The organism is Streptomyces sp. NPDC037271, from assembly GCF_055603605.1.
Genome location: NZ_JBVJVN010000015.1, coordinates 1 through 172,100, shown reverse-complemented (window position 1 = coordinate 172,100; position 172,100 = coordinate 1). Strand labels below are relative to the sequence as shown.

156 protein-coding genes, 1 tRNA gene and 5 pseudogenes are annotated in these 172,100 nt (G+C 71.4%); 72 read left to right on the top strand and 90 right to left on the bottom strand.

Going from position 1 to position 172,100, the window contains the following annotated elements; all coding sequences use genetic code 11:
- Positions 1-106 precede the first annotated feature (106 nt).
- From ACZ7G3_RS24555 to ACZ7G3_RS24545, 3 genes are all read right to left on the bottom strand, one after another.
- Positions 107-853, bottom strand: a complete 747-nt coding sequence (locus tag ACZ7G3_RS24555; RefSeq protein WP_470928257.1) for an SAM-dependent methyltransferase — start codon at positions 851-853, stop codon at positions 107-109.
- Positions 854-1,152: 299 nt separating this feature from the next.
- Positions 1,153-1,695: an MOSC domain-containing protein gene (locus tag ACZ7G3_RS24550; RefSeq protein WP_470928256.1), complete on the bottom strand. Its 543-nt coding sequence runs from the start codon at positions 1,693-1,695 to the stop codon at positions 1,153-1,155.
- 313 nt (positions 1,696-2,008) lie between these two features.
- The gene (locus ACZ7G3_RS24545; protein WP_470928255.1) at positions 2,009-3,013 is read right to left on the bottom strand and encodes a helix-turn-helix domain-containing protein; all 1,005 of its coding nucleotides are present in this window, start codon (positions 3,011-3,013) and stop codon (positions 2,009-2,011) included.
- A 175-nt stretch (positions 3,014-3,188) separates the two neighbouring features.
- Here ACZ7G3_RS24545 and lanKC point away from each other — a divergent pair, with 175 nt between their 5' ends.
- The 3 genes from lanKC (at position 3,189) to ACZ7G3_RS24530 (ending at position 9,964) form a co-directional block, all read left to right on the top strand.
- Positions 3,189-5,882, top strand: a complete 2,694-nt coding sequence (gene lanKC / locus ACZ7G3_RS24540; RefSeq protein WP_470928254.1) for a class III lanthionine synthetase LanKC — start codon at positions 3,189-3,191, stop codon at positions 5,880-5,882.
- 360 nt (positions 5,883-6,242) lie between these two features.
- Positions 6,243-7,964: an ABC transporter ATP-binding protein gene (locus ACZ7G3_RS24535; protein WP_470928253.1), complete on the top strand. Its 1,722-nt coding sequence runs from the start codon at positions 6,243-6,245 to the stop codon at positions 7,962-7,964.
- An 11-nt stretch (positions 7,965-7,975) separates the two neighbouring features.
- Positions 7,976-9,964 carry an FAD/NAD(P)-binding protein gene (locus ACZ7G3_RS24530; RefSeq protein WP_470928252.1) on the top strand — a complete coding sequence of 663 codons (1,989 nt, stop codon included), beginning with the start codon at positions 7,976-7,978 and terminating at the stop codon, positions 9,962-9,964.
- Between the two features lie 54 nt (positions 9,965-10,018).
- On the opposite strand, the gene ACZ7G3_RS24525 is transcribed toward ACZ7G3_RS24530, so the two are convergent.
- From ACZ7G3_RS24525 to ACZ7G3_RS24490, 8 genes are all read right to left on the bottom strand, one after another.
- Positions 10,019-11,464, bottom strand: a complete 1,446-nt coding sequence (locus tag ACZ7G3_RS24525) for an aldehyde dehydrogenase family protein (protein ID WP_470928251.1) — start codon at positions 11,462-11,464, stop codon at positions 10,019-10,021.
- Positions 11,465-11,955: 491 nt separating this feature from the next.
- Complete coding sequence (locus ACZ7G3_RS24520) at positions 11,956-12,747, bottom strand: VOC family protein (RefSeq protein WP_470928250.1); 792 nt, start codon at positions 12,745-12,747, stop codon at positions 11,956-11,958.
- Between the two features lie 369 nt (positions 12,748-13,116).
- On the bottom strand, positions 13,117-13,473 hold the full coding sequence (locus ACZ7G3_RS24515; RefSeq protein WP_470928249.1) for a hypothetical protein: 357 nt from the start codon (positions 13,471-13,473) through the stop codon (positions 13,117-13,119).
- 9 nt (positions 13,474-13,482) lie between these two features.
- Entirely contained in the window at positions 13,483-14,136 is a 654-nt protein-coding gene (locus tag ACZ7G3_RS24510) for a YceI family protein (protein WP_470928248.1), read from the bottom strand.
- A 236-nt stretch (positions 14,137-14,372) separates the two neighbouring features.
- Complete coding sequence (locus tag ACZ7G3_RS24505) at positions 14,373-15,287, bottom strand: YceI family protein (protein ID WP_426599119.1); 915 nt, start codon at positions 15,285-15,287, stop codon at positions 14,373-14,375.
- Positions 15,288-16,062: 775 nt separating this feature from the next.
- A complete protein-coding gene (locus ACZ7G3_RS24500; protein ID WP_470928247.1) occupies positions 16,063-16,929 on the bottom strand; it encodes a GNAT family N-acetyltransferase in 867 nt (288 codons plus the stop codon).
- Positions 16,930-17,269: 340 nt separating this feature from the next.
- Positions 17,270-18,127 carry an endonuclease/exonuclease/phosphatase family protein gene (locus ACZ7G3_RS24495; RefSeq protein WP_470928246.1) on the bottom strand — a complete coding sequence of 286 codons (858 nt, stop codon included), beginning with the start codon at positions 18,125-18,127 and terminating at the stop codon, positions 17,270-17,272.
- 110 nt (positions 18,128-18,237) lie between these two features.
- Positions 18,238-18,444: a VOC family protein gene (locus ACZ7G3_RS24490; RefSeq protein ID WP_470928266.1), complete on the bottom strand. Its 207-nt coding sequence runs from the start codon at positions 18,442-18,444 to the stop codon at positions 18,238-18,240.
- A gap of 31 nt (positions 18,445-18,475) precedes the next feature.
- Here ACZ7G3_RS24490 and ACZ7G3_RS24485 point away from each other — a divergent pair, with 31 nt between their 5' ends.
- The gene (locus ACZ7G3_RS24485; protein WP_470928245.1) at positions 18,476-19,294 is read left to right on the top strand and encodes a siderophore-interacting protein; all 819 of its coding nucleotides are present in this window, start codon (positions 18,476-18,478) and stop codon (positions 19,292-19,294) included.
- A 134-nt stretch (positions 19,295-19,428) separates the two neighbouring features.
- Here ACZ7G3_RS24485 and ACZ7G3_RS24480 read toward each other — a convergent pair whose 3' ends face one another.
- The 3 genes from ACZ7G3_RS24480 to ACZ7G3_RS24470 all read right to left on the bottom strand — a co-directional run bounded on the left by ACZ7G3_RS24480 (position 19,429) and on the right by ACZ7G3_RS24470 (position 22,091).
- Positions 19,429-19,821 carry a VOC family protein gene (locus ACZ7G3_RS24480; RefSeq protein WP_426599115.1) on the bottom strand — a complete coding sequence of 131 codons (393 nt, stop codon included), beginning with the start codon at positions 19,819-19,821 and terminating at the stop codon, positions 19,429-19,431.
- On the bottom strand, positions 19,818-20,120 hold the full coding sequence (locus ACZ7G3_RS24475) for an ArsR/SmtB family transcription factor (protein WP_426526741.1): 303 nt from the start codon (positions 20,118-20,120) through the stop codon (positions 19,818-19,820). The genes ACZ7G3_RS24480 and ACZ7G3_RS24475 overlap by 4 nt, the downstream gene beginning before the upstream one ends.
- Before the next feature lie 138 nt (positions 20,121-20,258).
- Positions 20,259-22,091, bottom strand: a complete 1,833-nt coding sequence (locus ACZ7G3_RS24470; protein WP_470928244.1) for an AMP-binding protein — start codon at positions 22,089-22,091, stop codon at positions 20,259-20,261.
- Positions 22,092-22,437: 346 nt separating this feature from the next.
- Between ACZ7G3_RS24470 and ACZ7G3_RS24465 the strand changes: the two genes are divergently transcribed.
- Both ACZ7G3_RS24465 and ACZ7G3_RS24460 read left to right on the top strand, forming a co-directional pair.
- Positions 22,438-23,280, top strand: a complete 843-nt coding sequence (locus ACZ7G3_RS24465; RefSeq protein WP_470928243.1) for an alpha/beta fold hydrolase — start codon at positions 22,438-22,440, stop codon at positions 23,278-23,280.
- Position 23,281: 1 nt separating this feature from the next.
- Positions 23,282-24,541 (top strand): hypothetical protein, encoded by a 1,260-nt coding sequence (locus ACZ7G3_RS24460; protein ID WP_470928242.1) that lies wholly within the window; start codon positions 23,282-23,284, stop codon positions 24,539-24,541.
- A 98-nt stretch (positions 24,542-24,639) separates the two neighbouring features.
- Here the strand turns inward: ACZ7G3_RS24460 and ACZ7G3_RS24455 are convergent, their stop codons facing one another.
- The 5 genes from ACZ7G3_RS24455 to ACZ7G3_RS24435 all read right to left on the bottom strand — a co-directional run bounded on the left by ACZ7G3_RS24455 (position 24,640) and on the right by ACZ7G3_RS24435 (position 28,856).
- On the bottom strand, positions 24,640-24,972 hold the full coding sequence (locus ACZ7G3_RS24455) for a putative quinol monooxygenase (RefSeq protein WP_426599111.1): 333 nt from the start codon (positions 24,970-24,972) through the stop codon (positions 24,640-24,642).
- Between the two features lie 477 nt (positions 24,973-25,449).
- Positions 25,450-26,463, bottom strand: coding sequence for a DUF2891 domain-containing protein (locus ACZ7G3_RS24450; RefSeq protein ID WP_470928241.1), 1,014 nt, complete (start codon positions 26,461-26,463; stop codon positions 25,450-25,452).
- Positions 26,463-27,113 carry a pyroglutamyl-peptidase I gene (gene pcp / locus ACZ7G3_RS24445; protein WP_470928240.1) on the bottom strand — a complete coding sequence of 217 codons (651 nt, stop codon included), beginning with the start codon at positions 27,111-27,113 and terminating at the stop codon, positions 26,463-26,465. The genes ACZ7G3_RS24450 and pcp overlap by 1 nt, the downstream gene beginning before the upstream one ends.
- A gap of 52 nt (positions 27,114-27,165) precedes the next feature.
- A complete protein-coding gene (locus ACZ7G3_RS24440) occupies positions 27,166-28,140 on the bottom strand; it encodes a DUF979 domain-containing protein (RefSeq protein WP_470928239.1) in 975 nt (324 codons plus the stop codon).
- Positions 28,137-28,856 carry a DUF969 domain-containing protein gene (locus ACZ7G3_RS24435; protein ID WP_426599107.1) on the bottom strand — a complete coding sequence of 240 codons (720 nt, stop codon included), beginning with the start codon at positions 28,854-28,856 and terminating at the stop codon, positions 28,137-28,139. Before ACZ7G3_RS24435 ends, ACZ7G3_RS24440 begins: the two co-directional genes overlap by 4 nt.
- Positions 28,857-29,073: 217 nt before the next feature.
- Between ACZ7G3_RS24435 and ACZ7G3_RS24430 the strand changes: the two genes are divergently transcribed.
- The 5 genes from ACZ7G3_RS24430 (at position 29,074) to ACZ7G3_RS24410 (ending at position 34,433) form a co-directional block, all read left to right on the top strand.
- On the top strand, positions 29,074-29,826 hold the full coding sequence (locus ACZ7G3_RS24430; protein ID WP_470928238.1) for a LamB/YcsF family protein: 753 nt from the start codon (positions 29,074-29,076) through the stop codon (positions 29,824-29,826).
- Positions 29,823-30,482, top strand: coding sequence for a 5-oxoprolinase subunit B family protein (locus ACZ7G3_RS24425; protein WP_470928237.1), 660 nt, complete (start codon positions 29,823-29,825; stop codon positions 30,480-30,482). Before ACZ7G3_RS24430 ends, ACZ7G3_RS24425 begins: the two co-directional genes overlap by 4 nt.
- Positions 30,479-31,336 (top strand): 5-oxoprolinase subunit C family protein, encoded by an 858-nt coding sequence (locus tag ACZ7G3_RS24420; protein ID WP_470928236.1) that lies wholly within the window; start codon positions 30,479-30,481, stop codon positions 31,334-31,336. Before ACZ7G3_RS24425 ends, ACZ7G3_RS24420 begins: the two co-directional genes overlap by 4 nt.
- 239 nt (positions 31,337-31,575) lie before the next feature.
- Entirely contained in the window at positions 31,576-32,793 is a 1,218-nt protein-coding gene (locus ACZ7G3_RS24415) for an AAA family ATPase (protein WP_470928235.1), read from the top strand.
- A gap of 17 nt (positions 32,794-32,810) precedes the next feature.
- A complete protein-coding gene (locus tag ACZ7G3_RS24410) occupies positions 32,811-34,433 on the top strand; it encodes a VWA domain-containing protein (protein WP_470928234.1) in 1,623 nt (540 codons plus the stop codon).
- A 93-nt stretch (positions 34,434-34,526) separates the two neighbouring features.
- Here the strand turns inward: ACZ7G3_RS24410 and ACZ7G3_RS24405 are convergent, their stop codons facing one another.
- Complete coding sequence (locus ACZ7G3_RS24405; protein WP_426599101.1) at positions 34,527-35,342, bottom strand: SAM-dependent methyltransferase; 816 nt, start codon at positions 35,340-35,342, stop codon at positions 34,527-34,529.
- 41 nt (positions 35,343-35,383) lie between these two features.
- Positions 35,384-36,259 (bottom strand): helix-turn-helix domain-containing protein, encoded by an 876-nt coding sequence (locus ACZ7G3_RS24400; protein WP_470928233.1) that lies wholly within the window; start codon positions 36,257-36,259, stop codon positions 35,384-35,386.
- Positions 36,260-36,608: 349 nt separating this feature from the next.
- On the opposite strand from ACZ7G3_RS24400, the gene ACZ7G3_RS24395 reads away from it, so the two are divergent.
- Positions 36,609-37,079 (top strand): hypothetical protein, encoded by a 471-nt coding sequence (locus tag ACZ7G3_RS24395; protein ID WP_426599099.1) that lies wholly within the window; start codon positions 36,609-36,611, stop codon positions 37,077-37,079.
- 132 nt (positions 37,080-37,211) lie between these two features.
- Here ACZ7G3_RS24395 and ACZ7G3_RS24390 read toward each other — a convergent pair whose 3' ends face one another.
- Together ACZ7G3_RS24390 and ACZ7G3_RS24385 are read right to left on the bottom strand one after the other, a co-directional pair.
- Entirely contained in the window at positions 37,212-37,721 is a 510-nt protein-coding gene (locus ACZ7G3_RS24390; protein ID WP_470928232.1) for a hypothetical protein, read from the bottom strand.
- A 20-nt stretch (positions 37,722-37,741) separates the two neighbouring features.
- On the bottom strand, positions 37,742-38,815 hold the full coding sequence (locus ACZ7G3_RS24385) for a DNA polymerase III subunit beta family protein (protein WP_470928265.1): 1,074 nt from the start codon (positions 38,813-38,815) through the stop codon (positions 37,742-37,744).
- A gap of 122 nt (positions 38,816-38,937) precedes the next feature.
- Here ACZ7G3_RS24385 and ACZ7G3_RS24380 point away from each other — a divergent pair, with 122 nt between their 5' ends.
- The 9 genes from ACZ7G3_RS24380 to ACZ7G3_RS24340 all read left to right on the top strand — a co-directional run bounded on the left by ACZ7G3_RS24380 (position 38,938) and on the right by ACZ7G3_RS24340 (position 51,853).
- Positions 38,938-39,444, top strand: coding sequence for a nucleotide triphosphate diphosphatase NUDT15 (locus ACZ7G3_RS24380; RefSeq protein ID WP_470928231.1), 507 nt, complete (start codon positions 38,938-38,940; stop codon positions 39,442-39,444).
- An 806-nt stretch (positions 39,445-40,250) separates the two neighbouring features.
- Positions 40,251-40,406, top strand: a complete 156-nt coding sequence (locus ACZ7G3_RS24375) for a thiomuracin/GE37468 family thiazolyl RiPP peptide (RefSeq protein ID WP_426599093.1) — start codon at positions 40,251-40,253, stop codon at positions 40,404-40,406.
- Positions 40,407-40,628: 222 nt separating this feature from the next.
- A complete protein-coding gene (locus tag ACZ7G3_RS24370) occupies positions 40,629-43,133 on the top strand; it encodes a lantibiotic dehydratase (RefSeq protein ID WP_470928230.1) in 2,505 nt (834 codons plus the stop codon).
- A complete protein-coding gene (locus ACZ7G3_RS24365; RefSeq protein ID WP_470928229.1) occupies positions 43,130-44,035 on the top strand; it encodes a thiopeptide-type bacteriocin biosynthesis protein in 906 nt (301 codons plus the stop codon). Before ACZ7G3_RS24370 ends, ACZ7G3_RS24365 begins: the two co-directional genes overlap by 4 nt.
- Entirely contained in the window at positions 44,032-45,150 is a 1,119-nt protein-coding gene (locus ACZ7G3_RS24360) for a thiopeptide maturation pyridine synthase (RefSeq protein ID WP_470928228.1), read from the top strand. The genes ACZ7G3_RS24365 and ACZ7G3_RS24360 overlap by 4 nt, the downstream gene beginning before the upstream one ends.
- Positions 45,147-46,526: a SagB family peptide dehydrogenase gene (locus tag ACZ7G3_RS24355; RefSeq protein WP_470928227.1), complete on the top strand. Its 1,380-nt coding sequence runs from the start codon at positions 45,147-45,149 to the stop codon at positions 46,524-46,526. The genes ACZ7G3_RS24360 and ACZ7G3_RS24355 overlap by 4 nt, the downstream gene beginning before the upstream one ends.
- Positions 46,523-48,427: a hypothetical protein gene (locus ACZ7G3_RS24350; protein WP_470928226.1), complete on the top strand. Its 1,905-nt coding sequence runs from the start codon at positions 46,523-46,525 to the stop codon at positions 48,425-48,427. Before ACZ7G3_RS24355 ends, ACZ7G3_RS24350 begins: the two co-directional genes overlap by 4 nt.
- Positions 48,420-50,378, top strand: coding sequence for a TOMM precursor leader peptide-binding protein (locus ACZ7G3_RS24345; RefSeq protein WP_470928225.1), 1,959 nt, complete (start codon positions 48,420-48,422; stop codon positions 50,376-50,378). Before ACZ7G3_RS24350 ends, ACZ7G3_RS24345 begins: the two co-directional genes overlap by 8 nt.
- A gap of 278 nt (positions 50,379-50,656) precedes the next feature.
- Positions 50,657-51,853 (top strand): glycoside hydrolase family 64 protein, encoded by a 1,197-nt coding sequence (locus ACZ7G3_RS24340; protein WP_470928224.1) that lies wholly within the window; start codon positions 50,657-50,659, stop codon positions 51,851-51,853.
- A 114-nt stretch (positions 51,854-51,967) separates the two neighbouring features.
- On the opposite strand, the gene ACZ7G3_RS24335 is transcribed toward ACZ7G3_RS24340, so the two are convergent.
- From ACZ7G3_RS24335 to ACZ7G3_RS24320, 4 genes are all read right to left on the bottom strand, one after another.
- Positions 51,968-53,407, bottom strand: coding sequence for a GH1 family beta-glucosidase (locus ACZ7G3_RS24335; RefSeq protein ID WP_470928223.1), 1,440 nt, complete (start codon positions 53,405-53,407; stop codon positions 51,968-51,970).
- A gap of 102 nt (positions 53,408-53,509) precedes the next feature.
- The gene (locus ACZ7G3_RS24330; protein WP_426520276.1) at positions 53,510-54,433 is read right to left on the bottom strand and encodes a carbohydrate ABC transporter permease; all 924 of its coding nucleotides are present in this window, start codon (positions 54,431-54,433) and stop codon (positions 53,510-53,512) included.
- Positions 54,434-54,445: 12 nt separating this feature from the next.
- On the bottom strand, positions 54,446-55,441 hold the full coding sequence (locus ACZ7G3_RS24325) for a carbohydrate ABC transporter permease (RefSeq protein ID WP_470928222.1): 996 nt from the start codon (positions 55,439-55,441) through the stop codon (positions 54,446-54,448).
- A gap of 90 nt (positions 55,442-55,531) precedes the next feature.
- On the bottom strand, positions 55,532-56,842 hold the full coding sequence (locus tag ACZ7G3_RS24320; protein WP_426599083.1) for an ABC transporter substrate-binding protein: 1,311 nt from the start codon (positions 56,840-56,842) through the stop codon (positions 55,532-55,534).
- A gap of 314 nt (positions 56,843-57,156) precedes the next feature.
- On the opposite strand from ACZ7G3_RS24320, the gene ACZ7G3_RS24315 reads away from it, so the two are divergent.
- Complete coding sequence (locus ACZ7G3_RS24315) at positions 57,157-58,170, top strand: LacI family DNA-binding transcriptional regulator (protein WP_426599082.1); 1,014 nt, start codon at positions 57,157-57,159, stop codon at positions 58,168-58,170.
- Positions 58,171-58,379: 209 nt separating this feature from the next.
- Here the strand turns inward: ACZ7G3_RS24315 and ACZ7G3_RS24310 are convergent.
- From ACZ7G3_RS24310 to ACZ7G3_RS24290, 5 genes and pseudogenes are all read right to left on the bottom strand, one after another.
- Positions 58,380-58,501, bottom strand: a pseudogene (locus ACZ7G3_RS24310) (IS5/IS1182 family transposase); the annotation flags it as partial.
- Positions 58,502-58,631: 130 nt separating this feature from the next.
- Positions 58,632-59,012 (bottom strand): VOC family protein, encoded by a 381-nt coding sequence (locus tag ACZ7G3_RS24305; protein WP_426599081.1) that lies wholly within the window; start codon positions 59,010-59,012, stop codon positions 58,632-58,634.
- 157 nt (positions 59,013-59,169) lie between these two features.
- Positions 59,170-60,639 carry an APC family permease gene (locus ACZ7G3_RS24300; RefSeq protein WP_470928221.1) on the bottom strand — a complete coding sequence of 490 codons (1,470 nt, stop codon included), beginning with the start codon at positions 60,637-60,639 and terminating at the stop codon, positions 59,170-59,172.
- 5 nt (positions 60,640-60,644) lie between these two features.
- Positions 60,645-62,204 carry a GMC family oxidoreductase gene (locus ACZ7G3_RS24295; RefSeq protein ID WP_470928220.1) on the bottom strand — a complete coding sequence of 520 codons (1,560 nt, stop codon included), beginning with the start codon at positions 62,202-62,204 and terminating at the stop codon, positions 60,645-60,647.
- A gap of 29 nt (positions 62,205-62,233) precedes the next feature.
- Positions 62,234-63,700 carry an aldehyde dehydrogenase family protein gene (locus ACZ7G3_RS24290; protein WP_470928219.1) on the bottom strand — a complete coding sequence of 489 codons (1,467 nt, stop codon included), beginning with the start codon at positions 63,698-63,700 and terminating at the stop codon, positions 62,234-62,236.
- Between the two features lie 228 nt (positions 63,701-63,928).
- Here ACZ7G3_RS24290 and ACZ7G3_RS24285 point away from each other — a divergent pair, with 228 nt between their 5' ends.
- Complete coding sequence (locus ACZ7G3_RS24285; RefSeq protein WP_470928218.1) at positions 63,929-64,123, top strand: hypothetical protein; 195 nt, start codon at positions 63,929-63,931, stop codon at positions 64,121-64,123.
- A 351-nt stretch (positions 64,124-64,474) separates the two neighbouring features.
- On the opposite strand, the gene ACZ7G3_RS24280 is transcribed toward ACZ7G3_RS24285, so the two are convergent.
- The 3 genes and pseudogenes from ACZ7G3_RS24280 to ACZ7G3_RS24270 form a co-directional block, all read right to left on the bottom strand.
- A complete protein-coding gene (locus tag ACZ7G3_RS24280) occupies positions 64,475-64,963 on the bottom strand; it encodes a DUF6083 domain-containing protein (RefSeq protein ID WP_426599076.1) in 489 nt (162 codons plus the stop codon).
- 123 nt (positions 64,964-65,086) lie between these two features.
- A complete protein-coding gene (locus ACZ7G3_RS24275) occupies positions 65,087-66,109 on the bottom strand; it encodes an amidinotransferase (protein WP_470928217.1) in 1,023 nt (340 codons plus the stop codon).
- 199 nt (positions 66,110-66,308) lie between these two features.
- A pseudogene (locus ACZ7G3_RS24270) lies at positions 66,309-66,524 on the bottom strand (phosphotransferase-like protein); the annotation flags it as partial.
- A gap of 93 nt (positions 66,525-66,617) precedes the next feature.
- Here ACZ7G3_RS24270 and ACZ7G3_RS24265 point away from each other — a divergent pair.
- A complete protein-coding gene (locus ACZ7G3_RS24265; RefSeq protein ID WP_470928216.1) occupies positions 66,618-67,178 on the top strand; it encodes a GNAT family N-acetyltransferase in 561 nt (186 codons plus the stop codon).
- A gap of 12 nt (positions 67,179-67,190) precedes the next feature.
- On the opposite strand, the gene ACZ7G3_RS24260 is transcribed toward ACZ7G3_RS24265, so the two are convergent.
- The 4 genes from ACZ7G3_RS24260 to ACZ7G3_RS24245 all read right to left on the bottom strand — a co-directional run bounded on the left by ACZ7G3_RS24260 (position 67,191) and on the right by ACZ7G3_RS24245 (position 72,131).
- On the bottom strand, positions 67,191-67,961 hold the full coding sequence (locus tag ACZ7G3_RS24260; protein WP_470928215.1) for a class I SAM-dependent methyltransferase: 771 nt from the start codon (positions 67,959-67,961) through the stop codon (positions 67,191-67,193).
- A 92-nt stretch (positions 67,962-68,053) separates the two neighbouring features.
- The gene (locus tag ACZ7G3_RS24255; protein WP_470928214.1) at positions 68,054-69,334 is read right to left on the bottom strand and encodes an aminotransferase class V-fold PLP-dependent enzyme; all 1,281 of its coding nucleotides are present in this window, start codon (positions 69,332-69,334) and stop codon (positions 68,054-68,056) included.
- Positions 69,331-70,668: a pyridoxal-phosphate dependent enzyme gene (locus ACZ7G3_RS24250; protein WP_426599071.1), complete on the bottom strand. Its 1,338-nt coding sequence runs from the start codon at positions 70,666-70,668 to the stop codon at positions 69,331-69,333. The genes ACZ7G3_RS24255 and ACZ7G3_RS24250 overlap by 4 nt, the downstream gene beginning before the upstream one ends.
- Complete coding sequence (locus ACZ7G3_RS24245; RefSeq protein WP_470928213.1) at positions 70,665-72,131, bottom strand: Y4yA family PLP-dependent enzyme; 1,467 nt, start codon at positions 72,129-72,131, stop codon at positions 70,665-70,667. Before ACZ7G3_RS24245 ends, ACZ7G3_RS24250 begins: the two co-directional genes overlap by 4 nt.
- 391 nt (positions 72,132-72,522) lie before the next feature.
- Between ACZ7G3_RS24245 and ACZ7G3_RS24240 the strand changes: the two genes are divergently transcribed.
- A complete protein-coding gene (locus tag ACZ7G3_RS24240; protein WP_470928264.1) occupies positions 72,523-72,867 on the top strand; it encodes a hypothetical protein in 345 nt (114 codons plus the stop codon).
- A gap of 43 nt (positions 72,868-72,910) precedes the next feature.
- Here ACZ7G3_RS24240 and ACZ7G3_RS24235 read toward each other — a convergent pair whose 3' ends face one another.
- Genes ACZ7G3_RS24235 through ACZ7G3_RS24210 form a run of 6 tightly spaced genes read right to left on the bottom strand, consistent with a single transcriptional unit; the run spans position 72,911 to position 79,182 of the window.
- Entirely contained in the window at positions 72,911-73,633 is a 723-nt protein-coding gene (locus ACZ7G3_RS24235) for a TSUP family transporter (protein WP_470928212.1), read from the bottom strand.
- Positions 73,624-74,676 carry an ABC transporter ATP-binding protein gene (locus ACZ7G3_RS24230; RefSeq protein ID WP_470928211.1) on the bottom strand — a complete coding sequence of 351 codons (1,053 nt, stop codon included), beginning with the start codon at positions 74,674-74,676 and terminating at the stop codon, positions 73,624-73,626. The genes ACZ7G3_RS24235 and ACZ7G3_RS24230 overlap by 10 nt, the downstream gene beginning before the upstream one ends.
- Positions 74,669-75,682 carry an ABC transporter ATP-binding protein gene (locus ACZ7G3_RS24225; protein WP_470928210.1) on the bottom strand — a complete coding sequence of 338 codons (1,014 nt, stop codon included), beginning with the start codon at positions 75,680-75,682 and terminating at the stop codon, positions 74,669-74,671. The genes ACZ7G3_RS24230 and ACZ7G3_RS24225 overlap by 8 nt, the downstream gene beginning before the upstream one ends.
- Positions 75,679-76,644, bottom strand: a complete 966-nt coding sequence (locus tag ACZ7G3_RS24220) for an ABC transporter permease (protein WP_426599066.1) — start codon at positions 76,642-76,644, stop codon at positions 75,679-75,681. The genes ACZ7G3_RS24225 and ACZ7G3_RS24220 overlap by 4 nt, the downstream gene beginning before the upstream one ends.
- Positions 76,645-76,658: 14 nt before the next feature.
- Complete coding sequence (locus tag ACZ7G3_RS24215) at positions 76,659-77,588, bottom strand: ABC transporter permease (protein WP_426599065.1); 930 nt, start codon at positions 77,586-77,588, stop codon at positions 76,659-76,661.
- A gap of 1 nt (position 77,589) precedes the next feature.
- Positions 77,590-79,182 carry an ABC transporter substrate-binding protein gene (locus ACZ7G3_RS24210; protein ID WP_470928209.1) on the bottom strand — a complete coding sequence of 531 codons (1,593 nt, stop codon included), beginning with the start codon at positions 79,180-79,182 and terminating at the stop codon, positions 77,590-77,592.
- 262 nt (positions 79,183-79,444) lie between these two features.
- Here ACZ7G3_RS24210 and ACZ7G3_RS24205 point away from each other — a divergent pair, with 262 nt between their 5' ends.
- From ACZ7G3_RS24205 to ACZ7G3_RS24195, 3 genes are all read left to right on the top strand, one after another.
- On the top strand, positions 79,445-80,425 hold the full coding sequence (locus ACZ7G3_RS24205; RefSeq protein ID WP_470928208.1) for a 2-hydroxyacid dehydrogenase: 981 nt from the start codon (positions 79,445-79,447) through the stop codon (positions 80,423-80,425).
- A 207-nt stretch (positions 80,426-80,632) separates the two neighbouring features.
- Complete coding sequence (locus ACZ7G3_RS24200) at positions 80,633-81,061, top strand: NAD(P)-dependent oxidoreductase (RefSeq protein ID WP_470928207.1); 429 nt, start codon at positions 80,633-80,635, stop codon at positions 81,059-81,061.
- 269 nt (positions 81,062-81,330) lie between these two features.
- A complete protein-coding gene (locus ACZ7G3_RS24195; protein ID WP_470928206.1) occupies positions 81,331-81,978 on the top strand; it encodes a dihydrofolate reductase family protein in 648 nt (215 codons plus the stop codon).
- A 293-nt stretch (positions 81,979-82,271) separates the two neighbouring features.
- Here the strand turns inward: ACZ7G3_RS24195 and ku are convergent, their stop codons facing one another.
- Positions 82,272-83,225, bottom strand: coding sequence for a non-homologous end joining protein Ku (gene ku, locus ACZ7G3_RS24190; RefSeq protein ID WP_470928205.1), 954 nt, complete (start codon positions 83,223-83,225; stop codon positions 82,272-82,274).
- A 209-nt stretch (positions 83,226-83,434) separates the two neighbouring features.
- Here ku and ACZ7G3_RS24185 point away from each other — a divergent pair, with 209 nt between their 5' ends.
- Positions 83,435-85,498 (top strand): SpoIIE family protein phosphatase, encoded by a 2,064-nt coding sequence (locus ACZ7G3_RS24185; RefSeq protein ID WP_470928204.1) that lies wholly within the window; start codon positions 83,435-83,437, stop codon positions 85,496-85,498.
- A gap of 93 nt (positions 85,499-85,591) precedes the next feature.
- Positions 85,592-86,263 carry a CBS domain-containing protein gene (locus ACZ7G3_RS24180; protein ID WP_426599058.1) on the top strand — a complete coding sequence of 224 codons (672 nt, stop codon included), beginning with the start codon at positions 85,592-85,594 and terminating at the stop codon, positions 86,261-86,263.
- Here ACZ7G3_RS24180 and ACZ7G3_RS24175 read toward each other — a convergent pair.
- The gene (locus tag ACZ7G3_RS24175) at positions 86,211-87,188 is read right to left on the bottom strand and encodes an RNA polymerase sigma-70 factor (RefSeq protein WP_470928203.1); all 978 of its coding nucleotides are present in this window, start codon (positions 87,186-87,188) and stop codon (positions 86,211-86,213) included. The two genes, ACZ7G3_RS24180 and ACZ7G3_RS24175, sit on opposite strands and share 53 nt — an antisense overlap.
- Positions 87,189-87,385: 197 nt before the next feature.
- On the opposite strand from ACZ7G3_RS24175, the gene ACZ7G3_RS24170 reads away from it, so the two are divergent.
- Positions 87,386-88,084, top strand: coding sequence for an NAD(P)-dependent oxidoreductase (locus tag ACZ7G3_RS24170; RefSeq protein WP_470928202.1), 699 nt, complete (start codon positions 87,386-87,388; stop codon positions 88,082-88,084).
- 262 nt (positions 88,085-88,346) lie between these two features.
- Here the strand turns inward: ACZ7G3_RS24170 and ACZ7G3_RS24165 are convergent, their stop codons facing one another.
- Positions 88,347-89,732 carry a S28 family serine protease gene (locus ACZ7G3_RS24165; protein ID WP_470928201.1) on the bottom strand — a complete coding sequence of 462 codons (1,386 nt, stop codon included), beginning with the start codon at positions 89,730-89,732 and terminating at the stop codon, positions 88,347-88,349.
- Between the two features lie 214 nt (positions 89,733-89,946).
- Entirely contained in the window at positions 89,947-92,166 is a 2,220-nt protein-coding gene (locus ACZ7G3_RS24160) for an MMPL family transporter (protein ID WP_426599054.1), read from the bottom strand.
- A gap of 478 nt (positions 92,167-92,644) precedes the next feature.
- Between ACZ7G3_RS24160 and ACZ7G3_RS24155 the strand changes: the two genes are divergently transcribed.
- Positions 92,645-93,184 carry a DinB family protein gene (locus ACZ7G3_RS24155; RefSeq protein WP_470928200.1) on the top strand — a complete coding sequence of 180 codons (540 nt, stop codon included), beginning with the start codon at positions 92,645-92,647 and terminating at the stop codon, positions 93,182-93,184.
- Positions 93,185-93,342: 158 nt separating this feature from the next.
- Here the strand turns inward: ACZ7G3_RS24155 and ACZ7G3_RS24150 are convergent.
- Together ACZ7G3_RS24150 and ACZ7G3_RS24145 are read right to left on the bottom strand one after the other, a co-directional pair.
- A tRNA-Leu gene (locus tag ACZ7G3_RS24150) sits at positions 93,343-93,417 on the bottom strand.
- A 43-nt stretch (positions 93,418-93,460) separates the two neighbouring features.
- The gene (locus ACZ7G3_RS24145) at positions 93,461-94,666 is read right to left on the bottom strand and encodes a Cmx/CmrA family chloramphenicol efflux MFS transporter (protein ID WP_470928263.1); all 1,206 of its coding nucleotides are present in this window, start codon (positions 94,664-94,666) and stop codon (positions 93,461-93,463) included.
- Between the two features lie 148 nt (positions 94,667-94,814).
- Here ACZ7G3_RS24145 and ligA point away from each other — a divergent pair, with 148 nt between their 5' ends.
- The 5 genes from ligA (at position 94,815) to ACZ7G3_RS24120 (ending at position 101,058) form a co-directional block, all read left to right on the top strand.
- Positions 94,815-96,911, top strand: coding sequence for an NAD-dependent DNA ligase LigA (gene ligA, locus ACZ7G3_RS24140; RefSeq protein WP_470928199.1), 2,097 nt, complete (start codon positions 94,815-94,817; stop codon positions 96,909-96,911).
- Positions 96,912-97,089: 178 nt separating this feature from the next.
- A complete protein-coding gene (locus ACZ7G3_RS24135) occupies positions 97,090-98,436 on the top strand; it encodes an enolase C-terminal domain-like protein (protein WP_470928198.1) in 1,347 nt (448 codons plus the stop codon).
- Positions 98,433-99,188, top strand: coding sequence for an SDR family NAD(P)-dependent oxidoreductase (locus tag ACZ7G3_RS24130; protein WP_470928197.1), 756 nt, complete (start codon positions 98,433-98,435; stop codon positions 99,186-99,188). Before ACZ7G3_RS24135 ends, ACZ7G3_RS24130 begins: the two co-directional genes overlap by 4 nt.
- A gap of 32 nt (positions 99,189-99,220) precedes the next feature.
- Complete coding sequence (locus ACZ7G3_RS24125) at positions 99,221-100,213, top strand: aldo/keto reductase (RefSeq protein WP_470928262.1); 993 nt, start codon at positions 99,221-99,223, stop codon at positions 100,211-100,213.
- Entirely contained in the window at positions 100,210-101,058 is an 849-nt protein-coding gene (locus tag ACZ7G3_RS24120) for an amidohydrolase family protein (protein ID WP_470928196.1), read from the top strand. Before ACZ7G3_RS24125 ends, ACZ7G3_RS24120 begins: the two co-directional genes overlap by 4 nt.
- Positions 101,059-101,093: 35 nt before the next feature.
- Here ACZ7G3_RS24120 and ACZ7G3_RS24115 read toward each other — a convergent pair whose 3' ends face one another.
- Entirely contained in the window at positions 101,094-101,810 is a 717-nt protein-coding gene (locus tag ACZ7G3_RS24115; RefSeq protein ID WP_426599048.1) for a GntR family transcriptional regulator, read from the bottom strand.
- 179 nt (positions 101,811-101,989) lie between these two features.
- Here ACZ7G3_RS24115 and ACZ7G3_RS24110 point away from each other — a divergent pair.
- The 3 genes and pseudogenes from ACZ7G3_RS24110 to ACZ7G3_RS24100 all read left to right on the top strand — a co-directional run.
- Positions 101,990-102,215 (top strand): annotated as a pseudogene (locus tag ACZ7G3_RS24110) (MFS transporter); the annotation flags it as partial.
- 86 nt (positions 102,216-102,301) lie between these two features.
- Positions 102,302-102,883 (top strand): sugar O-acetyltransferase, encoded by a 582-nt coding sequence (locus tag ACZ7G3_RS24105; protein WP_470928195.1) that lies wholly within the window; start codon positions 102,302-102,304, stop codon positions 102,881-102,883.
- Between the two features lie 10 nt (positions 102,884-102,893).
- Positions 102,894-103,451, top strand: a complete 558-nt coding sequence (locus ACZ7G3_RS24100) for a TetR/AcrR family transcriptional regulator (protein ID WP_470928194.1) — start codon at positions 102,894-102,896, stop codon at positions 103,449-103,451.
- Between the two features lie 51 nt (positions 103,452-103,502).
- Here the strand turns inward: ACZ7G3_RS24100 and ACZ7G3_RS24095 are convergent, their stop codons facing one another.
- The 4 genes from ACZ7G3_RS24095 to ACZ7G3_RS24080 form a co-directional block, all read right to left on the bottom strand.
- A complete protein-coding gene (locus ACZ7G3_RS24095; protein WP_470928193.1) occupies positions 103,503-104,801 on the bottom strand; it encodes a YeeE/YedE family protein in 1,299 nt (432 codons plus the stop codon).
- Positions 104,802-105,671: 870 nt separating this feature from the next.
- Positions 105,672-107,573, bottom strand: coding sequence for a molecular chaperone HtpG (htpG, locus tag ACZ7G3_RS24090; protein WP_426599044.1), 1,902 nt, complete (start codon positions 107,571-107,573; stop codon positions 105,672-105,674).
- 83 nt (positions 107,574-107,656) lie between these two features.
- The gene (locus tag ACZ7G3_RS24085) at positions 107,657-108,199 is read right to left on the bottom strand and encodes a DUF4303 domain-containing protein (RefSeq protein ID WP_470928192.1); all 543 of its coding nucleotides are present in this window, start codon (positions 108,197-108,199) and stop codon (positions 107,657-107,659) included.
- A 127-nt stretch (positions 108,200-108,326) separates the two neighbouring features.
- Positions 108,327-108,914, bottom strand: coding sequence for a GNAT family N-acetyltransferase (locus ACZ7G3_RS24080; protein ID WP_470928261.1), 588 nt, complete (start codon positions 108,912-108,914; stop codon positions 108,327-108,329).
- A gap of 337 nt (positions 108,915-109,251) precedes the next feature.
- Between ACZ7G3_RS24080 and ACZ7G3_RS24075 the strand changes: the two genes are divergently transcribed.
- The 6 genes from ACZ7G3_RS24075 to ACZ7G3_RS24050 all read left to right on the top strand — a co-directional run bounded on the left by ACZ7G3_RS24075 (position 109,252) and on the right by ACZ7G3_RS24050 (position 115,562).
- The gene (locus ACZ7G3_RS24075; protein WP_470928191.1) at positions 109,252-110,124 is read left to right on the top strand and encodes an SGNH/GDSL hydrolase family protein; all 873 of its coding nucleotides are present in this window, start codon (positions 109,252-109,254) and stop codon (positions 110,122-110,124) included.
- Between the two features lie 30 nt (positions 110,125-110,154).
- A complete protein-coding gene (locus tag ACZ7G3_RS24070; RefSeq protein ID WP_470928190.1) occupies positions 110,155-111,111 on the top strand; it encodes a GlxA family transcriptional regulator in 957 nt (318 codons plus the stop codon).
- Positions 111,112-111,502: 391 nt separating this feature from the next.
- Entirely contained in the window at positions 111,503-112,501 is a 999-nt protein-coding gene (gene gap / locus ACZ7G3_RS24065; RefSeq protein WP_426599039.1) for a type I glyceraldehyde-3-phosphate dehydrogenase, read from the top strand.
- Positions 112,502-112,550: 49 nt separating this feature from the next.
- Positions 112,551-113,048: a peptidylprolyl isomerase gene (locus ACZ7G3_RS24060; RefSeq protein WP_426520184.1), complete on the top strand. Its 498-nt coding sequence runs from the start codon at positions 112,551-112,553 to the stop codon at positions 113,046-113,048.
- A gap of 152 nt (positions 113,049-113,200) precedes the next feature.
- On the top strand, positions 113,201-114,679 hold the full coding sequence (locus ACZ7G3_RS24055) for a glutamate-cysteine ligase family protein (RefSeq protein ID WP_426599038.1): 1,479 nt from the start codon (positions 113,201-113,203) through the stop codon (positions 114,677-114,679).
- A 49-nt stretch (positions 114,680-114,728) separates the two neighbouring features.
- Positions 114,729-115,562, top strand: coding sequence for a class II glutamine amidotransferase (locus tag ACZ7G3_RS24050; RefSeq protein WP_470928189.1), 834 nt, complete (start codon positions 114,729-114,731; stop codon positions 115,560-115,562).
- On the opposite strand, the gene ACZ7G3_RS24045 is transcribed toward ACZ7G3_RS24050, so the two are convergent.
- Positions 115,543-116,187 (bottom strand): type III effector protein, encoded by a 645-nt coding sequence (locus ACZ7G3_RS24045; protein WP_426599036.1) that lies wholly within the window; start codon positions 116,185-116,187, stop codon positions 115,543-115,545. The genes ACZ7G3_RS24050 and ACZ7G3_RS24045 overlap by 20 nt on opposite strands.
- A gap of 128 nt (positions 116,188-116,315) precedes the next feature.
- On the opposite strand from ACZ7G3_RS24045, the gene ACZ7G3_RS24040 reads away from it, so the two are divergent.
- From ACZ7G3_RS24040 to ACZ7G3_RS24025, 4 genes are all read left to right on the top strand, one after another.
- On the top strand, positions 116,316-116,753 hold the full coding sequence (locus ACZ7G3_RS24040) for an Hsp20/alpha crystallin family protein (protein ID WP_426520176.1): 438 nt from the start codon (positions 116,316-116,318) through the stop codon (positions 116,751-116,753).
- 125 nt (positions 116,754-116,878) lie between these two features.
- Positions 116,879-117,307 carry a DUF2267 domain-containing protein gene (locus ACZ7G3_RS24035; RefSeq protein WP_426599035.1) on the top strand — a complete coding sequence of 143 codons (429 nt, stop codon included), beginning with the start codon at positions 116,879-116,881 and terminating at the stop codon, positions 117,305-117,307.
- Between the two features lie 70 nt (positions 117,308-117,377).
- Positions 117,378-117,824, top strand: a complete 447-nt coding sequence (locus tag ACZ7G3_RS24030; RefSeq protein WP_426599034.1) for a DUF2267 domain-containing protein — start codon at positions 117,378-117,380, stop codon at positions 117,822-117,824.
- An 893-nt stretch (positions 117,825-118,717) separates the two neighbouring features.
- Positions 118,718-119,656 (top strand): TauD/TfdA dioxygenase family protein, encoded by a 939-nt coding sequence (locus ACZ7G3_RS24025; protein ID WP_470928188.1) that lies wholly within the window; start codon positions 118,718-118,720, stop codon positions 119,654-119,656.
- 50 nt (positions 119,657-119,706) lie between these two features.
- On the opposite strand, the gene ACZ7G3_RS24020 is transcribed toward ACZ7G3_RS24025, so the two are convergent.
- From ACZ7G3_RS24020 to ACZ7G3_RS24005, 4 genes are all read right to left on the bottom strand, one after another.
- On the bottom strand, positions 119,707-121,530 hold the full coding sequence (locus ACZ7G3_RS24020; protein ID WP_470928187.1) for a glycoside hydrolase family 2 protein: 1,824 nt from the start codon (positions 121,528-121,530) through the stop codon (positions 119,707-119,709).
- Positions 121,531-121,600: 70 nt separating this feature from the next.
- On the bottom strand, positions 121,601-122,500 hold the full coding sequence (locus ACZ7G3_RS24015) for a carbohydrate ABC transporter permease (protein WP_470928186.1): 900 nt from the start codon (positions 122,498-122,500) through the stop codon (positions 121,601-121,603).
- 2 nt (positions 122,501-122,502) lie between these two features.
- The gene (locus ACZ7G3_RS24010) at positions 122,503-123,453 is read right to left on the bottom strand and encodes a carbohydrate ABC transporter permease (protein WP_426599030.1); all 951 of its coding nucleotides are present in this window, start codon (positions 123,451-123,453) and stop codon (positions 122,503-122,505) included.
- Between the two features lie 21 nt (positions 123,454-123,474).
- The gene (locus ACZ7G3_RS24005) at positions 123,475-124,848 is read right to left on the bottom strand and encodes an extracellular solute-binding protein (protein WP_470928185.1); all 1,374 of its coding nucleotides are present in this window, start codon (positions 124,846-124,848) and stop codon (positions 123,475-123,477) included.
- A gap of 204 nt (positions 124,849-125,052) precedes the next feature.
- Between ACZ7G3_RS24005 and ACZ7G3_RS24000 the strand changes: the two genes are divergently transcribed.
- Positions 125,053-126,108 (top strand): LacI family DNA-binding transcriptional regulator, encoded by a 1,056-nt coding sequence (locus ACZ7G3_RS24000; RefSeq protein WP_470928184.1) that lies wholly within the window; start codon positions 125,053-125,055, stop codon positions 126,106-126,108.
- Positions 126,109-126,137: 29 nt separating this feature from the next.
- Here ACZ7G3_RS24000 and ACZ7G3_RS23995 read toward each other — a convergent pair.
- Positions 126,138-126,514 (bottom strand): annotated as a pseudogene (locus ACZ7G3_RS23995) (hydrolase); the annotation flags it as partial.
- Between the two features lie 144 nt (positions 126,515-126,658).
- Between ACZ7G3_RS23995 and ACZ7G3_RS23990 the strand changes: the two are divergent.
- The 3 genes from ACZ7G3_RS23990 to ACZ7G3_RS23980 all read left to right on the top strand — a co-directional run bounded on the left by ACZ7G3_RS23990 (position 126,659) and on the right by ACZ7G3_RS23980 (position 129,789).
- Complete coding sequence (locus ACZ7G3_RS23990) at positions 126,659-128,146, top strand: NCS1 family nucleobase:cation symporter-1 (RefSeq protein ID WP_470928183.1); 1,488 nt, start codon at positions 126,659-126,661, stop codon at positions 128,144-128,146.
- A gap of 63 nt (positions 128,147-128,209) precedes the next feature.
- Positions 128,210-128,950, top strand: a complete 741-nt coding sequence (locus tag ACZ7G3_RS23985; RefSeq protein WP_470928182.1) for an aspartate/glutamate racemase family protein — start codon at positions 128,210-128,212, stop codon at positions 128,948-128,950.
- Between the two features lie 143 nt (positions 128,951-129,093).
- Positions 129,094-129,789 (top strand): GntR family transcriptional regulator, encoded by a 696-nt coding sequence (locus tag ACZ7G3_RS23980; RefSeq protein WP_470928181.1) that lies wholly within the window; start codon positions 129,094-129,096, stop codon positions 129,787-129,789.
- A gap of 113 nt (positions 129,790-129,902) precedes the next feature.
- Here the strand turns inward: ACZ7G3_RS23980 and sigJ are convergent, their stop codons facing one another.
- On the bottom strand, positions 129,903-130,823 hold the full coding sequence (gene sigJ / locus ACZ7G3_RS23975) for an RNA polymerase sigma factor SigJ (protein ID WP_470928180.1): 921 nt from the start codon (positions 130,821-130,823) through the stop codon (positions 129,903-129,905).
- 104 nt (positions 130,824-130,927) lie between these two features.
- Here sigJ and ACZ7G3_RS23970 point away from each other — a divergent pair, with 104 nt between their 5' ends.
- The gene (locus tag ACZ7G3_RS23970) at positions 130,928-131,290 is read left to right on the top strand and encodes a hypothetical protein (RefSeq protein ID WP_426520150.1); all 363 of its coding nucleotides are present in this window, start codon (positions 130,928-130,930) and stop codon (positions 131,288-131,290) included.
- A gap of 115 nt (positions 131,291-131,405) precedes the next feature.
- Here the strand turns inward: ACZ7G3_RS23970 and ACZ7G3_RS23965 are convergent, their stop codons facing one another.
- On the bottom strand, positions 131,406-132,335 hold the full coding sequence (locus ACZ7G3_RS23965; protein ID WP_470928179.1) for a GNAT family N-acetyltransferase: 930 nt from the start codon (positions 132,333-132,335) through the stop codon (positions 131,406-131,408).
- A gap of 173 nt (positions 132,336-132,508) precedes the next feature.
- On the opposite strand from ACZ7G3_RS23965, the gene ACZ7G3_RS23960 reads away from it, so the two are divergent.
- Positions 132,509-132,949, top strand: coding sequence for a hypothetical protein (locus ACZ7G3_RS23960; protein WP_470928178.1), 441 nt, complete (start codon positions 132,509-132,511; stop codon positions 132,947-132,949).
- A 153-nt stretch (positions 132,950-133,102) separates the two neighbouring features.
- Here the strand turns inward: ACZ7G3_RS23960 and ACZ7G3_RS23955 are convergent, their stop codons facing one another.
- Together ACZ7G3_RS23955 and ACZ7G3_RS23950 are read right to left on the bottom strand one after the other, a co-directional pair.
- The gene (locus tag ACZ7G3_RS23955; protein WP_470928260.1) at positions 133,103-133,984 is read right to left on the bottom strand and encodes an SDR family oxidoreductase; all 882 of its coding nucleotides are present in this window, start codon (positions 133,982-133,984) and stop codon (positions 133,103-133,105) included.
- A gap of 431 nt (positions 133,985-134,415) precedes the next feature.
- On the bottom strand, positions 134,416-134,823 hold the full coding sequence (locus tag ACZ7G3_RS23950) for a RidA family protein (protein WP_470928177.1): 408 nt from the start codon (positions 134,821-134,823) through the stop codon (positions 134,416-134,418).
- Positions 134,824-134,927: 104 nt separating this feature from the next.
- On the opposite strand from ACZ7G3_RS23950, the gene ACZ7G3_RS23945 reads away from it, so the two are divergent.
- From ACZ7G3_RS23945 to ACZ7G3_RS23935, 3 genes are all read left to right on the top strand, one after another.
- Entirely contained in the window at positions 134,928-135,308 is a 381-nt protein-coding gene (locus ACZ7G3_RS23945) for a winged helix-turn-helix transcriptional regulator (RefSeq protein WP_426599020.1), read from the top strand.
- 306 nt (positions 135,309-135,614) lie between these two features.
- On the top strand, positions 135,615-136,208 hold the full coding sequence (locus ACZ7G3_RS23940) for a tellurite resistance TerB family protein (protein ID WP_426599156.1): 594 nt from the start codon (positions 135,615-135,617) through the stop codon (positions 136,206-136,208).
- A 93-nt stretch (positions 136,209-136,301) separates the two neighbouring features.
- Positions 136,302-137,207 carry an aminoglycoside phosphotransferase family protein gene (locus ACZ7G3_RS23935; RefSeq protein ID WP_470928176.1) on the top strand — a complete coding sequence of 302 codons (906 nt, stop codon included), beginning with the start codon at positions 136,302-136,304 and terminating at the stop codon, positions 137,205-137,207.
- A gap of 262 nt (positions 137,208-137,469) precedes the next feature.
- Here ACZ7G3_RS23935 and paaE read toward each other — a convergent pair whose 3' ends face one another.
- The 5 genes from paaE to paaA are packed head-to-tail and all read right to left on the bottom strand — an operon-like array spanning position 137,470 to position 141,225.
- Positions 137,470-138,612 (bottom strand): 1,2-phenylacetyl-CoA epoxidase subunit PaaE, encoded by a 1,143-nt coding sequence (paaE, locus tag ACZ7G3_RS23930; RefSeq protein WP_470928175.1) that lies wholly within the window; start codon positions 138,610-138,612, stop codon positions 137,470-137,472.
- Positions 138,612-139,127 (bottom strand): 1,2-phenylacetyl-CoA epoxidase subunit PaaD, encoded by a 516-nt coding sequence (gene paaD / locus ACZ7G3_RS23925; RefSeq protein ID WP_470928174.1) that lies wholly within the window; start codon positions 139,125-139,127, stop codon positions 138,612-138,614. The genes paaE and paaD overlap by 1 nt, the downstream gene beginning before the upstream one ends.
- Positions 139,121-139,948 carry a 1,2-phenylacetyl-CoA epoxidase subunit PaaC gene (gene paaC / locus ACZ7G3_RS23920; protein ID WP_426599016.1) on the bottom strand — a complete coding sequence of 276 codons (828 nt, stop codon included), beginning with the start codon at positions 139,946-139,948 and terminating at the stop codon, positions 139,121-139,123. Before paaC ends, paaD begins: the two co-directional genes overlap by 7 nt.
- A gap of 9 nt (positions 139,949-139,957) precedes the next feature.
- Positions 139,958-140,251 carry a 1,2-phenylacetyl-CoA epoxidase subunit PaaB gene (gene paaB, locus ACZ7G3_RS23915; RefSeq protein ID WP_426520136.1) on the bottom strand — a complete coding sequence of 98 codons (294 nt, stop codon included), beginning with the start codon at positions 140,249-140,251 and terminating at the stop codon, positions 139,958-139,960.
- Positions 140,248-141,225, bottom strand: coding sequence for a 1,2-phenylacetyl-CoA epoxidase subunit PaaA (paaA, locus tag ACZ7G3_RS23910; RefSeq protein ID WP_470928173.1), 978 nt, complete (start codon positions 141,223-141,225; stop codon positions 140,248-140,250). Before paaA ends, paaB begins: the two co-directional genes overlap by 4 nt.
- A 227-nt stretch (positions 141,226-141,452) precedes the next feature.
- Between paaA and paaI the strand changes: the two genes are divergently transcribed.
- From paaI to ACZ7G3_RS23895, 3 genes are all read left to right on the top strand, one after another.
- Entirely contained in the window at positions 141,453-141,866 is a 414-nt protein-coding gene (paaI, locus tag ACZ7G3_RS23905; protein ID WP_426599155.1) for a hydroxyphenylacetyl-CoA thioesterase PaaI, read from the top strand.
- On the top strand, positions 141,863-143,209 hold the full coding sequence (gene paaK / locus ACZ7G3_RS23900) for a phenylacetate--CoA ligase PaaK (protein ID WP_470928172.1): 1,347 nt from the start codon (positions 141,863-141,865) through the stop codon (positions 143,207-143,209). Before paaI ends, paaK begins: the two co-directional genes overlap by 4 nt.
- Before the next feature lie 133 nt (positions 143,210-143,342).
- A complete protein-coding gene (locus ACZ7G3_RS23895) occupies positions 143,343-144,641 on the top strand; it encodes a flavin-containing monooxygenase (RefSeq protein WP_470928171.1) in 1,299 nt (432 codons plus the stop codon).
- Positions 144,642-144,737: 96 nt separating this feature from the next.
- Here ACZ7G3_RS23895 and ACZ7G3_RS23890 read toward each other — a convergent pair whose 3' ends face one another.
- The 6 genes from ACZ7G3_RS23890 to ACZ7G3_RS23865 all read right to left on the bottom strand — a co-directional run bounded on the left by ACZ7G3_RS23890 (position 144,738) and on the right by ACZ7G3_RS23865 (position 149,953).
- Positions 144,738-145,865 (bottom strand): tryptophan dimethylallyltransferase family protein, encoded by a 1,128-nt coding sequence (locus ACZ7G3_RS23890; RefSeq protein ID WP_470928170.1) that lies wholly within the window; start codon positions 145,863-145,865, stop codon positions 144,738-144,740.
- 207 nt (positions 145,866-146,072) lie between these two features.
- Positions 146,073-147,422, bottom strand: coding sequence for a cytochrome P450 (locus tag ACZ7G3_RS23885; protein ID WP_470928169.1), 1,350 nt, complete (start codon positions 147,420-147,422; stop codon positions 146,073-146,075).
- Positions 147,423-147,437: 15 nt separating this feature from the next.
- Positions 147,438-148,031: a GTP-binding protein gene (locus ACZ7G3_RS23880; RefSeq protein ID WP_426599010.1), complete on the bottom strand. Its 594-nt coding sequence runs from the start codon at positions 148,029-148,031 to the stop codon at positions 147,438-147,440.
- Positions 148,006-148,386 (bottom strand): DUF742 domain-containing protein, encoded by a 381-nt coding sequence (locus tag ACZ7G3_RS23875; RefSeq protein WP_470928168.1) that lies wholly within the window; start codon positions 148,384-148,386, stop codon positions 148,006-148,008. The genes ACZ7G3_RS23880 and ACZ7G3_RS23875 overlap by 26 nt, the downstream gene beginning before the upstream one ends.
- Positions 148,383-148,784 (bottom strand): roadblock/LC7 domain-containing protein, encoded by a 402-nt coding sequence (locus ACZ7G3_RS23870; protein ID WP_426520120.1) that lies wholly within the window; start codon positions 148,782-148,784, stop codon positions 148,383-148,385. The genes ACZ7G3_RS23875 and ACZ7G3_RS23870 overlap by 4 nt, the downstream gene beginning before the upstream one ends.
- On the bottom strand, positions 148,781-149,953 hold the full coding sequence (locus ACZ7G3_RS23865) for an ATP-binding protein (RefSeq protein ID WP_426599008.1): 1,173 nt from the start codon (positions 149,951-149,953) through the stop codon (positions 148,781-148,783). The genes ACZ7G3_RS23870 and ACZ7G3_RS23865 overlap by 4 nt, the downstream gene beginning before the upstream one ends.
- Before the next feature lie 332 nt (positions 149,954-150,285).
- On the opposite strand from ACZ7G3_RS23865, the gene ACZ7G3_RS23860 reads away from it, so the two are divergent.
- The 6 genes from ACZ7G3_RS23860 to ACZ7G3_RS23835 all read left to right on the top strand — a co-directional run bounded on the left by ACZ7G3_RS23860 (position 150,286) and on the right by ACZ7G3_RS23835 (position 156,360).
- Entirely contained in the window at positions 150,286-151,038 is a 753-nt protein-coding gene (locus ACZ7G3_RS23860; protein ID WP_470928259.1) for a sulfite exporter TauE/SafE family protein, read from the top strand.
- A gap of 137 nt (positions 151,039-151,175) precedes the next feature.
- Positions 151,176-152,585, top strand: a complete 1,410-nt coding sequence (locus ACZ7G3_RS23855; protein WP_470928167.1) for a cytochrome P450 — start codon at positions 151,176-151,178, stop codon at positions 152,583-152,585.
- Between the two features lie 208 nt (positions 152,586-152,793).
- Positions 152,794-153,522, top strand: a complete 729-nt coding sequence (locus tag ACZ7G3_RS23850; protein ID WP_470928166.1) for a S1 family peptidase — start codon at positions 152,794-152,796, stop codon at positions 153,520-153,522.
- 219 nt (positions 153,523-153,741) lie between these two features.
- Positions 153,742-154,578 (top strand): ABC transporter ATP-binding protein, encoded by an 837-nt coding sequence (locus tag ACZ7G3_RS23845; protein WP_470928165.1) that lies wholly within the window; start codon positions 153,742-153,744, stop codon positions 154,576-154,578.
- Positions 154,579-154,683: 105 nt separating this feature from the next.
- A complete protein-coding gene (locus ACZ7G3_RS23840) occupies positions 154,684-155,091 on the top strand; it encodes a hypothetical protein (RefSeq protein ID WP_470928164.1) in 408 nt (135 codons plus the stop codon).
- Between the two features lie 303 nt (positions 155,092-155,394).
- The gene (locus tag ACZ7G3_RS23835) at positions 155,395-156,360 is read left to right on the top strand and encodes a YihY/virulence factor BrkB family protein (RefSeq protein WP_426599003.1); all 966 of its coding nucleotides are present in this window, start codon (positions 155,395-155,397) and stop codon (positions 156,358-156,360) included.
- 45 nt (positions 156,361-156,405) lie between these two features.
- On the opposite strand, the gene ACZ7G3_RS23830 is transcribed toward ACZ7G3_RS23835, so the two are convergent.
- From ACZ7G3_RS23830 to ACZ7G3_RS23805, 6 genes are all read right to left on the bottom strand, one after another.
- Complete coding sequence (locus ACZ7G3_RS23830) at positions 156,406-157,275, bottom strand: oxygenase MpaB family protein (RefSeq protein ID WP_470928258.1); 870 nt, start codon at positions 157,273-157,275, stop codon at positions 156,406-156,408.
- Positions 157,276-157,362: 87 nt separating this feature from the next.
- The gene (locus ACZ7G3_RS23825) at positions 157,363-157,695 is read right to left on the bottom strand and encodes a transglycosylase family protein (protein ID WP_470928163.1); all 333 of its coding nucleotides are present in this window, start codon (positions 157,693-157,695) and stop codon (positions 157,363-157,365) included.
- Positions 157,696-158,008: 313 nt separating this feature from the next.
- A complete protein-coding gene (locus ACZ7G3_RS23820; RefSeq protein ID WP_470928162.1) occupies positions 158,009-159,478 on the bottom strand; it encodes a sialate:H+ symport family MFS transporter in 1,470 nt (489 codons plus the stop codon).
- A 423-nt stretch (positions 159,479-159,901) separates the two neighbouring features.
- A complete protein-coding gene (locus ACZ7G3_RS23815; RefSeq protein ID WP_470928161.1) occupies positions 159,902-160,243 on the bottom strand; it encodes a VOC family protein in 342 nt (113 codons plus the stop codon).
- Positions 160,244-160,298: 55 nt separating this feature from the next.
- Positions 160,299-160,835, bottom strand: coding sequence for a cysteine hydrolase family protein (locus tag ACZ7G3_RS23810; protein WP_426520100.1), 537 nt, complete (start codon positions 160,833-160,835; stop codon positions 160,299-160,301).
- A 77-nt stretch (positions 160,836-160,912) separates the two neighbouring features.
- Complete coding sequence (locus ACZ7G3_RS23805) at positions 160,913-161,710, bottom strand: restriction endonuclease (RefSeq protein WP_470928160.1); 798 nt, start codon at positions 161,708-161,710, stop codon at positions 160,913-160,915.
- 142 nt (positions 161,711-161,852) lie between these two features.
- Here ACZ7G3_RS23805 and ACZ7G3_RS23800 point away from each other — a divergent pair, with 142 nt between their 5' ends.
- Together ACZ7G3_RS23800 and ACZ7G3_RS23795 are read left to right on the top strand one after the other, a co-directional pair.
- Positions 161,853-162,923, top strand: a complete 1,071-nt coding sequence (locus ACZ7G3_RS23800) for a right-handed parallel beta-helix repeat-containing protein (RefSeq protein WP_470928159.1) — start codon at positions 161,853-161,855, stop codon at positions 162,921-162,923.
- A 59-nt stretch (positions 162,924-162,982) separates the two neighbouring features.
- Positions 162,983-164,011, top strand: coding sequence for a methyltransferase (locus tag ACZ7G3_RS23795; RefSeq protein WP_470928158.1), 1,029 nt, complete (start codon positions 162,983-162,985; stop codon positions 164,009-164,011).
- 85 nt (positions 164,012-164,096) lie between these two features.
- Here the strand turns inward: ACZ7G3_RS23795 and ACZ7G3_RS23790 are convergent, their stop codons facing one another.
- The 4 genes from ACZ7G3_RS23790 to ACZ7G3_RS23775 form a co-directional block, all read right to left on the bottom strand.
- Positions 164,097-165,254 (bottom strand): SchA/CurD-like domain-containing protein, encoded by a 1,158-nt coding sequence (locus tag ACZ7G3_RS23790; protein ID WP_470928157.1) that lies wholly within the window; start codon positions 165,252-165,254, stop codon positions 164,097-164,099.
- 208 nt (positions 165,255-165,462) lie between these two features.
- Positions 165,463-166,161 (bottom strand): class F sortase, encoded by a 699-nt coding sequence (locus tag ACZ7G3_RS23785; protein WP_470928156.1) that lies wholly within the window; start codon positions 166,159-166,161, stop codon positions 165,463-165,465.
- Positions 166,162-166,267: 106 nt separating this feature from the next.
- Positions 166,268-166,798, bottom strand: a complete 531-nt coding sequence (locus ACZ7G3_RS23780; RefSeq protein ID WP_470928155.1) for a hypothetical protein — start codon at positions 166,796-166,798, stop codon at positions 166,268-166,270.
- Positions 166,799-167,048: 250 nt separating this feature from the next.
- Positions 167,049-168,944: a SpoIIE family protein phosphatase gene (locus tag ACZ7G3_RS23775; protein WP_470928154.1), complete on the bottom strand. Its 1,896-nt coding sequence runs from the start codon at positions 168,942-168,944 to the stop codon at positions 167,049-167,051.
- A gap of 130 nt (positions 168,945-169,074) precedes the next feature.
- On the opposite strand from ACZ7G3_RS23775, the gene ACZ7G3_RS23770 reads away from it, so the two are divergent.
- Complete coding sequence (locus tag ACZ7G3_RS23770) at positions 169,075-169,770, top strand: hypothetical protein (RefSeq protein ID WP_470928153.1); 696 nt, start codon at positions 169,075-169,077, stop codon at positions 169,768-169,770.
- An 85-nt stretch (positions 169,771-169,855) separates the two neighbouring features.
- Positions 169,856-170,407 (top strand): GNAT family N-acetyltransferase, encoded by a 552-nt coding sequence (locus ACZ7G3_RS23765; protein WP_470928152.1) that lies wholly within the window; start codon positions 169,856-169,858, stop codon positions 170,405-170,407.
- Positions 170,408-170,487: 80 nt separating this feature from the next.
- Here the strand turns inward: ACZ7G3_RS23765 and ACZ7G3_RS23760 are convergent, their stop codons facing one another.
- The 3 genes and pseudogenes from ACZ7G3_RS23760 to ACZ7G3_RS23750 form a co-directional block, all read right to left on the bottom strand.
- Positions 170,488-170,988 (bottom strand): ATP-binding protein, encoded by a 501-nt coding sequence (locus tag ACZ7G3_RS23760; RefSeq protein ID WP_426600960.1) that lies wholly within the window; start codon positions 170,986-170,988, stop codon positions 170,488-170,490.
- Positions 170,989-171,099: 111 nt separating this feature from the next.
- The gene (locus ACZ7G3_RS23755) at positions 171,100-171,234 is read right to left on the bottom strand and encodes a hypothetical protein (protein ID WP_470928151.1); all 135 of its coding nucleotides are present in this window, start codon (positions 171,232-171,234) and stop codon (positions 171,100-171,102) included.
- Positions 171,235-171,398: 164 nt separating this feature from the next.
- Positions 171,399-171,998: pseudogene (locus ACZ7G3_RS23750) on the bottom strand (phosphohexomutase domain-containing protein); the annotation flags it as partial.
- Between the last annotated feature and the right edge of the window lie 102 nt (positions 171,999-172,100).

The following is a 172,100-nucleotide window of genomic DNA, read 5'->3' as shown; positions in this document are numbered from 1 at the left end:
CCCCCCCCCCCCCCCCCCCCCCCCCCCCCCCCCCCCCCCCCCCCCCCCCCCCCCCCCCCCCCCCCCCCCCCCCCCCCCCCCCCCCCCCCCCCCGCTGCCCTCAGTGTCAGCGGCTCATCAGCGCGAAGACGCCCCAGCCGAGGTACTCACGGCTGTACTGCACGTAGCGGGCGGGCCCGGTGGCGAGTTCGGTCCGCACCTCGGCGGCCAGCTCGTCATCGGGGTTCCGGTCGAGCCAGCGGCGGAGGTTGAGCCACTGCGCCGCCTGGTACCGGTCCCAGCTGTCCTGGTCGGCCAGCACGATCTCCACGACGTCGTACCCGAGGTCGCCGAAGTGCCCGAGCAGCTCCGGCAGCATCCGGAAGTCGGCTCTGCTGCCGGCGTGGCAGCCTTCGACGACGTCCTGAGTCGGCGGTGCCTGACGCCAGTACGGCTCGCCGATCAGCATGAGGCCGCCCGGGCGGAGGCTGCGGCCCAGCAGCTCGACGGTGCCGGCCACACCGTCGCCGATCCAGGTGGCGCCGATGCACGCGGCGAGATCGACCGGCTCGTCCGCGACGTAGCCGGAGGCATCGCCGTGGACGAAGTCGACCTGGTCGGCGACTCCGAGTTCGGCGGCGCGGACCCGGGCCTTCTCGGTGAACACCGTGCTGATGTCCACCCCCGTCCCCGTGACGCGGTGGTCGCGAGCCCAGGTACACAGCATTTCGCCCGTACCGCTGGCGAGGTCGAGCGCCCGCGTGCCCGGTGCCAGATGGAGCGCCTGGCCGAGCGTGGCGAGCTTGTCAGCGGTGAACGGGTTGTGGATGCGGTGACTGCTCTCGCGAATGGTCCAAATGCGTGGAAGATCCACAGGAGGGATTCCTTAGATTCGATGAGGTCCTGGCGTTCCTGGAGGGCGGCCGTCCGCAGTCGGCCACCACTGCTTGAACCGTCATCACATGCACCCCGCTCGGACGTCTCGATCTTGGACTCGTGCAACCTAGAGCTCTCCCGGGCGACGTGTCCACCGATTTCGTGCGGCGCTGCCGGCCACGCGCGCCCTCTGGACGCCGGTCGGTGGCCGGGCGACGTCCTCGTCCAGGACCCGGTGCTCGCGCTGTCGACGGGCAGGCGCGGCCGATGTCATGTCACGGTCTGCCCAGGAGGACGTCAGACCCGCTCCAGGGCCCGATGCGGCCCACTGGGAAGCTCCGCCCTGATCGCGTCGCCCGGGCGCACCGTGCCGCCTTCCTTCACGATGCTCATGATTCCGGCTTTGCGTACGATGTTCCCGGCCTCGTCACGGCCGACGACCTGCTTCAGGAGCCCATCCTGGAAGTTGTCGATCTGGAGGCAGGGATTCCGCAGGCCGGTCACCTCGAGGACTGCCTCGTCGCCGATGCGTAGCAGGGTGCCAACGGGCAGGCCGAGCAGATCGATGCCGCGGGTGGTGATGTTCTCGCCGAGCTCGCCGGGCGCCACCGGGAACCCTTCTTCCCCGACCTCGGCGAAGAGCTCCTCATGGATGAGGTGGACCTGCCGCAAGTTCGGCTGGGTGGGGTCCTGTGCGACGCGCGAGCGGTGCTTGACCGTCACACCGGCGTGTACGTCGCCCTCCACACCGAGCCCGGCGAGCAGTGTGATGCTGTCGCGGTTCGGCTTGGTGAACGAGTACTCGCCGTTGCTGCTGACCGCCGCCACTATCCCGCTCATGCCTCGGACCCCCTCCTCAGGAACAATGATCAGCCACGACCCTAACCTTCGGACCGCCGGGCGCGGCAGCCACCGTCAAACGCGGGTCAGGCCGTAGGTACTCGTTCCGGGCAGCTGAGCACCGCAGGACTCAATCCGGCGCGGAGGAACGGCCGTTCGGCGGCCCGACCGCTCCTCGAACCGTGCTGAGGGAGGGTCGGGCCCTGCACGCGAGATCGTCCCGGCCGAAATGAACAGAACCTGCAGCAGTTTGTGAACCCGTGCTTCCGTGCTTCCGTGCCAGTACGGACGAGGACGGCTGAGGGCCGGCCCCTCACGAGCCGCAGCGTTGCCTCGTACGCGCGAGCCGGAAGTCCGAGGGGGCGACCCCGTACGCCTTGCGGAAGGCGCGGCTGAAGTCAGCCGCGTGGCGGAAACCCCACCGGGCAGCGATAGCGCTGATGGGGTGCGTGGCCAGGTGAGGAGCGGTCAGGTCGTAGCATGCGCGTTCCAGTCGCTGCTGCCGTATCGAGGCGGCCACCGTGATGCCGCGCTGCTGGAAGAGGCGTTGGAGGTGACGGCGCGAGATGTGGTGTTCGGCGGCGATCTGCGCGGGAGTCAGCTCAGGATCCTCCAGATGCCGCTGGATGTAGTCCTGGACACGGATGAACAGGCTGCCGTGGGCCTCCTCCGACGTGGCGTCCTCGCGCGTGTGCGCACCGAGCACCCCGGCGAGGAGTTCCAGCAGAACGCCGGAGAGCCGGTGCGCCTGTGCGGCGGAGAAGCTGCCGGGGTGGCGTAGCAGATCGACGAGCAAGCGCGACAGTGTCAGGCCGAACACGTTGTGCTGCCGCAGGGGCGTGACCAACAGTGAGTCCATCAGGTCGGTCGGCAGCGGGACCAGTTCCTTGGGGATCTGGAGCCGCAGCGCCACCAGGGACGAGGTCACGCCATCGTGATGCTGGTGGGCGCGAGGGCCGCCGGCGTGGAACACATGGGGGCAGGAGGTGTCGGCCAGGAACATGTCGCCGGGTGTGAAGACCCTGGACCGGGCCGAGTTCCCCAGCTTCAGTTCGCCTTGCAGCGGGAGCACGAGGTGGTACTGGTCCGGGTCGACCGCTGCCCCGTGGAACGGCGTGCCCACCGCTGCCGCCGGCGGCTGGGCTAATCGGAGGAGTCTGAGGGCACCGAGGTCGAGCCTGTCGGCCAGCTCATGGAGGTGCTCGGGAGAGTCGATGGCCAGGTGGGACGGCCAGGGCATCAAGTCGATCTCGTCGCCCCACTGGTCGAACCGCTCGGCCGCGGGAAGCTCCTCGACTCTCAATCGCTCGGCTTGCATGCGGTTTACACCTTCCCCCGAATTGGTGGCGTAGACCAGGTGACTGTACCTGGCGCATACCGTCAAGGAGAAGTCCCGTTCTGCTAAGGACTACGTCTCGACGCCTTGGCAGACTCACTGACGTCACCGATGGAGGCAGTCCGGAATCTGCTGCTACGGAACGGGGGGTGATCCAATGGATCTCCGCTATCCGGCTTACTGCGTGGCCAACCCAAGATTTTACGAGACCCCGGAACGAGTGTCTCTGGATGAGGGTCGGGTGGACTATGGAAGCCACATTGAAACGCCGCCCGGATGGCGTCGCTCGGTCGAAGAGCAGTGGACCCGTATCCAGCCTCCGGCCGGAACGCCGAAACTTCCCGTGCAGGGCTGGAAGATACATGTTTCCAGCACTCCGGAGAATGCCGTCGAAACCTTGAAGAAGGTGGCCGACCACTGTTTCAGGCACACCCTTCACTTCAAGTTCCTTCCGCACTCCCTGGTCATGCAGGCGAGAAGCGCGAAGTACGCTCCCCGTGAAGCCAGCGGAAAGTTCATCACCGTCTACACCCGGAGCCCCGCGGAGCTGCGCAGAACGCTGGAGGACCTTGATCTGGAAATCGGCGGCTGGCCGGGACCGTACATCCTCAGCGACCTGCGCTGGAACGAGGGGCCGCTGTACGTCCGGTACGGGGCCTTCATGCTCCGGTTCGCCCACGTGGACGACGGCACCCAGGTCGCTGCGATCGAACGGCCCGACGGAGTGCTGGTGGCCGACCACCGCGAGCCGCGCTTCGTACTGCCCGAATGGGTCGAGGTTCCGGACTTCCTCGCGGAAACCGTCCATCCTCGAATGTCCGGCGAGCAGCCCTCGGAATTTCCGTACGACGTACTCGGAGTTCTTCATTTCTCCAACGGCGGCGGCGTCTACCGAGCCCGCCGACTCCGGGACGGAACGGAACTCGTCCTCAAGGAAGGCAGGCCCTATGCAGGGCTGGACCGCACCGGCGAGGACGCGACTGCGCGGCTGCGGACGGAGTACGCGGTCCTGTCCGATCTGCAGGGACTTCCCGGCATCCCGCAGGTCTTCGATTACCACACCCTCGGCGGGCACGATTTCATGGCCATGGAGCATGTCTACGGCCAGTCCTTGCAGAGCTGGGTCGCACAGAACTATCTCTTCCTTTCGGGAACCGGTGACGGAAATGAGACCCAGGAATACCGGGAATCGGTGGACGTCATCATGGATCAGCTGGAACAGGCGGTACGGAACGTCCACGAGAGGGGGTACGTGTTCAACGACTTGCACCCCGGTAACGTCATGATTGACGAGGATCTCAACATCTCGTTGATCGATTTCGAAGCCGTGCAACGGCAAAGCGATGCCGGTCCGCGGCCACTCGGCGTTCCCGGATTCGCCGCACCCGACTCCTTACGTGGATTTCAGGCCGATCGCTACTCGCTCAGCGCCATCCGCCTGTGCCTGTACTTTCCGCTGATCTCACTCCTCGCGCTCTGCCCGGCCAAGGCGGCCACGTTCATCGACACGGCCCGGGACCGTCTGGAGCTGGACGAGGACGTGGTGACGGAGCTGCGCCGTTCCCTGGCGGCTCCCGGCCCGGCCCAGTCAGGCCTGCGACCCGCCGACCCGGAGCTGGCCTTCACCACGGCGGCCGGCCCCTGGCACCTCCAGGAGAGAGCGCTCCAGGCGTCGATCCGCCGTACGGCCACACCGGACCGGCAGGACCGGCTCTTCCCGGGCGACATCAATCAGTTCTTCCACGGCGGCGGCGGAATCGCCTTCGGTGCCGCCGGGGTGATCGACGCCCTGCACACCGCGGGAGGCACCGAACTCGACCCCTACGTCGACTGGCTGGAGCACGACATCTTCACCAGCCGTGTCCCACGGCTGGGGCTGTACGACGGAGCGGCCGGAATCTGCCGGGTCCTGCACCGGATGGGCCGTACGGACACCGCGTTCGCGATCTACGACAAGGTGGCCGAGGAGAGCGCGGGGCTGTTCGGGACGAAGTTGTTCGACGGTCTGTCCGGAATCGGACTGACCAGCCTGGACTTCTATCGTCGCTCGGCGGAGCCCCGCTTCCTCGACCACGCCGTCCACGCCGCGGCCGTCGTCGAGGAGGCCGTCGACTCCGGCAGGTTCGCCGTGGGTGCGGGCTCCCTCTCCGCCGACTCGCTGCTCAGGGACCGGAACGGAAACGCCGTCGAGAACTTCTGGGGCGGACTGCTGTACGGCTGGTCGGGACTGGCTCTCTTCATGATCCGGGTGTACGAGGTCACCGGCGAACAACGCTGGCGACGAGCGGCCGTTACCGCCCTCCACCGGGACCTGGACGAATGCGACGCCATGCCGGACGGCACCCTCCAGGTCAAGAACGGAGCCCGGGTGCTGCCCTATCTCGCGACGGGCAGCGCGGGTGTGGCCATGGTGGGTGACCTGCTCCTGCATCACGTGAGCGATGAGCGCATCGAGGGTGCCCTGCCGGAGCTGAGCCTCGCCTGTGTCACCGAGTTCAGCATCGGCGCGGGACTGTTCAACGGGAGAGCCGGGCTGATCGGCGCGCTGCACCAGGTGAAGCACCGCCTCGACTGGCCCGATGCGGACAAGCGCGTCGACGAGGGCGTGGCGTCCCTCAACCTCCACGCGCTGTGCGACGAGTTCGGCCTCGTCTTCCCCGGTGAGCAGAATCTCCGCGCCTCCACAGACCTGGGTACGGGATCGGCCGGCGTGCTCCAGCTCATCAACGTACTCGCGGGGAGGACCAGCGAACTGCTGCCGTTCCTCGGCCCAGAGCCGTGGACGCCTCCCCACCGTGACCCCTCGGCCACCGCGGCCGGCGCCGGAATCACCACCTCCGGGCAGCGCTGACTGCACCTCGCGGCCCTTGCCGCACACGGCCGAGAGCACCGCAGTTCGATCAGGGAGGGAGGTGAACATCATGGCGAACTTCGTACTGGGGCTTCAGGGAATGGAGTCCGAGGCGAACAACCAGGACGTCCTCGCGAGCAGCTGGACGTCGGTCTGCTGCAAGTGCAGCTGGGTCAGCACGAGCTGCTGACCCGACTCGGCCGCGTCGGGGGCGGGCCCACTGGCTCCGAGCCCTCGGCGTGGCCGGCCGGGACTTCGGTGGAACGTACGAGAGAGCGGGTGGAGCGCCATGCCCTTCCTTCCGGAAGGACGACGATGAAGCAGGCCGGACGGGTGAGAACTCGTGATCTCGTGCGCTACATGCGTGGGCACGCGCTCGCCATGTCCCTCGCGGCGGTGCTCTCCCTCGTCGCCGCCGGCGGGACGCTCCTCCAGCCCGTGCTGGTGCGGTCGGTCATCGACGCCATCTCCGCGTCGCGGTCGACCATGGCTTCCACGGTCGCGCTGGTCTCGCTGCTGGTGGGAGCGGCCGTGATCAACGGGTTCCGGGACTACATGCTGCGGCGCGTCGGTGAGGGCGTCGTGCTGCGGATACGAGAGCGGCTCGCGGGGCATGTGCTGAGGCTCCCCGTCGCCGAGTACGACAGCCGCCGTACCGGGGATCTGCTCTCCCGCATCGGGGCGGACAGCTCGATGCTGCGGTCCGTCGTCACCTCGGGGTTGTTCGAGATCTTCACCGGGACGCTGATGATCATTGGCGCGGCGGTCGCCGCGTTCCTGGTCGACCCTCTGCTGTTCGCGGTCACCGCGGGGGGCCTCGTCGCCGGTTTCGCGGGAGCAGCGGTGATCGCGCACCGTACTCGCCCGGCTTCCGAGCAGGCCCAGGTGCTGCTCGGAGAAATGACGTCCGGACTGGAGCGCGCGATCGGCGGCGTACGGACGATCCGCGCCGCGCGGGCGGAGCAGCGGGAGACCGAGGCGATCGCGCACAGCGCCCGCCGTGCTTACGGGATGGGGCTGCGGCTCGCCCGACTGCAGGCGCTCACACTGCCCGTGGCGCACATCGCGACGCAGGGAGTGTTCCTGCTGGTCCTGGGTGTGGGAGGTGCCAGGGTTGCCTCCGGCGGGCTTTCGGTCGGTGACCTGGTGGCGTTCGTGCTGTTCCTGTTCTTCCTGATCATGCCGGTAGGTCAGCTCATCGGCGCCTACTCGCAGTTGCAGACCGGTCTCGGTGCGCTGCAACGCATCGAGGACGTGCTGCGCGTGCCGACCGAGACGGACGCGGACGTCGTAGGCGTTCAGCCGCCGCGAGAGGACGGAAGGGCTGCTGCGCTCTTCGGCGTCGGTTCCGTCCCCGCGCTCGCCTTCGACCGTGTGACGTTCGGTTACGGAAAGGGCGAGACGGTCGTGGAGGACATCAGCTTCACCGTCCCTACGGGCACCCGCACGGCCCTGGTCGGCCCGTCGGGCGCCGGCAAGTCGACCCTGCTGGCGCTGGCCGAGCGCTTCTACGACGTACGGTCCGGCGCGATACGGCTGCACGGGGCCGACATCCGCGAGGTGTCGCGCGACGAACTGCGCAGTCGGCTCGGCTACGTGGAGCAGGAGGCACCGATTCTCGCCGGAACCCTCCGGGAGAACCTGTGCCTGTCCGCGCCGGGCATGTCCGACGACGACCTGACAGCCGTCCTGCGCAGCGTCAACCTCGACGGGATCGTGAAGCGGTCTCCGCTCGGACTGGACGCGCAGGTGGGCGAAGGCGGCGTCCTGCTGTCCGGCGGTGAACGCCAGCGCCTGGCCATAGCGCGTACGCTCCTCGCCGCGCCTCCGATCCTGCTGCTGGACGAGCCGACCAGCAATCTCGACGCCAAGAACGAGCAGGCGTTCCGCGCGGCGATCGACGCCGTCCCCACCGGCCACACGCTGCTGATCGTCGCCCATCGACTCGCCACCGTGGTCGACGCCGACCAGATCGTCGTCGTCGACCGCGGAAGGGTGGTCGGCGCGGGTACCCACGGCGAGCTCATCGAGTCCAGCACGCTCTACCGCGACCTGGCCTCCCATCAACTGCTCGTGGCCTGAAGGGAGGACCGATGAGCGAGATCCGCCGCGCCACCGGAGCCGACGACAGCGGCCCGGACCCGTACCGGGCGAAGAATCCGAGCATCGCGGTCGTCGGATGCGGACCACGCGGGACATCCGTACTCGAACGCATCGCCGCCAACATGCATCTCCTCGCCCCTGACGAACGCCTGGACATCCACGTCATCGACCCGTATCCAGCCGGTGCCGGACGGGTATGGCGCCACGACCAGTCCCCGCTGCTCTGGTCGAACACCCGGGCCGACGAGTGCACGCTCTTCACCGACGACACGGTCACCTGCCAGGGCCCTGCCGTCGAAGGCCCCACGCTGGAACAGTGGGCGCGGGATCTCGCCGCGGGACGTCTTCCCCTTCCGCCGGGCTACCAGCCGGCCCCAGGGGTGCGGGAGGAGGCCGCGCGCGTCCACGCCGGCTGGTTCGCCACACGGCAGCTCACGGGTGACTACCTCGCCTGGTCCTTCTGGCGGACCGCCGCTGCCGTGGCGTCCCGAGCCCGCGTCCGGACGCATCAGGCGCTCGCTGTGTCCCTGGGCGATCTGCCTGACGGCCGTCAGCGCATTCGACTCGACGACGGCGAGACCGTCGACGTGGACCTGGTGATCCTGGCGCAGGGCCACTTCCAGGTGAAACCGCAGGGTCCGGAGCCCCGGCTCGCCCAGCACGCGGCGGCCCACCGCCTCACCTACCAGCCGACGGCCTACACCTCCGACATCTCACTGGACGCGTTCCCCGCGGGCGAGCCCGTACTGATGCGCGGATTCGGGCTCACCTTCATCGACATCATGGTGCTCCTCACCGAGGGACGCGGCGGCCGCTTCCGGCGGGAGCCGTCGGGCGAGTTGTGCTACCTGCCGTCGGGCCGTGAACCCACGCTGTACGTGGGCTCACGCCGAGGTGTGCCGTACCGCTCGAAGTTCGCCTACGTCCTGCCGGGGCCGCCGCCCCGTATACCCCGCTACTTCTCCCCCGCCGACTTCGCCGACCACTCCCTGGATTTCTCCTCCGACCTGTGGCCCGCCCTCGCACGGGAACTGACCGTGGCCGGATACCGGGAGCTGGCCCACTCCCATCCCCACCGCCTCGGAGTCGACGCCGGGGAGTTCCTCGACCGGTTGGACGCCGCGCAGTGGCAGAGCCCTGAGTTCAAGGACCTGATCGAGCAGGCGGTGCCCGACAGCCGTGACCACATCGATGTCGACGGGCTGGACAGACCGCTGGCGACCCGCCGCTTCTCCGAGCCTGCGGCCCTGCGCACGTGGATGCTGAACTACCTCGCCGACGACCTGGAGCGAGGGCGGAACCCGCGGTACAGCGCTCATCTGGCCGTCTACCACGCCATCTTCTCGATCTCGCAGGCGCTGTGGGCCGTGGTCCAGCGGGGAGAGGTCGAGCCCGGCAGTGGAAGCCACAGCATGACGGCATTCTTCGACTTCTGCCGGTTCCGTACCAGCGGCCCGCCGGGACCACGTCTCGAACAGCTGCTGGCCCTCGCCCGAGCGGGCGTGGTCGACTTCGTCGGCGCGAACATGAAGGTGACCTGCCGAGGCGGCGTGTTCGAGGCGCGCACCAGCAGTCTGGACAGGGTCGTACAGGCCCGGGCTCTGATCGAGGCGCGCTTGCCGGGACGCGCTCTCACGCGCGTGGCCGACCCCCTGCTCCTCCACCTCATCGGCGAGCGTGCGGTCAGGGAACAAGTGCAGACCGACCCCACCACCGGCCGGCGGCAGCCCACGGGCCTCATCGACACACTGCGTGCCCGCCCACTGGGGCTCGACGGCTCTCCGCACCCGAGACGCTTCGTCACCAGCCCGGGCGACTTCCCCCGGCCGCAGACCAACGACCCGTTCCTGCACCAGAGCGACGCGGTGGCCAGGGAGGCGCTCCAGGCACTTGCCGAGGCGCACAGCGGTTCCTTCGGTCAGGCTTCGGCGCCGTCTCCGATCCCACCTGCGCACGGTACTGCCCGACACCCGTCATGAGCGCGCCTGCGGCATCGGCTCGTGGGCGGCCGGGCCGGGACACGCCTGCCGGGGTCAGAGGCTGATCACCCCGGTGCGCGTGTCGGTCATGTCCATCAGGGTCCACTTGCCGCCGATGCGGCCCCAGCCGGTGCCACGGGAACCGGCGCCGCCGAACGGCATGTTGATGTCCCACCAGTTGTTGGACTCGTTGACGAGGACCTGGCCGACCTCCATCTCCTCCATGAAGCGGAACGCGGAGGTCATACTGCGGGTGAAGACGGCCCCCTGGAGACCGAGGGCGTCGTCGTTGGCGATGCGCAGCAGGTCGTCCTCGTCGCGGCCGGTGATGATCGGGACGACCGGGCCGAAGGACTCCTCCTTGGACAGCAGGCTGTCCTCGGGGACGCCGTCGACCACCGTGAACTCGTAGTAGAGGTCGGTGGGCATGCCCCCGCGGCGCCGGCCGCCGGTGAGGATCCGCGCGCCGCGGGCACGGGCGTCCTGGATGTGGCGGTCCATCTTGGCCGCGACGCCCTCGTTGTTGAGGGGGCCGAGGACGGTCTTGTCGTCGAGGGGGTCGCCGAGGTGGACGCGCTCGGCCTCGCGCAGGACGGCCTCGACGAACGCGTCGTGGACGTCGGTGTGCACGACGACGCGCTCGGTGGCGCAGCAGACCTGTCCGGCGCAGGGGTAGGCACCGTCGACCGCGGCCTTGGCGGCGGCCTCGACGTCGGCGTCGGCGAGGACGACCAGAGGGCCGTTGCCGGAGCACTCCATCAGCGACCGCTTCAGCCCGGCCGCGGACTGGATCTTCGCGCCGGTGGCGGAGGAGCCGATGAAACCGATGGCATGGATGCCGGGGTGGCGGACGAGGGCGTCACCGAAGGCGCCGTCGCCGGGCAGGACACTCACCAGGCCCTCGGGGACCCCGGCGGCGGTGAGGGCCTCCATGGCCTTGAGCACGGTCAGTGGTGTGTTCGTCGGGGGCTTGACCACCAGTGCGTTGCCCGTGGCCAGGCCCGGGGCGGCGAACTCGGTGAACATCAGCAGCGGGAAGTTCCAGGGCGTGATGACCGCCCAGGTGCCCACCGGACGGTGGAAGGTGAACATCCGCTTGGAGGCGTCGCGAGAGGGCAGCGTCTCGCCGTGCAGGCGGACCGCGTCCTCGGCGTGCAGGCGGAACAGCTCGGCGGCCTCCGTCACGTCGGCGACCGACTCCGCCAGCGGCTTGCCCTGCTCCAGCGTCTGCAGCCGGGCGAGGTCGTCACGGCGCCGGTCGATCTCGTCCGCGATCCGGCGGCACAGCGCCGCGCGCTCCCAGACGTTGACCTTGGCCCACTCGGCCTGGGCGGCGTGTGCGGCGGAGACGGCCGCGTCCAGGTCGGCCGCCACGGGCAGCGGGACCGTGCCGACGTGCTCGCCGGTGGCAGGGCTGATCACGTCGCAGGTGTCGCTGCCGGCCCCGTCACTGAAGACGCCGCCGATGAACAACTGCTGGGACAGGGGAGGGACGGCCATGGCCATAGAAGGGGTCCTCTCAGCGCGACGGACGTTGCGGCAGATCAAACGTCAGCGCCTTTTGGCAGTCAAGACACGCGATACGGCCACGTTCGTCATCGCCGATCGCCTGTGCGGCAGCCTTGACACCAGGTTCTTGCCGGTTCCACAGGCCGGCGTGCCGCTGGTGGTCGAGTCCCGATGCTGTGGCCAAGGCCGGGGCTCCACCTCATTCCACCGCCGCGGATCCCGCATGGCCCGGGATCGCGAAGCGTGCACTGTGACGGCTCAGCCCACCGCCGGACCGCCTCGGGTGGCAGCCCGGGAAGGCCGGGTCCGCGCGGCTTCACCAAGCGTTCGACGCGCCCGTGTCGAAGAACGCCGCACCGACCACGCCGGCCGGCCCCCGGTGATCCCCCAGCGTGCGGTCACGCCGCGGGTGATCGGCCGCTACGACAGCGGCGATCAGCGGATCACCCTGGAGTGGGTCACCGGCCCGGCGAGTGGTCCGGTCACGCCTGGGCCGGCGCGAGCACCACGAAGTCCGCGTTCGACGGATCGACGCACACGGCCAGCCGGCCGATGCCCTCCGCGTCCTCCGGACCCATCTGTACGCTGCCGCCGTGCTCGGTGACCGCGGCGACTGCGCCGTCGCAGTCGGTGACGGCGAAGACCGGGTGCCAGTACGATCGCCCGTTCGCCAGGGCGAGGTCCTGCTCGCGGACCTCCATGAGGCCGCCGTGCATGCGCTCCTCGGGGAGGCCGGCGGGAGTGATGAGAGAGTACGTGCCCCCGCCGCCCGGCAGTTCCATGTCGCCGAACCGCCAGCCGAGGACACCGCCGTAGAACTCCTTGGCCGCCGCCGCGTCGCTCGTGTACAGCTCGGTCCAGGACAGCGAGCCGGGTTCGTCCACCAGTTCGAGGCCTTTGTTCGTGCCCGGCTGCCATACGGCGAACTGGCCACCCGAAGGGTCGCTGTACTGGGCCATCCGCCCCCAGTCGTCGAGGTCCGTCGGCGCCACGCGCACCGTTCCGCCCGCGCTCCGCACGGCCTGGGTCGTGGCGTCCGCGTCGGAGACGCAGTAGTAGATCATCCAGGCGGAGCGCGCGCCCTCTTCGGTGAGCTTGCCGAGCCCGGCGACGGTCTTGCCGTCCCTGCGGAACATGCCGCCTTCCCCGTCCTGTCCCATGGACTCGTAGTCCCAGCCGAGCACGGCGCTGTAGAAGGCCGCGGCGCCGCCGACGTCGGGGGTGCCGAGGTCGAGCCAGCAGGGTGAGCCCGGGACGAACTCGTTGGTGATCACGGCGATTCCCTTTCGCAGGTCCTGTGTGAACTCAGCGTGACACCTCTCGCTGACACTTGCCCGTTGTCCTGGGCCGCCCTGTGGCCCTCACCCCCACCGCGCGGACTCCGCGTCTCGTCCGTTTCCTTCGCGCCGACGCGGCGCCACCTCGGGAGGGGAGGGGCGCGCCGCTTCCAGGATGTGCGGGCAGCTCCGGTCACGCCCAGGGGGTCCTGGCGGCGACGGTGGGGGCCGGGCCGCGCGGCCGGTAGACGGCGAAGCCCAGGCTGGTGGTGGCTTCGGTCCGACCGGGCGGAGTGACGCCCGGGGCGAAGCGGCGGTCGAGGTACGGGTGAGATTGCGGGGAGAGCAGGACCCGTCCACCGCCGTTCAGGGTGCGGGCGAGGTCGTCGTCGGTGGGGCGAAGCCGTCCGCGGTCGTGCCGACCGCCTCGTCGCCGCCGATGGGCGCATAGGAGCCATCGGTCAGCCCGCGCGTGTCGGTGAGGACGGTGGTCACGAGGGAACGGATGCCGGGGTCGGCGAGGTCGAGCGGCGGCGCGTACGGGGAACGGCCGTTCAGTCCTTCCGGCGCGGCTGCGGCCGACAGGCCCGGCACGGCTCTCGCAGGGCGGCGCAGTGCCGGGCAGGTGGATCTCGGGAACGACCAGGTGGGTCCTGCGGTCCACCGCTCCGCGGCCGCGTCCTCGGCGGAGGGGCCGGCGGCCGGCCGGCCCGAGCGGCACACCAAGGCCCTCTATGACATCGACCGGACCGCGGAGATGTCGAACTGGAGTCGGACCTTCTCACTCACCATGGTGCCGCCCGCCTTCAAGCGCTGGTTGTAGACCAGGCCCCAGTCCCTGCGGTCGATGGTGGTGGTGCCGTCGAAGCCGGCTCGTTCGAAGCCGAACGGGTCCAGGACCGAACCGAGGTAGTCGAGTTGCAGGTCGACGGGCCGGGTGACGTCGCGGATGGTCAGGTCCCCGGTCATGCGGAAGCTCTCTCCGCCCTCGTGGAGGGTGGAGGTACTGCGGAAGGTCATCTCCGGGTAGCGGCGCACGTCGAAGAAGTCGCGGCCGACGAGGTGCGCGTCCCGTTGTTCCACACCGGTGTCGACGCTGGCGACCCGGATGACGAGGTCGGCCCGCGACTGCGAGGGCCGGGCTCCGTCGAAGTACAACGTGCTGTCGTAGTCGGCGAAAGATCCCCGCACCGTGGTGACCATCGCGTGCCGGACGGAGAATCCGATGCGGCTGTGGGGTCGGTCGATGATCCATCGCCCGGTCAGTGCGCGAAGTGCCGGGTCGAGCGCGGCACCCACGGTCGCGGTCTCCGGGACGGAGGTGCCGGTGTCGACGGCCGGGGCCGGCTCGATGACGTCGGTCTGGCGACGGCTGAAGATACCCATGATCGTGAGCCCTTTCCCATCTGATTGCTCCGTGCTGTCACGGTGTCGCCGGGCAGGCCTCACAAGACGGGTGGCCTCGTCCGGGTGCTTCCATGCGGTCGACTGCAAAGCTGCACAAGATCAACACGATGTGGGGGGTGCGCTGCCGGATGACGCCCGATCCGCACCCTCGACGCCGGGAAGGCGCCTGGTGTGGGCCGCGGCCCACGCCAGGCGCGTCTCCCCTTTTCGAGTGGCTAGTCCGGCGGCGTAGGCGTGTCGTGGGTGCGGTACATCGCCTGTACGTCCAGTTCCAGTTGGACGGTCGGACCGACGACTGCGATACCTCGGGCCAGCATGGAGCGCCAGTTGAGGGTGAAGTCCTCCCGGTGGAGTTCCGCCTTCGCGAGGGCCGCGCAGCGCAGCTCCTGGTCGTAACCCCCGTTGACCGTCCCGAGATAGGTGGTGTCGAGGCCGACGGACCTGCTGGTGCCGTGCATGGTGAGTGTGCCGTGCAGGGTCCACTTGGAGCCGCCGCGGTGGGAGAACCGGGTACTGGTGAAGTCGATGTACGGGTAGCGTTCGACGTCCAGGAAGTCGGCGGAACGCAGGTGGTTGTCACGGGTGTTGTTGCCCGTGGTGATGCTGGCGGCGTCGATGCGCACCGACACGTGCGAGTCGGCCATGTTCGGTGCGACGCGGATACCGCCCTGGAAGCGGGTGAACCGGCCATGGACGTGGGCCATGCCCACATGCTTGGCGATGAACCGGATCGCGGTGTGCGGAGGGTCGAACAGCCATGTTCCGGCTGTCGGAAGTTCCAGCCGGCGTGCGGGCTGGAGCTCGACACGAACCGGGGGCAGAGCCACCCCGGCGGCGATGTCGAGATCCTCGCGGGCGGGTGACAGGCTCTCGGCCACGGTCATCACGCTGTAGGCGCCCGGTGGGAGCGTCGCTATGAAGTAGCCGTGAGGGTCCGTGGTGCCACGCGTCACCACCCGGTGGCTGTCCGGCGAGGTCACGGTGACCTCGGCTCCGCCTATGGGCTGCCCCATGGGATCGACGACCTCGAAGCCGAAGGCCCCGGCATCAGGCGGCAGGGGGACCGAGAGGCTCGGTCCGGCACCGGAGGTGCCACGGGAACGCCGACGGCGGAGCAGCCCGAGGGCCATGGAGTTCACCTTTCCTCACATTCGTCACCGTCGCACGACCCGCTCAGCCAACTGCGTTCGCGGTCGCCAAGTTTCATCGACGACAGGAGGGCGGGCGCGGAGACAGCACTTCGTTGACGATCATAAAGCCGGTCGCGTGCGGGTAACTCGCCACCGCCTACGAGCTGTACCGACCCTCCGTCGATGGATGTGGGGTCGCAAATCAGTACATCAACCGGCCATAACACCACACCTCGACTTCGCTTCTTTGCAGCAATGCCGTGGTGAAGGACACAGAAAGGGACCACTATGTTCACCAGCGATCTGCGGTTTCACCACCGGCCCGACACAGGTGAACGAGCAGCGCTTCCCTGGCAGAAGGTCAGAAGGTCAGAAGGTCCAGGAGTTCAGGGATCCCGGCGTCGCGGCAGGGGCGCCGGCAGCCAGGCCACGAATCGGTGGTCCACATATCCGGCGGAGACGGCACCGCAGTCGGTCACCGCTCCGGCCCGGCCTCGGACCAGGATGTTCGCGGGGGTGGCGGCCGCAGACGGCGAGCCGTTCCGCCCGGGCGCGGCGGGGCGCTGACGGCCTACGACGTCGTCGGCGGCGCGGCGGGCGTGTCCGGCCGGCCGTCCAGGTACGGCAGTTGAGCCGTCGCTTTCGCAGCGCGCCCGGCGACCCTCCGCCCGTCATCAGAGAGGGCAACGGTTCCGGCTTCGAGCGTTGACGGGGAACTCACGCATCGGCAGCCGAAGTCGCGCGACCACTGACGGGGCATCATTGGCGCGGGACACTAGGCTTGCCGGTGTCGGTCCCGTACCTCGTCACGTTGCTGGAAGCCGGCTGACTTGTAGGTGGCGACGGCGCCGACGTTGGAGCTCGGGGTGCAGACGATCGCGCTGGATGAGCCCCGTTCCCGAAGGGCGGCCGCCGCAGCGACGCTGATCGCCTCGCCGTAGCCTTGACGGCGGTGTTCCCGGTGTACCCCCATCGGCTCGAGCAGCCCGGGTCTGCCGGGACCGGCCGACCAGACCGTCACCGCCGCCACCGCGTTGCCTCGGTCGTCGTACGCGACGAGACACCGGGCGTCGGCGTACGGCAGGCCGGCCGCCATCGCGTGCCAGTGCTCGTGGGTGAATCCCGACCCGTCGAACGCCGACCGATGGACGGCGGTGAACACGTGCGCCTGCTCCGGTCCGATCACCTCGATCCGCACGGCCGGGTCGTTCACCGGCTTCGTGAGGTCTCGGCGCAGCGGCGTCCACGGCTCGTCGGTGTCCCAGCCCTCCTCGGACAGCAGATCCTGGACCAGGGCGCCCTTCGGTGCCTCGATGTTCGCCTTCCCCTCGGGCAGCACGCCGCGCTCCGGCTCGGTCACGTCTGCGACCAACTGCCGCGCCAGTTCCTCGTCCAGCTGAGCGTCTGGCGCGATCGTCAGCCGGAGCAGCCCCGGACCGTCCAGCAGCCCGACGGCGAGGATCTGTCCGCCTCGGCTCCAGGTCCTGACCGCCGCGGCGGTCGCTTCCGCTCCCCACCTCCAGAACCATCCCAGGTCCCCCGGATGCAGTTGCATCGGTGCCCCCTCGTGCTGCCATTCCCGCAGCACGCCCACAGCCTCGCCCAGCCCGTCGACTCCCGGCTCGCTCAACACAATGGCCATGCCCCCGATCAGACACCATCGGGTCGGCGGTCCGCACCCGGTTTCCGAACGGACGGCGTGGACTGCCGGCCGTGTGCGTGGCGCCCTCGCTCACAGGAACCTCGAAGTCACTGCCCGGACGGCCCGCCCGTACCTCACGGTCTGCTCCGGGCAGCGGACCGCCGCCTCGCGCAGGACCGCCACCTCGGCTTCATCGGACCGCAGGGACCACCGCTTCGAGCGGGCGGTGAAGACGACCGGGCCGGTGACCGCGGCCGGCGGGCCGGCATCAGCCTCATGCGGCCGGAGCGCCGACGGGCGGTCGCCGCGCCGTGAACCCGCGACCACCGCATGCTCGCCATCAGGCCAGGTCGGTGTGGACCAGGTGGTGGTCCGAGTACGGGCTGGGTTGCACGCGGTGTTCGAGCGGGGCGAAGCCTCGCAGGAATATGTAGTCGAACTTGCTGTGCCAGTCGGTGGTCGGCTCGCAGGTACCGGCGGGCGAAGGATGACACCGGGGGTCCGTGTCCGTGGCCAGTGCCCATATCCGGTCGAGCTCGGGGGCGTCCGGCACGGCGTTGAAGTCGCCGAGAACGACTGCGCGGTCGTACCGGGCGACATCTGCGGCGAGTACACCGGACTGGTCCGCTCGGACCGCTTCTTGACGTCGGTGGGCGAGGTGGGTGTTGAAGACCCGGACGGACTGCCCCTCCACCAAGGTGGTGACTGCCATGTACCCACGGTCTTCGGACCCGCCGTCGGGATATTCCACGTTGACGCGGTCCGTCATCGGTGCCGCCGAGAGGACGGCCTGGCCGAAGGCTCCCGGATTCCAGGGCACTCCCCCGCAGCGGCCGCGATGACGGAGCACCGTTCCGTACTCGACGTGGTAGACCAGCCCGTAGAGGCTCTCCAGGTAGTCCCGGATCCTCTCGACGTCGCGCACGCACGCTTCTTGCAGACCGATGACCTGGGGCGCGTACGTGGCGATCTCCGCCGCCCGGTCCACGTTGCTCACCTCGCAGGGGTTGCAGATGTTCCACGTCATGACCCGGTTCGGTACGACGTCCGTGGCGGCGTCTGCGGGCAGGGACCTGACGGAGAGAAATCCGCTGGGCGCACTGGCGCCGACGAGCACCATGCAGGCCAAAGTCATGGCGCCCGCGAGCAACCGCGTGCCCCGTCCGAGCACCGTAGCCTCCTCGATGTGGATACACATGGCATCTGACGTCTCCGTGCACAAGGTTATGGGACGCGGTTGTCGGCACCACACGCCTCTGCCCGTCTACCGGGTCGGCCCGTCCGGTCACCGCGCGCAGCTACGAGCGATCACCCGGCGGTGGTCGGCCGACGCCGAAGTTCTTCCTCCGAGACGTCCTCCAGACGGGCCAGAAACACCCACATGTGACCCGAAGGATCCCTGAGGACGGCCGTGCGGTCACCATGGAACATGTCTGTCGGCGGCTGGAGGATCTCGGCGCCGACGGTCTCTGCGCGCGCTGCCAGGCTGTCGAGGGCAGCGGCGCGACGGGTGATGCAACCTTCAACTTAGGTTAGCCTGTCCTGCATGGGGAAGGTCCATCGGCTCATGCCACAGCAGCCCAGGTTGTTCCGCGCCCGCGTCGTGGGCACCGAACGTGTCTCCCCGTCCATGCAGCGTGTAACCGTCACCGGCCCGGATCTTGCCGAGTTTCCATGGCTGGGGTACGACCACTGGTTCCGGTTGTTCCTCCAGCTCCCTCATCAACCCCGTCTCCGCCTCCCGGAGTTCACCGGCACCCAGTGGTGGCAGCCCTACCTCGCGATTCCCGAGCGCGAACGGCCGCACTGCGCCAACTACTCCGTGGCCGACTTCCGTCGGCAGGCGGCGGAGATGGACATCGACTTCGTCGTACACCGCGGCCCCGGGGGCGACATCGAGGGCAGAGCCGCGATCTGGGCCTGCCGTGCCGCCCCGGGAGACGCGCTCGCCCTGCTCGACCAGGGCATCCTGTTCGACTGCCCGAGCGACGCCTCCGAGGTCACCGTCGTGGCCGACGAGACCGGACTGCCCGCCGCGGCGGGCATTCTCCGCTCGCTGCCCGGCGGGACGGTCGGCCGGCTCATCCAGGAGATCCCCATCGCGGAGGACAGGCGCGCGCTGACCGGTCCGGCCGGAGTGACCGTCTCCTGGGTCGTGCGCCAGGACACCACCTCCGTTCCCGGCGTCGCCGCGCTCCGTGAGCTTCGACGGCTCCCCTCCCCCGACCCGACGGGATACGCCTTCGTGGTCGGGGAGTCGACCCTCGCCACCGAAGGCCGCAGGCATCTGCACCGTGCGGGTCTGCCGAAGGACCGCATCACCTTCTCGGGCTTCTGGAAGCACGAGAAGACGCGGGCCGCCTGACCGGAGCTGCGTGCGAGCAGGTCGGAAGGCCGAGGACCTCCGCCGATCAACCGGCCCGCTCGACACCGGAAACGCATGTCCTCGGCGGGCGCGGTGCAAGCCGGAGCCGGCCCGTCAAGGTCGAGACCAGCCGTCTACTCCGCCTGGGTCGCGATCTGGATGAGGTTGCCGCAGGTGTCGTCGAAGACCGCGGTGGTGACGGGGCCCATCTCCACGGGCTCCTGGGTGAAGCGAACCCCCAGCTCGAGCAGGCGCTCGTATTCCGCCTTCACGTCGTCGACGGCGAACTGGGCGAGCGGGATGCCGTCCCGGACGAGGGTGTCGCGGTAGGTCTTGACGGCCGGGTGACCGGCGGGCTCCAGGAGGAGCTCGGTACCGGCGGGCTCGTCGGGCGAGACGACGGTCAGCCACCGGTCCTTCTCGCCCACCGGCACGTCGTGCTTCTTCACGAAGCCGAGAATGTCGGTGTAGAAGCTCAGGGCTTTGGCCTGGTCGTCGACGAACACGCTGGTCATATTGATCTTCATGGGATGCTCTCTTCCGATCGGTGTGCGTCGGGAACGAGCCAGCGCTCGGTGATCCGCCGCAGCGGGACTGTGTTCAGGTCGTGGAACTTGTACCGACCCTCCCGCCTCGTCTCGACAAGCCCAGCACCCTCCAGCACGGCGAGGTGCTGGGAAACCGCCTGACGCGAGAGGCCGAGCTGATGCTTCATGCTCAGTCTCGAGCAGATCTCGAACAGTGTCTGTCCTGATTTCTCCGCGAGCTCGTCGAGGATGGTTCGACGGGTGGGGTCGGCCAGGGCTTTGAAAAGGTCGTCGGCCACAACCACAGGATAGGCAAGCAGTCACTTGCCTATCAAGTCGAGGACCCTCCACCCAGCTCGACCTGCGCCGCGGCCGCTCGACGACCCCTTCCTCGTGCCGTTCGCACAGCGCAGCGTCGGCGCCTGGAGCCGGATACGTCAGCCTTCGGTGTGCAATCGAGCCCTGATGTCGTCGCGCAGCCGCGCCTTGTCCGTCTTGCCGACCGCGGTCAACGGAAGTTCCGGCACCTCGATGAGCCGTTCGGGGAGCTTGAACCGAGCCAGTCCGCTGTCCTCCAGATACGTGCGCATCTCCCGCAGGGACGGCACTCCGTCGTCGCTGCCCACGACGTACAGGCAGACGGCTTCCCCCAGCACACGGTGCGGCATCGCGACAGCCGCGGCGGCCCGTACACCCGGGTGCGCCAGTACCAGCGCTTCCAGTTCGTCTGCCGGAATCTTCTCTCCGCCGCGATTGATCACGTCTTTCACACGCCCGGCGACGACGAAGTTCCCGGACTCGTGACGCCGAACGAGGTCGCCGGTGCGGTAGAAGCCGTCGGGGGTGAACGACGCGGCTGCCACGCTCCCGTGGTACTCCGTGATGACTCCCGGGCCCCTGACCAGGAGTTCACCGATTTCTCCATCGGTGACCCGTCGCCCCTCGCCGTCCACTACGAGGGTTTCGTCGCCCGGCGAGGAGGGGCGCCCCTGTGTCGTGAACGCCACCTCGGGCGGGTCTTCGAGCCGGGTGAAGTTCAGCTGGCCCTCGCTCATGCCGTACACCTGCTGGATCCGGCAGCCGAAGGCCTCGGCCAGTCGGGTGGCCGTGGATTCGTCCAGGCGCGCCCCGCCGATCTGCAGGACCTGCAGACTCGACAGGTCGTGGCTGCCGAGGGCGGCACTCGCGGTGAGCCACTGCCGGGCGAGCGCGGGAGTGAGCGCGCAGTGTGTGACGCGTTCTCGCTCGATCAGCGCCATGGCCACGGCGGCGTCCTCCGGTGCGGCGAGTACCACCTTTCCGCCGCCGGCGAGGGTGCCGAGGATCCCTGGGCCGGAGAAGGCGAACGCGTGTGTCACGGGCAGGACGGCGAGGAACACCGAATGCGGTGTGAGTCCGGAGACCGCCGCCGAGGTGCGGATCACGTGTCCGAGCGCCTCGTGGGTGCGGGCGATGGGTTTGGGCGCGCCCGTGGTCCCGCTCGAGAGCAGGAAGAGAGCGGTGTCCGAGGGATGCCGAACCACGTCCTCGGGAGCCGGAGGGCCGGCCTCGATGAGCTCGTCGATGCTCACACGGCCACCCGCCGACCCGGTGATTCCCGAGACGAGCAGGGTCCGTAGGGACGGATGCCGCTCGCGGAGCTTCTCGGCGAGCCGCAGGTGGTCGAAGCGCTGGTGCCGGGCCGGCACGGCCAGCACGGTCGGCGTCAACGCGGTGAGTACCGACTCGAGTTCGTGTTCGCGCAGGGCGGGGAGGACGAGAGCCGGGCGTGCGCCGAGCCTGATCAGCGCGAGTACGAGGATGACGATCTGCACCTGGTTCGGTAGTTGCACGATCACGGTCTCGCCGGGCCGGACGCCGGTGTGCGCCAACCTGGCAGCACAGCCGGACACCGCCGCTTCGAGCTCGGCCCTGGTGAAGGTGCGGTCTGCGCCGACCAGCGCCACACGGTGACCCGCGTGCACGCGGGTGCTCACCGCGAGGTCGTCGAGGAACTCCGGGCGCCACCAGCCGCGGTCCCGGTACTCCCGGTGAGCCCCTGCGCCAGGCAGGCGTTCGCCGACGATGTCGGCAAGTTGCCGCACGGTGTAGTCGTGCTCGGTCCAGAGATCGACGCGTGTGGCGAACCGATCGGCCAGCTCCACCTGGATCTGCGTGAGATCTACGGAGTCGAGCGCGAGATGTGTACGCAGCTGCGCGTCGTCACGCAGCAGTTCTTCCTCGATTCCGAGGTCACGGAGGATCTTTCGCACTTCTTCGATGCCCGCCACCCGGGCCTCCTTGCCTCGAGACACATCGCAACGACTGGTCATCACCCGCTGCCCACTGCCGTATTCACAGGCAGAGGCGGTCACGCTCGCACTGGTCGTGTGCCGGTGTTCAGGGCGGGCGCGTGTGTCCGCGGTCCGTTGTCGGCCATGGGACCTCCTTCGAGGCGGGCGCCATGGTGGGTATGCCCGGGGCGGGTTGCGACAAGACCGGCGCGCGGGAGCAGTGAGAAGCGCATGTGACCGCGGAGCGTGATGAGTTGGGCCCTGCGGGCTCCCGCACGCCCTGCACTGTCCGTGGTGGATGTGACACGCTGTGTTGTCACACAGGCTGTGCTATTGGAGCGTGATGAACCCACTGAACAGCGGGACGCTCGCGGTGCCGGGCGCGAAGATCTATTACGAAGTGCGGGGCGCGGGCCCCTTTCTGCTGCTCATCGGAGGAGGTAACTCCGATGCGGCCGTGTACAAGCGCCTGGCTTCCGTCCTGGCCGCGGACCATCGTGTCGTCACCTATGACCCGCGCGGGAATTCACGCAGCGCGCTCGACGGCGACCCGGTGGACCAGAGTGTCGAGGAGCACGCCGACGACGCGTACCGGCTGATCCGGCACCTCGCCGGTCCGGACGAGCGCGTGTGCGTCTTCGGAAGCTGCTCGGGCGGACTCATAGCCCTGGAACTCACGATCCGCCACCCGGACAGGATCCGGTTGACCGTCGCCCACGAACCGCCTGTTCTGAGCGTTCTTCCCGACGCCGGCCGGCACGTGGCGCTCCTCGACGACGTCTGCCGGACGTATCGCCGGGAGGGCATGGCACCGGCGCTGGTCAAACTGCAGGCCCTCCACGGTGGCCGGCCCGCGCCGGCCCTGCCGGAGGTGCACAACAACACCGACTTCTTCCTGACCCACTTCGTCCGGCCCTTCACGCGTTTCGTGCCCGATCCGGCGGCACTCGAAGGCGTGGCGCACAAGGTGGTGTGGGCCGGTGGGCATGCCTCACGGGGGGACCTCGTGCACCGCCCGGCCCTCGTCCTCGCCGAGCGGCTCGGCCGCGAACTGGAGCTGTTCCCCGGCGGGCACGTCGGCTACGCCAGATATCCGGCCGACTTCGCCGAGCGGCTCGTCGAGGTTCTCACCGCCGCTTCCGGCGGGGCGGACTGTCCGCAGGGGACCACCGGCGGAAGGCTGTGACGTGCGGATCGTGATGGGGGCGCAGAACTGCGGCTTCGGTCCGGCATCCGAGCTCGTCGCGGTTTCCCGGCAGCTTCCCGGGCACGAGCGGGTGTTCGTCGGCGACGGCGTCGCCGCCGTCTTCGCCCGGCGCAACCCCGATGCTTTCGACTACGTGTACGACACCAGCGGAATGCCGGAGCAGGCCGGGGCGGCGGTGATCGAGGATCTGCTGCGAGGCTGCGATCACGTGGTCTCCGTCATGGACGCCGAGTTGGTGTTCCGGTCGGTCGTGGCGCGGCGGCCGGTGACCATGGTGGACTCCCTGTTCAGTTTCTGGCGGCTCGCACACTCGCCGGCCGGAATCCACGCACTCTGCCGTTCCATGCCACGTTCCTGCTACAGGTCCGCCGACCGCCATCTGACACGTCTTTCGCCACACGAGCGGGTTGTCGCGGCTCACCTGCTCGCCACGCACAGCGTCGTACAGAACTTCCCCGGCGTTGCCGAGCGCGCAGCCGAGCTCGGCGCTCTGGTCACCGGTCCCGAGATACACCGGACCGGACCGATCATCGACGTCGAAGGGCTCCGGAACGTCGTACGCACCACCGAGCCGGCGTACGACCTGCTGATCAACGTCGGTGGGTTCAAGAACTTCTTCCTGGACTTCGACGTGAACAACGACTACTTGCTCCTGCTGCGCCGGTGGATTCCGGACCTGCTGCGTGACTGGCCGCGCTTCCGCCGTGTCCTTGTCTGCGGCGGCCCGTTCGGCAGGGGTCGGGAGCGGACCGTCACGGTGATGGGCAGACAGGCCGACTGCTGTTTCCTGCGCCAGCGGGAGCTGCTCCAGGTCACGGCGAGTACCGCGGACTGCCTGTTGGCTCCCGGGCTCACGGCGCTTCACGAATCGATCGCCCTGGGGCGGTTGCCCCTGGCGATCCACGAGCAGCACTACGCCCATGTCTTCACCATGCGAGCGCTGCACGGCACGCTGTTCGGCCGTAGCGGCGGCCGGTTCACGGACGTGGTGCCGTCTCACGCGTTGCCGGAGGACGACTTCGCCGGGACTGTGGCCCTCGTCGAGCTGGCAGGCCGTATCCGGGAAGACGACGGGCTCTACGCGAGGTATCGGCGAACTTTCAACGAACGTATCGAGCAGTACGTCTCACTCGCCGCACCTCAGCGCCGGCAGGGCGTCGAGGAGCTCGGCGGGCTGCTCGAAGGTGAGCCGGTCGGCTCGGTACTGACCCGCACCCTGAACACCTCGCACGCCGCGTAGCTCACGGCGCCCCTTGGTCCAGGTGTCCTTTCCGAGGCGGCTACCGGCTGTGGGCCTCCGTTCGCGGGAGGCCCACAGACCGGTGCGCCGGCGCCTGCTCAGCCCTCGTCCGGGACCGCCATCTCGCCGAGGAGGGACCAGTCCTCCTGCGGGACCGTCGCGTTGACGATCCGCGGCGTTTCCACCAGGTGGGGTGGCAGCGTCCTACGGGCCTCGGCGAAGTGGTCGGAACCGACGTGCGCGGCGCCGGCCTCGTCGTCACGGAACGCCTCGACCAGCACGTATTCGGTCGGGTCGTCGACGCTGCGGGACCAGTCGAACCACAGGCACCCGGGCTCGCCGCGGGTCGCCTCGGTGAAGGCACGGGTGATGTCGGGCCACGCGTCGGCGTGCTCGGGCCGGACGCGGAACCTTGCGGTGATGAAGATCATGGAGAGCCTTTCGGGCGTTCAGGGGATGGCCGGTCCGACACTCAGGGAACGGGATCGCGCCCTCGGACGCGTCCTGCCTCGAGGTCGTCCACGGCCTCCTGGTAGCGGTCCAGGGGTGGGGGTGGTGTGCAGCCGGACCTTGCCCTGACTGCCGGCACCACGAGTTCGCACAGCTCGCTGTGGGAGCCGATGAAGTTGATCGGGGGATGTTGTCGATGGCGGATACGTCGCTCTTCTCGCCGTAACCGACCACATGGTAATCGCCGACACGGCCCAGCTTGCGCACGCCTCCCGGGCGTCGCGGCCCTCACCCGCGAAGTCGGTCACTGCTTCGGCCCCGCGCCCGCCTGTCGGGGCGAGGGCTCCGCCGCGGCGACCGGCCTCACCCGGTGCGACGACCGGGTCGACGCGAACGCCCGGGTGGCGTCTTGGGCGGTCGTGCCCACCGTGTGCCCGCCATCGCCGGTGACCACCTGTTCAGTCGCAGGCAACAGGGTCGAGTGCCAGCGCGGCGAACGTGGCCAGCCAGTGGTCGGTGGTGAAGTCACCGCGTTCCACGGCCGGCAGGCCCGCCGCGAGGTGCGCGTCGGCCGCCTCGCCCAGGCGGGTGCGGGCCGGTCCGTCCGGCAGGGCGTCCGCGAGGGAGCGCAGCGCGGCCGCCCTGCTGAGGGTCAGGCCGAGCAGATGGCCGATCTGCGGGTCGGCGTGGTCGGAGACGACCGGTACGTCCAGCAGGGGGCAGGGGGCACCGGAGCGCAGCGCGGGCAGGAAGCGGTCGAGCCACGCCGCGAACGTCTCCTTCGGGAGCACCCGGCGCATGGCGTCGGCCTCGCTCAGTGCCGGGGACAGGAAGTCCTGCCCGGACGGTTCCCAGTGTGCGGGTGCGTCGTGGTCGTCGGCGAACCAGGTGAGAAGGCGCTCGCGCACGGCGCGGTCGGTCGCGGCCGACAGTTGTCCCGAGTCGAGGGCGAGGCTCAGCGCGAAGGCGCTGTTGGGGTGGTTGCCGTGGCGTACGGGATAGGTGGCCTTGGGCAGCCAGTCGGTCAGCAGCCCGTCGACGGCGGCGACGGCCGGCTCCAGCGCGGCGGCCCAGCGGGCGCCGGCCTCACCCGGCAGCGCCCGGCACTCGGCGGCGAGCGCGAGCAGCCACGCCCAGCCGTAGGGCCGCTCGAAGGAGGGCCGGTCGCGGAGGTAGGCGGCTTCGACGGCCAGGTTGCCGGGAGTGAGGTGCCGGTCGAGTACGGCGACGGCCTGCTCGGTGTCCGGCAGTGCGGGCGTCCCGCCGTGGCGGCGCAGCAGGCGGACGAGCAGCCAGTGCATGTGGACCGAGGAGTGCCAGTCGTAGGCGCCGTAGAAGGCCGGGTGCAGTGAGCGGGGGGCGAGGTGCTCGTCGGGAGAGGTGATCAGGTGGGCGGGGAAGTTGGGGTACTCGCGGGTGATGTTGGCGAGGGCGAGCCCGGCGAAGGGGGCCGCGTAGGCGCTGAGCGGCATCAGTGGGTGGCTCCTTCCGTGACCTTGAGGTCCCGCTCGGCCGGGGTGCGGGCGGCGGTGACCAGCAGGGCGCGCAGGCCGTGGGCGACGGTGGCGGGCGGCAGGGACGGCGCGGTGCCGTCGGTGACCTGTTCCGGCGCCCAGGGCACGTGCACGAAACCGCCTCTGACGTGCGGGAACTCGGTGGCGATGAGGTGGCCGAGGCCGTAGGCCACGTGGTTGCACACGAAGGTGCCGGCCGTGTTGGAGACGGCGGCCGGGACGCCGGCCTCGCGCATCGCGGCGACGCACGCCTTGATGGGGAGGGTGGAGAAGTAGGCGGCGGGGCCGCCCTGGACGACCGGTTCGTCGATGGGCTGCCGGCCGGCGTTGTCGGGGATGCGCGCGTCGTCGGCGTTGATGCCGAGGCGTTCGACGGTGACGCCGGGGCGTCCGCCCGCCTGGCCCAGGCAGAGCACCAGGTCGGGGGTGTGGGCGTGGACGGCGTCGCGCAGGACGTCGAGGGACTTCCCGAAGACGCAGGGCAGTTCGGCGGCGGTGACGTCGAGTCCGGCGGGCGGTTCGGCGGCCACCAGGGAGGCCGCCTGCCAGGAGGGGTTCACGCGCTCGCCGCCGAAGGGGGCGAAGCCGGTGATGAGGACGCGGGTCATGGGCATTCCTTGCGGGTGGGGCGGGCGCCGGCCGGAACCGGGAGCCGGGGGCTCAGAAGGCGAAGAGCGCCATGATGACGGTGCAGCAGCCGAGCAGCGCGATGCCCGTCGGCAGCTGTGCCTTGATCGGCCCGTACTGGTCCTTGAGCTCGAGCAGGGTGGCCGGGACGATGTTGAAGTTGGCGGCCATCGGGGTGCACAGCGTGCCGGCGAAACCGGCCAGCATGCCGATCGCGAGGACGGCGGGCTCGTTGCCGTGCATCTGCTGGATGAGGATGGGCCAGCCGATCGCCGCGGTCATCACGGGGAACGCGGCGAAGGCGTTGCCCATGATCACGGTGAACAGGAACATGCCGACGCAGTACGCGATCACCGCGAGGTACTTGGAGTCCTCCGGCAGGACGTCGTTGACGATCTTTCCGACCTGGTCGCCCACGCCCGCGGCGGCGAAGATCGAGCCGAGCACGGCCAGGAGCTGGGGCAGCAGCAGGGCGGAGCCCATCGCCTCCAGCATGGAGCGGCCGGAGTGGAGCGGGACGGTCACCTTCTTCTCGCCGGTGATCAGCATGCCGACGACGAGCGCGGCGACACAGCCGAGGCCGAGCCCGAGGAGTGTGGCCTTGCCCGATTCGAAAAGGCCGGACTCGTCCAGCACGGAGGCGCAGACGATGGCGACGAGCGGGATGGTCAGCGCGGGGACGAAGATCTTGCTGCCCAGCCGCGCGGCGGACGCCTCGCGCTGCTCGCCGGTGGTGGTGACCGGGACGCCCTTGCCGAGGAAGTTGAACCCGGCGAGCACGATCAGGGTCAGGACGGCGACGCCGAGCGGTTCGGCGGGCAGGGTCCAGCCGCCGTTGCCGGCCGTGGCGTTGGCGACGCCGGTGCCGTAGGGGAAGGTGAGCCCGAGCAGGCCCCAGAAGGCAGCGGACGTCCAGCGCTTGGGATTGCTGCGGTCGGTGGCCATCTGGACGGCCATGACGACGAAGACGAGGCCTATCAGCCAGTACAGCCATTCGACTTTGATCACTTGTCGGCCCCCTCGGGAAGCGGCAGGTCGTGCTCGGCGGCGGCCAGCGCCATCTCGCGCTCCAGCTGCTTGTCCATGAGCAGCAGCCGGGCACCGTGGATGACGAAGGCGCAGACCGCGAGCGGGATCGCCCACAGGGCCAGCTGGGTCGGTTCGATCTCCTGGTGGTACGTGGAGTTCACGAAGCCGGTGATCAGCAGGATGGAGCCGATGGCGATGAAGCAGTCCTCGCCGAAGAAGACGCCCACGGTGTCGGCCGACGCGGAGTAGGAGCGCACCTTCTCGCGCAGCCGGTCGGGGAGCTTGGCCCCCGTGGAGCGTTCGGCGGCGGCCTCGGCCATGGGCGCCACCAGGGGGCGCACGGTCTGCGCCGGGCCGCCGATGCTGTTCAGGCCGAAGGCCGCGGTGACCTGCCGGACCAGCAGGTAGACGGTGAGGAACCGGCCGGCGCTGAGCCTGCCCAGGCGGCCGATGAGGTTGCGGGCCTGTTCGCGCAGGCCGTAGCGCTCGAGCAGCCCGATCACGGGGAGCACGATGGCGTAGACGGTGACCGAGCGGCTGTCGGCGAAGGACCGGCCGAAGGCCGCGAGGACCTCCAGCGGGTCCATCTTGCCGAGCAGTCCGGTGACGATACCGGCGACGCCCACCACGAGGACGGGGTTGCGGCGCGTGACGAATCCGAGGATCACCACGACCACACCGAGGAGAACGATCATTCGGTGGCCTTCTTCAGGCATGAGGGGGCAGGGCACGGATCCGGGAGCTTCGGAGCCGCGGCTTCATCGGTCCTCGGACCATAGCTCCAGATACGTGGCAGATGCACGGACACTAGCGATCGTTGAACGATCTAACAAGAGGTGGATTTCGGGCCACCCGTCACGCACCCTCATCGACCCCTTGTCGGATCGTTCAACAATCGTTTACGTTCAGAGCGTGATCGACCTCAACGCAGACCTCGGTGAAGGCTTCGGCCGCTGGACCCTCACCGACGACGACGCCCTGCTCTCCGTCGTCACCAGCGCCAACGTCGCCTGCGGTTTCCACGCGGGCGACCCCTCGGTGATGCGCCGCGTCTGCGACCTCGCCGCCGAGCGCGGGGTGCGGATCGGCGCCCAGGTGTCCTACCGCGACCTGGCCGGGTTCGGACGGCGTGCCATGGACGTGCCCGCCGACGAACTGGCGGCCGAGGTGGCTTACCAGATCGGCGCGCTCAGGGTGTTCGCCCAGGCCGCCGGAGCCGACGTGGCCTACGTGAAGCCGCACGGCGCGCTCTACAACCGCACCGTCCACGACGCCGAGCAGGCCGGTGCCGTCGTGGCCGGGGTGCGGCTCGCGGGCGGGGCGCTGCCCGTGCTCGGCCTCCCCGGCTCACGGCTGCTCACCGCCGCCGGGGAGGCGGGACTCGCCGGCGTACCCGAGGCCTTCGCGGACCGCGCCTACACCGCGCGGGGCACACTCGTCCCCCGCCGGGAGCCGAACTCCGTGGTCACGGACGAGGACGCGGTGGTACGGCGCGCGCTGGCGTTCGCTGTGCGAGGGGCGGTCGAGGCCGTGGACGGAACGACCGTCGCGGTCGCCGCCCGGTCCCTGTGCGTGCACGGCGACACCCCGAACGCGGCCAGGATCGCGGTACGGGTGCGCGAGGCGCTGGAGACATCGGGGGTCGGGATCGGGGCGTTCGCATGACGGGGAGCCGCTCCCTCACGGCGCGTCCCGCCGGTCGCCGCGCACTGCTCGTCGAACTGCCCGACGCCGAACGCACCGCGGCCTTCCACGCCGAAGTGCTGCGCCGGCGCGCCGCCGGGATCCTGCCGCCCGTGGAGGAGATCGTGCCCGGGGCGCGGACCGTCCTGCTGGACGGCGTGCCGGACCCGGAGGCGCTGGCCCGCGGGATCGCCGGCTGGGAGGTGCCGCCGGCCGCCGACGACGACGGGGACGTCGTGGAGATCGCCGTGCGCTACGACGGGCCGGACCTGGCCGACGTCGCGGCGCTGTGGGGGGTCGCCCCCGAGGAGGTCGCCGCACGCCACGCTTCCCGCACCTACCGTGTCGCGTTCTGCGGTTTCGCGCCGGGCTTCGCCTACCTCACCGGGCTTCCCGCGGAGCTGCACGTGCCCCGCAGGGCCACCCCCAGGACCCGGGTTCCGGCCGGCGCGGTCGCACTCGCCGGCCCCTACAGCGCCGTCTACCCACGTTCCACGCCGGGAGGCTGGCAGTTGATCGGCACCACGCCGGACCCGGGACCGCTGTGGGACCCCGCCCGGGACCGGGCGGCGCTCCTCGCCCCGGGGACCCGTGTGCGCTTCACCACGGCGACCGCCGCCTCGGAGGCCACGGGATGACGGCCAAGCTGACCACGGTGCGCTCCGGCGCGCTCACCACGGTGCAGGACGCGGGCCGGCGCGGCCATGCCCACCTGGGAGTGCCCCGCTCGGGCGCCCTGGACGCCCCCGCGATGCGGCTCGCCAACCGGCTGCTGGGCAACGACCCGGGCGCCGCCGTACTGGAAACCACCCTGACCGGGTGCGCCCTCCAGCCCGACCGCGCCGTCACCGCCGTGGTCGGCGGTGCGCACTGCCCGGTCACCGTGGACGGGCGGCCCGCGGCCTGGGGGGCTCCGGTGCGGGTGCCGGCGGGCGCGGTCCTGAACGTGGGGACGGCGACCGCGGGCGTGCGCTCGTACGTGGCGGTGCGAGGGGGCATCGTCACCGACCCCGTCCTGGGCAGCCGCTCGACGGACCTGCTCTCGGGCCTGGGCCCGGCACCCCTGCGGGACGGGGACGTCGTGCCGGTGGGTGTTCCGGCACGGCCGATGGCACTGCCCGTCGCCGCCCCGTGGCCCGGGCCGCCCACCGAACTGGTCCTGCCGGTACGCCTGGGCCCGCGCGCCGACTGGTTCACCCCGGCCGCCCTGCGCACCCTCGCCTCGGCCACCTACCACGTCTCCCCGCACAGCAACCGGATCGGGCTGCGCACCGAGGGGCCACCGCTCGAGCGGGCGTCGACCGGCGAACTGCCCAGTGAGGGCATGGTGCTGGGCGCCGTGCAGGTTCCGCCGGACGGACGCCCTGTGATCTTCCTGCACGACCACCCGACGACAGGGGGCTACCCGGTCGTCGCGGTCGTCGCGGAACCCGCCCTCGCGGCGGCGGCCCAGGCCGCGGTCGGGACGCCGGTGCGCTTCACGCTCGGCTGAGGGCCGTTCACGAGGTTCACGAGGCCGAGGGCCGCACACGCGGCCGAAGCGACGTCGGTGACGTCCTGGCCGGTCCGGCCGACCGCCCGGCTCGACCGTGCCCAGGAGGCTGCCCCGCACCCATGACGCCGTCCCCGGTGCGCTGAGGCCCGGGTGGCTTCGACCGCCGGGACGGGCAATGCCGCGGGATAGGCTGCGTCTCACCAGCCCAGCCGGACGCCAGAGGCAAGGAGTTGGCCATGGGGCCGCAGGACGCACAGGGGGCACAGGTCTCGCAGGACACGGCTGAACGGCTGCGAGCGATCAGCGACGAGCTGTCGGACCGTTTCTACGAGCGGGCAGACGTGGTGCGGACGCTGGTGGTGACCCTGCTGGCCGGTCAGCACTCGCTGGTACTCGGCCCGCCCGGTACGGCGAAGTCCGAGATGGCCCGGGAACTCACGGGCAGGATCGAGGGGGCGTCCTACTGGGAGATCCTCCTGTCGAAGTTCACCGCGCCGACGAAGATGTTCGGTCCCATCGACGTGGCCGCGCTTGCCCGGGGCGAGTACCGGCAGGTCTACGACGGCCGTGCCACGACGGCGCACGTCGCGTTCATCGACGAGATCTTCAAGTGCTCGACGGCGGCCCTGAACGAGACGCTGGGCTACCTCAACGAACGGATCTACCACCCGGAGAGCGGTGGTGAACCGATCCGCTGCCCGCTGATAGGTGCCATCACGGCGAGCAACGAACTGCCGAGCGGAGAGGACTCCGCCGCGATCTACGACCGGCTGCTCGTGCGGATCGAGGTCAAGTACCTGGAGGACCCCTCGAACTTCGCCGCGCTCGTCCGCTCCGCCGTCAGCCGCCCGGCGACGCCGGCACGGACCACGGTCGAGCTGGCCGCGTTGCGGCACGCGGTGACCGAGGCGGTCCCGGCCGTGGCCGTGCCCGACGCGATCGTGGACGCGATCTGTACGCTGCGGGCGGCGCTGCGCCGCAAGGAGCTCGTCGCCTCCGACCGCCGCTGGCGACAGGCGGTCGGCCTGCTCCAGGCGTCCGCGTACCTCGACGGCCGCCCGACGGTCGCCGAGACCGACCTGTCGGTGCTGACCCACGTGCTGTGGGACTCCCCCGCCGAACGCCCGACCGTCGAACGCGAGGTGCTGCAGCTGGTCAACCCGGACGCCAAGGAGGCGCTCGACCTCGCCGACACCGTCGAGGAGCTGGAGGCCCAGCTCGACGCGATGGCCGGGCAGTCCCGCGAGGCGCTGAGCGAGTGGGTCATCAAGAAGGCCCACAACCAGCTGGCCATGGCGGGCAGGCGGCTGGAGAAGCTCCGCGAGGAGGCGGCGGGCGCCGGTCGCTCCACCGCCACCATCGACCGGGTCACCGGCCGTCAGCGCGCGGTGCGCGCCCGCGTCCTCACCGAGGCCCTCGGCGTGGACGCGAGCATGGTGCAGGCCCAGCCCTGAACACCAGGACGACCAGGATGACCAGGACGACGGGCGAGACGACACCGGGCGGACTCGCGGAGCCGGCGGGCCGGGCCGGTGAGTGGCCGGCCCTGTCCCCCGCTCCCGAACGGCACACGGCGGCCGTGGTCGCGGACGGGTTCGACCGGATGGCGTGGCGCGACACCTACGAGCAGGCGGCCGCACTCCGCGAGCTGGCCGAGGAACTGAACGAGCGCCACCACCACGCCTCCGACCTCCTGGCCGACGTGTTCCTGGCCGCCTACAAGGTCGGCCCGCGGTTGCGCGAGCCCATGGAGATGGACCCTTCGCGGCTGGTCAACCACCAGATCATCGCATCGCTGCTGGAGTCCTCGGAGTTCACCGGGCTGCACCGTGAGACGGCCGGCGACCTCTACGCGGCCGCCATGGCCGTACTGGCCCAGGCCCCCGCGCTGCGCCGGCTCCTGGACGGCTCCCGGGCCGCCCGGGAACAGGCCGAGCGGGCGCGGAAGAGCCGGCGGGAGGCCGAGGCCGCGGCGACCGCCGTGTCCGAAGTGCTCCAGCGGGCCGCCGACGAGACCACCGAGGACGGCACGGTGCCGGCTCCGGCGGCCGACGCCGTACACCAGGCGGTCAAGACCGCGGAGGCCGCCGCTCAGCAGGCCGCCCAGGACGCCACGCAGGCCCTCGCGACGGCGGCCCCCGGCACTCGTGCCACCGTGCGGAACGCGCTGGCGAAGGCTGCCGCGGCGGCCCGGCAGGAGGCCGCGCTGATGCGGGCATGGGGCGTCGGCCCCGGCGAACTGGAGCGGATGCCGTTCGATCAGCGGGCGCGGCTCGCCGAGCGGCTGCGCACCAGCCGGCTCGCACAGTGGGCCGAACTGATCGGCCGCTTCCGGCAGATGGCCGGCGGCGAGCGCGCCCGGAAGGTGGAGAACGCCACCGGCGAGCTGGTCGGCGTCACGCTCGGTGACGACCTCTCCCGCGTCGTCCCCTCCGAGCTGGCCGCCCTCGGCCTGCCCGAGCTGCGCGCGGTGTTCGCCGCGCGCTACGCCGCCGGGGAGCTGATGCTCTACGACAGCCAGGGTGAGCAGGACACCGGCCGGGGCGCCATCATCGCGTGCGTGGACACCTCGCACTCCATGTACGAGGCGGGGCCCGGCGGCATCACCCGGGAGGCGTGGGCCAAGGCGTGCGCCCTGGCGCTGCTGGACCAGGCCCGCCACGCGGGGCGCGACTTCGTCGGCATCCTGTTCTCCGCCGCCGGCAGGCTGCGGATCCACCGCTTCCCGGCCGACCGGCCCGCCGGCATCGCGCGGACCCTCGACTTCGCGGAGACCTTCCTGGGCGGCGGCACCAGCTACCAGAGCCCGCTGACAGCGGCGAGCGAAGTGCTCGAGGAGGAGTTCAACGACGCCGCCCGTTCCCGCGGCGACATCGTGATGCTCACCGACGACGACTGCGGCGTCACCGAGGAGTGGATGCGCGGCTGGAACGACGCCAAGCGCCTGTTGGGCTTCCGGGTCTTCGGCGTGGCCGTCGGAGCCCCGCGCGTCGCCGAGGAGGGCTCCGTCCTGGAGGCCCTGTGCGACAACCTGCGCTCCGTCGAGGACCTCACCGACGTCCACTCCGCCGCCGACCTGTTCCGCATGATCTGACGAGGGGGCGTACGCCCGTTCGGCCCGGGACACACGGTTGGCGGGCCGCGGCTCACCCGCCCCGGGCCGGGTGAGCCGCGGCCTTCCGCGTCGTTACGGCTTTCGGGCCACGGCGCCGTACATCGCGATGTCCTCGTCCCGGACGCCCTGTTCGCCCGTGCCGTCCGGACGCCACTTGTGGACCTGGACGATTCCCGGGTCGGCCAGGTCGAGGCCCTCGAAGAACTCGTGGGCCTCGTCGATGGTGCGCAGCCGCATCGGCATGTCGCGGGCCGCGTACTCGCGCGCGACGCGGCCCACCTCGTCCGGGGCGAACTCGGCGGTGCCGATGGTCATGGCCAGACAGCTCCCGGAGGGCAGGGGCTCCAGGAGGCGGCGGACGATGCCGACCGCGTCGTCCTCGTCCAGGACGAAGTGCACGATCGCGATGACGGTGAGCGCGACGGGCTCGGTCAGGTCCAGGGTCCTGCGGAACTCGGCGGATTCGAGGACCGCTTCCGGGTGCTGGAAGTCCGCCTCGATGTACGCCGTCCGGCCTTCGGGCGTGCTGGACAGCAGTCCCTGGGAGAGAGTGAGGACGATCGGGTCGTTGTCCACGTAGACCACCCGGGATTCGGGGGCCACCGACTGCGCGATCTCGTGCAGGTTGGGGGAGGTGGGGATGCCGGTACCGATGTCGAGGAACTGACGGATGCCCGCCTCCTCGGCCAGCCAGCGCACCGCGCGGTTCATCCAGTCCCGGTTGGCGCGCATGTGCACGGGCAGGGCGGGCCATTCCCGGGCCATCGCGTCTCCCGCCTCCTGGTCGGCGGGGTAGTAGTCCTTCCCTCCCAGGATGTAGTCGTAGATCCGGGCCGAGTGCGCGTGCTCGGTGTCGATCCGGTCGGCCGGCCATCCGCTGTCGGACAACGTTCGCCCCTCTCCATTCGGGTCGTGCGGTACGAGTGAGCTCAAAGGTCCTCGCGCAGGGCGCCGAGGATTTCCCCGGTGCTTCTGGCAGGCGCCGCCTGGGCGCCGAGCCGGTCCAGGGCCTCGCGATAGACCACGACGTCGTCGCCCTTGTCCAGGTAGACGGCGCCCACCAGGCCGCTGAGGTAGACGATGTCGGGCAGTTCGGGAGCGCGGAAGCGGAAGAGGTGGAACGCGCCCGCCCGCATGGCGGGGTGCGGGCCGGAGGCGAACGGCATGATCTGCAGTGTCACATGGGGCAGCCGGTCGACCTCGATCAGGTGGTCCACCTGCTGCCGCATCACCCCGGAACCGCCGACGGGCCAACGCAGCACCGTTTCGTCCATGACGACCCACAGGCGGGGTGGGGACGGACGGGTGAGGATCTTCTGGCGACGCATGCGAAGGGCGACCCTCCGCTCGGTGTCCACCGAGGAAGCGTGCGGGTTGCCGGCGCTCAGCAGGGCCCGCGCGTAGGCCGGGGTCTGGAGCAGGCCGTGCACGAACTCGGGCTCGTAGGCGCGGATGTGCAGGGCCGCCTGCTCCAGGCTCAGATACGCCGCGAACCAGTCCGGCATGACGTCCCGGTAGGTGTGCCACCAGCCGCGCTTGTTCGCCTCGCGTGCCGCCTTGAGGAAGGTGTCGATCTCCTGCTGGTCCCGGACGCCGTAGACCTGAAGCAGCTTCTCCACGTCCGGCAGGCGCAGGCGGGCCACTTTCGCCGCCTCCAGACGGCGGATCGTGGAGTGGCTCACCCCGATCGCCTCACCGGCCTGTTCGAACGTCAGGCAGGCGCGGGTCCGCAACTCCTCCAGCTGCCTGCCGAGGATCATGCGCAGCACGGAGGGGGCGCCGCCCCAGTCGGTCTCCGCGGTCACACCGTCTCCCCTTCATCACTCCGCGCCCAGGCTCAGGCGCGCAGTCTGTCACGAGCGTTCCGTCGCCGAAGAGGATGGGCGTAGAGAGATGCAAATTTCAACTTGCTGGTTGCGCACGGTTGTTGACGGATGACAGAGTGACTTCACCACTGACCGCAATGTCCGCACCCACCACCCCACTTGCTGTTCAGGCGCAGAATCGGGGTGCGGCCGCCCGCTTGACAACGTTCTCCTGACGATCTGCCGGGTCGAGCACGTCCGCAGAGCGCCTGCGTGTCGAAGCGGAGGACCGGAACCTCGCCGACGCACCCGGGCCTCCCACTCTCCGCCCGGCCAAAGGACACCCCCCATGGACCTCCAGCACACCCGCGATCCGCGTCCGTCCGCGGCCACCTCCCGCGACCGCCCGTGCCCCTCAGACACCCTCCGCGAACCCCGGCGGCACTGCCCCGGCCCGGCCTCGCTGTCCCTTCCCGCCGGACTGCGTGCCGACCTCGGTCACGACGCGGTGAGCACGTCCCGGGAACACGGCGAACGCATCCTGGCCGGCCTGCCCCGCGCGGGCTGCGTCTTCGCCGACCAGGGACGCTGGTGGTGGATCGTCCCCTCGGGGTCCGACATCGGTGTGACGTGGCCCCACGGCACCCAGTACGTCATCGGCGACCCCTCCTGGACCCGCCCCCGACCGGCCGCCCGGCCGACCGGTCCGCGCCTGGTCCACGGCCCCGACGGCAACTCGCCCTACACCGCGCCCCTCCCGCTGTACTTCCTCGCCTGCCGGCTCACGGGCGTGGCACCGCACTGGTCCGTGGACGCCTGACCTCCAGGCGCGGCTGCACGGGGTGCCAGCCCCACCAGCGGAACGTCCCCCTTGATCCGTACCGGTCCGGCGTCGCGCCGGTGGTTTCCCCCGCCGTACGCGGGTACCCCGGGAGCGGCGCGTTCCGGTGCGTCATGCAGTGGGGCCAGGTGCGGAGGGCCGCTTGGTGGTGTCCCGCCGGGAGATGGCCTCTGCCACCTCGTCGAGGGCGGTGCGCAGGAGGGCACCATATGCGTCCTGTGGCAGGTTGGGGGCGTGCTCTTTGGCCGCGTTGACGTGCTCGGTGGCCGCATCGAAGGACCCGAGTCGGCGGTAGTTGTCGGCCAGGTTGAGGTGGAGGGAGGGGTAGAACCCGGCGATGTGGAGGCCGGCGTGGTGCTCCTGGACGCGCTGCTCGGTCACGGCGTCGGCAGCGTCCAGGGCCCGGACGTCCCAGGCGAGGGCCTGGGCAGGATCTTCATAGAGGTCCGCCAGGTAGTGGGCGAGTGAGCAACGGTGCAGCGGGTCGCCTGTGACGCCGATCACCGGCCACAGGTTCAGGAGCTTTTGGCGGGCGGAGAGGGTGTTGCCCGTTCGGCCTTCGGTAACGGCTTGCCCGATGGCTTCCATGGTCGGGTCGGGGCCGGCGGGTGCGGCAGACATGACGTGTTCCTCGTTGTCGTTCAGGCTGAGTGGTCGAACTCGACGGGCATGGCCAGGGTGGTGAGATCGCCGCGGTCGGCGGAGCGGATCGTGACGGGCCCGTCGTGTCCCCTCAGGTCGAGCATCACGTCGGGACCGATGGCTGTGCTCACTGCGGGATAGAGCGTGGTCATCTCGAACCGGATCCGGAGGGCCTCGCCCGTCACGGTGGCGGGGAGCTGAGCACCGGGGTCCTCGTCGTTCGGGGGCCGGACGTTCACTCCGTGACTGGAGACGTTCAGCGCGACGCGTTCGCCGGGGTGTTCTTCCAGGGCACGCAGCAGAAGATCCTTCGAGACTGTCGCGCGGGTGCTGATCTCGTCCAGGGAGGCGAGCATCAGCCGGTGATCGGGGAAGTCCTCGGACAGCAACCGGCAGTGCCGGTCGTCCCGCTCGGGCATACGCAGCCAGAGCCCGTGCGGCACCGCTTCGATACGGACCAGCGCACTGCGCCGGACCGTGGCGACAGCGGCCCGCAGGTCATCGCCGTCGATCGTGCCGGCCCACGTCTGCTCCGCCGGCCGCGCCGGCACCAGGGTCCGGGTGGAGAGCCGGTACCGGTCGGTCGCCGTCAAGGCGATCGCCTCATGACTCGCCTCGATGTGCAAGCCGGAAAGCACCGCCAACCCCGGCTCGTGCGCAGTCGCGGTCAGAACCTGCTCCACCGCATCCGCAAGCACGGGCCCCTTCAGTATGGCGATCAGCACACCGGGCACGCTGCCGCCGAGTGCGGACTTGATGACAGCGGCCTTCTGACGTGCCGTCGCCGCGTCATCGACGATCTTGGCAACATGCTCGTCGAGCAGCCGCGCCGCCTCGTCGGCCCGGGCGTCGAGGACCGCCTCGACCGCAGCGAGGGGCATGGCGATCTCGCGGAGCTGACGCAGCACGGTCGCCCGTGCCACCTGGTCGGCGCCGTAGTAGCGGTAGCCCGAGACCGCGTCCACTTCGGCAGGGGGCAGCAGCCCGGAGTCGGCGTAGAACCGCAACGCGCTGGAGGTCAGACCACTGCGCCGGGCAAAGACCCCGATGGGCATCAGTTCAGAATTCGGCACCTCACCATCATTGAGCTTCAACCAACTCGAAGGTCAACATCGACGTCGGGCGTCACCGACGTCATGGCCGGCAACACCCAGGGGTGTGGCGTCCGGCGGCCTCGACGATGTGGAATGGGCGCGTGAACTCTCGTACCCCCGGCCCCGAGCGCCCCGAACGCGCCCGTCCCGCCTCCCACAGTCTCACCGGTGTCGGCCTCGCCGTCCTCGGTCCCGACGGGCGGGTCCTGCTCGGCCTCGGCCACGACGGCCGATGGGAACTCCCGGGTGGCAAGGTCGATGCCGGAGAGGATTTCGAGACGGCCGCCGCGCGCGAACTGACGGAGGAGACCGGGCTCACGGTGTCCGCGGCGGACGTACGGGTAGTGACGGTCCTCGTCGACGGCCTCAACGGGCTGACCCGGGTGACGGCCGCGGCCGTCACCCGGCGGGCGACGGGTACGGCCCGGGTCACCGAGCCGGACAAGATCGTGCGCTGGGAGTGGTTCGGCCGCCGGGCGGTGCCGTCCTCACTCTTCCCGCCGTCCGCCTCGGTCCTGGACTGCCTGTGGCCCGAGGCGGTGCCAAGGGGGGCCGCCGCGGTACGTCATTACAGGGTGCTCGACGACACGGCCGCCCCGCCCCGCTGAATCGCGTGCGCCTCGGTCCGTCCCCGCGCAGGACCGAGGGCACCGGACCGGCTCACGTCCCGCTCCCCCCGCGGGCCGCACGACGAAGTGGATGTGACTGACCGGGAACGTCACCGGCGTGGCGCCACCGGACCCACGAACACCTGCTCGCCGCCGTCACCTCGTGACGGCTCCGCTCACCTCCGCAGCCGGGGTCCGGCTCGCCGGGTTCCCGCGCCGTCGACTCGGCGACGTGCAGGGACACGGCGTCCCCGTCTCACGGTCTTCTCCGTCGAGGAGCGCCTCGGCCGCCGGCATGCGACGGCGCTGCCGGCCGGGGCCGCCGGTCCGCGAAGGGCCGTGCCAGGTCCGCCGTGCGGGTGCACCCGGGCCTCCGGCGGCGACCGCAACCTGGCAAGTCATAGGTACGTCGCGAGGCCGGAGTCTTGGAGACTGGCCGCGTCCGGTCGACAGCCGGCCACCTGGAGGCTTGTTTTCCCCCTTGCGAAAGGGATCCTCACCGACTGCCGACCGGAGCGCGGATACCGGGTTCCTTCTCGGAGCCCGGCTCGGTGCACCGCTGCACCGACTGCTCGGAGGGCGCTTCACCCTGCCCGAGAACACCTGGACGGGCATTCAAATGGAACAATAAACTCCGAATTCGGAATTCCGAATGAGGCTTTTCCGTGGGTGGCGACGTCACAATCGGCCAACCTCACCGTGCCGGTGGAACCGCCTCACCCACCGCTGTAGGCTCGCAAACGTGCCGGCATCCTTTTGCCAGCAGTCCAATTTCCGCAACCACAGGAGATTCAGTGGAAAACGGTATGGAAATCGAATTCGACCTCGACGACATCCCCGCGGATGTTTTCGATCTGGCCGACAGCGGGCTCACGGTGGAGTCCCTGACGGCCGGTCACGGCCTCGTCGAGAACGGCGCCTCCTTCCCGAGCTGCGGCAGCTCCTGCTCGTCCCTGCCGTAGCCTGACAACCGCGGCGCCGGAGAGGGAGTCCTACCCGGCGCCGCGGCCAGGCGCCACGCACATCCGCCAACTGATTCCAGTCAAGGGCTGCAGGTGACTTCCTCCTCCTCCGGAACGCATTTCTTCGCCCGTTTCTGCGGACTTCCCGCGACTCTGCCGGATGAATTGGCGGGCGGTCGGTCCTGGCAGCTGGCCCAGGATATCCTGTCGCTCGACGACGAATTGACGAAGGATGCCGAAGAGCTGAGCGATCTGCTCTACACGGCGATCGGCGGGCTCGGCGATCTCTCCTTGAAGCCGAAGCTGGTGGCATTACGCCGCGGCATCCACGGCAAAAGACTTCCGGCGCGTACGGAATGGAACGAGGAACTGGCCCGGGCGCTGCCCGCGGAGACCTCGCAGCGCGTCGGGCGCTGGCTGGAGACCATGCGCCGACAACGCGAAGCCCGTCACGAACTCGCCGCGACGATGGATCAGGACCGCGCGGACGAGACGGCCAGGCTGCTCAAGAGCGCTGCCGATCCGATGTTCCGGCACGCCCTGTCCCAGGCGAGCCCCGCCCTTCTGGACGAACTGGTGCGCAGCCGGCCCGGCCACCAGGCCCGGCTCAAGCCTCGTACGGTCGTCGGACTGACGAAGTTCGTCTCTCGCGCCGCGACGAAGACAAGCCCGTACAGCACCTTCACGGCGACGGCGGCGGGCACCTGGTCGGACGACGGCCCGGTGCTGTCCTCGTCGGGGGACAACACCATCGCCTGCGTCCTGGAACTGGACCGGATGGTCCTGGAACAGCTCACCGGCGCGCTGCTGACGCGCGAGGAGGTCGCCCACGGCCTCCAGGTACGCCCCAACCCCAGCCTGCGCGAGGTGGACGGCCGGTACACCTTCCTCGGACGTCGGCCGGCCGAACCGCTCGTCTCCGTGCCGGCGACACCCCAGATCGCCGCATGCCTGCGCATCGTGGGAGACCAGTGCTCGCTGGCCCACCTGCGCGACAGACTCGCCGACGCGGCGCCCGAGCGCATCGACGCGGTGGCGCGGTTCTGCGCCCGACTGGTGACCATCGGCGCGCTCGAGTACGTCGGCCCCGTCCCCGACCAGTCCGAGAACCCGCTGGACGACCTGATCGGACACCTCGTTGCGACGGCTCCCGGCCTCAGCGGCCTGACGGCCGAGCTCACCGCCCTGCGCGACGAACTCACCGGGGAACTGGGCCCGACGGAGGTCGACGGCTACCGCACGCGGCAGACCGCCATCGCGCGGCTGCTCACCTCGATCGGCCGACGGCTGGGGCTGGACTGGCCGCCGCCGGACGTGCTCGGCAAGATCGCCTTTCACGAGAACGCGGTCCTCCCCCACGGTTCACTCACCGCCTCGACGGCCGAGTGGCGCCCGGTCCTCGACGACCTGGACGTACTGCGCCGCTGGCTCGCCCTGCACGACCGCATGCTGCCCGTCCGGACGGCGCTCGGCGTGTACGTCGGGCACCGCTTCGGCGCGGGAGCCGCGCCGGCCTTTCTGGACGTGCACACCGCGATCCAGTTCGATCTCGCCCGCGAGGACACCGACTGCCCCGACTGGCTGCGCCCGCTGCGTCCCTTCCTGCAACTCGGCAGACCCGTCCCGGCCGAGGTGCTGGAGCACAGCCCGGTGCCCGAACTGGCACTGCTGCACCGGTTGCGCCGGAAGTCGCTGGAGACCGTACTGTCCGGCGAACGTGACGGCATGGTGCTCAGGACCGACCCTGCCGTGCTGGAGGACCTGACGGCGGGCTGGCCGAACTGGGTCCGCGCCCCCGGCTCGATCGCCTGCTACGTTCAGCCGGCGCACGACGGCGATCGGCTGACGGCCGTGGTCAACACCATCAGCGGCGGACACGGCAAGGGCGGCGGGCGCTGGTCCCGGCTGCTGCGCCAGGCGGGCGGGCCGCGGCTCCCCACCGGCCGGCCCGCACCGGGCGCGGAACACGGCCCGGTACTCGCCGAACTGTCGGGGACCTTCGGGGTGTCCGTGAATCTGCGTGCGCCCACGGCCCCGTACGAGATCGACTATCCCTGCACCACGACCACCCGGCCCGCGCACGAGCGCATCCCGCTGCGCGATCTCGTCGTCCGGCACGACCCCGGCAGCGGCACACTGGAGCTGGTGGCCCGGCCGACGGACCGCCGCGTTCAGCCCGCCCATCTGGGCATGATGGCCGACCCGCTGCTGCCTCCCGCCGCGCGCCTGCTGTTCGCCGCCTTCGGACAGTCGTACCTCCTGCACCCGAGCCTGTCCCTGCTCAAACCCGCACCCGGCGACCACGTCCAGGACGTGGAGTTCCTGCCCCGGGTGGAAGTGGGGCGGCTCGTCGTACAACGGGCGGAGTGGCGGGCCCCGATCGACCACGTCCCGGTGCGGCGCGCCGGAGAGACGGACGCGGAACACCTCCTGCGCCTGGCGGGCTGGATGCGCGCCCACGGCATCCCGCGGCGGTCCTTCGTACGGCTGCACACGGCCGGCAGGGACTGGGTGAGCAACGTGTTCGCCAAGTCCCGCAAGCCCATGTTCCTGGACCTGTCCAGCATGTCGATGCTCGCCGTCTTCCGGCACATGACCAGGTCGTTCACCGGGCATGTGGCCTTCGAGGAGGCACTGCCCGACCCCACCCGGGCCGGCCCGGTGGCGGGCTCGGACCCCCGGGTCGTCGAGCTCGTCCTCGAACTCACCGCGGACGGCTCACCGTGAGCGACGGCGGATGGATCAGCGCGCACCTGTTCCACCACGGAGACCAGGACCAGTTGCTGACCGCACTGGTGGACCCGCTCACCGGGGAACTGCGCGGGCGCGCCTGGGCGGAGCGGAGCTTCTTCCTGCGGTACTGGGACGGCGGCCCGCACGTCAGGCTCCGCGTCCTGCCCGGCGACGACGCGGTGCGGGAGGACGTGCGCAAGCTGATCGAACACCGGGCGGCAGCGTACTTCGGGCGCTGCCGGGCTCCCGACGTACTGACCCAGGAGGAGTACCTCGCCTCCGCCCGGGAGATCGGCGCATGGGAGGGCGTCGTCCCCAGCGCGCACATGTACGCCAACAACTCGGTGCACTTCCTGCCGTACCACCGCGAACACGGGCGCTACGGCAGCGGCTCCACGATCGAGACCGTGGAGGAGCACTTCGCCGAGTCCAGCGCGCTGGCCCTCGCCCAGCTGCGTTCCGGAGCCGGACGGCAGCGACGTGAGACAGCCGTGCTGTGCTGCCTCCTCCTCGCCTGGACACTCGGCAGCGAGGACGTACCGGGGCTCGCCCGGCGCCAACTCGCGAAGGCCGGCGCACGGGGCGGTGGGCAGGAGTCCCTGTACGAGAGACAGCGGGACCGCTTGCTCGCCCTGGCGGCCAGTATGCGCAGGTCCGCGGGGCAATGGCGTCACACGTCCGACGGCGACGGCACCCTGCGGCGGTGGACGGCGTCGCTGACGAAGGCGGTGGACGCGCTGAACGCGGACGCCACCGCCCCGTCCGCCGAGTCCGCGGCGGACCTGTGCGCGCACCTCTTCGCCAACCGGGTCGGCGTACGCGTCGACGCCGAGGGGGTGCTGCGCTACCTGGCCGCACGTGCGGTCACCGACCCGGACGGATCCCAGGGGGAATGATGTGGCGGACTTTCCGTGTCACCTATTACGACGAGGACCGCGGCCGACTGCTGCTGGAGGCCGTGAAGCCCCTCGTGGAGAGGATCTCGCCGCACGTGTCCTCGGTGCACTACCTGCCGCACTGGCTCCGCGGCCCGCATGTGCGCATCAACGTCGACGCCCGGCCGGAGGTGTTCGAAGACGTCGTCCGTCCCGCGGTCGACGAGTTGGTCAAGGCATACCTGACCGCGCACCCGTCAACAGCGGCGGTCGACGCCGCGGAGACGGCCCGCCGGCATGAGCGGCTCGCCGAACTCGAACACGAACCCGGACCGCTGACTCCGCTGCTGCCCGACAACTCCGTGTTGGAGATCCCCTACGACAGACGGCTGCATGTGCTCGGCAGCCACCGGGCCGCCGATCTGCTCGCCGACTTCTACGCGGCGACGACACCGCTCGCCTTCGAAACGGTCGCTCATCTGCGCGCCGGCGACCGGCTCGCCGGGCTCGCCTTCGACACCATGGTCGCCTCGGCCCACGGACTGTCCGGCACCGGACTGCGCCAGGGATTCGTCTCGTTCCGTTCCCATGCCGAGGCATTCCTGTCCTGGTGGCCGGAGGCCGAGGGACTCCGCGAGGCATGGGAACGGCACTACGCGGCCCACCGCGACCAGCTCGTGCGGCGGCTGGAAGTGCTGCTGGCCGCCGTCGACTCGCGGGCGGCGGAACCCCGCTTCGTGCGCGGCTGGCTGGATGCGGCAGGTGACGTGGTGCGACGCGGCGCGGAACTGATCGCGGCCGGTGACATGAGCATGGACCCGCCGTGGGCGCATCGCTCGGCCGAGAACGACGAACTGGCCAGGACCATGCTGCGGAAGAGCCCGTTCCACAACCGTCCGCGCCCGCCCGGCGCGGAAGTCGACAAGATCTGGTTCGACGGGTACCGGCTCACCCTCAACTACACCTATCTGCACCTCACCCGGCTCGGACTGGCTCCCGTCGAACGGTTCCTGCTGTGCCATCTGGCGGCGAACGCCGCCGAGGACCTGTTCCGGGTGTCCGCCACCGACGTACGGCTGCCCGCTCCCGGCCAGTCGCCCAGGGCCGTTCCCGCACGGCTCCGGGAGCCGTCGTGACGGCGCTGCGCAGGCTGTACCGGCTCACGGACGGCGTGCGGTCCGTCACCTCCGGATCAGGAGTCACCGCCCTCCTCCGCTGGCCCCACGCCGAGGAGTTCGGCAGGCTGACCGCTGCGGAGCACGCCGTGCTGCGCGCGCTCGTCGAGGACCGGTCGGTCGAGGAACTCGCCGCGCTCTGCCCGGCCGAGAACGCCACGGCCCTGGTGACGGCACTGGCCCGGGGCGGGTGGGCGGTGACCACCGTTGTCCGCGGCGGGCAGACGCTGTACAGCACCCACGCCCGGTGGCCGCCACGCCGTCCTGCTGCGCCGGAGGGCCCGCGCCGGCTCTCCCGGTTCGCATCGGCCAGGCGGGACGGGGACACGGTGCTGGTGACGTCGCCGACCGCCGCACGGAGCATGCGGATCGCCGACACCCGGCTCCTGGAAACCGTCATGACGGCGGGTGCGCGGGACCCCAGCGGCCTGCCCGCCGAGACGGCACGGTGGCTGTCGACCGACCTGGCGGACGCGGGGCTCCTGGCCACCGCCGAGGAGACCGACGAGCTGCGGGGCGCCCAGTGGAGCCCGCACGAGCTCGCCTTCCACCACGCCAGCAGGCTGCGCCGCGATCACCGGATGGGCGAGGATTTCGGCGGCACCTACTGGGCGAAGGGCCGCTTCGACCCGCCGCCCGCCCCGCACCCCGTCTGGGGAACGGCGGACGTCGCGCTCCCCCGCCCCGACCTCGAACGGCTGCACGCACAGGATCCGCCCCTGTCTGCGGTGATGGAGGGGCGCCGGTCGATCCGCTCGTACGACGAGGACCGGCCACTGACCGTCGAGGAACTGGGCGAGTTCCTGTTCCGGACCGCACGGGTACGCGCGACCGGTCAGGACACCGGCCTGGACGTGTCGGACCGGCCGTGGCCGGCGGGCGGCGCCGCACACGAACTGGAGGTGTATCCCTTGGTGCACACGGTGCGCGGCCTGCGCCCCGGCCTGTACCACTACGACCCGCACCAGCACGGGCTGAGCCGCGTCCCGGCCACCGCGACCGCTCTGCGCTGGCTGATGATGTCGTCGGCGTCCGGGATGAACGGGGGCGCCACACCCCAGGTGCTGTTCGTGATCGCGACCAGGTACGGCCGGCTGTCCTGGAAGTACCGGGCGATGGCCTACGCACTGACCCTCAAGCACGTGGGCGTGGTCCAGCAGACCATGTACCTCGCCGCGACAGCGATGGGGCTGGCGCCGTGCGCCCTGGGCGTCGGGGACGCGGACGCCTTCGCCGCCGCCACCGGACTCGACGCCCTGGAGGAGACCGGCGTCGGGGAGTTCGCTCTGGGACGGCCCGCCCCGTCGCGGGACGGGGCGGACGGGGGCCGAGCATGAGGCCCCGGCTCCGTGACGACGCCTTCTACGCACCGGTGGCACACGGGGTGGTCTGGCTGAGCAGCGCCGGTGAGATCACCCTCAACGGGACGTCGATCGCGGCCGTCACACAGCGGCTGGCCCCACACCTGGACGGCCGCAGGACCGTGGACGAACTCACCGCGGCCCTGTCGGACCGGCACCGGGACCTGGTCGTCGGGCTGATCGACGTACTGCTCGCGAAGGACCTGGTCCGGGACGCCGACGAGGAACGGGTCGCGCCTGCGGGCGGCGGCGCCGGGCGGGCGTTCGCCACGTACTTCCTCGGAGACGGGGACGCCGCCCACGAGCGCTTCGTGGGGGGCAGGGCGCTGGTCGCCGGTCCTGGACCGATGGTCTCCGCGTGCGTACGGGCGCTGTCCCGCGGCGGGGTACGGAAGGTGACGGCGCTGATCGACAGCCCCGTCCAGGCCGCCGACGACCCGTGCGACGGCGGTACGGAGGGCGGCGGTCCAAAGGACGACGTCCTGGAGGGCATCGACTTCGCACTCCACCTGTTCGACTGCGGAGGCATCGCTCCGGCCCGCCGGCTCGCCGAACGCTGCGCGCGGCGCGGCGTTCCCCTGGTGCAGGCGCTCCTGTCGGCGGCCGAGGTCGTCATCGGACCGAGCCCCGCACTGGACTGGGAGACGGTGTGGCGGCGGTTCACCCCTGACGACAGGCGGGCCTTCCGGACCGCCCGTACGCCTCCGGCATCGGGCGCGTGTCTGCCCGTACTGGCCAACCACCTCGTGTTCCGGCTCTACCGCGATGTCACCGGGGCATCAGCCGCCGCCGACTCCCGTCTCCAGGTGTTCGACACCGGCACGCTGGAGCAGTCCTCGCACCGAGTGCTGCCCCTCCCTCCGCCTGCGGGGCCGGTGCAGCGGTCGCGGGAACGGTTCGAGGCTTCCGTACGACGGCTGCGCGCCCGGAGAGGACTGACCGAGGAGGAGTTCTCGACCCGTGTGATGGCCGCCGTCGACGAGCGGTTCGGGCCGATCAGGGACCTGGACGAGGCCGACCTGCCCCAGGTGCCGCTGCGGCAGATGCGTGCCGTCGTCGCGGACCCGTTCTCCGGCAACCGGGTGGAGGTGACGGCGGTCGGACCTGACTTCGCCTGGGCCAGGCACCGGGCCGCCCTGAAGGCCGTCGGCGTGTACGGGGTGCTCGCCTCCGGACCGCCCGCGCCGCGTTCCGCTGGGCGCCGCCCGCGCTGGGGACTGCGCCTGCGCGACGACGCACCGCTGCTGGTCGACGCCGATGCCGCTCGCGGCGCCACGCACCCGGACGCGCCGGACCCGGGTGCCGGTGTCGGGACCGGGCTCGACTGGGCGCAGATGGTGACCTCCGCCCTCCTCGCCGGTTACCGGGCCAACCTGTTCACCGGCTCCGGCGGCCGGTCCGGCTTCTCGGGCTCCGGCGGCCAATCCGCCCTGATCGACCGGTCCGGTACGCCGATCGACGAGAAGGCGCTGGCCTCGGACCCCGTCCTTGGGAAGTACCACCGGCTGCTCGGCGCACTCGCCGACGACGTCCGTCTGTACGACCTGACGGGTCTCGCCGGGGTGCCGACCGTGGGGTGCGCGGTGGAAGGGGCCGTCCGCCACGTGGAGACCGCGCTGAGCTGGACCGCGGCCGCGCACCGTGGTCTCGAACACCTGCTGGCGGCAGCGCAGTCGAGAGCGCTCCCCGGCGCCCTGCTGGACGAGCCGGCCGTCTGCGACCGCGGGTGGACGCCGCCCGCGGACGTCACCCCGGCCGAGGTGATCGACGCGATCCGGCGCACCGGCCGGGAGCCGGTGCTCACGCTCCTCGACGACGATCCGGCGATGGCCCGGGTACTGCCCTGGGCCGGAAGGGTGGTGCTGCTCGATGTCTGACATGACACCGGCGGTGAGCCTGCTGGGGGACGGCCTCCTGCGGGAGGCCGTGGCGGACGCCCTGGCCGGGAGGGTCCGGCTGCGGGACCCGGCGGAGCCGCGACGAGACGGGCACGACGGACTCGTGGCCCTCGTGCCCGTCTCGGACAGCTGGACGGACACTCCCCTCGGCGCGGTGCCCGCCGTCCCGGTTCCCGTCCTTCCCGTGACCGCCGAACTGGGCCACGTGGCCGTGGGACCACTGACGGCTCCCGGCACATCCGGCTGCTGGACCTGTGCCGACCTGCGGCGCCGCCGCAACCAGCCCGGCCGCTACGCGGTGCTGGACCGCAACCGTGCCGCCCTGGCCCGCAGCCCGGCACCGTGGCTGACCCCCTTCTCCGCCGACGGCATCGCGGCGCTGGTCGCCGACGAGATCACGGCACTGGCCCGCGGCCGCACACCCCGGTCCGCGGCGGCCCTCCTCCGCGTCTGCCTGGCGGACCTGACCGTGCGCACCCACCGAGTGCTGCCCGAACCGCTCTGCCCGGTCTGCGGAGAGCTGCCGGAGGACACCGCCGAGCACGCCCTGCTCCCGCTGCGTCACAGGCGCAAGCCCCGGCCCGGAGCGTTCCGGATCCGCAACGCGACCGAGGAACGCCGGGCGCTGGTAAGCCTGTTCGTCGACAGTGAGACGGGCCTGATCAGAGACGTCGGCACAGGAGACGAAGGCGGTCTCCCCGTCGCCAGGGCACTGCTGCCGATGCGGGGACACACGGCGGAGGAATCCGGGTGGGGGCGCAGTGACAGCTATCGCGCCAGTGAGGCGACCGCCGTGCTGGAGGCCGTCGAGCGGTGGGGAGGACTGCAGGCGGGCGGTAAACGGACGACCGTCCGCGCCCCGTACCGCGACATCCGTGAGACGGCTGTCGATCCTCGCACCCTCGGGCTCTACACGCCGGAGCGTTACGGGGTACCCGGCTTCCCCTTCACCCCCTTCCACGAAGACCTGTCGATGCACTGGGTGTGGGCCTACTCCTTCGCCCGGCGCCGGCCCGTGCTGCTGCCCGAGACGTACGCGTACTACGGGGCCCACCTGCTGCGGCCGGACGAACCCCGGCTGGCCTACGAGATCTCCAACGGCTGCGCCCTGGGCGGCTGTCCGGAGGAAGCCGTCCTCTACGGTCTCCTCGAAGTCGCGGAACGCGACGCCTTCCTGACCGCCTGGTACGCGCGCCGCCCACTGCCCAGGATCGATCTGTCCTCGGCCCGCGACCCGCGGGTCCGCCTGCTCGCCGCGCACCTCGAGGAAGAGACGTCGAGGACCGTCACCGTGCTGGACACCACGGTCGAACAGGGGCTGCCCTGCGTGTGGGCCATCGCCGTCGACCGCACGGGCGACGCCGGCCGGGCCAGGGCCGTGTGCGCGGGCGGCTCCCATCTCGTCCCCGAGCGCGCCGTGCTCAACGCGCTGTGCGAGCTGGGCCCGATCCTGGCCAGCGTGGACCACTCGTACGCGGAGCACCGCGGGCGGGTGAGGGCGATGGCCGCCGACTCCTCTCTCGTGCGGAGCATGAGCGATCACTCGCTGCTGTACGCCGACCCCTCGGTCTTCTCCCGGCTGGAGTTCCTGTTCTCCTCTCCCGAGCGGCGGTCACTGGAGGAGATGACAGCCAGGAGCGTCCCCCTCAGCGACGACGACCTGACCCGGGACGTCGAGCACGCCGTCGACCGGTACCTGCGGACGGGACTGGACGTGCTGGTCGTCGACCAGACCACCTCGGAGCAGCGAGCCGGCGGGCTGACCTGCGTCAAGGTCGTGGTTCCGGGCACCGCGCCGATGACCTTCGGGCACGACATGCGCAGAGTGGACGGCCTGCCCCGGCTGCTCGACGTGCCGCGTCTCCTCGGCGACCCGGCCCCGCCCTCGACCGTGGCCGGACTCAACCCCTTTCCCCATCCCTTTCCCTGAGCCGGGGGTCCGGCGGGCCCGGGCTGTTCGGCGCGGCCTGTGAGGAAACCGCCGCCCGGCCCGGCCCGGCGGCGGCGCCGTGTCATCGACGGGCGGCGGCGCCGGTGTCATCGACACGCGGGGCCCGCATCGTCGCACGGTGTGCGGCGCGTCCTCGTCGCGGTCACCGACTCCGGCTTCCCCGCCCCTTATTGACATGGACGCGTCCTGACGCAACGCTGAGAGCGCTCTCGGAATCGGTACGGACCAATCCCCCCACACCCGCACGGAGGTGGAGAGTGCTCTCAAGCCTCAAACACCGTCTGCTCGCCGCGGCGACGGCCGCGGGCCTGGCCGGCGCCCTGCTCACGTTCGGTGCCTCACCACCCGCGGACGCCGCGGTACCCGCCACCGTCCCCCTGGAGATCACCAACAACTCCAGCCGCGGCGAGCCGGTGCACATCTACAACCTCGGCACTTCCCTGACGACGGGTCGGCAGGGCTGGGCCGACGCGAACGGCACCTTCCACGCCTGGCCCGCCGGCGGCAATCCCCCCACCCCCGCGCCGGACGCCTCCATCCCCGGTCCGGCCGCAGGACAGACCAAGACGATCCGGATCCCCAAGCTGTCGGGACGCATCTACTTCTCGTACGGCCAGAAGCTCGACTTCCGGCTGACCACGGGCGGCCTGGTGCAGCCGGCCGTGCAGAACCCGAGCGACCCCAACCGCGACATCCTGTTCAACTGGTCCGAGTACACGCTCAACGACTCCGGACTGTGGCTGAACAGCACACAGGTGGACATGTTCTCCGCGCCCTACACGGTCGGTGTGCAGGGGACCGACGGCGGCGTGAGAAGCGCCGGACGGCTCGAGGCGGGCGGCTACAACGCCGTGTTCGGCGCGCTGCGGGCGCAGCCCGGCTGGGGCGGGCTGATCCAGACCCGGTCCGACGGCACCGTCCTGCGGGCGCTGTCGCCGCTGTACGGGCTGGAGACCGGGGCACTGCCCGCCTCCGTCATGGACGACTACATCAACCGCGTCTGGCAGAAGTACACGACGTCCACACTCACCGTCACCCCGTTCGCGGACCGGCCGGGCACCAGGTACTCCGGGCGCGTCTCGGGCGGCGTCATGCACTTCACCAACGGCGCCGGGACGGTCGTCACGAGTTTCCAGAAGCCCGACGCCTCCAGCGTCTTCGGTTGCCACCGGCTCCTGGACGCCCCCAACGACCAGGTGCGCGGACCGATCTCGCGCACGCTGTGCGCCGGCTTCAACCGCTCGACGCTGCTGAGCAACCCCCACCAGCCCGACCCCTCGGCGGCGGACTTCTACAAGGAGCCCCTGACCAACCACTACGCCCGGATCATCCACGACCGGATGGCCGACGGCAAGGCGTACGCCTTCGCCTTCGACGACGTCGGCCACCACGAGTCGCTGGTGCACGACGGCAACCCGGTCCAGGCGCGGCTGACACTCGATCCGCTCGACTGATCCGGTACCGGCTGCAGCAGGCCGCCCCCGGCTTCCCGCATCAGCGGGGGCCGGGGGCGGGCCAGTGCCGGGGCACCGCGCGGGGCGTCCGCGCGGTCGCCGCGTCGGGCCGGGTCAGGCGCCGGGCAGGACTCCGGTGCGGGCGACCTCGGAGTACCAGCGGGCACTGGCCTTGGGGATGCGCGTGCCGGTCGGGTAGTCCACGTAGACGGCACCGAAGCGCTTGCCGTAGCCGTGTGCCCACTCGAAGTTGTCCAGCAGCGACCACAGGAAGTAGCCGCGCACGTCCGCGCCGTCCAGGATGGCCCGGTGGACGGCGGCCAGGTGGCCGCGCACGTAGGCGATGCGCGCGGGGTCGTTGACCTGGCCGGCCGGATCGGCGTAGTCGTCGAAGGCCGCACCGTTCTCGGTGATGACCAGCGGCAGCTTCGGGAAGTCGGACGCCAGCCTGCGCAGCAGGTCGTACAGGCCGGTGGGGTCGACGGCCCAGCCCATGGCCGTGGTCTCGCCGGGCGGCTGGTGGAAGGCGACCCGGTCGGCCCCCGGCCAGGGGGTGTGGGCACTCCTGCCGTGTCCGTCGGAGGTGTGGGTGCCGCTGCCGTCGGCCTCGGAGACGACGGTGGGTGTGTAGTAGTTGACGCCGAGGAAGTCCAGCGGCTGGTGGATCTGCCGCAGGTCGCCGTCCTGCACGAAGGACCAGTCGGTCAGGGCCGCGGTGTCCTTGAGCAGGTCCTCCGGGTAGGCGCCCTGCAGCATCGGGCCGGTGAAGACCCGGTTGGCGAGCGCGTCGATCCGGCGGACCGCGTCGGCGTCGGCGTCGCTGTCGGTGAGCGGACGGACGTGGTGGACGTTGAGGGTGACCGAGCACTGGGCGTCGGCGCGGAGGCGGTCGCGCAGCGCCTGGACGGCCAGGCCGTGCGCCAGGTTGAGATGGTGGGCGGCGCGCAGGGCGGCGACCGGGTCGGTGCGTCCAGGGGCGTGCACGCCGGATCCGTAGCCGAGGAAGGCGCTGCACCAGGGCTCGTTCAGGGTGGTCCAGGTCTTCACCCGGTCGCCGAGGGCGTCCGCGGCGAGGGCGGCGTACTCGGCGAACCTCTCCGCCGTGGCACGCTCCGGCCAGCCCCCCGCGTCCTCCAGTTCCTGCGGCAGGTCCCAGTGGTAGAGGGTGGCGACGGGCTGGATGCCCTTCTCCAGCAGGTCGTCGACGAGGCGACGGTAGAAGTCCAGGCCCTTCTGCACGGCGGGACCTCGGCCGGTGGGCTGGACGCGGGTCCAGGCGAGGGAGAAGCGGTAGGCGCCCAGGCCGAGTTCGGCCATGAGTGCGACGTCCTCGCGCCAACGGTGGTAGTGGTCGGTGGCGATGTCGCCGGTGTCGCCGTTGCGGACCCGGCCGGGGGTGCGGGCGTAGGTGTCCCAGATGGACGGCGTGCGGCCGTCCTCGGCGGCGGCCCCCTCGATCTGGTACGAGGCGGTCGCGGAACCCCAGAGGAAGCCCTTGGGGAAGGTACGGGCGGCGTCCGGGGCGGACGCGGTCTGCTGTGCTGCGGTGACCACGTAAGTCCTTTCTAGGTGGGCGTGTTCGCAAGCGCACGCATGCCTGCGGGGTGGGGTGGGGTACGGCCCGTCGGCGGGGGCCCGGGCCGGCACGCCGGCGGGTCAGCCCTTGACGGCGCCCGCCATGATGCCGCTGACGATCTGGCGGCCGAAGATGATGAACATCGCCAGCAGCGGCAGCGTGCCGAGCAGCGCGCCCGCCATGATCAGCGACTGGTCGCGGACATAGCCCGCGCTGAGCTGGGTGAGCGCGACGGGGACCGTCGGGTTGGTCATGTCGAGCACCACGAAGGGCCAGAAGAAGTCGTTCCACGCGTGCACGAAGGTGATCATGAACAGCACGGCCATCGCGGGCCGTGCTATAGGCAGCACGATGCTCCAGAAGATGCGCAACGAGTGCGCCCCGTCCACGCGTCCCGCCTCGACGAGCTCGTCAGGCAGAGCCTCCGTCAGGTACTGCCGCATGAAGAAGACGCCCACCGCGCTCACCAGCGTGGGGAAGATGACGGCGGGCAGCTGCTGCGACCAGCCCAGCTCGGACATCATCATGAACAGCGGTACGACGGCGAGCTGCGGCGGCACCATCATGGTGCCGATCACCAGCATGAGCAGGACGTTGCGCCCCTTGAACCGCAGCTTGGCGAAGGCGAACCCGGCCAGGGTCGCGAACATCACCGTGGACAGGGCGATCACCCCGGCCACGATGAGGCTGTTCATCATGGCCTTGCCCATCGCCGCCTCGTCCCAGGCCCGGGCGAGGTTGCTGAACAGGTTCGGGCCGGGCAGGAAAGGTGGCGGCGTCTGGCTGACCCGGGTGTTGTCGGTGGAGGCGGCCACCATCGTCCAGTACAACGGGAAGATCGACAGCAGCGCCATGATGGCGAGCAGGACGTAGGCGAGCGGGCCCGCGTGGTGCTGGCGGCCGGCGCGCTGGCGCAGCAGCCGGCGACCGCCGCGGCCGGCCGGCTTCTCGGCGGAGGTCCGGGCCGGAGCGTCCGTCCGGGCCGGGAGGCTTTGAGTGGTCATGGCGACTCCAGGTCAGGACGAACGGGAACGCAGGCGCTTGATCAGCCGCTGCACGGCGAAGGCGAGGACGAGGACCATGAACATCACCCAGGCGACGGTCGCCGAGCGTCCCATCTGGTAGTTCTTCCAGCCCTCCTCGTACAGCAGGAGCCCCAGCGTCTGGTACTGGTTGTCCGCGCCGCCCGTGATGCCGTTGGGTCCCTGGCCGAAGATCAGTGGCTCGCCGAACAGCTGGGTCGCGCCGATCGTGGAGAGCACGATGGTGAAGACGATGGTGGAGCGGATGCCGGGGATGGTGACGTGGATGAACTGCTGCCACCGGGAGGCGCCGTCGAGGGAGGCGGCCTCGTACCGGTCGGCGGGGATGGCCTGCATCGCGGCCAGGTAGAGCAGCGCGTTGTAGCCGGTCCAGCGCCAGATGACGATGGTGGAGATGGCGACCTGGGCGGGCCACTTGTCGGCCTCCCAGTTCACCGGGTCGATGCCGACCGAGCCGAGCGCCCAGTTGATCATGCCGAAGTCGCGTTCGAAGATCATGGTGAACACGAGCGCGGCGGCGGCGACCGAGGTGGCGTAGGGGACCAGCGAGGCGACGCGGAAGAACAGCGAGGCGCGCATCCGGTAGTTGAGCAGGTGCGCCATGCCGAGCGCCATCATCAGCTGCGGCACCGTGGAGATGACGCCGATGGTGATCGTGTTCTGCAGCGCGTTCCAGAACCGGGAGTCGCCCCAGAGCTCGACGTAGTTGTCGAAAGCCACCCACTCCATGACGTCGAGGGTGGCCAGTTCCACGTCGTGCAGGGAGATCCACGAGGTGTAGACGAGGGGGTAGAAGCTGAACGCGGCGAAGACGATGAAGAACGGCGCGACGAACGCGTACGGGGCGCCCTTGATGTCCAGTCGGTGCAGCAGTGCGCCGCGCCGCCGGGCGGTGCCCTCGCCGCCCGTCCTGGGGGACGGACCGGGAGGCTCGCCCCCGGCCAGGGCCTTGGTGGTGGAGGTGGCCACCGGACTTCCTTCCTGAAAGCGGATGTGTGAGCCGGGCCCCGGGCCCGCCGGCAGAACGCCGGCGGGCCCGTCGGCCGCAGGGGCGGTGGGTCAGCCGACCGCCTTCTCGATGCGCTCCGCGGTGGTCTCCCACGCCTCGTCACGCGCGGTGTCCTGCTGCTCGATCAGAGTCAGGCCCTGGGAGAAGAGGTCCTTGATCGCGCCGTCCTTGCGGCCGAGGATCTGCTTGTCCGGGATCTCCTGGGCGGCGGCACCGAAGATCTGGCCGATCGGCGCGTCGCTGAAGTACTCCGACTTGGCGTTCTTCACGTCGGGGTTGTCCAGCGCCTGGAGCGAGGACGGGATGTTGCCGATCTCCTTGAAGATGTGGGCCTGCTGCTCCGGCGCGGTCAGCCAGGCCACGAGCTTCTGGGCCTCTTCCTTCACCGGGCTCTGCTCGATCACACCGAGGAAGGAGCCGCCCCAGTTGGCGCCCTTGGGGGCCTTGGCGACGTCCCACTTGCCCTTGTTCGCCTCGCCGGCCTTCTCGCTGATGTGGCTGAGCATCCACGCCGGGCACACGGCGGTGGCGAACGTGCCGTTGGCCAGGCCCGGGTCCCAACCCGGCTGGAACTGGCGGAGCTCAGCCGTCAACTCGTCCTCCGCGGCGTCGGCGGCGAGGTTCCACGCCTCCTTGACGGCCGGGTTCTTGTCGTGGATCAGCTCGCCCTTGGCGTTGTAGTACTGCTCGGGGTAGCCGTAGACCATGGCGTTGAACAGGCCGCTGGCCGCGTCCATGTAGGCGACGTCGTCACCCTTGAAGCCCTTCTTGAAGGTGCGGCCCACCTCGACGTACTTCTTCCAGTCGCCCGCCCAGAGCTTGGCGACCTCCTCGCGGTCGGTGGGCAGGCCGGCCTTCTCGAAGTAGTCCTTGCGGTAACAGACGGCCATCGGGCCGATGTCGGTACCCAGACCCAGCACCTTGCCGTCCTCGGTGCTGATCTGGGACTCCTTCCACGGCAGGAAGTGGTCGGTGCCCGATATCTTGGAGAAGTCGGCGAACTTGTCCGCCTGGGTCTCGGTGATCTCCTTGGCCCGGCCGATCTCGATGCCCTGGATGTCCTTCAGGCCCTTGCCCCCGGCGAGCCTGGTCTGCAGCGCGGTGTAGTACGTCTGCTCGTCACCGGCGATCTCGGCCTTGATGTCGACATCGGGGTTCTCCTTCTCGTACTGCTCGAGAAGGCCCGTCTCCTTGATGCCCATCACGCCGTACAGGCCCATGGTGATGGTGGTCTTGCCGTCCTTCTTGCCACCGCCGGTGGCCGAGTCGTCGCTGCTGCTGCAGCCGACGACGAGTGCCAGCGCGCCGACGGCCGCGGCCGTCGCCACCGCCTTCCTGCGCAACGAACCGAGAGTGCCCATGGATCTCCTCCTAGCGACGGCGCTGACACATCGGAGTGACGAGTTCTGCGATGACTACAGCGATGACTACAACGGCTCTGAACAAGGTGGGCACGTACCCAACTTTGGTGGGCACGTGCCCACCGGCGCATCGAAGACTCCTCGGGAGCGGGCCCATCTGTCAATAACTTGAACGCGACTTGTCGCCGGGCCCGAGGCCCGGCGTTCGCTTCCCGGACCCCGGGGGTTGCTCCGCCGGCGGCGGGGTCTGCAAGAATTGCCGCAGGTCACCTCCGCGGTAGGCACCCCCGCCGCGGCTGCCGAGGGGGGAGTGCATGACCGGCAACCGCCGTCCCACGATCAAAACGGTCGCCGCCCGCGCCGGCGTCGGCCGCACCACGGTCTCCCGTGTCGTCAACGGCTCGGAGTTGGTCAGCGCCGACGCACGTGCCCGGGTCCTTGCGGCGATCAAGGAACTCAACTACGTTCCCAACTCCGTCGCCCGCGGTCTGGTGACCAACCGCACCAACGCCGTGGCCCTGGTGATCCCGGAATCGGAGAGCCGGCTCGGTTCGGAGCCGTTCTTCGCCGCACTGATCCGCGGCGTCAGCAGCGCACTCGCCGAGAGCCGGACCCAGCTGCAGCTGATGCTCGTCCGCGACCAGGCCGAGCGGGACCAGCTGACCGAGTCGGTGGCGACCCGCCGGGTGGACGGCGTCCTGCTGGTCTCCGTGCACGCCGAGGACCGGCTCCCGGGCATGCTGGAGGAGATGGGCCTGCCCACCGTGCTGGCCGGCCGTCGCGACGCGGGCGAGCGGCTGAGCTACGTCAACTCCGACAACGCGGGCGGGGCGACCGCGGCGGTACGGCATCTGCTGGACAGCGGCAGGAGAAGGATCGCCACGATCACCGGCCCACTGGACATGGACGTGGGCCGCAGCCGGCTCGCCGGCTGGCGCGCCGCGCACGAGGAGGCCGGAACGGCCGCGAGGGAACTCCTGGTCGAGGCGGGTGACTTCACCGAGGAGGGCGGCCGTCACGCCATGCGTTTGCTTCTTGAACGCGCCCCGGATCTGGACGCCGTCTTCGCCGCCTCCGACCTCATGGCGGTGGGCGCGCTCGCCGAACTGCGCCGGCGGAAACGGCGCGTGCCCACAGACGTCGCCGTCGTCGGATTCGAGGATTCGGTCCTCGCCCGCCACACCGACCCTCCCCTGACGACCGTGCGTCAGCCGGTGGAGGAACTGGGCCGGACCATGGCCCGGATCCTCACCGACATCACACAGCACGGCGCGCCCCGGCAGCAGATGACGCTGCCGACGGAGCTGGTGGTGCGCGAGTCGTCCTGACACGCGATCACCGCGGGGCCGGCGGGGGCGTCGGAGAAAGCTGGCCGCTGCGCCCGTCCTCGCAGACCTGTCAGCGGAGCAGGGCCTCGAAGCGCACGGGTCGCCCTGCTTCGCCGAAGCCGCCGAGGCACGGGCACGAGCGACCGGCCCGCACCTCTGACGCGTTGTCGCCCGTCGAGCCGCGGCGACGAGCCCGAACAGCAGAAATCCTTCGCGCCGGAGATCTCCCACGCCTTGCAGTCGTTGCGGTTGCCCGCGACTGGCCGGCCGACGGCGACGACGAGACGCGTGTCGGCGTCGATGACGAATGATGGTTGGTGGAGTACCGGTACTTCCAGCCCGCAAGCGGTTCGTCGAGGACGCCGTTGCGTTGGTGCAGTCAAGCGCCGGTCATGAAACTGAGTTCAAGGTGGGAGCCTTGGGATGCGTCCGAAGGGTGCCGCAGCGCCGGCGCGGAACCGTCAGAGCGGATTGAGGCGGGCCTTGAGCAGGCAGAACTCATTGCCCTCAGGATCGGCGAGAACATGCCACTGCTCCTCGCCGGTCTGGCCGATGTCGGCCGGGCGCGCCCCGAGTTTCAGGAGGCGTTCGAGCTCGGCGTCCTGGTCGCGGTCGGTGGCGTTGACGTCGATGTGCAGCCGGGGCTTCCCCTGCTCCGGCTCGTCCCTGCGGCTGAGGATGATCGTGGGCTGCGGGCCGCCGAACCCTTCGCGCGGCCCGATCTCGAGGGTGCCGTCCTCTTCACGATCGAGCACCACGAAGTCCAGGACCTCGCACCAGAACCGTGCCAGTACCTCGGGGTCGCGGCAGCCGAGCACGAGCTCACTGATACGACATGCCATGGACGAAACCTACTCTCAGCGTGGGGACTTGCCGGGGGGGGCCGCGCGGAGCCCGGGCTCCCGGCAGGGGACGCTCGAGACCGTACCGGCCGAGGCGAGCAGGCGCGAAGGTTTTTGGGTCCCGCAGCATCGCCGGCCGCGTCCCCGACCTCACGGGTCAGTGCACCTGGTCGGGGATCGCGTTGCCCGAAGGGGCGTCGCTGCGTCCGTAGTGGTGCGTGGTGAACATGTAGAGGAGGCCCACGGACACCACGACTCCCCCACCGAGCAGTACGATCCAGTTGTCGTACCAGGGGGCGTCGGGGGTCCGGGGCCAGGAGATGTTGACGATGGCGAAGATCCCGTAGGCGAGCGCCCCGGCGTTCACCGGCAGACCCCACCGGCCCAGCCGGTACTCGCCGCTCGGCTTCCAGCCCTTGAGCCGGGCTCGAAGAGCGGCCAGGACGACCATCTGGAACGCGGCGTAGATGCCCAGGATCGCGAAGGACACGATCTTGGTGAGGGCGTCCGTCGAGATCAGCGAGCCGAAGGCGATCAGCGCCGGGATGACCGCGGCGACCAGCAGCGCGTACTCGGGCACCGCGCGGGTCGGTGAGAACTTCCGCAGCAACCGGTGACCGATGATCATCTCGTCGCGGGCGTAGGAGTAGATGAGGCGGCCGGCAGCGGCCTGCAGACTGATCGTGCAGGAGAGGAAGGAGATGAGGACGACGGCCATCACCACCCGTGCGCCGGCCTCGCCGAGCGCGTCGAAGAGGACCCGGACGACCGGGTCGGTGTCCCCGCCGGAGATCACCGCGCGGTAGTCGACGACGGCCAGGAGCAGCGTCAGACAGGTGAAGGTCGCCGCCGCGCCACCGACGTAGATGGTGCGGCGCATCGCCTTGGGAATCACTCTGCCGGGGTGGGGCACCTCCTCGGCGACGTCCCCGCAGGCCTCGAAACCGTAGTACTGGTAGAAGCCGATGATGGCCGCCCCGAGGAAGACGGGCAGGTAGGAACCGTCGCCCGCGGCGCCGAAGTCGTCGAAGAGGACGCCCAGGCCGTGGAAGCGGTGCGTGGTCAGCAGGATGACGCCGACGACCAGGGCGCCGATCAGTTCCGCGCTGAAGCCGATCAGCGCCGCCCAGGAGAGGGCTTTCGTGCCGGCGTAGTTGATGAGCACGGCGACGACGATCAGCGCGATCGTACACAGCACGGTGGTGTGCACGGTGACGCGGAAACCGAGCAGGATGGCGATGTAGGGCCCGGCCCCGTAGGCGACGCTGGTGATCGTCACGAGCAGCGCCCACATGTAGACCCACCCGGTCATCCAGGCCCAGCGCCTGCCCCACAGCCGTCGCGCCCACGGATAGACCCCGCCCGCGATCGGATACTGCGCGACGACCTCGCCGAAGACCAGTGCGACGAGGAACTGCCCGCACCCCGCCATGACGAACGCCCAGATCATCGGGGGTCCGCCGTCGGCGAGTGCCGTGCCGAAGAGGGTGTAGGTACTCACCACCGGGGAGAGGTAGGTGAAGCCGAGGGCGAAGTTCGCCCACGGGCCCATCTCCTTGCGGAACTCCGAGTCCTGCTGCCCGTGGCCCGCGGCGGCGGGGCCGCCGGGCGTTCCGGGAACGGTCATCGGGGCTACCCTTCCGTGGCCGGCGGCCGCGGGGCCGGGCGGGCGGTGATGAGGTCCGCGGCGCGTTCGGCGGCGAGCAGCACGGTGACCATCGGGTTGACGGTCGGCATGGTGGGGAAGACGGACGCGTCCACGATCCGCAACCCGTCGTGTCCGCGCAGCCGCAGCTGTGGGTCGAGCACCGCCAGCGGATCGTCCTCGGCGCCCATCCGACAGGTCCCGGCCGGGTGGTAGACGGTGTGGGCGGCGCGGCGCCCGTACTCGGAGAGGTCGGCGTCCGAGCGTACGTCCGGGCCCGGCGCCACCTCCCGCAGCAGCCAGTCGTTGAGCGGCGCGGCGGACGCCACGTCGCGGGCGATCCGCAGGCCGTCGACGATCGTGCGCTCGTCGTGCCCGTCCGGGTCGGTGAAGTAGCGGAAGTCGAGGGCGGGTTTGACGTCCGGGTCCGCGCTGCGCAGCCACATGCGGCCGACGGAACGGGCGCGCGGCACGTTGGGGGTCATGCAGACGCCGTGCTCGGGGACGGGGTAGCCCAGCCGTTCGGTGTTCGTGGTGAACGGCACCTGGTAGAAGTGGAACATCAGGTCCGGGCGCGGGCCGCCCGCCGGGTCGCGGCGCAGGAAGAGGCCGGCGTCGGAATCCATGGCCGAGTTGGGCGGCAGCGGTTCACGGGTCTCCCACACCATCACCGACTCGGGGTGGTCCAGCAGGTTCTCGCCCACCCCGGGCAGGTCCGCGCGGACCTCGATGCCCAGGTCGCGCAGGTGGTCGGCCGGGCCGATGCCGGAGAGCATGAGCAGCCGGGGCGTGTCGATCGCTCCGGCGCACAGCAGCACCTCGGCGTCCGCCTCCAGCGTCGCGAGGGAGCCGTCGGGGTTGCGCACCTGGACGCGGGTGAAACGGCCCTCGCTGTCGGGCAGCAGCCGGTACGCCCAGGTCTCCAGGCGCAGCGTCAGGTTCGGTCGGTCCAGTACGGGGTGCAGGTAGGCGACGGAGGCGGAGGAGCGGGTGTTGGTCGCCGGGTCGTAGGCGAGGGAGAAGAAGCCGGCGCCGTCGGTGAAGGGGCGGGCGTTGAAGTCCTCGACGCGCTGGACGCCGAGCCGGGTGGTGGCGGCCGTGACGAAGTCCTCGGCGATCGCGTTGCGGTCGGCGGCACCGACGGGCACGATCGTGTTCTGCAGCCGTGTGCGGTACGGCAGGATCGTTTCCGGGCCCCAGCCGGCGCAGCCGCGCTCCACCCACTCGTCGAGGTCCTGCGGGAACGGCAGGAAGCTGATCAGCGTGTTGTGCGAGGAGCAGCCGCCGAGCACGCGGGCCCGGGAGTGCAGGATGTGCGAGTTGCCGCGCGGCTGTTCCTCGGTGGTGTAGCCGTAGTCGAACTCGGAGCCGAGCAGGTTGATCCAGTTGCGGAGCCGCAGGATGCGTTCGTCGCCGACATCGCTGGGGCCGCCCTCCACCACGCAGACACGGCAGGCGGGATCCTCGCTCAGCCGTGCGGCCAGTACGCAGCCGGCGGTGCCTCCGCCGATGATCAGGTAGTCGTAGGTCGTCGTCTCGTCGTCCATGGCGTCGCCTTCTCTCTCGCCCTGCCCGCTCAGCCCTTGAACCAGCCGGAGGGGGCCGGCCGCAGGTTCTGGTAGATGTGCTTGGCCTCCTGGTACTCGCGCAGACCGGTGGGTCCCAGTTCCCGGCCGAAGCCGGACCGGCCGAAGCCGCCCCACTCGGCCTGGGGTACGTAGGGGTGGAAGTCGTTGATCCAGACCGTGCCGTGCCGCAGTCGGCCGGCGACCCGCTGGGCGCGGCTCGCGTCGTTCGTCCAGACGCCGCCGGCCAGGCCGTACCGGGTGTCGTTGGCCAGTTCCACGGCCTCGTCCTCGGTCCGGAAGCGTTCCACCGTGACGACCGGGCCGAAGACCTCCTCCTGCACGATGCGCATGGAGCGGTCGCAGTCGGCGTAGACGGTGGGCAGCAGGAAGAAGCCGCGGGACAGCTCGGGGTCGTCCGGGCGGCGGCCGCCGCAGACGAGCCGGGCGCCCTCTTCACGGGCGACCTCCAGATAGCCTTCGACCTTCTCCCGGTGCTGTGCCGAGCTGAGCGGTCCGCTCTCGGTCGACGGTTCGAGGCCGCTGCCGAGACGGATGGCCCGCGCGCGGGTGGCCAGCCGCTCCACGAACCGGTCGTGCAGGCTGTCCTCCACGAGCAGCCGCGAGCCGGCCGAGCAGACCTGCCCCGAGTGCAGGAACGAGGCTTCCAGCGCGTGGTCGACGGCGGCGTCGAAGTCGCAGTCGGCGAAGACCACGTTGGGGTTCTTGCCGCCGAGCTCCAGGGCGAGGTTCTTCACGCCCGGCGCGCACGCCTCCATGATCCGGCGCCCGGTGGCCAGGCCGCCGGTGAAGGAGACCAGGTCCACCTCGGGGTGGGCGGACATCGCCGCGCCCACGGTGCCCCCAGAACCGAGTACGAGGTTCGCGACGCCGGGCGGCGCTCCCGCTTCCGCGATCAGCCGGATCATGTGGATCGTGGACAGCGGTGTCGTCTCGCTGGGCTTGAGGACGAAGGTGTTGCCCGCCGCCAGGGCGGGGGCGACTTTCCAGGAGGCCTGCAGCAGCGGGTAGTTCCACGGCGCGATGAGGGCGCAGACGCCGATGGGGTGGTAGGTGACCCGGCTGAGTACGTCGGGGCCGACGTCCACGACCCTGCCGCCGTCCTTGTCGGCGATCTCGGCGAAGTAGCGGAAGGCGTTCGAGACGTCCTCGATGTCGATGCGTGCCTCGGCGAGCGTCTTGCCGGTGTCGAGGGTTTCGACGCGGGCGATCTCCTCCTGGTCGCGCAGGAGGAACCGCGACACCCTGAGCAGCACGTCGGCCCGCTCCCGGGTGGGTGCCGCCGGCCAGTCACCCCGGTCGAAGGCCTGCCGAGCGGCTCGTACGGCCCGGTCGACGTCGGCCTCGTCGGCGTCGTCCACCTGCTGGATGACGGACGCGTCGAACGGGTTGATCACGTCCCGGCGCGCGCCGTTCACGGCGCCCGTCCACTCGCCGTCGATGAACAGTTCCGGCATCGCAGGCTCCCTCGCTCGTACCCGGCCGCTGCCGACGTAGCTCACCGGCACGGCACACCTGGCACCAACATCGTCCGAGGGGCCCGCACCGGTCATGCGGACGCACCGGCCGCGGGAGGGTTGGGCGGGGATGTGACCTGGTTGGGCTAGCTGGTGCGTGACGCACGGGCACTGCGGGGGGCGTGACGCACGGGCGCTGCCGGGGGTGGGGCTTCGCAGGTTCCCGAGGTGGACGATGAGGCCGCCCTCGGCCATCCCCAGGAACTGCTCAAGTCGAGCCGGGAGGTCGTGCGGGTGCGAGGGCCGGTGGTGCTCGGGCCGGAGCCGACGGTGGCACCGGTGCTCGCCTCGGCGCCCTCGCCGTCGGGGTCCGGGGCGGCGGACGCGTCACGGGCGCCGGTGTGCTGGGGCCCGGAGCCGTGAGTGGCGCCGTTCGGACCCGTGGTGGAGTCGTCGCCGTGGCAGGCGGTGGGCGAGGGGCCGGCCGCTGCGCAAGGGCGAGCAGGGAGGTTCTCGACGCGAACGATTGCTCGGCGGGCCAGTACCGCTCACGCTCGCGTGGGAGCCCTGCTGGTCACCAGGACGCGGCGTACCGGCCGGGGCGTACCGCTCGACCCGCCGCTCATGCACGGCCGTTGCGTACGAGACCGTCCGGCGGCGAGTGGCGGCCTCGCGATGTCCGCGCGAATGCCGCCCGCCGCACTGGCCGAACGCGGCTTCGGGTCCGCTGACGGGCGTGGAGGCGAAGACCGTCGTCCGCCTCTCGTGTCCGGGTCAGCCGGCGTCGGGCAGCGCCCCCGGGTAGCCGTCCTCGTCCGCCTGGCGCCGCGCCCGGCGCGCGTTCTCCTCGCGCACCGCGTCCAGCCACCGCCACGGTCGGGTCTCGTCCAGGGTGAGGCCGGGACAGGCGAGTTGGTGCGGGATGCGGCACGTGGTGCCGGGTGGCGGTTCGCTCAGACCGCCGTTCCAGGCCTGCCCACCGGGGTCGATGTGCCATCGGTGCCCGCCCGGGACGAGGTGAGCGGGAATGGTCAGGAGGGGTTCGAGCAGGACGTGCTGACCGGTGTAGGTGAGACGGCGTTCGCCGGCCAGGCCGCAGTTCGGACAGACCGGCCGGGCCGGTGGTTCGGGCCCGGTGGCGCCGTCGTGGGCGGCCTGCCCCAGGTCGACGCTCTCCCATGGCCGTGGGGCGTCGGCGGGCGGCTGCCGGTGGCTGTCGGGGCCGGGTACCGGGAAGAGACTCGGTTCGTGTGTGTCCCCCATGGATGCGAGCGTGTGGCGAAGGACGGGAGCGTGACAGGGCGCAGGACGGGCGCAACGGCAGCACGCGGGCGGGTCGTACGGGCGCGGGCCTTCCGGCACGGCCCGTACGGCCCGGCCGACCGCTCATGTGTCCAGCTCGCGGACGAGTGGATGGTGCGCGCAGCGGAAGCCGCCGGCGAACGCGGTCACCGCGTCGAAGGGGAGCGTGTGAACAGTAACGTCCCGCTCGGTCAGTGCTTCGGCGAGTCCGGTCAGACGTTCGTCGACGAGTACCTCGCCGGGACTCATGACGAGGCTGTTCCCCGCGAGGAGGTCCACGGCGGCCCGGAGGGTGACGTCGATCAGGTCCCAGTCGGCGACCGGCGCCGGCACGCCGTCGACGAACTGCTCACGGCAGACGACCGCCAGCCCCTCACGGACGGCGGTGAGGCCGTCGTCCAGATGGATCACCTGGTCGCTGATCGGCACCTCGTGGACGCGGTAGCCGTCCCCGAGCAGGCGCGCCAGCCACCGCGCGCCGTCCGCGTCGGACGCCGTTCCGCCCCGGCCTCGGCCGACGAGAACGTCCCGGCCGAGGACCATGACGTCGCCGCCCTCGAGGAAGGGTCCGGTCGCCGCTGCGACGTCGGGCACCGCTACTGGTGACGGTGGCGGCATCACCGCGTAGCGGGCGCCGCGGGACACCGCCTCAGCGAAGACGGGGCGCAGCCCGAAGCGCTCCTTGAAACGGGCCGGCAGCCGCAGGGCGGCCTCGATGACGTGGTCACCGACGACGATCATCGGGTCGCGGACGAACGTCTGCATGCTGAACCGGTCCCTGTCGCTCCCGTACACGCCCAGTTCGAGTTCGGTCAGCTCCCGCGGGCGGTGCACGACGACCCCGCGGCTGGCCAGGAAGCGGTCCAGTCCGTCGATCTGCTCGACGCTTCTCGCGTATCCCTCGGGGTCCGCGTCGGACCAGAGCCTTCCCGCCCAGCGCGGCAGTTCCCGCCGGGTCCGGCCAGGAAGGAATCGCAGGGAGTCCGGCAGACCCGCGGCGACTCCTTCCGGGATACGGAAGTCGATGACGCGACCCACCACCACCTCTTTGAGGACTCCCCACTCGTGGGTGACGTTGATGCGGTCGAACGGTTGGAATGCGGTCATGATCGTGTGACTCCTCGCCCTGTTTCCAGTGAGCGGGCCGGGTCTCGAAGGTCTTCGACCTGCGGGTATACCCAGCGTTTCACGTGAAACCGGCCAGTACGTCATCGAAGAGGGGCAAAGGCCACCGGGCAGTTCGGGTGATCCGCCCCGCCGGTACCTCATCCCTGAGGCGGACCCGCAGCCGGGGCCGGTCCGGCGATCAGCCGACGTGGGCGGCGATGGTGCGGGCACAGACCATCGATTCGGTGTGCGTCGCGTCCACCTCCAGGTCATGGAGCACTCCCTGGTGAACCATGTCCGCCTGCGACGCGGCCATCCCTGGACGCGATCCCTGGACGCGATCCCCTCGTGCGACCTCACGGCCCACCGCGACCGTGTGCTCACACCTGACACCGGCCCACAGCACCGGCGGACCGGCCCGGCGACTCCTCGTGCGAGGAGTCGCCGGGGGAAGAACCAGCGCATCATCGGGTCTTCGACGGGGGGCGGTTCCTGGCAAACTGACGGCGTGACAGCTCACAAGAGGGTGCCCGCACTCGCGTTCACGCAGATCGTCCGGGCCCAGGACGCCACCCCGGCCGTACGGCGGGATCTCACCGACTGCTGGACGGCGGTCGTCAATGCCGGAGGCGCGGTCATCCCCATGGACTGCCCGCTGCCTCCGGTGCCCTCGTCGGAGATCGAACCGGCGCTGGAGGCGATCGTCCAAGGGCTCGCTCCGCAACGCAGCCGGATCCTCCTGGCCACCGTCGACGGCGCGCTCGCGGGCTGGGTACTCCTGCGCCGTGAGGCGCATCCGCTTGTGGCGCACTGCGCAACGGTGAACCATCTTCAGACTCACGTACCGTTCCGCGGCGTCGGTGTCGGCTCCGCGCTGATGCGCCGTCTCCCCGAGATCGCCCGGGACGAGATGGGCGTGGAGAGACTACGGCTCACCGCGCGGGCCGGTCTGGGTCTTGAGGACTTCTACCGCAAAGTCGGCTGGACCGAGGTCGGCCGATGGCCGGGCGCGCTGCGCGTGGCGCCCGGCGACGACCGGGACGAGATCCTGATGAGTCTCGCCCTGTGAACCGGCTCGGGTTCAGTCGCCCTTGACCGCCACCAGCACGGCGCTGTCGCCGAACTGCCAGACCGGCGCGACATGCCGGAAGCCGGCCCGGCGCAACAACTCCGCGTGGCGGTCCACCGCGAGATCCTCGCCGCCCCCGATCCCCTCATGGGCCGCACGGCGCTGGGCACGCTCGGCGAACAGGTCGGCCAGTTCGGGATCCCGGGCCGCCGCGGTCCACCACTCCTGCCAGTCCTCGTGGGCGTGACCGCCCGTCCGCTCGGCGCGACGACGGCCCACGTACGCGGTGATGTCCGAACAGGGCGCCTCGTCGGGCGGGAAGTGGTCGCCGTTGACGAGTACGCCACCGGGGCGCAGCAGCACGGCGAGGCGCCGGTACGTGTCCAGCAGGACCGGCTCGGGAAGATAGTGCAGTGCGGTCGTCGAGACGGCTGCGTCCAGGGGGCGTTCGAGTCCGAGGTCGTCGGTCCAGCCGTGGGCGCCGATCACGGTGTCGACGTAGCGGGCGGCGTCCGCGTGATGGGTCCGTCCCAGTTCCAGCAGCAGGGGATCCATGTCGGCTGCGACGATCTCCGCGTCCGGCAGGCGGTCGACGAGCCTGGCGGCCAGGGAGCCCGGTCCGCAGCCGAGGTCGAGCAGGAGCGGCCGGGAACGACCGGCCGTGACGTGCTCGACGACATCCGTGATCACCGTGAACCGCTCCTCGCGGTCCACGGCGTAACGCTGCTGCTGCCGCTCCCAGCGCTCCACCCACGTCCTGGCCCCCGCCATGCTGATGCCCATCTGGTCGCGCCACCTCTTCCGTCTCTCACCCGTCGTGGACGCGACCGAATCTACAGGTGGAAACGGTTATCACTTGCCATACGTCACGCGCTTCACGCCAATGAGGCCAGTACGGTGAGCAGGCGGTCGATTTCCTCCACCGTGTTGTGGACGTGCAGGCTCACGCGCACCGACCCGTCCTTCTCGGCCGCACCGGCCTGGCAGAGGCTGTCGGCCCGCACCATGAAGCCGTGGCTGTAGAGGATGAACCCGAGGTCGTCGGAGGGGATGTCGTGATGCCGGAAGGTGACGATGCCGTGCCGGCGCTGCGCCGCGGGCAGTGCGGAGTCGGCGGCCAGACTGGTGGGACAGCCGAGGATCTCGTACGGGTCGAGGTGCCTCAGCCGGTCGGTCAGCCGGGTCGTGAGGCCGGCCGTCCAGCGGGCGATCCGGTCGGGACCCGCCGCGTCCAGCCAGTCGAGCGCGGCCCTCAGCGACACGATGCCCACCGTGTTGGGCGTCCCCTGCCAGCCGGCCGGCCGGAACTCGGGTCCCCGCGCGTTGCGCGCCCAGACCGCTCCCGAACCCGGCAGGGCCATCGCCTTGTGCCCCGAGAAGACCACGAAGTCGACGTCGAGGGCGGGATCGGCCAGGTCGACGGGCAGATGTCCGACGCTCTGGGCCGCGTCCAGGCAGATCGGCACGTCCGGGCCGACCGCAGCACGGATGCGGTGCACGTTCATGTCGCCGCCGTAGACGTGGTGGACGTGCGTGGCGGCCACGAAACGCGTCCGCGGGCCGACGAGGCCGACGAGGGCCCGGTGGTCGTAGTCGCCGGAGACCGCCTGGTACGGCAAGGCCCGTACGTGTACGTCGACGCCGCGGGCGGCCAGCAGCCGCTGCGTCTCGAGCCAGGGGTCCAGGTTGGCCCGGTGGTCGGCGAACGGCACGAGGATCTCGTCGCCGTCGGTGAGGTACGGCACCAGCCAGTCGCGGGCGACGGTGCGCAGGCCCTCGGTGGTGCCGCTGGTGAAGTGGACGGTGGAGCGGTCCGGTTCCGGATCGCGGAGGAACTCCTTGACCCGCTCCCGGGTCCCCTCCACCAGCTCCGTCGTCCGGTTGGCCCAGGGGTAGGTGCCGCGGCCCGCGTTGGCGTTCGACGTCGTGAGGTAGGTCTGGACGGCGTCCAGTACGGCTCGCGGCTTCTGGGACGTCGCCGCGCTGTCGAGGTAGGCCGACTCCGGATGTGCGGTGACGATGGGGAACTGTTCCCTCAGCTCCCGTTGCCAGGCCGCGTCCTGGCCCCTGTCGTCCCGGCCCCTGTCGTCCCGGCTCTTCTCGTCGTGACCCTTCTCGTCGTGTCCCGCCCCAGGGAGCGGCTGGGCGGCGCTCATTCGCGCACCAGCGGTGCGCCCGCGTCCCGCCAGGCGACGATTCCGCCGGTCAGGCTGCGCACGTCGGGGTGCCCCCTGCGCGCCAGCAGGGCGGCGTAGCGCAGTGACTTCTCGCCGACGGGGCAGGCCAGCAGCACCGGCGTCCGCTTGCTGAAGGGAAGCCCGCCGCGGACGAGTTCCTCGAACAGTTCGTCGACGATGTTGACCGAGCCCTCGATGTGCAGGGCGGCGTAGGCGTGCGGGCTGCGCAGATCGACGACGAGCGGTCGGGGGTCCCCCTCCGTGATCCAGCGACGGGCCTCGTCCACGGCCACAGACCGGGCGCCCGCCCGTATCTCCTCGTCGGTGAGCGCCGAGGGGGTGGGCCCGCGGTTCGCCCTGCCCAGCAGCTCGGGGCGGCGTGCGCGCACGTAACTCAGATAGCTCTCCGCACGGTCGCACACGATGAACACCGCGGTCTCACGCCGCCCCGAGCCCTCCAGGGCCGCGTCGGCGTCCCGCAGGTGCCGTACCGCGCCCTGGTAGGCGGCGCCCCCGGTCGGTCCGGTCAGCAGTCCGCAGCGGCGGATGAGGGTGAGCATGCCGTCGATGGCCTCGTCCGAAGTGACGGACTCGATGGTCTCGTACGTCACCGGATCGAACAGGCCGACCTGGTGTACCTCGTCGATCGTGCGGATGCCGGGGATGAAGTCCGACTTGTGGGCGACCAGGCCGACTACCCGCACATCCGGGTCGTGCTCGCGCAGCACCCTGGCCACACCGGTCGACGAACCGGCCGTACCCACGCACGCGACGAACCAGTCCGGGGCCCGCCCGTCCAGGTCCTTGACTATCTCGGGCCCGGTGCCCTCCGCGTGCGCCTCGACATTGCGCGGGTTGAAGTACTGGTCGGTGTGCAGGTAGGCGCTCCCCGGCTCCGTGAGCGCCTGGTGGAAGTGGGTCAGCGGATCGTCGGTGTCGGTCGGGTCGAGGCATTCGCTGCGGCCCGGCAGCTCTTCGATCTCGGCGCCGAGGAGCAGGAGCAGCTCCTTGATCTCCGGTACGCGCATCCGGTTGGTGACGCTCTTGAACCTCAGTCCGTGCATGCCGGCCAGCAGGGCGAGGGCCTTGGCCGTGTTGCCACTGGAGAGTTCGACGACCGTCCCCTCCCCGTCGGCCGCGCCCGCCAGGTGGGGGCGGGCCATGTGCCAGGCGGGCCGGTCCTTGACGGAGCCGAAGGGGTTGAGCATCTCCAGCTTGGCGTAGAGGTCGATGTTGCGCAGCCCGTGCACGGCGGGGTCGATGCGCACCAGCGGTGTGTTGCCGATGGCCTCCGTGATGCTGTCGTACCTCATGCGGGCGTTCCCCCCGGGTGTGTGATCGGCCAGTAGTCCTCGTCCAGGCACCAGCGCCAGGAGTCGCCCTCCTTCTCCACCGCCACCGTCCGCGCGAGGGGCTGGCGCTGCGCGTGGTGGGCGTGGAAGTCCATGGCGTACCCGGCGGTGTTGGCGAAGGCCAACAGGTCGCCGGCGCGCGGCAGCCTGGGGAGGAATACCAGGCGGCGGGTGATCAGATCGGCTTCCAGGCAGAGATTGCCGACGAGGTGGACGCCGACCGGCCCCTCGTCGTCCTTCCCGGGTTCGCCGTGCGGCAGCAGTACGGGGTCCACGAGGACTCCGTGCTCCTCCAGGCTCACGTCACCGGCGTTCATCCCAAGGCGCACCAGGTAGGAGGCCGGGCCCTCGTCGGTGCGGCGCACGTCCAGCACCCGGGCGAGCGACAGCCCGCACTGGTCGACCAGGGAGCGGCCGGGTTCGATGTGGAGGTCGTGGAGGTGCTCCAGGAGCAGGGTTCCCGGCCCCCGGCCCAGCACCGGCGCGGGGAGCGAGAGGAGCTCGTCGAGGTAGCCGGGGCCCGCGTTGGGACGGTGGCCGGGGTACAGGGCCAGGGCCCCGCGGACCGTACCGCCCTCGTTGCGCAGCCCGTATCCGTGACCGCGCCAGGTCAGGGGCGGGCGTCCGCCGAGGACCGCCTCGCTGAGCGCGGTCGTCCAGCGTTCCCACTCCTCGGCGTCGGCGACGTAGCCGACGCCGAACCCGCCGCCGATGTCGATGGCACGCGGTGCCAGGCCTCGTGCCCGGCAGGTGTCCATGAGCAGCACGCACTGCTCCAGGGCGCGGCCCTTCTCTTCGAGGCCGGTGGTGTCCAGGTGGTAGGCGAGGCCCGTCAGTGCGACGGCGTCCGCGTGCCGCTCCACGGCCGCGAGGAGCGCCTCCACGTCCCGCACCGGGGTGCCGAAACGGCTGCGGCGCGACAGCACGCGGGTGCCCGTCCCCCCGTGGCCGGCCGTCGACTCGAAGCCCGACAGGCGCACCAGGACGTCCACCCGGCCGAGCCCGTACTTCCGTACCAGGCCGGCGAGTTGTTCCAGCTCGCGCAGCGAGTCCAGGTTCACCGTCGCTCCCACGCGGGCCGCCAGCCACAGGAACTCGGGATCCTTGGGGCCGGTGGCCATGACGCGATCCCCGGTGAAGCCGCAGCTCAGGGCGTGCCGCAGTTCGGCCAGCGAGGCGACGTCGACACCGACGGCGGCCGGTTCCTCTGCCGCCAGCCTCCGCAGCAGGGCGCTGGAGCGGTTCGCCTTGTGCGCGAAGTACACCCGCCCGGCGAGATGGTGGCGCCGGTAGACGGCACGGAAGCGTTCCGCGTTCGCGGCGACGGTCTCGGGGAGCAGCACGTTGAGCGGAGACCCGAGCGCGTCCACGAGCGAGTGCAGAAATGGGGCGGCCCCCAGCAGTGAGGCGAGGGGTTGATCCACCCGCGGCCTCAGGTATAAGGGCACATCCACGAAAGACCCCTCCCCGTGTCGGCCGACCGTCGTTGCGACGACCGTTCGGGAGTAGTCGTTTCCAGGTACACGCGCCGCTAAGCCTCGAGGCGCGGCCGGGGACGGGACGGCCCGCTTCCGCCGTCACCGGCCGGCTCGGTGCCCGGAGCGCGGCGTACGCCCTTGTCGGCGAAGGCCTCCGGCCCCGTCGTCGGCATCGTCACCGACTGCCCCCGTCCCTCACCCGGCGCTGACCTGGGCCACCAGAAGTCACCGCGTTGACACACACCGCCATCGGGCGTTGACTACCAGTACGGCGCAGAGCCATGCCGCCCCGGGGAATCCGGTGATCCCAAGCAACCCAGGAAAGCGGCTTACGATGATGTACGACCAGGCACGCGCACAGCAGCCGTCGGACCGGCCCGCGCACCGCCCCGAGCACCACTTCGCGGCACCGGACCCGCTCCTGTCGCCGGACGAGCGGGACGCGGTCCTGCTGCGCCTGCGCCAGGCCATCAACGCCTTCGCCGAGACTCCGCGTCAAGCGCTCGAAGAGGCGGAGGGCGCCTTCGACGACGCGGTCGCCCATCTCGTGAACGCCCTCGCGGAACGACGCCGTGCCCTTCACGACAGCTGGCAGGACCGGGACGCCGCGGCGCAGGCCGAGGAACTCCGGCGCGCGTTGCGGCAGTACCGGGACGTCACGCAACGGCTGCTGCGCACGTAGCGGCCCGTCCGGGCGGGACCCGACGCCGCCCCCGTTCACCCGGTCAGACGAACTGCCGCACCACCAGCACCACGGCCCCCGCGACCGCGAGCGCCGTGGCCGCCGTGCGTGTCCGCCGTACGTTCAGCCGACGGGTCAGCGGCCCGGCGGCCAGTACACCGGCCGCAGCGGCGGGGACGAGCAGTACGGTGCCGCGCAGCGCGTGTGAGCCGACCGTGCCGGCCGCCGTCAGCGCGGCGAGGCTCATCAGCGAGCCGGCGAGGAAGAAGGCGCTCATCGTGGCGCGCAGCTCCGGGCCGCTCAGCCGCTGCCACACCATCGCCATGGGCGGGCCGCCGATGGACGTCGCCGTGCCCATCAGGCCCGAGGCCATTCCCGCCAGGACCACCGAGGAGCGCCGTCGCCGCGGTACAAAGCCCGCCGCGTTCACCGCGACGCCGGCGAGGATCACCGCGGCGACGAGGAGCGCCAGGTACCGGGCGGGCAGGGCCACCACGAGCAGTGCGCCCATCAGCACTCCCGGAAGCCGGCCGCCGAGTGCCCATCCGCAGCCGCGCAGGTCCGCCCGGCCGCGTTCGCGTACCAGGACCGTCGCCGTCACCCCGGAGGCGAGCAGCAGGACGGCCGTGGGGGCCAGGGACGGGTCCACGAGGGAGAAGACCGGTGCGGCGAGCATGCCCAGGCCGAAGCCGACGGAGACCTGGAGCAGCGCGCCGACCCCCACCGTGAGCGAGAGCAGGACGAACTCCGGACCGGTCAGGCCCACGCGGACTCCGCGTCCAGCGGGAAGTGGCACAGCGCCGTGTGGGGCCCGGACCCGTCCGTCGTCTCCCGCACGGCGACCGGCGGTGCCTCGGTCGCGCACCGGTCCTCGGCGTGCCGGCACCGGGTGCGGAAGCGGCACCCGGAGGGGATGTCGAAGGGCGAGGGGATCTCCCCCTGGAGCTGGATCTCCTGGTGACGGGCGCCGCGGCTGGTGTTCAGGACGGGTGCGGCCGACATGAGTGCCGCCGTGTAGGGGTGCTGAGGGCGTTCGAAGACGTTCTCCGTGCCGCCGTGTTCGATGACCTTGCCCAGGTACATCACCGTCACCCGGTCGGAGATGTAGCGCACCACGGACAGGTCGTGGGAGATGAACAGGTAGGTGACCCCGAGGCGCTCGCGCAGGTCGGAGAGGACGTTCAGGACCTGCGCCTGTACCGACAGGTCGAGGGCGGAGACGGGCTCGTCGCACACGATGAGGTCGGGGTCGAGGGCCAGTGCGCGGGCGATGCCGATGCGCTGGCGCTGCCCGCCGGAGAACTCGTTGGGATAGCGGTGGGCGTCGCTCTCCCGCAGCCCGACCAGGGACAGCAGTTCGCGGATCCGCTTCTCGCGGGCCTTCGTGCCCGGCACGACGTCCCGGTGGGTGCGCCAGGGTTCGCCGATCAGGTCGGCGGCCGACATGCGGGCGTTGAGCGAGGCGAAGGGGTCCTGGAAGACCATCTGCACTCGGCGGCGCCAGGCCAGCAGTTCCTGGCCGCGCAGGGCGAAGGGGTCGGTTCCGTCGAACCGTACGGTGCCCGCGTCCGGCCGCTCCAGCCCGAGCAGGACGCGGGCCAGGGTGGATTTGCCGCACCCCGACTCGCCGACGAGCCCGAGGGTCTGACCGCGGCCGATCCGTACGTCCACCCCGTCCAGGGCGGTCAGCCGGCGCCGGCCGCTGCCGAAGGTCTTGGTGACCCCTCGGACCTCCAGCAGCGGTGGGTGCTCCTGCGGACCGCCCGCTCGGGGCCCGGGGCCGGCGGCGGTGGCGCGGGCGTCAGACACGGTCGAGCTCCTCGGAGAAGTGGCAGGCGGCGAAACGCCCCTCGCCCGACGGGCGCAGGAACGGCCGTTCCCGGACACAGCGCTCCCGCACCAGCGGGCAACGTGCCTGGAAGACGCAGCCGGGCGGCACCGCGCCCAGCTCGGGCGGACTGCCGGGGACCGCGGGCAACGGGCGCCCGCGCACGCTGTCCTCCGGGACCGAGTCGAGCAGTCCACGGGTGTAGGGGTGGCGGGGAGCGGAGAAGACGTCGTGCACCGGTCCGTTCTCCACGACGGTGCCGGCGTACATCACGACGACGTCGTCGGCGCGCTGGGCGACCACGGCCAGGTCGTGGGTGATCAGGACGACGGCCATGTCCCGCTCGTCCTGGAGGTCCCGGAGCAGCCGCATGATCTGCGCCTGTACGGTCACGTCGAGGGCGGTGGTGGGTTCGTCGGCGATGAGCACGTCGGGGGCGAGCGCGACGGCCATGGCGATGAGCAGGCGCTGCCGCATGCCGCCGGAGAACTGGTGGGGGTAGGAGCGGGCCCGCTGCCTCGGCTCGGGGATGCCCACCCGCGTCATCAGCTCGATCGCCTTCTCCCGGGCCTGGCGCCGGGTGAGGCCGCGGTGGATGCGGAAGGGCTCGCCGAGCTGCCGGCCCACCGGCTGCACCGGGTTGAGTGCGGTCAGGGCGTCCTGGAAGACGATCGACAGGACGGGGCCGGCCAGCCTGCGGCGTGCCGCCGGGCTCATGCGGAGCGTGTCGTCGCCCCTGACCCGTACGGCCCCGCCGGTCACCGCCGCCGCGGGGTCCAGCAGCCCGACCACGGAGAGTGCGGTCATCGACTTGCCGCAGCCGGACTCGCCGAGGAGGGCCAGGGTGCGGCCGCGGCGGACGCTGAAGCCGACGCCGTCGACGGCGCGTACCGTCCCGGAAGGTGTACGCAGGTCCACGCACAGTCCCTCGACTTCGAGGGCCGGGGTGTCCCTGCCGGACGGGGCGGGGCCGGTGGCGGTCGTCATGGGATCATCTCCGGGGGTACGGCGGCCGAGGCGGCCCGGCGCTTCCTGGGCAGCGTCAGGCGCCAGCGCTGGGCGGGGTCGGTGGCGATGCGGGCCCAGGCGGCGAGCACGGTGGCGGACACCGTCGTGAGGACGATGGCGAGCCCCGGCAGCACGGTGATCCACCAGGCGGTCTGGAGGTACTGCCGTCCCTGGGCGACCATCAGGCCCCAGCTGACGTCGGGGGGCTGGATGCCGATGCCGAGGAAGCTCAGCGACGACTCGGTGAGCATCACGAAGCAGAAGTCGAGGGTGGCGACCGTCAGCAGCGTCGGCAGGGCGATCGGCAGGATGTGCCGGTAGATGATCATTCGGCTGGGGGTGCCGAAGGTGCGGGCCGCGTCGACGAACAGCCGGCTGCGCAGCTCCGCCGCCTCCGCCCGCGCGGTGCGCAGGTACACCGGGATACGGGTCACGGCCAGGATCAGCACGAGGTTCAGCGCGCTGGGCGAGAAGACGTACAGCACGACCACCGCGATCAGCAGCGAGGGAAAGCTGAGGATCACGTCGGCGACCCGCATGGCCACGCTCTCGCGGCGTCCTCCGTGGTACCCCGCCCACAGACCGAGGGCCGAGCCGATCGTGAGGGAGCACAGCACGGCCGGGACGGCGACGGAGAGGGTCGTGGCGGCCGCCTCGATCAGCCTGGCCACCATGCTGCGCCCCAGGACGTCGGTGCCGAGCAGCCCGTACACGCCGTCGCTCAGGGACGGTGCCCGCAGTGAGGCGTCCAGGTCCTGCCGCTGTGCCCGGTCGCCGATGAACAGCCGGCCGAGGAGGGCCACGAGGGCGACCACGGTGAGGACGACGGCACCGACGGCCGCGGCCCGGTCCCGGCGCAGCATCCGCCACCTGCTCGGCCGCGCGTCGCGGGCGGAGGCGGCCTCGGCCGCTTCCGCGGCGGAGGGCTCTTCTCGGGGCATCGTGCCTCCTTCGCTCACGCCGGCACCGCCTGACGTACGCGGGGGTCGGCCAGCGCGTGGCAGACGTCGACGAGGATGTTGAGCACGAAGATCGTCACCGCGGTCAGGAGAACGGCTGCCTGCAGCACCGCGAAGTCACGCTGCAGGATGGAGTCGATCATGAGCTTGCCGATGCCGGGCCAGCCGAAGATCGTCTCGACGATCACCGCGCCGTTGACCAGGCCGACCGTCAGGTCGCCCGCCACGGTCAGCACCGGCGTCACGGCGTTGCGCAGGGCGTGGCCGAAGACCACTCGCCGGGGTGTGGCGCCCTTGGCCCGGGCGATCTTGACGTAGGGCGCGGACAGCGCGGTGACCATGCTGCCGCGGACCACCTGGACCAGCACGCCGAAGGGGCGGATGAGCAGGGTCGCGACGGGCAGCACCCATATCTCGGGGCCGCCGAGCGTGCCCGAGGTTGGCAGCAGTCCGAGGCTCACGCCGAAGACCAGCACGCCCATGATGGCGAACCAGAAGTCGGGGATGCTCGCGGCCGTCATCGACAGCAGGCTGGCGATCCTGTCGACCAGCGAGTTGGGGCGGTATGCGGCGAGGCTGCCGACCAGCACGGCTCCGGTGATCGCCAGCAGCATGGTCACGCCGGCGAGCTGGAGCGTGACGGGAAAGGCGTCGGTCACCATCGAACCCGCCGACTGCCCGGTCCGCAGGGAGGTGCCGAAGTCCAGGTGCGCGACGTCCACGAGGTAGTTCCACAACTGCGCCGGGATCGAGAGGTCGAAGCCCTGCGCGGCGGAGAACTCCGCACGCTGCTCGGGGGTGGCGCTCAGGGGGAGGTAGAGGTCCACGGGATCGCCGGTCATCCGGGACAGGAAGAACACGCCCAGGACCACGCAGATCAGGGGGACGGCACTGGAGACCACGCGTTTGCGCAGGAAGGGGATCATGTCAGGGCTTCGCCCCCTCGGCCGGGCGGACCTCGGCCAGCCGCAGTTCGTCTCCGGTGGCGGAGTTCGGTTCGTACCGGATCGACCGTGACAGGCCCAGCAGCCCGTTCATGTGGGCGAGATGGGCGTACTGGACGACGGAGTCGTTCTGCTCGGCGAAGAGGTCGGCGAACGCCTTCTGACGCCGCTCGCCGGAGAGGGCGCCCGCCTCGGCGATGCGCCGGTCCAGGTGCTCCGTGCCGAACGTCGACTGTGGGCCGTCGCTCAGCAGGTACTGGCTGGCGGTGAAGGCCGCGTCACCGGCCTGGTTGCCGTGCATGATCAGCAGGGCGACGGGGCCGACGTCCTCGGGCAGCGGACGCAGCAGGTACTGGAGGTGGGTGGCGGTGTCGGCCATACGGACCCGGACGTTCAGGCCGATCTCCCGCAGCTGGTACTGCAGGGCCTCCGCCGTCTCCGACACCCCGGAGAACATGCCGTTGCGGGCGACGAGGGTGATCTGCCGGCCGGTGGGCACGCCGTCGGCCGACGCCTCCTCCACCAGGGCGCGGGCCTCGCCGACGTCCTGCCGGGTCGGTTCGATCCCGTCGCCGTGTCCCACCACTCCGGGCGGGACCAGTTGGGCCGCCGGTTCGGCGAGACCGCCGAGCAGGGCGTCGATGATGCCCTCGCGGTCCACGGCCAGGTCGATCGCCCGGCGCACCCGGAGGTCGTCGAGTGGGGGCTCTCGGCCGTCCAGCCGCAGCGCGGTCGTCTCGTTGTTGGGGTAGGCGGCCGTCGTGTCCTTCTCCTCTTCCATCGGGTCCAGCGCCACGGCGATCTCCGCCTCGCCCTTGTCGATCATGGCCGCGCGCACACTGGCGTCGCCGCGCCAGACGTAGCGGGCCCGTGCGAAGGCGGGGGCCTCTCCCCAGTAGTCGTCGAAGCGGTCGAGGGAGATGGCCGCTCCGGGCTGCCAGGAGCGGACGGCGTAGGGGCCGGTACCGATCGGGACACGGACTTTCGCCCCGGTGTCCGTGGTGCGGGGCACGATCTCCACGAAGCTCAGGCGCAGCGGCAGGATGGGGTCCGGTTTCTCGGTGGTGACGGTCAGTCGGCCGTCGTCGACCGCCTCTACCCGGAGGTCCTCGTCGCCGAAGACGTAGCCCTCGACGTTGCAGGCCAGGTCGGAGTTGACCGCCCGGTCGATGGAGAAGGCGGCGTCCTTCGCGGTGAAGGGCGCGCCGTTCTGGAAGGTCACCCCGGAGCGGATGCCGAAGGTCCAGGTGCGGGGCGTGGTCTGCTTCCAGCCGGTCGACAGCAGGGGGCGCAGCTCACCGGACGCGGGATCTCGTTCGACCAGGGGTTCGGTGATGTTGGACCGGACGACTACTCCGGTGCCGGTCAGTGACGCCTCACAGGGTTCCAGGGTCGGCGGTTCCTGGGTGAGCACCACCCGCAGGGTACGGCCGTCGGCGCGGCCGGTGTCGCCACCCGCGCTGTTGGCCACGGCGCACCCACTGGACAGGAGCACGGTGCCCGCCAGCAGGATCGCGCCGATCGTGCGGGGCCGCGCTGGTGCGGCGCGCCGGGGGGATGGGGCGGAGGGCTTCATCGTCGCGTGTCTCCGGGGAAGTGCTGATGTGACGCGTTCCGAACACGGGGTATGGGCCGGCCACCCCGAGCTGTCTACACTTGCGCACTCGGTCTGTATCTGTGAACGCCGAAGCTAAACCGGCGCAATGGCGGCGTCAAGACATACGGAGGACCGGACATCCCCCGCACCCGGCCCCGCCCCGCGCCCCGCACCCGATCCCGCGTGGACGCTTCGGGCGCCGCACCTGACGATCCCTCAACCGAACGACTGGAGCCCCGCCTTGCCGAACTCCCCTGCCGCCCCCGGCTCCCAGGGCACCGTCCTCCAGGTGTCCCCCCTGCTCCCCGCACTGGAGAACGCGCTGACCGAGCGGTACCGCACGGTCCGCCTGCCGGAACTGACCGACCCGGCCGCCTACTTGCGCGATCACGGACGTGAGGTGGTGGCGGCCGTGACGAGCGCGCGGACCGGCGTGAGCGACGCCCTGATGGACGCCCTGCCGCGGCTGGGGGCGATCGTGCACTTCGGCGTCGGCCACGAGACCACGGACGTCGTCCGCGCCCGCGCCCGGGGCATCGATGTCAGCAACACCCCGGACGTCCTCACCGACTGCGTGGCCGACCTCGCCGTCGGCGCCCTCATCGACGTCATGCGCCGGATGTCGGCCGCCGACCGGTACGTACGCGACGGACGTTGGGGCGCCGCGCCCTTCCCGCTCGCCGACCGGGTGAGCGGGAAGCGGGTCGGCATCCTGGGGCTGGGCCGGATCGGCCGGGCCGTCGCGCGCCGGCTCGAGGGCTTCGGCGCCGGCATCGCGTACTGCTCGCGCGTCCCGGTGCCCGATGCCGGCTACCGGCACCTGCCCACCGCGCAGGCCCTCGCCGAGGCCTGCGACGCGCTCGTGGTCACCGTCGCCGGAGGCCGGGGCACCCAGGGCCTGGTCTCGGAAGCGGTACTGGACGCGCTCGGCCCGCGCGGCTATCTGGTCAACGTCGCACGGGGCAGCGTCGTCGACGAGCCGGCGCTGGTCGCGGCGGTCGGGGCGGGACGGATCGCGGGGGCGGCACTCGACGTCTTCGCCGACGAACCCAACGTGCCGCGGGCGCTGCTGGATTCGGACCGGGTGGTGCTGCTCCCGCACATCGCCAGCGCCACACGGGAGACGCGTGCGGCCATGGCCGACCTCGCGCTGCGCAACGTGCGGCGGTTCATGACCGAGGGCGTCCTGCTCACCCCGGTGCCGGACCGGCCGGCCCGTTGACACCGCCGCAGGCCGTGCCTCCTACTGGATACCCATGAATGAGAACGCCGACTACATATGAGGACGGCCATGCATGGCGGGCCCCTCCGAACGCATCGTCGATGTCGCTCGCCGTGACTCCCGTGACCTTCCGGGACTCTCCCCTGCTCGACTCGGCCGGCATGCCCGTGCCGTGCTGGGCGCCGACCGCGCGCTGCGCGCCGGGCGGTGGCACAACGCGGCCGTCGCCCCCGCACCCCTTTCGGTACGACGCTGACCGGTCGCCGGGCGGGAATCATCGGGTTCGGCGAGACCGGCACCGAGGTCGCCCGGCTGTGCCAGGCGGCCGGCCTGCGGGTGCGCGCGGTTCGGTGCGACCCCACGGCCCCCGTCCCCACCGGTCTGCGGCCCGACGGGGTCGGCGGCAACGACCGGCTGCCCGGCCTGCTCGCCGAGTCCGACGTCGTGGTGGTCATGGTCCCCCTCGGCCCCGCCACCCTCGGCCTGGTCGGCCCGGCCGAACTGACGGAGCTCATCGCCGAGGGACGGGGCGTGCTCGGTCGAGCCGCCGGCCCGACCGCGTCGCCGGCGCGGCGGAAGCCCGGGTTTCCGGACGAGCGGTCCAGGGTGCCGGAGGAGCGGACGGCGACCCGGTAGAGGTTGTGGTCGCGGGAGGAGCCGTGGCACGGACAGGAGCCGCCGCGCTCCCCCGGGGCGTCCGCACCACGCTGGATCTGCCGGGGTGGGCCCGCGCGGGCGACCGGCGCCGGCGGCCCGGGACCGCTCGGGCCCGCATGAATTGCGCTGGTCCATGAGACCTGGGAGGAATGGGCATGGGGCGTCACGGCATCGGGGCGGCCGTCATCGCTGCGTGGCCGAGCCGCTCGGACGAAGCTCGGCCGGCGGAAGGTAAGGAGTCGCCAGTCATGTCACTCTGCCGCGTCCACAACTTCTCCGTCTCGCTCGACGGCTTCGGCACCGGTGAGGGCCAGAGCCACGAGGAGCCGTTCGGCCACGCCGGCGAAAGGCTGCACGAGTGGATGTTCGCCACCCGGTGGTGGCACGAGATGACGGGCCGGCCCGGCGGGACCAGCGGCATCGACGACGCCTTCGCACGGAAGTTCGCACCCGGGATCGGCGCCGAGATCATGGGCGCCCGTAAATTCGGCCACCCCGGATGGCACGAGGACCCGGAATGGAAGGGGTGGTGGGGGCCCAACCCGCCGTTCCACACCCCGGCCTTCATCCTCACCCATCATCCGCGCCCGTCGATCGAGATGGAGGGCGGCACGACGTTCCACTTCCTCGACGCCGCGCCCGACAAGGCCCTCGACGCGGCTCGCGAGGCCGCGGGCGGCCAGGACGTCCGCATCGGCGGAGGACCCACCGTGATCCGCGACTTCCTCACCGCCGGGCTCATCGACCACATGCACGTCGTGGTGGTCCCGATCCTGCTCGGCCGAGGCGTACGCCTCTGGGACGGACTGGAGGGCCTCGAGAAGAACTACCGGGTCGAGGCCACCTCCTCGCCCAGCGGAGTGACACATGTGACCTTCACCCGTGCGGGCCTGTGAGCCTCCTCGGTCGCGGACCCGGAACGCGGATGGGGCCCGAGGCCCTGTCCGTCCGTCGTTCCGGGCCGGCCACCGCCCGGTGACCGCCCACTCGTCGGCTCTCGCATGCGCCGGCCGGCCCCGAAGCCGTACGCCACATCGACGGGTACGCGATCCGCCGGGTCCTGGGACGACGGGTCCCGGGCCGGGGCACCCGGAGACGCTCCGGCTCCGGCGCCGTTCCCCTCCAAGGACGCGCGCTCGCCCCCGACCAGCCGGATCCGCCGGCAGCCCTCCGTCCCGGGACAGCACACCTAGGCGGTTCTCGGTTTGCGGGCGGGGGCCTTCTTCGCGGCCGTCCGCTTCGCGGGCGTCCCCCTCGCCGCGGACTTCTTGCCGGGTGCTTCCTCGACCGGCGTCTTCCCGGCCGCGGCCTTCCTCTTCGGCCCGGGCAACTCGTGCACCTCGGCGTGCCCGCCCTCGCCCCGGGACTCCTTCGCCTTGGAGACGGACTCCTGCAGGGCGGCCATCAGATCCAGCACCTGACCCGGCTGCTCCTCCCGCTCCGGCGCCGCCGGCGGTGCCTTGTGCTCACGCTTCGCCTCGATCAGCCCCGCGACGGCGTCCGTGTAGGTGTCCTGGAACTCATCCCCCTCCAGGTCGTCGCGGGTCATCGTGTCCATCAGCGCGAGCGCGCCTTCGATCTCCTCCTCGGACACCTCGACCGGGGGCGGTGTGAGGGAGGAGGGATCACGGACCTCGTCGGGCCAGCGCATCGCGTGCAGCACGATCGCCTCGTCCCGCACCCGCAGCAGGCCCAGCCGTTCACGGCCCGACCACGCGTACCTCGCCACCGCCACCTTCGACGACCGCGCCAGCGCCTGGCGCAGCAGCTTGTAGGGCTTCGCGGCCACCTGGCCGTCCGGCTGCAGGTAGTAACCGTCGCCGATCCGGATCGGATCCACGGACGACAGCGGAACGAACGCCACGATCTCGATGGCCTTCGCGGCCGGCAGCGGCAGTTCGCGCAGGTCCTCGTCGGTGACCGGAACGATCTGCGTGCTGGTCAGCTCGTAGCCCCTGCCGATCTCGTCCGAGCCGACCTCCCGGTCCTCCAGCTCACAGACCTTGCGGGTCCGGATTCTGCCCTGGTCCGCCAGGTGGTACCGGTGGAACCGGATGCTGTGGTCCTCGGTCGCGCCGACCACATGGATCGGCACCGTGACCAGGCCGAACGAGATGGCACCGCTCCAGATCGACCGGGGCATGGGCGCACCTCTCCACAGGAGCCCCGAGCAACACCAGCGTATGAGCGGCACGGCGGCCCCGCACGCGCGCCACCGGCCCCGGCCGCACGTCGGCGCACCCCGCATGCCATCACGACGAGACGGGCGTAGTGTCCTCATATGCGTGATGTTCGGTGTGGCTGGCGTCGAGCAGCCCTGCCGGAGCCGGCGCGGATTCGGGCGGACATCTGATGGACGCCGCAATGGCTGCCGTGGTGCGGGAGAGCGGGGCGTTCGGAGGGCTGTTGTACGTGCTGCCGCCGGGCGACAACGCCCTGTGGCAGGTCCTGGTCGCGGGGGTCCCCCAGGAGTTCGCCACTCCGTGGATGCGCGTCGCGCTGACCGATCCGATGCCGGTGGCGGACGCCGTCCGCGAGCGGCGCCTGGTATGGGTCGGCGGCCGGGAGGAGATGGCGCGCCGGTATCCGCGGCCGGCGCTGGTACTGCCGTACGACTTCGCGCTGGCGGCCACTCCGCTCGCGTCGGATGCCACCCTCCGGGGCGGGCTGGTGCTGCTGTGGCCCGGGACGCATTCGGCGCAGCTGAGCCCCGAGGAACGCGACGTCATCCAGAAGGGCTGCCGCCGCCTGGGCGGGCTCCTGCAGCAGGCGGTGGACCGCGGCGATCCGCTGCTGCCCGCGGACCGGCCCCGGACCCTGCCGCCGCCGGCCCGGCGCACTCCCTCCCCCAGCGAGGCGACCACCCTGTCGGCCTTCGTCGACCGCCTGCCGGGCGGGTACTGCTCGCTGGACATGAACGGACGCATCACCTTCCTCACCCCGGCCGCGGCCGACCTCCTCGGTGCCGGCCGGGACGACCTGGTGGGTGCCCTGCCGTGGGAGGCGCTGCCGTGGATGGACGTCCCCCACGTCGAGGACCGCTACCGGGCCGCGATGGTCAGCCGCCGGCCGCAGGCCTTCACCGTCCTACGCCCCCCGGAGACCTGGCTGGCCTTCGAGCTGTACCCGGACGCCACCGGCCTCAGCGTCCGCATCGCCCGTGGCAGCCCGGGCGAGGATGCCCCCCTGCCCGGTTCCGTACCGACCGCCGGCCCCAGCCGCGCCGCCGTTCTGTACCACCTGATGCATCTGGCCTCCACCCTCACCGAGGCCGTCGGTGTCCAGGACGTGGTCGAGCAGACCGCCGACCAGTTGCTGCCTGCACTGGGAGCGCAGGCCATGGTGCTGATGACCGCGCAGGACGGCCGCCTGAAGATCCTCGGCCACCGCGGCTACCGCACCGAGATCATGGACAGATTCGACGCCGTCCCCCTGAGCTCGGACATCCCCGGGGCCGACGTTCTCACCACCGGTGTCCCGGGCTTCTTCCCGTCCTTCGCCGACATGCAGCGCGCCTACCCGGCCACCGTGCACGAGGACGGGATGGCCGCATGGGCGGTTCTGCCGTTGATCTCGTCCGGCCGCCCCATCGGCTCCCTCCTCATCGCCTACCAACGGCCCCACGCCTTCCCGCCCGGCGAACGAGCCGCTCTCACCTCACTGGCCGGACTGGTCGGGCAGGCACTGGACCGTGCCCGTCTCTACGACGCCAAGGACCACCTCGCCCACCGCCTGCAGTCCGCCCTGCTGCCGCACACCCTCCCCCGTGTGCCCGGCCTCGAGGTCGCCGCCCGCTACCTTCCGGCCGCCCGCGGCCTGGGCATCGGCGGCGACTTCTACGACCTGATCCGCCTCGACGAGCACACGGCCAGCGCCACCATCGGCGACGTGCAGGGCCACAACGTGGACGCCGCGGCCCTCATGGGACAGGTGCGCACCGCCGTCCACGCCCACGCCACCGTGGGGGCGACCCCCGACGACGTCCTGGCCCGTACCAACCGGCTGCTCACCGACCTGGACCCCGGCCTGTTCACCAGCTGCGTCTACGTCCACCTGGACCTCGCCACGCACCGCGCCTGCCTGGCCACCGCCGGCCACCCGCCCCCTCTCGTGCGCCATGCCGACGGACGCACCGAACTCCTGCGGATACCACCCGGACTGCTGCTCGGCATCGAGCCCGACGCCCTCTACTCGGCGCTGGAATTCAGCCTGCCGCCCGGCAGCGTGCTCGCCCTCTACACCGACGGACTCGTCGAAGCCCCCGGAGTCGACCTCGACGACGCGATCGCGGCCCTCGCGGGGCTCCTCGAACACGCCGACCCCACCGACCTCGACGCCATGGCCGACGCCCTCGTACGGCACGCGCCCGCCCCCGAGGACGACATCGCCCTGCTGCTCATCAGTCCCCGTACGTGACGCAGGGGCACTCCCACGGGCGGCGGATCGTTTCACGGACAAGAAGGACGAACGCCGGTCGACACAGGCCGGCAGCGGAGGAGAAGACCCTTAATGAAGCACCAGAAGGTGTGCGATCTGATGAGCGACGCCGTGGTCCGCGTCCAGCGCGGCACACCGTTCAAGGAGATCGCACACCTGCTGCAGGAGTACGACATCACGGCGGTGCCCGTCGTGGACGAGGAGAACCGTCCCGTGGGGGTGGTGTCCGAGGCGGACCTCCTGCAGAAGATGTGGGGCACGGATTCCGACCGTTCCCCCGCGTACGAGGAGCGGTCCCGGCCGGACGGTGGCAAGGCGTCCGCCACGGACGCGGCGGGCCTCATGACCTCCCCCGCGGTCTGCGCCCGCGAGAGCTGGAGCGTCGTCGACGCCGCCCGTGTGATGGCCCGGCACGGCATCAAGCGGCTCCTGGTCGTCGACGAAGCGGGGCGGCTGATCGGGGTCGTCAGCAGAAGCGACCTGCTGCGGGTCTTCCTGCGCACGGACCGGGCGATCCGAACCGAGATCATCGAAGAGGCCCTGGTCAACGCCCTGGGTCTGGCTCCCTCGTCGGTGCAGGTGGATGTGACGCACGGACATGTCGTCCTCAGCGGCCGGCTCCCCGACCACGTGTCCGTCCCCGCGCTGGAAGAACACTGCCGCCGCGTCGACGGCGTCGTCGCCGTGGAGTTCAGACCGGCGGGAGAGGCCGACGCCGGGGGCTCGGTTTCCGTCGGTCCCTGACTTCCTCCCGAAGCCCGGAGAACTTGTCGGGGTTCGTGACGAGGTAGATGCCGGAGACCTGGCCGCCTTCCCAAGGCAGGTCCACGACCATGACGGCGTACGGGGAATCGCCGGTGAAGACCACCGCGGCGGGGTCGCCGTTCACGCTGCGGAACCGCACGTCCAGGCCTTCCGGCGGCCGGGAGGCGAAGCCGGCCAGCGTGCGTGCCACCTTGTCGCGTCCGTGAACGGGCCGCAGGGCCGCACGTGCCTTGCCGCCGCCGTCCGTCCACAGCGTGACGTCGGGGGCCAGGATCTCCATGAGCGTGGCCAGGTCACCCCCGAGTGCCGCGGCCACGAAGCGCTCGGTCACCTGCTGCTGGAGGTGCGGGCGCGTACGGAAGCGGGGACGTCGGGCCCGGACGTGCGCGCGGGCCCGGTGGGAGAGCTGACGCACGGCGGCCGGGGTGCGGTCGAGGATGTCGGCGATCTCCGGGTGCGCGTATCCGAACACCTCGTGGAGGACGAACACCGCCCGCTCCAGTGGACTGAGGGATTCCAGCACCACGAGGAGCGCCATCGACACCGACTCGGTACGCAACGCCTGATCGGCCGCGTCGGCGACGTCCTCGGTGACGAGCGGTTCGGGCAGCCACGGCCCCACGTAGGTCTCGCGGCGCCGCCGGATGCCGGCCCGCCGGGCGAGCGCGTGGTTGACCGCCACGCGCACGAGGTACGCCCGCGGATTGCCGATGGCCGCCTGCGGGGAGCGACGCCTCCTGTCCGCCCACGACAGCCAGGAATCCTGGAGTACGTCCTCGGTGTCCGCGACACTCCCGAGCATGTTGTAGACGACGGAGAACAGCAGCTCGCGATGGTCGACGAACACCTGCGTCGCCGCGTCCACCGTGCCGTCCGCCGCCACGTCCTCGGGCCCCTCCCGCATGGCACACCTCCTGGTTCGGCCACTCCTCCCTAAGATGCGAACGCCCCGCGGAGTGTGACATCCGGCCGGAGACAGTTCCCTGCCCCTCCCCGGATCGCCCGTGTCACATTCGGTCTCCCCGCCGCCTCTTGAACGGTGCAGGAACAGCGAAGCCGGTACGCCGGCACCACCGATCACCGATCTGGACGGAGAGCCGCATGAAACTCGTGATCTTCGGGGCGAACGGGCCCACGGGACGGCTGGCCACCGAGCAGGCCCTCGCTGAGGGCCACAGCGTCACCGCCGTGACGCGCCGGCCCGGCGCGTTCCCGCTGAGCGATCCACTGCTGCACGTGGTGCGCGCGGACGTACGCGACCCGGACGCCGTCGCACGCGCCGTAGCGGGACAGGAGGCGGTGGTCTCCACGCTCGGGGCGCCCTACGGCCGCGCCCCCGTGACGGTCTATTCGGACGGTGCCACCCACATCGTGAAGGCCATGACGCGGCACGGCGTACGGCGCCTGGTCTGTGTGACCTCCACCGTGCTCTTCGGCGTGCCCGCTCCGGGCGAGTCACTGCTCTTCCGCAAAGTGCTGGAACCCCTCATCACCGGCTTCCTGGGCCGCACGGTCTACGACGACATGCGGCGCATGGAGGCCCTGCTCGCCGGCACCGACCGCGACTGGACCGTGATCCGCCCCGCCGGGCTCTTCGACGCCTCGGTCGTGAGCGACTACCACGTGGCCGAGACGCGCCTGCCCGGCCGGTACACCGCACGCGCCGATCTCGCGAACGCGCTGCTGCGCCACGCGGTGGGTGACTTGTCCGGGCGCCATCTGCGCACGTTCGTCGACGTCCGCACCACGGAAGGCGTTCCGGGCCTCCTCGATGTCCTCAGGAAGGAGGCGTTCGGGTAGGACGCGCCCGTGCCCGTCTCCGGGGAGGGAGGCGGGCACGGGCGGGGCGCGGTCGGACTCCTGTGGAGTCCACCGTGTTGGGCGACCGCGCCGCGGGCCCCGGCACCGCGGCCGGCGTGGGAGCGGGGCTGCCCCCGCTGACCCCGAGCGCTTCCAACTCCCCTGCGGCACGCCACTGCGGTACCACGCTCGGCTGACCGACAGCAGCCTCGGCGAAGCGCCGGCCGACGCCGCCCGGGACCTCTGAGGATCTCGTCTCCTGTCAGCCCGCTGCGTGGGCCGGGTCACCGGCCCACCGGCGGAGGGCGGCCGTGGCGTCGGCTCGGGCGGTGGGCGGAAGGTCCGCGATGCCGACGTGGTGGTTGACACCGGGCGCCCAGTGGACGCGGGAGTCGCGGGTGCCGGGGCCGACGCGGAAGTGCTCGGCGACGGCCGGGTCCTGGTCTCCGTTGACGAAGAGGAGGCGGCTGCCGTGCCGGCGGACCCAGCGGTCGATGTCGGGCATCGCACGGCGGTCGAAGCGCATCGGGATGTCCCGGGGGACGAAGTTGCGGGGCTCGACGGCGTCCGGGTGACGCAGGAGGCCGACCAGATGGGCGGTCTGGACGTCGAAGTACCCGAGCTGGGTCCCGAGTTGGTAGAAGTACGGGACGTGCTCCTCCAGGACCGGGTCGGAGTAGGCGGAGAGCAGCGCGGTGGCGTCCAGCCAGCGGTAGATTTCCTCGGTCGTCGCGTCCGGCGCGGGGACGTCGGGGCAGTGGGAGGCGCCCCGGTTCTGCCAGAACATCAACGGGGCGCGCAGCACGGCCGTTTCGAAGGCCTTGTCGGCGCTGCCGACGATGCGGAAGGTGCTGCCGGTGGACGCCGCCCATGCTTCGTAGCGGTCGACCATCTCCTCGCGGCGCAGGAGGGCCTGCCGCTGCACCGTCTCGAGGGCGTCGCGGCAGGAGGCGGAGCCGACGGTGTCGAGGAACCGCAGGTAGGCGGAGTCCTCGCGGTCGTCGACGTTGTTCGGCGCGGAGTACGCGACGGTGCCGTCCACGTCATCGGGGTGGAAGCGGCGGTGGTAGACGGATGCCATGCCGCCTTTGCTGCCGCCCGTCGAGATCCAGGCACCGCGGTAGAGCCCGCGGAACAGCGACACCACACGGTGGTGGTCCTCGGCGGCCTGGCGGACGGTCTGGTGGGACCAGTCGACGGTCGCCGGGCGCGAGGTGCCGAAGAAGCGGTGCTCGACGCCTATCTGGTTGCCGTCGAGGAGCACGGTCGGCTCGGCCCGTCGCGGCGACAGCGGTACCTCGTACCCCGTGGTGAAGAGCACCGTGGGGCGGTCCGTCGACTTGTGGAGCAGGGTGAGGCGCTGCTCGAAGGTGCCGGCCGATGGATCGGTGTGGTCGACGGGCTGGCGCAGGCCGAGGACGAAGAACCGGTATCCCGGTTCGGCCCCCGGCCGTTCCTCGACGACCCTGAGCCCGGGCAGCGCCCGCAGCGCGTCGAGTACGTCACCCTGCCGCTGCCCGCCCCCCTCGTCGCCCGCCGTCACGGCTGCCGCCCGAGCGGTCGTCGTGCCCGGCGCCGCGGGCACGACCGCGAGGGACAGCACCCCCATGACCGCCGCCTTCAGCAGGCGTTTTCTCCAGACACTCATCCTGGTCTCCCTCCCCAGCCCGGCCGCAGCGGGCTGTGCCCCGGCACGGCCGGCGTCCGTCCGTCTCCTGCCGACCGCTCCAGTACAGCCGCCGAAGAGTCGCGGCAGATCCCCCGCAGGCGGGGAGCGTCTCCCCCGCACGGGGGAGACGCCCACGGCACGCGAAGGCCCCGGTGGCCTGGGATCCAGGTCACCGGGGCCGTACAGGTGGGTGTCAGACTCCGGCCGTCTCCGGCTCGCGGGGGGATCCGGCGGGCGCGGTGGTGTCGCCGAGCTCCTTGTGGAGCTTCTCGCCCTCGACGTCGACGTTCGGCAGCAGTCGGTCCAGCCACTTGGGCAGCCACCAGGCCTTGGTGCCGAGCAGGGCCAGCACGGCCGGCACGATGGCCATACGGACCACGAAGGCGTCGAAGAGGACCGCGATCGCGAGGCCGAAGCCCATCATCTTGATCATGCTGTCGTCCTCCAGGATGAAGCCGGAGAAGACGCTGATCATGATGACCGCGGCCGCCGCGACGACCCGGCCGCCGTGGGTGAATCCCGTGGTGACGGAGTCGGCGGCGGACGATCCGTGGACGTACGCCTCACGCATGCGCGTCACGAGGAAGACCTCGTAGTCCATGGCCAGGCCGAAGACCACGCCGATCATGAAGATGGGCATCATCGACATGATCGGGCCCGGCTGGGCCACCCCGAAGAGGTCGGCGAGCCAGCCCCACTGGAACACCGCGACCACCGCGCCGAGCGCCGCGGCCACCGAGAGCAGGAAGCCCAGGGCCGCCTTGAGCGGGACGAGGATCGAGCGGAAGACCAGCATCAGGAGCAGGAAGGCCAGGCCGACGACCAGGGCCAGATACGGGATGAGCGCGTCGTCCAGGGTCTGCGAGAAGTCGATGGTCATCGCGGTCGCGCCGGTGACCAGCATGGTCGCGCCCGTCTCGGCCCTGATGTCACCGGAGAGCGAGCGGATGTCCTCCACCAGCGACTCGGTGGCCGCCTCGCTCGGCCCCGTCTTGGGTACGACCGTGAGGACGGCGGTGTCGCCCGCCTCGTTGAAGTTCGCCGGGGTGACGGCGGCGGCCTCGCCGAGGCCCGTGATCTCCTTGCCGACGGTGTCGGCGGCGGCCTTCGCGTCGTCCGCGTCGCGGGTGTCGATGGTGACCATCAGCGGGCCGTTGAACCCGGCGCCGAAGGACTCGGACAGCATGTCGTAGGCCTTGCGCTGCGTGGTGTCGGGTGCGGAGCTGCCCTCGTCGGGCAGGCCCAGCTCCATGCTCGCGGCCGGCACCGCGACGGCACCGAGGCCGAGCACCGCGGTCAGCAGCACGGTCACCGGGCGCCGCAGCACGAACCGGGCCCAGCGGGTGCCGAGCTTCGGCCTGGCCGACGCGTTCTGCTGTCCGGCGGGCGCCTTGCGGTCCTTGCGGCTGAGCGCCTTCCTGCCGGCGAAGCCGAGCAGTGCCGGGGTGAGGGTGAGCGCGATGAGCACGGCGATGCCGACCGTGGCCGCCGCGGCGAGGCCCATCTTGGTGAGGATCGGGATGTTGACCACCGCGAGGCCCGCCAGGGCGACGATGACGGTGAGTCCCGCGAAGACGACCGCGGAGCCCGCGGTGCCGACCGCGCGTCCCGCGGCGTCCTCCGGGGTGCGGCCCTCGGCGATCTCCGCGCGGTAGCGGGAGACGATGAACAGGGCGTAGTCGATGGCGACCGCGAGGCCGATCATCATGGCGAGGGTGGAGGTCGTGGCGGAGAGTTCGAGCGTGCTGCCGAGCGCCCCGATGGCGGAGATGCCGATGCCGACACCGATGATCGCCGAGAGCAGGGGCATGCCGGCCGCGACGAGCGAGCCGAAGGTCAGCAGGAGCACGATCGCGGCGACGCCGATGCCGATCAGCTCGGCGGTGCCGCCTATCTCCTGCTCGGCCACGACCGCGTCACCGCCGGTCTCGACGGTGAATCCGTCGCTGCGCGCGTCGTCGGTGGCGGCGACGAGCGAGTCACGGGCCTGGTCGGTCAACTCCATGGCGTTGACCTTGTACGTCACGGAGGCGTACGCGGTCGTACCGTCCTCGCTGACGGCGTCCGCCTCGAACGGGTCGGCCACCGAGGCGACCTGCGGGCCGTCACCGAGGGCCGTCACCAGTTCCTCGACCTGGGCCTTGCCGGCCGGGTCGGAGATCTTCCCGCCGTCGGGGGCGCGGATCACGACGCGTGCGGTGGCACCCTCGGCACTGGCGGCCGGGAAGCGCTCGTCGAGCAGGTCGAATGCCTTCTGGGACTCGGTGCCGGGCATGGAGAAGGAGTCTTCGGGCGGGGCGGGTGCCGTGGACGCGGCGACACCGGCGCCCACGAGTATGGCCACCCAGAGCAGGGCGACGAGGCCGCGGCGCCGGAACGCGCGTCGGCCGAGTCGATAGAGGAACGTAGCCACCTGGGACCAATCCTTCGGGTTACTGGCAGGACGAAGACCCGGCACATGGGGGAAGGCGGAGACGCTGACCGGGGTGCGCTTCCATACTCACCCGGGGTCTGAGGCATGTGATCCGACCCTGGGTCTGGACTGGCGTACTCCAGTGGGTGTAGTGAGCCGCCGTGCTCCTCTCCCCCGGGTGTAGGGGACGGAGATGGATGTACGCCGCACTTCGTTGCCACAGGCAGCCGACGCAGGTCAGCAGGTCACCGGCGTCGCACCCGGCGGACCTCGGCGGGACCGTCCAGGGGCGCGGGAACGGGGCGGGTTCTCTCATGGATGCGGATACCGGTGCGGATGGCCGGCCTGTCGCCCGTCGACGTCTGCCGTGCGGTCCTGAATGTCACGGCGGGTGGGCGACACCGACAGGTACGGTGGTCCGGGGGCGCAACGCGTGGTCCGTGCCCCGAGGCCACGGGGAGGAAAGGGCACACCGAGGATGAGTACACCCCGGACCGATCTGCTGCTCCGTCAGCTCGACGTCGTCTGGGCCCTGTTCGAGTACCACGCCGACGGTCTGGACGATGCCCAGTGCCTGTGGGCGCCCGGCCCGTACCACTGGACCGTCCGGCCGGACGAGCAGGGACGGTGGGTCGCCGACTTCCAGGTGCCGGAGCCCGACCCGGTGCCGGCGCTCACCATCGGATGGGTCACCTGGCACATCGGCTACTGGTGGACTGCCACACTCCGCCACTGCTTCCAGGACCCGGCGCCGTCGGAGCACGAGGAGGTCTTCTGGCCGGGCACCGCCGAAGGCGCCGTGGAGTGGCTGCGCGGACTGCACCAGCAGTGGCGGGCGCGGCTGGACGGCCTCACCGACGCCGAACTCGATTCCACGGAGAGGACCGCCACCCTGCCCTGGGGCTCGGGCATGTCCCTGGCGGACGTCGCGGGCTGGGTCAACGTCGAACTGACCAAGAACGTCGCGGAGATCGGACTCCTGCGCATCCTGCACGGAGCCCGGAACGCCCGCCGCTGACGCCACTCGGAGTCCCACCGGGTGCGGAGTGGGACCGGCGCGGGTGGTGATCCGGGCGTCGCACGGCGAGCGGGGGCGTTAGGCGCGGCCACCGAGCGCGTGAGTCCGGTCCGGTCACCGAGCACGTGCGACCGCAGTGACCGTGCGGTCGAGAAGGGGGCGGGGCGGCCGGATTCGAACCGGCGTCCTCCGAGATGCTGTCGCGGCGCACTACCTCTGTGCTACGACCCCGCCCTGCCGGCGGTCATACGTGACGCTTCCGCGCTCCGGCAGGGATCACACCCGCTGGGTCTCCGCGCCCGCCGGCTCGGCGGCCATGGAGCCCATCACGATGCGCGACCGGCTGTGCAGCCGCAGCGAGACGGCGACGAAGGCGATCGCGACCAGAGTCATCGCTCCGCCCGCCCAGGCGGTGGCGGCGTAGCCGAGACCCGCGTCGATCACCGTGCCGCCGAGCCAGGGGCCGCCGGTGTTGCCCAGGTTGAACGCGGCGGTCGCCGTCGCGCCCGCGAGGGTGGGCGCGGCGCCGGCGACGTTGAACATGCGCGCGTTGAGCGCCGGCGCGGTGTAGAAGGCGGAGACGCCGAGCAGCAGCGAAAGGGCGATCACGGCCGCGGGGCTCGACGCGAACAGCGCCAGCGCGGCCAGCAGCACGGTCGAGGCGGTGATGCCGGAGAGCAGCACGCCGAACAGGTGCGCGTCGGCGACCCGGCCCCCGATCGTCGTGCCGATCAGCGCACCGATGCCGAACAGCGCCAGCACCGTCGGCACCCAGCCGTCCGCCAGCCCGGCCACATCGGTGAGCAGTGGCGCGAGGTAGGAGAAGGCGCAGAACACGCCGCCGGCCGCGAGCGCGGTCACGACGATGGACAGCCACACCTGACGGTCGCGGTAGATCGCCAGCTCGCCCTTCAGCCGGGGCCGCCGCTCGGGCACCGGGATACGCGGGATCAGGGTCACGACTCCCACGAGCGCGACGACGGACGCCGCGCCGACCGCCCAGAACGCGGACCGCCATCCCAGGTGCTCGCCGAGGAACGCGCCCACCGGGACGCCGAGGACGTTGGCGATCGACAGACCGCCGATCATCACGGCCATCGCACGGGCGCGTGAGGTCTTCGGCACCATCGCGATCGCGACGGCGGCGCCCACTGCCCAGAAACCGGCGCACGCCAGGGCACTCACGACCCGCGAGACGAACAGCAGCTCGTACGTCGTCGCCAGCGCCCCCGCGAACTGGCCGAGGCCGAAGACCGAGATCAGCGCGACCAGCGTGATCTTCCGCGGCAGCCGCAGGGTCGCGACCGCGAGCAGGGGCGCGCCGACCACCATGCCGATCGCGAACGCGGATATCAGCCAACCTGCTTGCGGGATCGACACGGCCATGTCGTCGGCGATGGGCGGCAGCAGTCCGGAGAGCATGAACTCACTCGTGCCGAGCGCGAAGACGGAGAGGCCGAGGATGTAGACGGCGAGCGGCATGCGGGATGCTGCGGGCCGTACGGAGGATGCGGGCATGACAGGTGTCAACGACGTACTGCTTCCGGCCATTCCCCCACCCGGCGTCGTCTCACGATGCGGCAGGCCGGTGCCCGGACCGATTGTCAGTGGTGGGCGGCAAGATGCACCCATGACGACTTCTGCAGCAGTGATCGTGGACGCCGCCGCCTACGCACAGGCGGTCGAGGACGCCGCGCGTGCGGCGGCCGCCTACTACGCGGGCGGCTCCTCGCCACTGGACGACGACGCCTACGACCGGCTGGCGAGAGGAATCGCGGCGTGGGAGGCCGAGCACCCCGACGCGGTGCTGCCCGACTCCCCCACCGGGAAGGTCGCCGGCGGCGCCGCCGAGGGTGACGTTCCGCATACGGTGCCGATGCTCAGCCTCGACAACGTGTTCTCGCCGGAGGAGTTCACCGCCTGGACGGCGTCCCTGGCCCGGCGTCTGGACCGGGAGGTCACCCGGTTCTGCGTGGGTCCCAAGCTGGACGGGCTCGCGGTAGCCGCCCGCTACAGCGATGGCCGCCTCACCCGGCTGATCACTCGCGGGGACGGCACGGCCGGGGAGGACGTGTCGCATGCCATCGGCACCGTCGAGGGGCTGCCCGAGACGCTGGCCGAGCCGGTCACCGTGGAGATGCGCGGCGAGATCCTCATGACGACGGCCCAGTTCGAGCACGCCAACGAGGTGCGGACAGGTCATGGCGGGCAGCCGTTCGCCAACCCGCGCAACGCGGCCGCGGGCACACTGCGGGCGAGGGAGCGCGCCTACACGGTCCCGATGACGTTCTTCGGGTACGGCATGCTGCCCCTGCCCGAGACCGATGCGGCGCTCGCCGGGCGACTGGAGCAACTCCCCCACAGCGAACTGATGTCGACGGCGGCCGGGCTCGGTGTGCACACCAGCGCCGCGACGGCGGTGCCGGACGTCGTCGTCGAGACGCCGGAACAGGTCGTGGCCCGGGTGCGGGAGATCGCCGCCCTGCGCGCCGAACTGCCGTTCGGCATCGACGGCATCGTCGTGAAGGCGGACCTCGCCGACGACCGGCGGGCCGCCGGATCGGGGTCCCGGGCACCTCGGTGGGCGATCGCCTACAAGCTGCCTGCCGTGGAGAAGATCACCCGGCTGCTGGAGGTGGAGTGGAACGTCGGCCGCACCGGCATCATCGCCCCGCGCGGTGTGCTGGAACCGGTGGTCATAGACGGCTCCACGATCACCTACGCCACCCTGCACAATCCGGCCGACATCACCCGTCGCGGTCTGCGGCTGGGCGACCCCGTCATGGTCCACCGCGCGGGCGACGTCATCCCCCGCGTCGAGGCCCCGGTCGCCCACCTGCGCACGGGAGAGGAGCAGCCGATCGTCTTCCCCGAGCTGTGTCCGCGCTGCGGGTCGGACATCGACACGAGCGAGGAACGCTGGCGCTGCGCGCAGGGCCGCAACTGCCATCTGGTCGCCTCTCTCGCCTACGCTGCGGGCCGTGACCAGTTGGACATCGAGGGCCTGGGCACCACGCGTGTCGTCCAGCTCGTCGAGGCCGGTCTCACCGCCGACCTCGCCGACCTGTTCACCCTCCGGCGCGAGGAGTTGCTCGGCCTGGAGCGGATGGGTGAGACCAGCACCGACAACCTGCTCGCCGCCATCGCCAGGGCCAAGGAGCAGCCCCTGTCACGGGTGCTGTGCGCGCTCGGCGTCCGGGGCACCGGCCGGTCCATGTCCCGGCGCATCGCCCGCTACTTCGCCACCATGGACCGCATACGCGCCGCCGACGCCGACGCGATGCAGCAGGTCGAGGGCATCGGGTCGGAGAAGGCTCCCTCGATCGTCGCGGAGATCGCCGAACTCGCCCCGCTCATCGACAAGCTCGCCGCCGCCGGCGTCAACATGACCGAGCCCGGTGCCACACCGCCCCCGGCCACCGGTGCCGAAGGCGAAGGCGAAGGCGAAGATACGCCCGTGGCGGCGGTGGAGGGCGGTCCGCTGGCGGGAATGAGAGTCGTGGTGACCGGCGCGATGACCGGAAGTCTGGAGAAGCTCTCGCGCAACGAGATGAACGAACTCATCGAACGGGCCGGCGGGCGCTCCTCCTCCAGCGTCTCGAAGAAGACGACGCTCGTCGTCGCCGGCGAGGGGGCCGGTTCCAAGCAGGCCAAGGCCGAACAGCTCGGCATCCGCCTGGCCACCCCGGACGAGTTCGCCGCACTGGTCGCCGGCCTTCTCGACTGAGCCGAGCACGGGTGACGGCATCCGGCGCGCGAAATCCTATGGGATCCACCGCCTTGTGACGCGGGTAGTCCGAGCAGCCCCCAAGCGGTCGGTCGAGACGCAGGTCTTGACGAGGCGATCGGACCTGCCACACCATCAGAGCGACAGGATCCTATTTGATTCCAGTGGGGAAGCGACCATGACCGCGGCGCGCATCACCGAAGTCGACGTGATCGACATCCGTTTCCCCACCTCACGCGAGCTCGACGGCTCCGACGCGATGAACCCCGACCCCGACTACTCGGCCGCGTACGTGATCCTGCGGACCGACGCGGGTGACGGGCTGGAGGGCCACGCGTTCGCCTTCACCATCGGACGCGGAAACGACGTGCAGGCCGTGGCGATCACGGCGCTGCGCGATCACGTCGTGGGCCTGTCCGTCGAGGCGGTGTGCGCCGATCCCGGGTCGGTCTGCCGGGCCCTGGTCGGCGACAGCCAGCTGCGCTGGCTGGGCCCGGAGAAGGGCGTGATGCACATGGCGATCGGCGCCGTCGTCAACGCGGTGTGGGACCTGGCGGCCAAGCGCGCGGGGAAGCCGGTGTGGAAGCTCCTTACCGACGCCGAACCGGAATGGCTCGCGGACCAGGTGGACTTCCGTTACATCGAGGACGCCCTCACCCGCGAGGAGGCCGTGGCGCTGCTCCGGAGGGGCAAGGACGGCGCCACCGGGCGCGAGGCCCGGCTCCTGGCGTCCGGCTACCCGGCGTACACCACCTCTCCCGGCTGGCTCGGCTACTCCGACGAGAAGCTGGTCCGGCTCGCCGAACAGGCGCTCGCGGACGGCTTCACCCAGATCAAGCTGAAGGTAGGGGCCGACCTCACCGACGACGTCCGCAGGATGCGGGCGGCGCGCGCGGCCGTCGGCCCCGACGTCAGGATCGCCGTCGACGCCAATCAGCGATGGAACGTCGCCGAGGCCGTGGAGTGGACCAACGCGCTGGCCGCATACGCCCCGTACTGGATCGAGGAGCCCACCAGCCCCGACGACGTCCTCGGGCACGCGGCCGTGCGCAAGGGAGTCGCCCCGGTCAAGGTCGCCACCGGTGAGCACGTCCAGAACCGCATCGTCTTCAAGCAGCTGCTGCAGGCCGAGGCGATCGACGTCCTGCAGATCGACGCGGCCCGGGTGGGCGGCGTCAACGAGAACCTGGCGATCCTGCTGCTCGCCGCCAAGTACGGCGTCCCGGTCTGCCCGCACGCCGGCGGCGTCGGCCTGTGCGAGCTGGTACGCCACCTGTCGATGTTCGACTTCGTGGCGCTGACCGGTACGACCGAGGACCGCGTGATCGAGTACGTGGACCACCTGCACGAGCACTTCGAGGACCCCGTCACCCTCGCGAACGGGCACTACGTGGCGCCCACCGCGCCCGGCTTCTCCTCGCAGATGCGCGCCGCGTCGATCGCCGCCTACCGCTACCCGCACGGCACCTTCTGGGTCGACGACGCCAACGACCTCGCCGAACCGCAGGAGAGGACGAACCGATGAGCGAACTGTCCGGACTCAAAGCCCTGGTGACCGGCGGCGCGTCCGGCATCGGCAGGGCCACCGCCGGTCTGCTGGCCGCCCGCGGCGCCGGCGTAGCCGTGCTGGACCTCGATCCGTCGAGCGTCGACAAGCCCCTGCGCGGGTACCTCTCGGACGTGTCCGACGACGCCTCCGTACGGTCCGCCGTCGACGCCGCCGCCGAGGACCTCGGGGGCATCGACATCCTGGTCAACAACGCCGGCATCGGAGCGGTGGGAACGGTCGAGGACCACGACGACGCCGAGTGGCACCGGGTCCTCGACGTGAACGTCCTCGGAATGGTCCGCACCACTCGCGCCGCCCTCCCCCACCTGCGTGCCTCCGCGCACGCCGCCGTCGTGAACACCTGCTCGATCGCGGCCACGGCCGGGCTCCCGCAGCGCGCCCTGTACAGCACGAGCAAGGGCGCGGTCCTGTCCCTGACCCTGGCCATGGCGGCGGACCACGTCCGGGAGGGCATACGCGTCAACTGTGTCAACCCGGGTACGGCGGACACCCCCTGGGTCGCACGCCTCCTCGACCGGGCGGCGGACCCGGTCGCCGAGCGGGCCGCGCTCGACGCCCGTCAGCCCATGGGCCGGCTGGTCACCGCCGAGGAGGTCGCCGCGGCCATCGTGTACCTGGCAAGCCCGGCCGCCGCTTCGGTGACGGGCACCGCGCTCGCGGTGGACGGCGGGATGCAGGGCCTGCGGCTGCGGCCGGAGGGACGGTGAAGCGGCCGGACGGCGGTGGTGCCGCCCCGTCGCTGCCGAGCCGCACCCTCGGTCGCGGCGATGTCCCCGTCACCGCCCTGGGGTTCGGCGCCGCGGCCGTCGCCGGTCTCTACGAGCACGTGGGCGCGGAGCAGGCGGCGGCTGCCGTGGACGCCGCCTGGGAGGCGGGCGTCCGCTACTTCGACACCGCCCCGCACTACGGCATCGGCCTGTCGGAACGCAGACTGGGCGAGGCCCTCAGGAACAGGCCCCGCGACGAGTTCACGCTGTCCACCAAGGTGGGACGAGTGCTCGTCCCGCACGACGGCGGCGGCGACGACCTGGCCCACGGCTTCGCCGTACCGGCCACCCACCGGCGGCAGTGGGACTTCAGTGCCAACGGTGTGCGCCGCTCGCTGGAGGACAGCCTCACCCGCCTCGGGCTCGACCGCGTCGACCTCGTCCTGCTGCACGATCCGGACGACCACGAGGAGCAGGCGTTCCGGGAGGCCTATCCGGCACTGGAGGAGCTGCGGTCGCAGGGGGTCGTACGGGCGATCGGCGCGGGAATGAACCAGACGCGCATGCTGACGCGCTTCCTGACGGAAACGGACGTCGACGCCGTGCTGTGCGCGGGGCGCTACACCCTTCTCGAACAGGGCGCGCTGGACACCCTGCTGCCCGCCGCGTCGGCGGCCGGCAAGAGTGTGATCATCGGCGGTGTCTTCAACTCCGGGCTGCTGGCCGATCCGTCGCCGGGTGCCACCTACGACTACGCGGCGGCTCCCTCCGGCGTCCTGCGCCGGGCCGTGCGGATGCGCGACGTCGCCGAGGCGTACGGAGTGCCCTTGCGTGCGGCCGCGCTGCGCTTTCCCTTCGGGCATCCGGCGGTCGCCTCCGTCCTCGTCGGGGCGCGGTCGGCCGCCCAGGTCCGGGACGCGGCCGAGCAGTTCCACCGTCCCGTCCCGGACACCGTCTGGGAGGGCCTGCGGATGCGGGGTCTGTTGCCCGGTGAGGTACCGGTGCCGGTCCGGGGAGGAGCATGAGCGTCGTCGACGCCCACCATCACGTCTGGGACCTCGCAGTTCGCGACCAAGGGTGGATCACCGGTCCGGAACTCGCCCCGCTGCGGCGCTCGTTCCTCCTCGCGGAGTTCGAGGCCGAGATCCGCGAGACGGACGTGGCGGCCTCGGTGCTCGTGCAGACGGTCACCGTGCCCGAGGAGACACCGGAGCTGCTGGCGCTGGCCGCGGGCAGCGACGTGGTCGGAGCGGTCGTCGGATGGACCGATCTGACGTCACCCGGGGTCGCCGACGAACTGGCGCGGCTGCGCTCACTGCCCGGCGGCGGGTTCCTGCGCGGCATCCGGCACCAGGTCCAGGCCGAGTCCGACCCGGACTGGCTGACACGGCCCGAGGTGCTGCGCGGGCTGCGCGCGGTCGCGGCGGCCGGACTCGTCCACGACCTCGTGGTCCTCCCGCACCAGCTGCCGTCGGCCACGAGGGCGGCAGCCGCCGTCCCCGGACTCACCTTCGTCCTCGACCATCTCGGCAAGCCGCCGATCGCGTCGGGCAGACGGGAGCCGTGGGCCCGGCAGGTACGTGCGCTGGCCGCCCTGCCGAACACGGTCTGCAAGCTGTCCGGCATGGTCACCGAGGCCGACCGGCGGTCGTGGACCGTCGGCGACCTCCGGCCGTACGCCGACACGGTGCTCGACGCCTTCGGCCCACGGCGGCTCATGTTCGGCTCCGACTGGCCGGTGAGCACCCTCGCCGCCCGCTACCGCGACGTCCTCGGCATCGCCGGGGAGCTGACCGCCTCGCTCACCGCGCCCGAGCGGGACGAGGTGTGGTCGGGCACCGCCCGGCGCGTCTACCGGATGGCGGGATGACCGGCACCGGCGTTCACAGCGGGTGAGGTGCGGCGTCAGCCGGGTCCGAGCCGGCTGAGCCGGCGTTCCAGGCTGCGGGTGAGGTGGTCCGCCATCGCCTCGGCGGCACGTTCGGCGCTGCGGCGCAGGATCGCACGCACCACCCGCTCGTGCTCCGCGAGGGTCGGGGCGCCGTCGCTCTGCAGGCTGCTGAGGCGGAAGATGTGCAGGTGGGAGTGGAGCCGCTCGACCGCGTCCGCGAGCAGGGGCCGGCCGGCGGCCTCGGCGATCGCGTCGTGGAAACGCTGGTCCAGGGCGGCGAAGTCCCGGTAGGCCGCGTACGGTCCGGCGGGGCCGGGGTGGGCCTGCATGTCCTCCAGGATCGTCTCGACGGCGTCGAGCTGGGACTCGTCGGCGTGCCGGGCGGCCAGGGCCGCGGCTCGCGGCTCCAGGAGCAGCCGCATCTCGAACAGCTCCTCCACTCCCTGACGGGTCAGCAGTTCGGTCGCCCGGTACCCGGACAGGGAGCGCTTGACGACGAGACCGTCGGCCTCCAGCCGGGCCAGGGCCTCGCGCACGGGGGTCGGTGAGACGTTGAGCGTGCGGGCCAGGGCCTCGATGCCGACGCGGGCCCCGGGGGCGATCTGGTGGTCCATGACCATGGCCTTGACGTCCTCGTAGACGCTGTCGGACAGCACCTGGCGGACCGGCGCCGCGGACGGTCCCCGCGGCCCGGCCGCGTCGTCGGAGACGGACGGGTCGTGTGCCGGCATCCGGTCTCCTCAGTGCGCTGTGCGTTACGGCGAGCGCCAGTTTAACGAGGTGGGACCGCCGCTTCGAGGTCGGTGACGGTGCCCGGCATGACGTCCGTACATGCCCGGTGATGTGGTCCCCGGCCGGTCCCACCGGGCCACCGCGAGCAGCCGGGAGACGTCCTCGTCGGGGCGGCGCCCTGGTTCCGGCGGCGATGCACGAGGCCGACGAGGTGCCCGGCCTGAAACCGGGGCCGGGGCTGACCACCGTCTTCTGGCTCATGCGGCTGGGGCTTCCTGCTCTCGCCGCCGGCCGTGGGACTGGTCGCCGACGCGGCGAGTCTGCGGGTGGGGCTGCTGGTGGTGCCGGTCGCGGGGCTGCTCGTGCTCCTGTGCGCCGGTGTACCGCGGCCCCGGCGGCACTGAGAGGCGTCCGCCGCGCGGGGGCGATTTCCGGTCGGCATACCGCCCACGAGTGTACGTTCGTACGCTCCGAGGGTACGATCGTGCGCATGCCGACGGACTACTTCGCGCAGGACCCCCGCACGAACCTCGAACGCATGGAGGCGGGCGACCTCTACATCGCCGATGATCCCGAGATCGCCCGCAGACAGCAGCAGGCCGTGCGGCTGGCGGCCCGCTACCAGGCCGCGTACGCGCAGGACGCGGCGGCCGCGCGGCCGATCCTCGCGGAGCTGCTCGGTTCCCTGGGCGCCGAGGCGCACGTGCGGCCACCGCTGTACGTCGACTACGGCAGCAACATCACGATCGGCGCGCGCACCTTCGTCAACTACAACCTGACCGCGCTGGACGTCGCGGCGATCACCATCGGCGAGGACTGCCAGATCGGGCCGGGCGTCCAGTTGCTCACCCCGACGCACCCCCTCGAGGCCGAGCCCCGGCGGGACAAGCTGGAGGCCGCCCGGCCCATCACCATCGGGGACAACGTCTGGCTGGGCGGTGGCGCCGTCGTCCTGCCCGGCGTGACCATCGGCGACAACGCCGTCATCGGCGCCGGCGCGGTCGTCACGAAGGACGTGCCCGCGAACGTGGTGGCCGTGGGCAACCCCGCCCGGCCGGTGCGGAAGGTGTGAGCCTGCTCCCATGGCAACCGGGCACACGGATCCGCAGCGGCGTGAACGCATCATCGCCGCCACGCTCGACCTGATCGCCGAGGAGGGCATCGCGCGCGTCTCCCACCGGAAGATCGCCACGCGCGCCGGGGTCCCCCTGGGCTCCATGACCTACCACTTCAGCGGCATCGACCAACTGCTGCGGGAGGCGTTCGGCCGCTTCACCGACCACATCGTCGCCGTGTTCGACGCCCACCTCGGTGCCGCGGCCGACCGCGACCAGGCCCGGGAAGCCGTGGCCGACCTCGTGCACCTCCTGTCCGAGGGAAGCCAGCGGGACCTGGTCCTCACCCAGGAGCTGTACACCCTCGCCGCACGCCGGCCGGCCTACCGGGAACTCACCCACGAGTGGATGCGCCGCAGCCGCGTCCATCTGGAGAAGCACTTCGACCCGGACACGGCCCGCCAGCTCGACGCCCTCATCGAGGGACTGACGCTGCACCGCGCGCTGGCCCGTGAGCCCCACGGGCGGGCGCTCACCGTGGAGGCCGTCGCCCGCGTCACCACCACGGACCGACGCGCCCCGTAGCCGCCCGTGCGGCACAGGCCTGACCCCTGCGCCGCACGGGCATCCCGTGTCTCAGCAGACGCCGTCGCCCGGCTTGGGGTTGCCCAGACCGAACAGGGGGCGCAGCTTGAGGCCCACCCACGTGCCGGCCAGTGCGAAGGCTCCCCACAGCCAGCCGCTGAGGCTGCCCGAGGCGATGCCCGCCAGATAGGCGCCGATGTTGCAGCCGCCGGCCAGGCGGGCGCCGATGCCCATCAGCACGCCGCCGAGCACCGCCGCGACCGCCGTGCGCCAGGGGATGCGCCGGTGCAGGGCCCAGGTACCGCCGACCGCCGCGGCGACCGCCGCGCCGATCATGATGCCGATGTCGGTGAGGCTGGTCTTGTCGGCGAGTACCGGGCCCGCCAGCATCTCGGCGTTGCCGGGCCGCTGCCACCACGTCCAGTCCTCCGGGTGGCCGCCGAGCGCGCCGACCAGCTCCGAGCCCCACAGGCTGAAGGCGCTCGTGACGCCCCAGGCTCCACCGGAGACCAGCAGGACGCCCGCGCCGAGCACGGCCAGCGCGAGGGCGCCCGCGGCCAGCGGCCAGGAGCCGCGGACGACGCGGAGGGCCGCGCCGCGCGCCGAGGGCACGGCCCCGAGCGGCGGCGGGTTGCGGCGGGCCTGGACACGCCGGGTGGCCAGGACCACCAGCAGCAGGGCGACGATCGTCACCGCCCAGGAGCCGAACCAGCCGATGTGATCGGACAGCACGACGGGTTCCCAGGCCGGGAGGTCCTTCCACAGGTCGAACTGCCAGGCCGCGAGGGTGGCGCCCGCGATGAAGCCGCCGAGCGTCAGCACCACCGACCCCTGCCCCGAGCCGACGGCGAAGAGGGTGCCCGAGGCGCAGGCACCACCGAGCTGCATGCCGATCGCGAAGAGCGCCGAGCCGGCGAGGAGACCGACTCCGATCGGCCCGGCGGACGGGGCCGGCTGGGAGCCGAAGAGTCCGGTGCCCGTGCCGATGAGCAGCGCGAACAGGGTGGCCGTGGTGCCGAGCAGCAGGGCGTGCGCCCGCAGCCCGGCGCCGTTGCCGACGGCGACCAGCTGCCGCCAGGCGGAGGTGAAGCCGAACCGGGAGTGGAAGAGGGCGACGCCCAGGCCGAGGCCGAGCAGGAGCAGTACGCCCGGCTTGGCGCCGTGCGCTGACCACACGTACGCGGTCAGTGCTACGGCGAGCAGGCCGGACACCGCGAGCGGCGTCCGGCGTACCGGGGGCAGCGGCGGCGCCTCGGGCCGGGCGGAGGAGGTGGGGGACGGGGTGAACAGGGCCGCGGGCGCGCGCGGCGGCGCGGCCGGGGTCGACCCGGCTGGGGGTGCGGTGGTCACGGAAGATCTCCGGTGTGGTGCACGGGGACGGCGGGCGTGGCGCTGGCGGACCGGCGACGCGGTTCACGCGGCCGGTGCGGGGCTCAGCGGCGACAGAGGCCGTCGTCGACGCACCACGCCGAGTTCGCGAAGAGCGCGAGGCACAGCAACGGAGCCGATGCATACATGCGTGCGAATATACGGAGTGAGACGTTCCGGGCGCCACGCCGTCTCGCCATGTGGATGGCGGAGTGGACAGGGCGACATGCCGGAGCACCCCGCAGCGCGGCCCTCCCTGCCGTGGGCCGGCGGCCGGCGGCGCGGCCCTTCCTGCCCCGTGGGTCGGCGGCCGGCCACCGCGCGGGCCTCGGCGCGGAGGCCGTACATCGTCCGGCGGGGGCAGGCGGTGTCCCGCCGGTCACGGCGTCCGCCGACCACGGGGTGCGCTGATCCTGAGCACGGTGTGCGCTGACCGCGCCCACGTCCTCCGTGCCGCCGTCGACCGGGTTCGGTGCACGTGGTGCCAGCCACCGGACCGAGGCCACCGCGACGCGATCCGCTTGATCACCTAGATCAAGGTGATCAAGCGGATCAAGCGGATCGGGGATGCTCGGCAGCCTCCGTGTGCCCGGCCGGTCAGGCAGCCGAGGAGAGCGATGCCGAGGTTGCCCGAGGCGGAGCCCGAGCGGCGGTGCGACACGGGGGCCGGCACGGCAGTAGCCCTTTGAGGCGTTCGCGTGCCGGATGCGCGCGCCGTGCGGTCTCCGCGACGGCGCGCGCTCGGTCGTCGACTCGGCCCGGCGGGCCCCTGCTTCCGTCCCGTTTCCCGGACGCGCCGGTCTCGTGGAGGTCCTGGACGCGTGCGGCCCGGCCGGACGTCGGCCGACGTGGTTACAGGGTCCGCTCCAGGCGATCCGCCATCAGCTTCACGAATCGGGCGGGCTCCTGCGGCCGGCCTCCCTCGGCGAGTACCGCCAGGGCGTGGACGAGTTCGGCGGTCTCGGTGAGCTCCGTCCGGTCCTCCTGCTGGGTGTAGGCCCGGTTCAGGGACTTCACCAACTGGTGCTCCGGGTTGAGTTCGAGGATCCGCTTGGCGCGGGGGACCTCCTGGCCCATCGCCCGGTACATGTTCTCCAGCGCGGGCGTGAGCTCGTGCGCGTCGGAGACCACACAGGCCGGCGAGACCGTGAGGCGGGAGGAGAGGCGGACCTCCTTGACGTCCTCACCCAGGTGCTCCGTCATCCACCCGAGCAGGCCGGCGTACTCCTCGCCCTGCTTGTCCTTCTCGGCGTCGGTCTTCTCGTCCTCGGTACCGGCGAGGTCGATCTCGCCCTTGGCCACCGAGCGCAGCGGCTTGCCGTCGTACTCCCCCACCGCGTCGGCCCACACCTCGTCCACGGCGTCGGTGAGCAGCAGGACCTCGACGCCCTTGGCCCGGAACGCCTCCATGTGCGGGGAGTTCTCGATGGCCTGCCGGGATTCGCCCGTCATGAAGTAGACGGCGTCCTGGCCGTCCTTCATCCGCTCCACGTAGGCCTTCAGCGTGGTCGGCTCGTCGGCGTCGTGCGTGCTCGCGAACGAGGAGGCGGCGAGGATCGCGTCCCGGTTGTCGGAGTCGGTCACCAGTCCTTCCTTCAGGACGGCGCCGAACTCCCGCCAGAAGGTGGCGTAGCGGTCCGGCGCGGACCCCATCAGGTCCTTGACCGTGGCCAGGACCTTCTTGGTCAGGCGGCGCTGGATCATGCGGATGTGGCGGTCCTGCTGGAGGATCTCGCGGGAGACGTTCAGCGAGAGGTCCTGCGCGTCGACGACGCCCTTGACGAAGCGGAGATAGGGCGGGAGCAGTTCCTCGCAGTCGTCCATGATGAAGACGCGCTTCACATACAGCTGTACGCCGCGCTGGTACCCCTGGGTGAACAGGTCGTGCGGGGCGTGCGAGGGCACGAAGAGCAGGGCCTGGTACTCGAAGGTGCCCTCCGCCTGCAGCCGGATCGTCTCCAGCGGTTCGCGCCAGTCGTGGGAGATGTGCTTGTACAGCTCGTGGTACTCGTCTTCGGACACCTCGTCGCGCGGGCGTGCCCACAGGGCCTTCATCGAGTTGAGCGTCTCGGCCTCGCGGGCCTCGGCGTCGTCGTCGCCCCGCTCCGGCAGGAGGCGGATCGGCCAGGTGATGAAGTCCGAGTAGCGCTTGACGATCTCCTTGATCTTCCAGGCGGAGGTGTAGTCGTGGAGCTGGTTCTCGGAGTCCGCCGGCTTGAGGTGGAGGGTGACGGAGGTTCCCTGCGGCGCCTCGTCGACCGTCTCCAGGGTGTACGTGCCCTCTCCGCGCGACGTCCAGCGGGTGCCCTGGGTCTCGCCGGCGCGGCGGGTCACCAGGGTGACCTCGTCCGCCACCATGAAGCCGGAGTAAAAGCCGACGCCGAACTGGCCGATGAGCCCGTCGGCCCCCGCGGCGTCCTTGGCCTCGCGCAGCTCCTGAAGGAACTTGGCCGTACCCGAGTTGGCGATGGTGCCGATGAGGTGCGTGACCTCGTCGTACGACATTCCGATGCCGTTGTCCCGCACGGTGAGGGTGCGGGCCTCCTTGTCGGCCTCGAGCTCGATGTGCAGGTCGGTCACGTCGACGTCGGGAGCGTCGTCCCGCAGGGCGGCGAGGCGCAGCTTGTCCAGCGCGTCGGAGGCGTTGGAGACGAGCTCGCGAAGGAAGACGTCCTTGTTCGAGTAGACGGAGTGAATCATCAGCTGCAGGAGCTGACGTGCCTCGACCTGGAACTCAAACGTTTCGGTCGGCATGGCTGGTGAGTACCTCACAGGTCCGCGGTTGTCTGAACTGGTGGTAGTCACTTTAGAACAGCCCGGGTTCCCGTACGCGCCGCTCAGGCGTCCTCCAGCACGGCGGCCTCCTCCAGCCAGTCCCCCAGTGCCTCGGGCGGGTTGAGCCGCAGCGCCCGCTCGTCGTTGCCCGTGTCGGGCGGCACGACCTCGACGTTGACGACGACCGAGTGGCGTTCACGGCCCGTGCCGAAGAGTCCCTCCGCGTCCAGTCGGGCCATGGCCGTCTCCATCGCCCGCAGCCTCAGGTCGAACTCGGCCTCCCCCTCGCCGTCGGGCAGGTCGAAGAGATCCCCCCGGGCCGCGAACAGGGGCCGTACCGGCTCCAGATGCCGTTCGCCGTAGCAGTGGAACGGGGAATCGGCGTAGGACCACTTGAGGTCGAGCGGCGGGCAGCCGTGCCGTGCCGCCTCCGCCGCCAGTGCCTGGAGCGACCAGGCGGACAGCGCCGGCCCGTAGGCCTCGCCGGGGGTCACCAGGGTGCAGTAGTAGAAGCAGTGGTCGGGGTGGTCCCGGAACAGGTCCTGGAAGGCGGCGCGGGCCGCGTGGTGCACGGCGTCGGCCAGGTCGGTCCCGGTCGGGATCACGGCGTCGGCTCCGAATACGGCGGGAGGGAACGGGAAGGCGGGGCGAGCGGAAAGACGGGACCGGCGCCGCATCCCCTGCGCGCCGCGGAACGGGCGTCCACGGCCGGGAGGGGCCGGTCCCGCTCGGTCAGCGGCCGGGCCTGCGGAGCATGCACCAGGTGAGCGGACCGTCGTCCGGCAGGCTCACCTCGGCCGTCACCTCGAAGCCGAGGCGTTCGTAGAACCGTACGTTGCCCGCGTCCGAGGTCTCCAGGAAGGCCGGGTACCCCGCACGCTCGGCCGCCTCGAGGCCGGGCCTGAGGACCGCGGTGCCCAGACCTGTGCCCTGGGCGCTCGGGTCCACCCCCACGGTGGCGAGGAACCACACCGGGTCGTTCGGGCGGTACGGATCCAGCGCGCGCTCGGCGGACTCCATGGCCGCCGCCCGGTCTCCCGCGAGCTCGGCGACCAGGGGCCCGACCTCGGCGAAGGCGGGCCCCGGATCCCGCTCCGGCGTCGTCCAGGCGGCGACGGCACGGCCGTCGTCGGTGACCCAGGCACGGCCGTACGCCATCGCGACCCGCGCCAGGAACAGTTCCTGGAAGCGGCGCACCCGCTCCTGGTGGTCGTCGGCCGCGACCACGTGCCTGGTGAAGGGGTAGTCCGCGAAGGCGCGGGCCAGTGTCCGTACGGCTGCGGGCAGGTCCTCCCGCGCCGCGGGGCGTACCTGGGGCATGGGGTCGGGCAAGGCGTTCCTCCAGGAGGGGTGCGGGGGCAGGAACACCCCCGTGCCGGTGGTGATCTTGCTTGGTCGGCACATCCTCACCACAGGTTCCGACGGCGGGCAACGCCTTTTCGGTGCCGGTCAAGGATGTGGACGTCCAGGAACCGGTCGACTCTCGATCGGACCGATCGAGAAGCAACACGACTCCCGGCACCCTCTGCAAGAAGTCCTGTCAACAACGTTGACTCGAAGTCAGGGCGCGTGCACATTACTTAAAAGTAGAACCGAGCAGTAACCAGCGGTCGCGTGCCCGCACGTCCCGCGCCCACACCTCGAGAAGAGAGAGCAGATGCCGAAGCATGCCCTGCGACATGTCATGACCGCGACAATTGCCGCGGTCGGCACGCTGGCCCTCGGTCTCACCGACGCCACCGCGCACGCCACGCCCTCCCTGGACTACGTCGCCCTCGGCGACAGCTACAGTGCCGGCTCGGGCGTCCTGCCCGTCGATCCCACCAATCTGCTCTGCCTGCGCTCCACGGCGAACTATCCCCACGTCATCGCGGCCACCACGGGCGCCCGCCTGAAGGACGTCACCTGCGGTGCCGCGCAGACCGCCCACTTCACGCAGGCCCAGTACCCGGGCGTCGCTCCCCAGGTGGACGCGCTCAGCGCCGACACGGACCTGGTCACGCTGACCATCGGCGGCAACGACAACGGCACGTTCATCAACGCCATCACGGCCTGCGGCACCGCGGGCGTCCTCAGCGGCGGGAAGGGCAGCCCCTGCAAGGACAGGCACGGCACGTCCTTCACCGACCAGATCGAGGCCAACACCTATCCGGCGCTCAAGAACGCACTGCGCAGCGTCCGCGCCAAGGCTCCCAACGCCCGTGTGGCAGCCCTGGGTTACCCGTGGATCACACCGGCCGCCGCCGACCCGTCCTGCTTCGCGAAACTGCCGATCGCCGCCGGTGACGTGCCCTACCTGCGGGGCATCCAGGCGCACCTCAACGCCGTCGTCGAGCGCGCTGCGGAGGAGACCGGGGCCACCTATGTGGACTTCTCACAGGCGTCCGAGGGCCACGACGCCTGCAAGGCCGTCGGCATCCGGTGGATCGAACCACTCCTGTTCGGTCACAGCCTCGTCCCCGTCCACCCCAACGCCCTCGGCGAGCGGCGCATGGCCGAGCACACCATGAGGGTCCTCGGCCTGAGCTGACCCGCGCCCGCGCCCCGTACGCTGTCCTCCGTGCCGTCCTCCCGCCTGCGTCGCGTCGCCGTCCTTGTGCTCGACGGTGCGAAACCGCTCGATGTCGGTATCCCGGCGCAGGTGTTCACGACGCGCGCGAGCATGCCGTACGAGGTGCGGGTGTGCGGCGCGGCGCCCGGCCTCGTGACCGGCGGTGACGGCCTCTCGTACCACGTCGCCCACGGCCTCGACGCGCTGGCGTGGGCCGACGTGGTCTTCCTCCCGGGTTACCGGTCCCCCGACCTCGACGACCCGCCGCGGACCGTCGTCGACGCGCTGACGGCAGCCCACGACCGGGGCGCGCGGCTCGCCGCCATCTCCACGGGCGCCTTCGCGCTCGCCGCCACCGGCCTGCTCGACGGCAGGCGCGCCACGACGCACTGGCACTACACGCGGGCGCTCGCGGCGAAGCACCCTCGGGTGCGGGTCGACGAGAACGTGCTGTTCGTGGACGAGGGCAGCGTGCTGACGTCCGCGGGCGCCGCTTCCGGCATCGACCTGTGCCTGCACGTGCTGCGCGGCGACCTCGGGGTGGCCGCGTCGAACCACGCGGCCCGGCGTCTGGTCGCGGCCCCCTACCGCAGCGGCGGCCAGGCACAGTACGTGCCGCGCAGCGTGCCGGAGCCGTTGGGCGAGCGGTTCGCCGCCACCCGCGAGTGGGCGCTGCGCCGCCTCGGGGAACCGCTCACCCTGGAGACGCTCGCCCGGCACGCGGCGGTGTCCGCGCGCACCTTCTCCCGGCGCTTCGTCGAGGACACCGGGTACACGCCGATGCAGTGGGTCATGCGCGCCCGCATCGACATGGCCCGTGAGCTGCTCGAACGCTCGGAACGGAGCGTCGAGCAGATCGCCGCCGACGTCGGTCTCGGGACCGGGGCCAATCTGCGGCTGCACTTCCAGCGCATCCTGGGCACCACACCGAGCGAGTACCGGCGCACCTTCGCCCAGGGCGGGTGACCCCACCGGCGCCGTCTCCGGCGCTCGGGCTCGGCGCATGGCGCTCGGGCTTCGCGCACGGCACTCGGCCTCGACGCACAGCGCCAGGGCTCCGCGCACAGCACTCGGCCTCGACGCACAGCGCCAGGGCTCCGCGCACAGCACTTGGACCCGACGCACACCCCTGAGCTCCGCTCACGGCACTTGGGCTCGACGCACAGCACTTGGGCTCCGCTCACGGCACTTGGACCCGACGCACAGCGCCAGGGACTTGCCCGGCGCGTGGCCTGCCGCGCGGCGCGTGCCGTTTGGCGCGATCCTTGCGAACCGTGGCACTCACGCCGCTCCCGCGGGCGGACGCCGCACGCGAGCCTGGTGGCGGACCGCAAGGCGAACCGGAAGGGCACTCCTCATGACTCGCATCGGCATCAACGGATTCGGCCGCATCGGGCGCAACGTGCTGCGCGCACTGCTCGAACGCGACACCAAGCTCGAGGTCGTGGCGGTGAACGACCTCACGGAGCCCGCCACCCTCGCACGGCTGCTGGCCTACGACTCGACGGCCGGCCGGCTCGGCCGCCCGGTGACCGTCGACGGGGACACCCTCGTCGTCGACGGCCGCCGCATCAGGGTGCTCGCCGAGCGTGAGCCGGCGCGGCTGCCCTGGGCCGAGCTCGGCGTCGACCTCGTGCTGGAGGCCACCGGCCGCTTCACCTCGGCCGACGCCGCCCGCGCCCACCTCGCCGCGGGTGCCAGGAAGGTCCTGGTCAGCGCGCCGTCGGACGGCGCCGACGTCACCCTCGCGTTCGGCGTCAACACCGACGCGTACGACCCGGCCGCGCACACGATCGTCTCAAACGCGTCCTGCACGACCAACGCGCTCGCGCCGCTGGCCGCGGTGCTCGACGAGCTCGCCGGCATCGAGCACGGCTTCATGACCACGGTGCACGCCTACACGCAGGAGCAGAACCTCCAGGACGGTCCGCACCGCGACCCCCGCCGTGCCCGCGCCGCCGGGGTCAACATCGTGCCGACCACGACGGGCGCCGCCAAGGCGATCGGCCTGGTGCTGCCGAACCTCGACGGCAAACTGTCGGGCGACTCCATCCGTGTGCCGGTACCGGTGGGTTCGATCGTCGAACTCAACACGACCGTCGCCCGTGACGTGTCGCGCGACGACGTGCTGGCCGCGTACCGCGCCGCCGCCGAGGGGCCGCTCGCCGGCGTACTCGAATACTCGGACGACCCGCTGGTCTCCTCGGACATCACGGGCAACCCGGCCTCGTCGATCTTCGACTCGGCCCTGACCCGCGTCGACGGCCGCCATGTCAAGGTGGTCGCCTGGTACGACAACGAGTGGGGCTTCTCGAACCGGGTCATCGACACGCTCGGACTGCTCGCCACACGCTGAAGGGACGGCCGGTGCGACATCACCGGGGCTCACACGTCACAATGGTGCGATGAGCAATTCCAAGGTTTACTTCGACATCGACATCGACGGCCAGGATGCGGGCCGCATCGTCTTCGAACTCTTCGAGGACGTCACGCCCAAGACCGCCAAGAACTTCATCGAGCTGGCCACCGGCGAGCACGGCTTCGGCTACGCGGGTTCCCCGTTCCACCGCGTGATCCCGCAGTTCATGCTGCAGGGCGGTGACTTCACCAACGGCAACGGCACCGGCGGCAAGAGCATCTACGGCGAGAAGTTCGCGGACGAGAACTTCCAGCTGAAGCACACCGGCCCGTACCTGCTCTCGATGGCGAACGCCGGTCCGAACACCAACGGCTCGCAATTCTTCATCACCACCGTCCCCACCCCCTGGCTGGACGGCAAGCACGTCGTCTTCGGCAAGGTCGTCGAGGGCACGGACGTGGTCGACAAGGTCGAGGGCTACGGCTCCTCCCCGTCGGGCCGCACCTCCGCGAAGATCACGGTGCGGGAGTCCGGCAAGCTCTGAGGGGCTGACCGGCCGCACGAGGACCTGAACCGACGGGGGCCCATCGCACACGGTGCGGTGGGCCCCCGTCCCGTCCCCGTCTGGTGAGGGGCGCCAGGTGATGCGACGCTGGGGTGGAGAGGCGTCCGAGAAGGGCAACCCCGGGAGGGCCGATGGGACGGGACGTCCCGGCGCTGGTCTTCACCCGCGAGGACCGCCGCCGGTACCGGAGCAAGATGCAGGAGTGCCTCGAGGCCTTCGCGCAGATGCTGCGCGAGTCCCGGTTCGAGACCGAGCGCCCCCAGGTGGGCCTGGAGATCGAGCTGAACCTGGTCGACGACGAGGCCGAGCCGGCGATGTGCAACAGCGACGCGCTCGAAGCGATCGCGGACCCCGCCTGGTCCACCGAGCTGGGCCGGTTCAACCTGGAGATCAACATCCCGCCGCGCCGGCTGACGGCGGGCGGCCCCGACGCCTGGGAGACCGAGATCCGCGCCGCCCTGAACCACGCGGAGGACCGGGCGAAGTCGATCGGCGCCCATCTGATCATGGTCGGTATCCTGCCCACGCTGCGCCAGTCGGACGTGGGCGAGGCCGCGCTGTCGGAGAACCCCCGCTACCGGCTGCTCAACGACCAGGTGTTCGCCGCCCGCGGCGAGGACCTGCACATCGAGGTGGACGGCGTGGACCGCCTGCGGACCTACGCCGACACGATCACGCCGGAGGCCGCCTGCACCAGCACGCAGTTCCACCTCCAGGTGTCCCCCGACGAGTTCGCCGACTACTGGAACGCGGCACAGGCCATCGCCGGCGTCCAGGTCGCCCTCGCGGCCAACTCGCCCTTCCTGCTCGGCAAGGAACTCTGGCACGAGAGCCGCATCCCGCTGTTCGAGCAGGCCACCGACACCCGGCCGCAGGAGATCAAGGCCCAGGGAGTGCGGCCCCGGGTGTGGTTCGGGGAGCGCTGGATCAACAGCGTCTTCGACCTCTTCGAGGAGAACCTGCGCTATTTCCCGGCCCTGCTGCCCCTGTGCGACGAGCAGAGCCCCGTGGAGACACTGGACCGCGGTGACATCCCCGAACTGGGCGAACTCACCCTGCACAACGGCACCATCTACCGGTGGAACCGGCCCGTCTACGCCGTCGCCCACGACACACCGCACGTCCGGGTGGAGAACCGCGTGCTGCCCGCCGGTCCGACCGTCGCCGACACGCTCGCCAACGGCGCCTTCTACTACGGGCTCACCCGCGCCCTGGTGGAGGAGGAACGGCCGGTGTGGTCGCGGATGTCCTTCTCGGTCGCCGAGGACAACCTGCACACCGCGGCCCGGCACGGCATCGAGGCACGGCTGTACTGGCCGGGAATGGGCGAGGTGACCGTACCCGAGCTCGTCCTGCGGCGGCTGCTGCCGCTGGCGCACCGGGGACTGGAGCTCTCCGGCATGGACTCGGCGTGGCGGGAGCCGCTGCTCGGCATCATCGAGCAGCGGTGCGTCACCGGGCGCAACGGCGCGGTCTGGCAGAAGGAGATGTTCCACCACATCGACGCCGATGCCCGTCCGGGCCGCCACGAGGCGCTGCGCCGGATGACCCGGCAGTACATGGACTACATGCATCTCAACGCCCCGGTCCACACCTGGCCGGTCGACTGAGGGCCGGCACCCCGCGCGGCACGCGCCAGGACCAGGGAGGCGGCAGACGATGTGCCGATGGCTTGCCTACTCGGGAACGCCCGTGCTGCTGGAGACCATCCTCTACCAGCCGCAGCACTCACTGATCGACCAGAGCCTGCACGCCCGGATGGGCGTCGAGACGACGAACGGGGACGGGTTCGGCGTCGGATGGTTCGGTCCGGAGATGACGACGCCCGCGATCGTCCGGGAGATCGGTCCGGCGTGGAGCAACCGCAACCTCCGGGAGATCGCGAGCCATGTCCGCTCTCCGCTGTTCTTCGCGCACATCCGGGCGTCGACGGGCAGCGCGGTGCAGCAGACCAACTGCCACCCGTTCCGCCACGGCCGCTGGATGTGGATGCACAACGGCGCGATCGCCGAGTTCCACCGCGTCCGGCGCGACCTCGCCCTGGCCGTCGATCCGCGGCTGTTCCTCGACATCGAGGGATCGACGGACTCGGAGATGATGTTCTTCCTGGCCCTCACGTTCGGCCTGGAGGACGATCCCCCGGCGGCCGTGGCGCGGATGGCGGGGCTGGTGGAGGAGATCGGCCACGAGCACGGCGTGCAGTACCCGCTGCAGATGACGGTCGCCGTGACCGACGGGCGGCGGCTGTGGGCCTTCCGCTACTCCAGTCAGGGCGCCTCACGGTCCCTCTTCTACAGCTCACGCGTGGAGAGCCTGCGGGCGCTCCATCCCGACCTGCCCTTCCTCCGGGAGGCATCCGACGACACCCGCCTCATCGTCTCGGAACCCCTGGGCGATCTGCCCGGTGTCTGGAACAAGGTGCCGGAGAGCAGCTACGGCGTCGTCCAGGCCGAGGGAGACGCCATGCTGCCCTTCACTCCGCTGGCGGCCTGAGGCGGCGGAGCCGGTCGGCGTGGTCGGCGAGGCTGTCGACGCGGGCGGCCAGCTCGGGATGGTGAGCGGCGAGATGAGGGCGGGCGCCGCTCAGCGGGCCGACGAGCCCGGCGGCGTCGTCCTGGCCCAGCGCCCGTACGAGCGGCGTGCGGGCCTCGGCCGGAAGGCCGGCCAGGGCGGTGATCTGGCCCGCGAGCTGGCGGAGGTCGGCGGCGTTGCCACGGGCCCAGGTGGTGACGGCGCGGTCGGCGGCGCGGCGGTCCCGGGTGGCCTGGACGCGTTGTTCGCCGGTGGTGCCGGGAGCTCCGGGGCGCAGGCGCAGGTAGCGCCGTTCGGCGGCCTGCCGGCTGGCCACGCCGAGGGGGTGGGCGAGGTCGGACCAGCTCGCGCCCACCTCGCGGGCGGTTTCGATCAGTCCCGTCTCCCATCCCGCGAGCTGGTCGCGCACTTCGCGCAGGAGCAGCAGCGCGGCCAGGGCCTGGTCGGAACTGACCGGTGAACCGGGCTGTGCCGCGGGCTGCGGTGCCTGGGCGGTGCGCACGGCCTCGTCGATGGCCGCCAGCGCCGCCTCGGCGGCGGGGAAGGACGCGGGCCGGGCCCCGGCTTCCCGCTCGTCTGCGGTCATGGGTCACCTCCGTTCGATCGTGTCACCCGACGGATGACGCCATCACTTGTCATCGTTTCGATGACATGCTACAAGAAAAGCAGGAAGCAGCGCATGAGCGGTTCTGCTCGAAGTGGAGGTGTTTCCCGATGCTGATGCGCACCGACCCGTTCCGTGAGTTCGACCGGGTCGCCCAGCAACTGTTCGGCAACGCGTCCGGCACCTGGTCGCGGCCCACGGCGATGCCCATGGACGCCTACCGCGAGGGCGACGCGTACGTGATCGCCCTCGACCTGCCCGGTGTCGACCCGGACGCGATCGACATCGACGTCGAACGGAACATGCTGACCGTCCGGGCCGAACGCCGTCCCGTCACCAAGGGCGAAGACGTTCAGATGGAACTGTCGGAACGTCCCCTGGGTGTCTTCTCCCGCCAGGTGATGCTGGCCGACACCCTCGACACCGAGCACATCAGTGCCGACTACGACGCGGGCGTTCTCACGCTGCGCGTCCCGATCGCCGAGCGGGCCAAGCCGCGCAAGATCTCGATCGGCACCGGCCCGGACCGCAGGGAGATCCCGGGCTGAGGCGGAGCCGCCCTCCCGGTGGCGGAGGGCGGGAACCGCCCACGGCGACTCCCGCCCTCCGCCCCTGCGCGGGCACGTCGGCACGTCGGCACGTCGGCACGGAACGCCAGGCAAGGAGGACCCCGATGGCCATGCGGTGGGAAGTGTTCCTCGACCATGTACAGGACCGCGGCGAGTACCCGACCCGCACCGAGGCGGAGCGTGCCGCGCGCACCGTGCTGGCGCTGCTCGGCGCACACCTGGTCGGTGAGGTACGGGCCGAGCTGGCCGCCCGGCTCCCGGAGACCTTCGCCCTGATCCTCCTCAACCCGCTCCAGGCCGCCGAACCCCTCTCCCCCGAGCGGTTCGTGCGGGCCACCGCGGCGTGGATCGAGGGGGCCACCGAACAGACCGCGGCCTGGGACGTCGGCGCCGTGCTCAGCGTGACCGCCGACGCGGCGGGCGAGGAGCTGACCCGCCGCATCCTGCTGCAGCTCCCGCCCGGATACGACCTGCTCATGGGCCGCCCGCAGGACACCACGGCCCCGAGAACGGCCCGCGCGTCCGGTGACTGACACGACCGTGTCCGCCGGCCGCCGGCCACCCCGTCGAACAATCCCATGAACGAGAAAGGCGTCTTCACCGATGCAGTCCAAGACGGCCCCGGCGACCCTCACCCTCACCACCGAGCCGGCCATGTCGTTCGGCCAGATGCTGGAGCAGGTCCGCTACAACGGCGCGTACCCCACCCGCGAGCGGGCCGAGGAAGTCGTCTCCGCCGTCCTCGCCGCCCTCGGCCGCCGCGTCACCGGCGAGGAGCGCGTCGAACTCGCGGCCCGGCTCCCCCGCGAAGCCGCCCGGATCTTCGCCTCCGAGATCCCCATGACGGACTCGCTGACCGGCTGGGCCTTCGTCCGGGACCTCGCCGCCCGCACCGGCGGCAGCCTCGCCACCACACGCTGGGACGTCGGCTCGGTCCTGGGCGTCGTCGCCCACCTCGCGGGGCCGGCCCTGCTGGACCGCATCCTCGACCGTCTCCCCTCCGGGTACGCGATCCTCTTCGGACGCGCGGAACTCACCCAGGCGGCCTGACGTCCGTGCCCCGGGGCCGGGCCGGGCCGCGCCCGGAACGGGACGGCGGAACCGGCCCGCGCCGCGCACCGCGTCGAGCGCGGCGGCACACGGCGCGGGCAGCGACCGTCCGGGGCGACCGCGGTGACCAGCGTGGGCGGGCCCCGGCCGGCGTGTCAGCCGCCCCGGCCGTCTTCCGGTACCGGACCGAGGAGCCGGGCTGCGCAAGGCGCGCGCTCCGCGTAGGCCTGGTCGGCGGTAATCCGGGCGGGCGCCTGCTGGACGGCCGTGCACGGCGCCGTCGCCTCGGGCTGGTTGGGCCGCACTCCCCCGGCTCGACATCCCGCGGCGACGTCGCCGCCACGGGCGCCATCGGGCGTTCCTGTTCGTGGGCGATCCACGTACAGCGGATCCCCGGTGGCCGCCCCTGCGCCGGGCTCCTGTCCCGGTCCCGCCTCCTGGGAAACACCACCGCTGACACGGCCGTTGCGCCTCCCTGGCGCGAGACCGTCCTGATCAGGACGGTGAGGCATGTCTCCGAACACCGCGCGCCCGTTGACAGGACCCCTGGAAGATCACACAATCGGGCCATGACCCGATACCGGTTCGAGACGACGGCGGAGCCTCTGCGCGTGCCCGATCGAACCGGATGTGAGCGCTCCGGCCGATAGCCGGCTGTCTCCGAGCCGAAGGCTCGACCCGCGCCGCGTACGGAACGAATCGGTCTTCTTACCGGAGAAGTTCCGGAGCACGTCCGTTTCCCAGGACATCCGGCACGGCCGCACCGCGTCATCCTCCACGGCTGCCGACAGGCGACATCTCACCATGTCGCTATGCCGCCGTATCGCCGATGCGCTGCCGAGCCGCCGCCGGGGCCTGGTCAGACCACCATTGCATGTGAAGGGGAGGACTCCATGACCGTCACGACCGCCGGTCCGGCCGCCGGCCTGCGCGAGGCCCGCATCCCGGGGGACGGGATGTACGAGGGACGGCGCGTGCTGCGCCGGCTGCCCGAGGGATGGGAGGAACGGCCCTACGAACTGTTCGAGGTCGTTCCGCAGGCTCGCACCATCGGCGCCGAGATCAGGGGCGTCGACCTCTCCCGCCCGCTCTCCCCCGCCCTGCGCGAGCAGCTGAACCGCGCCCTGCTGGAGTGGAAGGTGCTCTTCTTCCGCGCCCAGCACCTCACCTCCGACCAGCAGCGCGACTTCGCGGGCAACTGGGGCGAGCTGGAGACCAATCCCCTGCTCGCCGCCGGCTCCAGCGAGGACGTCGTGCGCTTCGACAAGGCCGACGGAGCCACCCCGACGTACGAGAACGTCTGGCACACCGACGTCACCTTCCGCGAGCGGCCCGCGCTCGGCGCGGTCCTCCAGCTGCGCGAGGTCCCGCCGTTCGGCGGGGACACGATGTGGGCGGACATGGCGGCCGCCTACGACAACCTCCCCCAGGAGGTGAAGGACCGCGTCGACGGCGCCCGGGCCGTGCACGACTTCATCCCCGGCTTCGCCAGGTTCTACGGACCCGAGCGGCTGATCCCGCACCAGGAGCTCTTCCCTCCCGTGGAACACCCCGTCGTGCGCACCCACCCCGAGACCGGGCGGCGCATGCTGTTCGTCAACGCCTCGTTCACCACCCACATCACCGGCATGGACCGTGACGAGAGCGACCGGCTGCTGCGCTTCCTGTTCCAGCAGGCGCATGTCCCCGAGTACCAGGTGCGTTTCCGCTGGCAGCCCGGCGACATCGCCTTCTGGGACAACCGCGCCACGCAGCACTACGCCGTGGGCGACTACGGTTGCGACCGCCGCGTCGCCGAGCGCGTCGCCATCGAGGGCGACCGTCCCTTCTGACCGGCGCGCACCCGGGCCGGAGACTGCCGTCCGCCTCCGGCCCGGGTCCGCTAGGCCGGGTCCTGTTCCTCGATCGCGGCCGGGCGCAGCTGCGCGGCACGGATGCGGGCGACGTCGAGTTTCACGCCGCGGTCGAACCGGTAGATGCCGTTCTGCTCCTGGAAGACGTCCGTCAGCTGGGTGTAGCAGTAGCCGAACATGTCACGGTCCTCCAGCAGGACCCCGGTCAGGCCGCTGAACCGCTCGTGGAACTCGTCCTCGTCGCGGACCCGTTCCCCGTAGCCCCAGGACACGGTGCGGTCCTCGCCGGACCGGTCGGCGGCCGCCTCGGGGTCCCACCAGATGCCGCCGAACTCGCTGACGAAGTACGGCTGTCCGCGGTACGGCTGGGAGTACGGGGTGCCGCTCTCGTGGGCGTTGACGAAGGGGGTGTCCTTGGCCAGGCCGGACATCAGCTGCCGGAAGACGGCCGGGTCCTGCTCGTAGCTGTGGGAGTCGTAGATGTCGGTCTCGGCGACCCGGTGCGCGTAGCCGGAGGCGTCGATGACCGGACGGGTGGTGTCCATGGCCTTGGTGGCCAGGAACATCGCGCGGGTCACGGCGTCGAGCTGGGTGACGCGGTCGTGCAGCTTCTGGTAGGTCTCGTTCAGCGGGCACCAGCCGATGACCGAGGGGTGCGAGTAGTCCCGTTGGAGGGCCTCCAGCCACTGGCCGACGTAGGAGGCGTCGGGCTGCTGGTTGTCGCCGGAGGAACCGCCCGTCTCGCAGCCCCAGTCGCCGAACTCGCCCCAGACCAGGTAGCCGAGGCGGTCGGCATGGTAGAGGAAGCGCTCCTCGAAGACCTTCTGGTGCAGCCGGGCCCCGTTGAAGCCGGCCGCCATGGCCAGTTCGATGTCCCTCACCAGTGCCTCGTCGGTCGGGGCGGTCATCAGCCCGTCCGGGTACCAGCCCTGGTCGAGGACGAGACGCTGGAAGAGCGGCCGCCCGTTGAGGAGGACCGCCTTGCCGCGCAGGCCCACGGCGCGCAGCCCGGCGTAGCTCTCCGCGCCGTCGACCACCTGCCCGTCGGCGTCGAGGAGTTCGAGGCGCAGGTCGTACAGGTGGGGGTCGTCGGGACTCCACTCCCGTCGCCGGTCCTCCGGTACCGGCAGGTGGAGGCGTGGGGCCAGGTCCAGGTCGGCGCGGGCCTCGGCGCGGCACACCTCGCCGTCGGCGTCGCCGAGGACGGCGCGTACCCGGTGGCCTGGACGGTTGGCGGACAGGGGCAGTTCGAGGTGGAAGGCGGAGCCGGCCAGGTCGGGGGTGATGCGGGGCCGGCGCAGGTGCGCCTGAGGGACCGGCTCCAGCCAGACGGTCTGCCAGATGCCGGTCACCCGGGTGTAGTTGCAGTCGTGGTTGGCGTACTTGACGGCCTGCTTCCCGCGCGCCTGCGGGCCCGACTTCGGGTCGCGGGCGCGGACGGTGACCACGACCTCCTCCCCCGACCCGGCGACGTCGCCGAGGTCGGCGGTGAAGGGGGTGAAGCCGCCGCGGTGCCGGGCGACCTCCCTGCCGTCGGCCCACACGGTGGTGTCGTAGTCGACGGCGCCGAAGTGCAGCAGCACGCGGCGCCCGGCCCACGCCGCCGGCAGGGTGAGGACGCGCCGGTACCAGACGGCCTCCAGGAAGTCGGTGTCCCCGACGCCGGACAACTCGGACTCGGGCGGGAAGGGTACGAGGATCTCGCCTCGCAGTTCCCGGTCGAGCAGACCGCGTTCCAGTCCGCTGTCCCCCCGGTCGGTCTCGAACTGCCAGGCGCCGTTCAGGTTGAGCCAGTCGCGGCGCACGAACTGCGGTCGCGGGTACTCCGGGCGCGGTGCGGAGTGAGTGGGCACACATGCTCCAGTCGATCGGTGGGCCGGCGCGGGAGCCGGACCCGTGTGTACGGCTGTGGGGGGGCGTGGTTCAGGAACCGCCGAGGCCGGTGGTGGCCACGGAGTTGACGATGCGGCGCTGGAAGAGGAGGAAGACCACGATCAGCGGCAGCGCCGCCAGCAGGGCGGACGCCATGGACTGCGCGTACACGATGCCGTAGGAGTCCCTCACGGTGGCCAGGCCCACCGGGAGGGTCATCAGGTCCGGGTCGTTGGTGACGATGAACGGCCACATGAAGTTGTTCCACGCACCGATGAAGACGAAGATCGCCACCGCGGCCACGATCGGCCGTGAGAGCGGCAGCACGACCGACCGGAAGACCCGGAACTCGGAGGCGCCGTCGATGCGGGCCGCCTCCTCCAGTTCCCTGGGGACGGCGTCGAAGAACCGTTTGAGGATGAACACCATCATGGGGGCGACGACCTGGGGCAGGATGACCGCCGCGTAGGTGTCGACCAGGTTGAACAGGAGCATCTGCTCGAACAGCGGCACGACGAGCAGCTGCGGCGGGACCATGATGGCGGCGACGGTGACGGCGAGCAGCGCCCGGCGCCCGCGGAACGTGCCGCGCGAGAAGCCGTATGCCGCGAGGGTGGAGACCACGACGGTGATCAGCGTGACCAGTCCGGCGATCAGGAAGCTGTTGAAGGCCCAGACGGCCACGTTCCCGCGTTCGAGGATCTGCTGGTACGCCTCCGTCGTGAAGGCGCCTTTGAACGGGGAGAGGCCGGGGGTGTTGACGTCCTGCTCGCTCTGCAGCGAGGTGGCGATCGCCCACAGGAACGGCAGCAGCCAGACGGCCGCCAGGACGGCCAGCGCCGTGCCGGCCAGGACGCGGGGCAGCCGGCCGTGGCCGAGGAGCAGGGGTGCGCCGGTCTCTTCGCGGGGCGGGCGGCGCCGCGGGCGGAGGGTCGTTGCGGTTGCGGACACGGTCAGTCCTCCTGCCGGAAGAGGCGCAGCTGCACGAGCGAGACGACGATGACGAGCGCGAAGAAGAGGTAGGAGATGGCGGAGGCGTAGCCGAGCCGGTAGCCGGTGAAGCCGACGTCGTAGACGTACTCCAGGACGGGGCGGGTCGAGCCGCCCGGACCGCCCTTGGTGAGGATGTAGATCTGGTCGAACACCTTGAGCGACGCGAGGATCTGGAGCATGGCCACCAGCGCGGTCGTCCTGCGCAGTTGCGGCAGGGTGATGGACCACAGGCGCCGCCACGCGCCGGCCCCGTCGAGCGCCGCCGCCTCGTCGAAGGTCGAGGGCAGGGACTGGAGTGCCGCGAGGTAGAGCAGGAAGTTGAAGCCGACCGTCCACCAGACGGTGAGGGCGGCGACGGACCACATGGCGACGGACTCGTCGGACAACCAGCCCACGGGTTCCATCCCGAGGGTGTCGAGGAGTTGGTTGCCGAAGCCCAGTTCCGGCTGGTACAGCCAGGTCCAGATGAGGGTCACCACGGTCACGGGCAGCAGGTAGGGGGCGAAGAACGCCAGCCGCCACGCCCACTGTCCGGCGAGCCCGCTGTGCACCAGCAGCGCCATCGCCAGCGGGACGAGCACCAGCGGCACGCTGGAGATGACGGTGAAGAAGAGCGTGTTGCCGAGGCTGCTCCAGACGTCGGGGTCGCCGAGGGCCTCGGTGTAGTTGTCGAAGCCGATGAAGCTCGTGTCGCGCAGGGCGAGCGAGGTGTCGGTGAAACTCATCCAGAGCCCCTGCACGATCGGCCACACCATGAAGAGGCCGAAGACGAGCAGGAACGGCAGGACGAAGACGATCCCGGAGCCCGGGGTAACGCGCAGGCGGCGCAGGACGGCGCGGCGGCGGCCGCCCGCGCGGCCCTCGGGCGGGTCGGTCCGCGCCTCGGCGCCGAGGGGTGCGGTGGTGGTCACGTCGGTCACTCCTTCTGCTGGTCAGGCCACCGGGTTGGGCTGCCGCAGCAGCGCGTCCGCCTCGCGGACCATCTGACGTACCGCCTTCTCGGCGGACGTGTTGCCCAGCAGCGCCGACTGGAGCGGCTGACACATGCGGTTCTGGAAGTTCGACCCGGCGCCGGCGAACCAGTTGGGCGGGTCGAGCACCGCCACCTCCGCGGCGTCCGCGTAGGAGGACTGCGGTTTCAGGGCCGCGTACTCGGGCTCCGCGAGCACGGGCCGATACGCGGGGATGTGGCCGGCGCCCGCCCAGGTGAGGCTCCGCTTGAGTATCTCCGCGACGTACCGGTGGGCCTCGCGGCGCCGTGCCGGGTCAGGGTCCTTCTGGTGCGGAAGGACGAAGCTGTGGCTGTCGGTGTAGACGGCCGGCTTGTCGAAGACCTGCGGGAAGGGCGCGGCGCCCAGCGGCATGCCGGACTTCGCGAGGGTGGGCAGCTCCCACTCCCCCAGCATCGCCATGCCGCCGCGGCCGCCGGTGAAGCCGGCCACCGACCCGTAGTAGTCCAGGTTGTTGGGGTTCGTGCGGCCGTCGAACAGCTGCCGCATGAACGTGACGACGCGTACGGCGGCGTCGACGTCGATCCCTGGCGGACCGCCGTCCGGCAGGGTGAACTCGGCGCCGGTCTGGGCGTAGAGGCCGGCGAACAGGCGCCAGTTCTGTGCCGTGTCGGTGACGTGGCCGAACAGGATGCCCGCCTGGCCGGTCGCCTCGGCGAGGGCCTTGCCCGCGTCCAGGAGGGCTTCCGGCGAACCCATGGGAGCCAGCTCGCCCGAGGAGTCCAGGAGGCCGGCGGTCTCCGCGGCCTCCTTGTCGTAGAAGACGATGAAGGGGTGGACGTCGAGCGGGATCGCGTAGACGGTCCCGTCGTGCTGGGTCCGTTCCCAGACCGCCGGCGTGAAGTCCTTCCGCGTGACGCCGAACTCGGCGAGCAGGTCCAGGTCGAAGGCGTCCACCAGGCCGCCGGGAGCGTAGCCCGCCAGCCGGGACAGATGCATGGCGGCCACGTCGGAGGCCCGGCCGCCGGCGGCCGACATGGCGAGCTTGGTGTAGTAGGACGGGCCCCAGTCCAGGATCGTGCGGTCGATGTCGAAGCCCTCGGACCCCTTGGACCCCTTGGACACCGCGTCGATCATGTCGTCCATCAGCATGCCGTCGCCGCCCTGGAACAGGTCCCAGACGCTCAGCGTGGACGTCCCGGAGGCGGCGGCCGGTACGGCGCAGCCCGACAGCGGGCCCGCGGCGAGCAGGGCTCCCGCTCCGGTCATGGTGTGACGCAGCAGCCGGCGGCGGCTGAGACGGCGTCCCGGGTCGGACGCCGCCGGCACCCCGTGGGCAGGCAAACGGGAACTCATCGCGGACCTTTCGACGGCCGGACGCTCATGCGGTGGCTTGTTTTTTACATCGATGTACATGGGCTGTAAAGAGGTGGGGACGGGGTTGGACCGTGGTGACGGCGCGACCGGGGTTGCACCGTGGTGTCAGGCCGGGCCTGCGATCGGATCCGTGCGGTGCCGGGACATAGACTCGGCAGCCGCGGGAGAGGCAGGGAGGTCTCGGTGGCACGGCCCAGGATCAAGGACGTCGCACGTCATGCGGGCGTTTCGGAGAAGACGGTGTCCAATGTCATCAACGACTACGCCCATGTGTCCGACCGGACCAGGAAGGTGGTCCGCGAAGCCATCGAGCAGCTCGGGTACCGGGTGAATCTGGCCGGCCGCCACCTCCGCAAGGGCCGCACCGGCATCATCGCCCTGGTCGTTCCCGAACTGGACATCCCGTACTTCGCCGAGCTGGCCCGGCACGTCATCCGCGAGGCCGAGCAGCGCTCCCTGACCGTCCTGATCCATCAGTCCGGGGCGGACCGCGCCCACGAACTGGCGGCGCTGGCCGGTTTCGGCTCCACCTTCGTGGACGGAATCATCCTGAGTCCGCTCGCCCTGACCGCCGCCGACCTGCGCGATCGCGTGGGCGCCCCGCCCACCGTGCTGCTCGGGGAGCTGCTGGAGGAGGGCGCCGACCATGTGGCCATCGACAACGAGCGTGCCGCACGCGAGGCGACCGCCCACCTGATCGGTCTCGGGCGCCGCACCATCCTCGCCGTCGGCGGGCGCGACGACTCGGGCCTGGGGACCGCCGAGGCCCGCACGCGCGGCTACCGTGCCGCCCTGTCGGAAGCGGGCATCGCCTACGATCCGGCCGCCCTGCTGCCGGTCGACTCCTTCAGGATGCCCGACGGCGCCCGGGCCGTGGCGCGGGCGCTGCGCGGCGGCGCCCGGCCCGACGCGCTGCTCTGCCTCAACGACCAGCTGGCGCTGGGCGCGTTGCGTGCCCTGCACGAGCACGGGGCCAGGGTGCCGGAGGACGTCGCCGTCGTCGGCTTCGACGACGTGGAGGGCGGACGGTTCTCCGTACCCACGCTAAGCACGGTGGCTCCCGACAAGGCGGCGGTGGCCAAGACCGCCGTACAACTGCTGCAGCGCCGCATCGAGGAAGCGACGGCACCGGACGGCGTGAGTGCCGGCAGCGAGTCCGGCGTACTGTCGCCCCAGGACCGCATCGTGGCCCACCGGCTCGTCCTGAGGGAGAGCACGGAAGGCCACCAGCGGCCCTGACGGGGTGGTCGGACCCGTGGCCAGTTCATGTGGGCCTCGGCGCGGCCGGCGCTCACGAAGGATGCCCCGGACGGGGAGTTGCGCTCTCCCGTCCCCCGGTCCCGCAGGGTGTGGCGGCCGTGCGCGAGCCGTGGGCTGACGTACCGCACCGCCTCGCCGACGCGGATCGAGTTGTGGAAGCCCACCCGCTGCTCGGGGCCCCGTCGACGCTGATCGCCGCGCAGCCGTTGCCCGTGTCCTTGGCGGAGAGCAGGGCGATGCGAGTACCGGTGATGGAGAAGGCGGCCGTGGCACCGGCCCGGTCGCTCCAGTGGCCGTCGCTCCAGAAGCACTGGGCGGCGCAGCCCGTTCCGCAGTTCCAGGCACCGCTGTAGGTGACGCCGCCGGGGCCGCTCGAACGGCCGTCGCCCAACCGCCCAAAAATGGTATTCCATTTGCCGCAGACCTCTTGACGGTGCTGTTCGGCGAAAACTACGTTCTGTTCATCGAAAAGCCGCTTCCGCTTTGCGGAACTCTACGACTCCCCACACCCTGATCCCAGGAGTCCCGTATGACTGCCCTGGAAGACCGCCGCTCGCCCGCGGAGACCGGCGACACCGCCACCAGCTCCAGCCTCTACACGTACGACCTGGCACCCACGAAGAGGGAAGGGCGCCGCTGGGGCGCCTACAACGTCTTCACGCTCTGGGCCAACGACGTGCACAGCCTGGGCAATTACGCTTTCGCCATCGGGCTGTTCGCCCTCGGACTGAACGTGTGGGGCATCCTCGCCGCCTTCGCGCTCGCGTCGGTCCTGCTCTTCCTGCTGCTGACGCTGTCCGGGTTCATGGGGCACAAGACGGGTGTGCCGTTCCCGGTGATGAGCCGCATCGCGTTCGGCGTCAAAGGGGCGAAGATCCCGGCCGCCGTCCGAGGCCTCGTCGCCATCGCCTGGTTTGGTATCCAGACTTATCTCGCCGCCGCGGTACTGAGCACTCTCCTGGTGGCGATGTTCCCCGGCCTGGCCCGCCTGGACACGAACTCCCTGCTCGGCCAGTCGACGCTCGGCTGGATCACCTTCCTGGTCCTGTGGGCCCTGCAAGTGCTCATCGTGAGCTACGGGATGCAGATGATCCGCCGGTACATGGCCGTCGCGGCGCCCACCACCCTGCTCACCATGTGCGCCCTCGCGGTGTGGATGTTCGTCCGGGCGGACGGCTCGGTCTCCCTGTCCAACGGCGAGCCGCTCACCGGCGGCGCGATGTGGCTCCAGGTGCTGCAGGCCGCCGCCCTGTGGGTCGTGATCTACGGGACGTTCGTCCTGAACTTCTGCGACTTCACCCGGTCCGCGAGGAGCCGCGGCTCCATCGTCCGCGGGAACGTGATCGGCATCCCGGTGAACATGCTCTTCTTCGCCGGCATCGTGGCGGTCCTCAGCGGCGCCCAGTTCCGTCTCGACGGGCAGGTCATCACCAGCCCGACGGACATCGTCAGGACCATCCCCCACATGTTCCTGCTGGCCGTCGCGTCGCTCGCCCTCATCGCCCTGACGGTGGCGGTGAACCTGCTGGCCAACTTCGTGGCGCCGATCTACGCCCTGGTCGACCTCTTCCCCCACCGGCTCGACTTCCGCCGCGCCGGTCTGGTGAGCGCGGTCCTGGGCCTGGTCATCACGCCGTGGAACCTCTACAACAGCCCGGTCGTCGTCAACTACTTCCTAGGCGGGCTGGGCGCCCTGCTCGGCCCCCTCTTCGGCGTGATCATGGCGGACTACTGGCTACTGCGGAAGTCCCGCGTGAACGTGCCGGCCCTCTACACCGATGACGCGGGCGCCGAGTACCACTACCGCCGCGGCTACAACCCGCGGGCCGTCGCCGCCTTCGTCCCCAGCGCCGCGATCGCCGTCGTCGTCGCCCTGGTGCCCTTCTTCCACGCCGCGGCCGGGTTCTCCTGGTTCGTCGGCGCGATCATCGGCGCCGTGCTGTACGCGGTCATCGCCGACCGCGCCTCGCCGATCCGCGACGTGGACGGCGAGACCATCGCCGTCGCCGCGGAATAGCTCCGCCACCGTCGCGGGCCGTCCCACCCGAGCAGCAGGCCCACCCGAGCAGAAGGCCCACCCATGCGCATCCTCGTGGTCAACGTCAACACCACGCAGTCCATCACCGACGCGATCGGCGAACAGGCGGCCGGCGCGGCTTCCCCGGGCACCGAGATCGTTCCGCTCACGCCCTCCTTCGGCGCGGAGTCCGTCGAGGGCAACTACGAGAGCTACCTCGCCGCGGTCGCCGTCATGGAGACCGTCCGCGCCCACCCGGAGCCCTTCGACGCGGTGATCCAGGCGGGATACGGCGAACACGGCCGGGAAGGGCTCCAGGAACTGCTCGACGTTCCCGTCGTCGACATCACCGAGGCCGCGGCGAGCACCGCGCAGTTCCTGGGCCGCCGCTACTCCGTCGTCACCACCCTCGACCGCACAGTCCCCCTGATCGAGGAGCGGCTGGAGGTGGCCGGACTGAGCGCCAGGTGCGCCTCCGTACGCGCCAGCGGGCTTGCCGTACTCGACCTGGAACAGGACGAACAGACCGCTGTGGACGCCATCACCGAACAGGCCGCGCGCGCCGTCGAGGACGACCGGGCCGAGGTGATCTGCCTGGGCTGCGGAGGCATGGCCGGTCTCGCCGAACGCGTGGTGGAGCGTACCGGGGTCCCCGTGGTCGACGGGGTCGCCGCCGCCGTGACGGTCGCCGAGTCGCTGGTCCGCCTCGGCCTGTCCACGTCCAAGGTGCGCACCTACGCGCGTCCGCGCCCCAAGCGGATCCTCAACTGGCCCCCGAGGGCGGCCGGGGGGCGCGTCCCGTGACACATCCGGTGCCGTCCCTCGTCCCCGGTCGGCGGCCCGCCACGGGGCACGCCGGCCGCGGGGTATTCTGACGGGTCGCCCGACCGACGCTCCGCACCGGCGCGGTCTGCGACTCGGAACGGGACCACAGACGAAGGACGGCGATGGCTGCGTCACAGGGCTTCATGCCCGAGTCCGAGCGGGTCACGCGGCAGTTGCGCGACGAGATCATCGACGGTGCGCGGCGGCCGGGCAGCCGCCTGGTCGAGCGGGAACTGGCCGAAGCACTCGGCGTGAGCCGGCTGCCCGTCCGGGAGGCCCTCAAGACCCTGGTGTCCGAGGGGCTGGTGACTCCGCGACCGCGGACGTGGGCGGTGGTGCGGGAGTTCACCACCAGCGACATCGCCGATCTCGACGAGGTCCGTTCGGGCCTGGAGACCCTCGGCTTCCGGCTCGCCGCCCAGCGGCACACACGCGCCGGGCTGGAGAGGCTCCGCGCGACGGTGGACGCCGAACTGGCGGCGGCCCGCGCGGGCGACGCGGTGCGGGCCCGCCGGGCGGCGGCCGACTTCCACCAGACGGTCATCTCCCTGGCGGCCAACGAGTTGCTCAACGAACTCGAGCACGTCCTGCGCAGCCGGCTGCGATGGCTCATGGGCCAGCACGACGACCTGCTGGGCGTGGCGCTGGAACACGAGGCCCTCTACCGGGCCATCGCGGAGCGCGACGTCGAGCGCGTACAGGCCCTCGTCCTGCACCACCTGGCGACGAGCCGCAGCGCGGCCCTGGGGCACCACGCTCAGGAGCAGCCGGAGAGCCGGAGCCAGGCGGTACCGGAGCAGGGGCACGGGGAGTCCTGACCGCGGCTCCCGGTGACTCGCCGGCGGCGCTGTCGCCCGTCCGCGAACGGAAGCGCCGGGTGAAGGCCCGTTCGGTCAGGGCCGTCCGCGCGGGCCGGACGGCGGTGGTGACATCACGACTCCCCGGACGGGCCCCGGCCGTCCCGCACCCACGGCCGCAGCTTCTCCGGATTGCGGACGACCCAGATCCGGGTGACGCGGCCGTCGGCGACCTCGAACGAGGCCACCGTCACGACGGCGCCGGCACGCCGGGCCACCAGGCCCGGCACACCGTTGACCGACCGCTGCAGGAGTTCGAGCCCGGGAGCCTTGTCGGCGATGGCGGCCATGTACTGGGCGATGCGCGCGCCGCCCTCGATCGGGCGTAGGGCGGTACCGGCCATGCCGCCGCCGTCGGCGGTCATCACAGCGGCCGGGTCGAGGAGGTCGACGAGGGCCGCGATGTCCTTGGTCTCCCACGCCGCTTTGACCTGCCGTACCGCGTCGGCCTGCCCGGCCGCGGTCGCCGGAGCGCGGGCGCCGCGCGCCCGCCGCCGGGCGGAGGCCGCTAGCTGCTTGCAGGCCGCGGGGGTCCGGCCGAGGACGTCGGCGATCTCGGCGAAGGGGTAGCGGAAGACGTCGTGCAGGACGAAGGCCACCCGCTCGGCGGGGGTCATCGACTCCAGGACGACGAGGAAGGCCATGGACACCGATTCGTCCAGGACCATCTGGTCGGCTGGGTCGGTGCCATGGCCGTGCCCCCACTCGGCGCGGTCGGGCAGCGGGTCGGGCAACCACGCGCCGACGTAGCGTTCCCGCCGGGCCCGCGCCGAGCCGAGCACGTCCAGGCAGACGCGGCCGGTCACCGTCGTCAGCCAGGCGCCTGGGGACACGATCTCGTCCCGCCGGCCTTGTGGCAGCGCGTACCACCGCGCGTAGGCCTCCTGCACGGCGTCCTCGGACTCGGCCAGTGAACCGAGCAACCGGTAGGCGACATTGATCAGTTGGCGTCGCTCACCGGCTGTCCCATCGGTGCGCGCGCCGGCCGTCCCCATACTCCCGACCGCCTCCTCGCCTTACCTTTCGCAGGCCCGCGTCGTCGGGCTGGTGAGACCTTACCGATCTACCGCCCCCGGGCGGAAAAGAAGGGGACCGTGACATGGCAGCCTCGGCAACGACACATCGCCGCTACTCGTTCCTGCGGATCGCGATCGCCCTGCAGACCCTGACCATCTTCCTTCAGGCGGTCTCCGCCGGACTGCTGATGTCCTCGTCCTACGGAGAGACGCTGCACAGTGCCGGAGCCCGCGTGATGTACGGGGCGTCGATGCTGTACGTGCTCGCGGCGGTGCTGGCGTGGAAGCCGGGCGGCGGCTCGCCCCGGCCCATCTGGAACGCGTGCGGCTTCCTCGTCCTCGCCTCGGTCCAGGTCGTGGTGGGCATCGCCCACATGTCGTCGGTCCATCTCCCCCTGGGTGTCCTGATGTTCGGACTGAGCGTGCTGGCCCTGGCACGGCGCTGAGGTCCGCCACCGGGGGCGGTGACAGAGCGTCCCGGGACGGTGGCAGGGCCCGCCGGGCAGGGCCTGGGCCGGGTGTTACTCGTCGGTGACGGCGGACGGACGCGTTCGGCGGCCGTCAGGCGATCACGGCCTCCCAGGTGTCGACGGCGTAGTGGACCGTCATGCCGTGGCGGCCGTACAGCCGCGGGGCGCCCGTCGCGTTCTCGGTGTCGACACCGAGGCCCACCGTGTCCCGGCCCCGAGCGGCGAAGTGGGCGAAGGCGTGCCGGAGCAGGAACGCGCCCAGGCCGCGGCCTCGGGCCTCGCGCAGGACACCGATGCTGCGGATCCAGCCCATGGCCTCGCGGTCGTCCCGGGCCAGCAGGAACCCGGCGTCGCCCAGGTCTTCGGTGCCGGCGATCCAGACCAGGGACCAGTCCAGCCCCTCGGCGTGAATGTCGTTCAGCCAGAGCCGGTAGTCGCGCGGCTGGAAGTCGAAGTGGTCCGCGAACGCCTGCTGGTACAGCTCGTACACCCGGAGCCGGTCGGCCTCCGTGGCGCAGGCCCGTATCCGCACTCCCGCCGGGACGTCGGGCGGGAGGTCGCTCGCCGGGTCCACCGCTCGGCGCAGTACCTGATGACGCCGTACGACGCTCCAGCCCCGCGCCTCGAGGAGTTCGGTGTCGGTCGTGGGCCGGGCGGCGAGGTGCAGGTGGACGACGGCCCGCGCGGCTCCGTTGGCCCGTGCCACGGCCAGGGCGCGGGCCTCCATGGCCGCCAGCATGCGCAGTCCGGTCCGCTGGTGGTCGGGGAGCACGTAGTGGTCGATGTCGATGCGCTCTCCTCCCGACTCGTCCCACAGCAGCCCGTACGCCACCAGCCGGCCGTCGTCGAAGGCCAGCCACGAGTCTCGCGCCAGGTCCGTCCGGGGGTTCTTCAGGTCGGCTTCGACGGTGTGCTGGTCGGTCTCGGGCCGGCCGATCTCGATCCGGTCGATCTCGTTGAGGAGGTCGGTGATGGCGGGGGCGTCGGCGAGGGTGGCCGACCGCAGGGCGGCAGGGGACATGGGGGCAGGGTCGTGTGCGCCGTGGGGTGACCGCAACGGGTTTTCCGCCGGCCGCGCTGTCCACGGTCCGTCCTCTTGCCGATGCCGGTGACGATCCGGGCACGTAGGGCGGCGAACCGCGGGCATACGGAGGTCCCGAGGCCCTCTCCGTCGCCGACCAACGGGAGTTCCCTGTGACGCCGAGCCTGCGGACCGCCCGCGCGTGCCGTGCCGCCGCCGCCCTCCTCCTTGCCGCCGCCGGATACGCGGCCACCCACCACCCCTGGCTCGCCCTCCCCGGCCTGTACGCCGCCGCCGTGTTCGCGTGGTGCGCGGCCCGCGCCCGGGCCGGGCACCGGCTGCTGGTCGCGCGGGCGCAGCGCGCCGAGCGGCTGGCACGCCCGCGCCGCCGGCGGCCGCTCAGTACCGATCTCCCCGTGTGCTGCGCGTTCTGGCAGCGCTCCGACGGCGCGGGGCACGGCCCGGAGTGCACCCGCCCCGCTGCCGCCCGCGTCCCCCTCCGCGCCGGGTGCTGCGAGCGGTGGTGGACGTCTCTGGGCGCACAGCACGACGCGGGGTGCCGCCATCGTGCCGGCGCTCGGGACGGGGGCCGGACCCGCACGGGGCCGCGGTAGGGACCGGCGGTCGTCCGCCCGCCGGACGTCTCGGCGTACTTCTTCCGCAAGGGACCGGACCGGCCGTGGCAGAGATGTCACGGCGCCGGTGGGGGCGGGCCGCCGGGCCCGTTGGGGGAAGAACCCCGCGGCCCACGCGTGCCTGCCACCGTGTCAGCGGGTGTCCGTCAGACCGCCGGTGACGGCGATGACCTCGCCGACGGTGAAACTGGAGTCCGCGTCGGAGGCCAGGTACACGTACGCGGGAGCCACCTCCTCCGGCTGGGCGACCCGCCCCATCGGGGAAGAGCTGCCCAGGTTGGTCAGATAGTCGTCGGGGAACCGCTGCCCCGCCAGGTTGAGCACCGTCCAGGTCGGCCCCGGGGAGACGATGTTGGCGCGGATGCCGCGCTCGGCGAGGTGGGGGGCGATGGACTTGGTGAAGACGACCAGAGCTGCCTTCGAGGCGGCGTAGTCCATCATCATCTCGCTGCCCTTGAGCGCCTCCTCGGACGCGGTGGCGATGACGGCGTCGCCGTGGGAGAGGTGCGGCAGGGCCGCCATCACCAGGTGGAAGTAGGCGTAGACGTTCGTCTTGAAGACCCGGTCGAAGTCCTCGGCGGTCAGGTCGGAGAGGCTGTTCTGGCTGTTGAGGAAGGCGGCGTTGCTGACCAGGACGTTCAGGCCGCCCAGCTCCGCGACGGTGCGTTCGACGGCGTCCGCGCAGAAGGCCGGCTCGCACAGGTCGCCCGGCAGCAGCAGGCAGGTGCGGCCCTCCTTCTCGACCGCTTCCCTGGTCTCGTCGGCGTCGCTCTGCTCCTCGGGCAGGTAAACGATGGCGACGTCGGCCCCTTCGCGGGCGTAGAGCACGGCGACCGAACGGCCGATCCCGGAGTCGCCCCCGGTGATCAGCGCGACCTTTCCGGCGAGCTTCCCGGAGCCCCGGTAGTTGGCGGCGAGGTAGCGCGGGCGCACTTCCATCCGCTCTTCCAGGCCGGGGCGCTGCTGGCGCTGGAACCGGTAGGGCGGAGAGAGCTCCGCCTCCTCCTGGGGCATCGCCGGACGGTCGAGCGGTCCGTCGCCCGTTCCCTTCCTCTCCACCATTACTGGCCTCCATACCATCGCCTGCGCGGTCGGCGCCACCGGCCGGCGGCGCCCAGCAGTCGCCTGTCCCGAGCGCGGACACGCAAACAAGCCACGTCCGGGGCCCGGGCGAGCAGAGCCGGGCGGGCGGGTCTCCCAGCGGCTCACGGGAACCGGTCGGCCCGGTCCGTCAGGAGACCGCGGTCAGGACCGCTGTCAGGACCGGGGGCGGTGCGACGGACGGTCGCGCCGTGCTCGAAGTCGCGGACGGCGGACCGGGGACGACCCGAGCAGACGGAGCACGCCTTCGGCCGCTCGCTTCTGTCGGGTCGGCCGCCCTCTCCCCTGCCGGCCCAGTGCCGAGCCGGCGGGAGGAGAGGGCGGTCGGGCCGCGGAACGGCTGTTCAGTCGATGACCGCGGTGACCTCGACCTCGATCAGATGCTCGGGCACGTCCAGCGCCGCGACGCCGAGCAGGGTGGCCGGCGGTGCCGCGGTGACCCCGAGCTTCGCCTTCCCCCGGGCGATGCCCTCCAGCAGTTGGGGCATCTTGTCGGGGGTCCAGTCGACGACGTGGACGTTCATCTTCGCCACGTCGTCGAAGGAGGCGCCGGCCTCGGCCAGGGCGATGCCGACGTTGACGTAGCACTGCTCGGCCTGTGCCGCGAGATCGCCTTCGCCGACCGTGGTCCCGTCGGCGTCCCAGGCGACCTGCCCCGCGACGAAGACCAGCTTCGATCCGGAGGCGATCGACACCTGCCGGTAGACGTCGATCTCCGGCAGTCCGGCGGGGTTCACCAGGGTGATGGCCATGACTTCTGTCTCCTTGCCCTTGCGGTCTCTTGTGGTTACTCGGGAACCGTAGGAGAGTGACCGCTGACATGGAAGAACGCACTTTTCAGTGACTGGGGAACCCGATGGTGACCAAGCAGTTCACCGGCTCGCCCGACGACGCGGACCTGACACGCGCGGACTCCCTGGCGCGGGAGATCTTCTCGGACATCGCCAACAAATGGGCACTTCTGATCATCGAGGCGCTGGGTGACCGCACCCTGCGCTTCAGCGAGTTGCGCAACGAGATCGAGGGCATCAGCCACAAGATGCTCACGCAGAATCTGCGCATGCTGGAGCGCAACGGGCTGGTGGAGCGGTGCGTGCATCCCACCGTGCCGCCGCGCGTCGAGTACACCCTCACGGAACCGGGTCAGGGACTGCGGGAGACGACACACCACATGTGCGACTGGACCCACCGGTACCTGGGCCACATCGAGGCCTCCCGTCGCAGCTTCGGCCCCTGACGGGCGGGGCACGGTTCAGCGTCCCCGGCGCGGGGGGAGCGGGAAGCGGAGTGGGGAAGCAGCGCGCAGGACCCGGCAGCGGCCGACGACGCGTTCAGCCGGGCCACAGGTCACGCTCGCTCGTCCAGCAGACCGGCCGTCAGCTCCTGGCCGCACCGCCCGCTACGCCGCCGTGAGACACTTTGCCTGGTCTTTGCCTTTCGGGAACCACGTGGCCCCCGGGTGCGTTCATCCTGATAGCCGCGAGAAATCGCGGCCGAGGACCAAGACGGATACGCAGCAGCAACAGAAGCCGAGGTGGCACGAGTGGCGATGTGGGACAAGATCAAGGACCAGGCCAAGACCTTCCAGCAGTCCCAGGGCACTCGGGGAGCGAGCGGACCCGGGCAGGGACCGCAGGGGCATCAGGGCTACCAGGGCCCTCAGGGTTCCGGCCGGCCGGGCTCGTCCTCCGGCGGCTCCAAGGCCCAGCTGATCGGGATGTTCAAGACCCAGCTCGCATCGGTCAAGACCGAGCTCAAGAGCGGCGCCTACCGGGACGCCAGCATGGCCATGTGCGCCCTGGTCGCCGCGGCCGACGGGCAGGTGGAGCCGGCGGAGCGGCAGCGCGTGGAGGAGCTGATCGTCTCCAACGAGGTCCTGCAGAACTTCCCGGCGGACCAGCTCCGCCAGCGGTTCAACCAGCATGTGGACCGGCTCGTCGGCAACTTCGAGCTGGGCAAGAGCGAGGCCCTGCAGGTGATCGCCAAGGCCGCCAAGAAGCCCGCGGAGGCCCGCGCGGTCATCCAGACCGGCATGGTCATCGCCGGGGCCGACGGCGTCTTCGAGCCCTCCGAGCAGTACGCGATCCGCGAGGCCTGCACCGCGCTCGGCGTGCCGCCCTCGGAGTTCGGCGTCTGATCCCGTCCGCTCGCGGACGGGAACTCACGGACGGGAACTCGCGGACGGGAAAGCGTTTGACGGCCGTCGGCGTCGAAGGCTCGGATGGGGTCCATGAGTTCAGGGCAGCAGACGCATCCGGGCCGGTACCCTCTCGACGTCCGTCTCGTACGGCGGCTGGTCGAGGGACGGTTCCCGCAGTGGACGGGGCTGCCCGTCGAGCGCTTCCCGTCCGGTGGCACGGTCAACGCGATGTACCGGCTGGGCGACGACATGGTCGTACGGCTGCCGTTGGTCGAGGGCGGTGCCGGGGACGTGCTGGCGGAGCGGAAGTGGTTGCCCCGCCTGGCGCCCCTTCTGCCCACCGCCGTCCCCGAGGTGCTCGGGGACGGCGAACCGGCCGAGGGGTATCCGTGGCCGTGGTCGGTGTACCGGTGGCTGCCGGGGGAGATCCCCGAGGCCGGGGCACTGGACGAACCCGCGCTGCTGGCCGGGGACCTGGCCGGGTTCGTGGCGGCGATGCGGCGCGTCACCCTGCCGGGCGCCCCGTGGGCCCATCGCGGCGGCCCGCTCGCCACGCTCGACGAGCCGACGCGGGCCGCGATCGGGGAACTGCGCGCTCGCCCCGAGGAAGGCTTCGACTACGACGCCCTGACCGCCGTGTGGGACGACGCGCTGCGGGCACCGGCGTGGGACGGACCACCGGTCTGGCTGCACGCCGACCTGATGCCGGGCAATCTGCTGGTGGACGGCGGCAGACTGTCCTCGGTGATCGACTTCGGGTGCATGGGAATGGGCGACCCGGCCTGCGATCTCTTCCCGGCGTGGAATCTGCTGCCGGCCGGTGCGAGGACGGTCTTCCGCGAGGCGCTCGGTGTGGACGAGGCGACGTGGAGACGCGGCCGGGGGCGGACCCTGTCGCAGGCACTGATCGCGTTGCCGTACTACCGGGAGACCAATGCCGCGATGGCCGGCAACGCCCGGCACGTGATCCGGGCGGTGCTGTCGGAGGACGGCTGACCAGAGCCTCTTACGGCGCGGTCCTCACACCCTCGACCGGGTTCCGGGCCCGCTCCCGCACGGCGGCCGTGACGGGCGGCCGAGTCCGCCCGGACGCGGCCCCTCCCGGAGGCGTACGGCGCGGGGCGGAGACCGGGCTCGTAGGAACGAACGCCGCCGTTCCCCGTGCCCTTACGTGTCCCCCGTGTCGACGGCACCGCAGGACGCGGCGATGGCCGTGCCGACCCCGCCTGAACCCGAGGCACAAGAGGGTGACGTCCGCTCAGCTGTCGTAGTCCACGGTCAGCTTCTCGGAGACCGGGTACGACTGGCAGGTCAGGACGTAGCCGGCGTCGACCTCGGCCTTTTCCAGCGCGTAGTTGCGGCGCATGTCGACGCTGCCGTCGGTGACCAGGGCCCGGCAGGTGCCGCATACGCCGCCCTTGCAGGCGAACGGCAGGTCGGGCCGGGTCTGCTGGGCGCCGTCGAGGACCGGCCGCTCCCGGGAGAGGGCGGAGGTCGTGGCGCGGCCGTCCAGGACGACGGTGACCTCGCTGACGGGCCCCCGCGGGCCGGCCTCCTCGTGACGGACCTCCCGCACGGGCTCGTCGTCGGCGTGGAACAGCTCCCGGTGGACCCGGTCCGCCGGGACGCCGAGGCCGGTCAGGACCCGCTGGGCGTCGGCGACCATGCCCTGCGGGCCGCACAGCCACCAGTGGTCCGCGCTCTCCACGTCCACCAGGGAGTCGACGAGCGCCGCCAGCCGTCCGGCGTCCAGGCGGCCGGAGAGCACCTCCGCCTCGCGGGGTTCCCGGGAGAGCACGTGAGCCAGGTGGAAGCGGCTCGGATGGAGGTCCTTCAGGTCGGCCAGTTCATCGGCGAACATCACCGTGTCGGTGCGGCGGTTGCCGTAGAAGAGGGTGACGGCCGAACGGTCGTCGGCGGCCAGCACCGACTCGGCGATGGACACCATGGGTGTGATGCCCGAGCCGGCCGCGATCAGCACATGGTGGCCCGGGGTGGTCAGGTCGGGCGTGAAGCGGCCGGTGGGAGCCATCACCTCGACGGTGTCGCCCGGACGCACCTCGCTCACCAGCCACGCCGAGAACAGGCCGCCCGGCACCACCCGCACCCCGATGCGCGGCGTCGAGCCGGCCGGCGCGCAGATCGAGTACGAACGGCGCTCGTCCCGGCCGTCCACCTCACGCCGCAGGGTGAGCGACTGGCCGGGCGCGAAGGCGAACTCCTCGGCCAGTTCGTCCGGGATCTCGAAGCTCACGGCCGCCGCGTCCGCGCACAGCCGCTGGACGGCGGCGACGCGCAGGCGGTGGAAGGCGGGACGGCGGCGGGCGCGCGCCGGCGACGCCGAACCGGACGCGGTCGCCGAGCCGGACGCGGTCGCCGAGGCGGGGGCGGTCGGGGCCATCAGATCTCCTTGACGTACTCGAACGGCTCGCGGCAGGACCGGCAGCGCCACAGCGCCTTGCAGGACGTGGCGGCGAAGCGGGAGGTCTCCTCGGTGTCCGCCGAGCCGCACCGGGGACAGGACACCGCGGGCCGGGTGGGCGACAGGACGAGGGCGACCGGGCCGCGGGGGGCGGCGCCGGGCGGGGCGATGCCGTGCTCGGCGAGCTTGCGGCGGCCGGCCCCGGTGATCCAGTCGCTGGTCCAGGGCGGATCCAGGACCGTACGGATCTCCACGCGCGCGAACCCCGCTTCCCGCAGCCGGGCGGCGACGTCCGCCCGCATCTCGGCCATGGCCGGGCACCCGGAGTACGTGGGAGTGAGGCTCGCGACCACGGTGCCGTCCCCGGTCACCTCGACGCCGCGCAGCACACCGAGGTCGGCGAGGGTCAGCATGGGCAGCTCGGGGTCGGGCACCTGCTCGGCGACGTGCCGCGCGCGGCGGGCGTCCAGAGGTGCGAGGCCACCGGTCACCATGTCGCCTCCGGGTGGGCGCGGGCGACGCCCTGCAACTCCGCGAGGAGCGGCGCCAGATGCGGGGTGTGCTCGCCGGTACGGCCGGAGCCGGGCAGGGGCCGGTACACCGGCAGGGTCAGTCCGGCCGCCTCGGTGACCTGGCGCAGGTCGTCGGCGACCTCGTCCCGTGCGTCGTACGCCGTGTGCAGTTCGCCGAGGTACGGAGCGACCTGGTCCAGCGCCGCCCGCGTCCTGCGGTGCGACTCGTCCGTGCCGTCGCCCAGCCGCACGGCCCACTCGGCGGCGTACTGCCGGTGGTACGTCAGCTCCTTGACGCCCTTCGCGGCGACCGCGGACAGGACCGGGTCGGGGTGGGTCACCAGCCGCTGGAAGTGGGCCAGGCGCCAGCTGGAGAGCACCAGCAGCCGCACGATCGCGAAGGCGAAATCGCCGCCGGGCAGTTCGGCCAGGGTCACGTTGCGGAAGTCGCCGGCGTCCCGGAAGTAGGCGTAGGCGTCCTCGTCGCGGCCGGTGCCGTCGGCCTGGCCGGCGCGCGAGTAGAGCAGGCGGGCCTGGCCGAGGAGGTCCAGGCCGATGTTGGCCAGCGCCACCTCCTCCTCCAGCTCGGGCGCGCGGGTGACCCATTCGGCGAGCCGCTGCGCGCTGACCAGGGCGTCGTCGGCGAGGGCCACGCAGTCCGCGGCCAGTTCACCGGCGTCGACGCCCTCGGGCACGGCGGTGTCGACGCCGTGCAGCGGGTCCTCGAAGCCGGTGCCGTACGCCCAGCGGGTGTCGTCCTCGTGCCCCTCGGCCAGGCTCAGGTAGACGTGGTCGTCACTCATGCCCTGCTCCTAGATGTGGGGGACGTCGTCGGGGATGTCGTAGAAGGTCGGGTGGCGGTAGACCTTGTCGGCGCTGGGGGCGAAGAAGGGGTCCTTCTCGTCGCGGGTGGAGGCGGCTATGTGCTCGGAGCGCACGACCCAGATGCTCACGCCCTCGTTGCGCCGCGTGTAGAGGTCGCGGGCGTGGGTGAGGGCCATCGTGTCGTCGGCGGCGTGCAGCGAGCCGACGTGGACGTGGTTGAGGCCGCGCTTGCCGCGTACGAAGACCTCGTACAGCGGCCAGCCCTGCTTCCCGGAGGTCATGCCGCCGCTCCCTTCTCCGCGCGGGCCGCCTGTCTGGCCGCGTGGGCGGTGGCCGCCTCGCGCACCCAGGCGCCCTCCTCGTGGGCGGTCCGCCGCCGCCGGATCCGCTGCTCGTTGCACGGGCCGTCGCCCTTGATGACGCGCATCAGCTCGTCCCAGTCCGGGGTGCCGAAGTCGTGGTGGCCGGTCTCCTCGTTCCAGCGCAGCTCCGGGTCGGGCAGGGTGACGCCGAGCTTCTCCGCCTGCGGGACGGTCATGTCGACGAAGCGGCGGCGCAGTTCGTCGTTGCTGTGCCGCTTGATCTTCCAGGCCATCGACCGCGCCGAGTTGGGCGAGGCGTCGTCGGGCGGGCCGAACATCATCAGGGACGGCCACCACCAGCGGTCCACCGCGTCCTGGACCATCTCGCGCTGCGCGTCGGTGCCGCGCATCATCGTCATCAGCAGCTCGTAGCCCTGCCGCTGGTGGAAGGACTCCTCCTTGCAGATGCGCACCATCGCGCGCGCGTACGGCCCGTACGAGCTGCGGCAGAGCGGCACCTGGTTGCAGATCGCCGCGCCGTCCACGAACCAGCCGATCACGCCGACGTCGGCGAAGCTCAGCGTCGGGTAGTTGAAGATCGACGAGTACTTCTGGCGTCCCTCGATGAGCCGCTCGGTGAGGTCGTCGCGGTCCGCGCCGAGCGTCTCGGCCGCCGAGTACAGATACAGCCCGTGCCCGGCCTCGTCCTGGACCTTGGCGAACAGGATCGCCTTGCGGCGCAGCGACGGCGCCCGGGTGATCCACTCGCCCTCCGGCTGCATGCCGATGATCTCCGAGTGCGCGTGCTGGGCGATCTGCCGGATCAGCGTCTTCCGGTAGCCGTCCGGCATCCAGTCGCGCGGTTCGACGCGCTGGTCGTGCGCGATCGTCGCGTCGAACTGCTCCTGCAACCCGTCCGGGGGCGGTACCTCGGCGGCGTGTGTCGTGGTCATCGTCACCAGCTTCCCAACCGACCATTCGTTCGGTATCAGTGTGACGCGTTTCCCGGTGCCGGGCAAGACCCGGGACTCACGCCGGCCACACTCTTGACAGGGCGGCCACACCGCTGGATTACTGGGCCCTGCCGTGTGCGAACCGAATGGTCGGTCGGGAGACAAGGTGGTGGAACCACGTGGTGGGACAGGTGTCGCGGGCCGCTGAGCCGTCGCCCACGGAGGTGATGTTCCGCGCGGACGAGGCGTCCCGGCGGCTGGGCATCGAGCTGGTCGAACACGGGGAGGGAAGCGCCGTACTCCGCATGACCGTGACCCCGGCGATGGTGAACGGACACAGGATCGCCCACGGCGGCTACCTGTTCCTCCTCGCCGACACCGCCTTCGCCTGCGCGTGCAACAGCCACGGCCCGGTGACCGTGGCGGCGGGCGCCGACATCGTGTTCGTCGCGCCGGCCCGTGAGGGCGACGTGCTCGTGGCGCGTGCCGAGGAGCGCGCCCGGTTCGGCCGCAGCGGCGTCTACGACGTGACCGTGCGGCGCGCCGGAGAGGTGATCGCGGAGTTCCGCGGACGCAGCCGCAGCATGCGGGACACTACGGCGCGCGAGACGCCGGGCACGACGACGAAGGAGTCGCGATGAGCAGCGAGCCGACGACCGGGGCGGCCCCGGCTCCCCGCCGGGGAGAGCCCCTCCCCCACGACCTGCTGGACGACGCCGAGCGGCTGTCCCGGGAGCGGCTCCGGGAGCTGCAGCTCGACCGGCTGCGCACCACCCTCCGGCACGCCTACGAGAACGTGGAGCTGTACCGGAAGAAGTTCGACGCCGCCGGGGTGACGCCCGACGACTGCCGCAGCCTCACGGACCTGGCCCGGTTCCCCTTCACCACCAAGGCCGACCTGCGGGACACCTACCCCTTCGGCATGTTCGCCGTCCCGATGGCCGACGTGCGGCGCGTGCACGCCTCCAGCGGTACCACCGGCCGTGCCACCGTCGTCGGTTACACGGACAACGACCTGTCCATGTGGGCGGACGTCGTCGCCCGTTCGATCCGGGCCGCCGGCGGCCGTCCCGGGCACAAGGTGCACATCTCCTACGGCTACGGCCTGTTCACCGGCGGCCTCGGTGCCCACTACGGCGCCGAGCGCGCCGGGTGCACGGTGATCCCGGCCTCCGGCGGCATGACGGCGCGGCAGGTGCAGATCATCCAGGACTTCCGGCCCGAGATCATCATGGTCACCCCCTCCTACATGCTCACCCTGCTCGACGAGTTCGAGCGGCAGGGCGTCGATCCGCGCACCACGTCCCTCGAGGTCGGCATCTTCGGTGCCGAGCCGTGGACCGAGGAGATGCGCCGCGAGATCGAGGAGCGGATGGACATCCACGCCGTCGACATATACGGGCTGTCCGAGGTGATCGGCCCCGGCGTGGCACAGGAGTGCGTCGAGACCAAGGACGGGCTGCACGTGTGGGAGGACCACTTCTACCCGGAGGTGGTCGACCCGCTCACGGACGCCCCGCTGGCCGAGGGCGAGGAGGGGGAGGTGGTCTTCACCTCGCTCACCAAGGAGGCGCTCCCGGTGATCCGGTACCGTACGCGCGATCTGTCCCGGCTGCTGCCGGGCACCGCACGGCCCGCCTTCCGCCGGATGCGGAAGGTCACCGGCCGCTGCGACGACATGATCATCCTGCGCGGGGTGAACGTCTTCCCGACACAGATCGAGGAGATCGTGCTGCGCACGCCCGGCGTCACCCCGCACTTCCAGATCCGGCTCACCGAGCGCGGCCGCATGGACCACATGACCGTACGGGTGGAGGCCCGCCCCGACGCGGGTCCCGAGCAGCGCGAGGCCGCCGCCGAGGCGATCGGACGGGGCGTCAAGGACGGCGTGGGCGTCACCGTGGAGGTGGAGATCACCGACCCGGAGACCCTGGAGCGCTCGCTCGGCAAGCTCCGCCGGGTCAGGGATCTGCGCGGGGAGTGACCGTCGGCCTGCGGAGGGACGAAACGTGAGCACCGACACGTCCGTTCACGTCCCGTACTGGTGTGCACGGAGGTGTGGATGGGCAGTGAATGCATGATCGGGGGAGATTGAGTACGTCCTGGGGGTAAATCCCGTGCGTGTGTGTGTGATCGGTGCAGGTCTGTCGGGGCTGGCGGTGGCCCACGCCCTCAAGGAGCGTGGCATCGGGTTCGTCTGCCTGGAGAAGGCTCCCGACGTCGGCGGGATCTGGCGTCAGCCGGAGGCCGGAGAGCGTGGCCCCGGGTACCTGTCGCTGCATCTCAACACCGCCAAGCAGCTGACCGGTTACGCCGGCTTCCCGATGCCGTCCTCGTACCCGCTCTACCCCCGGCACAGCCAGGTCGCCGCCTATCTGCGTTCCTTCGCGGACTGGGCGGGCATACGCGACCACGTCGAGCTGCGGACCGAGGTGGTGTCCGTGGGCCGGGACCCGGACGGCATGTGGACGGTCGTCAGCCGGGACGCGGACGGCGCGGTGGCGTCGCGGCGGTTCGAGCAGGTGATCGTCGCGTCGGGACACCACACCGACCCCGCGCTGCCCGATCCTCTTCCTGCGGGTTCCGACGCGTTCACCGGAAGGATCCTGCACTCCCTCGACTACCGCGACGGCCGCGACTTCGCCGGACGGCGTGTCGTCGTCGTGGGCCTCGGCGCCTCGGCGGTGGACATCGCCGCGGACCTCTCCCGGCATGCCGCCGAGACCGTGCTGTCGGTGCGCCGGGGGCTGCACATCGTGCCCAAGCAGCTGTACGGGCAGTCGCTCGACGAGATCGCCGAAGCGCCGTGGTGGAACGAGATGTCCTTCGCCGAGCGGCGCCAGTGGGCCGAGGAGGCCCTGCACGTCGCGCGCGGCAGGCTGGCGGACTACGGACTGCCCGAGCCCGACCATCCGCTCTTCTCCTCCGCCACGACCCTCTCGGACGAGATCCTCAGCCGGATCCGGCACGGCGCCGTGACCCCGAAGCCCGCGATCGGCTCCTTCGACGGCGACCGGGTCGTCTTCACCGACGGCACCCGGGTGGCGGCGGACGCGGTCGTGTACTGCACCGGCTTCCACATGACCTTCCCCTTCCTGCCCGCCGGCTGCCCGGTGGCGGCGGACGGCTCGGTCGAGCTGTACCGACGGGTCGTCCCGGCCGACCGGCCGGGCCTGTACTTCGTCGGACTGGTCCGGCCGGTGGGCGCGATCACCCGGTTGGTGGAGGCCCAGGCACAGTGGGTGGCGCGGATCATCGACGGCGATGCCGAGCTGCCCGCGGCGGACGAGATGCGCGAGGAGATCGGCACCTACCTCGCCGCCATCGTCCAGCGCTACGGCCGGACGCAGGGCGCGTCGATCCAGGTCGACGTGGGCCCGTATCTGACGGAGTTCCGGGAGTCGCTGCCCGTGTAGCCGCCCCGGGCGCCGTCGGCGGTGCCCGGCCACCACGTCCGTGACCAGGGCTCCCGGTACGTCCGCCGGGAGCCCTGTGGTGTCCGCACGGTCCGCTCAGCGCACCGCCACCGGACGGCGGACAGCCTCCGCGACCGGCGGCCTGACCGCGTACGCCTCCGAGGAGAGGTAGGCCGTCACCCGCGGCGGGCGGCCCTGTTGGTGGGCCAGCGCCAGGTAGGCGATCAGCCCCACGCCGTCCTCGGGCCGCCGGTCGGTGACGGCGGCCAGCGCGCGCACGAGCGCCGAGGCGTCCATGCCGTGGTGGCGCAGCAGCCTCGCCGCCCGTTCCAGGGCCTCCCCGTCGTGCCGGACGTAGTCCCTGACCGGGATGTGGAGGGTGAAGCCGCTCGGCCGGGCGGTGGCGGTGTCGGTGAAGGAGTGGCAGGACAGGCCGGGCCGCCTGCCGAGCCCCGTGGCGTCGGGCCCGAGGCCCGCGGCCGTGCGGAAGAAGCCCTCGATGCCCGCGGGGCCGGGGCCCGGGTCCATGCGGGACAACCGCCCGGCCTGGCCGGCCGTGAGGTTGTCGTGGCGCACGTAGACCTTCACCCGGGGTTCCTCCCAGTCACCCAGGTCCAGGGCGAGGAACGGGTATCCGCTGCCCTGAGGCAGGGTGGCGAAGGCCCTGTGATGGCCCAGCCGGTGCAGCGCCTCGCGCACCGTCGCGGCGGAACGTTCCGCGCCGTTCGCTGCCGGGTTCAGATAGACCTTGACCTTGGGTACACCGCCGGGTCCCAGTTCCAGGGCGCACCACAGGGCCAGGGGACCGTGCGGGGCGGGTGGCAGGAAGAGGTCCTGGAGGTCGTCGAGCGGGTCGGTGGTGAAGTTCCAGCGCCGTGCCATCGCCCGGATCGTCTCGACTCCGACGCTGCCGTTGCGGGCCAGGCTGTCTGCGCCGCAGCCCGGTTCCAGGAGCAACCGCAGGGCGGGAGCCGCGTCCGGCCGGAAGGAGAGGGAGAACTCCACGGGGGTGTGGTCGTCGGACAGGAAGGTGCGGGTGGGCGGCGGCAGGTTCAGCGGTCGCTCGGCCACCGGCCCCAGAGAGCCGGTCAGGACCTGGGCGTAGGTCTCGACGTCGGACTCGGACAGGCCGGCGACCGCGCCGAGTCTTCGCAGCTGACCGCTGGTGAGGGCGCCGAGCGTCGGGGTGCCCCGCAGGACCGTGCCCGTCGTGTCGGCGGTCACCGGCCCGGCCCCCGCCGGAGCCGCACAAAGCGATACCCGCCTGGGGAGGCGGGTATCGGGGGGATCGGCGGCGGGAAAGCGGCGTCCGTGGATATGTGGTCCACGACACCTCCTTTTACTCGTAAGCAACTTGAATGCCGCGTTGCTCACTACCCGTGCCGTTGGATCTTCATGCGGAAGGGGCGGGTTGGACAGGTGTTGCGCATGTCACCTGGTGAGCCAGTTGAGGAACTGGCTCCACATGCCGCTGCGTTCGGCCGGGTGGGCCGTGTTCGCCGCCTTCTCCCGCGCGGCCGTCGCGGGGTCCGGCTCCGGGCCGGTACCCCGTCCGGACCGCACCGGGGTGAAGCGGGCCGGGAGGGTGGCCAGGGCCCGGTTGAACGGGCCCGGACGCCACGTCAGGCTATCCTCGGGGACGGCGAGTTCGACGTCGGGCAGCTCGTTGAACAGGTGCTCGATGGCGGTGACCGTGATGTGCCGGGCCGGCTCCTTGGACGGGCAGGCGTGCGGGCCCGCGCTCCAGGCCAGGTGCGCGCGGTTGCTGCCGGCCTGGCGCGAGGCCTTGAGCGCCGGGCCGGTGTTGGCCGCGGCGAAGCTGACCAGGACCAGGTCGCCCGCCTGCAGGTGCTGTCCGGCGAGTTCCGTGTCGGCGGCCGGGTAGTGCGGTGCGTAGTTCGACATGGGAGGGTTCTCCCACAGCGTGTCGTCGAGGGCCTCGTCGATCAGGCCGCCCTCACGGGCGTACCGGTCATGGGTGAGAAGCCGGTGCAGGGTGTTGCCGATGAGGTTGCGCAGCGGCTCGGCGCCCGCGCCCAGCAGCAGCGCGAGCTGGTGGACCATCTCCTCGTCGGTCAGCCGCGCCTCGTGCCGCATCAGCCAGGAGGTGACGTCCTCACCCGGCTTGCTCCGCTTGAGCGCGACCAGTTCCTCCACCGCCTGGAACAGCACGGCGGTGGCCTTGTCGGCGTTGACTCCGTCGAACATGCCGGAGATGCCGAACAGCACCCGGTCGCCGATGTCGGCGGGGCAGCCGAAGAGTTCGTTGAACACGAACAACGGCAGCTGCCTGGCGTAGTCGCCGAGCAGGTCGGCCGAGCCTCGGCCGCCGAACTGGGAGATGAGGTAGCCGGAGATCTGCTCGGTGCTGCGGCTCAGCCGGCGGGTGTCCACCCGCGCCATGCTGTCGGTGACCGCCTGACGCAGGCGCAGGTGGTCGGCGCCGTCGGCGAACATGCAGTTGGGCCGGTAGGCCAGCAGCGGTGCGACGGGGCTGTCCGGGCCCACCTTGCCCTCGTTGAAGGCCCGCCAGCGACGCGCGTCCTTGCGGAAGGAACCGGAGTCCTGCAGCAGCTGGAGCGCCGCCGCGTAGTCCGTGACCAGCGTCGCCTCGACCCCGGGGGCCAGTTCGACGGGCGCTGCGGCGCCGTAGTGGCGCAGGTACTCGTAGTACGCCTGCGGGTGGGCGGCGAACTCCGGGCCGTGCAGCGGCACGCGGGCACCGGAGCCGTGTGCCGGGCACCCGGGCGGCGGCACCGGGGCGGTGTCGTGGGCGTTCATGTCTGCTCCCAGCTCCTAGCGGGTGCGGTCCAGCAAGTAGCGGACGAGGGTGGTCAGTGCGGCGGCCGAGGACTTCTCGTCGCGGGCGTCGCAGGTGACGACGGGGGTGTCGTCGAGCAGGTCCAGCGCCTCGCGCAGCGCCCGCTCGTCGCGCAGCGGGGCGCCGTCGAAGTGGTTGACGGCGATGGCGTAGTCGAGTCCGTAGTGCTCGATGAGGTCGATCACGGGGAACGAGTCGGCCAGCCGCTCGGGGTCGACCAGCACCAGGGCGCCGAGCGCGCCGCGGGCCATGTCCTCCCACATCTGGACGAAGCGCTGCTGACCGGGCGTGCCGAACAGGTAGAGCACGACGCGGTCGCTGATGGTGAGGCGGCCGAAGTCCATGGCGACCGTGGTGGTGGTCTTGCCCTGGACCCCCTTGAGGTCGTCGACCGACTCCGCGGCCTGCGTCATCGTCTCCTCGGTGGACAGCGGCTCGATCTCGGAGATGGAGCCGATGAGGGTGGTCTTGCCCACCGCGAAGTGGCCGACGACGAGGATCTTGACCGCGGTCTGGGTGGCTCCACCGCGTACGTAGTCCTGCTCACCCAAACTTGGCGCGGAGACCATTGAGCACCTCCTCCAGGATTTCCTTGTCGGCCAGGCGTGCGCGGGCCACGGGCGGGCGGGTCATGAGGTGGCCGCCCTCCATGAGGGACGCCAGCAGGATCCGCACCACCCCCAGCGGGAAGTGGGAGTGGCCGGCGATCTCGGCGACCGAGAGGTAGCCGGCGGAGCAGAGGTCCAGCAGGCTCTGCTCCTCGGGGGACAGCCGGGCCGGCCGCCGCGCGTCCTCGGCGGAGGCGGTGACCAGGGTGATGAGGGAGAGGTGCTCCTCGTCGGGCAGGCCGCGGCCCTTGGTGATGACGTACGGCCGCACTAATTCGGGGGCCTCGGGCTCCCAGCCGTCGTCGTGGCCGGTCATGAGCGGGTGCCGAGGTTCTCGCGCGGCGGTGTCGTCAGCCGCTTGCCGAGCTGGGCGACGAGTTGCTGCATCCGGAAGGTGATGTCCGCCATGTCGACCTCCGGGGAGGCGGAGACGCCGAGGTAGGCGCCCTCGCCGGCGGAGATCAGGAAGACCCAGCCGCCGTCGAACTCGACCAGGGTCTGCCGCCACGCGTGGTTCGGGTCCTCACAGAAGAAGGCGAGGGTGCGGCTGAGTGACTGCACGCCGCTCATCGCGGCGGCGACCCGGTCGGCGTCGTCCTTGTCGAAGTCCTGCGTCCGGGCCATCAGCAGTCCGTCGGCGGATATCAGGACCGCGTGCAGGGCCCCGGGAATCTCCAGGGCGCTGTCGAGCATCCATGACAGGTCGTCGTTCACGAGTCCTCATGTCCTTCGCTGCTTGCACCGGGTGTTCTGCTCGTCCGGCCCGTCTCCTCGGGCCGGGTGACGCGGCCGGTCTGCGTGCCCCGTTGGAAGGCGGCCATGATCTGCGCCTGCTCGGAGTCGGAGCGGCCGGCGGAGCGCGGGGTGGGCGCGCTGCCGGGCACGATGGCCATCGGGCGCTTGCGGCGGCGCCGGGGCAGACCGTCATCGGTCCGGGACGAGGTGAGCGCTGCTTCCGGTCCGCCGTCCTGGCCGGGCCGGGCCGTGACCCGGGCGGCCGGGGCGGGTGCCTTCTTCTCCGGCATGGCGGTGAGCAGTTCGTGCGGCAACAGGACCACCGCGCGTACACCTCCGTAGGGGGAAGAGGAGTCCACCGACACCTCGAAGCCGAAGCGCTCGCACAGCAGGCCGATGACCGCGAAGCCGAACTGCGGCGGATTGCCGAGCCCCGCGACACCCGAGGCACGCTCGGTGGCGAGCAGCTTGTCGGCGCGGGCGCGCTCCTCGTCACTCATGCCGACACCGGCGTCGTCGACGACGACGCAGATGCCCTTGGGCACGGTCCGGATGTTGATCTCGACGACGGTGTCCGGGCTGGAGTAGCTGGTGGCGTTGTCGAGCAGTTCGGCGAGGGCCAGGGCGACGGGTTCGACGGCCCGGCTGGTGATGCCGAAGTCGACCTGCGAGAGGATCTCCACCCGGCGGAAGTGCCGGACGCGCCCCTGCGCGCTGCGCACCACGTCGTAGACCGAGGCGGTGTCCCGCCGGCCGCCCAGCCAGCCGTCGCACAGGACCGCGATGGACTGGGCACGCCGGCCGAACTGCGAGTTGGTGTGGTCGATCTCCAGCAGGTCCTGGAGGAGCGCCGAGTCGCCGTACTTGGTCTGCAGCCGGGAGAGGACCAGCTGCTGTTCGGCGGCGAGGCCCTGAAGGGTCCGCATGGCCGATTTCAGGACGGTCTTCGTCTCGTCCTCGGCCCGCTCCTGTGCCGCCTGCACGGACTTGCCGTAATCGTTCTCCAGCTCTGTGTAATGTGCCCTGAGCCCTTGAACCTCCTGCCGCAAAGCTCGCGCCGCCCTGCGCTGGCGGCTGATGAGCGCGGCGGCGGCGACGAGGGCGACGAGGGCGACCCAGAGCAATGGGTTCCCTATGTATTCCGTCATAAGACTCTCTTCAGGCGACTGAAGGCCGGTTTGCTGAGTTCCCGTCTACGCGGGCGGCCCGGTGGACTGCCCGCACCGAGGTGGCTGCCCAGACTGTCCCTGAAGTCGGGAATGCCGTCTTTCACCCATCCGCCCGCTCCGCAAACGCGGTGATCGTATCACCGCATGATCAGGTGAATTGACGTCAAGAAACGCTCGTTCAGCAGCGGTTGGGGACCGGCGCACGGCCGGTCCTGGATGGTGAGTACAGTCGACCCCGTGAAAGATGCACACGACACCTTCCGGTCGGGCCCGGGGTCGGCGCGGGACGGCACGGCGTGACGCCGGAGGCCATGGCCGCGGTGTTCGCGGCGGGCTTCGGGGCCGGCGCCATCAACAGCGTCGTCGGCTCCGGAACGCTGATCACCTTTCCGGTGCTGCTGGCCACGGGACTGTCGCCCGTCACCGCCACGGTCTCCAACGCGCTCGGGCTCATCCCCGGTTCCATCAGTGGGGCCATCGGCTACCGGAAGGAACTGAGCGGCCAGCGCCGGCGCATCCTGAAACTGGGCCTCGGGGCGCTGCTGGGCGGTCTCACCGGCGCCACTCTGCTGCTGTCCCTGCCCGCCGACGCCTTCGAGACGATCGTGCCGGTCCTGGTGGGTCTGGCCCTGGTGCTGGTGGCGCTCCAGCCCCGGCTCGGCAGGCTGGTGCAGCGCCGCCGCGAACGCACCGGCGCCTCCCCCCGTCGTGACGGCGGCCCACTGCTGTTCACCGGCCTGACGCTCGCCAGCGTCTACGGGGGCTACTTCACCGCCGCGCAGGGGATCATCTACCTGTCCCTGATGGGCATGCTCCTCGACGAGTCCCTGCAACGCCTCAACGCCGTCAAGAACGTGCTCTCCGCCGTCGTCAACACCGTCGCCGCGCTCTTCTTCCTCTTCGCCGCGGACTTCGACTGGACGGCCGTCGCGCTCATCGCCGTCGGCTCGGCCCTCGGCGGTTACAGCGGGGCCAAGGTGGGCCGGCGCTTCAGCCCTCTGGTCCTGCGGATGCTGGTCCTGGCGGTCGGCACCGTCGCCCTCGTGCAGCTACTGCTCCGCTGACCCGGCGGCCCGGGGAGGGCGGACAAAAGTGGAATCTTCCCCGCCGCTTGTTCCTCCACACCGTGACCGCGCGGGCAGGGCGCGTGGGATACACCACGCCGTCGCGCGGATTGCCCCGGGGAGCGATCAGGGAAGCCATGGAGGCGCCCAAGGTCGACTCGAAGGGACGCACCCTCGTGACGCTCGTAGCGCCTCCCCCCATACCCAGGGCAGCGGGCTCGCTGCCGCTTCTGGGACACGCGGTACAGCTCCTGCGCGACAACCTCGGCTTCATCGCCTCCCTGCGCACCGCCTACGGACCGCTCGTCGAGATCACCCTCCAGCCCGGCACCCGCACCCTGGTCGTCCAGGACCCCGACCTCATCCGCACCATGCTGACCGACCTCGGACCGAGCCTCGACAAGGGCCGGTTCTTCGAGAAGATGGGCCAGCTGCTGGGCGACTCCGTCGTCACCGCCGCCGGCCAGGCCCACGTCCGCAGACGACGTCAGCTCCAACCGGCCTTCGCCCGCGACCGGATCGCCCGCTACGTCGACACCATGCGCGGCGAGACCGAGGCCGCCGTCGACGGCTGGGCGCCGGGGCAGCGGCTCGACGTGCGCGAGGCCATGGTCGGCCTCAGCCTGAACATGCTCGCCAAGACCGTGTTCTCCGGCAGCCTCGACGAGGCCACCTTCCGCCGGCTGCGCGCCGACCTCTCCGTCGTGATGAACGGCGTCGGCGCCCGCGTCATGCTGCCCGACTGGATCGAGCGGCTGCCGCTGCCCGTCAACCGCCGTTTCACCGCCGCGCGCGACGCCGTACGGGCCACCGTCGACCGGGCCGTCACCGACCTCCAGGCCTCCGGCCACGACACCGGCGACATGCTGTCCCTGCTCCTGCGCACCACCGACGAGGAGACCGGCCGGCCGCTGACCGGGCACCAGATCTCCTCCGAGATCCTCACCCTGGCCGTGGCCGGGACGGAGACCACCGCCTCGGTGCTGTCCTGGGTGCTGTACGAACTCGCCCGGAACCCCGGGGTCGAGGCGCGGGTCCTGGGGGAACTCGACGAGGTCCTCGGCGACCGGCCGGTCACGTTCGACGACCTGGGGCGGCTTCCGTACCTCGGGCGGGTCGTCGACGAGACCCTGCGGCTGCACCACACCGGGTGGCTCGTCACCCGCCGCACCGTCACCGAGACCCGGCTCGGCCCCTGGACCGTGCCCGCCGGGACCGAACTCGCCTACTGCCAGCATGCCCTCCACCGCGACCCGCGACTGTTCCCGGACCCACTGAGCTTCGACCCCGACCGCTGGCTGGACAGCGACCAGCCCCGCCCCACGCACGCGTTCCTGCCCTTCGGCGCGGGCAAGCACAAGTGCGTCGGTGACCGGTTCGCCCTCACCGAACTCGTCACCGCCATCGCCACGATCACCCGGCGGGTACGGCTCGAACTCGCCCCCGGCCAGACGGTACGGCCCGTCGCCGCGGCCACCGTACGGCCCCGCACGCTGCTGATGACCGTGCGCGGCAGAGAGGACTCCCCGACTCCGTCCGCCGGCTGAAACCGAGGTGCCGGGCCGGCCGGCAGGCTGCGAAGGCCGGCCCGGACCCGACAGCCGGACCGGATCCGACAGCCGGCCCGGATCCCTCGGCATAACGGCGCGTTATGAGAAGTCGGGACTGGTGGCCCCGGATCCCCGCCGGACATGCTGAGCAGCGCCCCCACACATCACCACGCGCTCCCACGCGTGTCGTCGGAATCGAGGAGCCTTGCGCATATCCAGACTCGTCCCCGCCTTGACGGCCGCTCTCCTGGCAGCCCTGCTGTCCGCCCTCGCGCTCGCGCCGAGCGCCTCCGCCGCGGAGCCGCGGCCCGGTGACGGCGGCCCCCAGCCGATCATCGGCGGCGGCTACGCGCAGAACGCCCCTTGGGCCGCCCGGCTGTTCTCCAACGGAACCCAGACCTGCTCGTCGACCATCATCTCCCCCACCTGGATCCTGACCGCCAAGCACTGCGTGAGCGGCGGAGGACTCTCCTTCCGCATCGGCAGCCTCGACCAGCGGTCCGGCGGCACCGTGGCGAACGGCGTCCGGACCGTCACCCACTCCTCGTCGGACCTCGCGCTGGTCCGGCTCGACCGCTCCGTCTCCGCCTCCTACGCACAGCTCGGGCAGCCGGGTACGGTGCGGGTCGGCCAGACCGTACAGGTCTACGGCTGGGGTGCCACCTCCCGGTGCGGCTCGGAGATCAACTGCCAGTCCCCGTACCTGAAGGTCGCGAACGTGAGCGTGACCCAGGGCTGCCGCGACGCCTACTACGGTTCGGCGATCTGTGCCCGTCCCGTCGACGGCATCACCGCGGGCGGCGACTCCGGCGGCCCGATGATGGCCGGCGGCATCCAGGTGGGCGTCGCCTCGACCAGCGACCGGCAGACCACGACGGCGTACACGAACGTGACCGCCTACCGCTCGTGGATCCAGTCCGTCGCGGGCGTCTGACCCGCCCCCACCCCGAGGAACCGGCGTCCGGCCCGACCGCGACCTGTCTCCGTTCCGGCAGAGGCAGGCGCGGGACCCGGCGCTCGCCGTCGATACCGGCGGGACGCCGACGCGTTCCCGGTGCCCGGCGTCCAGGGACCGGACGGCCCGACAAGCGCGTGGTGAATGCATCTACCGTTCACCGTGAACGATCTGCGTCCCGCGCGAAGGAGCCCCGGTATGGCCGGACAGACAGCCGAGTCCCCGGCGGACGAGCACGAGGCGGCCGTGCTCCGGCTCCAGGACGTGAGCGTCGGCCGCCACACGACGGACCGGTTGATCCTCGACGGGATCGACTGGACGGTCCGGCCGGGAGAGCACTGGGCGCTCCTGGGGGCCAACGGCGCCGGGAAGACCACCCTGCTGCGGCTGCTCGGCGCGCTCATGCACCCCACGACCGGCACCGTCGACGTCCTCGGCAGCCGGCTCGGCCGGGTGGACGTCCGCGAGCTCCGGACACACATCGGCCATGTCACCTCCGCCCAGCGGGTGCCGCAGGACCTCACCGCCCACGCGGTCGTACTCACCGGCCACAGCGGCACCGTGCAGCCCCTGTGGCGGACGTACGACGGCGAGGTCCGGCTCCGCGCCCACGAACTCCTGGCCGAACTCGGCGTCGAGGAGCTGACGGACCGGCCGTACGGCGTCTGCTCGGGCGGGCAGCGGGCCCGCGTCCTCATCGCCAGGGCGCTGATGGCCGACCCCGCCCTGCTGCTCCTGGACGAGCCGTTCAACGCACTGGACCTGCCGTCCCGCGAGGACCTCGTCGAGGCCATGCACCGACTCACCGAGGGGCGCCCGCAGCTGGCCACCGTGACGGTCACCCACCACCTGGAGGAGCTGTTCCCGACGGTCAGCCACACCCTGCTGCTGCGCGAGGGCCGGATCCTGTCCCAGGGACCCGTGACCGACGTCCTGACCGACTCCCTCCTGACCACCTGCTTCGGCCGTGACATCACGGTGGCCAGGCACGGGGGCCGCTGGTCCGCCTACTCGGGCCGGAGTGTGCGGAGTTGAGTGAATCGCCTGTGCGAGTGCCCGCATGACCACAGTGGTTCACCCGGTCGATCCGAGTCGTCGCATGACCGGTACTTCGCCGCACAGCTGCTAAGTTCACCCCCCGTGCATCCACAAGTATTCGACATGCGGTTCCGTGAACGCGGCCGCCGGACAACGAGCTTCGGCTTCGGACTGCTCGCCGTGGCAGCCGTGCTGTGGGTGTGGTGCGGCGTACTGCTCACCACCTCGTACGAAGCCGACCGCACGTACGCGACCAACCCGGTGGAGTGCGAGGCCCGCCTGTTCACCGATGACGGGACCGCGAACGAGGGACCGTTCAAGGATCCCTGCGGTGACGAACGGGACTGGCCCGAGGCGCTGGCTCTGCTCGGCCTCTCGGTCCCCGTCTCCGTGGGGGGTGCGGTGCTCCTCACCTACGGACTCATCGGTGTGCGGGTGAGCGAGCACGCCGCCGAACTGGCCCGCCTGCACGAACTCGCCGCCCGGGACAAGGGGGAGGCCGACGCGTAGCCCGGCGGGCGGGGGCGGTGCGAGGGGCGGCCCCCGGCGTATCGGCCACTGAACGTCCGGGACCGCCCCTCGGCTCCCCCTGCGGTGGCCTGCCCGTCCGCCGTCCGGAGAAAACGGGCCCTGCGGCGATGGGGGCGCAAGTGCACGCCCACGGGTTACCCCGGTCAACACGGTGATGCCGGCGAGGTGCCGGGGGGCGTCCCGTCCGCGCTGCCGCCTCGTTGACGGGGCATGCGTACGGGTGGAGGACCCCGCCCCGTCCGCCTGCCCGCCCGACCGCCCGAGCCGAGGAGCAGCCACACCGTGGGAACCGCCGTCCACGTCCCGCAGACCCGGGACATGCTCGGAGAAGAACTCTCCGGCGACGAAGCCCTGACCGCCCTGCGCCGGTACGGCCGCCTGCGGCTGCTGACCGACGCCTTCACCCGGTTCCGCTACGCGGACGGCTTCACCAACGCGCGGGCCCTCGCCTTCCAGGTCGTGATCGGCCTGGTCCCGTTCACCATCGCGCTCGTCGGCCTGGCCACGTCGGTGCACACCGAGGCCGTGGGCCGGGTCATCGAGCTCACCCTCGGCCGGATCGTGCCGGGGGCCAGTGCCGACGTCGTCCAGAAGGCGTTCGAGTCCACCCGGCGCAGCGCCGGCAGCGACGCGTGGAGCACGCTCGCTCTGTGGCTGGGCCTGGCGTTCGCCGTGCTCAACCTCGCTTCGGCCATGGGCCAGATCGAGCGGGGCGCCAACCGCATCTACGGCATCGAGCGCGACCGTCCCTTCCCCCGCAAGTACGCGAGGGCGCTGGTGCTCGCGCTCACCGCCGGGCTGCCCATGGTGCTGGGGTTCCTCGTGCTCGTCGCGGGCGAGGCCGTCGGGGACGCCGTGGCCCGCTCCGTCGGCGACCGGGACGGCGGCACCGGGTGGTGGGGCGTGCTGCAGGTGCCGGCGGGACTGCTGCTGGCCTGGGTCGCCTCGGCGGTGATCCTGCGCTGGTCACCCCGCCGCGACCAGCCCGGCTACACCTGGCTGGCCTTCGGTTCGGCGGTCCACCTCGTGCTGTGGGTCTCGGCGACCTGGCTGCTCGCGCTGTACGTCGGCCGGAGCGGCGCATTCGGTGCCGTCTACGGTCCGCTCACCGCCTTCATCGCACTGCTGCTGTGGGCGAACCTCACCGCCGTGGCGCTCTTCCTCGGCATCGCGTTCGCCGCCCAGCTGGAAGCGGCCCGGGCCGGTATCCGTACGCCCGTACAGCCGGACCCCGGACCGGGTGCCTGACGTCGCCGGCGTCCACGGGGCGCCCGGCCGGCGCGGGCCCCCGGGCTACGTCCCCGCGCGGGGCGGGGTCAGCGCCCAGCGGATGCCCGCGGTCACGGCCACGCCGAGCGGGCGTACGCACACGCCTTCCGCCGGCGGTACCCGCGGCAGCCACAGGGCACGCGAGGCCCAGACCGGCAGCAGCGAGACCGCGTTGGCGGCGAGGACCGCGTACGGGAGGCGGGCGAGCAGCGGCACGGGCGGATTCAGCAGCAGGAACCGCGCGGTGCTCCGCGCTTCGCCGGTCGCGTGCAGTTCGCCGCGGTAGGCGGCCAGTCGCTCCACGAGTCCGGCACGGTCCACGGGCGGGTCCGGGACGCCGAGCGCGACGGCGATGCGCGCCGTGTCGGCCACGTAGGCGTCGCACCCGTCGTCGTCCAGGGGCTGGGCTCCGTAGCGCTGGTGGGCCCGCAGGAAGCTGTCGACCTCGGCGATGTGCACCCAGCACAGCAGGTGCGGATCGGCGGCGGCGTAGGCCCGGCCGTCGGAGGTGGTGCCGCGCACGGTGTCGTGCACGGCCCGTACCCGCTCGCACGCCTCCCGCGCGCTGTCGGCCGGTCCATAGGTGGTGACGGCCAGGAAGGTGCTCGTCCGCTGCAGCCGGCCCCAGGGGTCGCCGCGGAATCCGGAGTGCGCGGCCACCGCCGCCATGGCCAGGGGGTGGAGCGACTGGAGCAGCAGGGCGGAGAGGCCGCCGATGAACATCGAGGCGTCCCCGTGCACCCGTCTGATCGGCCGCTCCGGTCCGAACCAGCGTGGGCCCGGTGTGTCGTGGATGCGCGCGTGGTTCTCCGGCCCCTGCGGCCCGGCGACCCTGGAGAAGATCAGGTCACCGAGCCGTGCGCGCGGGTCGGGGCAGCTGTTTCCGGAAGGCATGCGCATGACCGGCGAGCCCTCCTTCCCCTGCCGCGGCCGGGTGGCTCACATATGACTACGTCTGCCCCGCTCCGCCCGGCGGGAACATCAGGAGCAGCCCCAGGCCGACATCCCCTGGATACGGGCCAGGCGTTCGGCCACGGCGATCTGTTCCACGCGGGAGGCGAGGTCCGCGCGCGGGGCGTACTCGAGGCCGCCCGCCGCGATCCAGCTCGACGGTGCGAACTGCAGGCCGCCGTAGTAGCCGTTGCCGGTGTTGGCGTCCCAGTCGCCGCCGGATTCGCACGCGGCGATGGCGTCCCAGTCGGTGCGCAGGGGGACCGACCGGGAGGCCGCCGCTTCGGTGGTCGTACCCAGTGCGGTCGCGGCGAACAGGACCACCACGGCGGTCCGGACCTTGCGGCCCTGCGAACTGCGCACGCCACTCGTATGAGCTTTCCGTCTACAGATCATACATAGACTGTTACCGTACGTGACGCCTGTCTGCCGTGCCGAACACCCCGCCTTACGCCAGTCGGAGCACACGAACCACCCCGGACACGGCCGGTCCGGTGAAACCAACCGGCCCGCCCCGCCGGGGTGTTGTACCGGCATACCGCCGCCGCCCTCATGTACTCCGGCATGCTCCACGACGCGACGACGGCGCTTCGTGGGCGCCGAGAGGCGCGTGGGGTCGTGGGACGACGAGGCCCTCACGCGGGAGACGCACCGGTCCCCCGCCCGCTACCCGGCATCACGTCGCCGACCGTACGCGACGCGGGCTGTCCGTCACCGCGTCGGCGGCGAGGTAGTCCGGTACGGCCTCCGGGTCGACGAGGCGGTTGAGACGGCTCGGGACGTCGAAGCCGATCAGCAGGATCACTACGAGGGTCAGTGAGAACGTCAGCACCGCGAGTGACTGGCCCAGGGACATGGCCGACGCCAGCCTGGCCCCCAGGACCGGCGCGACGGCGCCGCCCAGTGCTCCGACGTTGTAGGTGAAGCCCAGGGACGCGGCCCGGGTCTCGGTCGGGAAGTGACCGGCGATGAACTTGGGCAGCAGCCCCGAGATGCCCTGTATGCAGGCCAGCATCAGGAAGAGCAGGACGCCCAGTCCGACCCGGCTGTCCCTGATCGCGAAGACGGGGAAGACGAAGGCGATGCCGACCAGCAGCGTGCAGGCGTACGCCCTGCGCGTGCCGAACCGGTCGCCGAGGAATCCGGTGACGACGCAGCCTGCCATGGTGCCGAACCCGGCGTAGTAGAGCGCGTCACTGACGTGCTCGGGGGTGAAGCCGAGCTCGGTCTTGAGGTAGGTGGGCAGCAGTGCCTGGACCGGCCAGCTGTAGAGGAAGGCGCAGAACACGGTGACGCAGAGCGCGACGAAGAGCAGCCACCGTCTGCGCCCGCCCAGCTGCACGGCGAACGCCACCAGACAGGCAGCCGCCACGACGGAGAGGACGGGTACCGCCCCGGTGCCGAACGGGGTGAACACCGCGAAGAGCGATGCCGTCGCGACGACCGTGAGGACGGTGTTGACCACCGCCCGGCGACGGCCCGCGAACAGCGGCCGGAACGGGTTCGGCCGTTCACCGGCGCGCCCCACCCGCGCCTCCCAGTCGTCGGCCTCGGGCAGCGCGCGCCGCACCCACAGCGCGACGACCACGGGGAGGAGACCGATGTAGAAGAGCCAGCGCCAGCCGTGCCCCGGCACCACGTGCTCGTAGACCTCCGCCGCCAGGACGCCGCCCAGCGAGAAGCCGGAGATGAGGAACCCGGAGGCGCGGTTGCGCAGCCGGACGGGCCAGCTCTCCAGGACGTAGGTGGCGCTGGCGCTGTACTCGCCGGCCATGCCCATGCCGATCAGGAGGCGGGCGGTGAACAGGCTGGTGTAGTCCCAGGCGAAGCCGCAGGCGAAGGTGCCGACCGAGTACAGCAGGATGCTGGCCACCATGGCGCTCTTGCGGCCGAAGCGGTCGCCGAGCGCGCCGAGCACGGCGCCGCCGAGCCAGCGGGTGATGAAGGCTCCCGAGACCAGGCTCGCGGACTCCACGGTCGACAGTCCGAAGTCGTCGGCGATCTCGGTCAGTACGAGGGTGATCAGGACGAAGTCGAAGCCGTCGAGGAGGTAGCCGATCCAGGCGGCGAAGAACGACTTCCACTTCTCCCTGGAGACCTCGCGGTACCAGGGCAGGGGGGCCGGGGTGGTGCGCACGGAGGGCATGGTGGATTCCAATGCGGGTGGGGGACGCGGGTGTGTCAGGACCGGATCGTCCGATCATGGATCGCGCCACGGCCGTCTCGTCGAGCGGTACCCCGCGGTACGGCGGTGGCCGCGCAGTCGGCGGCGCTCGGCAGGCGGTTGGGGGCGCGGGCGGCGAGCACGGCGCGGCCGGGGCCCGTCAGGGCCGGGTCGCCCACCTCGGTGAGGGCGGCCGGGGCGCCCACCGCAGTGACGGAGGCGGCGAGCGCGGCGGGGCGTCTGCCCGGCCTCCGCCACGCGCCGCCGGCCCGGTGGCGGGCCGGACGACGGTGAGGCGGCGCCGCTTCGGCGGACGGCGAGGACACGCGCACGTCGGCCGCAGCTCGTACTGCCCGTGTTCAGGCCACGGATGCCACGGGACGGGTCCCGGCACGCGCACCCCGGTCAGCGGGGGGCGCCGCCGAACTCGATCTCGTTCCCGCCCGGGTCCCGGTGTCCCGCCCCGCGCACACCGTTCGGGCAGGCCTCCCGCTTCGCGGGTTCCAGGCCGCGCTCGGCGATCGCGGCCACGCGGGCGTCGAAGTCGTCGGCGAAGACGGTGCGCGTCGCGCGGCCGGAGCGATCGGGCCGGTGCTCGACGCCCGGCGACCGGGGCTCCGCGCGTTCCCACCCGGCCTCCGAGCCGCTCGCGACGAACGCCGACGGTGCTCCCGGCAGCCGCTCGTACCGGCCCGGGGCCGCCGCGCGGTCGTCGACGGGGATGCCGGCGAGAAGGCCGAGGGTCACGCCGCCGGCACCGGCCGGGCGCCCGCCTCGGCGTGCCGTACCGCGGAGGATCACCTCACGTCCACAGTTCGCCGCTGTCGCACACCCGTGCCCCCATGTTCCGCTGCATCATGCGCAGCGCGGCATCCGCGAGGTCGGCGTGGATATGGGCGACCGCGTCGCGCGGGACGATGACTTGCAGGTGGCGGATGTGGGCGTCGAGCGCCGAGTAGAGCACGCACTGTTCGGTCACCTGCCCGCACAGCACGAGCCGGTCGATGCCCTGCTGGTGCAGCAGGTACGTCAACGGGGTCTCGAAGAAGATCGAGTGGCGTGCCTTGACCACGAAGAGGGAGGCTTCGTCGGGCCGCAGCGGCTCGACGAGCCGGGCGTGCGGTCCCGAGAGAGCCTTGTCGAGGATCTCGCCGTGGTGCGAACGCCATTCACCGAAGTTGTCGTTGACGTAGATCACGGGGACGCCCTGTCGCCGCGCCCGCTCCAGCAGGCCGGTCTGCGCCGGCAGCACGGATTCCACAGAGGGGATCAACGAGTCGGCGTCCTCGTGATCGTAGGTGTTGATCATGTCGATGACGATCAGCGCGGTCTTGCCCATGCAGCCCAGGTTGCCACCGGGCGGCGGGAAAACCGCTCTTTGCCGGCGGACGGCGGGGCGAGGAGTCCGCGGGAAGATCATCCGAGAGCCCGGTCCGAGGGTGCCGTCGCTTCCCCGGCGAGGGGACTCAGTGCCCAGGGCGCCGGTCCCCGGCCCTCGTTCCAGGCGCGCAGCCGCTCCTCGTTCACGCAGACTATTCCGCACCGCTCGGCATACTCGGCGGCCGGTGCGGTGAAGTCGCTGCTGGTGACGAGGACCGCGACGTCGGCCTCGTGCACGGTGAAACAGGTGCCGCCGAAGCGCTGAAGGTCCTGGGAGCCGACCTTGTTGTCGTCGCCGTAGCGCTTGCACTGGATGACGACGCGCCGGCCGTCGGGAGCCAGCGCCACCACATCCGCGCCGAGGTCGCCCGCTCCGCCCACGACCTCCACCTCGGCGCAGCCGTCCCGTACGCAGAGATCGGCTATCACCTGCTCGAACTCGTCGGGGCTCAGCACCTCGTGATCGACGACCGCGACCTCGGCGGACTCCTCGGCGCCGTGCGCCTCGGCCGCCGGCGCGGCCGTCCGCGGCTCCTCCAGCGCGTCCAGGGCTGTCGCCGTGGCCTCCTCCAACGCCCCGGTGGTGCGGCGTGCCAGCCGGGACGCGGAGAACCCCGAGCGCCCGCGCCAACAGACGACGCCTGCCACCACTGCCCCGAGTACCAGGACGACGGCCCAGGCGGGACGCCGCTCCGCGACGTCGAACGCCGTCCGCACGACCCACCCCGCGATGATCAGGCCGACAGCGGCGAGACCGAAGAACATGGCCGTCGCCCGGAGGTCGAAGCGGCGCCCGGAGCGTCTCGGGCGGGTGCGGTGTTCGGACACGGTCACGATGGTCGTTCCTCCCTGCGGCCGGCATGTCGATCACTTACGCCGTCTGCCCGGGAACCACCGGTTCACCGCCCGTTCATGACACGCCGTCGGATGGCTCATCCGTCCCACGCGTGAATCTTTCGGGCATAACGTGCAGAATATGAAGAAATGCCATGTTGTGTACCTGGTGTGCACCGCAGCGATGGTCGGCACGGGGCTCGGCGCGGCTCCGGCATCCGCCGACCGCACGACCCACGTGGTCCACCCCGGCGAATCGATCCAGAAGGCGGTGGACGCCGCCGAGCCGGGCGACACCGTTCTCGTCACCCCCGGCACCTACCACGAGAGCGTCAGGGTGAGCACGCCCGGGCTCACCCTGCGCGGCGTGGGCCGCAGCACGGTCGTCAAGCCGAGCACGGAGAAGGCCGCCGACAGCACCTGCGCCGAGGACGGCAACGGCATCTGCGTGATCGGAACGAAGGACAAGAACGTCAAGGACGTCACCATCGCCAACCTGACGGTGACCGGCTTCAAGCGCACCGGCCTGTTCTCCGTGGCCACCGACGGGCTCACCGTGCGGAACGTGACGGCGGAGAAGAACGGTGTCTGGGGCATCGCCCAGGAGCAGTCGGTGCACGGCACCTTCCGCGACAACGTCGCCCGCGACAACGGCGACGCGGGCATCTTCCTCGCCAACACCGTCAAGGCCGAGGAAGGCGCCGCGGACACCGAGGGCACGGTCGTCGTGCACAACCGGGTCGAGGGCAACCGGATCGGTGTCACCGTCCGCCGGCTGCGCAACCTCGCCGTCGCGGACAACTACATCAGCGGCAACTGCGCGGGCGTGTTCGTCGTCGGCGACGAGAACAAGCCCAAGGCCGGCGACCTGGTCGTGCGCGACAACCACGTCGTGCGCAACAACAAGTCCTGCCCCAAGACCGACCGGCTGGACGCGCTCCAGGGCTCCGGCATCGTCCTGACCGGCACCGAGAAGGTCCTGGTCGCGGACAACATGGTCGAGGGCAACTCCGGCACGTCCCCGATGTCGGGCGGCATCGTCCTGTTCAAGAGCTTCGTGGGTGTCACCGGCGAGAAGAACGAGATCAACGGCAACAGGCTGCGTGACAACTCCCCCGCCGACCTCGTCAACACCGAGACCGGGGCGGCCGCCAAGAGCAACACCTTCGAAAGCAACACCTGCGGGGCATCCAAGCCCGCGGGGCTGTGCTGACCGACCGGCCGTAGCCACCCGTGGACCGACGCAGGCCGAAGCAGGAAGGAAGGCGGCACATGACGACCGCACGGAGTGCCCCGCCCCCGCCCATGCGGCTGAGGGAGCTCGTGTTCGGGGCGGCATGTGCCGCCGCCCTCCGCGCGGCCGCCCGGCTCGGGGTCGCCGACGCGCTCGGTGACACCCCCATGGCCGTGGCGGACCTCGCGGTCTCGGTGAAGACCGAGCCCGGGCCGCTGCGCCGGCTGCTGCGCACCCTGACCTGCTACGGCGTCTTCACCGAGGGCGAGGACGGCAGGTTCGCGCACACCGACATGTCCCTGCTGCTGCGCGAGGACGATCCGCACAGCCTGCGCCACATCACGCTGTGGTGCACGGAGCCGTGGACCTGGGACGCGTGGCCTCGGCTGGACGAGGCGGTGCGTACCGGCCGCAACGTCGTCGAGGGCCTGTACGGCAAGGAGTTCTTCACCTACCTCAACGAGGACGCACCCGAGTCGGCCGAGGTCTTCAACCGGGCCATGACGACGTCCAGCCGCCAGTCGGCCCGGGACGTCGCGGCCCTCCTCGACCTGTCGGGCGCCACGTCGGTCGCGGACATCGGCGGCGGCCAGGGGCACGTGGTGGCCAGCCTGCTGGAGAAGTACCCCGCGATGCACGGCACCCTGCTCGACCTGCCGCGCGTCGTGGAGAACGCCGACCCTCGGCTGCGCGAAGGCGGAGCGCTCGCGGACCGGGTACGCGTCGTACCGGGCGACTGCCGGGTGGCCGTCCCCGTCCAGGCCGATGTGTACATCATCAAGAACATCCTGGAGTGGGACGACGACAGCACCGCCCGCGCTCTGCGCAACGTCAGTGCGGCGGGCGGGCCCGGGGCGCGGGTCGTGGTCATCGAGAACCTCGTCGACGACACGCCCTCGATGCGGTTCAGCACCGCCATGGACCTGCTGCTGCTCCTCAACGTCGGCGGCGCGAAGCACACCACCGACAGCATGGTCGGCCGGCTGACCGAAGCGGGCCTCGTCATCGACGACATCCGCCCCGTCAACCCCTACCTGCACGCGTTCGACTGCACCGTGCCCCGGTGAGCCCACCGGGAGACACGAACCTCGGCCGCCGGCCCGCGCACGACGCGGTCCGGCGGCCGACACGTGGACGCCTTGAGGAGGAGGGTCAGGCACCGGGCGAGCGGCGGTCGGTGACGAGCTCCATGCGGGCACCCTCGAGAGCGCGGGCGAGGTCATCACCCGCCGGCGCGGAGGCGTCCGCGGCGGCCGGGCCGTCCAGGAGCGTGGTCAGCTCGGCCACCTGGCCGGCGTCCCGGAGGCCGAGGGACACCGCCGGGCCGGCGGTCTCCAGCCCGCCACGTACGTCGACCAGCCGCACCACGATGTCGTCGCGCTGGAAGATCGTGCTGCACAGGACCGGGCTGTTCGGGTCGTCCGCCACCGCCTCGTCGCGCTCGGCCAGCAGCCGGGCCAGCCGCATGCCGCAGCCCGGCCGGGCCGGATACGACAAGGCGTGCCGCCGCGCGGCCGGGTCCTCCTGTCCCGCGGTCACATGGTGGACGGCGGGCAGCGCCGCCCGCGCGTAGAACATCCGGGCGGACTCCGGGTCACCGAGGTCGCGGTCCTGCTCCAGATACGGGTCGATGGCCTCCTCGACGGCCCGCACCTCGGGCTGCTGGGCCACGTGCCGCAGGGCCGCCAGCAGGTCGCCGCGCACCTCGATGGCCCGCACCACCCGGTTGCCGTGCAGGAACAGGGACGTACGGCACAGCCGCGTGGAGTCGTCGACCCGCAGCTCGGGCGCGGCGTAGCCGGCGAGGATCTTGCCGACCGCCTCCTCGCTGCCCGGTTTCACCGTGAACGTGAGGGCGTGCCGGATCACGCCGTCACCGACGCGCGGCGCCGTCTGGAGCCCGCCCCGGGCGGTCTCGGCACCCGCAGCCCGGTGGCTCGTCTCGCGCACCACGTGGAAGCGGAGTGACCTGGTGTCCCGGACGCAGTCGTGCAGCGGCTTCACCATCCGCACGTGCTCCTCGCTGCTCACCCAGTTCAGGAACGGCGGGGCGCTCTCCCACTCACTGGTGATCAGCCACTGCGAGGGGTTCTCGATGGACTGGCAGAGCTGCTCGCCGAGGTGCCCGGGGACGGACTCGACATGGCTGCGCAGTTGCTCGTACGTCTCCAGGAACTGCTGCTGGGCTCCGTCGTAGACCTCCACCAGCAGGACGACCCGGAGTCTGGAGCCGTCGAACACGGACTGGGAGACGTGGTGCGACACCTGTCGCGTCAGCGGTTTCGGAGCAGGGGTGGACGTAGTGGTCATCCTGCGCTCATCTCCTTCGCTGGGGAGGAACTGAACGTCGACCCGCAGTGATGCGACGCCAGCGTGCCTCGATCCTGTGCCCTGCCCCGCGGGCCCGCGACTCGTGTGCACTGCGCGGGTGACCGGCGGTACCGGGACGGCTTGCGGGACTCGGTCGTACAGAACTCGGTCTACGGAACTCGGTCTACGGAACTCGGTCGTCCGGAACTCAGGTGAGGTGCGCGAAGACCACCAGGTTCTCGGTGTAGTCCTTCGCCTTGCGGTCGTAGTCGCCCGCGCAGGTGATGAGCCGTGCCTCGGCCCGGTCCGCGTCGCCGTACACGCGCTCGCTGGGGAAGTCGTCCTTGTCGAACGTCTCCAGGCCGTCGACCTCGAAGGACGCCGTGCGCCCGTCGGCTCTCTCGACGTGGAAGACGTCGCCCTCGTCCAGTTGGCCGAGGTACGCGAAGACGGCCGCGGACGTTTTCGTGTCCACGTGTCCGGCGATGATCGAGGTGCCCTTCTCTCCGGGGGAGGCACCCTTGGCGTACCAGCCGACGAGGTTGGTGTCGTCGGGCGGCGGGGCCTGGAGCTGCCCGTTCGCGCCGATGGCGAGGTCGGTGAAGGGGGCGTCGACGGAGATCTCCGGGATGAGCAGGCGTACCGGCTTCGAGCGCGGAAGGTTCGCGTCCGTGTCCGTGTCCGCGTCCGCGTCCGTGTCCGCCCCCGCCTGGCCGGCCGCGGCGGGCGGAGCCGACACGCTGGGCTGCGCGGCGACCGGGGGACGCATGGAGTCGGTCGGCGTGTCGTTGCCGCCGAGCAGGCTCATCGCCAGGACCAGGAGGGCCACGGCACACAGCACCGTCATGCTGCGGGACGTGGTCGGCGCCTGCTCGTCGTCGGCGGGGGGAGAAGGGGGGACTGGCATCGAGGACCACCTCACTGAGGCACGGGCGGACAGGAGGGGAGGGAGCGAGCCGGGCCGCCACGCGGTGCCTGGGTGGCGGCCCGACTGCTATCGCGCCCGGCATGGCTCACGCCACCCCGTTTGCCGACTTCCTGCGTCGGACGGCGTACAGACCGGTCCCGGCCACGGCCAGGACGGCCAGCCCGCCCACGGTCGTGGTCGGCGCGTCCAGCCCGCCGCCTCCGGTGTGCATGCCGCCGCGCGGCTTCTCGTGCTCACCGCCGCCCCAGGACTTCTCACCGTCGTCCTGCTTGTGGCTGTCCGAGCCCTTGGAGCCACCCTCCCAGTCGCCGTTCACCATGGTCAGCGCACCGCCACCCGTGTGCATGCCGCCACGCGGTTCGTCGTACTTGCCGCCCTTGTCGTGCTCCTTGCTGTGGGAGGCGTCTTCGTCACCCTTGCTGTGGGAGGCGTCTTCGTCACCCTTGCTGTGGGAAGCCTCGTCGTCCTTCTTGTGGGAAGCGTCGTCGTGCTCCTTGCTGTGGGAGGCGTCGTCCTGGTCCCAGTCACCCCCGACCGCCGCGTAGGCGCCGGGAGCACCGAGGACGAGGACGGCCGAGGCCGCCGCCGTGGTCAGGAGCATGCGAGCTGAGCGCATCAGAATTCCTTCCGTCACGACCGGGCAGCTGGTGCTTCGTCAGCTGAGGTGACCCGGCCCCGACGTGAATCACCGTCAGCCAACTCCGCGCATCGCACCACTCGAGGCGCTCAGCCGGGTGAACGCCCGCCGGATCCGCGGCCCGTGGGCGGGTGGGAGGGACGCCGCGGCATCACCCAGCGGTGGTACACACACACGTCGCTCCCGCACGCGGCACGCCACCGGACGCGCACCGGGCGGCGAGCGGCCCCTACTCCTCCGGATCGACGTGTGTCGGGTCCGCCACCTCGGGCTGCTGGCGGCGTGAACCGGGCGCGGCCCGGTCGGGGGTGGCCTCGCTGTGCGCGGTCTGGGGCGGTGGAGGCGGCGCGGTGTCCCCCGGGGCGCCGACACCGGCGGCGGGCAGGCGCAGGGCGAGCAGGGCCACGTCGTCGCCGCGGGGCGTGATGCGGGCGAGCAGCTCGTCGCAGAACTCGTCGATGGTCCGCCCCTCCAGCCGGCCGGCCAGGACACCGGCGTGGTGGCGGAGCTCGGCCATGCCGAGGTCGATCGGGCGGTCACGGCTCTCCACCAGGCCGTCGGTGTAGAGCAGGAGCATGCTTTCCGGCGGGAGTTCCTCATGTGCGTCCGGCCAGCTCAGACCGAGACGCAGGGTGGCGCTCATGCCGATGAGCGGGCCGTGGCCGCCCTCCAGGAAACGGGTCTCCCCCTCCCGTGTGATCAGCAGGGGCGGCGGGTGTCCGGCGTTCACCCAGTGGAACCGCCAGGGGCCGCCTTCGGGGCCTTCGACGCGGGCGAAGACGAGCGTGGCCATGGGGGCGTCGCTGGTGTTGGTCACGGCCTCGTCGAGACGCCGCATGATCACACTGGGCGGCTCCTGATGGTCCCAGGCGAGGGCGCGCAGCATGTTGCGGACCTCGGCCATGTGGGCGGCGGCCTGGAGGTCGTGTCCCACCACGTCCCCGATGACCAGGGCCATGACACCGTCGGCGAGGAGAAAGGCGTCGTACCAGTCGCCGCCGACCTCCATGGCGCTCTCGGCGGGCCAGTACCGGGCCGCCATGCGGACGTGGTCGACCTGCGGGAGGGGGGTCAGCAGCTGGCGCTGCATGGTCTCCGCGACGTTCTGCTGCTCGTGGTAGAGCCGCGCGTTGTCCAGGACCAGTCCGACACGGCGGCCGATGTCGGCCAGCAGGGCGACCTCGCCCTCGGTGTGTGCGGGATGGTCCCCCGCGCGTGCCACGGTCAGCATCCCGTACGAGCGTTGCCGGGTGCGGAGCGGGACGACCACGGCCGAGTGCCCGCCGAGCCGTTCGAACAGCACCCGGTGGGTGGCGGCGAGGGGGTTGTGCGGGTCGTGCAGAAGGTCCTCGGCGTTCAGCGGGACGGGGCGGTCACCGTTGATCAGCCGGGTCAGCGCGGCGCGGGCCGGGTCCGGCAGCGAGGTCACCCGCCCCCTCAGCCGTCCCGCCCGGTGCGGGTGCGTGGCGCTGCGGACGGCGACCCGCTCCAGGACCTCCGAGTGCCCCGGGTAGACGTCGACCGCGGCCCACTGGCCCAGTTCCGGCACCAGCAGCCGCAGGAGCCGGCGGATCGTGGCGGAGGTGTGCTCGGTGGGGATCAGGACCGTGGAGATCTCGGCCACCAGGTGCAGCTGGGCGGTGAGGGCCTCCAGCGCGGTGGTGCGCGCCTCGGTCTCCTCGGTGACGCTGCGGTGCAGGCTGAAGTCGTGGAAGACGAGCACCAGTCCTTCCGTCCGGCCCTCTCTGACCAGCGGAGTGACCGCCCAGATGATCGGTACCGTGGTGCCGTCCGCCCGCTGGAAGTACTCCTCGCTGCCCTCCTCGTAGGAAGCCCCGTGCAGGGGGTTGCGCAGCGCGCACCGTTCGCGCGGCACGGGGCTGCCGTCGGCGTGCCGGTGCAGCAGGTCGTGCGCGTCGTTTCCGATCATGTCCCGCGCCGACCGGCCCAGCAGGCGCTCGGCCCAGGGATTGACCGAGGTGATGCGCGCGGACGGGTCGAGGGTGAGGACGCCGGCGCCGAGGGCTTCCAGGACGGCGCGGGCGAAGTCGGGTGCCGGGGAACCGCCCGCATTCCCGGCTCCTGGCCCGTCGCCCTTCCGGGGGCCCGCCCAGCGTGATGTCACGGCCCTCACAGCCTTCCGATGCCGTCCATCCCGCCAGGTTCCCTCAGGGGGCGGTGATGAACCGCTCCGGCGGGCCGAAGGGGGGAGGTCGGGTAGGCTCCCGGTGCTGATCTTGTACCTGGAGGGTTGCGTGCGGACGAAGACCACGACCACGGTGTCGGCCTTGCTGACCTGTCTGCTGGCCGGGGCCCTCGTGGCGGGCTGCGGCGGCGACTCCGGCGGGGACAAGTCCGCCGGCGACATGCTCGAGGACGCCAACGCCGTGATGCGGGGGCTGAAGTCCGTGCGGGTCGACTCCACCAGCACCGCGGCCGAGGGCGGTACGGTCACCGTCCGGCTCGTGACCGACCTCGACAGCCGGTGCACCGCCAGGACCACGTTCTCCCAGGGCGGCACTCTCGACCAGATCCGGATGGGCGATACCGACTACGTCCGGCCCGACCGCGCCTACCTGGAGAAGCGGAAGCCCGGCAGCGTCACCGGCGAGCAGCGGCTGTGGATCAGAACGCCCGTCGGCGCGGCACAGCCCGGTGACGGGCTCTCCTCCTGTACCCGGCCCTTCGAGTCCTTCGGTACGGCGAAGAAGGGGAAGAACACCCGCGTCGGCGACCGGGAGGCCGTCGAGCTGACCGTGACCGACAAGGAGGACCGGGGCGGGACGTACACCTTCTACGTCGCCACGGAGGGCGAGCCCTATCTGCTCCGGGCGGTCTACAAGGGTGCCGAGTACGACACGACCACGTCCTTCGCCGGTTTCGACGAGCCGCTGGACATCCAGCCGCCGAAGGCGGACGAGGTGATCGACGCACAGGACACGCTGCGGTGAGCCGGTGAGCCGGTGAGCCGGTGAGCAAGCAGGCCGCTCCGCTTATCCGGTCGCTCCACCGGTCCGCTCCCCGTAGGTTGGCGTGATGTCCGAACTCAGAACGGATCGTCTCCTGCTCCGCGAGTGGCGGACTTCCGACCTGAGCCCGTGGGCGGCCATGAACGCCGACCCGGTGGTCCGCGAGTACTTCCCCGGGGTTCTCACCCGTGAGCAGAGCGAGGCGTCCGTGGCCCGCTTCCAGGCCGACCTCGTGCGACGGGGCTGGGGATGGTGGGCGGTGGAGGTCGTCGCCACCGGCGAGTTCATCGGGTTCACCGGGCTCGACCCCGTGGAGGACGGCATGCCGTTCACCGGAGTGGAGGCGGGCTGGCGGCTGGCCCGGTCGGCCTGGGGGCGCGGCTGTGCCACCGAGGCCGCGCGGGCCGTGGTGTCCCACGCCTTCCGGGAGATCGGACTGGCGGAGGTCCTCGCGGTGACGACGGCCACCAATCTCCGCTCGCAGGCCGTGATGCGCCGCATCGGCATGACCCGCGACCCGGCCGACGACTTCGACGACCCGGGCGTGCCCGAGGGGCCACTGCGCCGCAGCGTGGTCCACCGCCTGCGGGCCGGGGACCGGCGGCCCGCCGAACGGTAGGCACGGGCGGCGGGCCGGCCGTCTCGTACAGCGGTGGTGTCGTTGGTTCCGCCGGGCGGTGGAGCCGTCACCCGCCGGGCTCAGGACGGTCGGCCCACCGCTGTGCCGGGTTCCGGACGGGCGGCCGAGGCTGTGCCGTTCATGTCGTCGGCGAGCCGCACCGCGGCCCGCATGCGCTTGCCGACCGGCTCCCGGCGCACCTCGAAGCTCTGGCAGACGGCCATGACTATCTCCAGTCCGTGCCGGCCGATCCGGCCCGGGTCCGCCCTCTCGGCCACCGGCAGCACCGGGTCGCTGTCCCACACCGTGACCTCCACCCGGTCCTCGGCCAGCTCCAGATCGACCGACGAGGGGCCGGGCGCGTATTTGCAGGCGTTCGTCAGCAGCTCGCTGACCACCAACTGCACCAGGTCCGTCGCGCGGTCGGACACCGGAAGGCCCCGCACCGCCCGCACCCGTGCCAGGAACCGCCGGGCCAGCTCCCGGCCCCGGGCGATGTCGCCGGGCCTGCCCTCGTACTCCGCCGAAACCCTGACCAGCTCACTTCTCAGCCGGCCCCCATCGTGGGCAGCCCCGTCCATCCGATCCGCCCTCTTCCTGAGCCTTGACCGTTACGCCAGCCCGTCTACCCCGAAACGCGGGAAACATCAGAGGACGGCCGTGCGATCACGAGTACTCCGTGGTCTCATCACTCAGTCGCTCGCCGGGGGCGGTACGAGGCGGAGGAAGCCCAGTGCGTCCCGGTGGAGCCGCAGCCGTTCCGGGCGCACATCGCCCTCCTGGAGACCGAAGCCGACGTCGTCCTCAGCCGTCTGTTCGTTCTCCACGGTGTCCGGATGACCGGGGAGCCGCACGTCGCCTTCCAGGTGGCGATCGGCGGTTGCGAGATCCGCGGGCCGACCGTGGCACTCCCCCGGGCCGGTCGTCGCCGACCGGCCCGGGGTCCGGTGCCGGATGGGTGCGGGGTGGGTGCGGGGGTGCCGGTACGGCGTCAGCCGCCCAGCGCGCCGAGGACGACGTGCTTGGCCTCGTCCTGCACCTGCCGGAGGTGGTCCGCCCCGAGGAACGACTCCCCGTAGATCTTGTAGACGTCCTCGGTACCGGAGGGGCGGGCCGCGAACCAGGCGTTCTCGGTGGTCACCTTGATCCCGCCGATGGACGCGCCGTTGCCCGGCGCCTCGGTGAGCACGGCGGTGACCGGCTCCCCGGCGAGGGTGTCGGCGGTGACCTGGGCCGGGGACAGCTTGGCCAGGCGGGCCTTCTCCTCGCGGCTCGCCGGGGCGTCGATGCGGGCGTAGGCGGGTTCGCCGAAGCGTGCGGTGAGGGCGGCGTAGTGCTCGGAGGGCGTCCTGCCGGTGACGGCGGTGATCTCGGAGGCGAGCAGCGCCAGGATGATGCCGTCCTTGTCCGTGGTCCACACCGAACCGTCCCGGCGCAGGAAGGACGCCCCGGCGGACTCCTCACCACCGAAGCCGAGCGTGCCGCCGACCAGCCCGTCCACGAACCACTTGAAGCCCACGGGTACTTCGACCAGCCGCCGGCCGAGATCGGCGGCGACCCGGTCGATCATGCCGGAGGACACCAGCGTCTTGGGGGGGGGGGGGGGGGGGGGGGGGGGGGTGGGGGGGGGGGGGGGGGGGGGGGGGGGGGGGGGGGGGGGGGGGGGGGGGGGGGTGGGTCCGCGGATCTGGGT

Coding starts and splice junctions, on each gene's coding strand:
- ACZ7G3_RS24435 (WP_426599107.1), bottom strand. CDS start 28,856: ATGATCGTTCTCCTCGGTGTGGTCGTGGTGATCCTCGGATTCGTCACG.
- ACZ7G3_RS24005 (WP_470928185.1), bottom strand. CDS start 124,848: ATGAGTTCCCGTTTGCCTGCCCACGGGGTGCCGGCGGCGTCCGACCCG.
- ACZ7G3_RS24360 (WP_470928228.1), top strand. CDS start 44,032: ATGATGTGGCGGACTTTCCGTGTCACCTATTACGACGAGGACCGCGGC.
- ACZ7G3_RS24545 (WP_470928255.1), bottom strand. CDS start 3,013: ATGCAAGCCGAGCGATTGAGAGTCGAGGAGCTTCCCGCGGCCGAGCGG.
- ACZ7G3_RS24485 (WP_470928245.1), top strand. CDS start 18,476: ATGGGGAAGGTCCATCGGCTCATGCCACAGCAGCCCAGGTTGTTCCGC.
- ACZ7G3_RS24290 (WP_470928219.1), bottom strand. CDS start 63,700: ATGCCGGAACTGTTCATCGACGGCGAGTGGACGGGCGCCGTGAACGGC.
- ku (WP_470928205.1), bottom strand. CDS start 83,225: ATGCCCCGGTCGATCTGGAGCGGTGCCATCTCGTTCGGCCTGGTCACG.
- lanKC (WP_470928254.1), top strand. CDS start 3,189: ATGGATCTCCGCTATCCGGCTTACTGCGTGGCCAACCCAAGATTTTAC.
- ACZ7G3_RS23860 (WP_470928259.1), top strand. CDS start 150,286: ATGGCCGCGGTGTTCGCGGCGGGCTTCGGGGCCGGCGCCATCAACAGC.
- ACZ7G3_RS24450 (WP_470928241.1), bottom strand. CDS start 26,463: ATGCCGCTCAGCGCCTACGCGGCCCCCTTCGCCGGGCTCGCCCTCGCC.
- ACZ7G3_RS24220 (WP_426599066.1), bottom strand. CDS start 76,644: ATGCCCCGAGAAGAGCCCTCCGCCGCGGAAGCGGCCGAGGCCGCCTCC.
- ACZ7G3_RS23865 (WP_426599008.1), bottom strand. CDS start 149,953: ATGACGGAATACATAGGGAACCCATTGCTCTGGGTCGCCCTCGTCGCC.
- ACZ7G3_RS24395 (WP_426599099.1), top strand. CDS start 36,609: ATGGACCTCCAGCACACCCGCGATCCGCGTCCGTCCGCGGCCACCTCC.
- ACZ7G3_RS24175 (WP_470928203.1), bottom strand. CDS start 87,188: ATGCGGGAGGGGCCCGAGGACGTGGCGGCGGACGGCACGGTGGACGCG.
- ACZ7G3_RS23845 (WP_470928165.1), top strand. CDS start 153,742: ATGGCCGGACAGACAGCCGAGTCCCCGGCGGACGAGCACGAGGCGGCC.
- ACZ7G3_RS24215 (WP_426599065.1), bottom strand. CDS start 77,588: ATGATCCCCTTCCTGCGCAAACGCGTGGTCTCCAGTGCCGTCCCCCTG.
- ACZ7G3_RS24415 (WP_470928235.1), top strand. CDS start 31,576: ATGGGGCCGCAGGACGCACAGGGGGCACAGGTCTCGCAGGACACGGCT.
- ACZ7G3_RS23970 (WP_426520150.1), top strand. CDS start 130,928: ATGGCAGCCTCGGCAACGACACATCGCCGCTACTCGTTCCTGCGGATC.
- ACZ7G3_RS24305 (WP_426599081.1), bottom strand. CDS start 59,012: ATGGCATGTCGTATCAGTGAGCTCGTGCTCGGCTGCCGCGACCCCGAG.
- ACZ7G3_RS24390 (WP_470928232.1), bottom strand. CDS start 37,721: ATGTCTGCCGCACCCGCCGGCCCCGACCCGACCATGGAAGCCATCGGG.
- ACZ7G3_RS23980 (WP_470928181.1), top strand. CDS start 129,094: ATGGCTGCGTCACAGGGCTTCATGCCCGAGTCCGAGCGGGTCACGCGG.
- ACZ7G3_RS24375 (WP_426599093.1), top strand. CDS start 40,251: ATGGAAATCGAATTCGACCTCGACGACATCCCCGCGGATGTTTTCGAT.
- ACZ7G3_RS24550 (WP_470928256.1), bottom strand. CDS start 1,695: ATGAGCGGGATAGTGGCGGCGGTCAGCAGCAACGGCGAGTACTCGTTC.
- ACZ7G3_RS24260 (WP_470928215.1), bottom strand. CDS start 67,961: ATGGGCATCAGCATGGCGGGGGCCAGGACGTGGGTGGAGCGCTGGGAG.
- ACZ7G3_RS24275 (WP_470928217.1), bottom strand. CDS start 66,109: ATGACCGCATTCCAACCGTTCGACCGCATCAACGTCACCCACGAGTGG.
- ACZ7G3_RS24055 (WP_426599038.1), top strand. CDS start 113,201: ATGGGACGGGACGTCCCGGCGCTGGTCTTCACCCGCGAGGACCGCCGC.
- ACZ7G3_RS24535 (WP_470928253.1), top strand. CDS start 6,243: ATGCGTGGGCACGCGCTCGCCATGTCCCTCGCGGCGGTGCTCTCCCTC.
- ACZ7G3_RS23990 (WP_470928183.1), top strand. CDS start 126,659: ATGACTGCCCTGGAAGACCGCCGCTCGCCCGCGGAGACCGGCGACACC.
- ACZ7G3_RS24425 (WP_470928237.1), top strand. CDS start 29,823: ATGACGGGGAGCCGCTCCCTCACGGCGCGTCCCGCCGGTCGCCGCGCA.
- ACZ7G3_RS23820 (WP_470928162.1), bottom strand. CDS start 159,478: ATGCCCTCCGTGCGCACCACCCCGGCCCCCCTGCCCTGGTACCGCGAG.
- ACZ7G3_RS24320 (WP_426599083.1), bottom strand. CDS start 56,842: ATGGGCACTCTCGGTTCGTTGCGCAGGAAGGCGGTGGCGACGGCCGCG.
- ACZ7G3_RS24255 (WP_470928214.1), bottom strand. CDS start 69,334: ATGAGCGCCGCCCAGCCGCTCCCTGGGGCGGGACACGACGAGAAGGGT.
- ACZ7G3_RS24025 (WP_470928188.1), top strand. CDS start 118,718: ATGACCGTCACGACCGCCGGTCCGGCCGCCGGCCTGCGCGAGGCCCGC.
- ACZ7G3_RS24045 (WP_426599036.1), bottom strand. CDS start 116,187: ATGACCGCAGACGAGCGGGAAGCCGGGGCCCGGCCCGCGTCCTTCCCC.
- ligA (WP_470928199.1), top strand. CDS start 94,815: ATGACGACTTCTGCAGCAGTGATCGTGGACGCCGCCGCCTACGCACAG.
- ACZ7G3_RS24315 (WP_426599082.1), top strand. CDS start 57,157: ATGACCGGCAACCGCCGTCCCACGATCAAAACGGTCGCCGCCCGCGCC.
- ACZ7G3_RS24135 (WP_470928198.1), top strand. CDS start 97,090: ATGACCGCGGCGCGCATCACCGAAGTCGACGTGATCGACATCCGTTTC.
- ACZ7G3_RS24345 (WP_470928225.1), top strand. CDS start 48,420: ATGTCTGACATGACACCGGCGGTGAGCCTGCTGGGGGACGGCCTCCTG.
- ACZ7G3_RS24210 (WP_470928209.1), bottom strand. CDS start 79,182: ATGAAGCCCTCCGCCCCATCCCCCCGGCGCGCCGCACCAGCGCGGCCC.
- ACZ7G3_RS24465 (WP_470928243.1), top strand. CDS start 22,438: ATGAACCCACTGAACAGCGGGACGCTCGCGGTGCCGGGCGCGAAGATC.
- ACZ7G3_RS24170 (WP_470928202.1), top strand. CDS start 87,386: ATGAAACTCGTGATCTTCGGGGCGAACGGGCCCACGGGACGGCTGGCC.
- ACZ7G3_RS23950 (WP_470928177.1), bottom strand. CDS start 134,823: ATGGCCATCACCCTGGTGAACCCCGCCGGACTGCCGGAGATCGACGTC.
- ACZ7G3_RS23855 (WP_470928167.1), top strand. CDS start 151,176: ATGGAGGCGCCCAAGGTCGACTCGAAGGGACGCACCCTCGTGACGCTC.
- ACZ7G3_RS23985 (WP_470928182.1), top strand. CDS start 128,210: ATGCGCATCCTCGTGGTCAACGTCAACACCACGCAGTCCATCACCGAC.
- ACZ7G3_RS24075 (WP_470928191.1), top strand. CDS start 109,252: ATGCCGAAGCATGCCCTGCGACATGTCATGACCGCGACAATTGCCGCG.
- ACZ7G3_RS24250 (WP_426599071.1), bottom strand. CDS start 70,668: ATGAGGTACGACAGCATCACGGAGGCCATCGGCAACACACCGCTGGTG.
- ACZ7G3_RS24280 (WP_426599076.1), bottom strand. CDS start 64,963: ATGGGGGACACACACGAACCGAGTCTCTTCCCGGTACCCGGCCCCGAC.
- pcp (WP_470928240.1), bottom strand. CDS start 27,113: ATGACCCGCGTCCTCATCACCGGCTTCGCCCCCTTCGGCGGCGAGCGC.
- ACZ7G3_RS24455 (WP_426599111.1), bottom strand. CDS start 24,972: ATGATCTTCATCACCGCAAGGTTCCGCGTCCGGCCCGAGCACGCCGAC.
- ACZ7G3_RS24145 (WP_470928263.1), bottom strand. CDS start 94,666: ATGCCGCTCGCCGTCTACATCCTCGGCCTCTCCGTCTTCGCGCTCGGC.
- ACZ7G3_RS24180 (WP_426599058.1), top strand. CDS start 85,592: ATGAAGCACCAGAAGGTGTGCGATCTGATGAGCGACGCCGTGGTCCGC.
- paaE (WP_470928175.1), bottom strand. CDS start 138,612: ATGGCCCCGACCGCCCCCGCCTCGGCGACCGCGTCCGGCTCGGCGACC.
- ACZ7G3_RS24225 (WP_470928210.1), bottom strand. CDS start 75,682: ATGACGACCGCCACCGGCCCCGCCCCGTCCGGCAGGGACACCCCGGCC.
- ACZ7G3_RS23935 (WP_470928176.1), top strand. CDS start 136,302: ATGAGTTCAGGGCAGCAGACGCATCCGGGCCGGTACCCTCTCGACGTC.
- paaA (WP_470928173.1), bottom strand. CDS start 141,225: ATGACCACGACACACGCCGCCGAGGTACCGCCCCCGGACGGGTTGCAG.
- ACZ7G3_RS23785 (WP_470928156.1), bottom strand. CDS start 166,161: ATGCCAGTCCCCCCTTCTCCCCCCGCCGACGACGAGCAGGCGCCGACC.
- ACZ7G3_RS24130 (WP_470928197.1), top strand. CDS start 98,433: ATGAGCGAACTGTCCGGACTCAAAGCCCTGGTGACCGGCGGCGCGTCC.
- ACZ7G3_RS24300 (WP_470928221.1), bottom strand. CDS start 60,639: ATGACCGTTCCCGGAACGCCCGGCGGCCCCGCCGCCGCGGGCCACGGG.
- ACZ7G3_RS24050 (WP_470928189.1), top strand. CDS start 114,729: ATGTGCCGATGGCTTGCCTACTCGGGAACGCCCGTGCTGCTGGAGACC.
- htpG (WP_426599044.1), bottom strand. CDS start 107,573: ATGCCGACCGAAACGTTTGAGTTCCAGGTCGAGGCACGTCAGCTCCTG.
- ACZ7G3_RS24195 (WP_470928206.1), top strand. CDS start 81,331: ATGTCACTCTGCCGCGTCCACAACTTCTCCGTCTCGCTCGACGGCTTC.
- ACZ7G3_RS24410 (WP_470928234.1), top strand. CDS start 32,811: ATGACCAGGACGACGGGCGAGACGACACCGGGCGGACTCGCGGAGCCG.
- ACZ7G3_RS23885 (WP_470928169.1), bottom strand. CDS start 147,422: ATGAACGCCCACGACACCGCCCCGGTGCCGCCGCCCGGGTGCCCGGCA.
- gap (WP_426599039.1), top strand. CDS start 111,503: ATGACTCGCATCGGCATCAACGGATTCGGCCGCATCGGGCGCAACGTG.
- paaB (WP_426520136.1), bottom strand. CDS start 140,251: ATGACCTCCGGGAAGCAGGGCTGGCCGCTGTACGAGGTCTTCGTACGC.
- paaD (WP_470928174.1), bottom strand. CDS start 139,127: ATGGTGACCGGTGGCCTCGCACCTCTGGACGCCCGCCGCGCGCGGCAC.
- sigJ (WP_470928180.1), bottom strand. CDS start 130,823: ATGGGGACGGCCGGCGCGCGCACCGATGGGACAGCCGGTGAGCGACGC.
- ACZ7G3_RS23875 (WP_470928168.1), bottom strand. CDS start 148,386: ATGACCGGCCACGACGACGGCTGGGAGCCCGAGGCCCCCGAATTAGTG.
- ACZ7G3_RS24240 (WP_470928264.1), top strand. CDS start 72,523: ATGTACGACCAGGCACGCGCACAGCAGCCGTCGGACCGGCCCGCGCAC.
- ACZ7G3_RS23955 (WP_470928260.1), bottom strand. CDS start 133,984: ATGCCCCAGGAGGAGGCGGAGCTCTCTCCGCCCTACCGGTTCCAGCGC.
- ACZ7G3_RS24500 (WP_470928247.1), bottom strand. CDS start 16,929: ATGGCCATTGTGTTGAGCGAGCCGGGAGTCGACGGGCTGGGCGAGGCT.
- paaK (WP_470928172.1), top strand. CDS start 141,863: ATGAGCAGCGAGCCGACGACCGGGGCGGCCCCGGCTCCCCGCCGGGGA.
- ACZ7G3_RS24155 (WP_470928200.1), top strand. CDS start 92,645: ATGAGTACACCCCGGACCGATCTGCTGCTCCGTCAGCTCGACGTCGTC.
- ACZ7G3_RS23795 (WP_470928158.1), top strand. CDS start 162,983: ATGACGACCGCACGGAGTGCCCCGCCCCCGCCCATGCGGCTGAGGGAG.
- ACZ7G3_RS23760 (WP_426600960.1), bottom strand. CDS start 170,988: ATGGACGGGGCTGCCCACGATGGGGGCCGGCTGAGAAGTGAGCTGGTC.
- ACZ7G3_RS24480 (WP_426599115.1), bottom strand. CDS start 19,821: ATGAAGATCAATATGACCAGCGTGTTCGTCGACGACCAGGCCAAAGCC.
- ACZ7G3_RS24100 (WP_470928194.1), top strand. CDS start 102,894: ATGGCAACCGGGCACACGGATCCGCAGCGGCGTGAACGCATCATCGCC.
- ACZ7G3_RS24420 (WP_470928236.1), top strand. CDS start 30,479: ATGACGGCCAAGCTGACCACGGTGCGCTCCGGCGCGCTCACCACGGTG.
- ACZ7G3_RS24115 (WP_426599048.1), bottom strand. CDS start 101,810: ATGCCGGCACACGACCCGTCCGTCTCCGACGACGCGGCCGGGCCGCGG.
- ACZ7G3_RS24120 (WP_470928196.1), top strand. CDS start 100,210: ATGAGCGTCGTCGACGCCCACCATCACGTCTGGGACCTCGCAGTTCGC.
- ACZ7G3_RS23965 (WP_470928179.1), bottom strand. CDS start 132,335: ATGTCCCCTGCCGCCCTGCGGTCGGCCACCCTCGCCGACGCCCCCGCC.
- ACZ7G3_RS23800 (WP_470928159.1), top strand. CDS start 161,853: ATGAAGAAATGCCATGTTGTGTACCTGGTGTGCACCGCAGCGATGGTC.
- ACZ7G3_RS24495 (WP_470928246.1), bottom strand. CDS start 18,127: ATGTGTATCCACATCGAGGAGGCTACGGTGCTCGGACGGGGCACGCGG.
- ACZ7G3_RS24295 (WP_470928220.1), bottom strand. CDS start 62,204: ATGGACGACGAGACGACGACCTACGACTACCTGATCATCGGCGGAGGC.
- ACZ7G3_RS24505 (WP_426599119.1), bottom strand. CDS start 15,287: ATGGCCCTCGGGCTGCTCCGCCGTCGGCGTTCCCGTGGCACCTCCGGT.
- ACZ7G3_RS24330 (WP_426520276.1), bottom strand. CDS start 54,433: ATGACCACTCAAAGCCTCCCGGCCCGGACGGACGCTCCGGCCCGGACC.
- paaC (WP_426599016.1), bottom strand. CDS start 139,948: ATGAGTGACGACCACGTCTACCTGAGCCTGGCCGAGGGGCACGAGGAC.
- ACZ7G3_RS23790 (WP_470928157.1), bottom strand. CDS start 165,254: ATGACCACTACGTCCACCCCTGCTCCGAAACCGCTGACGCGACAGGTG.
- ACZ7G3_RS23945 (WP_426599020.1), top strand. CDS start 134,928: ATGGTGACCAAGCAGTTCACCGGCTCGCCCGACGACGCGGACCTGACA.
- ACZ7G3_RS24510 (WP_470928248.1), bottom strand. CDS start 14,136: ATGGGTATCTTCAGCCGTCGCCAGACCGACGTCATCGAGCCGGCCCCG.
- ACZ7G3_RS24350 (WP_470928226.1), top strand. CDS start 46,523: ATGAGGCCCCGGCTCCGTGACGACGCCTTCTACGCACCGGTGGCACAC.
- paaI (WP_426599155.1), top strand. CDS start 141,453: ATGTTCCGCGCGGACGAGGCGTCCCGGCGGCTGGGCATCGAGCTGGTC.
- ACZ7G3_RS24080 (WP_470928261.1), bottom strand. CDS start 108,914: ATGCCCCAGGTACGCCCCGCGGCGCGGGAGGACCTGCCCGCAGCCGTA.
- ACZ7G3_RS23780 (WP_470928155.1), bottom strand. CDS start 166,798: ATGCGCTCAGCTCGCATGCTCCTGACCACGGCGGCGGCCTCGGCCGTC.
- ACZ7G3_RS24185 (WP_470928204.1), top strand. CDS start 83,435: ATGGACGCCGCAATGGCTGCCGTGGTGCGGGAGAGCGGGGCGTTCGGA.
- ACZ7G3_RS24105 (WP_470928195.1), top strand. CDS start 102,302: ATGCCGACGGACTACTTCGCGCAGGACCCCCGCACGAACCTCGAACGC.
- ACZ7G3_RS24060 (WP_426520184.1), top strand. CDS start 112,551: ATGAGCAATTCCAAGGTTTACTTCGACATCGACATCGACGGCCAGGAT.
- ACZ7G3_RS23880 (WP_426599010.1), bottom strand. CDS start 148,031: ATGGTCTCCGCGCCAAGTTTGGGTGAGCAGGACTACGTACGCGGTGGA.
- ACZ7G3_RS24165 (WP_470928201.1), bottom strand. CDS start 89,732: ATGAGTGTCTGGAGAAAACGCCTGCTGAAGGCGGCGGTCATGGGGGTG.
- ACZ7G3_RS24030 (WP_426599034.1), top strand. CDS start 117,378: ATGCAGTCCAAGACGGCCCCGGCGACCCTCACCCTCACCACCGAGCCG.
- ACZ7G3_RS24525 (WP_470928251.1), bottom strand. CDS start 11,464: ATGGCCGTCCCTCCCCTGTCCCAGCAGTTGTTCATCGGCGGCGTCTTC.
- ACZ7G3_RS23810 (WP_426520100.1), bottom strand. CDS start 160,835: ATGGGCAAGACCGCGCTGATCGTCATCGACATGATCAACACCTACGAT.
- ACZ7G3_RS24530 (WP_470928252.1), top strand. CDS start 7,976: ATGAGCGAGATCCGCCGCGCCACCGGAGCCGACGACAGCGGCCCGGAC.
- ACZ7G3_RS24040 (WP_426520176.1), top strand. CDS start 116,316: ATGCTGATGCGCACCGACCCGTTCCGTGAGTTCGACCGGGTCGCCCAG.
- ACZ7G3_RS24035 (WP_426599035.1), top strand. CDS start 116,879: ATGGCCATGCGGTGGGAAGTGTTCCTCGACCATGTACAGGACCGCGGC.
- ACZ7G3_RS23830 (WP_470928258.1), bottom strand. CDS start 157,275: ATGCCTTCCGGAAACAGCTGCCCCGACCCGCGCGCACGGCTCGGTGAC.
- ACZ7G3_RS23765 (WP_470928152.1), top strand. CDS start 169,856: ATGTCCGAACTCAGAACGGATCGTCTCCTGCTCCGCGAGTGGCGGACT.